Below are 230,686 nucleotides of genomic sequence, written 5' to 3' on the forward strand. Positions count from 1 at the left end.
CGGCTTCCTTTTATTTATTTCCGGATTGGGAACTACCGTTGGGGGAGTAGTGACGGCCATCATTGTAAAATACGCAAAAGTGGCCTATGCCATTCTTATCGGTTTCATCATGCTGTTTATAGCCATGTTGGATGTTATTGTCTTTCCTTATCATCCTACGTTCTATAAAATCTCTATTTTCTTAACCTTTTTTCCCTTTGCCTGGATGGGAGGCAAAATTGTAGAAGTTATTTATGAGCGAAAAAAGAAACGGAGCATCGCCGAAAAAATGAATAAATGAATTACAAATAAAAAATAAAAAACGCTGCTATTAATGAAATAGCAGCGTTTTTTGATATGGAGTGAAGTTAAGTTTAGTTCTTCTTTAGTTAAGGCATCTTAAAGCCTCTCGTATACATCTGTCCGTAGGCATCCACGAATTTAACCGATACGTTGCCTGCATATTTATCAAGGATCTTTTCAACATCTTTCTGTGAATTAACGGGTTTACCGTTGATCTCGACTACAATATAATTATCCACAATCCCTATTTTGGCAATCTCGCTTCCTTCTGTAACATTGGCCGCTATAACCCCGCTGTTCAATCCGTAGTCAGTTTTAAATCTATCATCCAGCGGTTTGAATTCAGCCCCGATTTTTTCCGTTACGCTGAGGTCTGCTTTTGTTCTGGCAGAAGTCCCTCCTTTCTGGTCTCTTAAAGTAACTGTAGCAGTCGCTTCTTTACCGTTCCTAAGATAGGTTACCAATACCTTATCACCCGGACGTTTGCTTCCGATGGCAATAGAAAGGTCGGCAAAGTCTGTAACAGCAGTATTGTCAATTTTGGTAATCACATCACCTGATCTGATGCCCGCATCTTCGGCTCCGCTGTTATCCCCGAATCCGGTTACGTATACTCCGGAACCTGCTTTGATATTGGTTTTATTCTGCTTGTTATAGCCTGCTACCTGCATATCATTGGATAAATCCAGGGAAGTCACGCCAAGGAACCCTCTCTGTACAATCCCGAATTTCTTAATGTCTTCAACGATTTTCCGTGCTAAGTTTGAAGGAACAGCAAACCCGTACCCCTGATAATATCCGGTTGTTGACTGAATCGCAGAGTTAATTCCGATAAGCTCCCCAACGGTATTCACCAGAGCGCCTCCTGAGTTACCCGGGTTAATCGCCGCATCCGTCTGGATAAAGCTTTCAATAGGGTTGGCCGCTTTCCCCTGTGAACCTAATATCCCGATTCCCCTGCCTTTTGCAGAGACAATACCTGCTGTTACCGTAGAATTCAGTCCTAGCGGATTTCCAACCGCAAGTACCCATTGTCCTACTTCAATATTATCTGAATTGGCAAAATTTAAATATGGCAATCCTTTTTCCTCAATTTTCAGTAATGAAATATCTGTATTGGGATCAGTACCCACTAAAGTTGCGATATAGGATTTCTTATTGCTTAATACCACTTCCAGTTTATTCGCACCTGCTACCACGTGGTTATTGGAAATAATATATCCGTCCGGAGAAATAATGACACCTGATCCCATCCCCGAAGGCATATTGTCCGGCATCTGCTGTTTCTGTTTCTGCTGGCCTCTTCCCCCAAGCGGATCTCCGAAGAAGAAATCAAAAAGGTCCTGTTCCGAAGCTCTGCTCGTTGATCTGGACTGGTAGTTTTTAATGGTTACTACTGCCGGGACTGTGGTTTTGGCCGCCTTTACAAAATCATCACCCACTGCTGCCGTGTTCATGCCTGCAAAAGAAACGTTGGGTGCAGATTTGGTGAAGTAAGACTGATCCCCGTTGGCAGAATCATGATTGAAATATTGTAATGTTCCAACGGTAGTAGCTCCTGAGATTACGCCAACTACTGCGAAAGGTAATAGTTTTTTTAAAGTACTCTTCATTGTATATCTTTCTTATTGTTTTTTATAATAGATTAATTCTTTTTATTGTAAACAAATTTAATGCTAAATAAGTAGATACTTAAACTGTAATGTTTCATTTTTAACTAAAATTTAACAGGATAAGCAATACTTTATACATTATGTCATAATTGTTAAAACCGATCTTAACAAACATTAAAAATTTATTAAAGACAAAATGTCATATATAAGATGTATTGTCACAGATAAGGTTAAATGCATACCTGAAATAATTCACTGTTGTCACGCTTTGAGAGGCATTGAAAAATGATTATATTTGCAAAAATTTTTCTCACTTAAACCGTTTATAGCATGCAACTGTATAACACCTTAAGCGCAGAAGAAAGAGCCCGGCTTATTGATGAAGCCGGTAAGGAACGCCTTACATTGTCTTTCTATGCGTATGCCAAAATTGAAGATCCCAAAAAATTTCGCGACGAACTGTTTATAGCCTGGAATGTCCTTGATGCGCTTGGCCGTATCTATGTGGCCCATGAAGGAATCAACGCCCAGATGAGCGTGCCTGCAGACCAGTTCGAAGCTTTCAGGGATACGCTGGAAGCATACGATTTTATGAAAGGCATCCGTTTAAACGTAGCGGTTGAGCATGATGACCATTCCTTTTTAAAACTGACGATAAAAGTAAGGCACAAAATTGTTGCCGATGGACTTAATGACAATACTTTTGATGTTACCGACAGAGGGGTGCATTTAAAGGCACAGGAATTCAATAATTTACTGGAAGACCCTAACACCATTGTAGTGGATTTCAGGAACCATTATGAGAGTGAGGTGGGGCATTTTGAAGGGGCAATCACTCCGGACGTGGAAAATTTCAGGGAAAGCTTACCTATTATTAACGAGCAGCTACAGGATTTTAAAGAAGATAAAAACTTGTTGATGTACTGTACAGGCGGGATCCGCTGCGAAAAGGCCAGTGCCTACTTCAAGCATCAGGGGTTTAAAAATGTTTTCCAGCTGGAAGGCGGAATTATTGAATATACCCGACAGATTAAAGAAGAAGGAATCGAAAGTAAATTTATCGGAAAAAATTTCGTGTTTGACCATCGTTTGGGAGAACGGATTACAGACGATATCATCGCACAGTGCCACCAGTGCGGCAGACCTTGTGACAACCATACCAATTGTGCCAATGATGCCTGTCATTTACTGTTTATTCAGTGTGACGAATGCAAAGCCTCCATGGAAAACTGCTGTTCAGACAAATGTCTTGAAACGATCCATTTACCGTGGGACGAGCAGTTAAAATTAAGAAAAGGGCTTCAGGTTGGCAATAAAGTGTTCAGGAAAGGAAAATCTGATGCGCTGAAATTTAAGAGGTCAGGTGCGCTGCCTGATCAGCCGCTGGCAAAAGCGGTAATAAAAGATATCCGCAAGAAGATATCCGTTAAGAAAGTTTTGCTTGGAAAAGCAGAGCATTATTATACAAAATCAAAAATTGCACAGTTTTTAATTGAAAACAAAGAGCTTTCAGTAGGCGATAAAGTGCTTATTTCAGGTCCTACAACCGGTGAACAGGAAATCATCATCACTGAGATTTTTGCAAACGGAGGTCCATGCGAAACAGCAAAAACAGGCGATCAGGTTACTTTTGAGCTTCCGTTCAGAGTCCGTCTGTCTGATAAAATATATAAAATTTTGGCTTAGCAGCATAAACGCTATGTTAAAAGCAGAACTCAGGAAAAAATATACACAAAAAAGAAAGGCCTTGTCAGCAGATGAGGCTTTCCTGTTATCGGAAAGGATTTTTAAGAATTTTGTTGATTATTTTAAACCGATTACAGGTCAGAAAGTCCATATCTTTATACCGATTGAGAAGTTTATGGAAATTGATACACAGTTGTTTATTAATTACTTCTTAAGCCGGAATATCAGGGTATTCGTCCCTAAAATCGCAGGCATGAAACTGATCTCCGTCGAAATATTTACCGATACGGAATTTGAAACCAATGCATGGGGTATTTCCGAGCCGGTTTCTGATGAAGATTCAGGGTGTCTGGATTTTGACTATGTAATTACCCCTTTGCTCTACTGCGACCATAGAGGCAACAGAGTAGGCTACGGAAAAGGTTTTTATGACGGTTTCTTCGAGGGAATTTCTGAAAAGTCAAAAAAAACCGGAGTTAATTATTTTAACCCCGATGAAAATATCGATGATGTCTGGGAATATGATATCCCGCTTGACTATTTGGTAACGCCTACAGACGTGCTGTCTTTCTTCAGTAAAGGATTGGAATAGAAATTTAAAAAGAAGAATTTAAACTCCCTGTTGGTATTGGGCGTGGAAACCAGGATATACTGTGCGTTTTTTTCAAAGGACCCCAATGATTTATTCCTGCTGTCAAAATATTCCACACTGAATTTGGCAAAATCCAGCGTATCCTCATTATAAAAATCTTTATAGACTTCCAGGTTGTTCACTTTTACGCTTTTTACTTTCAGGCTGTCCAGCTCACTGAACAGTTTTTTAAACGTTAAGCTGTCCGGTTTATGGAAATAGCTCTGCATCTGCGAATAGATCACAGTATCAATCTCTGTATTTCTGTTCCCGGAAAGATATAGAGTAGACAGATCCAGAAGCTCCTGTACTTTCTGTTTGGTAATCAGGTTGATAGCCTTTGTGCTGTCCATCTGTACGGCAGGATAGGTTTTCGTATTTGTACTGTTTCTGAGCTTATCCAGGTCGCTTATTTCCGCTTTTTTATTATTACATGAAACCGATGCAAGAAGTAACAGGGTAAAAATTAAAAAGTTATTTATTATTTTCATCTGTGGTTGCAATTTTAAATTTAATGGAGATGATTTTTCCGTTGTTGTCTTTTTTCATTTCTATTACAGTCAGGTTTTTAAGTGATGTAGTAGGCGTTGTCACAAGCGTGATGTACTTTTGTTTATCAAGTCTTTCAATTCCGTAAGTGCTGTTGTCATATACCTGATATATTACCGCATTGCTGCTGATCAGGTTTTCCAGCTGGTTTCTTTTCTGCTTGATCAGGGCAAGCTGTTCTTCTTTCGGTGCTCCGGTTACGTCTTTAATAGAGAAATAATAGGCTGCCATTTTATAATCGTCCGGCTTCAGTTCAATCATTTCTTCGTCCGGTGCGTTTTCAAGGCTTCTGTTGACTTCAAGATATTCGTAAAAAGGCGCGCTGATCTGCATTTTCAGGTTTTTGTCTTTCGTGGAATAATAAAAACATTCACCGGGCTTTATTTTATAAAGGATAGGGGACTCGTTTTCTTTGATCACTTTTATCTCAAGGGTATTCAGTACGCCTGCGCCCCGGTCGGCATCATTGAAGCAGTATTTATAGGTTCTGGAAAAAATGACATCTTTAAATCCTAAAAGTCCTGTAACCACAATTAAAATTGATGTAAGGAAGATCCAGGCATTTTTCTGTAAGAAATTTTTACGTTGTTTTAAGGGTTGGGAAACAGGAATAGAAGTAACTTCCGGTTTCGAGTTAAAGTTTTGGTTTTCAGTATCTGATTTTTGTAAATCAGAAATTTCAGGAGCATTTACTTCGGTTTTTTTATCTGAAAAGTCATCTTTAAGAAGATCCGCTGATGAAGGAACCGTTTTCTCCGGTTCTCTGATGTTATGGTCAGATAAATCATCATCATCCCGTAACAGTTCCCCGGCAAAAAGATGCTGCTTTTTAAACTCGTACCAGGATTCGTATCCTGCATAGATGCTCAGTAAATTGAGCATATCTATCCTCGGTAGTTTGGTAACCGGCGATGATTTAAAATAAGTATAAAAAGATTTTTCGCTGATGTTCCCTTTGGCTTTTTTACGGAGGTCTTCCTGAAAATAGATGATGTCAATCCCCTTCCATTTCGAAATATCATCGTAGGAAGGAGTATGTTCTTTCAGATATTGAGCCTGTACATCCTTTTTAAGCTGCTCAAAATGCAATAAATCTATATCTGTCAATTTACTGTTAAATAATTAAATTATTGATTATCAGTGATATTTACTTGTAAAACGATTTTACAAAGGTATTACAATTATTTTTCATAAACAAACTTTCTATCTGCTATACCTTTGTCTTGTTCAAATAATGGAACAGAAAAGATTTATCTATAACAATATTAACAAAATTAAATTTAATTTATTATGAAAAAGTCATTATTCGTAGCTGCTATCGCTGCAATCTCTCTAGTTGCTTGTAAAAAAACTGAAGCTAACACTACTGAAGGAACTACTGATTCTTTAGAGAACAAAGCTGATTCACTTCAGAACAATATGGACTCTACAGCTAGCGTTCAAAAAGATTCTATCGATGCTAAAGTTGATGCTAAGAAAGATAGCGTTGAAGTTAAGACTGACTCTGCTAAAGCTGCAGTTAAAAAATAATTTATTTTTAGCCGCTAAAAATAAAGAACCGCATCAATAAATGATGCGTTTTTTTTATGCCTGTTTATAAGATCTGCCGGCCTGTCCAGTCCGGTAAATGAATATTTAATTCTATGGATAGGTTATCCTGTTCAGCTCAGATTGTTTGGGCTGATAAAGATTTTAAAGAGGTCTTTCCTGTTTTTAATCTGCAGTATTTCAAAGATATTGGTAAAGTGATATTTTATTGTGGCTTCACTTACACATAATTTTTCTGCAATTTCCCTATTGGTAAGACCTTGCAATGCCAGGCCAACAATATCTTTTTGTTTTTTATTCAGAGATCTGAGCCTTGATTCAATCTCCTTGTGCGGGGAATCCGTGTTATATACCGTATGTTCCGAGCTGATCCTGATCTTTGAAATCAGGTCCTCATATTGCCGGGCTTTTTTCCGGGCTTTTCTTCTCAGGATTATGAAAAGAATACAACTGCACAAGACCATAATAATACTGAAAAACAGGTATATCTTTTTTTCCATTATTTGTTCTGTGTTTTCTTTGTACATATAATCCTGGTTTGAAGCATGCATCATAGACAATCTCTGTTCCTGTCTATCAATCAGCTTAAGAGAATCGAGAAGCTTGGTATAGTAGAAAAATCGGTCCTTGTTATTGCTTTCCCTATACACCTTGGAAAGTTCTTCAGTAGCATAAATTTTATATTTGAGAATTTTACATTTTTGAGAAAGGTATATGCATTTTTCATAGATTTCTTGTGCTTTGTCCGTACTTTTCATAGCGGCATACAGCTGTATCTGCTTTACCATTACTGCCGGCTGGTTACAGGAAGAATATCTTTTCAGAATATCAAGGCTTTCATTAAAGCATTCTTCAGCATACCGGTAATTTTTGGCAAGAAATTTAATATAACCGTCCTGCATGATCATGTATGCTCTACTCTCATTGCTGAGATACTTGTATCCTCCGTTTCTAAGGCGGATAATTATTTTTTCTGATGCAGCATAATCATTATTATCGAATGTAGAAAAAGCCAGTTCAGCATCCAATGCGGTTTTTAAAGAATCATGAACGGTATTGACATCAGCAAAATGTCGGGCATTTTTCAGGTAATAGATCGCTGAAGAATAGTCATTGATACTCCTGAATGTATTTGCAAGCAGCAGATTGAGCTTTACTGATTCTTCATCTGAAATATCACCGGCCAGCATCATTGTAATTTTCTCATGGGATTCCTTTTGCCTGCCTAAACGGTTTAGCCTGATTACCTCTTTTTCTAAAGATAATATATCATGATTCTGAGCATTGCATAACAGCATTAGTAGAAGTAATAAAAATGTATATCGATACATATTGAGGATAATTTGCAAAAGTAATAATATATTATAATATTTATGTTAAAAAATATTAAATCATTATTGATTATTTCGATATAGCTAATTTATTTAACTTTATTTCATTTGAAGGTGATTTTATGCAGGAGTGTATAAATCACTGTACTGGCAATACTGCTAAATCTGAACCTAAAATTCAAAATTAAAATAAGTCTAATTTAACGGTTATAATAATATGTATTTAGTATGCTGTTAATCAATGATATATGGTGTATCTATACTGTAGTCTAGTTTAGGGTTTACAAAGATTTTAGACTTTAGAATAATGCATCATCGCATTCAATATGCCAGTTTTGCAGTCATAAATGTAAAGACAATGAATTCACAGGTAGGTATATGAATTTTCATTGCTTTAATAAAAATGAATATTATGAAAAAAGGTTTAGGGTCTGTTTTTTTATTGGCAGGCGTATTTTATGGGTCCGCACAGGTTGGCATCAATAATTCTGCCCCTGCGGCTACATTGGATGTTACCGCTAAAACTTCTGACGGAAGCCGTGCGGAAGGTATGATCCCTCCGAGGATTCCAGGGGATGCCCTAAGGGCGGCCAATATCAATAATATATACGGATCAGCTCAGAACGGAGCTATTGTATATGTGACTGCCGGCGCAAGTGCTGCTAATCAAATCGGGCAGACAGCCAATATGTCTTCATCCGGTTATTATTATTTTGATTCCACAGCAAATGTATGGCAGAAGATAGGCGGCGGCTCAGGCGGCGGAACATCCTATTCATCTGGAGAAGGGATTTCAATCGCGGGGAATGTTATTTCAGCCAATGCCGCTACAGCAGGTGCTAATGGGATTATGAGGCTTGCAGGCGATCTTACGGGAAGCGCAGCAGCCCCTGTGATAGGTACAGGGAAAATCAACAGCAGTAAAATTGAAGATTTGTCCATTCAGGCTGGTGATCTCGCAGACAATTCAGTGACCGCGTCAAAAATCCAGGGAAGTACGACTAATGGTCAGGTTTTGACCACTAATGCATCCGGAGTAACAGGTTGGGCGACCCCTTCTACCGGAATTACATCTGAAGTGGATGGCATTATTGGAAATGAAGTGACTAATGCTACGGCAAACGGAGGTTTGCTGCGTATAGGCGCAGGTACAGCAGCCAGTCCTTATACTTTAGGTCTGACCACCGGCAGCACTGCAGGCCAGGTAATGAAATGGAACGGTAGCTCCTGGGCTCCCGGGACAGACAATGATACCACTTTGTCATATACAGGTTCAACCTCAGTTACCCTGAGCGGAAACTCTTTTGAAAGAGCAGCTTTGACAGGGGATGTGACGGCTTCCGCTAATACCAATGCGACCACTATTGCCACAAGTGCTGTAACCTCAGCGAAAATATTAGACGGAACCATTGCAACCGCAGATCTTGCCAACAATGCCGTAAGTATTGCCAAACTTCCTTCCGGAGCAAGCAGTACCACATTTTTGAGAGGTGACGGAAGCTGGGCTTCGGCAGGCGATAACTTTGGGAACCATGTGGCGACTGCTGATATTGAAATGGATGGAAAAAACATTTATTTTAAAGGAAATACCGGAACAATAGATACCAATCATGGGGTAGGCTATAATACCACTGCTGATGGTCCCAGAATGTTTGGGAACAATGGAGGTTATTTAGGAACCGTAAATGGAATAAATGCCATCAGATGGTACGGTACCGGAAATGTTGACATCAGCGGGCAGATCAAAATTGCAGGCGGAAGCCCGGGGAGCGGGAAGGTATTAACATCAGATGCCAGCGGTACGGCATCGTGGCAGACGCTTTCTTCTACAGGAGATAATTTAGGGAACCATGTTGCCACTACAGATATTAAGCTGGATGGTAAAAATATATACTTCAAAGGCAATGCAACAAATTCAGATGCCAATCACGGGGTAGGATATAATGCTACTGCAGACGGACCCAGGCTGTTCGGAAATGGAGGCGGTTATTTGGGAACCTCAACCAATACCAATGCATTGCGATGGTACAGCAACGGGAATATTGACATCAGCGGACAGATTAAAATATCCGGCGGAAATCCTGGAAATGGTAAAATTTTAACTTCCGATGCCAATGGTACGGCAAGCTGGATAACGAGTAACAGTGCTACCAAAACAACGGCGGTGGGAAGCCTTCCGGGTACGGGACCGGATATTTCTGACGTAAACTGGAAACGGATCAATAGCGCAGCAATCACCCTGGGACCCGGCAAATGGCTTGTGCATATAGGATCCACGGCAAAGGGAGGGAACAATGTAGTTACCGTGGACGGACAGAACAGATATATTGCCGCGTTATCTACAAGTGATACCTCATTTAATCAGGTGTTTTCTTCAGGAGGAACAGGATATTGGGTCGCAGGTGACCAGGGAAGAGGATCAGCAAGAGCCGTAATAACGGGAACCATCGCAGTTGAAAATACCAATTCAGGAAATGTAACCTATTATTTATGGGGGAAATTGGAAAGATGGGGAACCGATACAGGACTGAACTGGGTAAATGCTTTCGGATCAGACTATCTGGAAAGATGGTTCTATGCAACCCCGGTTAACTAAACTTCTGATTAAATCAGCAATAATTTAAACACAATGTACATGATATATACCTATGGACTTTAAAAACATTCACATAGGCAAAGTAATTGAAGAAAAAGTTGCAGAGCGCGGGATTGACGTATCCCGGATCTGCAGCTTTCTCAAAACAGATGAACGGGAAGTGGAAGCAATGTTTCAGGCACATTCAATCAACACTTACCTTCTGCTCCGATGGAGCAAGCTGCTGGAGTATGATTTTTTCAGGCTCTATACTCAACATCTTATTCTGTATTCGCCTCAATCCGGTATTCAGCGCAGTCCGGAAAGTAAAATGGCGACGGGACTTCCCGTTTTCAGAAAGAATATTTACACCCGTGAGATCATAGAATTTATATTGCATCTTATGTATTCAGGAGCTAAAACAAAACAGGAAATTATAGAGCAGTATAAAATTCCTAAGACTACATTATACAAATGGATCAGTAAAAATGAAAAAGACAGCCTACAACCGGCAGAAGCGCGTAGACCTTCGTAAAGAAAGTCAGTTGCCGGATTATAAAAGAATTTATCAGGATATGATTTTTATGCAGTATCCCGATAAATCTGAGTTATGCAGTTTTATCCTGAATAAGGAGAAACTGAATCCGCTGGATATTATCAGGCTCAATAATCTCATCACAGGCATTCCCGGTAACGAAAAGTCATCAGAAAACCAAAAGTTAAAATCTTATGACGAAGAGACTATTTTCAAAATGCTTATGTTTCAGAAAGAACATAACCTGAGCAACCTAAGGCTTGCTGAGCATTTCAGGGTAAGCCGTAATTCTATAGCGAAATGGAAAAAATATTTTTTACCAACAGCTGATCATGAGTAACAGAACTGTTGTAACGATAAGTTCCGTTTACTTATGAAGCCAACCTTTATTTCACTGAATTTATATTGATTATGAAAGCTGCATAACCCTCATGCAGCTATCCAGAATGGCCGGGATTGTTCCCGGCCATTTTGTATGAATTGAATATGCTGAAGCACATGCATCTTTATACAGGCTTTGTTTTTCCAATTGAAACAGGATTATATTTTATTTTTTTTCTGCCTCAGTGCCTCATAACAGGTAATAGCCACTGCATTGCTCAGATTCAGGGAATCAATGCTTCCTGCCATAGGAATAAGGGTGTTTCTGCCTTTCCCTATCCAGAATTCACTCAGTCCTGAATGTTCCGTTCCGAATAAAACCGCGGATCTTTGGTTAAAATCCCTTTTGGAGACATCTTCTGCCGTTTCATCCATTATCGTTGTATAAATATTGAAGCTGTTGCTCTGAAGGTACTCAAACGTCTGCTGATTATCGGACTGAAAGACCTGCATGCCGAACAGGCAACCTACACTGGACCTGATCACATTCGGATTGTAAAAGTCTGTTTTTCCGTCTGAAACAATAAGCGCATCAATTCCGAATGCCTCACAGCTTCTCAAAATAGCACCCAGGTTTCCGGGTTTTTCTACGCCTTCAACCACAATTACCGTAGCATCTTCTCCGGGAGTAAATGAAGAAAGATCGGCTTCCTTTGCTTTATAAATTCCGATAATGCCTTCCGAACTTCCCCTGTAAGCCGTTTTTTCATATACTTTGTCGCTTATAAGGTGAACTTTTCCTTCCGGCAGGTTTTCCTGATAGATCTTTTCGCAGATGAAAAATTCCACAGCCTCAAAACCAAATTTCTGTGCCCGTTCATTTTCCTGCCGTCCTTCTGCTGCAAAAACACCTGATTTTTTACGGAACCTGTTGTCGGTAAGGAGCCGGGTAAGGTATTTTATTTTTTCGTTCTGAAAGCTTTCTATTAACATTCCGCAAAATTATGTAAAATTATTTTTAAGAGCATCTGAATTGAATTTTAAGCAAAGAAAATCCCGGCTATCGGTCGGGATTGTGTGGCTAAGCATATTTTTATTCATCGGTAAGATCAGCAGAGATCCGGGAATGCTCAATCAGGCTTTGCGGAAGTTCTTTTTTATTCTTTATGCCCAATGACTTCAGTTTCTGGGTCTGGGTAATAAGATTGTCATTTCCTGTTGAGAGCTGTTTGTACGCTTCATTATAAACGTTTTTGGCCTGATCCAGGTTTCGGCCTACTTTCTCCAGATTATCAACAAAACCTACGAATTTATCATACAGTTTTGCGCCTCTTTCCGCAATTTCCATGGAATTCCTGTTCTGGTATTCACGTTTCCATAGATCGGCAATCAATTTCAATGAGGTGATCAGGTTGCTTGGGTTGAGCAGCAGTATCCTTTTATCATATGCGAAATTCCAGAGATTCTGGTCTGCCTGCATTGCCGCAATATAGGCAGGCTCACTCGGGATAAACATCATGACAAAATCCAGGGATTTCCCGTAATCGTCATATGCTTTCTGGCTCAGCTGGCTGATGTGGTTTTTAACGGAAGATAAGTGCTGATTTAATTTTATCAAATAAACATCCTGATCGGTTTCATCAACGAGTTCGGTAAAAGCAGTTAGTGAAACCTTGGAGTCAATGATCACATTCCTTTCATCCGGATATTTTATAACAGCATCAGGCCGCATTTTTTTACCTGAAAATTCTGAGAAAAGGGCTTTGTTGTCTTCATCACGAAGCTCGTGTTCGAGAAAATATTCCCTTCCTTTTACCAGTCCGGATTTTTCCAGGATACTTTCCAGAATCATCTCGCCCCAGTTTCCCTGGGTTTTGCTTTCGCCTTTCAGGGCCCGGGTGAGTTTTTTGGCATCTTCCGAAATCTGCTGGTTCAGCTCCGCGAGCTCCCTTACTTTTTCAGCCAGTGAAAAACGTTCTTTATTTTCCTTTTCATAGGCTTCGTTTACCCGGTTTTTCAGGTCGGTGATCTTTTCCTGGAACGGGTCAAGGATATTTTTTAAGTTATTCTGATTCAGTGCGGTGAACTTTTCTGTTTTTTCTTCCAGGATTTTGTTGGCCAGGTTTTCAAACTGCATCTTTGATTCTTCCTGGATCTTGCTGATTTCCGATTTTTGCGTCTCCAGGGATTTTTGCAGGCTTTGGTTAACAGCGGTAAGCTCAGCGTTTTTGGCAAACATATGCTGCTTTTCCGTCAACAGGCTTTCAATCTGTGCAGAAAGTCCGGAGTTAAGGTGCTTCTGTTCCAGAAACTGGGTGTTCAACGAAGCATATTCCGCAGAGGTTTTGGCAAACTCGTTTTTAAGATCATTCAGAAGATCCGACTGTTGCAAACTAAGTTCTTTTTCTTTAGTAATATTTTGGGACAGTTCCTGAATTTTCTGACGGGAATTTTCCGTATCCGAACTGTTTCTGATGTACAGGTTGTTCAGCTCATCATAAACACTTCTTGAAACCGTTGATGATTTCAGCGCAAAATACAGAATAACCGCACCGAGAATTCCTCCTGTTATACATCCGATTATTAAATATGTCATCTCCATCTTTCAAAATTACAAAAAGAATAATTGATTTGTTTTACGGGAAACCGTAGAATTTATTTTGCCGGAATTGCTGCCATTTTTTATGAGGCTTATGATCAATAATTCCCACAGGGTACGGGCTGTTGTTTTTTTCATAAGGAATTGATTTCAAAATGGATGGTGGGTTTCGGGTATTGTTTTTTTGATTTTAGTTAAATGTAATGAATCATCTGTAAAAAAAAGTGAGCCTGAAAAGAAAGGCTCACTGATAAATATGGATTACAGATATGTTATTATTACGGAGCCTGGACTGGCCCTGCAATTCCAACAGGAGGGCAGGATCCGGCGTTCATAACACATTTTCCGCCCAGGCAGCTGTAATTGGTCATTGAAGAGGTTCCGTCCGGACACATAATTAAAGCTTCGCCGTAACGGCTGCATTCTATGTTCGAGTAGCATTCCAAAGCGGGATAAAGGTCTCCTCCTGTAATGTCTTTTAACGCCTGTCTTGAAAGTTTTGTTAAATTGATTTTTTTCATAGTATCTATTTTTGATGATTAATAATGTTTTGTTACATGCTCACATTTAATTTTGCGAGTTGCATAAATTGGTCATCTAAAAATACTAAAAATAAATCACTGCCGTGTTATAAATTTTAATGGGAGCATTTTGGCTTCCTGATTATTATTCTGGCTAATCTTTTATCCTTAAAAATTCTTTTGCCAGCTCAATCATTTTCGGGTCTCCGGTATATTTTCCGTGTTCATCGGAAAGTTTTACGGTTGGGATCCATTCTTTGTTCGGAGCCTGTACCCCGATCAGTTTCATGACAATGTTCATCGGTTTTAAACCGACATCATTGGTAAGGTTGGTCCCTATTCCGAATGAGATGCCTATTTTTCCTCTGCAGTAGTTGGTAATTTCTTCTACTTTTTCAAGATTCAAAGCATCTGAAAAAATGATGTATTTAAACAAAGGATTGATCCCGTGCTTTTGATAATGGGCAATGGTTTTATCGGCAAATTCAAGCGGATCCCCGCTGTCATGGCGTACCCCGTCGAAAAGCTTCGCGAATTTTTTGTCAAACTGCCGGAAAAAGACATCGGTGGTATAGGTATCGGAAAGTGCCACGCCCAGATCGCCTCTGTATACATCAACCCAGTGTTCCAAGGCCAGTTCGTTGGCCATTTTGAAACCGTATTCCGCAGCATGGAACATAAACCATTCATGGGCATGCGTGCCGATAGGCTTTACCCCGTATTTCATTGCAAAATAGACATTGGAGCTTCCGATGAATGCAGAGCCTTCTTTCTGCGTCAGTGCTTCCATGACAAGGTTCTGAACTTTATAGGAGTGCCTCCTCCGGGTTCCGAATTCGGCGAATGTAACCCCGAGCTTCGCCAGTGATTCGGCTTTTTCAAGCGTCTTATGCATGACTACCTCGTTGGAATCACGTTCCATATGGTTCATTTCATAATGAAGTTCGCTGATTAGAGATAACAAAGGGACTTCCCAGAGTATCGTTCTGTACCAAAGCCCTTCAACTACTACGGAAAGTTCGGTTCCTTCCTGGCGGATATTCACTTCAGAAGGGTCATAACGATAGCCTTCAAGAAAATCAAGATAGGGAAGGTCGATATACGGGCATGTCCTTGCCATGAATTTTTTTTCATCCTTCGTCAGGGCAAGTTCAGCTATTTTGTTTACTGCTTCTCTCAATGCAGCATCGAAACCTTCGGGAAACTGGTGCTTTCCCCTGTTGATGAATTCGTACTTTACGATAGAGGCCGGGAATAACTTTACCACGGCATTCTGCATGGTAATTTTGTAAAAGTCGTTATCTAAAATTGAGTTCAGTCGTACTTCCTGCATTATTGTGTATTTTTTACGCAAATATAGTTATTAAAAAATAAAATCACCTAAATGTAAGGTGATTTTTTATGCTGTCGTAATTTATTTACTTTCCAAGATAAGAATTATACATCCAGACTTCTTTCTCCTGTTCTGTAATGTAGTCGCTCATCTGGGAGTTTGTTCCTTCGTCTCCTGCGGTATCTGTAATATCCAGCAGTTCTCTCTGTAAATCGATAACTACTTTGAAAGAGTTCAGAATAATTTCAACACTTTTTGTACCGTCGCTTACTTCCTGGCTTTCCTGAATGGTGGCAACTTTTAAATAATCAGAGTAGTTATGGGCCGGAGTTGCTCCTAATGTCAGGATCCTTTCAGCAATCTCATCGATTTTCAGTACCAGGCTATTGTAAAGTTCTTCAAATTTCGGGTGTAATGTAAAAAACTGGTCTCCTTTGATGTTCCAGTGTGAACCTCTCGTATTCTGATAAAAAACAGAATAATTGGCTAAAAGGACATTCAGTTTTTCAGCAATGTTCTGGCAGTCGGCCTCCTGCAGGCCTATAATGTTGGCATTTTTCATATAGTTTACTTTTAGACTACAAATTCAGTAAATATCATGCCGAAACTGTATTTTCCTGATTGATGATACTTATCTTTGGAATTTCTATAATAGATTTAAGGTATGGGTACTTCTTCCGGTATTTTTCTAAAAAGTTTTCTGCTGGCACTAATTATATTTTCTGCGGTCTGCGCCAGGTATTATTTTTCTGCTGCTGCTAAAACAGACGGTCACTATATCTATCTCATCGATGATGCTTATATCCATCTTGCCATGGCAAAGAATTTTGCGCTGTACGAAGTATGGGGAGTAACCAGATATGAATTTTCTTCTACATCATCTTCCCCGCTGTTTACATATCTGCTAAGTGTGCTTCTTAAGTTTTTTGGAAATATAGATCTCATTCCTCTGTATTTCAATATGTTTTTAGGATTTGGACTCGTGTATATTCTGGTTCGGTATTTTTCGCAGGTTTTTCAGAAGGTGAGCAGTATGGTAGCGGCTGTTGTCTTTACCCTGTTTTTTTCAGTAATGCATTTGCAGCTTTTATCGGGTATGGAGCATGTCCTTCATGTCTTTTTGTTTACAGTGAATGTTTTCTGTCTCTCGAATCTTAAAAGCCGAACCAATGTTTCCGGATTTTATATTTCCTTGCTTCTGATGGGGATGGTACGCTTTGAGAGTATGTTCTATTTTGTAATTCTGGCCGCGGTTTTTATGGGAATTAAAAAATGGGGAGAGGCGTTGGCGGTTCTCCTCACCGGATTTATCCCGATTGCCGTTTTCTGTTATTTCAATGAGCAGCATACCGGATATCTTTTCCCGAATTCGGTAGTGGTAAAGGGGACGCAGATCAGTTTCAATTCAGATTTTTTCCATCAGCTCAAAATCATTGTTATAAATAACCTTCTATTCAATATAAGTTTTTATAAAGTCGGGTTTTTCCCCGTTCTGATGTCTTTGGTTTTTATGGTAAGGGATTTTAAGAACAGGAATTTTTCAGAAGTGATAACCCGTAATCTTCTTATTATCGTGCTTTCCTTGTTAATGTTCTGCCATGCCATGTTTGCAGATCTGAAAGGGTTGTTTCGGTATGAAGCCTACCTTATGGCGGGTTTTTCAATGGCTCTAATTCCGAAAGTAAAAGGCTTTTTAGAAGATTTTAAAAATTATATCAGATACGAAAGATTAATTTCCGGTTTAATATTCATCAACATCCTTCTCCTGGCCTACAAGCTTTTTTTCGCTCATCTGATGCTGGATAACGGGGGCAAAAACATTTATGAACAGCAGATCCAGTCGGCAAAATTCCTTAATACCTATTATAACCGTTCAAAAGTGGTGGCCAATGATATTGGAGCCATTACCTATTATACAGACATTCATTTATTGGATATTGCCGGCCTGGGATCGAAAGAAACCATTCTGTTTAATCAGAATAAAAAGAAGGCAGATAAATATTTTAAACAATTCCTCAGCCGGTACACGATCGACAATTCATATGACATAGCCGTGATCTATGACCCATGGCTGGAAGGGCAGATTCCGTCCAACTGGAAAAAAGCGGCGGTGTTAAAGATCACCAACCCGGTAACCGTAGCCAGAGAAGAGGTTTCTGTTTATTCGGTAAATCAACGTAATCTCAGGCTGCTTAAAGAAAATATCAGAAAATTTAACTGGAACAAAAATGTTAAGGTTACAATGGTGGATTAGCGTAAGTGCTTGTGGATTAATTTTTAATAAAAAGGATTATTTCTCCATAACTGCTTGTGGATTGAAAAAATATTATTATTTTTGCACCCTAAAATAAAAGCAATTAAATGCCTACTATTCAACAATTAGTAAGAAAAGGAAGAGCCACGCTTGCCAAGAAGAGCAAATCGGCTGCCCTTGATTCATGTCCACAAAGACGAGGAGTATGTACGAGAGTATATACTACCACTCCTAAGAAACCTAACTCTGCACTTAGAAAAGTTGCAAGGGTAAGACTTTCTAACGGGAAAGAAGTCAACGCCTACATCCCGGGCGAAGGACATAATCTTCAGGAGCACTCGATAGTATTGGTGAGAGGCGGAAGGGTGAAAGACCTACCGGGAGTACGTTACCACATCGTAAGAGGTGCTTTAGACACAGCAGGTGTGAATGGAAGAACACAGAGAAGATCGAAGTACGGAGCTAAGAGACCAAAACCAGGTCAGGCACCAGCTGCACCGGCAAAAGGAAAGAAAAAATAATCATTAAATAAGGTACAGAAACAATGAGAAAGACAAAAGCGAAAAAAAGACCGTTGTTACCAGATCCAAAATTTAATGATCAATTGGTAACTAGATTTGTAAATAACCTGATGCTTGACGGTAAGAAGTCAATTGCATTCAAAATTTTCTATGATGCTTTGGAGATCGTAGAAACTAAAAAAGGAGAAACTGAAAAAACAGCCCTTGAAATCTGGAAAGATGCATTAACCAACGTTATGCCTCACGTAGAAGTACGTTCCAGAAGAGTAGGTGGAGCCAACTTCCAGATCCCGATGCCAATCAGAGCTGATAGAAAGATTTCTATGGCAATGAAATGGTTAATCCTTTACTCTAAAAAGAGAAATGATAAGTCAATGGCTTTGAAACTGGCTAACGAAGTGGTAGCTGCTTCAAGAGAAGAAGGTGCTGCTTACAAGAAAAAATCGGATACTCACAAAATGGCGGAAGCTAACAAGGCTTTCTCACACTTTAAATTCTAATTAGAAATGAGTAGAGATCTTAAATTTACAAGAAATATCGGTATTGCCGCGCATATTGATGCCGGTAAAACCACCACTACGGAAAGAATCTTATTCTATACGGGTGTAAACCATAAAATTGGTGAGGTTCACGATGGTGCTTCTACTATGGACTGGATGGAGCAGGAAGCGGAAAGAGGTATTACCATTACTTCTGCTGCAACTACCTGTTCTTGGAACTTCCCAACAGACCAGGGTAAAAAATTACCTGAAACTCAACCTTACCACTTCAACATCATCGATACCCCGGGACACGTTGACTTCACCGTAGAAGTAAACAGATCTTTGAGAGTATTGGATGGATTGGTATTCCTTTTCTCTGCAGTAGACGGTGTAGAGCCTCAGTCTGAAACAAACTGGAGACTGGCAGACAACTACAAAGTGGCAAGAATGGGATTCGTAAACAAAATGGACCGTCAAGGTGCTGACTTCCTTAACGTGGTAAACCAGGTTAAGACCATGTTAGGATCAAATGCAGTTCCAATCGTTTTACCAATCGGTGCTGAAGAGGATTTCAAAGGTGTAGTAGACTTAATTAAAAACAGAGCAATCGTTTGGGACGAAGCAGGACAGGGAGCTACTTTCGAAGTAGTGCCGATTCCTGAAGACATGAAGGCTGAAGTTCTGGAATACAGAGAGAAATTAGTTGAAGCAGTTGCTGATTATGATGATACTTTGATGGAGAAATTCTTCGAAGATCCGGATTCTATTTCAGAAGACGAAATCAACGAAGCGCTTAGAAAAGCAACCATCGATTTATCTATTATCCCAATGACTTGTGGTTCTTCATTCAAGAATAAAGGAGTACAGTTTATGTTGGATGCAGTATGTAAATATTTGCCTTCACCATTGGATAAAGAAGATATCAAGGGTACAGACCCAAGAACAGATCTTGATATTACAAGAAAACCATCTGTAGACGAGCCTTTCGCAGCTTTGGCATTTAAGATTGCTACCGATCCTTTCGTAGGAAGACTGGCATTCTTCAGAGCATACTCTGGAAGACTGGATGCAGGTTCTTATATCTTGAACACCCGTTCAGGAGATAAAGAAAGAATCTCCAGAATCTATCAGATGCACGCTAACAAGCAAAATCCTGTAGAATATATTGAAGCAGGAGATATCGGTGCAGCGGTAGGTTTCAAATCTATCAAAACCGGTGATACCATGTGTGACGAGAAACACCCGATCGTTTTAGAATCGATGGTTTTCCCGGATCCGGTAATTGGTATTGCTGTAGAACCTAAAACCAAAGCTGACCAGGATAAAATGGGTAATGCTTTGGCTAAATTAGCTGAAGAAGATCCTACGTTCCAGGTTAAAACTGACGAAGCTTCCGGACAGACGATTATTTCAGGAATGGGTGAGCTTCACCTTGACATTCTTGTAGACCGTATGAGAAGAGAATTCAAAGTTGAAGTTAACCAGGGACAGCCTCAGGTAGAATACAAAGAAAACTTAACAAAAGTTGCCCAGCACAGAGAAGTTTATAAAAAACAATCTGGTGGTAAAGGTAAATTTGCTGATATCGTATTTGAACTGGGACCTGCTGAAGAAGGTAAAATCGGTTTGGAATTCGTCAATGAGATCAAAGGGGGTAACGTTCCTAGGGAATTTGTTCCTTCCATTGAAAAAGGCTTTAAAGCGGCAATGAAAAACGGTCCTTTGGCTGGTTTTGAAGTTGAAGGGATTAAAGTGATTCTTAAAGACGGATCTTTCCACGCAGTGGATTCTGATGCTCTTTCTTTCGAAATGGCTGCAAAATTAGGATTCAAAGAAGCGGGACGTGCTGCAAAGCCGGTAATTATGGAGCCTATTATGAAACTGGAGGTTGTAACTCCGGAAGAATATATGGGTAACATCATTGGTGACCTTAACAAGAGAAGAGGTACGATCAGCGGACAGGAAGAAAAGAACGGTGCCGTTGTCATCAAAGGTTCAGTTCCACTTTCCGAAATGTTCGGATATGTAACAACGCTGAGAACACTTTCATCAGGAAGAGCTACTTCTTCCATGGAATTGGAAAAGTATGCACAGACTCCTCAAAACGTTGCTGAAGATATTATTGCTAAAGCAAAAGGTTAATTTTTAAAGTACAAGAAATGTCACAAAGAATCAGAATAAAACTAAAATCTTACGATTATAACTTGGTAGACAAGTCTGCTGAGAAAATCGTAAAAACGGTAAAGGCTACAGGTGCTGTTGTAAACGGACCTATTCCATTGCCAACCAACAAGAGAATCTTTACAGTACTAAGATCTCCGCACGTTAACAAGAAAGCCAGAGAGCAGTTCCAGTTATCAGCTCACAAGAGACTGATGGATATCTATTCTTCTTCTTCCAAAACGGTGGATGCTCTGATGAAGTTAGAACTTCCTTCAGGTGTAGACGTTGAAATTAAAGTGTGATAACGAGCACTTAAGCCGTGATTATATAAAATCCGTTCCTTTAAAAAGGAGCGGATTTTTTGTTTGAAAGGTGAGTCAAGGCTTTTAAAGGTAAATTTTACAGCATGTAATAAATGGCGGAATAAAGAATATTGATTGTAAAAACAGAATAATTCACTTTTTATTTACTTAAAATTAACAGCTGTTTTTTACTTTTAACGGGCTATAATTAATTAACGGGCTGGAAATGAGGTTTTAAAAGGATTATTTAATAAGGTGAATTATCAAGGTATTGTGATTTAACATAATAAAATTAATGGAAAAATTTTAAAATTTTATTTGTGTGGTTTTAACTTTAATTATACTTTTGAGATACCAAACAAATAAAATTTAATAACCATGAAAAAATTTAGACTGACACATCTGTTGTCTCTTATCGTATTGTTGCTAATGGGAATATCAACATTATCCTGTAGTAATGAAATTTCTAATGATGCAGATTCTTCTGCTCCGCTACATTCGCAGGCAGGCATTGCATCCCGTGATGATGCCGAAATAGATACAGCATTTGCTGTTGAAAGTACAAAAGCCGCAGCCATAAATTTCACAAAAGAGATAAAAGCCTTTTACAGCCCTGGCATGTCGTACTCTGATCTCAAAAACGAATTGGATCCTGTTGGACATTTAAGCAGTATAACGCCTGCAGGTGATGCTTTGCTTCATGAGGCATATGGCAATATTGTTGAGAATGTACATGAAGAAGATATGAATGGGCTTAAAATGACTGAAGCCCTGCACTATATTTTGAAAATACATGTGGATGCAGGCATTGTAAAACTGGAAGATGTAGATTTTGAAAAGGGGTCTAGGAAATTATTTGGTTTAGGTGAAAGTTATGAAACAACAGCAAGAGCGGGTGGATGTAAATGGTACCAAGTAGGATGTCTTTTAAGTGCCTTTTGGAATTGGCTTGCTGCCGACGCAAACGGAGCAGAGCCTGGTACTACAACCAATGGTTCAATTTTAGCAACTGTAATGGGAATTGTTACTGGCATAGGTACAATCATAGGTATGCTAGCAGGTGGAAATTAATTAAGAGCATAAATATAAAAATCTATGAATAAGTCAATTTGTGTATTTTTTTTGTTTATCTTAAATTTTAACTTCTCACAAACAATAAACGATCAGGAACATTTGTTTAATGGTGAAATAAAATTAGAAAAAACGGTAGAAACAATTTCTGCTTTAGGAGATACGGATAATGGCTTATTCATTGAAATTAATATAAATGATAAAAATTATAAATTCCTAATCGACACGGGGGCTTCTGTCTCTGTACTTAATGATCAAATTTTTAAAAATATAGATAATCCTGGAAAAAAAATAAAAATAAAGGATCTTTTGGGAAATGAAGAGGAAAAAGATTTGTTTTATCTGGATTTTAAAATAGGAGAAAGCCAATGGTCGAATTTTGCGTTTGTGAAATTTGATTTTTCTAAATTTTCAAAAAATGAATGTTTAAAATATGACGGAATCATTGGAGCCAACATACTTAAAAAGCTAAACTGGAAATTTGTAAAAGCTGAAAATAAATTGTTTTTTTCTAAAGAGCCTTTTACTTATGAAAGTTTTAATAAACCTGTTTTGGTACAATGGGCTGGAAATATACCGATTGTTGAGCTAAAAGTTAATGATCATAAATTTTTAGCACTTCTTGATACAGGACATTTTGGTGGTATTATATTCCCGGATTATAGTTATATAAAAGAATTTGGTTTTGGTGTGTTTTATAATTTAACAAAAGGTAAAGGAGATCCTATATCAACCATTGCCGGAAAACAAAAATTATCCTTAAAAAAAGCACAAATTGAAAATCTTGGTTTAGATAATTATAATTTTAGTGGATACGAAGTAACTGTCGCAGAAATGAAATTATCGAATATAGGAAACAAAATAATTTTAGAAAACGGATTTATATTTAATTTTTTAAATAGCGAAATTGCGTTTGGAATTAGTGAACAAAAATCAAAATATGCTATTTTACCAAAAATCAAAATATGTAAATCAGAAACCAATAAAAATCAAATTGAACTTTGTTTTTTTTGGAAAGAATCTGACAATAAGAATCTTAAATTAGGAGATCAGATAATTCAAATTGATTCTATAGATACTACAAATTTAAATGATACTCAATATTGTTCTTTATTAGATTATTTAAGTCATAAGAATTTCTCTAAAAAAGTAACCTTTAAAAGAGGGAGCAAAAAGTTCGATTATATTTTAAACTGAAATAGATCTATCAGATACGATTAAATCACAACTTCCTTCAGGAATTGAGGTAGAAATTAAAATGTGATAATTGAGCCTTTTGCTTACACTTAAATAAATCCCTTTCCGAAAGAAGAGGGATTTATTTTTGAAGTTATGAATCTAACAGAAAGGGTGGTTATCATCACAGTACTTTTCATAGTGCTGAACAATTAAATAACTTTATTCAGATACCATATTTACTGCAAAAATTTTTATCCTTAACTTTATGCTAAAATCAATATAATGTCAGGTTCAGATAAAAATGTGTTTGAAAAGTTTTCAAATTGGGCAACGAAATTTACGGGAAGTTCTTACGCGTTTATAGGAGCCACCCTTATTGTAATCATTTGGGCGGTTTCAGGGCCGGTTTTCAAGTATTCGGAAACCTGGCAGCTGGTCATTAATACAGGGACAACAATTATCACCTTCCTGATGGTTTTCCTGATTCAGAAGGCTCAGAATAAAGATTCTAAAGCAATTCAGATTAAACTGAATGAGCTTATTGCAGCCAACGAAAAAGCAAGCAACAGAATGGTAGATATTGAAGACCTTACGGAGAAAGAACTCGACCAGATCCATTGCTACTACGAAAAGCTGGCTGACTTTGCCGAAGAGGATGAAGACATCCACGCTTCACATTCCATTGACGCGGCACAGCGAAACCAGGATCATAAAGATGAACTTTTCAGGAAAAAACACGAAGAGTGGCTGCAGATACAAAAAAAGGAATCAAAATGATTCCTTTTTTTATTTAACAATTTTACTTCATAAAATACCCGAAGTAAGAACAGCTTCCCATCAGGTTTTTTGCGGTTTCCGTATCGGCATACCGGGATTTTAACATGGCAAAATAGGTTCTGTATTTCTGGTTTTTAATCTGATTGAGCTGTTGCTGATAAGCATCGCTCTTCTCGCTCCACTTAGGATCAGAATAATCGGTTTTAGAAGGATTTTTTGCTTCATACTGATAATATTTCCCCTGTTCTGCACTGGCCATCTGAAAAAGGATCCTTGCTTTATGTTCCTTGTCAGGAGAAAGAGCCAGTGCCTTTTTATAATAGCTGATGGCCAAATCAAAGTTATCAGGTTCTGTATAGGAACGGTCCAGGAAGTTTTTATAATAATACGGGTTAGGATTTCGTTTGTCTGTTCCCTGAAAATCATATTTCCCTCCGTTCGTATTGTCAAGATCCATAACAAACAATTGACGGTAATATCCTAATATTGATGTATTGTACAGGAGATTTCCAATGAGCTGGTTGGCTTTTGCCGCTTTTTCATCATTTCCGCTGCCTGTCTTTTTAAGCTGGAGAAGTGCATCTGAAAGTTCAAATTTACTCATTACAGGCCTGATGAAAGGAAAAGCTGAATAATCTTCTTTCTCCATAGTTTCTGCGGGGCTGCTTTGGTAACTTTCCCATACATTATGCCCGAAAACAAGATCAGGAATGTTTTTGAACCCATTATAAGCCGTCGCCGTATATTGAAGCGGTGCCAGTTTTTTCTGGTCGTAGTCCCATTCCGATCTAGGAATGCCGGAGAAATTCTGAGCTTTTGCATAATACGAACGGGCTTTCTCAAAATCTGCCTGCCTCATGGCACGGTCGCCGTAGAGTACAGCAAAGAATGCATCGATATTCCCTACGTCATCAAGGTTTTTAGCGATAATCTGCTGTTCGAACTGCGTTTTATCCGGTTTCCTGTAAAATGCTTCCACGCTTTTTACCAAGGCAGAATTCGGGTTGTACTGAAGGTCCGAAAGCTTGTTGTTCATCAAAAAAGATTTCCCGTCTTCTCCCTGCAGGAAATACCGGTTCGCAAGCACATCTTTCAGAAAATCTTTGGTGGAAGGAACTTCACCGTAATAATCGCCATTTTCATTTTCAATACTGTCTTTTTTCACTTCCGGTTGGTCTGTAAAATAATCTGCGTAATCTTTCATCAGATGATCTTCGTATGCTGCATCAATTTTCGGGCGGGATACGATATCATTCAGAACTTTCATCCTTTTGATCTCTTCCAGATATTCCGGATTTGTGGTTTCGATATCATTTAAGACTTCAGTGCTGCCTTCATAATCTTTTTTCAGGAATTTCAGGTAGGCATCGGCAATCTGCCAGTACTCGTCTTTAGATTTGCCTTTAGCCTTGTCAGTAAATTTCTCAAGGTCATTCAGGAAGTCATTGGTTTGTTCATCATAGTAATAATTGTTCTTAGTGAAAACAGGGATCCTGTTCGGGTTGTCCAGCAGCTCGTCTTCACTCTGGTCAGCTTTGTTGCCGTCAGTATTTTTATTTTTTGAGCCTCTGAAAAGGTTCCTGAAGAACCTTATAATCTTCTGCCAGAAAGAAAGTTCCTCTTTTTTTACTTCTGATGTTTCTGCTTTTGCCTGATCCGCATTTGAATTGTTAGTGGATTTCGAAACCTGAATTGTTGAATTTTCATCATTACTGTAATAATAAATCGGAAGATAGCTTCTCTCCAGTTCATTGATGCTTCTTATAGCCATTACTTTCAGGATCTCGGAATCAGGATTGATAGCATACATTTTCTCCATGATCGGGATCGGATTGTTAAAATCCTCATAGCCTAAAAGGAAGTAAGCTATGTTTTTTTCATCATCCGTTCCGGCCCGTTTCAGAATATTATTGAATGATGCCGTATCTGAAAGCTTCATAGAGACAAAAGCAGATTCTTTACGGCTTCTGCTGTCTTTGAAAACCTGGAAAAAATTCCAGTTGGCATCGCTGTTCATTCCCAATCCTCTCTGCGCTCCTGCGAGCTGGTCAAGAGCCATGATATAAGGTGCTCCTTTTAACCTGATCGGTTCAACGTATGTTTTGAAAGCTTTCAATGCTGCATCATAATTTCTGGTGTAATGATTGAACCGTACCAGCTGGTAGCCGTACCGCTGTTTGATTTCAGGGTTTTGGGCAGTCCGGTACAAAGAAGTCAGGGCTGAAATGGTTTTATTATAATCCAGGCTGGTTGCATTTTTATCATTCTGAGTTTCGTTATAATAGAATGAATCTGCGTTTTCAACAAAATTAATCCTCATGTAAGGCTCAAGGTATTTTGCCTCGATCAGATAGTCAATAGCTTCATGGTACTTCTGGTAAAAACCGGGCCCGGCCTTGGTAAGCAACGGGTTTGTAGGGTTGCCTTTCTTTAAGGCATTAAGATCATTCAGGCTTATTTTGTTTATGAGATAATCTGTTTCTGCATAAGTGAACCGGTTTCCGAAAAACCGTTTCCATGAATCTGTGTTTTCATCGGGAATCTGTGAAGGCCTGAAATCCGTATAAAATCTCGTTGAATAGCTGTGTAAGAAAGGGAGGTAAGATTTATCCTTAATAATGCTTTGCGTAAACAGGTTAAAATATTCATAGTCCGGATCAGACCAGGCGCAGGCATTTGATTCTGTATAAAAAAGGGCAATAACAGCCAGTGAAAGTAAGTGCTTTTTCATATTGATGTGAAGTGTTTTTATTGATGATGCTTGGGAGGCCATAATATCGGCAAGGATCAAAATTTAAAAATTAAAATTTTGCCCCGTAACAAATTTACGGTCTAGCTGATAATAAACGATATTAAAAGAGGGTATTTTTTCCTCCAGGAAATGAACGGCATCCTGAAGCTGCTTGTCAGAGATTTCTTCAATTTTAATCCTGAATCCTTTATTCAGATAATTTCCGAAATAAAATCCGTCCTTCTGGATTTCAATTTCCGTTTCAGAGATTTTTTTGAAATTTATATGGTCCAGGTCCTTCTCGGAAAGGCCGTTGATTAATCTGTGCTTTCCGAGATAGTTGGTAACAATCCCCCATGAATAAACAGGAAGGGCTACTTCAATGTGCTTAATCGGATATTCATCAAGGTCAGCCAAATAACTTTTCAGTGTGTTTACCTCAAGAATTGAATTTTTACCGGTGTTTTCCAAAGGTGAAGAAGTAGAGTAGCACATCAGGTATACTTTTTCTACAGGCGGAACGCCGGTCTGCTTTTTATCCTTTACCTGATGGAGGTGCAGGGTACAGGTGATTTCTTTTCCTGATATGGCTCGCAGTTCTTTAAGAAAACTGAAATAATCAGCACGCGTTCCTTCTGTCCAGTCACAGTCGATCTGGATTTCCTTACGGGTCTTCATGCCATACTGCAAAACTTTTTTCTGAATAAGGGTATAGACACTTTTTGCAAGGAACCTGATTTCATTTTTACTGATGTAAAGAAATGTACGGTTCATGATGAAAACAACAGGAACGATTTGTTTTCCGGGAATGAAGGTGCTGTCTTTTGTGATGGTGCCTACAGGCTGAAATTTCCCGTCAATTTTGTCGATGTCAAAAAACCGTGTGTAAATATAGGGAACGGATGCCCCGTCCAATGCCTTTTTTTCTGCTTCATCTAAAGAGAGCTTGGTTTTCCAGTAATAAAATGTATACGGATGAGTTTCTTTCTTTGTGCAGGATACCAAAACTAAAAAGAGGAAAAGCAATAGGAGTTTGGTGGCTTTCATTAACGGTACAGCTTGCCTTCGCAATTGCAATTCATCTCTGCCATTTCGGAAACCGGGCAGCAGTCATCTGATTTTTTAGTATTCCCTTTTGCATCGGTAAGATAAATTTTCTCTTTATCAAATTTTACATAAAAGGTTTCATTATAGGTTTTGAAATGCACCTTCATCACTTTCGGGCTATATTTTCCGGCATTGATGATCTCTTTGGTTTCCGTACCGTCTGCCTGGTTGACCTGAACAAAACCAAAATACACATCGCCATTGGTTTTTACATCGAGATAATAAGCCGGAGTTCCGGAGCCGCTGGCCCCCTGTTCAATAACGAAATCTCTTTTTCCGGTAAACGGAGCTTTTGATTGGGCAAATGAAAGAATGCTTATGCATAACAAAAGAATGGGAAGTACCTTTTTCATAAGAATAGAATATTTAAAATTAAGAATACCGTATCAAAAATTACACCGTAAACCACCGATGAAAATCGTTAAACAATTAAAGTTTTTAGATCATGTTTAAAATTAAATAATCATAAAAAAATTATGAGTAGGGCACGGTTGGCCGGCAATCTTGTATTCAAAACCGGCAAAAATCAATATCAGAAATTACAGGCTAAGATTCCGGTTATGTAAAAATGAAGTTGTGGCTGTATTTTTTACAGTTTCAAAAATAATATTAAACAACCGGACAGAATTATTTTGGAAATCACCTAATCCATTAAAAATCAAAATATTTTGCATCAAATGTTTGTCAGTTATAAATTTATTCATAAATTTGCACACTCATTTTAGGACATAGTATGCCTATATCAAACGTAGAAATTACTTCAGATTCCTTAAAATGGCGAGAAATAAAAGATAAATTTTATTATAATATAAACAATGTCAGGTATTATTGGTAAGAAAATCGGTATGACGTCTTTGTTTAACGAAGAAGGAAAAAACATTCCTTGTACAGTTATTCAAGCCGGTCCGTGCTCGGTTTTACAGGTCAGAACCGTAGAAAAGGACGGCTACAAGTCAGTTCAGTTAGGTTTCGATGACAAGAGTGAGAAGAACGTTGGTAAAGCGTTAGCTGGCCATTTCAAAAAGGCTGGTTCAGCTCCTAAAGCTAAGTTGGTAGAATTCTACAGAGAATTCGTAGACGAAGTGAAAGTAGGAGAAGAAGTGAAAGTAGATCTGTTTGCGGAAGGCGAATTTGTTGACGTAACAGGTACTTCTAAAGGTAAAGGCTTCCAGGGTGTTGTTAAAAGACACGGATTCGGAGGTGTAATGCAGGCAACTCATGGTCAGCACAACAGGCTTAGAGCTCCAGGTTCTATCGGTGCTGGTTCAGACCCTTCAAGAGTATTCAAAGGGATGAGAATGGCCGGAAGAATGGGAGGTAAGCAGGTAACTGTTCAGAACCTTCAGGTGTTAAAAGTGGATCAAGAACAAAATCTTTTAGTAGTAAAAGGTGCTGTTCCGGGAGCTAAAAATTCTTATGTAATTATCAGAAAATGGAACTAGTAGTATTAAATACATCAGGAAAAGAGACCGGAAGAAAAGTAACTCTAGACGAAACAGTATTCGGAATTGAGCCAAATCAGCACGCGGTTTACTTAGAAGTTAAACAGTACCTTGCCGCACAGAGACAAGGAACTCATAAATCTAAAGAAAGAAGCGAAATTACTGCTTCTACTAAGAAACTTAAGAAGCAAAAAGGATCCGGTTCTGCAAGATACGGGGATATCAAATCTCCGACTTTCAGAGGTGGAGGTAGGGTATTCGGACCAAAACCGAGAGACTACAGGTTCAAATTGAACAAAGCACTTAAGAGATTGGCTAAAAAATCTGTTTTATCTCAGAAAATGAGAGATAACAGCATCAGAGTTTTGGAAGATATGAGCTTAAATGCTCCTAAAACCAAAGATTTCATTACATTATTGGATGCTTTGGCATTGAACGGTAAAAAATCTTTATTCATTCTTCCTGAAGCTAACAAGAATGTGTATTTGTCTTCAAGAAACTTACCTAAAACCAAAGTAATGAACTTCAACGAAGTGAGTTCTTACGATATTGTAAATGCAGGTGAGGTTGTATTCTTCGAAGGTGCAGTTGAAAAATTCCAGGAAAATCTAAAGAAATAAGTCATGTCTATTATTATTAAACCAGTTATCTCAGAAAAGGCTAATTACCTTACGGATTTAAGAGGTTCTTATTCTTTCTTAGTTAATCCTAAGGCGAATAAAATCCAGATTAAAAAAGCTGTAGAAGCGGCTTACGGTGTAAAAGTAGCAGACGTTAATACAATGATTTATGCTCCGAAGGTTTCTTCGAAATACACTAAAAAAGGTCTTCAGGTTGGAAAGACAAACAAATTGAAAAAAGCGGTAATTAAACTTGTTGAAGGTGATGTTATCGATATTTTTGCTGTAAATTAATTATTAATTATAAATAATAGTAATGTCTGTTAGAAAATTAAAACCTATCACCCCGGGACAGAGATTCAGAGTTGTTAACAATTTTGAGGAAATTACTACCAACAAACCAGAGAAGTCTCTGACCGTTGGTATTAGTAAGTCAGGTGGACGTAACCAAACTGGTAAAATGACCATGCGTTACACCGGCGGTGGACACAAAAAGAAATACAGGATTATCGACTTCAAAAGAAACAAAGCAGATGTCGAAGCAACGGTAAAAACTGTAGAATATGATCCAAACAGAACTGCATTTATCGCTTTATTAGAATATGCTGACGGAGAGAAGAGATATATCATCGCTCCGAACGGTATTAAAGTAGATCAGAAAGTAGTTTCAGGAGAAAGCGTGGAGCCTAACGTAGGAAACGCAATGAAATTGAAAAACATTCCATTGGGTACTGTAATTTCTTGTGTTGAAATGAAGCCTGGTCAGGGTGCCATTCTAGCAAGAAGTGCGGGTTCTTCGGCTCAGCTGACTTCAAGAGACGGAAAATATGCGATTATCAAGTTGCCTTCAGGGGAATCCAGAATGATTCTTACAGAATGTATGGCAATGATTGGTTCAGTTTCTAATTCAGACCATCAGTTAACGGTATCAGGTAAGGCTGGTAGAAGCAGATGGTTGGGAAGAAGACCAAGAACAAGACCGGTAGTAATGAACCCTGTAGATCACCCGATGGGTGGTGGTGAAGGACGTTCTTCCGGAGGTCACCCAAGATCTAGAAACGGTATGCCTGCTAAAGGGTATAAAACCAGAAAGAAAAACAAAGCGTCTAACCGTCATATCATATCTAAAAGAAAATAATTATGGCAAGATCACTTAAAAAAGGACCATTCATCGCATATACTTTAGATAAGAAGGTTCAGGCAAACATAGAGTCTGGTAAGAAGACAGTTATCAAAACTTGGTCTAGAGCGTCTATGATCTCTCCGGACTTCGTAGGACAGACTATTGCTGTACACAACGGGAAATCTTTTATCCCGGTTTACGTTACAGAAAACATGGTAGGTCACAAGTTAGGAGAATTTTCTCCAACAAGATCTTTCAGGGGTCATGGTGGTAACAAAAATAAAGGTAGCAGATAATCATGGGATCAAGAAAAAGAGAAAGTGCATTAGCACGCAAATTAACAAATCAGGATGTAGTAAAAGCATTACATAATGATTGCCCGTCTTCTCCGAGAAAAATGAGATTGGTAGCTGATATCATCAGAGGGGTAGAAGTAGACAAAGCTTTATATATTCTAAAATATTCTAAGAAAGACGCCTCTAACAAGTTAGAGAAAGTCTTACTTTCAGCAATGGCCAATTGGCAGGCAAAAAACGAAGGTGCTGATATCGAAGAGGCAAACCTTATCGTTAAAGAAATTTTTGTAGACAGTGCAAGACAATTGAAGAGACTGAGACCGGCTCCGCAGGGTAGAGGGTACAGAATCAGAAAGAGATCAAACCACATTACGCTAATCTTAGGTACAAAAGAAAATTAATTCAAGGTATGGGACAGAAGACAAATCCAATTGGTAACAGATTAGGTATCATCAGAGGATGGGATTCTAACTGGTTTGGTGGTAAAAACTACGGTGACAGAATCGCTGAAGATTACAAAATCAGAAGATACCTTGAAGCTAGATTATCTAAAGGCGGTATTTCAAGAATTTATATTGAAAGAACATTAAAGTTAGTTACAGTTACAATTACTACAGCCAGACCGGGATTAATCATCGGTAAAGGAGGTCAGGAAGTTGATAAACTGAAAGAAGAGTTGAAGAAATTGACTAAAAAGGATATTCAGATCAACATCTTCGAAATCAAAAGACCTGAGCTTGATGCAGTATTGGTTGCAGACAGCATTGCAAAGCAGATCGAAAACAGAATCTCTTACAGAAGAGCTGTGAAGATGGCTATCGCAGGTACAATGAGAATGGGTGCTGAAGGTATCAAAGTTCAGATCTCTGGTAGATTGAACGGTGCTGAAATGGCAAGAAGCGAATCTTTCAAAGACGGAAGAATCCCTTTGTCTACTTTCAGGGCTGATATTGATTATCACATCGGTGAGGCATTAACTCAGTACGGAAAGCTAGGTGTTAAAGTTTGGATCATGAAAGGTGAAGTTTACGGTAAAAGGGAACTTTCTCCTCTAGTGGGACAACAGAAAAAAGGAGGTCCTTCAGGAGACAGAGACAGAAGAGATAACAGAGGAGGAGGCGACAGAAGAGACAACAGAGGACCTAGAAAAAACAATAACAATAATAACAATAATAATTAAAAATTTTAGATAGAAATTTTGAATTTTAAATTACCGTTACTTTTTTAAAATAAGAAAAATCTAAAATCTAAAATCTAAAATCTAAAATTTAGAAATTATGTTACAACCAAAAAGAACCAAATTCCGTAGAGTTCATAAGATGAAGATGAAGGGGAGTGCCCAGAGAGGCAGTCAACTTGCTTATGGAACTTTCGGGATCAAGGCGACAGAAGGTGCTTGGATCACTGCGAGACAAATTGAAGCTGCGCGTATTGCTGCAACAAGATATATGAAGAGAGAAGGTCAGCTATGGATCAAAATCTTCCCGGATAAGCCAATTACCAAGAAGCCAGCCGAAGTAAGGATGGGTAAAGGTAAAGGTGCCGTGGAATATTGGGTAGCTGTAGTAAAGCCGGGTAAAATTATGTTTGAAATCGGAGGCGTGCCTTACGAGATCGCAAAGGAAGCCCTAAGGCTTGCTGCACAGAAACTGCCGGTAGTTACCAGATTCATCGTTGCTAACGATTTTGTTAAACCCCTTTAATCTTTGTATACAATGAAAAAAGCTGATATTAAAAATTTAAGCGCGGGTGATCTTAAAGCTCAACTCACTGAAGCAAAAGCTCAATATTCAAAATTGAAATTGGCACATGCAATCAGCCCAGTTGAAAACCCGATCCAAATCAAAGATTTGAGAAAAACAATCGCTAGACTAAATACTGAGTTAACTAACAAACAATAATTTCATTTTACAATGGATAGAAATTTAAGAAAAGAAAGAATCGGAGTGGTTTCCAGCAATAAAATGGAAAAAACTATTGTTGTTAGCGAAACTACCAGAGTAAAGCACCCGATGTACGGTAAATTCGTTTTGAAAACGAAAAAATATACTGCACATGACGAAAACAACGAATGCACAGAGGGCGATACAGTTCTGATCCAGGAAACGAGACCGATGAGCAAGAGCAAGAGATGGAGATTAGTAAGAATCATTGAAAAAGCTAAGTAATAATGTTACAAACAGAATCAAGATTAAAAGTTGCTGATAACACAGGTGCTAAAGAAGTATTGGTTATCAGAGTTCTGGGAGGAACCAGAAGAAGATATGCTTCAGTTGGTGATAAAATCGTTGTTACTATCAAAGATTCCACACCATCAGGAAATGCAAAGAAAGGTCAGGTATCTAAAGCTGTCGTAGTAAGAACTAAAAAAGCGGTAAGGAGAAAAGATGGTTCATACATCAAATTCGAAGACAACGCTTGTGTATTGCTTAACGCAGCAGGAGAAATGAGAGGAACCCGTGTTTTCGGACCGGTTGCCCGTGAGTTGAGAGACAGAGAATATATGAAAATCATTTCATTAGCTCCTGAAGTACTTTAATATTTAAAATTCAAAAAAATGTCAAAGTTAAAAATAAAAAGAGGAGATAACGTAATCATTACCACAGGTAAAAAAGATATCAAAGGTAAAACGGGTGAAGTTATTGAAGTGATCAAAAAAGAAGGAAAAGACCCGAGAGTTATTGTAGCAGGACTTAACATCGTTAAAAAACACGTTAAGCCTTCCGCTTCAAACCCTCAAGGAGGAATTACTGAAAAAGAAGCTTCTATTCATATCTCAAACATAGCTTTAGTGGGTAAAGACGGTAAAGCAATCAAAGTAGGTTACAAAACCGAAGGAGATAAGAAAGTAAGAATCGATAAAAAAACGGGTGAAACTTTATAATTTTAAATAACACATGGAATATATAGCAAGACCCAAGAAAGCATATAAAGAAACAATTGTTCCTGCAATGATGGAAGAATTTGGGTACAAGTCGGTAATGCAGGTGCCTAAATTGCAAAAAATCATCCTTTCCCAAGGATTAGGTGATGCCACTGCAGACAAAAAGATCATTGATTATGCTGTTGAAGAGCTTACCAATATCACCGGCCAAAAGGCTGTTGGTACCATCTCTAAGAAAGATGAGGCTGCCTTCAAATTGAGAAAAGGAATGCCGGTAGGAGCTAAAGTTACTTTAAGAGCACATAAAATGTATGAGTTCTTGGACCGATTAACTTCTTCTGCATTGCCGCGTATCAGAGATTTCTCTGGAATCAAAGCTGACGGTTTTGACGGTAGAGGTAACTACAACTTAGGAATTACTGAGCAAATCATTTTCCCTGAGATCGTTATCGATAAAGTGAAAAAAATCCAGGGGATGGACATCACTTTCGTTACGACTGCTAAAACAGATAAAGAAGCGAAAGCATTATTAACTCACTTCGGTTTACCATTCAAAAAGAATTAAGAAATGGCTAAAGAATCAATGAAAGCGCGTGAGCGCAAGAGAGAAGCACTGGTTGCTAAATACGCTGACAAAAGAAAAGCTCTTAAAGAAGCAGGCGATTATGAAGGACTTCAGAAATTGCCGAAAAATGCTTCTCCTGTAAGATTGCACAACAGATGTAAATTAACAGGAAGACCAAGAGGTTACATGAGAACGTTCGGAATTTCCAGAGTAACTTTCAGAGAAATGGCGAACAACGGTCTTATCCCGGGAGTTAAAAAAGCCAGCTGGTAATTTATTACTCATCAAAAAATCGGGACAATTAAGTTGTCTGGATACTAGAGATACAAAAATATCAGACTGAAGTTTTCTGAAGTCTGATATTTTATTCTTCAAGTCCTTACAATACTGATTGTTCTTTAACCAATAATTTATAAAAGAAAAATGGTAACAGATCCAATTTCAGATTTCCTAACAAGAGTAAGGAACGCACAAAGCGCAGGCCACAAAGTGGTGGAAATTCCTGCATCGAAAATCAAAAAGGAGATTACTAAGATTTTATTTGATCAGGGGTATATCTTAAACTTTAAGTTTGAAGATAGCGCTGTTCAGGGTACAATCAAAATCGCTTTAAAGTACGACAAGCAAACCAACAAACCGGCTATCAAGTCTATTCAGAGAGCTTCCAGGCCAGGTTTGAGACAGTACAAAGGTTCTACGGAACTTCCAAGAGTACTGAACGGTTTGGGTATTTCTATCATCTCTACTTCCAAAGGAGTAATGACTGACAAGAAAGCTAGAGAAGAGAAAGTAGGCGGTGAAGTAATCTGCTATGTTTATTAATTTTTAATCACAGGAAAATGTCAAGAATTGGTAAAGCAATTATAACAATTCCAGCAGGAATTACCATCACTGAAAACAACGGTGTGGTAACGGCAAAAGGTCCAAAAGGAGAACTTTCCCAGGAGCTTACAGCAGGAATTACTTTGGAACAGAATGATGGTATACTTACGGTAAACAGACCATCCGAGTCTAAACAACACAAAGCGCTTCACGGTTTATACAGAGCGTTAATCGCCAACATGATCGTTGGTGTAAGTGAAGGTTTCGAAAAGAAACTGGAATTAGTAGGGGTAGGATACAGAGCATCACACACAGGTCAGAAACTTGAGTTGGCTTTAGGATTCTCTCACGGTATCGTATTGGAGCTTCCTGAGGAAGTGAAAGTAGATACATTGACTGAAAAAGGTAAAAATCCAATTATTACTTTAACGTCTTATGACAAGCAACTTCTTGGGATGGTAGCGGCGAAAATCCGTTCATTCAGAAAGCCTGAGCCGTACAAAGGAAAAGGTGTAAGATTCGTTGGGGAAATTGTTAGACGTAAAGCTGGTAAATCTGCTTAATAAATTATAAGTATTATGGCATTAAGTAAATTAGAAAAAAGAATAAGAATAAAAAGAAGAGTAAGAGGGAAAATCTCCGGATCTTCTGAATTGCCAAGATTATCTGTATATAAAAGTAATAAGGAAATTTACGCTCAGTTAATCGACGATAACAGTGGAAAGACTTTGGCTTCCGCTTCTTCCAGAGAGAAAGGAGTAGACGCTAACGGAACTAAAACTGATGTTTCTGCTGCTGTAGGCAAAGCTATTGCTGCCAAAGCCATTGCTGCAGGAATCGAAAATATAGTATTTGATAGAAACGGATTCGTATATCACGGAAGAGTGAAAGCTCTTGCTGACGGTGCGAGAGAAGGCGGACTTAAATTCTAATCATTAAATTTCGGAAAATATGTTAGGACTAGATAATATAGAAAGAGTAAAACCGGGAGGATTGGAACTTAAAGATCGTCTCGTAGCTGTTAACAGAGTAACAAAAGTAACAAAAGGAGGTAGAGCTTTCGGATTTTCTGCAATTGTTGTAGTAGGAGACGAAGCGGGAACTATCGGTTTCGGTTTGGGTAAATCTAAGGAAGTTGCTTCTGCTATTGCCAAAGCAGTAGAAGATGCTAAGAAAAACTTAGTGAAAGTTCCTGTAATGAACCATACCATCCCTCACCAGACTTCTGCCAGATATGGTGGTGCAGATATCTTCTTGAGACCTGCATCTCATGGTACAGGGCTTATCGCCGGTGGTGCGGTAAGAGCGGTACTTGAATCTGCAGGCGTTCATGACATCCTTTCAAAATCCAAAGGATCTTCAAACCCTCACAATGTGGTAAAGGCAACTTTCAAAGCATTGTTAGACATCAGAAGACCGGAAGAAATTGCAAGAATGAGAGGAGTTTCTCTAACTAAAGTGTTTAACGGTTAATCATAAAACAATGGCAACAATTAAAGTAAAGCAAGTAAGAAGCGCTATTGGCAGAACAAAAACCCAAAAGAGAACGCTTGAAGCATTAGGATTAAAGAAACTTCACCAAGTTGTAGAGCACGAAGCAACTCCTTCTATCTTAGGAATGATCGCTGCAGTTAGTCATTTACTTGAAGTTCAAAAATAATTTTAAAACAAAAATTAAAATGAATTTAAACAACATAAAACCTGCTGCAGGTTCTACATTCAATTCAAAAAGAATTGGTAGAGGACAGGGAACCGGAAAAGGAGGTACATCTACAAAAGGGCACAAAGGTCAGAAAGCAAGAGCCGGTTACTCTCAGAAAATCGGATTTGAAGGAGGTCAGATGCCTTTACAGAGAAGATTACCTAAATTCGGTTTCAAAAATGTAAACAGAAAAGAATACAGAGCGATCAACCTTGATGATATCCAGAACCTAATTGATACTAAATCTTTAACAGGAGATATTACAAAAGAAGTTTTGGTACAGAACGGTTTGGCTACCAAGAATGAAATAGTGAAAATTATGGGTAGAGGAGAATTGAAATCTGCGGTTTCAATTTCGGCTGACAAATTCACTAAATCTGCTGAAGAGCTTATTGCGAAAGCAGGTGGACAAGCAATTACCTTATAATAATAACTAATGAAAGAATTTATACAAACACTCAAAAATATTTGGAGCCTTAAAGAATTACGGGATAAAATTATCTTCACTTTAGGGATTATTCTTGTGTATAGATTCGCATCTTATATCTCACTGCCTGCAATTAACCTTGCAGAAGTGGGAGATCTCTTAGAGCATTATAAAAGTCAAGGCGGAAACAAGCAGGGAGCAGGTCTCCTTGGCTTGCTTTCGTCATTTACGGGAGGGGCTTTCAGCCATGCTTCCGTGATGGCGTTAGGAATCATGCCTTATATTTCTGCTTCTATTATTGTTCAGTTGATGGGGATGGCAATTCCTTATCTTCAGAAACTTCAGAAAGATGGAGAGTCAGGTAGAAATACATTGAATCAGATTACAAGATGGTTAACAATCGGTGTTTGTCTCGTACAGGCGCCTTCTTATTTAACCTCTATTACTCAATTGTTTTTACCATATGCTCAGTTCCAGTCTGCATATTATGTAGAGCCGAATTCTATTATGTTCTGGCTGCCAAGTATTGTTATTTTGGTTGCCGGTTCAGTATTCGCAATGTGGTTAGGTGAGAAAATTACCGACAAAGGTATCGGGAACGGTATTTCCATCCTTATTATGGTGGGGATCCTTTCAAGACTGCCTGAAGCATTCGTACAGGAAATGGCCGTGCAGAACGGAAAAGGAGGAATGGGATCGATCATGATCCTTATTGAAGTAATCTTCTGGATGCTGGTGGTTCTTCTGGCGGTGGTATTATCCGTTGCCGTAAGAAAAATACCGATTCAGTATGTAAGCAGAGCTCAGGCAAGAGGAGGTGTCAACAGAAATCTTATGCAGGGAGCAAGACAGTGGATTCCATTGAAAGTGAATGCTGCCGGTGTAATGCCGATCATCTTTGCCCAGGCATTGATGTTCGTACCGGGATTATTAACGAAAGTAGATGAATCAAACACTTTTCTTGCCGGTTTCAAGAATGTTTTCAGCTGGCAGTACAACGTATTGTTTGCGCTGCTAATTATTATCTTCTCGTTTTTCTATACTGCAATTACCATTCCGGTAAACCAAATGGCTGATGATCTGAAGAGAAACGGAGGCCTGGTACCTAAGGTAAGACCGGGAAAAGAAACCGCTGATTATTTAGATGATATTTTATCAAAAATTACCTTGCCAGGTGCAATTTTTTTATCTATCTTTGCAGTCCTTCCGGCAATTGTGCATGGAAGCTTTGTTCAGACAGATGCGTTCGCCCTATTTTTCGGGGGAACATCACTATTGATTATGGTTGGAGTAATTTTAGATACGGTTCAACAGATTAATACTTATCTGCTGAACCATCATTATGATGGCTTAATGCAGTCTAAATTATCAAGAACGACTGGATATTAATTTATGGCAAAACAAAAACATATTGAACAAGACGGCGTTATCACGGAAGCACTTTCGAACGCCCAGTTCCGTGTAGAGCTGGAAAACGGGCATATTCTTATCGCTCATATTTCCGGTAAAATGAGAATGCACTATATTAAACTTTTACCCGGAGACAAGGTAAAATTAGAAATGTCTCCCTATGATTTATCAAAAGGGAGGATCACGTTTAGATATTAAACAAATGCCAAATGGAATGCATGTTCCGTTTGGCTATTGTTAAAAAATAAACACTATCAAAATGAAATCGAAAGATTACGTTTGGCAGTTTAAAAAAATAAATATTTTCAAATGAAAGTAAGAGCATCAATTAAAAAAAGAAGTGCTGATTGCAAGATCGTACGCAGAAAAGGTGTACTGTTCGTGATCAACAAGAAAAACCCAAAATTTAAACAAAGACAAGGCTAACATTAAATTATGGCGAGAATTTCAGGTATTGATTTACCAAAAAACAAAAGAGGTGTTATCGGTTTAACTTACATCTACGGAGTCGGAAGAAGTACATCTTCAGAAATCCTTAAAGCTGCCGGTATCAGCGAAGACAAGAAAGTCAACGAATGGAATGACGATGAATTGGCTGCCATCAGAACCTATATCTCAGAAAACGTAAAAGTGGAAGGAGAATTAAGATCTGAAGTGCAATTGAACATTAAGCGATTAATGGACATAGGATGCCAACGAGGAATACGTCACAGACTAGGACTACCTTTAAGAGGCCAGAGAACGAAAAACAACTCAAGAACCCGTAAAGGAAAGAGAAAAACTGTTGCTAACAAGAAAAAAGCTAGTAAATAATCGTTAGGAATTATGGCAAAACAAAGTAAAGTAGTTAAAAAAAGAAAAGTAAAAGTTGAAGCTATTGGAGAGGCGCATATTCAGGCTTCTTTCAATAACATCATCATTTCTTTAACAAATAAAAGCGGAGAAGTTATCTCTTGGGCGTCTGCCGGTAAAATGGGTTTCAGAGGTTCTAAAAAGAATACTCCATTTGCTGCTCAGATGGCAGCCGAAAATTGCTCTAACGTAGCCCACGAAGCGGGTCTTAGAAGAGTAAAGGTGTTTGTGAAAGGTCCTGGTGCAGGTAGAGAATCTGCCATCAGAACCATCCACAATTCAGGAATTGAAGTTAGCGAAATCATTGATGTGACGCCTATGCCGCATAATGGATGTAGACCACCAAAAAGAAGAAGAGTTTAATTTTTAGAATTTACCCATTATGGCAAGATATATTGGACCTAAAACAAAGATTGCTAGAAAGTTTGGTGCTGCAATCTACGGAGATGACAAGAACTTCGAGAAAAGAAAAAACCAACCGCCAGGACAACATGGTGTTAACAAAAGAAGAGGAGCAAAGAAATCTGAATATGCTGTCCAGTTAATGGAAAAGCAGAAAGCTAAATATACTTACGGTATTTTAGAAAGACAGTTTTCCAACTTATTCGAGAAAGCACACAGAAGCAAAGGGGTAACTGGTGAAGTATTATTACAGCTTTGCGAGTCCAGATTAGATAACGTAGTATACAGATTAGGGTTTGCTAAAACAAGATCTGCTGCTAGACAATTGGTTTCTCACAGACATATTACTGTAAACGGGGAGCTGGTAAATATTCCGTCTTATTTGCTTAAAGCGGGTGATGTAATCGCCGTAAGAGAAAAGTCTAAGTCTCTTGAAGTGGTTACCGATGCATTGGCTTCCAAAGCAAATTATGAGTGGTTACAATTCAACGATGAGAAGAAAGAAGGTACCTTCATTTCTGCTCCTGAAAGAATCCAGATTCCGGAGGACATCAAGGAACAGCTTATTGTCGAACTTTACTCTAAATAATTTTTTAATCAAATTTTTGCTCAACCCAATAATATGGCAATTTTACAATTCATAAAACCCGATAAAGTAATTTTACTTAACTCTGATCAATTTAGAGGTCAATTTGAATTCAGACCACTAGAACAAGGTTTCGGGCTTACAATCGGTAATGCTTTGAGAAGAGTGTTGCTTTCTTCTCTGGAAGGTTATGCTATTTCATCTATCAAAATAGAAGGTGTAGAGCACGAATTTTCAACTATTTCAGGAGTAATCGAAGATGTTACCGAAATTATTCTTAACCTTAAGCAGGTAAGATTAAAATCTACGGCAGAAAACCAGACTAGTGAGCAGGTTGTAGCCAAGGTTTCGGGGCAGACGGTTATTACTGCTGGAGATTTAGGGAAGTCTATCAACGGATTCCAGGTGCTGAACCCGGAACTTGTGATCTGCAACCTGAACAGTGATGTAACTTTCGAAATTACTTTCAACATAGAAAAAGGAAGAGGATATGTTCCTTCTGAACAAAATAAGTCAAACAATGCACCGATCGGTACAATTGCCATAGACTCTATTTTTACGCCAATCAAGAAAGTACAATACAGCATTGAAAATTATCGTGTAGAGCAAAAAACAGACTACGAAAAACTTGTATTAGATATTGAAACTGATGGTTCCATCAGTCCTCAGAATGCTTTAACAGAAGCTTCCAAGATATTGATTTATCATTTCATGCTGTTCTCTGATGAGAGAATCACACTTGAAACGGAAGCGGTAAAAGCATCGATCCAGTACGATGAAGAAACACTTCATACAAGACAACTCCTGAAGTCTAAATTAGCAGACATGGATCTTTCCGTAAGAGCCCTGAACTGCCTGAAAGCGGCTGAAGTGGAAACCCTTGGAGAATTGGTATCTTACAGTAAGTCTGATTTGATGAAATTCAGAAATTTTGGTAAAAAATCTTTGACAGAACTAGAAGAATTAGTGCATTCAAAAGGTCTTAACTTCGGTTTCGACGTTGCAAAATATAAGTTAGACGCTGATAAATAATTAATAATGAGACACGGTAAAAAATTCAATCACTTAGGAAGAACGGCTTCTCACAGAAGTGCTTTACTTTCTAATATGGCTTGTTCTCTAATTGAGCATAAAAGAATCAACACTACTGTAGCTAAAGCAAAAGCTTTACGAGTATATGTTGAGCCCCTATTAACAAAAGCAAAAGAAGATACTACACACAACAGAAGAATTGTTTTTTCATATCTTCAGAATAAAGAAGCGGTTACTGAACTGTTCAGATCAGTAGCGCCTAAAATCGCTGAGAGAAATGGTGGGTATACAAGAATCATCAAGACAGGTTTCAGACTTGGTGATGCTGCTGATATGGCTCTTATCGAACTGGTAGACTTCAATGAGCTTTACAATCCGAATGCGGAAGAGAAAAAAGCAACAAGAAGAAGCAGAAGATCTGCAACAGCTGTTAAGAAAGAAACTGTAGCTGCTGAAGCTGAAGCTCCTGCAGTAGAAGAAAAAGCTGCTGAGCCAACTGCTCAGGCTGCTGATTCTACAGAGGAAAAAACTGAAGAATAATATTCATCAGATATAAATGCAAAACCGTTCAGATTTCTGAACGGTTTTTTTGTATCCTAAAGTGTAATTGATTTGTATCTTTAGAATGCATAAAATTGTTTTACCCAAAAAGTTGTAATCATGAAAATAGTAAATCAAAAATTATCAAAAACACTTGCTTCCGAAACAGTAATTTTTACAGCAACATCAAACAAAGGCGGCGAGATGGTCCCGGACAGCATCATCATTCATTTCACGGCCGGGCGGAGTTCAGAAAGTTCCGTGGCATGGTTCAGGGATCCCGAAGCAAAAGCATCTGCCCATATTGTTATAGACAGGGAAGGCAAGATTACCCAGATGGTTGAATTCAACCGGAAAGCGTGGCATGCAGGCGTAAGCAGGTGGGCAGACCGGTCCGGATTCAATAATTTTTCAATCGGCATTGAGCTTGACAATCCCGGAAGGCTTACTAAGGTCAATGACCGCTTTTATTCATGGTTCGGAAAAGAGTATCCGAAAGAAGTGGTGGTAGAAGCAAAGCATAAACATGAAAAGAGTATTTCTTTCTGGCATAATTTCACGGAGAAACAGATTGATTCCTGCTTCAGGATATGTAAGCTGTTAATGGAGACATACCAAATTAAAGATATTCTCGGTCATGATGATATTGCCCCGTTCCGGAAAAATGACCCGGGTCCCGCTTTCCCGATGGAAAGTTTCAGGGCAAAACTGTTCGGAAGGCATGATGATACGGGGGATATCTATAAAATAACAGAAAACAATACAAACCTGAGATCAGGTGCAGGAACAACATTCGAGAGTATGGCCAGGCTGCCTTTAAATACAGAAGTAGAATTTATAAAAAGTAAATCCGGATGGTTCTATGTCTATGTTCTTAAAACCCCTGGCAGCAGTGGAGAGCCCCTCTATGGCTGGGTCAGCGGATCTCTGCTGAAGAAATTATAACAGCGTAATAAAACATAAAGCAAAAGCCTTCATACGCATTCAGTCTGAAGGCTTTTTATATTTAAATTTTTGTTTTTACCAGTTCAACAATATTATTTCCCTGGTCTAAGATCAGGCTGTCGCCTTTCACCGTTGCTTTCATCTCCATTTTTTCGTAGATGGTTTGGTTTCCGGTAGATTCTACCTGATTCAGGATAAATGTTTTATTATTGCTTCTTACGCTCATTGTTTTTTCTTCGTAATTGAAAACCACCTTAGCAAGGCTCCCGTCAGTGGCTTTATAAACATAATCCGTTTTTATATACTTCTTTCCGTTGACATCCGTTTTGTACTGAATGGTGGAATCTATTTTTCCGTTATCAGCAAGTACGGCTCCCGAACTATCGGATTTTAATACGTTTTTATTTCCCCCTTCACTTTTTTTACAGCTTACAGTTGACAAAAGGAGTGCAGAGCTCAATATTACAAGCGCTTTTTTCATAATTTTTATTTTAATACATTATTTACTAAGGGTACTTTATTTTTTACTAAATTTAGTAAAAACAAAACCTAAAACAATAACCTGAACTCGAAACTTAAAAGATTACACAAAAGGGTAATTGATTCTGCTTTGTTTTTTCCTGACATTTGTCTTAAACAGAACTGAACATGAGCATTTCCATAGCCATTGTAGAAGACGAAAAGAACTACAACAACGCGTTGAAAAAAGTCATCAATTACCAGGATGACATGAACGTTGTTGCCCAGTTTTTTGATGGAAAGGAGGCGCTGTCGCAACTTTCTGATATTTCTCCGGATGTAGTGATGATGGATATCCAGCTGCCTGACATGCACGGAATAGAAGTCATGGAAAAACTGAGGATACATATTCCGAAAACCCATTTCATCATGTGTACCAGTTTTGAAGATGATGATAAAGTATTTAGTTCCCTTAAAGCCGGAGCCATCGGATATCTTGTAAAAGGCGAAAGCATGGATAAGATCCTTTCCTCGATCCGTGACGTCTGCAACGGCGGTGCCCCGATGAGTTTTTCCATCGCCCGGAAAGTACTCAGTCATTTTGAAAGAAAGCTGCCCGAAATAAAAGGCTTCGATGAGCTTACCGAACGTGAAAAAGAAATCCTCGAACTGTTATCCCAGGGACTGCTCTACAAAGAAATCGCCGACAAAAAATTCATCAGTATCGACACCGTAAAAAAACACGTCGGAAACACCTACAGAAAACTTCACGTCAACAATAAAGTGGAGGCTATTAATAAATTTAATTATTTTAAAAACTAAAAATTATGCAGAATCTCAAATCAAATCTCACCCATGCTGAAATAAAATTAAGTATGATTGAAGACATTTTACAAATGGATTTCAATGAGGCCAATCAGAAAAATTTAAATGAAGTGTTTTATTCATTTATTGATATTAATGAAGAAATTGATAGCGATACGGCAGAAATAGAATTAAAAAATATGGATTTTTTCTCAATATTAGGAATGCCTACATCTTTTTTGATCGAAAATATAGAAGTAACTTTTAAAGAAAACGTCTTTTGGTGCGACTATATTCATATTTATTTTATCAAAGATAATGACGAATTTACTCTTTTATTTAGATTCAATACAACTGAAGATAATGAAGATGAAACCAATGTGAATTTTGGAGCTGGTGAAAGACTCTACATTTTAAAGAATAAGAAATTATCTGGAATTTCAAATACAGAAGCGAAAAGGTATATAGAAAATTTTAAAAATTTTTATAACAGTTTAAGCTTTGACATTACTAGATCTGATTACACACAATACATAACTTTTGATTATTCAAAAGTAAGAAGGAATTTTAAGCAATTTCCCGAAGTAACACAATTATTGACTGCTGCAAAAAATGACCCTGATAGTGGATTGTTACGTTTAAATATTATTCTTCAGATCGATAGAATATATTGTAAAAATCCTAGAACCCCTGAAAATGATGTTTTTTATAATATTGGAAATATGCAGCCATAATGTATTCTAACATACAGTTAATCTATTTGATAATTTTATTTCTTGTTGCTACTTATTCTATTTTCTTATGTAAAAATGGAAAGGAGCAACAGGAATTTCTGTGTATTTATCTGAGTATAACATTTTGCTTAGAATGTATGATGTACATATTTCAGATGTATTTTAAAAGTAGTGCGGACTTTGACTTTATGTATAATATTTATATTCTTTTTTGCGCGATTTTTTTTCTGATGTATTTTAATAAAAAACAGGGAAGAGCATTGAAGAGAATAAATAATATTGTTTTCTTGGTTTTTTCACTTATCTATGTTTTTTTTATAATTAAGAATCATAAAGAAATTAGTCAGGTAATAGGTATTTCTTTTGCTCTTATCTATATCATTTACAGTCTAATCTGGTTTTACAGTAAAATAAAAGATCCAAATTTAAATAGTATTGCGAATGATCCTAAATTCTGGGTTTCATGCGGGCTACTGTTTTGGGGCGTTTTTTTTATCTTAAGAATTATTCCGAGATATTTATTTAATGAAGTAGATCGTGAGATTCTAATTGTTTCTCAGTCATTCTTTTTTGTAATCAACATCTTTTTTTATGTTTCTTTTTTTATTTCATTATTAAAATACAGGAAAAGATATGATGAATGAAGAAGACCTAAATGAAATAAAGCTCACATATATTATCATCACAATTGTAATGTCATTTTTCGTGATATTTATAATATTTGTTGTCCTTATGTATAACCGCAAACAGCTCATTTACCTCAAAGAAAAACAACTCAAAGAAGCCGAGCACCAAAACCAGCTTCTCCAAAAGGAACTCGAAAAGCAAAAGCTGGTCGAAAAAGAACGCGAGCGGATTTCCCACGATATGCACGATGATCTCGGGGCCGGGATTTCGGCATTAAAGCTTCAGGCGGAATTTTTGAGACAGCGGGCAGAAGATCAGGATTTAATAAGTGATATTGATGAGCTTTTGAAAACATCCGAAGAAATGAATATTTCTATGAGGGAAATGCTCTGGAGCCTGAATTCAGGAAATGATACCCTGGGAAGTTTCATAGACTATTCTAAAATGTATGCCCGGAATTTCCTTAAGAAGACAAATATTCAGCTGAGTATAGAGGATGAAAACATAATTTTTGAAACAGTCATCACCACAGAACAGAGACGGAATTTATTTTTATGTTTAAAGGAAGCCCTTAATAATGCTTACAAACACAGTCAGTCTGATCAACTAAAACTGTCGTTTATACAAAAAGATAAAGAATTCATGATGAAAGTTTCCGATAACGGAATCGGGATCCGTCATGACCAACCCGAGGGAAACGGACTTCGGAACATGAAAGGAAGAATGAAAGAACAGAATGGCCAATGCGAAATAACAACCGAAAACGGGACCCATCTTTTTTTCCGGATTGATTTATAATCACTTTTTCCAGCTTAATATAACAGCATCATTTCTAATGGTGCTGTTTTTTGTTGCAGAATCACCCGTTTGGGTAATTGACATGCAACTGTTTTAAGGGCAACTTTGAAGTATTAATTTTAAAATCAATAAACATGAAAACCCCAATTGATAACACATTTGAAGGCTTTAAAGTAGCATTAAAAAATGATCCTGATTTACAGAAGAAATTTCAGGAAGATCCTGTAAAAGCAGTAGAAACCATTGTGACGAAAAATCCAATAGAAACAGATTCCTGGATTTACAGAATAATTGTCATATCACTCGGATTGGCTGTTCTCACCATTGTTGTAACACTTACCATAATGTCAATGAAAGATGGAAATCAAATAAATGCACAGGTAATTACAATTTTCACAGCTATTTCATCAGGAGCAATTGGTGCATTAGCCGGACTTCTGGCACCGTCACCAGGTAAAAATTAAATAATAACTGTAAAATTTACATTATGAAAAATCTATTATTCTTTTTATTCATGGCACTTTCATCTTTGGTAAGTGCGCAGAAAACAAAAGTGTTGGTTGTGGATTTAGGAGCTCCCAACGAAACTTCGGTTACTTTTGAAAAATGCAAAGAATTTGATGGGAAATCCTGTAGGGAATGTCCTGAATCAAAGTGGCTTTCTGTAAGATCCCGTGAATTAATTGCTTTGAAATTAATAAATGGCAATCCGCTTAAGTACAATTATACCATAAGTGGAGTGCCGGTAACTTTTTTTATGAATTATAACGCAAAGAATGAATTACCTCCAGTAGACTCTGTAGCAAACAAAAAGATAGAATTAACATATGAATTTAGTTATAAGAGTTTGCTTAAAAAAAATGAAAATTTGAGACAAGATTTATTTCGTTTAAATATTTTTATAGATAATTTTAAGTTGAAAAGCACCAATAAGGAAAGCTTGGGCGCAGGCTTCGTCAAGACCAGAGATTCCTTGTTTATCAAGTTAAAAACGTTAAATCTTGAAGCAGAACTGAATCATTCTTCTTTTGAAAAGGGAATATATACATTTACATCAGACCAGGAAAAGGTTATAGAAAATATCATAAAAGAAAACATTGATAAATCACAAGAAATGCTGAAATTTTTTGAGAAAAAATATTTCTTTAAAAACGATTTCTATACGCTTCCTATAGATATTCAGGGGAAAAATGCAGATGCCATTGAATTTACGATTAAAAGATTTAACAAAGAAACTAATCAAGAAGATGAAGCATTCACCGGAAAATATAAAGTATGGATTACCGGTGGTTTAAAGATAGATTTAAGCGCAGGGGTTTTCCTTACCAGTCTTTTTGACAGGCAATATGAAACAAGAGATGCGATCTCCGGTACCACCTTAAAAAACATCTCTTTGAAAAACCATGGGCAGTATGACTTTGCATTTGGGTCTACTATTAATACCAATTTCAGGTTAAATTCTTGGATCCAGCCTCAAATTAACTTTGGAGCAATCTTTACCCAGAACCAAAAGTTTCAAATGATTTTAGGAGCTGGTGCTATCTTGGGACGGGAAGAAAGATGGATCTTATCCGGCGGATTAAGCATGGGTGTTGTAGATCGTCTGGCAGACGGCTTCCAGAATGACGGAAGTTATGACCTGGGTGCCAGTGGGCAGATTCCTATGGTAAAACAGTTCAAATTCGGACATTTCATCGGGATCACCTACAACCTTTCAAAAGGTAATACCATTTCTATGAAACCACAGTAATCATGATTAATATTCATAACAATAATCTGTAACCCAAATGATTTGTCCTATGATCAGATGCTGGAAAACCTTCAGGTGAAGAAATAATTATCTGTAAGAGTTGTAGATCTTAGGACTTGTAAAATTACAGTTTCAAAATTTTGTAACGATGAAAGGAGGAAAATATTTTTTTGCACCCTCTCTGTATTATTTAAAAAATATTAAAATTAACTAAAATTTAACTCACAATCATACCATAAAACACCCTATAGATAGCATAACATTTTAAAAATTCATTAAATTTGTCTGAACTATAAAAAAAAACAATGAGTTACATTTCTTACATAGAAGCAAGACAGATTTTGGATTCAAGAGGAAATCCTACAGTTGAAGTGGATGTATTCACGGAAAGCGGTGCCATGGGACGTGCTGCCGTGCCTTCCGGAGCATCTACAGGAGAACATGAAGCCGTAGAACTTCGTGACGGAGGTTCAGAATACATGGGGAAAGGCGTTCTTAAAGCTGTGGAGAATGTAAGAGAAGTAATTGCTCCCGAATTGGTAGGCCTTCCCGTATATGATCAGAACCTGATCGACCGGATTATGATTGATCTTGACGGCACAAACAACAAAGGAAGCTTAGGAGCCAATGCAATTCTTGGTGTTTCTCTGGCAGCGGCAAAAGCGGCGGCAGCAGAACTGAAAATGCCTTTATACAAATACGTAGGCGGTGTGAATGCCAATACACTTCCGGTTCCGATGATGAATGTAATCAACGGAGGTTCCCACTCGGATGCACCGATTGCGTTCCAGGAATTTATGGTAATGCCGGTAAAAGCAGATTCTTTCTCTCACGCGTTGAGAAAAGGAACCGAGATTTTCCATAACCTGAAAGCCATTCTTCACTCGAGAGGCCTTTCTACGGCAGTGGGTGACGAAGGCGGGTTTGCACCGACGTTCTCCGGGACTGAAGATGCCCTGGATACTCTGCTTCAGGCCATTGAAAAAGCGGGCTACAAGCCGGGTGATGATGTCATGATCGCATTAGACTGTGCCGCTTCTGAATTCTATAAAGACGGAGTGTACGATTACAGAAAATTCCAGACGCCGGATGCCGCTCAGTTTACCAGCAGCGAGCAGGTTTCTTATCTGGCTGAACTGGCCAATAAATATCCGATTATCTCTATTGAAGACGGAATGCAGGAAAATGACTGGGAAGGCTGGAAAATGCTGACCGATAAAATCGGGGACAGGGTACAGCTGGTTGGGGACGATTTATTCGTAACCAATGTTGAAAGACTGGCAAGAGGAGTGAAAGAAGGCATTGCCAATTCAATCCTTGTGAAAGTAAACCAGATCGGTTCCCTTTCTGAAACCATGGCAGCCGTACAGATGGCTCAGCATAACAAGTTTACATCAGTGATGTCTCACAGATCAGGTGAAACCGAAGATTCTACCATTGCAGACTTAGCCGTAGCCATGAACTGCGGACAGATCAAAACAGGATCCGCTTCAAGATCAGACAGGATGGCAAAATACAACCAACTGTTGAGAATTGAAGAAGCTTTAGGTGAAACGGCAGTTTTCCCGGGCCTTGATGCTTTTAAAATCAAGAGATAATTCATCGAATTTATAAATAACGGCAAGCGAAATTTTTAGTTTGCCGTATTTTGTAATAAGTAGTATATTTAAAAAAAATAAATTAAATAATGTCAGACAACAAAGTAATATTGAATTACGATGGTAATTCATATGAATATCCAATCGTAGACAGTACGATCGGAGACAGAGGAATCGATATTTCAAAATTAAGGGACCAGACAGGGTTGATCACTTTAGATTTAGGGTATAAAAATACCGGTGCTACCCTTAGCGAAATCACTTACCTGGATGGTGATAAAGGAGAATTGTTCTACAGAGGATATCCAATTGAGCAGATTGCGGAGAAATCCAACTTTACAGAAGTGATGTACCTTTTATTACACGGTGATTTACCTACTTCAGATCAATTCAATACCTTTGACGGTAACATCAAAAAATATAACTTCGTAGCAGAGGAGATGAAAAAAATCATCGATGCTTTCCCTCGTTCTGCTCACCCAATGGGAGTTTTATCTTCTTTAACTTCCGCATTAACGGCCTTTAATCCAAAAGCGGTTAATGTTAATTCCAAAGAAGAAATGGATCTTGCTGCCGAATTGCTGATTGCTAAATTTGCTCATCTTGCTGCCTGGACATATAGAAAAACATTAGGTTTACCGTTAAACCACGGAGATAACAACCTGAATTATGTAGAGAATTTCTACAAAATGGCTTTCAGACAGCCGAATGCTGATTTCGAAATCAATCCGGTTGTAGTTGGGGCTTTAGATAAATTATTGATCCTTCACGCGGATCACGAGCAAAACTGTTCTACTTCTACAGTAAGAATGGTTGGTTCTGCCCACACAGGTCTTTTTGCTTCAGTTTCTGCAGGGATTTCTGCACTTTGGGGTCCGCTTCACGGTGGTGCAAACCAGGCAGTTATCGAGATGCTTGAATTGATTGAAAAAGATGGTGGAGACGTTAACAAATGGGTTGAAAAAGCGAAAGATAAAAACGACAGCTTCCGTTTGATGGGCTTCGGACACAGAGTTTACAAAAACTTTGACCCGAGAGCGAAAATCATCAAAAAAGCTGCTGACGATCTGTTAAGCGCATTGGGAATCGAAGACAAAGCGCTTGATATTGCCATGCAGCTGGAAAAAGTAGCACTTGAAGACGAATACTTCATCGAAAGAAAATTATATCCGAACGTAGATTTCTATTCAGGAATCATCTACAGAGCGTTAGGAATCCCTACAGAAATGTTCACGGTGATGTTTGCATTGGGAAGACTTCCGGGATGGATCGCCCAGTGGAAAGAAATGAGACTGAAAGGAGACCCGATCGGAAGACCGAGACAAGTATACCAGGGAGCTCAGCAGAGAGACTATATCGACATGGTAAACAGATAAATAAAATAAACAGTATTAGTGTTTACATAATAAAAAATCCCAAAGCTTGCTTTGGGATTTTTTATTGTAATAATGCAGACAGCTGATGCAAAGCCTCAAATCTTCTCGAACTTTTGAGTACGATCATTTTAATCATTTTTTCTGTTGAAATTATATATACTCTTGAACACGAAATTTTTCTTATTTATGATTTGTATATCTGATTATTAGTTATTCAATATTGATTTTCATATGAAGTTATTTTATCTATAAGGGAAATTTAGAATCATGTGATCATATTTTATATAAATTATACGGTTTGGATAAATTATCTGCAAATAAACTTTTGACAGCAAGAAAAATTTAATATTTACCGGATACATATTGTTAACGAACTGCAGGATAGATTATTCCCAGAATGCAGGTGAATTACATCCCTAAAAGCAGCCTAAAAGTTTCCCAGATACAGACCTTTACTTATATTTGCAATATTGCATAACCTTTATGAAACTAAATATAAAAAACGAAACAGGAAGGCTTAAATCAGTGGTTTTAGGACAGCCTAATTCGCTGGGAGGAATTCCTGCACTTGAGGAAAGTTACGATGCCAAATCCTATCATTCCATAGAAAACAGCATCTATCCCAAAGAAGCGGAGATTATTAATGAAATGAATGCTTTTGAAGCTGTTTTAAAAAAATACGGTGTAGAAGTACTGCGCCCGAGTATTATTGAAAACTACAACCAGGTTTTTGCAAGGGATGTGGCTTTTGTAATCGACGATAAAATGATTATTTCCAATGTCATCGCAGACAGGGCTGATGAGCAGGATGCCTACAAAAGCATTTTTGAAAAAGTGAAATGGAGGGATATCATCAATCTTCCCGAGACGGCACATATAGAGGGAGGAGATGTGATTGTCTGGGGCAATTTCTTATTTATCGGCACGTGCTTCAGTGAAGATTACAGGAACTACAAAACGGCAAGGACCAATGAATACGCCATCGAAATCCTTAAAGAATATTTCCCTAAAAAACGGATCATTGACCTCGAGCTTAAGAAAAATGACAAAATCCCGTACGAAGGCATCCTGCATCTGGACTGTACCTTCAATCCGGTAGGACAGGACAAGTGTATCATCTATAAAAACGGTTTTGTGGATGAAAGCGATTATCATCTGATCATCGATATTTTCGGGGAAGAAAATTGTTTCCATGTAACAGACGAGGAAATGTTTGAAATGTTCCCGAATATCTTTTCTATTTCCCCTGAAATTGTAGTTTCAGACAAAGCTTTTACAAGGATGAACAACCATCTGAGAAATGAATGGGGAATGACAGTAGAAGAAATCCCTTACCGGGAGATTTCAAAAATGGGAGGATTGCTGAGATGTTCCACAATGCCTTTGGTGAGAGAATAGAATAACAGATAAGAAGGATGACAGATTTAAAAGCTTTACTTGATAACAAATGGGCCGCTTTTCTGGTTTTGGCAATAGCATTTTTATTGATTTATAATCCGCTGACGCATTTTCCGTATACCTTTTGTGTAATTATTGGATTTATCCTTCTGGCTACTTATTTACAGGACGGAAATCTTAAGAATATCAATTTTAAAAAAATAAGGCTGCCGCAAATCATCACCATACTGGTTTGTTACCTTGTTCTGGAACTTTCCATGGACTTTGTTTTTCAGCCTCTGGTCAGTAAAATTTTTAATGAGCCGGCAGATTACTCTTCATTTAAAGTCATTGAAGGAAATCCTCAGAAATACTTCAAATGGCTCTTTAATATGTGGATCAGCGCTGCGGTCGGGGAAGAGCTCCTGTTCCGGGGTTTCGCTTTTTCACAGCTTAAAAGATGGTTCGGGAAAAATCAGGTTGTACTGGTTCTGCTAAGTGCCGTGATGTTTTCGCTGCCGCATTTGTATCAGGGGATTTCAGGGCTGGTGATGACTTTTCTTTTCGGGCTGGCTTTCGGGTTTATCTATTTAAAGTTTAAAAATATCTGGATCAACATTATTATCCATGGCCTTATTGACACCGTTTTTCTGACCCTGAGCTATTACGGGCTGACAGATTTTTATTCAGGATTCAATATTATTTTATAAAAAATTAAACACATGCAGACTACAGATACAGTTTTAATGATAGAGCCGATTGCATTCGGCTTCAATGCCGAAACGGCAAAAAACAATTATTTTCAGATCGAACAGAAAGGTTTTGATACCCAGTTCAAAGCCCTGACAGAATTTAAGGCCTTCGTTGAAAAACTGAGAAGCAAAGGGATAAATGTAATTAGCATTAAAGATACATTAGACCCGCACACTCCGGATTCTATTTTCCCGAATAACTGGGTAAGCTTCCATAAAGACGGGAAAGTGGTTTTATACCCGATGTTTGCGTCCAACAGGAGAGTGGAAAGACGGGATGATATCATTGAGAGTATCAGAGAACAGGGATTTGAGGTATCGGAAATCGACGACTGGTCTTTTCCTGAAACACAGGGGCACTTCCTTGAAGGAACAGGAAGCATGATTTTCGACCACGATCATAAGCTGGCTTACGGTTCGGTTTCTTTACGGCTGGATGAAAATCTGTTCAGGGATTTTTGTGAAAAGTATGGTTTCACGCCTGTTGTTTTCCACTCATTCCAGACCGTAGGAGAAGAAAGGCTGCCCATTTACCACACCAATGTCATGATGTGCGTAGCCGATAGATTTGTGGTTATCTGCCTGGATTGCATCGATAATGAACTGGAAAGAAGCAAAGTTGCCGAAACTATTAAGAATTCAGGAAAGGAAATTATTGAAATCTCCGAAGAGCAGATGCAGCAGTTTGCAGGAAATATGCTGCAGGTTCAGAATACGGACGGAGAAAAATTTCTGGTCATGAGCGAAACGGCTTACAAGTCTTTACATGAAGGCCAGGTTTCTGCCATTGAAAAATACTGCGAAATTATTTATTCAGATTTAAATACCATAGAAGTAAACGGCGGCGGAAGCGCACGTTGCATGCTTGCTGAGGTTTTCCTGCCGAAAAAATAAAACAGCAGAGCAGACAAAGCAACGGAGTATTATGCTCCATATAAAATCCGGAACCTGCCGATCAGTCGGCAGGTTCCGGATTTTTTTATAGTACTGGCAGAAAAATTACATCATTGTAAGATCAACAGCAATCCATGAGATTTAATAGAAGCTGCCTTATGCCTTCTTTCCGTTATTAAACAGGACAATGTTTTTGGATAATACTGTTTTTTGCACAGTTCTTTCCTGGTAGATCAGTGCGCCGTCTTTGGTATTCTTGCCGATAAAACAGCCGGCTCCCACAATATTATGGCACCCGATCCGTACACTTTCCTTGGCTCCTGAGTTAATGCCCAGAAATGAATTGTTTCCAACCGTCACGTTTCCCGCTAAAGAGGTACCGGACAATAACGAGTTGCTCCCGATATGGCAATGATGCCCGATGCGTGCCGCGATCAGCATACAATTATCTCCTATGGTAACATAAGGGTGTATTACGCTTGCCTGATCAATAAAAACATTCTGGCCGATGACCAAATCAGGCCATACATTTGCTTTGGAACAGATGTAATTCGCAAAGCCATATCCGGCTTCAAGTACTTTTTCAAAAATAATTTCTCTGGCGTCATTTCTTCCTATGGCAATGTGCATCAGATAGGATTCAGGCGGAAACTGTTTCCGCACGTCAGTAAAATTCAAGACAGGCAGCCCATAAAGCGTATCCTGGGAAACTTCAAGATAAGCGTCGTCTACACAAAAGGCAATGATTTCATATTGACTGTCATACTGAAAGGAATAGTAAATGAATTCCGCCATCTTACCTACACCATAGATAATAATTTGCTTCATAAATAAAACAGATTTATAAGATTTACATTTATTAAGGTTTCTGTAATGCTAGCATATGTACGATTTTTCATAGTTGTTATAGTTTTAATACATGAATTATAGTTTAATAATTGATATGGTAGTGATTAATCAAGATCATGATACAAGGGCTGTACTGATAATACCTGCTATTGATGCAGTATGGTAAACAGGGGAGTTTTCAGCCTTGGAGCCTGCCGTAAAGAAGATTTTGGTAATTATAGCCGCAGCCCTGTCTGCAGAAGCTGCAGGAAGAAGATTGCTGAAAGAAGATTGTGACGTACCGGTATCAAGGCCCGGGGCCCTGAATGTCCACTTTACATCAGGTAATTTTGTCGGAAGATCTGTATCGATACCCATTTGAGCATATAAATAATACCTAAAAAGATGAGAGCCAAAGCTCTTCTTAAAGATTTTAAAGTTCTAAAGTTTTAATTTTAATCCCGGCTAATATACAAATATTTAATACTTTGATTTACAATTTATTAAAATCTGTGTAAAAAAATTATATCTATTGTCAGAAATTGGAGTTATCCCTTTAAGGCAGAGCCATTTCATGACACAAACTGGTAACTTATAAAACCGGATATGACAGATTTAAAATCTGTGATCCTATACATTTTAAAAAAACTTACCTATTTTTGTTTACAAGTTAAAAACATAAAAATGCAGAAATACCTTCTATCCCTGACGATCTTTTTGGGAATATTAAGCTTAAATGCACAACAGAAAACATTCTGTAACCCCATTAACATTGATTACGGATATACCCCTTTTGAAGCTTTCTCCAAACAGGGAAAGCACAGGGCTACGGCAGATCCCGTAATCGTTAATTTTAAAAATAAGCTGTTTATGTTCTCCACCAATCAGGAAGGCTACTGGTACAGTGATGATATGCTCGACTGGAAATTTGTGAAGAGGAAATTCCTGAGGGACAGTAAATACATCCATGACCTCAATGCTCCGGCAGTCTGGGCAATGAAAGATACACTGTATGTTTTCGGGTCTACCTGGGAACAGGATTTCCCGATCTGGAAAAGTACCAACCCTACGAAAGACGACTGGAAAATTGCCGTGGATACCCTGAAAGTAGGTGCATGGGATCCCGCATTTCATTACGATGAAGACAAAAATAAACTCTATCTGTACTGGGGATCCAGCAATGAATGGCCGCTGCTGGGTACTGAAGTGAAAACAAAGACCCTGCAGTCGGAAGGTTTTGTGAAACCGATTTTAAGATTAAAACCTGAAGACCATGGTTGGGAAAGATTTGGGGAATACAATGATAATGTCTTCCTCCAGCCTTTCGTGGAAGGTGCCTGGATGACGAAGCACAACGGCAAATATTATATGCAGTACGGCGCGCCGGCTACAGAGTTCAGCGGGTATTCAGACGGAGTCTATGTCAGCAATAATGCACTGGAAGGTTTTGAATACCAGCAGCACAACCCGTTTTCCTATAAGCCGGGAGGTTTTGCAAGAGGGGCCGGTCACGGAGCCACCTTTGAAGACAATTACAAAAACTGGTGGCATGTTTCAACCATTTTTATCTCTACTAAAAATAATTTTGAAAGAAGGCTGGGGATCTGGCCTGCCGGATTCGATAAAGATGATGTAATGTACTGCAATACCGCATACGGTGATTACCCTACCTATCTTCCGCAATATGCACAGGGGAAAGATTTTTCCAAAGGCCTTTTTGCAGGCTGGATGCTGCTGAACTACAATAAGCCGGTTCAGGTTTCCTCAACACTGGGCGGGTACCACTCCAATTATGCGGTGGATGAAGATATTAAGACGTACTGGAGTGCAAAAACCGGAAATTCCGGCGAATGGTTCCAGACGGATCTGGGCGAAGTATCTTCAATCCATGCAATTCAGATCAATTATGCGGATCAGGATGTGGAATTTATGGGGAAGACATTAGGGAAGATGCACCAGTATAAAATTTATGGCTCGGATGACGGGAAAAAATGGAAAGTGATGGTTGATAAAAGCAAAAACATCAAAGATGTCCCTCATGATTATGTTGAATTGGAAAAACCTGCCAAAGCCAGATTCATTAAAATGGAAAACCTGAAAATGCCGACCGGAAAATTTGCGTTAAGCGGGTTCCGGGTGTTCGGGAAAGGAGCCGGAACTGTCCCGGCAAAAGTTCAGAATTTTGTTCCGTTGAGAGCAGATCCTAAAAAATACGGTGAAAGAAGAAGCATCTGGATGAAATGGCAGCAGAATTCCGAAGCTGACGGATATGTAATCTACTGGGGAAAATCTCCGGATAAATTATACGGAAGCATTATGGTGTACGGAAAAAATGAATATTTCTTTACCGGTGCCGACAGGACGGACGCTTATTATTTCCAGATTGAAGCTTTCAATGCCAATGGCGTTTCAGAACGAACAGAAGTTTTTAAATCAGAATAAATATACGCTTGTCTTCATACAACTTAAAAACGCTCTGGATTTTCAGGGCGTTTTTGTTTTTGAAATATGCCTTAAAAACAATTCTATTTTTGAAATTAAAAATGAAGCGTTGGGTTCATTCTGCCATTCAACATGATTCCCGTTAAAGGTATACGATTCATGGGATACCTGATGGCGCTGCAAAGAAGAATCCAGAACTTTCATTTGGGATGCAGGAACAACGGTATCTTTGGTTCCGTAAAATGAAAGCGTAGGTGCTGAGGTTTTATCAATCCAATAGGCCGGACTTCCGAAATTCATCAATGAAATATTGTTTTTAATGATTTCAGGGTCAACCAGATGTTTTTCCACAAAAGCATAATCTTCATAACTTTTAAATCCGGGATTGCTCAGATCTGCAGGGCCAACGATATTTATTACTGCTTTTACTTTTTTCTCACGGTCATACCTGTATGCATACAGCATGGAAAGATGTGCGCCGGCGCTGTTGCCGAGAAGTATGTAGTTGGGCTCAAACGGTAATGTTTTCTCCAGGTAATCGATAACATGCTGTATGTCATCTGTCTGGTCCGGCAGAGCATAACGCGAGGTTGAAGCCAGCCTGTAATCCGTATTGACAAAAATGTGGCCGGGGAATTTTTCCATTAAACGATGGGTAAAAACAGTCAGCTGGGATCTTCTTCCCCCGCGCCAGCCGCCTCCGTGAATGATGATGAAAACTTCTTTCCCTGCTGTCTTCTTGGGTAGGTACAAATCCATCCGCTGATCAGACTCTGTCCCGTAAGAAATATCTGTTTTATCCGTAAACAGTAAACTGTTTCCGGGATCAGTGCTTTTCTGCCTGCACCCGGTAAAACATAACAGCATCAGAATACCTGTAATCAATATACCGTTTTTCATCTTTAATTTATTTAAACCGACAATTAAATAGCCGGGCCTGCTTCAATGAATACAAATTTTATGCTTATCAGTTAAAATAGGGTATGCCGCCTGCTGTATTCAAAGGAGAAGCCTGCAGATTTCCCTGCAGGCTTTGCCATAAAAAAATAATGATATGAAGAAATGATTAATTAGTTGATGATTATCTTGTTCTGTTTTTAATTGTGTCGGAAGCACTTTCGATATCCCTTACTTTTTTCACTTTCTGGTTTCCGAAGTTGTAGGTAATACTTACGGTAAAATTCCTTCTATACGTGTCATTTTTAATGTAATTGTAGTTTCCGGTATCCTGTATATCTTCAATTTCAACAACATTGGTTCTTAAAACATCATTTACATTCACTGCGAAGGTCCAGTCATTCCAGTTTTTCTTCAGGCTCAGGTCCAGGCTCATCAGGTCTTTCAATACTCCCAATTCAATTTGCTGTTTGTCTACATAAAAGTAATTGACGCCCAGGAACCATGTTTTCTTTTTATCTAAACGGATGGTGTTGTTGCTCGTAACGATAAAACTCGTCGATTTTCTGTTGTTAACATAAGTATCGAAAATCTGCCCTGTTGTAGGGTCCGTATTCAGAGTTCCGTTATTGATATTGTGCTGAACGCCTGCATTGAAGTTCAGGGTCAGGTATTGTTTGAACAGGGATTTCTGAACACCCAGCATGGCAGACATCTCCTGCTTGTCTCCGAAATTGGTTCTGATGTAGGCAAGCCTTACCCGCTCTACATTGTTCTTATCCGTATATTTCATCTGCAGAGGGACCTGGGTGATCTGATCTTTCTCATAGGAATGGTTCAGGATCAGGAAATAGGAGTTTTTATACATATAGGTCAGCTCCTGATTATACGTGGAAGATGCTTTTACGAAAGGGTTGTTCTGCGTGTAGTTGTCTTCTGTAATGATATTTCTTACCGGATTCAGTTCCCAGAAGCTTGGCCGTCTCATCCTGCTTGAAAATGAATAGGAAAGGTTGTTCTTATCGTTAATAGCATAGTTGAAGCTTAAATAAGGCAGAAAGTTATTGTAGTTCCTTTCTATTTTTTGATTTGATTCCACATTGTTCTTCAGGCTTTCTGCAGTTCCTACGCTGTTGGTGATTTCATATCTCGCCCCAATTTTACCGGAAAACTTATCAGAGAACTTTTTATCAAGCGTAATATAAGCTCCGTAGATGTTTTCATCATAAATAAAGTGGTTGAAGTCGGAATTAGGGTTCAGCATGTTTCCGTTCTCATCATAGAGATAGGTGAAATTTTTGGTATCGTTATCTGTTTTAGTTTTGTTAAAATTCCCTCCGGCAGAAAAAGTGAAATCACTTTTAAATTTCTGGATGTAATCCACAGTTCCTGAAAAGTTATTCACGATCTGCGGGATGCTCTGGGTGATTTTTGTCTTTGTTCTTGAAAATCCGCTTGTGCTGCCCGGAACATCAGACATGAGGGTATTGTTATCAGAATACTGGAATCTTTTATAAATAAGATACGCTGCATTGGCATTGAATTTACTTCCTAAGGAATCCAGTTTTATTTCATAGTTCAGGTTGACGGAATTGTTGTAATTTCTTGCATCCTCCTTATTTTTTGTCCTTGTATATGTTGTCTCGAGAATCCCATTATCAGCAGGCTGGGTTAGTGTATTTAATAAATCAATCGTAGAATTATAGCTTTTATTCGCCCATGAATTCCATGAAAGTGCCAGGTTGCTTTTTTCGGTCAACTGATAATCAATATTTAAGTAACCGCCCAGATTTTTATTAGGATCATCGATATTGCCCACTGATTCATTTTTTATGTCACCGATCCCGTTTTTCAATACATACGACTGCGGGTTGATATTCTCACCGCCGCTGAGGTTGGCATTGATGCCCAGCTTATCTTTCCTGTAATTAACGGAGAAACTGGCCTGGCTTGCGTTGTATTTATTCTGTGAATTAGACATCCTCATATTGCCGCTGGTGCCGTCACTCATCTTTTTCTTCAGGACGATATTAATGATCCCGTCAGAAGATTCTACCTGGTATTCACTTCCGGGAACCGTGATCACTTCAATGCGCTGGATATTTTCTGCAGGGGTATTTTTTAAAAATTGGGTTAATGATTCAGCCTCCATATTGGTTTTCCTGCCGTTGATGTAAATCAGCACATTGTTTTTCCCTGCAATCTTTAATGTTTTGTCATCCGTTGTGGAAAGCAGGGGCGTCTGCTTCAGAAGATCAAAGGTGGTATTTCCTTTAGCTACGGGAGAGGCCGCAACATCATACACAAAACGGTCGCTCTGTTTTTTAAAAACCTGTTTGGTTATGGTAACGGCTTCAATGCTTTTTGTTTTTACCGTATCCTGCTTTTTTTCCTGTGCAAAAGTAAATCCGCTGAAGAATAGGGCGGCAATAAGTATAGATGTTTTCATGTTTTTTGTTTTAAATGTTTTTAATAGCTTGTATTTGTTATTATTTGATATTGCAAAGATATATAATAAATTTAGTATCATGCAATACAAAGTACTCAAATTGTTTTAGATAAATAATTAAAGTGCTGATTTACAGATAGAAAATTTTACATCAAAAAATTAAATTCCGGTGATCTTGTTATTTATTAAAACAATTCAGATCATAATTTTGTTACATCCTAATTGTAATTACGATGAATTTTTACCAGTTGCTGCTGATCATTCAGAGCGGAATCAGAATTTCAGAAGATAACAAATGAAGGAATTTCTTACATGAAGGATGCAGATCAAAATAAATAACCCGGCAGAACGGCCGTATAAAATTAAGTATATTAACTCTGAGAATTAAGGAATAGGTTAGTTTAATCAGGAATTCATTGATTGCTTATTCAGCGGATTTTTATCTCAGTTTTATAAATAGGGAATTACAGAAGACACATAAGTGAACACTAAAACGGAATTGAAAATGCAGGTGCATAAAAAAGAGCGTGAAGCCCTTAATTTTATTCTATTCCCTGTCGAAGCGGGTGAGTTTTTTGTCTACCCAGATGGTGGCAAAAGGAAAAAATGCCGACATGAGTGCGAAAACAAAATCTTCATCGTCCCATGCATAGATCTTTCTTATGGCAGGTACAAATATCAGGTACAGGGTAAAAAAAAGTCCGTGGATACTGCCAATGGTACTGATGTAAATAATCGCGAAAATATTTTCAGGATCCGTACGGATCCAGACCATTGCAGAAAATAGGAAGAGCCAGGAAACGGCTTCAGCCAGGCAAACCAGCCTGAACCATCTGACGGTTTTTTCCTGAGGGTATTTTGAGAAGAGATTTTCGATGAAATTCATTGTAATAAGTATAAGTGATGAATTTTGTGATATGTGAGATGTGAAACTTCTAAAATATAATTCCAAGCCTAAAAGCTATTTATAAAAACTGCTGCCGTCCAGATAATCAAAAACCTCCGGCGGAAGCATCGGGCGTACATTTTTACCGGTCTTGATCATGCTCCGGATTTCCGTAGCGGAAAGCTCAATAACAGGTGCTTTGATCAGAGAAATATTTTCATGCTGAACATACGGTGAATCTTTCTTCTCAGGGTCAAAAACCCGTGGATAGACAATAATGTGATGGTTTTTAATTAAGGTTTCATAATTTTTCCATTTAGTCAGGCTTACCAGATTGTCTTCACCCATGATAAGACTGAATGAACAGTCCGGATATTTTTCATGAAGGTAAGTCAGCGTATCAATTGTATAGCTGGGCTGCGGAAGCGAAAACTCCACATTTGAAGCCCTCATTCTCGGATAGTCCTTAACGGCAAGCTGCACCATATCCAGCCGGTTATGGTCTTTTAACAGCGATTTTTTTTCCTTAAAAGGATTCTGGGGGCTTACCACAAACCAGAGTTCATCCATGTCTGAATTCTCCAGGATGTAATTGGCCAGAATTAAATGTCCGATATGGATAGGGTTAAAGGAACCGAAAAATAAACCGGTCTTTTTCATACTTCAGGGCTTAGGCGTTAGGCATTAGGTATTAGCATGTATTTGCAGTTTGGTAATAACGCGTCGTGCATTTTTGAAATTCCTTCTGATTTTTGAATTAAATAATTGAATTCCGTTACTCTTAAATAATCTGAATTTTTTGAGATCATCAATTGGGTTTCTAATTCTGCACAGCTTCCTCTGGCAATTTTTAAAAATTGAATATAATCAATTCGGGATCTTCCGGAATGCCCCTCTGCCATATGAGACGGAATAGAAATTGAAGAACGGCGGATCTGGCTGGTAAGAGAATAGATTTCCTCTTTTGGAAACGGTTCAGTATAGGAATAAATGACTGTAATAAGATCTACAGATTTCTGCCAAACCGTCAACTCCTTGTAATTTCCCATAATAACTAATCAATCCAATCCCTAAACCCTAAAAGCTAATCCCTAAACTTCACATCTTTAATATTCAGGTAATGGGTTACATTGCCTTTCCAGTGGTTCTCTTCAAGCGTGAATACCAGATCAAAATGTTTATTCCTGAAATCATCTGCAAACTGGCCCAGCTTGAAACCTACACATTCGATATTGCGTCCTGTAGATTCCTGCCTGATATAAAACTTGAGGTGATTGTTGTCTTTCCCCATTGTTTTGATATAGCCCGAAAGCTTTTGGTTGGTCAGCGCCAGAATGGGCTTCATATTGTGAGGCCCGAAAGGAGCGAGCTTCCGGTGGAAATTTATAAAATCCCGGTTGATATCATCGATTTTAATCTCAGAATCTATCGTGATGCAGGGTTCTTTCTGGTGCTCTTTGATTTTTTCAGAAACGATTTTTTCAAATTTTTCCTTAAAAGCACTGAATTGTGCTTTTTCCATTGAAAGCCCGGCCGCTGCATGGTGCCCTCCGAATTTCAGGAAATATTCAGAGCACAGGTCCAGTGCTTCATGCACGTCAAAATCAGATACCGATCTTGCAGAAGCTACCATTTCACCGTTGTTTCCGTCTGTAAAAACCAATGTAGGCTTGTAATAGGTTTCGATCAGCCTGGAAGCCACGATCCCGATAACACCTTTGTTCCATTCCGGATGGTACACAATCGTCGTATATTTTGTTTCCTGCTGGGACTCAATAACCTGATTAAGGGCAGAAAGGGTAGAATTCATATCCAGTTCACGCCTTTCATCATTAAGATCCACAATATCGCCTACGATCTGGTGGGCATGTTTCAGGTTGTCGGAAACCATCAGCTCAACGGCTGCTTTTCCGTGGGAAATCCTTCCGGCAGCGTTAATTTTCGGAGCGATTTCAAAAACAATATTGGAAATTTCAAAATGGGAAAGCTTGTCGTCAGGAATAAGCAGCCTCAATCCGAGGTTCCGGGTTTTCCTCAGGGTTTTCAGTCCCAGTTTTGCCAGGACCCTGTTTTCGCCGGTCATGGATACGATATCTGCAGCAATGGAGATGGCGAGAAGATCCGTCAGTTCAAACAGTTCGGCTTCGGGAAGCTTATAAATAGTATTCAGCCCCTGGCATAGTTTAAAACCGACGCCGCATCCTGAAAGTTCCTTAAAAGGATAACGGCAGTCCCGCCTTTTGGGATCCAGGACCGCAATGGCTTCCGGGATTTCTTCACCGGGCAAATGATGGTCGCAGATAATGAAATCAATGGCCAGGTTTTTGGCATAATTGATCATATCCAGGGCTTTGATTCCGCAATCCAGGGCAATGATTAATGAAAATCCGTTTTCTTTGGCGAAATCAATCCCTTCGGTTGAAATACCGTACCCTTCGGAATTTCTGTCAGGGATATAAAAATCCAGGTATTTCTTCTGGACAATTTTGCTGAGGTACAGGTACATCAGGGCAACAGCCGTAGTACCGTCCACATCATAATCTCCGTACACCAGTATTTTTTCTCCGTTCTCAATAGCTGTGGCAATCCGCTCAACGGCTTTCTGCATATCGGCCATTAGAAACGGGTTGTGGATGTCGGTAAGGTTCGGTTTAAAAAATTCTCTGGCCTTTTGGTAGTTGTCAATCCCCCTCATCACGAGAAGTTTAGATTCAAAGGTTCCAAAACCAAGTGACGAACTTAATCCATCCACAATTTCTTCATCGGGTTCAGGCTTGAAAATCCATTTTTGACTCATTTCACAAAAATAGGGAAAAAAAACAGCATTCTGAAATCCTTATCTTAAGATTTGATTTTAAGATTGATAAAAAACAGTTATCTTCACCATCCAAATTCAAAATAAAAAATTATGAAAAAAATGACTTTATGCCTGATGTTAATCGTGGCAGTGCATTTCGCGGATGCACAGAAAATCAATCTTGGAAAAGCAGCAGGTATTGTTTCCAACGGTGCAAAAGCATTAACTTTTACCAATCAGGATGCCATCACGCTGTCTAAAGAATCCGTGGAATATATGGATAAGAACAATCCGGTTGCCGGGCCGAAAGATACCTATACCTTAAGACTGAACAAGCTTTTCGGCAAACATAAATCCCAGGACGGGCTTAGCCTTAATTACAAGGTGTACAAAGTGAAAGATATCAATGCTTTCGCCTGTGCAGACGGCAGTGTGCGCGTTTTTTCCTCATTAATGGACGTGATGACGGACAGTGAACTGCTGGCTGTAATCGGGCATGAAATCGGACATGTTAAAAATCAGGATACCAAAGATGCCATGAAGACCGCTTACCTGAAAGCTGCGGCACTGGATGCGGCTTCTTCAGCATCGTCAACGGTTGCCACGCTTAATGACAGCCAGGTAGGAAAAATGGCCAATGCTTTCCTTGATGCCTCCCACAGTAAAAAACAGGAATCTGAAGCAGATAATTATTCCTATAATTTTATGAGAGCCAACGGTTATAATGTAGTGGGAGCGTATACAGCATTTAAAAAACTGGCACTGCTATCTGAAGGCGGTTCTGCACAGTCTGGATTTCAGAAGATGTTCAATTCTCACCCGGACAGCAACAAAAGGGCTGAAGCCATTAAAAAACGTGCTGAAAAAGACGGCCTGTGGAAAGACCCGGGAACGGTTACTTTACCAACGTCAAAGCTGACAAAATAATTAATGCATACTCATTCAAATAAAAATCCTCAGGCTAAACCTTAGCCTGAGGATTTTTTATAATCAGTAAAATGAAGTCTTAAGAATACATTTTCTCTCTTAACTCCTTTACTTTTTTATCAGCAAGATATTCGTCGTATGACATTTCTCTGTCGATGATTCCCTGCGGAGTCAGTTCAATGATCCTGTTACAGACCGTTGAAAGCATTTCGTGGTCATGAGATGCCAACAAAAGGTTTCCTTTGAAATTAGACAGTGAGTTGTTCAATGTTGTGATACTCTCAAGGTCTAAGTGGTTGGTAGGTTCATCCAGTAAAAGAACATTGGCTTTCTGCAGCATCATCCGGCTGAACATACATCTCATCTTTTCACCTCCTGAAAGCACTTTACATGATTTCAGTGCTTCATCACCTGAAAAAAGCATTCTTCCCAGGAATCCTCTCATGAATTCTTCGTGACGTTCCTCATCATTCTTAGTGAACTGTCTCAGCCAGTCTACCAGGCTGATGTCTTCCTGGAAGAATTTTGTATTGTCCAAAGGCATGTGAGACTGGTTGGTAGTAACACCCCAGGCAACACTCCCTTTATCCGCTTCCGTATTTCCGGCTAAAATTTCAAAGAATTCCGTAATTGCCAGTGAGTTCTTGGAAAGGACCGCTACTTTATCCCCTTTTTTAAGGTTCAAATCAATATTTGAGAATAATAATTCGCCGTCTTTCGTTTTTTCAAGGCCTTTTGCATCCAGGATCTGGTCTCCGGCTTCTCTTTCCATTTCGAAAATAATGGCAGGGTACCTTCTTGAAGAAGGCTTGATATCATCGATGTTTAATTTATCGATCATTTTCTTTCTTGCCGTAGCCTGTTTTGCTTTGGCCACGTTTGAGCTGAACCGTGCAATGAAGTCCTGAAGCTCTTTTTTCTTCTCTTCCGCTTTTTTATTGGCCTGGGCCCTCTGTCTCGTTGCCAGCTGGGAAGCCTGATACCAGAAAGAGTAGTTACCCGTATACAGGTTCAGTTTGGCATAATCCAAATCGCCGATGTGCGTACAAACCGTATCCAGGAAGTGACGGTCGTGAGAAACCACAATTACCGTATTTTCGTAATCTGCAAGGAAATTTTCTAACCAGGCAATGGTTTCGATATCAAGGTCATTCGTAGGCTCATCCAGGATCAGTACATCGGGATTTCCGAAAAGCGCCTGGGCCAGAAGAACTTTTACTTTGTCCTGGTTTTCAAGTTCGCTCATCATCTGCCAATGCATACCGTCTTTGATGCCTACGTTAGAAAGCATGGTCTGAGCATCAGATTCTGAGTTCCAGCCACCCATTTCATCATAAATTACCCCAAGTTCACCTGCTTTGATACCGTCTTCATCAGAGAAATCCTCCTTGGCATACAAAGCGTCCATCTCTTCTTTTATTTCAAATAGTTTTGCATTTCCTCTTAAAACAGTTTCCAGAACAGTATATTGATCATATGCAAAGTGATCCTGCTCCAACACTGACATTCTTTTTCCTGGTTCTAAAGATATATGGCCTGTTGTAGGATCCTGCTTGCCTGTAAGTATTTTAAGGAATGTAGACTTGCCTGCACCATTTGCCCCGATAATCCCGTAGCAGTTCCCTTTCGTAAACATAATGTTTACTTCGTCAAAAAGAATTCTTTTCCCGAATTGTAAAGATAAGTTAGATACTGTTAACATATAGTTTTGTAAATTTGGCGCAAAAATACGAAAAGAATTTGGGTATTTCGTAATAATGTAATATTCAAGTTTTTAATGTGGGGTATTTTTTATATATTTCATAAAAGAAATTTAAGATGAAGATCGAAAAGACAGTCAGTATAGTAAACAGAAGGGCCAGATTTGAGTATGAGATTATGGAGGAGGTGGAAGCCGGGATGGTTTTAACCGGAACGGAAATAAAATCTTTACGGTCTTCAAAAGCATCGATTGCAGAATCATTCTGTCAGTTTATCGGAGGGGAACTGTACATCATCAATATGATGATTGACGAGTATAAATTAGGCACATTTTATAATCACAAAACAAAAAGGGAACGGAAATTGCTGTTGCACAAAAAAGAATTGCAGAAACTTGAAAAAAAGTTAAAGGATGCCGGAAACACAATTATTCCTCTCAAGCTGTATATCAATGACAGAGGCAAAGCAAAGGTTTTAATAGCGCTGGGAAGGGGTAAAAAACTCTTTGATAAAAGGGAAAGCATAAAAGATAGAGAAAATAAACGAACCCTCGACAGAATATTAAAGAAAAGTTAAAAATCATCTGAAAAACTTTGTTTATAAAGAAAAATTATATTTATTTTGCATTATCAATTATTTAATCATTTAATTCTATGAAAAATCTAAAATTAGGAATTTCAGCATTGGCACTTACTGTTGCTTCTACTGTGTTCGCTCAGACTACCAACAATCCGTGGTTGATCGGGGTTGGTGCTCATGCGGAAAACCACTTGGCACAGAGAGACGGTTTCAGTAATACTTTTGCTGCTAGAAATTTGACGAAGACCATGTTCAATATGAACAACTTCTCTATCACTCCGCCATTATCTAAACTTACAGTTGCAAGAAACATTGGTAAAGGTTTGGTTATTGACTGGCAGACTACCGTAGGTAATGTTGAAAACAAAAGATTCAACATGGGTAAAGAATTCATGTTAATGACAGGTCTTGGTTTCCAGGCTAAAGCTGCAGGGCTTTTATGGAATGAAGAATCTTGGTTCGATCCATATTTAAGAGTTGGTGCTAACTACCTGAGACATGATTATACATCACTTACTTTCCCTAGAGTAGACGCTAACGGAGAAACCGTAACCAACGGTGATAACGGTACTGAAAACGGTAAAGCTAACTTCTTTACAGTAGCTGCCGGTGCCGGTGTAAACTTCTGGGTAACTAAAAACTTCGGTTTAGGAGTTCAGGGAGATTACGTTTCCACTCCAGGTGACAAATCTACTGTTGCTAACTTCTGGCAGGCTTCTGCTTCCCTTAACTTCAGATTCGGGAACAGAGACAGAGATAAGGATGGTATCCTAGATAAAGATGATTTATGTCCTGATACTCCAGGTTTACCGGAATTCCAGGGATGTCCTGATACAGACGGTGACGGAGTTCCAGATAAAGATGACCAATGTCCAGATGTTGCTGGTCCGGTTGAAAATAACGGTTGTCCTTGGCCAGATACAGACGGTGACGGTGTAATCGATAAAGATGATGCTTGTCCTACAGTTGCAGGTCCTGCTGAAAACAACGGTTGTCCTTGGCCAGATACAGACGGTGACGGTATCTTAGATAAAGATGATGCTTGTCCTACGGTTCCAGGTCTTCCTGAGTACAACGGATGTCCTAAGCCTAAGAAGCAAACTGCTATTGATGTTGAAACTAAATTAGGAAGTGTATTCTTTGATTTCAACAAAGCTACAATTAAAGCTGAGTCTACTCCTGCATTAGATGCTGCTGCTGACTTGATCAAGACAGACGGAGGTAACTATCTGTTAGAAGGTAGAACCGATGCTAAAGGAGCTGAAGCTTATAACCTTAAGTTATCTAGACAAAGAGCTGCTGCAGTAGTTGCTGCTTTAGATGCAAGAGGAGTAGATGCAAATGCACTTAAATCTATCGGTGTTGGTGAAGCTAAAGCTACAGTTCCTGAAAAGGCTTCTGATGCTGAAAGACAAGTTGACAGAAAAGTAGTGGTAACTGCTATTGAAGATGCGGCTCAGTGGGAAGCTCTTAAGAAAAGAGATTACGAAGATCCAACTCCAGTAAAAGTTAAAAAAGCTCCGGCTAAGAAAAAAGCTCCGGCTAAAAGAAGAAAATAATTAAATTTTTCTAAATAATAATACCCTCAGTTTTCTGAGGGTATTTTTTTTTCGTTGACTTTTAATTAATTTTGTTGAAAATTAAAATTTAAAATGGGAAGAGCATTCGAGTATAGAAAAGCATCTAAAATGGCCAGATGGGATAAGATGGCCAAAACTTTTTCTAAAATAGGTAAAGATATCGCATTGGCTGTAAAAGCGGGTGGTCCGGATATAGAGGCAAATCCTGCATTAAGGAGATGCATCCAGAATGCAAAAGGAGCCAATATGCCGAAGGATAATGTGGAGCGGGCCATCAAAAAGGCGAGCGGTGCCGATGCAGAAAACTATGAAGAGATTACCTATGAAGGATACGGCCAGGGAGGAGTTGCATTTTTCATTGAATGCACAACAAACAATACCACCAGGACGGTAGCCAATGTAAGGGCTGTCTTCAATAAATTTGACGGCAACTTGGGAAAGAACGGTGAACTGGCATTTATTTTTGACAGAAAAGGGATTTTCACCATTGACTTGGCCCTGATTAAAATGGATTGGGAAGACTTTGAGATGGAAATGATTGACGGCGGTGCAGAAGACGTTGAAAAGGATGAAGAAGAAGTAATGATTACAACGGCGTTTGAAGATTTCGGTTCTCTTTCCCATAAACTGGATGAACTGGGTATCGAAGCAAAAAGCGCAGAGCTGCAGAGGATCCCGAACAACACAAAAGAAGTAAGCGAAGAGCAGTTTAAAGCCAATATGAAAATGCTTGATCGCTTTGAAGAAGATGATGACGTACAGAATGTGTATCATAACATGGAAATCAGCGAAGAACTGATGAACGCTTTATAAAAAATAACATGGCATTCATATACAGTTAATTTTCAATTGGTTTCTTTGTATAAAACTATGAAAAGAAACGTTGAATTAGTTGTTATCTCGGATGTCCATTTAGGAACTTATGGATGTAAGGCTAAAGAGTTACTTCGGTATCTTAATTCTATACAGCCCGAAACGTTGGTTTTGAATGGTGATATTATTGATATCTGGCAATTCAAAAAGTCTTACTTCCCTAAGCCCCATCTGAAGGTGATCAAAAAAATCCTTTCACTGGCTTCCAAAAATACAGATGTGTACTACATCACCGGAAATCACGACGAGATGTTCCGTAAGTTTACCGATTTCCAATTGGGTAAACTCAGAGTCTGCAATAAAATCTGCCTGAATATTAACGGTAAAAAAACATGGATCTTCCATGGAGATGTATTTGATGCCTCGGTTCAGCATTCCAAATGGATTGCGAAACTGGGAGGTAAAGGCTATGACCTTCTGATTGTAATCAACAACATGGTCAATTGGTTTTTAGAGAAAATGGGAAAGGAAAAATATTCATTTTCAAAAAAGATCAAGAACAATGTAAAAAAAGCAGTAAAATATATCGGTGATTTTGAACTGACCGCTTCGGAACTTGCCATTGACAATCATTACGATTATGTGGTATGCGGCCACATCCACCAGCCCCAGATCCGTGAGGTAATTAATAAAAAGGGTTCCTGTACCTATCTGAATTCCGGAGACTGGATTGAAAACCTTTCTGCCCTGGAATATCATGACAGAGAATGGAAAATCTTTTTCTATGAAGATCATAAACATTTGCTCAAAGATGAAGAGGCGGAGGAAATTCAGGATGTGGACAGTATTGAGCTCTTAAAAATGGTAACCCATTTCACAATATGAAAATCTTATATGCTTTTCAGGGAACAGGCAACGGCCATATGGCGCGTGCACAGGAAATTGTTCCCCTTCTTAAAAAACATGCCTCAGTTGATACCTTGATCAGTGGACACCAGTCCCAGCTAAAGGCTGATTTTAATGTTGATTTCAAGCACAGAGGGATCTCACTGCTTTATAACAAAACAGGAGGCCTGTCCTACACAAAAACGCTTACCGGAAACCGTTTTCTGGAAGCCGTTAAGGTCATCCGGGAAATAAGGCTCTCAGACTATGATTTGGTTATTAATGATTATGAACCCCTGACAGGCTGGGCATGTAAGCTTAATCAACATCCTATGACTGAACTGAGCCACCAGGCTTCCATGTTGTTTAAAGAAACCCCCAAACCTGAGAAGAAAGACCCTTTCGGTGAACTGGTTTTGAAATATTACGTACCGGGTACAAAAAAGATTGGTTTTCATTTTGAGAATTATCATCCGCAGATCAAAAAGCCGGTCATCAGAAAGAAAATAAGAAACCTCCGGCCTGAAAAAAGAGGTTTTTATCTCGTGTATTTGCCCAGCTTCTCAGATAAGAATATCATTAAAATTGTAAAAGAGATTCCTGTAGAATGGAAAATTTTTTCCAGGCACAGCAAGATTCAGTATAAGGAGAACAATGTTGAAATCTTTCCCATTGATGAGGTTAATTACCTGAAATATTTTGAAAGCTGTGAAGGTATCTTATGTAATGCCGGCTTTGAAACTCCTGCCGAAGCACTTTTTATGGATAAAAAATTATTTGTTATTCCGATCCACAATCAATATGAACAGGCATGCAACGCCTGTGCACTGGATAAAATGGGAATTCCGAATTCTGCCATTTTAGATCAGACAGAAATTGAAAACTGGATAGATTCTGACCTCTGTTTTAAGGTAGATTATCCTGATGATATTGAGAGCATATTATTAAATGAAGTTTTTGTACTTTAGTAATATTTATAATACCATTTTACAAATTATTTTATGGAAGTTGTATTATTTAAAAGTAAAAAATATTATATTTACTATAATAAAGCTAAAATTTTATTAACACCAAAAATTGATCAGAATGAAAAAATCAGAAATGAAAGGATTTAAAATACTTTCTAAAAATGAGCTGAAAAGTTGGTATGCGGGAGATAAAAATTCTCCATGCATTATTTCGTGTTGTGACCCGAAGCTTCCGCCATGCGGCTTTGTCAACTGCAATGGTGTGCAATGTCCGGGGGACTGGCTATACCTAAATAGAAAGCTGTTAAAAACAGAAAAGACCGTCAATAACGGTCTTTCTCAATGTATAGCGTTAGTAGATGCTTAATTAATTATTCAGAAAAACATCTTCTACATCATTCATCCTGCGCATTACAGCCCTTGCATAAGAACAGTGCGGATACACTTTATAATTGTTTTCTCTTGAAAATTTGATCGCTTCTTCAACAAGGAATTTTCCCATTCCCCGGCCTTCAAACTCCCCGTGGACCAGAACAAAAGAAATAACCAGCCTGCTGTCTTCCGGAAAAACCGTATAGGTAAGCCTTCCCACTTCTTTTATCTCATTGCTTAATGTAATGACGCCGCCGTTTCCTGATTTATTATTTTCAAATTTCATACGCTTATATTTAAGAGATTAAAATACAAAAACCACACCGCTGCGTTCTAAAAGTATGACCAAAAAGTGTGTATGACTTGGCTATTCGTTCAAAATAAAAACCGTATTGGTATTACGCAATTATGAAAAACAATATCAAAATATGGTGTTGGTATCAGCTATCCTTGCCCGTGTAATAATTGTAATCTTTGATGATTACGCCGATAAACTGTCTTTCCGTCATTTTTGCAGCATCAATTTCCACCTTCAAAATGCTTTTGATCTTATCCGAAAGCCTGCTGATGACCTGGCGGTCATCAATTTTCAATGCTTTCATATAATTATCCTTAATAATCCTCATATCATTATCGCTTAACGCAATCACCTGAGGGAAAGTAGGAATGTAGCTTTCGTGGATATTTTCTAAAATCGTATGCGAAATATTAATGTTGTTTTTTAAGGAAATCACGGCTGTTCCGGCGGCCATATCGCCCAGCCGCTGGTTGTTCTTTGAAACGACCATAGCAATCAGTCCTATAACTCCGGCAAAAGACGTGTCAATAATCCTGAACATCCAGCGGATCATATAGTCTCCCAGACCGGCCTGGTAACCGTCTATCTTTACCACACGGATTTTCATTGCTTTTTTGCCGGGCGTCTGCCCTTCCATCAGGCTTTCAAGTACAACGGGATAAATAACCGTAGGGAAAAGGAGAATGATATACACCGCCATCACAGACCACTGATCCAGCCCGCTTAGTAAATACCCGAGATCCAGCAGATTGAAAAAAATATAAAAAACCGCAATCCCGTAAGCCACTTTAATCAGAAGATCAATGATAAATGCAATCAGCCGGTCTCCCACACTGGCTGTACTGAAATTAATATTTACATTTTGTGAGGTATTAATCGCGATTTGAGACATAATTTTTATTATTTTAGCCTTACAATATGAGAGAAGTTTATTTTATTAAACAAAATAAAGAAAAATGGTTGGGAATTGAGCAGGTTATCCAGGGGAAAATCAAAAAAAAACCGGATGATCTTTCGTCATTGTACATCAACCTGGTCAATGACCTTTCTTTCGCCCAGACGTATTACCCGAAAAGCAATACAACCGTTTACCTCAACCATCTGTCTTCGCAGATATTCCAGAAAATCTATAAAACGAAACGGGTAGAGCAGAACCGGGTCCTGTATTTTTTCAGTACGGAAGTGCCCCTGTTGGTATATCAGTACAGAAGGTATTTAGGTTATGCTTTTCTCTTTTTTGTTTTGTTTACACTCATCGGCGTATTGTCTGCCATCTATGATAAAGATTTTGCTAATATTATTTTAGGCGAAGGATATGTAAACCAGACCATAGAAAATATCAAATCCGGGAATGCAGTCGGGATTTACCAGAGCGGTTCCACCTGGGGAAGCACCATTGGGATCATTTTTAACAATATAGGGGTGGGTGCCAAGCTTTATATTTACGGGATCTTCGGAGGCGTGGGAACACTGTGGGCACTTTTATCCAACAGTGTCATGCTGGGAGCCTTTCAGTATTTTTTCTACGATTACGGAGCTTTGAAGGACAGTGCGAGAGGCATCTGGCTTCACGGTGTTTTTGAAATCTTCTCAATGGTGGTGGAATCCATGTGCGGACTGATCTTAGGGGCTTCTCTTTTATTTCCCAGAACGTTTTCAAGATTCAATTCATTTAAAAACGGATTCAGGGATTCGTTTAAGATATTTTTAAGTACCATTCCGTTCACGGTCTGTGCCGGGATTATCGAAGGGTATGTAACACGGCATGCGCTGGAAATGCCGCTGTTTTTAAACCTGATTATTATCTTCGGGTCCTTAACGGCGATAGGATTTTATTATCTTCTGTATCCGTCAATCGTTAACAAAAAAATTAACAACCAGATCAGTCATGCAGTTATATAAAAAGAGAGATTTCGGGACTTTTATCAGCGACAGTTTTGCATTTTTTAAAGTATACGGCAAAAACTATTTTAAAAATTTTATCCTTCTGAACGGCTTGCTGCTGATCCTGATGGTCGTGGTCATTGTACTGGGCTTCAGGGAATTTTTCGGTGTGCTTTTCGGATCGAACATGAGTGGCGAAAGCTATTACTTTGAGCAGTATTTTACAGATAATCTCGGGCTGTTCATTACTTCCGGAATCCTGCTGTTCATCCTCTATACAGCCTTAATGACCATTAATTTCCTTTTCCCTGTTTTCTATATGAAAAGGATTGCTGAAGGAAACAAAGAAATAAGAACGGATGATATCTTAAGTGATTTTAAAACGAACCGGAAGAAGGTAATCAAGGCTTATTTTGGGCTGTCTTTCCTGGTGATGCCGGTCGCGACGGTCCTTTTCGGTTTTTCCTATTTCCTGATTATCATTCTCATCGGGATTGTGCTGATCCTTTTTGTCGGACCGACACTGTTCAACATCATTACATTCCTGTGTTACGATTATTTTAACAGGGACAGAGGCTTTTTTGAAAGCTTAAGCTATGCTGTAAGAGCCCAGTTTTCCTATCCGAACGGCAGGGAAAACGCTCCGTACTGGAAATACTGGGGTTCAACCATTGTCATGGGAATCCTCTTTTATATCGTGAGCGGAGTACTTTCGGCTGTTCCCATGATCCTGTTCATGGCAAAACTGACCACCTCTTCTCCTGATGGCGAATTCGAGCAAAACCCAATGACGGGAGGCTTTGGCATCATGATATTTTTTCTTTACGGCATTTCTTCATTGTTTTCGATGTTCCTGATGAATGTACTGTATATCAATTCGGGGCTTATGTATTATGACAACAGAACAGATCTTCATCAGAAAATGGAACTGGAAGAAATAGAAACCATCGGATTTAATGAATAAGGTTCTTGTTTTATTACTGCTTTTTTTCTCTGCCGGGCATACTTTTGCCCAGTCAGAAGATGAACCGGTGCCGATAGAAGAGGTATATATGGATTCAATAAATACAGGGCATTACAAAAACATGTACCGTGCAGATTCTATGTTGGCTGAACATCCGGTGACGCAAAATACCCTGTATCCAAAAAAATTTAAAGAAAATATACCTTCAAGATACAAAGGGAAAGATTTTGATTATGCTACCGTAAAGCCCAGGATGTCATTTTGGGAAAAGCTGATGCAGAAGGTTTATAAAATCATTGAAGCCATTTTCGGTGAGACCGTATTCAGGAAATCCGGTAATGTTGCTGGAATGCTGATCCGTCTGTTTGCCATTCTGCTGGTGGGTTTCCTGCTGTATTTCATTATCAGGTATCTTATCGGAAAGGAGGGGAATTTCCTGTTCGGGAAGAGGAATAAGAAAGTAGAGATCAGGGATGAAGAGCTGCATGAAAATATCCATGAGATTAATTTTCCTGAAAGCATCCTGCAGTTTGAAAAGTCCGGGGATTTCCGTTCGGCAGTAAGATACCAGTTCCTGTTTATCTTAAAAAAGCTGAGCGATAAAAAGCTGATTTCATGGAACCCGGAGAAAACCAACAAAGATTATGTGGCAGAACTGAAAGCGCCTCACCTGAAAGATGAATTCTATAAGCTTTCCTATATCTTTGAATATGTTTGGTACGGGGAGTTCAGCATCAATGAAGAAAGCTACCTGACATTTAAAAACCAGTATCAATCCTTTAAACCGTAATTAAACTGTATCATGAACAAAACTTTCAAAATATATGCTGTGGTATTCATCGTTGTGATGATTATTCTGGCGTTGTTTGAAGTCAATAAAACAGAGCGTACGGACTGGAGGAAAAATTTTGATATCAATCAGAAATCGCCTTTCGGATTGTTTGTTTTTGCCAACGAAATCGATGGCCTTTTTAAAAATAAAGTACAAAAGATCGACCAGACGCCTTACGATTATTACAGTCAGACTCAAAAGAAGCGGCACAATATTTTAGTGATTGAAAACGGCCTTGACAAACAGTCCTGGAACAAGGTGCTGGATCAGGTTTCCGGCGGTTCGGATGCCATGCTGATTGTCACGGATATTCCGAAAGACATTTCAGACAGCATCGGATATTATGATTCGAAGATTTCTTTTGAAGACGAAAATGTACTGAAACTTACAGATACCAAATATCAGAATGATTTTATAAGGCTGGATAAGTTTCCGTCCGGGAGAGGATTTACGTTTATCAGGCCCGGTGTGGAGGTCTTAGGCAAAACCGTTGAAGAAAATAACATGGACCAGGCTAATTTCATTAAGGTAAAGTTCGGGAAAGGCAATATATACGTCCACTGTGAGCCGCTTTTTATCACCAATTACTATCTGCTGAAGCGCGGAAGCGTATCGTATGCGCAGGATGTTTTTTCATACTTCGGCGACAGGGAAACGGTGTGGTTTGTGAAAGGCGGTTCAAAAGATTCCCGGTTTTTCCTGAGGTTTATCCTGTCAAACCCGGCACTCAAATATGCATGGTGGATATTCCTGGGCGGTTTGGTATTATTTATTTTCTTCAATGCAAAAAGAAAGCAGCGTATTGTCCCGCTGGCAGAGCCGTTAAGGAATACATCAGTAGACTTTGTGAAGAGTATCGGGAATTTATATTTACAGGAAGGTGATTTCCATGATATGATGGCTAAAAAAGCCCAGTATTTCCTGAATAAAGTTAGGATGGACCTTCTTATTGATACCGGGAAACTGGATGAAGAATTTGAAAAAAAACTCCACCTTAAAACCGGGAAACCGATGGAGATGATCAGCGAAGCGACTGGTTTTATAAAAAAAGCACTGGATCCTTACGCTTCCGTCATGAAAGAAGACCTGGCGAAAATGAACAGGCTGCTGGATCAGATCATTTAAAAAGCAACAATTTAAAAATCAAAAAATAACAATCTGACAGTATTTTGATCCGCAAATTGATCAGCGGCTGTATTGTTAAATAAATAAAAATATGGAAAATCTTGAAAACCAAAATACAGAAAATCCGGGTTCCATCAGTCTCGACAAAAAAGAACAGCAGTTTGAGTCGAGAATAGATATGATCGAACTCCGTAGAAGCCTGGACAGCGTAAAATCTGAAATCGCCAAAGTAATCGTGGGCCAGGAAAACATGGTAGAGCATCTTCTGGCGGCGCTTTTATCAAACGGCCATGTTTTAATTGAAGGTGTACCGGGTGTGGCCAAAACCATTACGGCAAAACTGCTGGCCAAAACCATAGATGTAGGGTTCAGCAGGATTCAGTTTACGCCGGACCTGATGCCTTCTGACATTTTGGGGACCTCGATTTTCAATGTAAAGAATTCGGAATTTGAGTTTAAGCAGGGCCCTGTTTTTTCCAATTTCATTCTGATCGATGAGATCAACAGGTCACCGGCAAAAACCCAGGCGGCATTGTTTGAAGTGATGGAGGAAAGACAGATTACGATGGACGGAACGCAGTATACCATGGAGGAACCATTCCTTGTTGTGGCTACACAAAACCCTATTGAACATGAAGGTACCTACAGGCTTCCTGAAGCTCAGCTGGACCGTTTCTTATTCAAAATAAATGTGGGCTACCCGACTCTTGAAAATGAAATTACCATTATCAGAAACCAGCACGAAAGTAAAAAAGAAGATAAGACAGAAGGCGTTAATAAAGTAATTACCGCACAGCAGCTGAAGAACTACCAGCATCTGGTAAAAGAAATCATTGTTGAATCCCAGCTGATTGAATACATTGCTAAGATCATTGTCAATACCCGGGAAAACCAGTTCCTGTATCTGGGGGCTTCGCCAAGAGCGAGCCTGGCGCTGCTGACCGCTTCAAAGGCATTTGCAGCCTTAAGAGGAAGGGATTTTGTAACGCCGGAAGATATTAAAGAAGCCAGTTATGCCATATTGCGGCACCGCGTAATCGTATCGCCGGAGCGGGAAATGGAAGGCTTAACCGCAGATGAAATCATCAGACAGATTTTAGAAGGAATAGAAATCCCGAGATAGATAACAGGCAGTAGGCAGCAGATTATACTTAAGAAGAGATTAAGCTTACTGCCTGTTGCTTACCGCTTATTGCCCATGAAAAACCTATACATCAATACACGCTTTTTCTTCGCACTCATCGGAGTGGGGATTTTGTATGTTTTTGCATTTTTCTTCCCGTTTCTGATGATTGCGGCACACCTCCTTTTGCTTTTATGCTTCCTGGCGGTAATGGTGGATTGCCTTTTTATTTTCAATCAGAAGGAGGGTATCCTGGCCCAGCGGATTTTACCGGAAAAGCTGTCGAACGGCGATGAAAACCCGGTAAAAATTGATATTAAAAACAATTACGGTTTTACGGTTACGGCCAGGATCATTGATGAAATACCGTTTCAGTTCCAGAAGAGGGACTTTTTAATTGAAAAACAGATTGAATCAGGAAAGAACAGTTTTTTCCAGTATATCCTGGAGCCGAAAGAACGGGGTCAATACCATTTCGGGAACCTGAATGTGTATGTTTCATCACCTTTAGCCTTTGTCTCAAAAAGATTTACATTTCAGAAAGATGCTGCCCTGCCTTCATATCCGTCATTTATTCATCTGAGGAAATATGAGCTGATGGCACTTCAGAGCGAGTTTCTGCTGGGCGGAATCAAGAAAATAAGAAAGCTGGGGCATACAATGGAATTTGAGCAGATTAAAAACTACGTTCCGGGAGACGATATCAGAACCATTAACTGGAAAGCAACTTCCAAGGCCAGCCGATTAATGGTTAACCAGTTTCAGGATGAAAAATCACAGCGGATTTTTATGCTGATCGATACCGGAAGAACCATGAAAATGCCTTTCAAAGGATTGAGCTTACTGGATTATTCCATCAATGCAACCATGGCACTGTCCCATATTATCCTGAAAAAAGGCGACCGGGCAGGAATGATGACCTTCTCTAAAAAAACAGAAAACAAAATTGCTGCGGAAAATAAATCCGGGCAGCTGAGAAAAATATCAGAAGCCCTTTATAATATTAAAACCGACTTTTTTGAAAGTGATTTCAACAGATTATATCAGGACGTAAAGTATTCCCTGAACCAGCGCAGCCTGATCCTTCTGTTTACCAATTTTGAAACACTGGACGGGCTGAACCGCCAGATGAAGTACCTCCGCGGAATTGCCAAGAATCATTTATTGGTCGTGGTGTTCTTTAAAAATTCAGAACTTCAGGAATTAATTCATAAAAACCCTGAAAGCATGCAGGAAATCTACGATGAAATTATTGCGGAAAAATTTGAATTCGAGAAAAAGCTGATCATTCAGGAACTCCGTAAATATGGGATTTACACCGTATATACGCTGCCGGAAAACCTAAGCGTTGATGTCATCAATAAATACCTGGAGATTAAAGCCAGGGGGATTTTATAATTTTGAAATGAAAAAAATAATAAATATTTGTTTTTTATCACTTCTGTTGATCAGCTGCAGTAATAAAGAACAGAAATTGAAAAGAGCGGGCGAGCCGGATGTCCTGTATGTGCAGGAATCAGATCAGGAAATGAATGCCGCTATCAAAAAGGCCAAAGAGACTTTCTCTGATTTTCAGAAGGCATTTAACAGCCGTAATCCGGATTATTCAAATTTTTGTTTAAAACAGGAATTTGATACGTCAGACGGTGGTGGTGAGCATATCTGGATAGGTGACTTACAGTTGAAAGATGATGGATATTACGGAATTGTTCAGAATACTCCGGTGGATGTGGCCAACGTCAAACTTGGTGATTCGGTCAAGGTTTCCCTTGAAAAGATGAGTGACTGGATGTATTATGACCGGAATATCGTTGAAGGCGGGTATACGGTTAAAGTGCTCAGAAATCACATGACGGATGATGAGAAAAAGGAAATGGATGTTGAAGGATTAATTTATAAATAAAAAAGAAATAGGGATACAATGAAAATAACACTTAACAGAATTAATGACGATTATTTGTTTGAATGTACCAATGCCCAGGGAAATTCTATTCTTCTGGACAATACGTCTCAGCCCGGTGCCAAAGGTGTTTCGCCGATGGAAAGTGTCCTGATGGCGGTGGCAGGATGCAGCGGTATTGACGTAGTTTCAATCCTGAAAAAGCAGCGGCAGGAAATTACAGGGTTTAAGGCGGAAGTAGAAGGGGAAAGGATTCCTGTAGATGATGCCAGGCCTTTTAAATCAATTGCGGTTAAATTCATGCTGGAGGGAAATATCGATCCTAAAAAAGCACAGAAAGCGGCACAGCTGTCTTTCGAGAAGTACTGTTCCGTTTCCAAAACATTAGAACCGAATGTGGAAATTGTTTATGAGGTTTATGTGAACGGGGAAATCATTCAGCCATAAACTTTAGTTTAAATAAAAATAAAATGCGGATCAAAATTAATTTTGATCCGCATTTTTCAATATAAATTAGTATGCTTATTATCTTTTAATCGTCTTCATGCTTTTTACAGAGCCGTCTTTCATGGTCAGCGTTAAGATATACATTCCTGATTTTACCCCTCCTAAGAATAAATCGGATGAAGGGTTTTCAACAGTTGTGACAATCACTCCTGAAAGATCTGTAATCACCGCTTTTTTCACATTTTCCGGTTTCTCAAGATGTAAAATGTCAACAAACGGATTCGGGTATGCAATTCTTTCTTTTCCTTTTGCATTGACTTCACCGGTAGCCAGCACCAAAGGCTGAAGTGTTACCGTAACTTTAAAGGTTCCGTTATCAACTTTATTATAGGATGCACTACAATCAGAACCGCCATATGTTCTCCAGGCTCTCAGTTCAAAGTTTACGGTTCCTGTAAGATCATTGGCTAAAGTAAGGCCTGTTCTGTTATAAGAATAGGTTCCCGTATTTGACCCTGACCCTGATGATACTGCAGTCTCTGTGGTACTGTTGGTGGTACATGCCAAAAGGCTTCTCTGTTCAGCCATCCAGCCGTTGCCTGCAGTGGTCATCGTGTAGGAAACATCTGTTGATTTTACCTTATATCCTGTAGGAATATCGATACTGAGGCTTCCTGCACAGTTGGTGGTAGATCCGGTGTTGACACTTGTGCTGTACATGGTATTGATGTCTCCGAGCGTATAGGTCGCTGAAATCTGCCCCGGAGTGAACTGGGTCATTGCCCAGAAACTTTGTGAAGACCCTCCGCAGTTTGATCTCACCCAGAAATAATACATTTGCCCGGTAGTTAAATTGCTCAGCGTGGCGGACGTAACTCCTGCTGCTACACTTCCTGTAGGGGTAGTGGTGGCAGTAGGCGCCGTGGCAGAAGTACTCAGGTAATATTGGTAGCCTGCAGACGGAGCGCTGGAAGGTGCTGACCAGTTTACGGTGGCTCCGTTCATGGTTGTGGACGAGGTTAAGCTTGCGGGCATGCTGCATGCATTATAAACCTCTGCAGAGAAAGCAAAAATATTAGGAATACCTCCTGTTCCTGTCTTGGTTACTGTTATGCTTTGCACAATCTTTGACTGGTTAGCGGCATCTATTGCCAAAGGAATCTGATAAAGCCTTGGGTTTGTTGAATTAGACTCTAACACATCGGTTGTTTTCTTGATTCTTCCGATCCCCTGAACCGCAAAATTGCTTCCGCCATACCAGTCGTTAATGCTTATGGCTGAAAAAGTCTGTGTGGTCGCATCAGAAAAATTAACAGTTATATCTACGGTACAGTTACCGCTTCCTCCCGTTGCAAGCATATACAGATTCGAGACCGCTTTAGGAGTGGTAAACGCTAGTGTTCCGCTGTCACCTGAATTCTCCAGTCTTAGGGAATTATTCGCGCTGTAAGAGCCCATCTGATAACTCAGTCCGGATGGCGAAGCTACTGCAGAGTTAATGACTTCGTTAACAGGAAGTCCATAGGTAAGCGGCGTACTCGACGCGGTCAGCTGAAAATCACGTGAAACAAACGCGTAACTTACACCATCCACATCACTGTTGGTGCTTACGGTAGAAGAACCTACGCCATTTGCGATAACATCAGCATTGAAACCGCTCTGAATCGGCAAGGTCTGATATTGCTGAGCATTAAAATGACTAGTAAATATTGCTGTAAGGGCTACAGCTGTAAGAGAGAGTAATTTTCTTTTCATAAACTTATATTAGATTTATTCTGCTAATATAGTTAATAAATTAATAAAATTTCAACAGAAGTTAAATTTTAATATTGAATTTTTACACAAAATACTCAAAGGATATTATTATGTTAATTATTAATAGATTTTAGCTATAGATTTATTTAGCTTAATTGAGCTGGTGAATATTGTGTGGTAGGTGAAGAAAAAGCCTCCTGATATGGAGGCTTGTATTCATACTATAAAATTTGTTCATTACAAAGTCAGTCTCGGCTTCATCAGCTTTGCAACGGTTGCCGTCCAGCCCGTCTGGTGGGAAGCACCTACACCGCGGCCATTGTCACCATGGAAATATTCAAAAAAAGTAATGTAATCTTTAAAGTTTTCATCATAATTGAATTTTGCATTCCCTCCGTTAAAAGCGCGTTGCCCTACTTCATCCTTGAGGAAGATGGAACACAGCCTGTTGCTTATATTGTGAGCCACTTCATCAAGGTTTTTATAGTCACCGCTGCCTGTAGGGAGTTCAATCTTAAGGCTGTTCCCGTAGTAAAAATGGAACCTCTGCAGGCTTTCCACAATTAAGAAATTGATAGGAAACCAGATCGGCCCTCTCCAGTTGCTGTTCCCGCCGAACATGCGGCTGTCACTTTCTGCAGGGGTATAATAGACCACATTTTCAGTTCCGTGGACCGAAAATATAAACGGATTTTCCTCATACACCTTAGACATGGCCCGGATTCCGTAGTCACTCAGAAATTCTTTCTCATCCAGCATTCTTGACAATACCTTGGAAAGCCTGTTTTTACGCAGGATGCTCATCAGGTGTTTTCTTCCCTGGCCTTCCTCTTCCCAGTGCGATACCAGCTTGGTCAGCTCAGGCTTGTTTTTAAGCACCCATTCCATTCTTTCTACGAAATTGGGCATTTTATCAAGCAGGTGATGATCTATAATTTCTACCGCAAACATCGGGATCAGACCTACGATGCTTCTGAGCTTCAGGGAAACGCTGTCGCCGTCTCCAAGCTGTAAAACATCATAAAAGAAGCCGTCTTCTTCATTCCAAAGCCCTTTTGTGCCGTCACCCAGGTTTTCCATGGCCTCGGCAATATAAAGGTAATGCTCGAAAAACTTAATCGCCATATCTTCATATACCGGATAGTATTGGGCAAGTTCCATGGCAATCCGCATCATATTCAGTGCATACATGGCCATCCAGCTGGTGCCGTCAGCCTGTTCCAGGTGCTGGCCATCCTTTAATGTCATATTCCGGTCAAAAGCCCCGATGTTATCAAGCCCGAGAAAACCGCCTCCGAAAATATTTTTCCCGCTTTTGTCCTTCCGGTTAACCCACCACGTAAAGTTAAGGAGCAGCTTCTGAAAAACTTTTTCCAGAAATAAAAGGTCCGGCTTTCCGTTCTGCTTTTCGTCAATTTTAAAAACCCTGAAACATGACCACGCATGCACAGGCGGGTTTACATCACTCAGATTCCATTCATATGCCGGAAGCTGCCCGTTGGGATGCATATACCATTCCTTCGTTAATAAAAGAAGCTGCCCTTTGGCAAATTCGGCATCGATGATTGCAAACGGTACACAGTGGAAAGCCAGGTCCCATGTTGCATACCACGGATATTCCCATTTATCGGGCATTGAAATGATATCTTTATTGTGAAGATGGTTCCATTCCGTGTTTCTTACATATTGATCAAAATCTCTCGGCGCCTCGTAATTGGGGTCTCCTTTCAGCCATTTTCCCACATTGTAATGGTAGAACTGCTTATTCCACAACAATCCTGCGAATGCCTGCCGCTGTACATTCTTTTCATCATCGCTTTCTACATCATTCTGGAGTTCTGCGTAGAATTCATCTGCTTCATCAGTCCTTTTTTTAAGTATTTTGTCGAAATCCTGAAAAGGATGGTCTGATTCATCAGGTGACAGCCTGAAATCAAATGTTTTCGAGTGGCCTGCTTTAACCGTTTCATCAATTATAAATGAGGCCTTTGTGCCTCTTTTTTCAGGATTAACGGTATTGCTCCCGTAAATAATATAGTCATTGATTCCATCCTTGAAATAAGTATTGCCGGGATAGGCTGTTCCGCTTAATTTCGGGTCATTTGTTTCATTATCACAAAAAGCACTTTCAGCATTCATGTCTCTCGAATAAAACTTCTTAACGGGAATACTGTCGTGATTGATGTTGATGCAGCCTTCATGAGAAGCATTCGTCTGCCCTTTATACGTATTGTAGCCCCATTTCCAGTTATTCCTGAACCATACGGCAGGCGCAACAACAATAGGTGCATCTTTATCGCTCCTGTTGCATACCGTTACCCGTATCAGGAAATCATGGCAGTCTGCTTTGGCATATTCAATAAAAATATCAAAATATTCATCATTGTCAAAAATTCCGGTATCAAAAAGCTCATATTCAGGCTGTTTTTTGCTGCGTCTTGCATTTTCAGCACGGATATCGTCATAAGGAAATTCATTGATGGGATATTTATACAGCATCTTCATGTAGCTGTGCGTCGGGGTATTATCCAGGTAGTAAAAGATTTCCTTGATGTCTTCCCCATGGTTTCCCTGAGGATTGCTGAGCCCGAAGAAACGCTCTTTTACGATTTTATCTTTCTTGTTCCAGAAAGAAAGGGCAAAACAGAAAATCTGCTTCGCATCGGAAATTCCTGCAATTCCCTCTTCGCCCCAGCGGTACGCATAGCTTTCTGCGTTGTTATGATTGGCGAAATTCCATGCATCGCCGTTCGGGCTGTAGTCTTCCCGTACATTTCCCCATTGGCGGTTACTTACATAGGGTCCCCAGTTTTTCCAGTTGCTGTCTTGTAATCTTTGTTTTTCTGCAATCATATTTCACCTGTTTTCCATACGAAGTTAAGTTTTTTTGATAAAAAATTCCAACTTCCTACATTTGAATTATTTGTAATATAACCTTCAAAACCCTTTACTGATAAGGGTTTATTGTATTAAATTAAATTTATATAAATATTTTAAAAATATATTCTATCTTTGCACCATTCGTTCATTAGCATATTGAAAATGTTATCAAGAAAGGTTGAGGGATTAGACCCTGTGAAACCTTAGCAACCCTTTGTGCAAGCAAAGAAGGTGCTACGTTCTACCAGATTTATTTCTGGACAGATAACTTACTGAAATTTCTTTCAGCCATTCTCATGGCATTTTCAATTGTATTATCATAAAAGTATAATAGAATTGAAAATAAAACTGAACCTTATTCATTTTTCGTACCATACCGATTCCGATAAGGAATATCCCATTCCGTTAAGCTATCAGCTTTTCGGGAAAACCCTCTTTTCAGCCCCGGTTATTTTAGTCAACCATGCGTTAACCGGAAATTCAGAGGTAGCAGGGGAGAAAGGATGGTGGAAAAACCTGATCGGCGAAAACCTTATCATTGATACCAATAAGTACACCGTTCTGTGCTTCAATATTCCCGGAAACGGATATGACGGTTTTTTATTGGATGAATATGAAGACTTTACCCCTTCGGATATAGCCAATATCTTTTTAAAGGGGCTGGAAGAATTAGGAATTAACCGATTGCATGCCATCATCGGAGGTTCTCTGGGTGGCGGAATCGGATGGGAAATGCTGGCAAAAAGCCCGGGACTGGCTGAGGTTTTTATTCCCGTTGCCTGCGATTATAAAACCCATGACTGGCTCCATGCACAATGCCTGGTCCAGAAATTTTTACTGAACCAGAATGATGAGCCTCTGCAAAAAGCAAGGATCCATGCCATGCTGTGCTACAGGACGCCCCAGTCTTTAAACAGCAGGTTTCAGAATACATACAACAACGAAAAGCAACGGCTGGAATCCGAAGACTGGCTGTTGTACCACGGAAATGCATTAAACGAGAGATTTAGTCTGAAAGCATACCGGCTGATGAACCATCTGCTGATGAACATCAATGCTCCTGAAAACAGACTGAGCAGCATAGAAGCAGATATACATATGATTGCAGTGGATACCGATCTGTTTTTTCCGGCTTCAGAGATCCGGATGTGCTGTGAGAACCTGAAAAAGAATAAAAATCGTGTGTTTTATCATGAAATACAGTCCATACACGGGCATGATGCCTTTCTGATGGAATATGAACAATTAAATACAATCATTAAAAATATTTTGCAAAGATGAAGAACAGTGCCAACGAAATAAAATTTTTAAAAAACAGGTCAATCATTAAGTTTGAAGGCGAAGATTTCCTTGGGGAAATCGGGATTGACGGAAGGATTTTCAAAGCGCTTACCCTGGCGCGGATCAGTGTCGGGGTGATCTCCCAGCAGGCCATTGAAAACGGATTGTCTATTCTGGTACAGGAAAGTGATTCTGAAAAAGCAGTCAATTGCCTGATTGACGAATTTGAGGCAGAACGGAAATCCGGAAAAGTTTCTCAGATCTACAGTATCAATAATGTATCAGTATTGGGTTTTGTTGCCGAAGATTTTAATAAAGTATTGTCGGAACTGGCCAGGAATAATGTATTCCCGTTGCTGCTTAACCAAATCGCCAGTGAGAAAAGGGTAAATATCGTGGTAACCTCTTCACAGAGCGAAAAAGCAAAAAACATCATCGAATCCGAAATTTATAAAAAACCGAAAACGGTACATCTGGCCATCATCGGTCACGGAAATGTTGGGAAAACACTGATAAAACAGGTTCTGGAATCTTCTGAAGAAATTAAAAGACGTAAAAATATCGATCTTAAGGTGGTAGCGGTAGCCAACTCAAGAAAAATAGCCTTCAGTACGAAAGGGTTCGGTAATAATTGGAATGATGAGGTGCTGACTGCTGAGACACCTTCGCATGTTGATACCCTGATCAGGTTTTCAAAAGAAAACCAGCTGGAAAACCTGATTGTGGTAGACAACACGGCAAGCACAGACTTTGTGAAAAACTACCATGCGCTGGCCGAAAACGGTTTTGACCTGGTGTCTTCCAATAAAATCTTCAACACGCTTCCGATTGAAGAATACCGCAAGCTGAGATATACCTTAAATAAAAACAACAGGCGCTACCTGTATGAAACCAATGTGGGCGCCGGCCTGCCGCTGATTGATACCATTAAGCTTTTACACCTTTCAGGGGAAAATATCACGAGGATCAAAGGCGTATTTTCAGGGACTTTAAGTTATGTATTCAATAATTTTTCTTTAAGGGACGACAAATTTTCTGTCATCATCAGTGAAGCACTGGAAAAAGGATATACCGAGCCGGACCCGAGAGAAGACCTGTCAGGAAATGATGTTGCCAGAAAGCTGCTGATTTTAGCGAGGGAGTTGGATCTTATCAATGAATTTAATGATATCAAAATCCAGAACCTGGTGCCGGAGCATTTGCTTTCCGTTTCCAAACCGGAATTTCTGACAAGGCTTGGAGAACTGGATGAAGAATACCAGAAAATCAAAGAAAACCAGGAGCCCGGGCATGTCCTTAGATATGTAGGTGACCTGCACGGAGACCTGCAGCAGGACAAAGGCGAACTGGATGTGCAGATGATTTCTGTTCCCGCAGGCTCAGCCTTAGGACAGCTGAAAGGCTCAGATTCAATCTTTGAGATTTATACCGAAAGTTACGGAGAACATCCGATTGTCATCATGGGAGCCGGAGCAGGAGCCTTGGTAACTGCCAGAGGAGTTTTCGGCGATATTTTAAGACTCAGTGAAACAAAATAAATAGATAAATGAATAATAGGTAATAATATAAAAATTTTATCATTATAATAATTTAAAAATACTGCCATACATTGGTAAAATGCTAAACTGATACATTGTTCTGTTAAATTTAATTTTTATGGAAAATTTTGAAACCCTTGCGATACGGACACAGACTGAAAGAACCCAGTTTGACGAGCATTCAACACCGCTGTTTTTAACCTCAAGCTTTGTTTTTGAAGATGCCGACGACATGCGTGCCAGCTTTGCCGAAGAAAAACCCAAAAACCTGTACAGCCGGTTTTCAAACCCGAACGTAACGGAATTTACGGATAAGATCACAAAAATGGAAGGCGCGGAAGCAGGCTATGCTTTTGCAACCGGAATGGCAGCCATCTATTCAACTTTTGCCACTTTGCTGAACGCAGGTGACCATATCGTGAGCTGCCAGTCGGTTTTCGGTTCTACCCATACACTGTTCACCAAATATTTCCCGAAATGGAATATCCAGACCAGTTATTTCAAGGCTGAAGATGCAGGAAATGTAGAACAATACATTCAGCCGAACACAAAAATCCTATACCTGGAAACCCCTACCAATCCTGCCATTGAGGTATTGGACCTGGCATTTTTCGGGCAAATCGCTAAAAAGCACAACCTGATATTCATTGTAGACAATTGTTTTGCAACGCCTTACTTACAGCAGCCGGTCAAGTATGGAGCAGATATTGTCGTACATTCGGCAACAAAACTCATTGACGGGCAGGGGCGTGTGTTAGGCGGTGTTGCTGTCGGAAGAGAAGACCTGATCAGGGAAATTTATCTTTTCGCAAGGAATACCGGACCCGCCATGTCTCCGTTTAATGCCTGGGTGTTATCCAAAAGCTTGGAAACATTAGCCGTACGTGTAGAAAGACACTGCGAAAATGCAATGAAAGTAGCGGTATTTTTAGAGAGCCAGCCGAATGTAGAATTGGTGAAATATCCGTTTTTACCTTCTCACCCGGGCTATGAAATTGCCAAAAAGCAGATGAAAATGGGAGGAAATATCGTAGCCTTTGAAATAAAAGGAGGCATTGATGGCGGAAGGAAATTTTTAAATAAAATAAAAATGTGCTCATTATCCGCAAACCTGGGCGATACCAGGACTATTGTGACGCATCCGGCATCAACCACGCATTCCAAGCTGACTGATGAAGAAAGAAATGAAGTTGGGATTACGGCAGGGCTGGTGCGCTGTTCCGTGGGCCTCGAAAATGTGGAGGATATCATTGCAGATCTGAAGCAGGCGCTGGAATAATACGGCCTTAGGCAGCGTTGGAAGATTCAGGAGCAACAGCATACCGTTTCAGAAACAAAATTCTCACCTGCTGTCCGCTGTATCTTTTTTGTTCGGTTCCGCCTCGCAAAAAAGGATGCCGCTTCCATCAGGGCTATGTTGAAGATTTTGTTGTCAATTCACTGATGATAAAAAAAATAGAAATTAAATTCATTTCCTATTTAAAACAGATCATAATAAAGTAAAAATGAAAAATTCAGAACCATTATACAAAGCATTGTCCGAAAGGATCTTGATTCTTGACGGCGCCATGGGAACCATGCTGCAGCGCTATAAATTTGAAGAAGAAGATTACCGTGGCGAACGTTTCAGAAACTGGGAACACCCTGTAAAAGGAAACAATGATTTGCTGTCTCTCACACAACCCCACGCCATCTATGAAGTACATCAAAAATACCTTGAAGCCGGTGCCGATATCATCGAAACCAATACATTTTCAGGAACCACCATTGCGATGGCAGATTACCATATGGAAGAGCTGGTGTATGAGCTGAATTACGAATCAGCAAAAATAGCACGCCGTGCCTGTGAGGAATACACCGCAAAAAATCCGGATAAACCGAGATTTGTAGCCGGTGCCATAGGCCCGACCAACAGAACCGCAAGCCTCAGCCCCGATGTTAACGACCCGGGTTATAGGGCCATTACTTTTGAAGAGTTAAGAGCAGCTTATAAACAGCAGTGCGAGGCTCTGTTAGACGGAGGCTCCGATATTTTGCTTGTAGAAACCATTTTCGATACCCTGAATGCAAAAGCAGCCCTGTTTGCCATCGATGAAATTCAGGAAGAAAGAGGAATCAATATCCCGATTATGGTTTCCGGGACCATTACCGATGCTTCAGGAAGGACACTGAGCGGCCAGACGGCAGAAGCTTTCTTAATCTCCGTATCACATCTGAACCTGCTGAGCGTAGGGTTCAACTGTGCATTAGGGGCCAATCAGCTGACCCCGTATCTCGAGACATTAGCCCACAACTCCGGGTTTTATGTTTCGGCCTATCCTAATGCAGGTTTGCCCAATGCTTTCGGGCAGTATGACGAGTCTCCGGAGTTTATGGCAGAGCAGATCAGGGAATATGTGGAAAAAAAGCTGATCAATATCGTCGGCGGATGCTGCGGTACCACACCGGAACATATCAGGGCGATTGCAGGTCTGGTTGAAAAATATGAACCGAGAAAAACAACCTATAATAAGGCGTTGATTTAATAATCTGCGGATGCTCAGTTCATCGGCAGATGGTTAGATTTTTAAATTGGTAAATTATAAAATGAAATATTTAAGATTATCAGGGCTTGAGCCTTTAATTATAACACCGGAAAGCAACTTTATCAATGTTGGGGAAAGAACCAATGTTGCCGGATCCAAGAAATTTTTACGATTAATAAAAGAAGAGAAGTTTTCTGAAGCTTTAGATATTGCAAGAGATCAGGTGGAGGGTGGTGCCCAGATTCTTGATGTTAATTTTGACGACGGCCTGATCGATGGAAAAGCTTCCATGATCAAATTTCTCAACCTCATCGGCTCCGAGCCGGATATTTCCAAAATCCCGATTATGGTCGATTCTTCCAAGTGGGAGATTCTTGAAGCCGGCCTCCAGGTGGTCCAGGGAAAATGTGTGGTGAATTCCATCAGTTTAAAAGAAGGAAAAGAAGAGTTCGTAAAACATGCCAGGGCAATAAAAAGATATGGGGCAGCCGTGATTGTCATGGCTTTTGATGAAGTGGGACAGGCAGACAATTACGATAGGAGGCTCGAAATAACAAAACGTTCTTATGACATTCTGGTCAATGAAGTAAAATTTCCTGCTGAGGATATTATTTTCGACTTAAACATCTTTCCTGTAGCTACCGGAATGGATGAACACCGAAGGAATGCCATTGACTTTATTGAGGCGACACGATGGGTAAGGCAAAACCTTCCGTATGCTTCGGTGAGCGGAGGCGTTTCCAACGTTTCTTTCTCTTTCCGCGGAAATGATACCGTAAGAGAAACCATGCATTCGGTTTTTCTTTATCATGCCATACAGGCGGGAATGAACATCGGCATCGTAAACCCTGCCATGCTCGAGGTGTATGATCAGATTAACAAAGAACTCTTGGAACTTGTTGAAGATGTCATTCTCGATAAAAGAGAAGATGCCACAGAACGGCTGCTGGATTATTCTGAAAGAAATAAATCGGTAAAAAAAGAAAAAACTGAAGAACTGGAATGGCGTTCTTATCCTTTGCAGGAAAGGATAACCCATTCTCTGGTAAAAGGAATCGACCGTTTTATCGAAGAAGATGTGGAGGAAGCAAGAAAAATTGCGGAACGGCCGCTTCATGTCATAGAAATCAATCTGATGACCGGAATGGGCGTGGTGGGTGATCTTTTCGGAAGCGGAAAAATGTTTCTGCCGCAGGTGGTAAAATCAGCCCGGGTAATGAAAAAGGCGGTAGCCTATCTGCAGCCTTTTATTGAAGCGGAAAAAGACCAGACCCAAAAGGCCAACGGAAAAATATTAATGGCCACCGTAAAGGGCGATGTTCACGATATCGGTAAAAATATTGTAAGTGTGGTCCTGGGGTGCAACAATTATGAAATTGTAGATTTGGGTGTAATGGTTCCTGCCGAAAAGATTATCCAGGCCGCCATTGATCATCAGGTTGATGTCATCGGGTTAAGCGGATTAATTACCCCAAGCTTAGATGAAATGGTCTACATTGCTTCAGAACTGGAACGGCAGAACTTGAATTTTCCTTTACTGATCGGCGGTGCAACGACATCAAAAGCCCATACCGCAGTAAAGATTGATCTGAAATATAAAAATGCCGTAGTCCACGTAAACGATGCCTCAAGGGCAGTAAACGTAGTAAGTTCCCTGTTGGGCGACCGCAATAAAGAATATGTTTCGGATCTGAAAAACGACTATTCGGATTTCAGGGAAAAATTCCTGAACCGGCAGATCGACAAAGATTATGTCACCATTGAAGAAGCTAGGATAAACCGTTTTAAAATTGACTGGCAGAATGAAGAAATCTTCACCCCAAACCAATTGGGAATACAGGTTTTTGAAAACCAGGATTTAAATGAGCTATTGCCGTTTGTAGACTGGTCGCCGTTTTTCAGGAGCTGGGACCTTCATGGAAAATACCCGAATATTTTGGAAGATGAGGTGGTCGGGGCACAGGCCAGAGAACTGTTTAAAGACGCGCAGGTGATTTTAAAAAGGATCCTTGACGAAAAACTGCTCACCGCAAAAGCCATTTTCGGGATTTTCAAAGCAAATTCCAATGAAACGGATGATATTATCATCTACGATGAACACCATAATGAACAGGTTAAATTCTTGACCCTAAGGCAGCAGGCTCAAAGGTCGAAAGGAAAAGATTATCTGGCATTAAGTGACTTTATTGCTCCCCAGAGTTCCGGTAAGACTGATTATATGGGAGCATTCTGTGTAACCACAGGCTTCGGTACGGATGAGCTGTCTAATGAATATGAAAAAGCCCATGATGATTACAATGCCATCATGGTAAAAGCTTTAGCCGACCGTTTTGCAGAAGCTTACGCTGAATTTTTGCATAAAAAAGTCAGGACCGAATACTGGGGCTATGCCAACCAAGAAAACCTGAGCAATGAAGAACTGATTGCCGAGAAATACAAAGGGATACGTCCCGCACCCGGTTATCCCGCCTGTCCTGACCATCTGGAAAAGCATGCGATCTGGGATCTTTTAAAAGTAGAAGAAAACATCGGCGTATATTTAACGGAAAGCCTTGCCATGTTCCCGACTGCTTCGGTTTCGGGATATTATTTCGGAAGTCCGCATGCCAAGTATTTCGGATTGGGGAAAATTGCCGAAGACCAGTTAAAAGATTATTCCGGCAGGAAAGGCATTCCTTTACAGGAAGCCAGGAAATGGCTGTCACCTAATTTAGCAGATTAAGATAATCAATGAGAAAGCTGATTTTATTTTCCGTGTTTATAAATTGTTTTGTTTCCGGACAAAAAAGCTGCTGTCAATATTTAACTGCTTCAAAAACGAGTTATTTAAAAAGTACAGGGAAATTTGAACTGAACATAAAAAATACCGGAAATGAATTTTTTAAAGTTCCAAAAGAAATTAATTTTTGTAATATGAGAATGGTTGATTTTGAACTTTTCAATGAAGAAACACAATTGTTTGAAAAAATGAACAGAACAGAAAATGATATTGACTGTTTTACTTACTCGGACAAATTAAAAAAAATTAAACCTGATAAAACATATACCTACCAAGTCAATCTTAAATCTTATTTTGACATAATATGGAACGAACATTTTTTTGAAGACTTTAATGACAGAAAATATCGTTTCAAAATCAGTTTTGCATTCCATGATTACTATAACCGTGGAGAAAATCTGCTGACAGATTGGATTTACAGAGACTGATGGAAGTTTAAGCAATTATATAAAATGAAAATCACAGACCATATAAAAAAAGCAAACGGAAAAACATTATTCTCTCTTGAGGTAGTGCCGCCGCAAAAAGGGATCGGGATCGAAGACCTGTACACGAATATTGACCCGCTGATGGAATTCAAGCCGCCGTTTATTGATGTAACGACCTCCAGAGAAGAATATATTTATATTAATAAAGGAAATGGGTTGATGGAGCGCAGGATTACCAGAATGCGGCCCGGGACTTTAGGAATCTGTGCGGCCATTCAGCATAAATACAGTGTCGATACCGTTCCCCATCTTCTTTGTGGAGGTTTTACCAAAGAAGAAACAGAATACCTTCTGGTGGACTGTATGTACCTTGGGATAGACAATATCATGGCGTTACGGGGTGATGCCATGAAGGGCCACCAGTATTTTGAGCCTACTCAGGGCGGGCATGCGAGTGCCATGAATCTGGTACATCAGATCAATGACCTGGGAAGAGGAAAGTATCTGCACAACGAAGAACAGGAATGCGACGAGCACAATAAATTCTGTGTCGGGGTAGCGGGTTATCCCGAAAAACATATGGAAGCGCCGTCCATGAACTATGATCTGAAATGGCTTAAACAAAAAGTGGATGCCGGTGCCGACTACATCGTAACCCAGATGTTTTTTGACAATAAAAAATTTATTGAGTTTGTCCAGAAAGCACGGGCCATGGGGATTTCGGTTCCTATTATTCCGGGAATCAAACCGATTGCCACCAAGAAGCATTTGAAAATTTTACCGCAGATCTTTAAGATCGATTTGCCGGAAGAATTAATTAATGAAGTAGAAAAAGCGAAGAACAATGAAGCCGTAAAGCAGATCGGGGTTGAATGGGCAGTCAGCCAGTGCAGGGAGCTGCTGGATTTTGGCGTTCCTGTTTTACACTTTTACTCAATGGGAAAAAGCGATAACATTAAAAAGGTAGCCGGGGAACTATTCTGATAAAAGTATAATGATGTTGATTTTAAAAGCCTTGCTGTAAAGCAAGGCTTTTGCAGTTCGATAGTATTTATGAATTTCGGCGGAGCCTTTGGCTCCGCCGAAATTTTAAATCTGATGAGCTATTGGCATTTCGTTCTGATAGGCAACCAGCCTGTCGAAAACGCTTTTTGTAGTAGGTTTTGAAGAATCGGTATTAAAAATAAACATGCCGCTCTCAATATTAAAATAATATTTTCTTTCCTGATCTTCTACCGAAAACCATTTCAGAAGGCCGTTTACAATATTGACGTCCTCCCATTTGATAGAGCTTGAGTCCAGAGAAAATACATGCGGGTTCCGGTGCAGCGTGTCTGTAAAATGAATATTCCGGCCTTCAACATAAATAATACCGCTGCCTTGGAAAGCCTTGAGCTTAAAAAATTCATTCTGTGCCGTTCCCATATTGTAGCGTACAAAAGCATAATATTCAGGCGTGCCGATGGTTTCCAACAATGCTTTCTGTTTCTTCTTCCTGCTTCTGGCTGCAATGTAGGCAATCAGCAAGATAAGTGCAGGAATAGAAAAGATAATAAACAGAAAAAGGATAATCAAAATAATTATTGAGTCCATAATTGTTCGTTTTTTTAATATTTATAATTCAGGGTGTCTCTTAAATTCTTTATTCCGGTCAAATAAATACCGGTAAGTAGCCAGTTTGCGTGTTACAGTGGTATCCAGGCTTTCGGCAATCTTAATCATTTTAGGGTTAAAATCACCGATCCATTGCAGCTCAGTTACCTTAAAGTCAGTATGCTTTCTCAAATGCTGCGTCCCTTCCCAGATCATATATCCTTCGAGGCCTTTTTTCTGCCACTCAGGAACAACACCAAAAACAAGACCAACCATTTTTTCGTTCTTCTTAAATCTTTTAAACCAGAGAAGCTTAAGCTTTTCCCACAGCCCGAATTTTCCGTTCAGGTATTTAAACCACTGGTTAAGGTCCGGGATATTCATCCACATGGCAACCGGCTTATCGTTTTCATAAACAAACCATGATATGTGTTCATTAATAATCGGTTTCATCATCCTGAACATCTTCAGGGTCTTTGCCTCTTCCATTTGTTTGCCCTCTCCGTGCGCAGCCCATGCTTTGTTATAAATTTCCGTAAAATCCTTTGCGAATTTTCCCAATCGGTCTTTCGTCATGGGGATTGCAGAAATGGCCGGGTTCCTCTTGTGTTTGGTATGCATCAGCGTAAAAACCCGTGAAACTTCAGCGAAGATAGGCCTCGAAAAACAAAGCTGTTCAAAATAAATGCGAAATCCATACTGGGCAAAAAGATCTTTGTAATATGGGAAATTATAATTCATCCCGAAAAGAGGCTCAATAAAACCTTCAGTCAGAAGGCCCCAGAATTTATCGCGTTCCCCGAAGTTGATCGGGCCGTCCATCGCTTCCATGCCCCGCTGCTGAAGCCAGCCTCTGCAGTGGTCAAAAATAAAATTTGCGGTTTTCTGATCATTGATACAGTCGAAAAACCCGATCCCTCCGGTAGGCTGTGCCTGTTCATAGAGCGTATTCACAAAAACGGCAACCTTTCCTACGGTTTGATGCTGCTTGTTCCTGAACAGGAATCTGGTGCATTCCCCGCTTCTGAAGAATTTATTTTTTTCAGGATCGAAGAATTCTTCAATATCTTTATTCAGAGGCCTGATATAATTTTCATCATGCTGATAAAGTCTTGCCGGAAACTCCAGAAATTCTCTTTTGTGATTTTCATTTTGTACTTCTTCAACAATAATCATAAGGCAGGGGCTGAAAGATAATTTTTAGTATGATTTGAAATAAACAAAACGGATATTATCCGTATTTTTGCTGCAAATTAAATAAAAATGGTTGATTTTACGGATAACGATGATGATATTTTCACGGGAAAAGAACATACGCCTATTAGGAAAGATGCTTTTGATAAATCGCCGGAGGAGAAAATAGAAAAAATCACAGCGCTTTTCGGAGAAATCATGGAAACATTAGGTCTGGATATGACCGATGATTCCTTAAAAGATTCCCCGAAGCGGGTCGCCAAAATGTATGTCAATGAAATTTTCGGCGGGCTTTTGCCGGAAAACAAACCCGGAATTTCCACGTTCTCGAACAAATATAAATACCGCCAGATGCTGGTGGAAAAAGATATTACCGTATATTCATTCTGTGAACATCATTTTTTACCGATTATCGGGAGGGCACATGTAGCGTATATTTCAAACGGTCAGGTCATCGGTCTTTCAAAGATCAACAGGATTGTGGACTATTATGCCAAAAGGCCGCAGGTTCAGGAAAGGCTTACCATGCAGATTGTTGATGCCCTAAAAGAAGCCTTAGGGACAAAAGATGTAGCCTGTATTATTGATGCGAAGCATCTTTGTGTAAATTGCAGGGGCATAAAAGATACGGCCAGTTCTACGATCACGGCAGAACTGAGCGGGATTTTCAGAACGAACCCGATCACAAGACAGGAATTCCTGCATTATGTGGGAAGCCATGCAAAATTGGATTATTAAATTACTGCGAATGATAAAATTTAAAAAAGTTTCAGACAAAATTTTCATAACCACAATTATTTGTTGTTGCGATGAATGTTGCTGTTAAAGGATTTCGGTCTTTTAATTGGAAAAGCTTTAAACTAAATTTTAAAATCATTAAATCAAAATAAAAAATGCAATTAAAAATATACAACTCGCTTGCGGGAGAAAAAGAAATATTCAAACCCATTCTTGAAGGAAACGTCGGGATGTATGTCTGCGGGCCTACCGTGTACAGCAATGTGCATCTGGGAAATGTTCGTACTTTCCTTTCCTTTGATTTTATCTACAGGAGCCTGACACATTTGGGTTATAAAGTAAGATACGTCCGGAATATCACCGATGCCGGCCACCTTACCGATGACGGGGACGTTAACAACGACCGGTTTGTAAAACAGACCCGCCTTGAAAAGCTGGAACCTATGGAAATCGTACAGAAATATACGGTGGATTTTCATAAAGTGCTGGAAATGTTCAATCTGTTGCCGCCGAATATTGAACCGACCGCAACCGGCCACATTGTAGAGCAGATTGAACTGACCCAAAAACTGATTGAAAAAGGATTTGCTTACGAAAGCAACGGTTCCGTTTATTTCGATGTGCTGGAATATAACAGGAGAGGATTAAATTACGGTGAACTTTCCAAAAGGAATATTGAAGAGCTTTTTGCCAATACCCGTGATTTAGACGGACAGGGTGAAAAGAAAAACCCGCAGGATTTTGCCCTTTGGAAAAAAGCTTCCCCGGCACATATCATGAGATGGAACTCGCCTTGGGGAGAAGGTTTCCCGGGATGGCACCTGGAATGTACGGCAATGAGCACGAAATATTTAGGCGAAACTTTTGATATCCACGGCGGCGGAATGGACCTGAAATTCCCGCACCACGAATGTGAGATTGCCCAGGGGAAAGCCTGCAACGATGCTTCACCCGTAAACTACTGGATGCATGCCAATATGCTGACGATGAATTCCCAGCGTATGAGCAAATCTACCGGAAACTATATCCTGCCGATGCAGCTGGTGACAGGCGAAAATGATTTTTTTGAAAAACCTTTCCATCCGTCAATTGTACGGTTCTGCTTTTTACAGGCGCATTATAGAAGTGTCCTGGATATCTCCAATGATGCAATGATAGCCAGCGAAAAAGGATTTATCAGACTGATGGAAGCGGTGAAAGTTTTAGGCTCCGTTACGCCAGATGATGAAAAGCAGTCCGGTTTTATCCTGGCAGAATGGAAAACCAAAGCCTATGATGCTTTGAATGACGACTTTAATTCCCCGGTTTTGATCGCCCACTTATTTGAAGCCGTAAAATATATTTTTGCTTTGAACGACGGAAAAGAAACCATCTCAACGAAAGACTTAGAAGACCTGAAATCCACTTTGGATGCCTTTATCTTTGATGTCTTAGGCTTACAGACCATTGAAGAAAACAACAATGAAAAACTGGACCAGACCTTAAAAGTATTGATCGAATTAAGGAACCAGGCGAGGAAATCCAAAAACTTCGGGCTTTCAGACCAGATCCGTGACAAGCTTCTTGCTGAAGGCATTGAATTAAAAGACGGAAGGGACGGAACATCCTATGTCCTGAATTAATTTTTTTAAATATTGATATTATAAACTCCCACAATGATCTGTGGGAGTTTTTTTATGCTTACCCCTGTTACTTCAGTGTAGGGAAGAATTTATCAATTTAATATTCAAGAATAAATCTTATGAATTTTTTTTGACCAATCTGAAAATTGTGTAACTTAGTCACAGTAAAATAATTACGAACCAAATATACATCCTATGAAAAAACATTTACTTCCTTTGTTTTTAATGCTTTCGGCAGCCAACGTTTATGCACAGCAGGACTTCTTTGCCCTTACCGGAAAAGATACGCCAAGCATTATTTTCAGTGATTTCCGCGCCATTGATGGGACTACCGGCGTATCTGGAGACAAGGTTTTTACTGCAGATGCCCCTGCAAGAATATTTTCACAAAGCAGGAACGCTGCTGTAACGGAAGATAAGAACACCTACAACAATTCCCAGGCAGTCAATATGGCAACACTGGCTTACGATCCGGTTAACAATAACCTGGTTTATATGCCGATGTTTTCCTCCAATATTTATGTCCTGAATGCAAAAACCAAAGAAATCACGCTGGTGGAAAACACAGTGACCAGAGTAACATCATGCGACATCAATTCCCATATGACGAGAATGGCAGCAGGGCATGACGGAAATATCTATGCAATCAATAATGCCGGAACCCAGTTTTTGCAGATCAGCAGAAAAGGAGGCCAGTATATCGTTAACGACCTGGGCATTATAAAAAACGATGCTTCAAACGGGAAAAATTCTTTTACGATGATTGAAACCGGTTTTGGCGGCGATATGATTGCAGATGCAGATAACAACTTTTATGTCTTTGCCACTTCAGGAAATGTTTTTAAAATTTCAATGAAAGAGCTTAAGGCTAAATTCATGGGCAAAATTTCAGGAATCCCTGAAAATTACTCAGTTAACGGTTCTGCGGTAAACTCAAAAGGCAAAGTGGTAATTGCAAGTGCGAAAGGCGCGCCTTTGTATGAGGTGGATCTTAATACTTTGCAGGCAAGCCAGATGGCAGGTGAACAGAATCTTCATATTTACGATCTGGCCAGTAAGTATTTTGCCAATGACAAAGCCGTTTCCAGTACTGTTTTTGCCAATCTTGATATTTATCCTACAAGAGTGGATGATCATGTCATCAATGTGAACGTCAATGATAAATCAGTAAAAGGAAATATCAAGCTGACGGTTTATGATATGTCCGGTAAAAATGTAATGAAGCAGGATTTATCCGTAAAAGGAGGCACACTGAACCGACAGGTTAATCTCGGGAATCTGGTAAGCGGAGCCTATCTGGTGAATATTGCCGACGAATCCGGGAAAACATTGTTAAACAAAAAAATTATGGTGACGGAATAACCTTTTTATTCTCCTTGAAATATAGAAACCTTTTCAGTATCTGAAGAGGTTTTTTAATGAATATTTGACATTCATTAAGTTTCATTTTTCGATATTATAATGTATTTTTATAAAAAAAATATAAATGAAGCTATACTTTAATGTAGGTTACAGTACAAAAGTAGGAGAGAATCTGCAATTGGTGATTACTGAAGAAGGTGCTGTATCAAAGACTCATCCAATGTTTTATACAGAAAACGGTTTATGGAAATGTGAGATTGATCACTTTTCAAAAATAATTTCCTACCGTTACCAGCTCACAGGGGAAAAGGGAAATATCCTGAAGGAAGAGTTTGTTCAACACCATCTTAATTTTTCTCACCTCTACAAAGAATTTGTGATTTTTGATCAGTGGAACAGTAAAAATTTCCCCGAGAATTATTTAAACAATAAGATTCTTCACAATAAGCTGAATGCCTTCAGGCCTGAAAAAAAACCGGTTCTGAAGAAGCATACCCACCTGTTCAGGATTGAAGCTCCCGTATATAACCCGAACTGGAAAATTATCCTGTCCGGAAGTACGCCTTCTCTGGGCAGTTGGGATCATGAAAAAGCCCTTCATCTGTCCCAGACCGGTTTCGGGATCTGGGAAATTTCAGTTGAAATCCCTGAACATGAAACAATTCAGTATAAATATGGTCTGTATGACCTGGAAAAGCAACAGGTAATTGATATTGAAGCCGGCGAAAACCGGTTCACGCCGCCCAACTATTCAAAAGAAGTACTGCAGATTGTGTCAGATCATTACTTTAAATTCAAGCTTCACCAGATGTATCACGATGCCGGCGTTGCTGTTCCCGTGTTTTCATTAAGGACACAGGATGGCTTCGGAGTAGGCGAGTTTTCTGATATGAAAAAGCTTGCCGACTGGGCGAAAGAAACCAGCCTCGGCATTATCCAGATCCTCCCGATCAATGATACTACGGCCAATTATACATGGACGGATTCATATCCTTACGCCGCAGTTTCTGTTTATGCACTGCATCCGCAGTATATTTCCCTGGAAAATCTTGATTTTAAACTGCCGGAAGATACCCTTAAGGAATATGACGCTGAAAAAGAAGAGCTTAATGCTTTGGAATTAATTGATTACGAGAAAATGATCTCCGGAAAATGGAAATACCTTAAAGCCGTTTTCAATACCAATACTGATAAAATCTATAAAGACAGGAACTTCAAAAAATTCATCAAGGATAATGAAAGCTGGCTGGTTCCGTATTGCGCATTTTGTGTACTGAGGGATAAATATAAAACCCCGAACTTCAACGAATGGAAAACCCATAAAAAATACATCGCAGGAAAAATTGCTCCGTTCTTTACCGCTAAAAGCAAAGAATATGAAGCGTCCATGCTTCATGCCTGGGTACAATACCAGCTTCATAAGCAACTCAAAGAGGCCATCGACTATATGCATAGTTTAGGCGTATCGGTGAAAGGAGACCTTCCGATCGGCATCTACAGGCACTCTGTGGAAGCATGGACGGAACCTGAACTCTTTGGGATGGATTTCCAGGCCGGGGCACCGCCTGACCAGTTTACAGAACTGGGACAGAACTGGGAATTCCCAACTTATAACTGGGAAGCTATGAAAGCCAATGATTACCAATGGTGGAAAAACAGGTTCAAGGCGCTGGAACAGTATTTTGATGCCATGCGTATTGATCATATTCTTGGCTTTTTCAGGATCTGGAGGATGCCGGTTTCCGCTACACAGGGAATCTTGGGTTATTTTTATCCTGCCGTGCCGATAACACTGGAAGAATTCAATGCCCGGCATATTCCGTTTAATTTTGACCGGTACTGCAAGCCGTTTATCAATGACCAGATCCTGGAGAAATATTTCGGCGAAAATAAAGAAGATGCAATGGCATTTTTTGACAGTAATCAGGACGGAACGTACTCTTTTAAAGAAGAATTTGATACGCAGCGCAAACTTTCTGATTCCTTCAGGAAAAACCCTCACGGCCCGATTGAAGAACAGCTGATTGCTTTATGTGCCAACGTATTGTTTTTAATTGAAGAAAGAAACGGACAGGTTGTTTATCACCCGAGATTCAATCTCTATCATACGGAGTCTTATCATTATTTATCTGATTGGGAAAAGAAATCCCTCTACGACCTTTACCAGGATTATTTCTTTGTAAGACAAGATCAGCTCTGGTATGAAAAAGCGATGGAAAAACTTCCGGTTATCCTCAATGCAACCAAAATGCTGATCTGCGGCGAAGACCTCGGAATGGTTCCGGACTGTGTTCCTGTGGTAATGGATGAGCTGGCAATTGTTGCGCTGAAGGTCCAGCGGATGCCTTCAGACCATCTTCCTTTTTACAACCCGCAGAATGCAGGCTACCTGAATGTGGTTACGGCATCTTCGCATGACAGTTCTACGTTAAGGCAGTGGTGGCAGGAAGACCCGGCTTTAACCCAGCAGTATTTTAATGAGCAGCTGGTGCAGTACGGAAAGGCTCCGGAAGAATTGGATGCGCATCTGGCTGAAATAATTATGAAACAGCATCTTTACAACGATGCCATGCTGGCTGTTTTCCCGATTCAGGAGTTTCTGGCGACAGATAAGGAACTTACCAATATTGAAATGAACCATGAGCGGATTAATAATCCGGCTGTGTTCCCGCATTACTGGAGGTACAGGATGCACGTTCAGCTGGAAGACCTCAAAGGACGTTCAGATTTCAATCATAAGATCTCGGATTGGGTAAAAGACAGTGGAAGATCATAAATTTAATAATTGATTATCAATTCGTTAATGTTAAATATAAAAGAAGTTTTATCAGATGATTTAACTTCTTTTTTTTATTTGTATCAAAAAGATAGAATTAAGATATTCTACTATATATTAACCAATTAACGGCTATACAATGAAAAAAATATTAATCAGTTTTGCTTTGGGTATCGCAACTTTTGCTTTTGCTCAACAGTATCCGGATAACGGATGGGATGACAGCGGATATGATCAGAATCAAGGAGGATATTACAGCGATCAGGATGATCAGAATTATTTCCCTGATGATTATTATTACAATTATCCCCAGGATTATTATCCCAATAATTACTACCAGAGTAATTACAACGATTACAGGAACAGCATTACAAGCATCAACTGGAATGTATTCTTCAACCAGAACAGGCTTGCACCATGGCAGATTGATCAGATCTTAAGGTTAAACAATCTGTATTCAGGTTTTTCCACCTGGAATAATTTTTACAGCTATAACCCTGACAGATGGTATTATGACCGGTTTTATGCACTGGAAAGAATTATGGGGCCGAGGGTTTTTGTGATTTTCCAGAATAATTATTACAGAGGACACAGTCCGGTAGTGTATTTCCAGAATTACAGAAGATCGCATTATGCCGCTATCTGCAGGCCAATGCCACGCTATAGGAATGTCAATATCAATATTTATAGGGTAGACAGATCGAATTTCCGCAGGATGGATAACCCTACGATCAATATCGTGAGAAGCCAGAGGCCGGGCAACGGTTTCAGAGGGCCGGTAAGAGACGGCAATAATGGCGGAGGATTTCGTGGGCAGGCTGAAAACAGGAGTAACAGTAATAGAAGCGACTCCGGTTTCAGAAAAGAAAACAGCGGAGTAAGGAATAACGGAGGATTCCGTACGGAAAGAACTGAAAACAACGGAAGCGGAGGATTCAGGAACAACGGGGGATTTCGTGGCAACGCGGAAGTAAGAAGAGAGGAGGCTCCGAGAAGAGAAAATAACGGAGGCGGTTTCAGAAATGACGGAGGTTTTAAAAGAAGTGAGAACACGGCTCCGAGACAGCAGAATACTGGAGGCGGGGAAAGAAGCGGAAACCGTGGTTTCAGAACCGGATTTGCAAGAAATTAATTTTCATATATTATATTTAAGTGGTGTGAAGGGCAGATTTTAGGATTTGCTCTTCTTTTGTTTTCATGCTTTTTTGTTGTTGTATAATTAATATCAAAATTTAACAATTTTTATGAATTATTTGGTTTAACTTTTATTTTAACTTATAATCAAAAAGATATACAACAATAAATTTAAAATTTAGAAATATGAAAAAGTTAGTATTAGCCGTTGCATTAGTGGGAATGGGGAGTTTAGCCATGGCTCAGCAGACGCCCCCACAGGATCAGGAAGGAAGAAGAGCAGAGATGCATCAGAAATTCCAGGAAAAAGAGCGGGAGCACCTGGATAAGATGCAGAAAGACCTGAATCTGAATCAGTCACAGGTAGCCCAGATCAAAGCCCTGCATGAAAAAAGAAAAGCTGAAATGAAAGCTGACTTTGATAAAAATAAAGACCAGAGGCAGGCCAGGATGCAGGAGATGAAAACGAAAAGGGATCAGATGGATGCGGATATGAAGCAGATTTTAACCCCTCAGCAGTATGATAAATGGCAGATGGACAGAAAAGCTAAAATGGAACAGAGGAAAGTAGCGATGAAAGAAAAAGGGATGAAAGGCGGAAAAATGCACAGGCCGATGAAAACGGCGGCTCCGGAAAAAAATTAAGTAGTTTATAGTTTAATGTTTTTAATGTGTTAAGGGACGGAATTTATTCCGTCCTTTTCTATTAAATTTTATTAAAACTTTTGATTTAGGGTTTTATTCCCTAATTTTGACTTCAAAATTTATTACTTATGGTTAGCGAGAAAATTGCCAAGTTAATTAATGAACAGATAGCAAACGAACAGTATGCTGCACAATATTACCTTTCCATGTCTGCCTGGTTTTCAGCTAAGGATCTTGACGGGATTGCCAATTATTTCAGGGTTCAGAGCAAAGAGGAACTGATGCATGCGGATAAAATGTTTGATTATCTGAATGATGTGGGGGGCGAAATCATCATCGGGGAAATCCCTAAGCCGCCGCATGAATTTATCGGAGCCATTGATATTTTTGAAAAAGCCCTGGAGCATGAAAAAATAGTAACGAAGAGCATCTTCAACATCGTAAAAAATGCCAATGACGAAGGGGATTTTGCCACGACTTCCTTCTTACAGTGGTTCATTAATGAACAGGTAGAAGAGGAGGCAAGTGCTTCCCAGCTGGTAACGAAAATCAAAATGGTCAGCGACAACCCTTCAGCTTTATATCTTTTTGACCAGGAACTGGCGCAGCGTACTTTCGTTCCGGATGAGACTGCTTAATATCTACAGTGCATTATATAACAAAAGCGCAGGAATTCCTGCGCTTTTGCTTATTGTAATAATAAACTTGATTAATGTTTCACAATCAGATGTACCGATTTCTTTTCTGAATTGGCAAGAATACTGATCACGTAAACACCATTCGGAAGTTCGGAAATAGAGAAATCTTTTCTGCTTGTTCCTTTTCTCATACTTTCTGAAGTTGAAATGGTCTTCAGCGTCGTACCGTTATAATCTGCCAGCAGGATGGTGACTTTTGCATCTTCCATAAGGTTAAATGCCAGAGTTGCCTGGGAAGAAGCAGGATTTGGAGACAGTTTTATATCCTAGAGTACCAAAGGCTGCATTTTTGCCTGTCTGCATTTCTCATCACAGTACGGCTCACCTTCTTCAACGTCTTTCTCATTGATCGTAACAAGGAAGTGGCAAACGCTTCCATAGATCTCATCTGCATTATCGGTCAGGTTTTGAGATACCGCTAAATCATAATCTTCGGTAGTCGAAATGCTTGAAGAAGCCTGGAATGATACCTCGACAGGAAAATATTCATCAGGTTTCAGCACTACGTTTCCTATAACTGCATTTGCGGGATCCATGATGACCAGTTCGCGCTCATTATAATTATAGACTTCTATACCATCCAGCTTTTTGCCGCCGCTTTCCCATCTTTCCCATGTCGGTTTATTCAGTTTGATAATAATTCGGGTCGCACTTTTAAACGGCACATTGGAATCTTTTATCAGGTTGAATCTGATATCGAACGGCTTGTCATAATCAAGGTAATTTCCGAAGAAGAAACCTGATTTTTTAGGGAAAGTGCCGCTGAGGCTTACCAGTTTTGTATTTCTTGTAACTATATTGTTGTTATTGGTTACATTAGGCTGTATCGGCGCATTCGGGCCCGGATTTTCATTATACATCGGGTCGCCAGGTGTTGCGATCCTTCCCAGGAAGCATACTACATTGTCCGTAAGTCCGCCGTAAATTGCAGGATTTACCGGAGTCCATTTGGCATCAATGATATAGGTCTGTCCGGGTGCCAGAGCCGGAATCTTGAATCCCTGCCCTGTTGCATATGAGTTTGAGGAATTAAATCCCGTATAAGGCGTGGTAAGCTCTCCTCCGGCAGAATATCCGTTGATGAGCTGGATCCCGTTCCATGAATTAGGCCATGTTTCACCGGTAGAACCCATTGTCCAGTATAATCTTGCAAAAGCAGTGGCAGATGTAGTACATCCGATATTTCGTACCCTGAATCTCATTACGTTATGCCCGGGTCCCAGATACCCCGGATCCTGATGGGTAAGGTTCAGCAAAGCACTGTTGGTGCGCCTGTTCCAGATATCTTTACTCTGGTATATATTTGCCCATGTAGTAGCTGAAGGATTCGGTTCCAAACCGATATCTGCAGGGCTGTCGAACGCCGCAAGGCTGTAGATGCTTTTAGCTTTCACAACGGCTGCATAGGCATTAACCAGTCCGTATCCCATCTGGGTATGCCATGTTCCGTTAGATCTTCCGGAAGTTGATGCATAGCTGTAAAGATCAGTTCTTACCTTTTGGGCTGTCTGTTCTATAATATCACGCACCTGCTGTGCCGTCAGGCAGGGATTGACGGATAGAATCAAGGCTGCAACGCCCGCAATAACAGGGCAGGCAGATGAGGTTCCGTTAAAAGCCGGAGCATAGTTGGACGGATCATACCCGTTGCTTCCCTGTCTGTCCGTGGTTGGCATCTTTACGCCCGGAGCCATAATATCAAGCTGGGTCCCGTAGCAGCTGCCCCAGGCTTCACCGTCACATGAACTGGGACTTTTTCTCTGGCCGCAAGGGCTCATGGCGCCTACCACAAGGATTCTCGGATCCCAAATTCCGGGATACCGGATACTGGTGTTGTTTTCATTACCGGCTGCAAAAACAACCACCATCCCTTTTCCGCCTCTGCCGTTAACAAGGGCGTTGGTAATTCCGTTTTCAATAATGACGGAAGGTGTATATCCTCCCCATGAATTGCTGATCACTTCAACACCGTTTGCCGTAGCCCAGTTAAAACCATTCGCAAGCTGCTGAGGGGTATCTGCAAAAGTAAGGTTGATACTTATGGATATCAGTTTGGTGTTCGGGGCCACGCCGCTGATGCCCAGGTTATTGTTCTGCACAGCTCCTGTGATGCCTGCGCACGCGGTCCCATGATCTCCCCGCACTACAGAAGGCGAGGTATTGGTTTGTGCATCATAACCTGTCCCGAAAACGTTCGCGGCAAGATCAGGATGGTTCATTTCAAAACCGTGGTCAAAAATAGCTGTTTTTACATTTGCCCCTGTAGATAAGGTCCAGGCCTGTTCTGCTTTGATGTCTATTCCCGTATAGGCGGCACCGTATTGCCCTGTATTTTTCAGAGACCATTGGCTGCCGAATGAAGGATCTGCCGATGCCTGAAGGTTATGGTACATGAATTCCGGTTCTGCAGCTTCAAAATACCCGCTTTCATAGAACAGATTAGACATTTCTATGGCATTGGCAAAAGTTGAGTTTTTATTGCAGGCTACCGTAAACCATAAGGGCATATATTCATTATACCCTAATACTTCAACATTGTTTTTTCCAGCCAATTCATTCAGTCGGTTTAAGTCATTCTTTGATTTGAGTTTTACATAGAAATTATTGGACAGGCCCATCTTCTGACCTTCGGAAGTCAGAAAGCACGGCGAGGCGATAATAATATCTTTACGCATATTTTTTTCTCTTATATCGGCAATATACTGCTCATCTGAAAGTGTTGCATCAGATTCTATTTCCACATAAAAAGTTTTGGTACGGTCGATGATCTTTTTTCCGTCTTTCAACAGTGAATTTTTTGGAAATGTTTCCACGACCGCTGTTTTTGCTTTAAGCATTTTTGCCGCATCAGTAGTGGCGGATGTAACTGCAATTGAGGATTTATCTAATTGCAGCGGGTACTTTTTCCCATGGTAGTAATAAAAGTAATGAGCCTGCGCATTCATGCCTGTGAGCATGAAAAGAAGCAGGATAAAGGATAGTATTTTAGTTTTCATATTATTTTATTTTAATGGTTGACAAATGCTGAATAATCAGAAAAAAATCAGGGCGGTTGGATGGGATTTGATGTCATGGCATGGCTGTACTTTTAATTAACAATTAGTTTTTTTTCCTGACTTAAAATAAATAATGTCAGTATCTGAGAAGTGTTAATAAAGTTATGTGAATAAAGGGTAAAAGAATAATGATATTAATCAAACGCAGACAGGTAATGCGCAAGTGATGCCATTATGAGGATAAGTGCAAAAATAAGAAAGGAAAGATTTTCCCGATTGGTTTAGATGTACCAGTTTTGGTAAATAACCGGGCTCTATATTATTGGTATATCAAAATACAGGCCGGCTGATGAAGCCGGCTGCAGATTCATATCGGAATGTATATGTAAAGATTATTATTACAAATAAATCAGCTGGGTCTTGAGTACCTTTCTTCCTAATTTTTCAAGAATATTTTTATAATTTTCAATCTGCTGTTCATCTTTCCGGTTTTCTTCTCCGGTTTTAAAATCGATAATGATATAGCCATCGGTGCTTTTCAGCATCCTGTCCGGCCGGTACACCCTGCTTTCGCCTTTTTCTGAAATCATGATATCCCTTTCGTTGATGATTTCCCATTGGCCGTCAAAGAATTCAGCATATGTTTCAAGGATCTCATGAAGGTTGCGGCTGATCTCTTCGCTTTCTCCAATACTGATATGGCCTTCTAAAATATAACAGTCCAGTACTTTCTGAATATCCGCGGACGTATTGATCTGGGACAGCAACTCATGCACAAAGAGCCCGATTCTTACCTTTTCATTCTTCACCTGGTAATTTTTTGATGGCGTGGCAATCCTTATGGACGTGTTTTTTTCATTGATATTCTTCAGGATCCGGATATCCCTGGTTTTGAAGGATGAGGTTTTATCTTTCGTATACTTTTTCAGCATTTCAGGATGGGTTTGATACAGATCGAATTCATCCAGGTTTTCCGTGTTTTTAGATCGCAGGAATTCCAGAAGCTCCAGGTTGTTTGAGGTCTTATTGGCTTTCTGAATATAAAAAAACAGCTGTTCTACCGGCCGTGTGGTAGCCACATACTGAAGGCACAGCCTGTCTACAGCATTTTTATAAGAATTCTGCCTGTTGAACTGTTCGATTTCCTTATCATAAACCTCCAGGTTTTTACTGAATTGGTTGATGTTTACAGATTTCAGTGCCGTGTCCTGGCTTGTTTCAAACCAGTTGGTAAATTCCGCGTCGCGGTTCTTGTTCATCATCGGGATAAAAACAACAGGGAATTCCAGCCCTTTTGCCTTATGGATGGTCATGATCTGTACCGCATCAATATTTTCCGAAGCCTGAATGGTATAGGCAGATGCCTCTTCATCCCAGTATTTCAGGAATTCTTTTGCGCTTGCTCCCGCATTCTGGGTGAAGTTGAAAAGCATTTCCAGGAAGTTCAGAAGGAAATCCGTTTCTTTATTTTCAACTGAAAATTCATTGATGTAATACTCCACGAAATTATACAGGTTGAACCTTGGGAAATTATCCTGCTTCAGCTGTAAAGCATACTTGTTCTGAATAAATTCCATGGTGTTTTCATGGGATTCCATATCCAGGATCTCTTTCATTTCCAAAGTGAAATCTGCCATGCGGATCCTTTCCAGCTTATTCAGGTAATACATCATCATGATCAGGCTGGGCTTGTTTTTCGGGTTGGTTTCCCATTTCAGGAACTCAATTACCGCTTTCAGTGTGTTGGACAGTTCTAGGGTAAGGCCTTTGTCTGAAATGGTTTTGATATTGGTTTCCTCGCCTTTGTAGCGCACCTTGAGGTTTCCCAATTTTTGGGAGTAGCTGAAAATATCGAAATTTCCCCTGCAGAGAATGGTGATGTCAGAAAAAGTAAAGCCGTTATCAAGGATTTCCTGGATGTCTTTACGCATGCATTCGGAGGTATCGGTATAAAAATATTCATTGGTTAAATTCTCGATCAGGTTTACTTTTACCCGGCCTTCCTTTGAAGATTTGGGATGCTGTTCGGCATCCGTTCCGAAAATGTTTTGATGTTCTTCCTCCAGAATCTCCGAATGGAATTTATAAAGTTCATTGTTGAAGGTCACGATATTTTTTGCGCTCCGCCAGTTGTCCTTTAAAACCAGCAGTTCGGCAGGTTTCGGCGAAATTTCCTTTTTATTGATGATGTCCAGCATTAATTTGCTTTCGCCGCCACGGAACCGGTAAATACTCTGTTTCGGGTCTCCTACCAGCGTAAAAGAAGTGTTGTCTGTAGATACGGAATGGTCTCTCAGCGGGAGGAAGTTCTGCCACTGGAGCTCGGAAGTATCCTGGAACTCATCAAAGAAATAATGCTGGAACTGCGACCCTACCTTTTCGTAGATAAATGCAGAAGGCTCATTCCTGAGGTTTTCATTGATCAGGATATTGAATTTTGAAAGTAAGACCAGGTCATTTTCATCCTCGATCTTTTTAAGCTCATCCTGAATATCCTTATTTACTTTCAGAGGCAGGAGTGCCGATAAGATTTTTTCTTTTTTCTGCGTTTCAATATACAGAAGGATCAGCTTCATCCTGTTTTCCAGCAGCAGCTCCAGGATCTCAAGAATTTCAGATTCTTTATGCTTTGATTTGGAGGCAGCCCCTTTGCGGTAATTGTTAAGTACCGATTCTTCAGCGGTGGTCGGAAAAGGAAAGCCTGGCCTTTTCTGGTGGTAAAAATCCTGGACTTTAGTGAAAAACCCTCCTATCCCGTTTTTTCCCTGTGCAAAATCTTCAATCCCGATATTTCTTGATGTAAAGAGTTCTACAGACTTTGAAGCAATTTCGGCCGCCAGTTTTTTATTGGCTGTAATTTCTTTCCGAAGGGTATTTTTTATATGCTCATAATTGGCGGCATCAAAATCCTTATTGTTTTTAAGGTGTTCATAATGAATGTCTTTTACAAACTCTTTTGCCGAATCATAAAGGTTTTTATTCAGGTTGATCCGTTCATTGTTTTCCAGGCTGTAATCTACGTAATCCATGAAGGAATTGGAGATCAGTTCATTTTCCCCGATCTGGTCCAGCATTTTATCAACGGCTTCAATCAGGAACGGTTCTGCTTCAATTTCAAGGTTGAAATTTTTAGCCAGGCCGAGTTCATGCGAAAAGCTCCTCACCAGACGGGAATTAAAACGGTCTATCGTCCCGATGTTTAAAGTAGAATAATTGTGCAGGACATAATCAAGCATTTTCTTTGCCCGCTCGTGCAGCTCATCAATGGTAATCTTCAGACCCTGTTCCTCAAAAGCTTTCTGAATATTCTTCAGGTCTCCGTTGTTAACGTAATTATCAGCCGAAAAATTGCCAAGCCAGGAGAGGATTCTTTCCTTCATCTCATTCGCTGCCTTATTGGTAAAAGTCAGGGCCAGGATATTCCTGATCGCATGCTGCTGGTTGGGATAACGGAGGCAGATCATCAGGAGGCGCTGAACAAGGGCATATGTTTTCCCCGAACCGGCCGAAGCATTGATGACGGTGTAAGAATTTTGCATTTTGAATGGAATTGATCATGCAAGTTAACTATTTTTTAAGTCAGATTTTAACAATTTATACTGGCTATTTAACAGTTTTGAGCATATAAATCTAAAAGAAATCCCAAAACGCGTTAACTGTGGTTAAACTTATGCAATAAGCAAAAAATAACTTTAGTTTTGTCTGATTAAACAACAGCCTGTGAAACTTAAACTACTCTTTTTCCTATTCAGTGTTTTCTTTATCCATACCAATGCCCAGGACTATATTTTCGGGAAAATTATTTCCGAAGATCAGAATGAGCTGCCTGAAGTAACCGTCATCAACATCAGGACCGATGAAAGGGTTTCCACCAACCGGGACGGGCACTTCATGATTTCGGGCAGGGCAGGGGACGAACTGCGTTTTGTGAAAAACGGCTATGAACGGGCCCAGCAGAAAGTAACCGTACAAAATATCAGTTCGCCAATCAATATAATACTGGTAAGAGCGGCAACTCTGATTGCCGAGGTGGAAATTAAAAAAGACATCACCGGGGATATTACCATTGATTCTAAAAACCTGGATTCTCCCAAAAAAGTGCAGAAGCTGAAAAGCGATCTCGGCCTTTATATGTCCAAGAAATCCGATCCCAGAATTATGGCGGCGAGACCGGGGGAATTCGTTCAGCCGAAGGGGCAGGGGTTTTCTATTGGAAAAGTTAAAAACAAATGGGATGATGTGGATTTGAGCAGTTACCTCCGTTATGCTTTGGGTGAAAAATATTTTACCGATTTGAAAATTGATCGTGCTCTGATCCAGCATTTTATCTATTATGTTTTTGCAGGAGGTTTTGAGAGAAAAAATATTTTGAAATACGGGTTTTGCAGCGATGCGGATCTAATGAGGTTTCAAAGAGCCGTTCTGAACAGGATTTCCTCATACAGGGCCCCGCAGACACAGAGATAACTGAACCGGAATGAGGTATTATAAATCATCAGTCATGAAATTCGGATTTTCAGGTGTGCTGCTTTTCTCAGTATCCTGTATGGTTCTGTCACAAACGGTCAGAGGGAAAGTTACTGATGAAGACGGTATTGAACTTCCTGCTGTTACGGTCATCAACATCACTTCTGATAAAAAAACCTATACAGATGCAGACGGTGTATTTTCTGTCGATGCCTCGGCTAAAGATGAAATCAGATTCACTAGGCCGGGTTTTGAGAGAGCTTCAATACGGACCGGTGAAAACCTTAATGGAGAGCTGAATATTAAACTGATAAGAACGGCCCGCGAAATTGAAGAGGTGAAGGTTCCCCATATTACCGGAGACCTTACAAAAGATGCCCGATCCGCAGCAAAAGCGGATAAAGGCAGAGCCGTTCAGGATGCCGTGGGGCTTCCGCAGCCCAGAGGCAAAATGCGGGAAAAGCCTGCCGAAGTAAAGCAGGTCCTGATCCCGATTATTTTAGGGCAGCTGAATGTTCAGGGGATGTACGACCTCATCAGCGGAAAGGCCAGGCGGCAGAAGCGGCAGTACCGATATGATGACCTTCAGGAAGATATTCTGTGGATCAGGGACCGGGTGGAAGAGGATTATTTTACCAAAGAAGGAATTCCGAAAGAAAGAATTTCAGAATTCATTGCATTCTCTTTTATTTCAAGGCCGCAGTCCCGGACATTTGTAAAGTCTAAAAATTTATCCGGAGCTTTACTGAGCATGGATGAAATGATCCCTGTTTTTAAAGCAAGACTGCAGGAAGACAGAAGGTAAAAAACCTCTAAAAATCTCATGCATGGAATAGAATTTGATGTATTAACATGCTGAAAACTAATATGGAACGGTCAAATTATTTGTATGTATAAAAATATCATTGCAGTTGCTGTAGCAGCTGTCGGGTTTATTGCAGGCTTTGCTTTTTTAGGAAATGCCATTAAAAACAGGAATAAATCTGAAAATACCATTGCTGTAACAGGCCTGGGGACAAAACAGTTTACTTCCAACCTGATTACCTGGTCCGGAAGTTTTTCCAAAAATAATCCTGACCTGAAGGCTGCTTATGACGAACTGGCTTCAGACCGGAAAGTAATCAATGACTATTTAATCTCCAAAGGGATAAAACAGGGCGAAATTGTTTTTTCTTCGGTGGATATCCAGAAACAGTTCAGAAGTTATAACGATGCAAACGGCAGCTATGTCCAGGGTGAATTCTCTGGCTACAACCTGACGCAGAAAGTTTCAATCGAAAGCAGGGAAGTGGCAAAAATTGAAAACCTTTCCAGAAATATCACGGAAATCATCAACCGGGGCATTGAATTTACGTCTTCTTCCCCCAGTTATTTTTATACAAAATTAGCTGCCGTAAAGCAGGAAATGATTGCTTCGGCAACCAAAGATGCCAAAGCACGGGCAGAAAAAATAGCGGAAAACTCAGGGAGCAGCTTGGGCAATCTTAAAAAAGCAACGATGGGTGTTATCCAGATCACAGCCCCGAATTCAAATGAAGACTATTCCTACGGCGGAACCTTCAATACTTCTTCCAGAGAAAAAGAAGCAAGCATCACGATTAAACTGGAATATGGAGTAGATTAAATCCTGTTTTAACGATAATTAATGATCATACCTAATTTACGGCAGATCTGCGTATATGATCAAAAATTTAAGCTTAAGGTGTATGCATAATTTTTCCCTTGTAAGCTTACTTAATTAAAAAAATCCGGAGCTGCAAACCAAACTCCGGATCCGTATTTTAATGATATACAACATCATAAATTTCATCCTTAACTTCCTGCAGCTTTTCAGGGATATAATTGGCGAGCAGCCATAAATTCAAAGGTTTTTTGTCTTTCCCGTAACTGGGCTGCACATACATTTCGTCAATCGGACTGAAACCGTTTTTCCTGTAAAAAGCATACCGTCTTCCGGCGTTTTCATCCCGATTTTCAGGTTCGATTTCCAGAATAATCCGCGGATGGTTTTCAGATAAATATTGCATGATATGAGAACCGAGGTTCTGGTTCCTGAATTCCGTGAAAACTTCAAAATGTTCTACAAAAGTACAGGTACTCAGCTCCCACAGGATAAGATATCCTGCATTTTTCGTTTCATGCAAAATAGAAACGATTTTTACTTTGGGATGAAGAAAAAGAGCAGCCAGCTTGTCCCGGTCCCTTCTCTCGTCTTCGGTAAAAGCAGTACAGTAGGAATGGTAAATTTCCTGGAACCTATAGTCTTCAGGTGACATAATCTGTAAAAATTCCATAATTTATAAATCAAAAACATTAGGCCTCCTGGTAATAAAAATATCCTTTACCCAAAGGGTAAATGCCAGTCCGAGGTAGATAAGAAAGAAAAATCCGGCGGTTGCAAAAGTGGAATAGATAAAGAATACCCTGAGTTTCGATACGGGAATCCCCAGTTTCGCTCCAGTTCTCGTAAGAACGCCAAACCATTCCCTTTCCATTTTATGGCGCATGTTGTCAAGCATCTTAAGAATCTTTTAAAAGTTTAAAACCGATGCCGCAATTTAGGCAATTTTTTTCTTCACAGGAATGTTTATAATGAAAAATAAGGCTCTGGCTTTCCAGGGCAGTCCTGATTTCTACCCCCAGTTTTTTCCATTCTTCCGTTACCGAATTCTTTTCTGCAGAAAGCGTATGGTAAAAACGGATGATTTCATCTGCAATCTCTTCATGTTGGTATTTATGATAGGTGTATTTAAGGGGCAGGACGGTGTTCAGGATGACCAGATCCGTGAATTCTTTCGTCAGCGTTTTAGGCTGCTCAATTTTTGAAATTTTACCGAAATTAAAATGATCGTCCCAATATTCTGAAGCTTGTACGTCTTTAAAAAGTTCAGAAAGTCCATCGGCATCTTTGATATGGATAATTTTTGAAAACAGGTTCTGGTGACGATAGTACAAAGCAGTCAGTTGAGACAGCCGGATGGTAGGAAAATTAGGCGGCCTTAATCTCAAAAACTTAGGATGGAACTGTACCTCTGAAATATTGAATTTTGCTTTGATAAAGTCAAATTCCCGTTTCCAGAGGTTCATCTGTTCGTCTGCCGGATGATCAAGCCATCCGGAAACGCCGAACAGCAGGGCTTCGAGCTGCGTTTGGTTCTGCCTGACCTTATTGATGATAGTGAAATCTATGCTTTCAGCCATCTGTTTAAAAATAAAAGCATTTACCTTAAGCCCAAATGAGTAAGCAAGGCTATGGAATAAAACGGCTTCAAAATTATTTTTAAACTGTTGCAGGCTCTTTTCAAAATCCAGCGATTTTTCTTCCAGCTTTTTCAGGATATTTTCTTCATGAAAGGCTACCGGGATTTTGGAAGCTTCAAAAACAGGCTCACAGGGAATAAACCGGTTTCCGTCTGCCAGTTTCTCATATTTTTTGAGTACCTCTTCATCAATATAGTCTTTCAGTTCCAGTGTCGGAATATTTTTATCGGTAAACTCATTGATGTCTATGTCGTGATGGAAAACAACATGAAGGATAATGTTCCGGTAATTGGGATCCTGGGAGTGGTTATGGAAAATCCAGTCAGACGATTTCATATGAAGTTCAATATGTCCGGCTAACATAACATTCCTGATTTTCACTTTTGCATCTAAAAAATCCGGGCCGGCGTTGGTATTCCATTTCCCGAATGCGATGATTTCAACAGGGTTTCCTTCAACGTCAATAAAATCAAAATGCTTGAATATCTTGAAGTTCCAGAGATACTGTAATAATTTTTCGGTCATCAGCTGTGTTTTTGTGGTACAACTAATGTAAGAATTTTTTTAATTGGGAAGAAATAAGCTTTTTAAATTTCTAAAAACTGTAAATAAACGGCGACTTTTAATCCTCAAAATGATAACAGGCAAAAGCATCCGGGAGAGGATGCTTTGATATGATATAGAATAATGTATTTGCAATCTGCAGCTCAATTATATCGTGGTAATTTCGTTTTTAAAATGTTCAATCGTTGTTCTATACATTTCCTCATACACCGGAAGTACGTTTCTCAGGTCAAATTTAATGGCCTGCGCTTTGGCATTTTTCTTCATCTGGGCCAGGAGTTCCTCATTGCTCAGAATCTTAATGGTATAATTGCTCATGGCTTCCACGTTACCGATTTCCGCCAGGAATCCTGTCTCGCCCTGGATGTTCACTTCAGGGATTCCTCCTGCATTGGAGCTGATGACCGGCGTATGTGCAGCCATTGCTTCCAGCGCAGCAAGACCGAAGCTTTCCTGTTCGGAAGGCAGCAAGAAGACATCCGAAAGCTGAAGGATTTTGTACAGGTCATTAACTTTGCCAAGCAGGCGGATTTTAGAAATCAGTTCCGGGTTTTCCTCTAAAAACTGATTCACTTTCTCCATGTCCGGGCCTTCCCCGATGATGATTAATTTAGATTTTACCTTTTTCTGGACGTTTTTAAAGATCTGCAGAACTTCGTCTATCCGTTTTACCGGGCGTAAGTTGGAAACATGGATCAGGATTTTCTCGTCATTATTGGCAAACTGGGTCCTTTGGCAGTCATTGCGCTCTTCAAACTCAGAATTATCAATAAAATTGGTAATGACCTGGATCTCTTTTTTTATTTTAAAAAACTGCAACGTATCTCTTTTCAGGCTTTCTGAAACCGAAGTAATGGCATCTGACTGGTTAATGGAAAATTCTACCGCATGTTTATAGCTCGGGTGCTGCCCTACCAACGTGATATCCGTTCCGTGAAGGGTTGTGACCAATGGAATATCATTATTGTCCTCCTTCAGCATCTGTTTGGCCGTAAAAGCGGCATAGGCATAAGGAATCGCATAATGGGCATGAAGCAGGTCCAGTTTATAAAGGTTTACGACACGGTAGATCATGGAGCTCAGTGCAATATCATAAGGCTGGTACTGAAAAAGCGGATAGGTCTGAACATTTACCCGGTGAAAGAAAATATTAGGGTTGGTAATATCCAGTCTTGCGGGAAGGGCAGAGCTTATAAAATGGACTTCATAGCCTTTATTGGCCAGGGACATGCCCAGTTCTGTTGCTACAATTCCGCTCCCTCCGTAGGTCGGATAGCAAAGTATGCCTATTTTCATTGGTGTATAATTGTTTTGATGGTGTAATAATAACTGCTATTGATTCGTAATTGTATTTTCAGAAACAGGATTCAATTCTATTCCGGCTCCGGCTTTTAACTGATCATTGACCAGTACGGGAAGCCTGCCCCATATTTTTGTTTTTCCGTTGAGTGCATCTGCAGCTGCCGTCATGGAATCATCATTGTTTTCATAAGCTGCGAGAACGGTGGAAACTTTAGACAGGTCAATATCTTTCAGGGCGTAAGCGCTTCCGAAAACAGTAAGGATCACATTCTGGTTCCTGGTAAGGTCAGCCAGGACTTTTTTTGAAGCCTCAGAAATTTTATAAGGCTTATAAGCGGTTGAATTGTCTTTATGGAAGCCTGCGATCACGGTTGAATTTGAAGGAATGGATCTGATTTCCGCTGCTTTTTTAATAATAACATCTGAACCCAGCCGATTGGCAAAAGCCTGATAAGGTGCTTCTTCCAAAGGGACATAGTAGATTTGCTTCCCGCTTACGGGAAGCAGTTTTTTTTCATCCTTTAATAATGTAAGCGCATTTGAATACAAATTCTGAACTAAAACTTTGTGGGAATCATCATTCAGGTCCGCGTTGATATGCTCAGGATTTTTGGGCGAATATTGGTCTAATCCTAAAAAATATTTGGTCAGAAGGATCTTCTTCACACTTTCCTCTACCCTCAACTGTGGAATCTCTCCATTATCAATCGCTTTCTGGATTAGCTTTTTTCCTTCCGCCACGCCTTGGGAAAACAGCATAATATCATTTCCGGCTTTAAAAGCTAAGGCATCCAGTTCTCCGGGTTTGTATTTATTGGCTACGGCACCCATATTCAACGCATCTGTAATGATTAAGCCTTTATAGCCTAATTTTTCCTTCAGCAGGCCTGTAATGATGTTCTTAGAAACCGATGCCGGAATTCCCTTTCCGGACTCGAGCGCGGGAACATAAAGGTGGGCTACCATTACGCCGCCGATGCCTTTATCCATTAAAGCCCTAAAAGGCGCAAGTTCTACAGCTTCCAGTCTTTCCAGATTGTGCGAAACTACAGGCAGGTCTAAGTGGGAATCCGTACTGGTGTCCCCGTGTCCCGGGAAGTGTTTTATTGCCGCTAAAATATTGTTTTTCTGAAGTCCGTTTGAATAGGACAGGGCAGAAGTAATCACATTATTCACTTCTGACCCAAAACTCCGGTTGCCGATGATCGGGTTATTGGGATTGGTATTGACGTCAACCACAGGCGCAAAATCCCAGTTGATGCCCATCCGGTGACAGTCTTCAGCAATCTTGGCTGCCATTTTCTCAATCAGGCTTTTATCCTGAATCGCTCCCAGCGTCATTGCCCATGGAAATTTATAAGCAGCAGCAATTCTCTGGTACACGCCCCATTCCGCATCCATCCCGATCATCAGGGGGACTTTTGATTTTTGCTGGAATTCATTGACAAGGTTTATTTCTTTCGCTGCATCGTCCTGCATCAGAATCAGCCCTCCGATTTTATCACTGACAACGATATTTCTTACGGCATTGATCTCGTTTTCGCCTTTGTTGGTATAAAGTGCTACGATGAACAGCTGTCCCAGTTTTTCATCCTGAGAAAGTTTTCTGTATGTCTTGTCAACCCAGTGGTGTGCCTTTTTCAAATCTTCTTTGGAGAGGTTTTCAGGCTGATACTGGGCATTGATTTTCAAACTCAGAAAAAAGGAAATAAAAACCAGAGTATAAACCAGTCTTTTCATAAATTTTGAATAATAACAAAAATACAATTAAAAAAATGATGAAACCAATGTTTTTATCAACTTTTGGTATATGTTTTGGATACGGTAAATATAATAAACAAACAAACCTTTATAAAATGAAAAAATTTCTTCCAATGTTACTGCTGGCTTTCGTTGGCTTATTCATATTCAGCTGTAAGGATGACGATGAGGATTTCGATACATATTCAAGAGTCGCAGACGTTACAGGATCATTCAATAACGGAAACAGTTATGCATTCAGACAGGGTATTAATATTGAGGGTACTGATGTAGTATTGGTATACCGTTGGTTAGGTGATTCATGGCAACTGATCCCTAAAATGATGTATCTTACCAATAACAGGGAATTTCAGTACAACTTTATTTTTGATACCCAGAACGTACAGATCAGTATTGATGACGAGAACTTTGACCTGTCAACATTGAATGCCTCCGGCGAAGCTGCTCAATACCTCAACAATCAGAGATTCAGAATTGTTCTTGTTCCGGCGAGTGCAGGAAAGAATGCAGGAGTAAATTATGAAAATTACAACAGCGTTATCAAATATTATAATATTGATGATTCCAAGGTAAAAGTTACCAAAAGCAATTAAGAAAATATCTTTTCAGTTTTTTATAATTACAAAAAATCTCCGGAATTAATTCCGGAGATTTTTTTGTCTGTTGGGTATTTTAATTATTCGTTGTCATCGATCAGATGTCCGAAATAATCTTTTTTTGTCTGAAGGTATCCTCGGCTCGTTTCGTTAGCAGGAATTTGCAATGGTATTCTTGAATTAAGATGAATGTCGCTTTCTTCTACATATTTTACCTTTTCAGGATTATTGGTCAGCAGATTGACATCCGTAATATTCAATAATCCCAGGATCTCAATGGCTACTTCAAAGTTCCTGTCATCCGCAGGAAGTCCAAGCTTCAGATTAGCTTCCACCGTATCAAAACCCTGTTCCTGTAAAGAATATGCTTTTAACTTATTGATAATTCCTATGTTTCGTCCTTCCTGACGAAGGTAAATGATAATACCGCCCTTTTCCTGGATGTATTTCATTGCCGCATCAAGCTGTTGGCCGCATTCACATTTTTTTGAATGGAAAACTTCTCCGGTAATACATTCTGAATGGAAGCGTACATTGACAGGTTTTGAAAAATCTGTATTTTCTGCAACAATGGCCATGTGCGGCATCCAGTCACTTTCGTTTTCGGATAGAGCGATCATCCGGAAAGTGCCGTATTCTGTAGGCACATTGGATTCTGCCTGAATTTTAATCATTGATTTTATTGGTGGTGCCCCTTAATTAATTTAATTTCCCTTAATATAATCTTCGATCGCAGAAACATTTGTTTTTAACCTCACAAGATAACGGTTAAGTACTTCATTATCGTCACTGTTAAGCTCCTGTCGTAGTTTCTGGACTCTTTTGTAAGATTTTTCAAAATCCCTGAAAGCCTTCTTCTTTCCTCCAGGATTATTTACATCTATTGCATATAAATAATTCTGAAGGCTGTACTTCAGGGCTGTAATTTCATTGTTTAATGCTGCGTTTTTGAAATCCGGGAAAGTAGCAATGAGATTGGATATCTCGGATGCGTTTACATTTCCTTTTATGTTGATTTCAATGCTGTTTTTTGTATCCCTTTTTGAATCTGATCCTTTGGTTTCACTGTAAAAGCTGGAAGACAGCGGAGAAAAATTAGGTTTTTCCGTTGTACAGGATGTTATGATAAGTATTGTTCCACAAAAAAATAATCGTTTCATTTTTGCCCCTTTTGATAGAGGATTGGATTAAGACTTTCATCGTTGTACATTTTCATCTGTTTGTACACCTTTATCTTAACATCACCGTTCTCAATATCAGAAAGCAATTGATTAATAGAAGTTGAGAGATCCTTATGCTGATCCAGAAGCACATCTAACTTGGCCTTACAATTGGCTCTGTGTTCTTCTGAAGCCGAATCTCTGTTGGCTTCTAACGACATATGATAAACTTTGAGTGCAAGAATTGACAATCTGTCTACCGCCCATGCGATAGTCTCGGTGTTGATCTTTGCTTCAGGTTTAGGAGTTATATTTTTGTATTTATCAAGAAACCAGCTGTCTATAAATTCTACCAGATCAGTTCTTTTCTGATTGGAAGCATCTATGGCTCTTTTCAATTGAAGAGCTTCAGCCGGATCAATGTTTTCATCTCTAATTATATCTTCCAAATGCCATTGAACGGTATCAATCCAGTTCTTTGCATACAAAATCCGTTCCAAAGTATCTTTCTCGAACGTATTATTGATTAGAGTATTAACGTGATCATGCACATGGTAGTCTTCAATAGATTGATTGAAAACCTGCCATGCATTTTCTGTAAAATTCATTGGTATAGAGAATTTAGTTGCCTGAAGGAGTATTATTGGTTGGCTTGTTCTCTGCACCGGGTTTGTCTTCTTCTTTTACGGCATCCTTAAATTCTTTAATACCGGAACCCACGCCTCTCATCAGTTCAGGGATTTTCTTACCTCCGAAAAGCAGTAAAAGTATTACAGCTACAATCAGGATGTGCTGCCATGACAAGGAAAGTATTGTTAACGTATTCATCTTATTTTTTTTACAAAGTTAATCTTTTTATCAATAGGAAACCCAACCTAATGGATCTACCGGTGTACTTCCATTCCATACCTGGAAATCAAGGGTGTAAGTGCCGTCAAAATCCTGCCCGATTACCCCTACGGAAGTGCCTGCTGATACCTGCTGGCCTTTGGATACCGTTACACTTCCCAGGTTGGAATAGATCGTAAAATAATTTCCGTGTTTCAGTATAACCGTCTTGGTACCGTCACTGTTTGCCAGCACGGAAGAAACGGTTCCCGGATATACGGATTTGGCTCTTGTTCCGGAAGGTACCGAAATTTTAATCCCGTTATTTTCCTCGTCAATATTTTTAAATACGGGGTGCGGATGTCTTCCGAAACGGTGCGTGATCTGCCCGGCTCTGTCCGCAGGATACCCGAGGCGGCCTTTGTTATCGGCAAAATTACTGCCTGTAACGGTTGTTACTCCGTAACTGGTCATCGCTTTGGTTTCAGCAGCTTTCTTATCATCCTCTTTTTTCCTGGTAAGCGCCGCTTCGGCGGCTCTGGCCTGTACTAATTTTTCCGTGGCTTCTTTGGCTTTTGCAGTGGCTTCATCAGACGCCTTTTTAGCAGCTACTTTTCTGGCCTCGTCTCTTGTTGTAGCCTCGGCTTTGGCAGCATCTTCATTACGCTTACGTTCTTCTTCCGCTCTTTTTGTCACCAGTTCCGCTGCTTTCTTAGCTGCTGATTCTGCAGCCAGCCTCTCCCGTTCCAGGGCTTCAGCCCTGATTTTATTTTCAGCTTCTATTTTTGCTTTTTCTCTTTCTGCAGCAATTTTTGCAAGACGGATCTTCTCTGCTTCTGCTTTTTTCCTCGCTTCTTCTTCCGCTTTTGCTATTCTTATCTCTTCGGCAATGATGCTTCTGATCTGCCCTTCCAGTGTTTTAGACTGTACCTGCTTCTGTCTGAGCTCAGAACTCAATTTGGATTCATTCTTTCTGAATTCAGCCACCAGCTGTTCTTTCTGGGCTCTTTCAGCATTGATGGTGGTTAAATCTTTCTGCTGGTTAACCAAAAGATTGGCTTTTGCCTTTGCAGAATTCTGTTTTGCGGCAATGTTCTGCTTTATTTTTGCGGCAACGTCGGATATTTCAGCTGCTTTTTTATCCTGGTAATCAGAATACTGTTTCAGGTACTGGACCCTCCGGATTGCCTCTCCCATATTTTTGGCAGAAAGAATAAAAGTGACTTTATTCTGTACGCCTTTATTTTTATAGGCATTGACTAAAACCTTTGCATAATTTTCCCTTAAAATTTTAAGCTCTTTATTCTGATGATTGATTTCCAGCTGACGAAGGTAAATTTCATCTTCAATAAACCTTTTTTCTTTCTGGGTATTTGTAAATACTTTTTCTCTCAATACCAGTTTTTTATTGACATTATCTAAATAAGCCACCGAAAGTTTAGATTCATTTCTGGTTTTTGCCAAATCTGTATTTATCTGTGCAATTTGTTTTTTTAGTTCGGCATTTTGCTTTTGCAGCTGTTCTTTTTTTACGTTTTGCCCGTGATGCAGGGAAAATAAAAGGATACCTATTAAAAAGCTAAATTTTTTAATCATTGAATCTCGATTTTCTTATAACTGGACGGTACAGAATAAGGCGTATCCATCCTAGAAAAATCAAATTTCGTATTTTCCAGTAAAATCTGGCTGCTTTTTGACCCTTTTATAATTATTTTAACATTTTTAGGAAGGCGGATCCCTTTGATTTCTTCCCAGTTGCTGTATGATACTTCCAGTTCGTCGGGAGTCAGCACATCTTTCAGGTTCACTGCCAGCAGATCATAATTTTTATCATACTGAAGGGTTATTTTGTATTCCCTTGTTTTTTTATCCGTTACAATTTTCTGGTTGACATTGGAAGCCATTTTAAAGCCCTGCGCATTTCTTGTCAGTGTAAACTGAGAATCATTAATTTTTACAAACGTTCTGCCGATCAGGATTTTTTCCAGTGATTTGTAATCAATAAAATTCACATTCAGTAAATTGTTAAGATAATCAAAATCGGAATCAATATAGGTTTTACTCGTTTTATCCTGACCTTTAATGCCTTCGGGCGTTGCAATTCCCCTGGCAACCGTAATTACAAATGCCTGGAGCGTCATCCATACTTTTTTATCTTTTTCAATATAAATGGTAGCATCCAGAGTCGGAATAAAGCTTCCGGTTTCCACATTGACTTTACTGCTGATTTTTATCTGTTCGAAGGCAGGCTGTACAAGCACATGCTCGAAAAAAGCAAATTTATCGTTTACCGGTTCATTGCTGTTCCTGGGCTGTCTGTTGTTGTTATCCTCAAAAACAAAAGTACTGTCCGTTTTAACACGTCTGTCATTCTTTCGGGCAGAATTTCTCGTTTTACAGGAAGTTACCAAAAAAATTAATGACAGTGCTATAATCCAGTTTCTCATATTTACCTTTCAAATTAAAAATCGTGCAATATTAACGCCAAACCACACAAAATGTTTTGTGTGGTCTGTATTTACTGTATTGAGTTGAATTATTTTTTAGCTGTCAGGTTATTTGGACAAGAAATCCAGAACGGAATAGTCCCCCAAAGAAATTTCTCTGGCCACCCCAAAATATTGTGCGGAATTTCCGATCATTGAATTGGAAAGGTTCCCGTGATTGATCCTTGTATTTTCCTGAATCAGGGAATTTTCAATATTTGAATTAACGATAATCGTATTATTACCTAAAGAAACACCCGGGCCGACTTTTGAGTTGGAGATCTGTACATTTTCCCCGATAAAGCAGGGCTGAATAATCAGTGAATTTTCAATATGTGAAGAAACGGGATAGACGGACATTTCTTCCCGCTCATATTCAAGGATCTTACTGTTGGTTTCCACGGTTGCATTTTTGTTCCCGCAATCCATCCAGTCATTTACTTTGCCCAGTGAAAATTTTGCGCCTTTGGCCCTCAGGTTTTCCAGCGCAGTGGTCAATTGGTATTCACCGCCGTTTTTAATATCATTTTCCATGATATAATTGATTTCATCCATCAGCTTTTCAGCACTGTTGAAATAATAGATCCCGATGATGGCAAGATCTGAAACAAAAGCCTCAGGTTTTTCTACAAAATCCGTTATGAAACCATAATTGTCAAGCTTTACCACACCGAATGCGGAAGGATCTTCAACACTTTTTACCCAGATTACCCCGTCTGAGTTTTTATCCAGTACGAAATCTGCACGGAAAAGGGTGTCGGCAAAGGCAATAACTACGTCACCGCTCATTGACTGTTCAGCACATTTGATCGCATGGGCTGTCCCCAGAGGATCATTCTGATAATAAATACTTCCTTTTGCTCCTAATTTTTCAGCGATCTGAATGAGGGATTTTTCAATCTCCGGACCAAAATCCCCGATGATAAAAGCTACTTCTTCAATATGTTCACCTGCAACTTTAGCGATATCTTCCACCAATCGCTGTACAATCGGTTTTCCTGCGATCGGGATCAGAGGTTTTGGAACAGTAAGTGTGTGCGGACGCAATCTGGAACCACGTCCGGCCATAGGAACAATAATTTTCATAAATTATACAGTATGTTTTTTTTATTTGTTGAGTTTTAATTTTTGATAAAGATAGCAATAAAACCATTTGTTATGATGCTGATTATACTTCTTTAAGAATAAGTATTTGAATATAAGCTGTTTGCGGACGTCAGGATTTATCTTCTGATTTTAGATAAGAGCATCCCCTTCTCGGAATAGATCAGGACAGCAGTGTATACCAGGAACAGGAAGTTTCCGATCCATAAGTTATAATCAAAAAAGCCTACGATCACATAGCTGAAGATTGCCAAGAGAATGATAAAAAAAGAAACTTTCTTCATCCTGTATGGAATAGGATAATATTTCTGACCCAGCCAATAAGAAAGGATCATCATCAGAAAATAAGCTGCCAAAGTTATCCATGCTGAAACCATAAATCCGTATTCTTTTAAAAATATAAGATTTAAAATTATGGTAATAATGGCTCCCGTCCATGAAATATATGTTCCGATCCTGGTTCTGTCGGTTACTTTATACCATGTCGAAAGATTGTAATAAATTCCGAAGAACAGGTTGGCAATTACAATGACCGGGATGATGTTCAGTGCTACCCAGTAAGAACTGTTCGGTACCAGTAAAAGTTTGATCCATGAAACATTGGCAATAATTCCGAGAGCTACCACTGATGCGAAAAATGAAAAATACTCCGTTACTTTTGCATAAGTAAGCTTTGCATTTTCACTCTGCATCTGTTTAAAGAAAAACGGTTCGATTCCCATTCTGTAAGCAGTAACGAAAAGCGTCATAAGTACCGCCATTTTATAACAGCCTCCATAAGCTCCCGCATCACCGGCATCAATAATAAATTTCTGTATAAACTTATCAAAGTTTTCATTTACCATAAAAGCGAGGCCGGCAATCATGATCGGCCATGAATATCTGATCATTTGCAGAAAAAGCGCTTTTGAAAACTGAAATCTTATCTTCAGGATAACCGGCATCACCAGTAAAACGCCTAAAGCACTTGCTGCTAAATTGCTGTAGAAAGGGTATGATACTTTTTCCTTTAAACCCAGTTTTAAACTTAATTCCTGCGGAATGTAAAGGAATAAGGAAATAGCAAGAACACTCTGGAAAACAGCCTGAATCACCCTTACTGCAGTATATTTTATCGGCCTGTTATTGAACCTGAACCAGGCCAGCGGGATGACGAGGATATTATCAAAAAATGCAATCCATGCAAACCATCTGATAAATTCAGGAGTTTGCGAGTATCCGAAAATATCGGCGATCGGCTGATTAAATAATAAAACCAATGCTAAAAAGACGGTGGATAAACCTGTAAGGAACCAAAATGAAGTATTGAACACTTTCTGTTCATTATCTTTATTGGAGGAAAACCGGAAATAAGCGGTTTCAAAACCGAAAGAAAGGACGATATTAACAAATGAAATCAATGCATAAAGATTGGTGAAAATCGCAAAGTCTTCATTATTTATATTTTTTATAAACAAATAATTAAGCAATACGACTATAATTCTCGGCATGATTGCCCCAATTCCATATATAATAGTCTCGTTCAGAAGTTTTTTCATCTGTTAATTTTATTTTTATCGGTCAGATGGAATCTCTGATTTCAAAAGGTGAAATTTTCTGCAAATGTAAATATTTAGAAATTGATTTTTGATTGCCGGCACTAAAATTCGTTCATAAACCTTAATTTTGCTTTTACTAAGGCCGGATATGAGAGTTGGGAATTAGGGATTGCCTGCAACTCATAATTCATAACTTAAAACTGGCTTCTGGTATTTAACCTCTAATTTCTAAAAAAGCAAATGAAGACCTTAATCAAGAACGTAAAAATCGTTAACGAAGGACAAATCTCTGAAGGCGACGTGCTCATTGAAAATGATCTGATTTCTAAAATAAGCGTTTCTATCCCGGAAGAAGCAGATCGGGTAATTGACGGTTCAGGAAAATATCTTTTGCCTGGCGTTATTGATGACCAGGTACATTTCCGCGAGCCGGGCCTGACCCATAAAGGCGATATTGAAACAGAATCCCGGGCTGCTGTTGCCGGCGGAATTACCAGCTTTATCGATCAGCCGAATACCGTTCCGAATGCGGTAACACAGGAGCTGTTAGCGGATAAATACGAAACTGCTTCCCGAAAAGCATATGCCAATTATGGTTTCATGATGGGCGGAACCAATAACAACCTGGAAGAGGTGCTGAAAACGAATCCGCGGAATGTTCCCGGCATCAAGCTGTTCCTGGGTTCTTCCACGGGAAACATGCTGGTAGATAATCCTGAAACGCTTGAAAATATTTTCAGCCATACCAAGATGCTGATTGCGGTTCACTGTGAAGACGAAGCGACGATTAAAGCCAATACCCAGAAATATATGGATGAATACGGTGAAGACATTCCTGTAAAATTCCACCACCTGATCAGGAGTGAAGAGGCCTGTTACAAATCCTCTTCAAAAGCGGTTGAACTGGCGGAAAAAACCGGGGCCCGGCTTCATGTTTTCCATTTGTCAACAGCAAAAGAAATGGAGCTTTTCAGAAACGATATTCCTTTAAAAGATAAAAAAATCACGGCAGAAGTCTGTGTCCACCATCTTACTTTTACCAATGAAGACTATGAAACGAAAGGCGGCCTGATTAAATGGAATCCTGCAGTGAAGACACAGGAAGATAAAGACGGGCTTTGGGAAGCGCTGCTGGATGACCGGATTGACGTAATAGCAACGGATCATGCGCCTCACACATGGGAGGAGAAACAGAATGTGTACACCAAGTGCCCTTCAGGTGCGCCGCTGGTTCAGCATGCTCTGGTGGTAATGCTGGAAAACTATAAAAACGGTAAAATTTCTTTAGAGAAAATCGTTGAAAAGATGTGCCACAACCCGGCTATTCTTTTCAGGATTGAGAAAAGAGGCTTTGTGAGGGAAGGATATAAGGCAGATCTGGTTCTGACGGACCTCGATGCAAGCTGGACGGTTAACAAGGAAAATATCCTTTACAAATGCGGATGGAGCCCGCTGGAAGGAACGGAATTCCATTCTAAAGTTACCCATACTTTTGTCAACGGGAACCTCGTATATGATAACGGGAAAATCAATGAGCAAAAATCCGGGGAACGGCTGCTCTTTGAAACTGAAGCATAATTGAAAGGCTGCAAATACAATTGCAGCCTTTAATTTTAAATCTCCGGCAGATTACGGAAATAGATATCTGTAGAAAATCTGCTTAATCTGCCGGAGATCACTCCATCAATTCACTCATTTATGATTTAATCAATCATGATATTTTCAATTGCTTTTTCTAAAGCGTTTTCCATAATTCCCGGAATTGACAGGCCTTCTGCACGAAACACGTTCACATCGGTTACTCCGTAAAAGCCAAAAACATTCCTGACATAAGGCACATTGGCATCATAACTTTGGTAAGGACCTTCAGAGTAAATATTCCCTGAGGTAAAAGCAACGTATAATTTTTTATTTTCCAGCAGGCCTTTCGGTCCGTTTTCCTCATACCGGAAGGTATATCCGGCCCTTGAAGTATGGTCAAAATACGATCTGAGCGTTGAAGGGATTGAAAAATTGTACATGGGAGAATCCACTACAATAATATCAGCTTCCTGCAGTTCGGAAATCAGGCTTTCAGAATACTGGTTAATGGCTTCCTGCTCAGGACTGCGGTTTTCTGCCGGCGTAAAAAATGAGTTGATGTGTACCTCTTCCAGAAAAGGAGCCGGATTTTTTGTCAGGTCACGCTCTTTTATGCTGCTGCCAGGGTATTTTGCCAGGATTTCCTCTATCACGGCATTTCCTAATTTTCTGCTTGCCGACACTTCCGTCCTCGGACTTGAAATAATGTGAAGTATACTTTTCATGTTCTTAAAAATTAAATTTCTTCTACAAAATTATGTACATTTGCTAATGAAAAGTTAGCAGTAAACAAAAGGTTAGCAGTAACCTTTCAGTTAGTGATTAATAGGAAATTTATGGAAAACGCTGTTATATCAGAAGAGTCTATGCATGGCGGAAGATGTTCGGAAAATCTTTCTTCCGTAGAAGATGCCCTGTATGTTATCGGCGGCAAATGGAAACTTAAAATTATCATTGTACTGCAGGAACACGGCAGCATCCGTTTCAATGAACTGCAGAGAACCATTACCGGGATTTCGGCAAGGGTGCTTTCCAATGAATTAAAGGACCTTGAACTTAACGGTTTTGTCAAAAGAATTGTTCATGCCGAACAGACGCCTGTTATCGTAGAATATGTTTCCACAGATTACAGCAGGACCCTGAAAAATACGATTACGGCACTTTCTGAATGGGGCAGGACCCACAAGCAGAATATCAGGGAAGATGTATTTGATAAGCCGTAGGTTTCCGGCTGTCAGTTGAAAGACTTCCTGAATTCCAAAGGTGAAATCTCAGTTTTCGCTTTAAACAATTTGCTGAAAGACTGAGAATGTTCAAACCCTAATTCATAAGCAATCTCACTTACGGAAAGCTCAGTTGTTGACAGCTTTTCTTTGGCTTTCTCAATGAGTTTTTCGTGGATAATTTGCTGTGTAGTTTTTCCGGTCAGTGTTTTCAACAGATTCCGCATATATGGCGGAGACATCTTTAATTCATCCGAAAGAAACTGTACGCTCGGCAAGCCTTTTTCCTTAAAATCGTCTCTTTCAAAATAATCATTAAGCAAAACTTCTAATTTTTCTAAAACCTGGTGATGCGTTTTGTGACGGGTGATAAACTGGCGCTGATAAAACCGTTCGGAATAATTCAGAAGTGTTTCCAGCTGGGAGATAATGATATTCTGGCTAAACGCATCAATGTTTGATTGATATTCTTCTTTAATATTTTCAATGATCTGCAGGACCTTTATTTCTTCGTCTCCGGATAAAAACAAAGCTTCATGCACAGAATAATCAAAAAATTCATATTTTCTGATGGCGCCTGCCATTGCCGTATTCCATAGAAAGTCCGGATGAACCATCAGCATCCATCCGGATGGGTTTTTACCTTTTTCTTCTCTTGTAATGCTCAGGACCTGATGCGGTGCCATACAGAACATTACGCCTTCATCAAAATCATAATCTTTCTGCCCGTATCTGTATTGGTGGCCCATGTCTCTTTTCACAGCAATCATATAAAAGTCAAAGATCAAATTCTGCCTGCCGGGTTCCGTCTGTTCCATATCATCGAAACTGATCACGCTGATCAGCGGATGCTTTGGTTTTGGCAAACCCCGTAAAGTGTGGAATTGGGAAACGGTTTTAATTCTTATCGGCGTGTCAGACATCGGTTGAATATTTAATGAAATTTAATGAATATAAAGGTACAGATTATTGGGGTCCAGTGAAATAAGCATCACTTTTCAAATCTTCCATCAAAGTCTGATGTTGCGGTTTCCAGCCTAAAACTGATTTTGTTTCTTCGCTCGAAGTCAGGTTGTTAAGTTTTGAAAAATGCGCAAACCATCCGAAATGTTCTGCCGCTTCATCATTGGTAAGGGAAACAAGGGGAACCTGTAATCTGTCTGAGATATAGGCTGCAATATCTTTAAACGGAATTCCCTGCTCTCCAACGGCATGGTACCTTGTTCCGCTTTCAAAAGGCTTTTCCAAAGCCAGCCGATACAGTTTTGCAGCATCCGATTTGTGAACTGCCGGCCATAAATTATGACCGCCATTGACTACGGCAGATCTGCCTTTTTCTTTTGCAATTCTTATCAATGTCGGAACAAAGCCAATAACATCACCTTTCCCGTGAACTGAAGGAGATAATCTTACAACAGCTACTTTCACCCCTTTTCCGGCTACCGCATCAGCGGCGTTTTCTGTTGCAATTCTGGGATGTGGGTTTACCGAACGGTCTGTTTCTGTTGTAAGCCCGTCTTTGGAAAAAAGTGCAGTCCCGGAAGTGATTAGAAAAGGTTTATCGGTTCCCTGTAAAGCTTCGCCAATGGCTTTTATCACTTGTCCGTCAAGTTTACACATTTCTTCAAATCGGGTAAAATCGTGGACAAATCCCAAATGGATCACTGCATCTGAAGCGGCGGCTCCGGATTTTAAGCTTTCAAAATCATTTAAATCTCCCCGGTGCGCCCTAGCTCCGGCTGCCATCAGTTTATGTGCTGATTCTTCCGAACGGGCCAATCCCAAAACCTCGTGTCCGTTGGCTAATAATTCCTGTACTACGGCAGTTCCTACAAAACCTGTAGCGCCTGTAACAAATACTTTCATTGTATATCTGATTTTTATAATGCAAAGTTGGGGTTTCGCTTCGTCACTCTTGTAGCCGAAAAGTATTTTCCTGTAGCCGAAAGGTATCGGACTGTGCAGTTTAATTAAAAGACTGCCTGAATTCCAGAGGTGATCTGTTGGTTTTCTTTTTAAAAAGGGTACTGAAGGACTGCGAATGTTCAAATCCCAGCTGGTAGGCAATCTCACTCACGGATAGTTCTGTGGTCGAAAGTTTTTCTTTGGCCTTGCTGATGAGCTTTTCGTGGATGTGCTGTTGTGTATTCTGCCCGGTATGCACCCGTAACAGGTCGCTGAGGTAATTCGGTGAAAGGTTCATGGCTTCGGCAATATGATGAACGGTCAACAGCCCTTTCTCCAAAGAATCCCTGTCAAAATAGTCATTCAGGAACTTCTCAAATTTTATCAGCAACTGATGGTTATTGTTTTTTCTGGTGATGAACTGCCTCTCGTAAAAACGGTTGGAATACTGCAGGAGCAATTCGATCTGGGATAAGATGATCTCCTGGGTATGCGGATCAATATGCTGGCATTCTTTATCGATTTTAAAAAGGATTTCGATCAGGTTGTGTTCTTCGTCTTCAGACAGATGCAAAGCTTCATTTACGGCATACGAGAAAAACCCGAAACCCGAGATGGTGTTTGCCAGAGGGTGCTTCAGCAAAAAATCTTCATGAAAGACCAACAAATATCCGGAACCGCATTCCATATTCTGCAAATCCAAATACTGGACCTGATTGGGGGCTGTAAAACTCAGAACTCCCTTATCGTAATCGTAGTGCTGCTGCCCGTATTTTATTTTTCCTGTTGCATTTCTTTTTAAGGCAACGCAGTAAAACCTGTTGACAAAGCCTTTCCAGGTATCATCCTCAAGGAAAATGCTTTCAGAGAGGTCGATAACACTTACCATGGGATGCTTCGGCTCAGGAAGCGAAAGCAATTTATGAAATGCGGAAATAGATGGAATGGTATTCATAATTTTAAACTATTAAATAAATTTTTGGGCGCCTTTTTCCGTCTTCCGCTCCCAATCTTTTGTTCGTCGTTCCTTCTCACAAAAGGATTTCCGCTCAAGTCGGGGCGCGATCGTATTCCGCCATAAAACCTAACAGGTTTTCAAAAACCTGTTAGGTTTAGTTATTCTCACCAATTAAAGTTACACATTAATAATCTAAAAGCCCCATACTGAATTCATCATAAGGCGCACCGGTATCTGTTCCTAAAGGTACGATACTTTCGAGTCTTGAAAGATCAGATTCGCTTAAAATAATGTTGCCGGCTTCAATATTCTGTTCAACATAAGTTCTGCGCTTGGTTCCCGGAATCGGTAAAATCCCTTTGCTGATGATCCAGGCCAGTGCCAGTTGCGACGGCGTAACATTCTTTTCTTTCGCAAGGCTTTCAATGGCCTGCACCAGCTCAAGATTTTTATGGAAATGCTGTTCCTGAAAACGGGGGATGCCTCTGCGGAAATCATTTTCCGGCAAATCATCAACAGAACGGATCTGCCCGGACAAAAACCCCCGCCCCAGCGGCGAGTATGCCACAAAACCGATTCCTGATTCATTTAAAGTTTTCAGAACCCCTTTTTCTTCCACAGTCCGTTCAAACAAAGAAAATTCACTTTGCACCGCCGTAATGGGGTGAACAGCGTGGGCTCTTTTTACAGTTTCTGATGATACTTCAGACAAACCGATATAGCCAACTTTTCCTTCCTTTACCAGTTCGGCCATTGCCCCTACCGTTTCTTCAATCGGGATATTTTTGTCCAGCCGGTGCATGTAATAAAGGTCGATGTAATCTGTTTTGAGGTTTTTCAGGGAACGTTCAACTGCTTTTCTGATATAATTCCTGCTTCCGTTGATGGCCCAGGTTACTTTATTTTGATCATCGATTTCCCAGCCGAATTTTGTGGCGATGATGTACTTTTCCCGATCTTTTCCCATAGCTTTTGCGATAAGCTGCTCATTTTTGAACGGGCCGTACAGATCGGCCGTGTCCAGGAAATTACCGCCAAGCTCCAAAGAGCGGTGAATGGTGGCAATGGCTTCCTGTTCATCTGCTTTGCCATACATATGGCTGTCCTCAAAGCCGGTCATCCCCATACATCCCAAACCGATATTCGGGACAGTTAATCCCTGGCTTCCTAATTTTACTGTGTCCATATTATTGATATTAATTTAATAACACAAAGTTGGGCAGAAATCAGGAACCGGATGTTTGCAAAACGACGGATGTTGTATGTAAATTACTGATCCTTGTTTTGAAATTTAAAATTGAGTTTTCTGCATGGGGTTATTTCTTCGGTCGATGGCTCATATAAAAACTCAGTTTTCCGCCATTCATCATTTCTGAATGTTTCAATATAAAGTTTTTAATTTCTTTACCGTTGAGAAGAATTTTTTCAACGTATACATTCTTTTGACTTTGATTGATCGCTTCAATCTCAAACTTTTTTCCGTTTTCTAAATTTAACACAGCATGGTCAATTGCCGGGCTTCCGATTGCATAATCTTCCGAGCCCGGAGCAACGGGATAAAAACCAAGCGAGCTCAAAATATACCAGGCACTCATTTGTCCGGCGTCGTCATTACCGCCCAGTCCGTCGGGAGTTGCTTTATACTGCATCTCTAAAATTCTTCTGACCTGTGCCTGGGTTTTCCATGGCTGTCCCGCCCAATTGTAAAAATAAGCAACATGATGTGCCGGTTCATTCCCGTGAACATAGCCTCCGATGATGCCTTCTCTCGTAATGTCTTCCGTATCTGCAAAAAATTCATCCGGTAAATGCATGGTAAACAGTTCATCCAGTTTTGAAGCAAATTTTTTCTTTCCGCCCATCATTTTCATCAGTTCATCCGGATTTTGGGGAACGAAGAAGCTGTAGTTCCAGGAATTTCCTTCAATAAAGCCCTGACCGTGCGTGCTTAGTGCATTGAAATCTTTTTTGAAGCTTCCGTCTGCCAAACGCGGGCGCATAAATCCGGATGTTTTATCAAAATTGTTTTTCCAGTTTTCAGAACGTTTGATAAATTGATTATAAATCTCTGTTTCATCCAAATGTTTTGCCAACTGTGCAATGGCCCAGTCATCATAAGCATATTCCAGTGTATTGGATACCGATGTCCCATTCTTCTCTGCAGGGATATAGCCCAGATCCATATAATACCCGATGCCTTCGTAGTCTCGTTTGCTGGCGGTTTCAGCACAGGCTTTCAGGGCTTCCTTTGTGTCGCCGGTATAATTTCCTTTAATAATCGCATCTGCAACCACACTCACGCTGTGGTATCCGCTCATGCACCAGTTATCATTGGCATAATGCGACCAGATTGGCAGCATTTTCATGGAAAACTGATTGTAGTGAGCCATCATCGATTTCACCATATCATTATTTCTCTTCGGCTGGATAATATTGAAGAACGGGTGGAGCGCACGGTAAGTGTCCCAGATGGAGAACGTGGTATAATTGGTGAAATCTTCCGCTTTATGAATATTTTGGTCTAATCCTTTATATTCTCCGTTAACGTCAGTATAAGTGGTTGGATTAATAAAAGTATGGTACATCGCGGTATAAAAGTTTGTTTTTTCGGTTTCAGAACCTGTAATGACAATTTTATTCAGTTCTTTATTCCATTCTTCCTGTGCTTTTGTTTTAACCTGATCAAAAGATAATCCCCCGGTTTCCTGCTCCAGGTTTTCCAGTGCATTGGCCTGGCTCACAGGAGAAATAGCCAGCTTGAGTTCAATTGCTTCATTTTCATCCGTGTCAAAATCAAAATACATTTTCAGGTTTTTTCCGGCGATTTCCGGGAAGTTTTTGGTCTGGTCGAATTTTCTCCAGAATCCGTTGTACACTTGTTTTCCGTCATAGCTTTTCTGTCCGTACGATTTAAACGGCTTTGAAAATTTCATGGCAAAATAAACCGTTCTTGTCCTTGCCCAGCCGTTGGTCTGCCGGTAGCCTGTTACGGTATTTCCGTTTTCGACCCGTACATAGGTCCAGATGTTTTTGCCGTCATAATTATAAATCCCTGCCATCAGATCCAGGATGATATGTGCCTGGTCAGACTTCGGAAAAGTATAACGGTGAAACCCGACCCTTGTAGAAGCTGTCAGTTCAGCTAAAATATTATGGTCTTCAAGCTTTACCTTATAATATCCGGCTTCTGCTTTTTCATTTTGATGGGAAAATTTGCTTCTGTAGCCGTTTTCAGGATGTAAAGCCGTTCCGGGGTTCAACTGCAATTTCCCTACAGTCGGCATTACGAGAAAATCCCCTAAATCAGAATGCCCTGTCCCGCTGAAATGCGTCGAGCTGAATCCTGCAATTGTTCTATCTTCATACCAGTACCCGGCACAGTATTTATACACTTCACCATTATATTTACCGTTCAGTGCATACGAAACAGTATCGGTTTCAGGGCTCAGCTGTACGGCACCAAAAGGCACGGTAGCACCAGGGTAGGTGTGCCCCATTTTTTCGGTTCCGATTAAAGGGTTGACATACTGATAAAGCTTTTCAAACTGCTGTGCCTGGTATCCGCTGAATAATAAAAGAAAAAGAAATGCATAAGTTCCGGACCTTTCCATAAATGATCATTTTTTTCGGGTTTTAAATTTAATTAAATTTAAAATGCCTTTCCATTTTATTTGGTTTTAGTTTCGGCGGCGGCTTTGCCGCCGCCGAAACTAAACATTTACAAAGTTCTTGTTATTTTCCGCATATTATTTATAGCTTGCCGAACCGCTGAAAACCTTAAATTTACTCAAACAATAAAAATATGAATCTGTATACACAGCCGATGTTGCGTGAAGATGCACTCAAAGATAAAGTAGCCATCGTAACGGGAGGCGGAAGCGGTTTGGGGAAAGCCATGACCAAATATTTCCTTGAATTGGGAGCGAAAGTAGTAATTACCTCCAGAAATCTGGAAAAATTACAGGGAACTGCAAAGGAACTGGAAGAACAGACCGGCGGAAAAGTGCTCTGCGTAGCCTGTGACGTGAGAAACTGGAATGAGGTGGAAGCAATGAAAGAAGCGGCCCTGAAAGAGTTCGGGAAAATTGATATCCTTCTGAATAATGCTGCAGGAAATTTTATTTCCCCGACGGAACGGCTTACCCACTCTGCTTTTGATTCTATTCTGGATATTGTACTGAAAGGAACTAAAAACTGTACACTTTCCATCGGTAAACACTGGATCGATTCAAAAACACCGGGAACCGTTTTAAATATCGTTACCACGTATGCCTGGACCGGTTCTGCTTATGTGGTTCCGTCAGCCTGCGCCAAGGCGGGGGTTTTGGCCATGACGAGGTCTCTGGCCGTTGAATGGGGGAAATACAACATCCGTTTTAATGCCATCGCTCCGGGGCCTTTTCCTACGAAAGGAGCGTGGGACCGCTTGCTTCCGGGAGATATGAAAGACCAGTTTGACCTGGCTAAGAAAAACCCGCTTAAAAGAGTAGGGGAACATCAGGAGCTGGCCAATCTTGCCGCCTATCTTGTTTCAGATTTCTCATCTTTCGTTAACGGTGAAGTAGTGACCATTGACGGCGGGGAATGGCTACAGGGCGCCGGAGAGTTTAATATGCTGGAAGATATTCCGCAGGAAATGTGGGATGCGCTGGAAGCCATGATTAAAGCAAAGAAATCCAACTGATCAGGAACTGCTTAATGTATTTCAAAAATAATCTCTTGCACATGATGATGATGATGATGATCAGATTCTTATATGCCTTTAAATCTGCTGAATATGAAAACCAGTAATGATGCATTAAAATGAGCTTTACAATCTTTATAAAGCTTCCGATACTGAATTCAAGCAGCTTTGCCGTAAGAAGTAAGCTGCCGGAATGTAACAATTCCGGCAGTTTGCTTTACTAATTAACCAAATAAAATAATAATACAATGAATTTTAAATTTCCAATCCTTGCTTCCGCTGTAGCCGTTATGCTCTTTTCGCACACGGCACATGCCCAGGAAGCGCCAAAATATGATTATGTAGAGGCTTTCAAGCCGTTTTTCTATACGCAGACCGGTACACCGACAAGATCTGCAAGCGGACAGCCGGGGTATGCATACTGGCAGAATTCTGCAGACTATAATCTGAATGTCAGCCTGAATGAAGCCAAAAATGAAATTACCGGAACAGCAGAAATTACGTATACCAACAACAGTACGGATAAATTAGGATTCCTGTGGCTGCAGCTGGATCAGAACTTATTCAAAAAAGATTCAAGAGGAAATGCGGTAGTCCCGATGTCCGGGAGCCGTAACGGGTCCCATGGGGAAGAATTTGAAGGAGGCTATACCATAAAGTCGGTAAAGCTTGACGGTAAAGATGTGAAATATACCATCACGGACACCAGGATGCAGATTGACCTTGCTGAAGGGCTGAAAGCACAGGGAGGTGTGGCAAAAATTAAAATTGAATACGCTTTCCTGTCCCCGAAATACGGATCAGACAGGATGGGGATAGAAGATACGAAAAATGGAAAGGTCTTTACCATAGCGCAATGGTATCCCAGGATGTGTGTGTATGACGACGTACTGGGCTGGAATACGATGCCGTATCTGGGAGCCTCTGAGTTTTATCTGGAATACGGAAATATCACAGCCAATATTACAGTACCGGCCAGCCATTATGTAGTGGCTTCCGGGGAACTCCTGAATGCAAAAGAAGTTTATTCCAAAGAAGAGAACAACAGGTGGGAACAGGCAAGGAACAGCGATAAGACCGTAATGATCCGTTCTGAATCTGACCTGGGTAAAAACCAGCAGACAGGCATGAAAACCTGGAAATTCAAGATCACGCAGGCCAGGGATTTCGCCTGGGCATCTTCACCGGCCTTTATACTGGATGCGGCAAGGATCAACCTTCCGAGCGGGAAAAAATCACTGGCCGTTTCTGCATATCCTGTAGAAAGCGCCGGGGAAAAAGCATGGGGAAGATCAACGGAATACACAAAAGCAGCCATCGAGCATTATTCGGATAAATGGTATGAATATACGTATCCTGCTGCCACTAACGTTGCCGGGAACGAAGGCGGGATGGAATATCCGGGCATCGTTTTCTGCCACATGAATTCTAAAGGCGGCGATCTCTGGGGCGTTACCGATCATGAATTCGGGCATAACTGGTTCCCGATGATCGTAGGTTCCAATGAAAGGATGTTTGCCTGGATGGATGAAGGGTTCAACACTTTCATCAATGAACTTTCAACGAAAGCCTTTAATAAGGGAGAATATTACGAAAAGAAAAATGTAGCCCAGATGGGAGCATTCCTGATGAATGACAGCTTTGAGCCGATTATGGTAGGCCCGGACAACATGAAGGAAAACAACATCGGGATTCTGGCTTATTACAAACCGGGGATGGGACTGGGCATCTTGCGGGAATCTATCCTGGGGCCTGAAAAATTTGACAAAGCATTCAAGACCTATATTCAACGCTGGGCTTTCAAGCATCCGACGCCGTGGGATTTCTTCCACACTATGGAAAACGTTTCCGGCGAAGAGCTGAACTGGTTCTGGAGAGGCTGGTTCATCAACAAATGGAAAATAGACCAGGCCGTGAAAAATGTGAAATACGTGAACGGGGATTTTAAAAACGGAGCGCAGGTGACCGTTGAAAATATCGGGCAGCTGCCGATGCCGGCAACCGTTCAGGTGAAATTTAAAGACGGGACACAGCAGATCGTTAAAATACCTGTTGAGGTCTGGAAAAGAAATACGGAGTGGACGTTTAAAGTGAATTCTGCCAAAGAAATAGAGCAGGTTAAGCTTGATCCGGATTCCAGGATCCCTGACATGAACGCCCAGAACAACAGCTGGTCTTCAGCAGATGCCAAACCTGTGGAGAAAATCAATGTTAAAGATTTTACGGGAACCTACGGCAGTAAAGACCTCCCTCTGAAAATTACGTTTAAGGAAAAGGACAGCCAGCTTTTTGCCCAGGCAACGGGTCAGAAGGAATTTCCTCTTGAGTATACAGGGAATAATACGTTTACCTTTGACCAGGCCCAAATCTCAATGATTTTCAGCCCGGACAAAAAAACAATTACTTTTACGCAGGCAGGACGGGAATTCAAGTTTACCAGGGAATAAGTTTCCTTAATGCAAATATATACATACAGGGCTCCGGATATTTTCCGGAGTTTTTTATTGGTTTAATTAACAATAAACACCGGATTCATAACGGTTCTCTGATGGAGATATCTTATTTTTGCTTTTTTGATACTTAAAATAAGAGCGTATGAATTTCAGGTTTTCCATTGTTTTTTTAATGCTTTCCGCATTAGGTTTTTCACAGGATCTTAAAGTAATGAGCTTCAACATCAGGCTGAATGTAGATTCCGATAAAGAGAATTCATGGACGAACAGGAAACAGGATGTTGAGGATCTCCTCACTTATTATCATCCTGATTATTTCGGCGTGCAGGAAGCGCTTCCCGGGCAGATGAAAGATCTTAAAATCGGATTGAAAAATTACGATTACATTGGGGTCGGCAGAGATGACGGGAAAGAAAAAGGGGAGTTTTCAGCGATATTTTATGATACCGGGAGGCTGCAGACGGTAAAATCGGGAACGTTCTGGCTTTCGGAGACTCCGGAAAAACCTTCCAGAGGATGGGATGCGGCTTTGAACAGGATCTGTACCTATGCTGTTTTCAGAGATAAAAAATCAAAAAAAGAATTCATGGCTTTGAACCTTCATTTTGACCATATCGGGAATATCGCAAGGGTAAAGTCTTCAGAATTGATTTTAAAGAAGATCAAGGAAATCAATCCCGGAAATTTACCGGTTACCGTAAGCGGGGATTTTAACCTGACGGAAGATTCGGAGCCGATTAAAATCATGTCGCAGCACCTTCAGGATTCTTTTTACCATTCAGAAACGAAACATTACGGGCCTAAAGGGACATTTACAGGATTCAATATCAATGAAGTCCCCAAAGACCGGATCGATTATATTTTTGTAAAAGGATTCAAAATCAGATCCCACCGCCACATCAATGACAGGAGAGAGAACCTGCTGTATCCTTCAGATCATTTCCCGGTACTGGCAGAACTGAGCTTCCTGAAAAATTAGTGGGCAGGGAAATCAATCTCAAAGCCGATCCCCCTCAGGGACTGAATTTTTATTTCAGGGTCATGGATAAAATATTTCCGCAGCCTGCTGATGAATACATCAAGGCTCCTGCCTGTAAAATAATCACTGGTCTGCCAGAGATTGTCTAAAATGTCATCCCGTTTTATGGTCTTGCGGTTGTTTTTCAGCAGGTAAAGAAGAAGCTGCTGCTCCCGGATGGTAAGCCTTGTATCCGCCTGTTGGTGAGAAAGCAGCAGCTTTTCGGTGTCAAGCGTATATTCGCCGATTTTTATCAGTGTTTCTGCGGGTAAAGGCAGCACTCTTTTAAGGATATTCCTGATCCTCAGAATTAGTTCCTCGGGATCACAGGGTTTGGAAATATAATCGTCAGCCCCCAGCTTCAGCCCGGTAAGCCGGTCTATTTTCTGGTTTTTAGCAGTTAAAAAAAGCAGCGGAAAACCCGGTTTTTCTTTTAGAATCATTTTGGCTAAAGAAAAACCGTCGATATTCGGCATCATAATGTCTAAAATACCGATGTGAAAAGAAAAGTCTGAAGGTAAAACCGCTACGATATCTTCCGGATTCTGAAACCAGGTTACCTCAAAATCTTCCAGTTCCATATATTGTTTTAAAATCATTCCGAAATCGGAATCATCTTCAGCTAACAGGATTTTAGTTTTCATAAGGAAGGTGTATTTTAAAAGTTGTTCCCTTTTTCAGGGTACTGTTGACATCAATTTTCCCTTTGTACTTTTTAATGATATTGTGTACGAAATACAGCCCCAGCCCCAGCCCCTTCGTATTGTGGATGTTATTCGCCTGTATTCTGTAGAATTTTTCAAAAATGCTTTTCATTTCATTTTTAGGGATTCCCTCTCCGTTATCAGCTACGGTTATTTCCAGATGTTTTTCAAGATCCGTAATGTTGATGTCGATTTCGGAGGCTCCGTATTTCACGCTGTTTTCACAGAGGTTTTTAATCACAGTTTCCATCAGGATTTTATCAAAAGGAAGTTCTTTTACCACATTGCTTTGAAGCCTGAATGTATTCCCGGAATAGGTAAACGCTAAATCCTGAATGAAAAACTTCCAGTCCTCAGGCCGGATTTTACCCTCATTTTCTTCATGTTCTTCCTGGTGCAGCTGTTGGAGCAGGTTTTCCAGGCGGATAATTTGCCTGTCCATAAGAGGAAGAGTGGTTTCATGATTTATGTTCTTCTTCAGGGCTTTGGAAGCTATTTTTAAAGTGGCAATCGGTGTCTTGAATTCATGGGAGATGTTATCAACAATGGTATGCAGCACCTCAATCTGTTTCTGCTGCTTTATCAGGTTCTTAATGGTGAAAATATAAAGGCTCAGCACACTGGCAAGCAGGGTTATGCAGCAGAGAAAAAGTAATGTCAGTTCCTTAAAAACGACATTTTTGATGTTTAAAATTTCGTATCCGGTAATGCTCCTGACTGAAAAGCTGTTGTTTCTGGTTATTTTTTTATCATCTGCATCGGTAGATTTTGAAATGGTTTCCCAGGATCCGGTATTGGCAATCCCGGCATTTTTAACCTTCTTCTCCGTTTCATAAATGACGATAGGCTTACTGATGAGATTGGTTTTCGTGGGGTTAAAAACAATCGATGAATACTCGATTTTTACAGCTACCTGATAGCCTTCCTCTTTAAACTGTTTGTCTACAAATTTGCTGAATTCCTTTTCGGTAGCCTTCCTGTTCTTGTCAAAAAGATCCAGGAACTCATCCCGGGTGATTTTTCTGTCTTTAAAGCGGACTAAAATTGCCTGTATGGAATCATCCGGCGACTTTCTCATAGCTCCTTTATCTTCTAAACGGTCCGTATAATCTGTAAGCCTTTTATGCACGGTCCGGTAGATCTCACGCTCCTTCACTTGATATGTCTTATACATAAAATATCCCTGGATCCCTATCAGAAGCAGGAATAAAGCGGTAAAAAGAGCAATAAGGTTTTTACTTTTAGAAATCATTGAAACAAAGATAAAGCTTTCATCTTTTGCCCGGAAGCCGTTAACCCTTCATTAACCTTCCATTAACCCAGATTCTCTTTGCCAATGCAGACTTTTGTAACGGAGGAAAAGTATTGCTCCGTTTTTCAAATGTTAAAAAAATAAGTATGTATAAATTTTTCATTTTATTGTTCTTTCCGGTACTGCTGTTTTCCCAGAAGCACACCATACAGGGTACGGTTACCGATGGTCAGAATCAGAAGCTTCCTTTGGTTTCGGTAGAAATTTACGGTTCGCAGAATGCTTTAATAAAGACTTTAACAACAGATCAGAACGGATTTTTCATATTGGAAAATATCGATGATAAGTCGGTAAAGCTAGTTATTAAAGATCTGGAGTATGCCCGGGCTGAAAAAACGCTCAATCTGGAAGCTGAAAACGGACCTTTGCAGATTGTTCTGAAAAAAGAGGTGCAGGACATTCAGGAAGTCGTAATGACCAGGCAGAAACCTTTGGTAAAAAGAAAGATAGACCGGCTGGAATTTAACGTGGAAAACAGTAATATTTCTTCACTCAATGCCTGGGAGATTATTAAAAAAACACCCGGGGTTACTGCAGGAAACGATGTCTTAGCTATCAAGGGAAGCCAGAGTATTCTGGTGACCATCAATGATAAAAGAGTGATGCTGACCGGGGATGAACTGAAAAACTTATTGGAAAATACCCAGGGCGATGAAGTGAAATCCGTTGAGGTGATTACCAACCCGCCCGCAAAATATGAAGCATCCGGAAGTGCAGTCCTCAATATCGTGATGAAGAAAAACAAGATTGAAGGGTACCGCGGAACCATTACCTCAAAATACATACAGAGCCAATATGCAAAAGGGTTGGCCGGAATTTCGCAGTATTATAAGAAGAACAGGCTTTCGGTCATGGCAGGTTATTATTTCGGGAGCGGTACATATTACCGTGAAGGTACAGATTATGTAAACTATGCCGAAGACCGGACGCGATGGATCAGCACCATGAACAGGAAAGACCGGAACAAAAGCCAGAATACCCTGAATTTCAATCTGGAATATGAAATCGACAGCCTTACGAACGTGAGCCTGAATTATTCAGGGTTTTTCAGTCCTAACTCTTTTGGAACCTATAATGTCCCGACTCTGATTTACAATGATCAGAATGTGGCGGAATCCAGTTATACCACCATTAATGACCACCATTCCCGGATCATCAATAATTCCGTAAGTTTTCAGGCAGACCGGAAGCTGAGTGCTAAAAGCAAACTCACATGGACGAATTATTTTGCAGGGAATAATGCCCGGAAATATCAGAATGTACTGACGTATCTTGATTTTGTCAACCAGGCTCCCACAGAGAATAATTTTATAACCAACAATAAAAGTGATGTGCAGCTCTATTCCACACAGGCAGATTACCAGTGGAAAAACGAAAAATGGGAACTGGAATCCGGAGGGAAGTACAGTTTCGTGACAACCGGCAGCCAGCTTGATTTTTCTGATAACGAAAACGGCGGGCTGCAGTACAGAGCAGATAAAAGCAATATTTTTAATTATAAAGAGCATAATTTCGCACTGTATTCTTCACTGGCGTACAATCCCGGAAAGTGGAATTTCAAAGCCGGGCTGCGGGCTGAGAAAACCGATCTGGAAGGTGTTGTCTCGGAGCCTTTTGAAATCAACAAAAACAATTACTGGAAATTGTTTCCCACGTTTTATGCCCAGTATACTACAGAAAACAATCACCAGTTCGGGCTTTCCTATGGGAAGCGCATCAGCCGTCCGTCTTATTCATGGCTCAATCCGGCAAAGTCTTATTATAACCTTTTTTCTTATTTCCAGGGAGACCCGAAACTTAAGGCTACCATCATCCATAACCTTAATTTTACTTACACCTGGAAAGAGTATAACCTTGATTTCTATTACCGGAAAGAGATCTTCCCTTCGATGGAAATCTCTTATCAGGACCCAAGTGTCAATAATCTGATTTATTATTATACGAATATTGAAAAAGGGCAGGCCTATGGGGTAAGCCTGTACAAAAATTTCCAGTTTAAGCCGTGGTGGAGTTTTAGCTTCTCCGAAAATCTCGAACACAATGAAAATTATTTTATCGGGATTGACCGTCTTCTGTATAAAAATAAAGTCTGGAATTGGGTTTCTGATATTTCCACCAGTTTTACACTTGATAAAAAAAGTGAATGGAAACTCGAGCTGGGCCACCGGTACAATTCGCCTTCTATCCAGGGAACGTTCAGGATTTCAGGCTCTTCATCTGCCTATCTGGTGATGAATAAAAAGTTTTTCAGCAACAAAATGGAAGCAAGCTTTATTTTTAATGATATTTTCAGGACATCCGGAGAAAAGGTAAGTACCAAATATGCCAACCAGGATAACTATTTTATTGATTACCGCGATACGCAAAGCGTTACCCTCTCTTTAAAATTCAACTTCGGAAACCAATCGGTGAAGGATGCTAAATCCATTAAGAAAGCAGACGAGCAGGGAAGGATGTAATATTGAATTTTCTTCATCATATTGAGACTTAACATAATGATTTTTCTGCAACATTTTGCTTAATTTTGTAATAAGGTATTAAAAATTTTACATGAAAAAACTTTTCTTTGGATTGGTCATGTCGGCTTCATTACAGGTTTCCGCCCAGGAACTGTATATGCCTAGAAATATTAAAAAAGCATACGAAAACGGTACGCGTGACCTTTCGGGTGCTCCCGGTAAAAATTACTGGCAGAATAAAGGGGTGTATAATGTTGAAGTAAAGGTAGATGCTGCTTCAAAAACAGTTTCGGGAAAAGAAACCATTGTATACAGCAATAACAGTCCGGACGATCTTAATGAACTGGCCATACGCTTCGTCAACAATCTGCATAAACCCCAGGCCCCGAGATCCGGCGTGGTGTCGAAAGATTTTTTATCATCAGGCCTTCAAATCAAATCATTCATGGTCAATGGTGAAAAATACGCAGTAAATACAGATGACTGGGGAACTGTAGAAAAGGTAAAGCTTAGTAAGGCTTTGAAATCCAGGACGAAAGCGGAAATCAAAATAGAGTGGGAGTATCCTTTATCCGTACAAAGCGGCAGGGAAGGGCAGATTGATCCCGAAACTTTTTATGTGGCCTATTCTTTTCCCAGGGTTTCCGTTTATGACGATTACAACGGCTGGGACCTGCTTCCTCATTCAGACAGGCAGGAGTTTTATAATGATTTTAATGATTACAGCTTCGCCATTACAGCGTCGAAGAACTATGTGGTCTGGGCAACGGGAGATTTCCTGAACCCTGATGCCGTGCTTCAGCCTGAATATCTGAAAAGATACAAAGCTTCGTTAAAAAGCGATAAAATCATTCATGTAGCTTCCGAACAGGAAATGAAATCCGGAAAAGTAACCAAGACGAACAAATGGAATACCTGGAAATTCAGAGCCGGAAATATTACCGATTTTTGCTTTGCCCTGAGCAGCCATTATGCCTGGGATGCTTCAAGTGTCCAGCTTAAAACAAAAAGAGCCAGCGTTCAGGCTGCATATAAAGCCGGAGCGAAAGACTTTGAACATTATACGGAATGGATGCGCTATAACCTGGACTGGTTTTCAAAAAACTGGCCGGGCGTTGAATATCCGTACAATGTAATGACCGCAGTTCAGGGGTATGCAGATATGGAATACCCGATGATGATTAACGATACCAGTATCCCGGATGATTTCCAGGATGCAAGGCTTACCGCAGACCATGAAATTGCACATACCTATTTCCCTTTCTACATGGGAATCAATGAAACAAGGTATGCTTTTATGGATGAAGGATGGGCGACCACACTGGAATACCTTATCGGGATTGATGAAAACGGTGAGGCAAAGGCAAAGGAATTTTATAAAAATTTCAGGGTAAAAAGATGGATCAGCGATCCTTCTGCAGAACAGGACCAGCCGATCATCACGATGAGCACGCAGGTAAGCGGTGCAGGGTACGGAAACAATTCTTATGTGAAATCTTCCCTGTCTTATCTGGCCTTGAAAGATTATCTGGGAGATGGCCTTTTTAAAAAGGCACTGCACCATTATATGAACAACTGGAACGGGAAGCATCCGGTTCCGTGGGATTATTTCAATTCAATGAACACAGGCTCGGGTAAAAACCTCAACTGGTTCTTCAATAACTGGTTTTATACGAATTATTATATTGACCTGAAAATTTCAGATACCTCACAGGTAAACGATCTTCTGACGGTGTATGTTGATAACGTAGGAGGTTTTGCCATTCCTTTCGACGCTGAAATAGGTTATGAGGACGGAACGGCTGAAAAACTGCATTTTTCACCATCGGTATGGGAAAAAGACCAGAAAAAAACCATGCTGACCATTCCGGTTACGAAAAAAGCGAAGTCCGTACATCTTGACGGTGGTATTTTTATGGATTACACGCCTGCTGATAACAGTAAAATATGGTAGAACTTAAAAACTTTTTCAGTAATGAAAAAGTTTTTCTCTTTTAAGAATCTGCGAAACCGTTTTTAAGGGCAAAAACGGCAAGCCCGACCCTGGTTTTCAGTTCCAGTTTTTCGCAAAGCTGGTCAAGGTAGCTTTCTGCAGTTCTTGGATGCAGCACATTTTTTCTGCAATTTCCTCAGTAAGCAGGCAAGTTAAAAGCCGCAACAAACGTTGCGGCTTTTAACTTATATAGAATTATAAGATTAAATTTAAAAACTGATTTAGTTTTATAATATCCTCAGTCCTGATCTTGCACCTGAAGAGGCTACTACAGACTGCATCCTTGTTTTCTGTCCCGCAGAGAACATAAACATGGCAGCATCATCTACATAATCCATATAATTCATGAACATAACGGATCGCTGTACGCCGCTGCAGGTATTGTACAGCGGATAGCTTGGTTTCCCATAGTTGGCAGCAGTCTGTGTAGGCGTGTCTGATACCAGGTCGTTTCCACAGTTGGCATCTCCCCAGATGTGTCTCAGGTTCAGGTAATGGCCTACTTCATGGGTAGCCGTCCTTCCCTGGTTGAAAGGAGACGAAGCACCTGTTTTCCCGAAATAGGAAGCCGCGATCACCACGCCGTCATTCCATAAGCCTGAAGATTCCGGGAATGTGGCATAGCCCAGGATCTGTCCCATGTTTCCGACAATCCAGATATTCAGGTAATTGGACGGACTGGTCGCATCAATTCCCCCGCTGGAAGCTTTTTTCATCGCATCATTGGTACTCCAGCTGGTTTTTGTAGTCGCTTTTCTCACGGTATTTGCCAGCCTGAACCTCACCTTTACGTCTCCGGCTTTTATGCTCTGGAATGCAGCAGGTATTTTAGAGGCATCGGTGTTGGTTCCGCCATAATCGGCATTTAAAACGGCAATCTGTTCTGCGATCCGCGAATCAGAAAGATTTTCTGTAGAAGTCCTGTACAAGACATTCACTACTACCGGGATTTCTACAGTACCGTCAGCTAATACTTTTCCTAGCTTAAAGTCATTTTCAAATTTTTCAGTTTTAGATTCAAGTTCCGAATATTTTTGTCTGAGCTCAGAACTGTTCTGCAGGGCAGCCTTCCTGATTTCTTCAGAAGCACAGCCTCGCTGTAAAGCAGTACCTCCCGCCGTAGCAGCCAGGTTATCAGGTTCTCCATTTGAGTTTGCAATAGTATCACTGTTGCAGGCGGATAGGAAGCTCAACATAAGAACTCCATACATTAGTTTCTTCATAAATATATATTTTGTTACGATGATGAAATTAAATAATCCGGAACTAATACACAAGTATTTCACATATTTGTTGAGTTATTTTATTATTCAATGAATAATAATTATACATTTTTAATATATATGTGATACTAAAACAGCTTTTTATCTTAATTATTTATTGTAAAAATTGATATTGTTTGATAAGGAACTTTAGAGATAATGTAGGGCTTCGCATGAAATTCCGTATGAAAAATAAATGCCGCAGACTTTTATCTGCGGCACTTATTACAAAAATAATATATATATGAAAAAACTATTTACAGTTCTGCAGGCCGGAAAACCAGACCCGTCTCCTCAAAATAATCCAGGGTGATCCTGTCGCCGTCGTTAACGGTTCCTGCCAGAATCTCTTTTGATAATTTATTGAGGACTTCCTGCTGTATCACTCTTTTCAAAGGCCTTGCCCCGAAAGCCGGATCGTAGCCTTTATTGGTTAAATAATTTAGAGCATCCTGGGTGGCCGTCATAATAATATTCCGTTTTGCAAGCATATCGTTGAACCCTCTCAGCTGGTACGTTACGATTTTTCCGATTTCTTTTTTCCTCAAAGGCTGGAACAGCACAATCTCATCAATCCTGTTCAGGAATTCCGGGCGCAGGGTCTGTTTCAGCAGGTCAAAAACCTCATCTTTTGTTTTGCCAACAATCTCGTCCTGGTTTTCATCGGTAATATTTTCAAAATTTTCCTGAATTAAGTGCGAACCTAAATTCGAAGTCATGATGATAATCGAGTTCTTGAAATTCACAACCCTTCCTTTATTATCTGTCAGACGCCCGTCATCCAGAACCTGTAACAGCGTATTGAAAACATCAGGATGCGCCTTTTCGATTTCGTCCAAAAGCACGACTGAATAAGGTCTTCTTCTCACCGCTTCCGTCAGCTGTCCGCCTTCATCGTAACCTACATATCCCGGAGGCGCACCGACTAATCTTGAAACCGAATGGCGTTCCTGGTATTCGCTCATATCAATCCTCGTCATGTTGTTTTCGTCGTCGAATAAAAATTCAGCCAGCGCTTTTGCCAGCTCGGTTTTACCGACTCCGGTTGTTCCCAGGAAAAGGAATGACCCGATGGGTTTTTTCTCATCGCTTAATCCCGCCCTGTTCCTTCTGATTGCATCTGCTACCGCCTGGATGGCTTCGTCCTGTCCTACAACCCGGTGATGGATTTCATTTTCCAGGTGCAATAATTTTTCTCTTTCGGACTGCAGCAGTTTGGTAACAGGAATTCCTGTCCATTTTCCGATAACCTCGGAGATATTATCTGCGGTTACTTCCTCTTTAATCAGTTCATTCTGATGGTTCTGCATCTCCAGTTCCAGTTTCTGCAGGGCATCCTCCTTTTCTTTTATTTTTCCATACTGGATTTCCGCAACTTTTGCATAATCTCCTGCTCTTGATGCTTTTTCAGCTTCCAATTTCAGGGATTCGATGTCTTTTTTTATCTGGGTTAAATCTTCAGATTTCTGCTTTTCCTTCAGCCATTTGGCATTGATTTCATTTCTCTGTTCGGAAATTTTTGAAATATCTTCTTTTAAATGCTCAATTTTTGTCTGGTTCCCCTCTCTTGAAATGGCAGCCAGTTCAATTTCCATCTGCATCAGTTTCCTGTCAAGAACATCCAGCTCTTCAGGTTTTGAATTGATTTCCATTCTCAGTTTGGCGGAAGCTTCATCAATCAGGTCAATGGCTTTGTCCGGTAAGAAACGGTCTGAAATATACCGTTGGGACATTTCCACTGCTGCGATAATCGCTTCGTCTTTGATTCTTACTTTATGATGGGCTTCATATTTATCTTTGATTCCGCGAAGAATGGAGATTGCAGATTCCGTATCAGGTTCCTCCACCATTACTTTCTGGAAACGTCTTTCTAAAGCTTTGTCTTTTTCAAAATATTTTTGATATTCATTTAAAGTCGTGGCACCGATGGCTCTTAATTCACCTCTTGCCAGGGCAGGCTTCAGGATATTGGCTGCATCCATTGCCCCTTCGCCGCCGCCGGCTCCCACCAGCGTGTGGATCTCATCGATGAAAAGAATGATCTGCCCGTTGGATTTGGTAACTTCATTGATTACGGATTTCAAACGCTCTTCAAATTCACCTTTGTATTTCGCGCCGGCAATCAGGGCTCCCATATCCAGTGAATACAAGGTTTTATCCATCAGGTTTTCAGGAATGTCTCCGGAAATAATTCTGTGGGCAATCCCTTCAGCAATGGCCGTTTTACCGACTCCCGGTTCACCAATCAGGATCGGGTTGTTTTTTGTCCTTCTTGAAAGGATCTGCAGTACTCTCCTGATTTCTTCGTCACGGCCGATAACCGGATCCAATTTTCCTTCCGCCGCTAATTCATTGAAGTTTTTAGCATATTTATTTAAGGACTGATAGGTTTCTTCCGAACTTGCAGAAGTTGCTTTGCTCCCTTTTCTCAATTCTTTAATTCCGCCTTCCAGAAGACTTTTGGTAACGCCCATATCTTTCAGCATTTTAGAAACTTCAGAATTTGTTTCTAACAGTGAAAGCCACAAATGTTCTATGGTCACAAACTCATCGCCCATCTTTTTAGCAATGTTGGGTGCATCAAGCAGTACTTTGTTCGCCGACTGTGAAAGGTAAATGTTGCCTCCCTGTACTTTTGGAAGTTTTTCTAAATTTTCACGGTTGCGTTCCCTTACCAAAGCAGCGTCTGCTTCAGATTTTTTTAATAAAAAAGGCGATATATTTTCATCCACCTGAAAGATGCCTTCCAGAAGATGTTGGGGTTCTATACTCTGATTGCCAAACTCCATAGCGACCTGCTGTGCGGCCTGGATGGCTTCCTGTGATTTTACAGTATATTGGTTTAGGTTCATATTATTTATATTTTTTTGATTCTTTACTTAGTTCAGTTTTAGATTTCAGACATCAGATTTCAGATTCCATGGTTCAGATACATGTTAATATCCAACTCCTGTTTTCTAATTTCTGATGCCCTAATCCTATTTAATCATTTAATTCTGATTTCTTTACCGCAAAAAGTATTCAATTGTTGAATTTTTAAAAAATAAAGACAAAATTTCCGAAATATGCATTTTTGTTTAAAGTTAGCTTGACAAAATTTCCGGATCTTAAGAATTCTTTTCAAAATAGAGTAAGAATCGTCAGACTGTTTTATATGATAATATAAATATTCCTTATGGATAGAAAAGCAGAAAGTTCATAGGACTTCAATGGGTGTATAAAATACTCAGGCCATTGCGTTAAAAATCATCTTCTCAAAATCAGGTTATTAAAATCAAAATAATTACTTTTGCCTCCATTGATGGAACTGAAAGAAAAACAAAGGAAAATACTGGACATTGCCGTAGAACTTTTCAAAGAGAAAGGGTATATGGGCAGCTCTGTACGGGATCTGGCCACAAGGCTGAACATCAAGGCCGCCTCTTTATATGCGCACATCCGTTCCAAAGAAGAAATTCTGGAATGGATCTGCTTCGGGATTGCCAATGATTTCTTTACCGAACTTCAGAAAGTGAAAACTACCGGTATTCCTCCTAAGGAAAAGCTGAATCTCTTTATTGATAAGCATTTGTCTGTTGTTCTTAAAAACCGTGACGTCACCCATATTTATTCTAATGAATGGAAGCATCTGGAAGAAAGGCTGCCTGAATTTATAGAGCTGAGAAAAAATTACCAGCAGGAGGTAGAAGAGCTCATCTCTGAAATCTACCAGGCAGAAAACTGGGAGCTTAAGTCTCCGGCTTTCACCACAAGGTTTATACTTCATACCCTGAACAACTCGTATTTCTGGTTCAAAAGAAATATTGAGTCCACTACCGAAATCACCGATGAAATACGGGATAAGATCCTTTTCGGACTGCTTGGAAATAATAAAAAATAATTTAATTCTAAATTTTTACCAAAGCTTAAACTGCAATTTGTTGTTCCGCAGGAACCTCAACATGATTAAGATGTACGCTTAGATTAGTTCGGATGGAAGATTTTGTGGATTTTTTAAGCGCCTTTTTTATCATTATGAAAACATAGCCATCTTAATAAAGGATTCTCTTAACCTAAAGGTGACAAAAATCATAAAAATTTTGCCAGGTCATAAAATCTTTTTACATTTACACCTAACAAGTGTTAGTTAATTGATTATGGATTTCCCGGTTGAATATTTACAATTAGATCAGTTAAGGCACCTCCAGTCGGAAAGATTGGTGGGTCTGGTACATTATCTTCAGGAAAGATCTGATTTTTACAGAGGGAAATTCAATGAATCAGGAATATCGCCTGATGATATAAAATCAATAGAAGACATCACAAAGCTTCCGGTTACCTTTAAAAAGGACTTAAGGGACCATTATCCTTTCGGTTTATTTACGGTTCCGAAAAACGAGCTGCAGAGAATCCATTGTTCAAGCGGTACCACCGGTAAACCTACAGTAGTAGGGTATACCAGCGAAGATGTTAACCTGTTCAGTGAAGTGGTTGCCAGGTCATTGAATGCAGCCGGCGCAAAACCGGGAATGCAGTTACATAACGCTTATGGTTACGGGATTTTCACAGGCGGGCTCGGGCTTCATTACGGTGCAGAAAAATTAGGCATGAGCGTTCTCCCTGTTTCGGGAGGAATGACGGCCAGGCAGGTTGATTTAATCATCGATTTCAGGCCTGAAGTCCTTTGCTGCTCGCCTTCTTATGCTTTAACCATTGCTGATGAATTTACAAAAAGAGGAATCCCGGTAGACGAAATCAGTTTACAATATGCCGTATTGGGTTCAGAGCCCTGGACGGAAATCATCAGGCATCATATTGAAGAAAAACTGGGTGTACATGCTACCAATATCTACGGCTTAAGTGAGATCATCGGGCCCGGAGTCTCTATGGAAGACTTTGAGGAAAAAGGAGGTTCTTACATCTGGGAAGACCATTTTTATCCGGAAATCTTAGACCCGATTACAAAAGAGCCGCTTCCGCTGGGCGAAGAAGGGGTTTTGGTGATTACGACTTTAACGAAAAAAGCCATGCCGCTGCTGCGCTATTGGACCAATGATATCACAAGTCTGTATTACGACAAAAATGCCAAAAGGACCATGGTTAAAATGAAACCGATTCTTGGCCGTGCCGATGATATGCTGATTGTAAGAGGTGTCAATGTATACCCGAGCCAGATTGAAGAAGCATTTTCCCATGTAAAAGGCGTAGTGCCGAATTATTACCTGACCCCGGTTGAAAAAGAACAGATGTGCGTGGCACTGGATATTGATGTTGAGATTGATGATGTACTCGTAACGGAAGAAAATCTGGAATTAGATACAGATGCATACCTCGATTTCACAGGAAATTTCGGGAAAAACATCGAAAACGAAATCAAAAAAAGGGTAGGAATTACCACAAAAGTAAAAATCCATGCCCAGGACAGTTTGCCTAAATGCGAAGGTGGAAAAATTAACAGAATACTAAAATCGAAATGAATTCATTTTATAAACTAAAAACGGTAAAAGTTCAGAAAGATACCAGCGATGCCGTTAATGTTGCACTGGAAATTCCTGAAGAGCTGAAAGACAAATTCAGGTTCAGGCAGGGCCAGTACCTTAACTTTAAACTGATGGTTAACGGTAACGAAGAACGCCGTTCTTATTCCATCTGCAATGCTCCGAGTGAGAGAGGCAATACGCTGGAAGTATTGGTGAAGCTGTTGGAAGGCGGGAAGGTTTCCGGATATTTCAATGAGCATCTTCACATGGATGAAGTTCTGGAAGTGATGCCTCCGATGGGCAGTTTTAATACTTCGTATCACCCCACCAATACAAAAACATATGTCGGTTTAGCGGCAGGAAGCGGGATCAGCCCGATTCTTTCCAATATAAAGGAAAGCCTTTATCAGGAGCCTAATTCGAATGCTTATCTGTTTTACAGCAACAGGAGCATGAACCATGTGATGAAAAAAGCAGAGATTGATGCACTGGTGGAACAGTTCAGTGGCAGGCTGAAAGTGGTTTACCTCGTCAGTCGTGAAAAGCATGAGGACCCGATTTTTGAAGGAAGGATCTCTCCTGAAAAATTAGATCTTTTATTTGAAAGGTATACCGATATTGATATCAGGGAAGCCACTTATTTTATCTGCGGGCCTTCGGAAATGATCAAAGGGATTTCAGATTATTTAAAGAAAGAGAAAAAAGTACCGGCGATTCAGGTTTTATTTGAATATTTCTCGGCTCCGGATGAAGAGGATTCTGCGGAAATGAGTGATGAATTCAAAGCAATTGCCAATATCGAAAGCATGGTGACGGTGATTATCGATGATGATGAATATTCTTTCCACCTCAATTCAAAAAAAGAAAGTATCTTAGATAAAGCGTTGAAAGACAATCTTCCTGTGCCTTTTGCCTGTAAAGGAGGCGTGTGTTGTACGTGTAAAGCGGAAGTTCTCGAAGGAGAAGTTTTCATGGAGAAAAACTACGCGCTTACCGAAGAAGAAGTAGCCAGAGGCTTTGTTCTGACCTGCCAGTGCCACCCGACAACCAATGTGGTGATGCTTAATTATGATGTTTAAGACGATTTGAAAATGAGAAAATGTGCTAATTTGAAAATGCCATTATCGTGTTTTAATTTTCAAATTGCCTAATTCGCAGATTTTCAAATTATTTAATTTTTAAATTCAAAAATTATGGACTTAGAAAAATTCGTACAATACGTACACGAAGAAAATAAAGTAGAACCGAAAGATGTAATGCCATATGATTACAGGAAGTTATTGGTTCGCCAGATTTCACAGCACGCCCATTCTGAGATCGTCGGAATGCTGCCGGAAGCCAACTGGATTTCCAGGGCACCCTCGCTGAGAAGGAAAATGGCGCTTCTGGCTAAAGTTCAGGATGAGGCCGGTCACGGTTTATATCTGTATTCTGCCACTGAAACCTTAGGAAACGGAACGATCAGGGCAGACCGGGATGCCACTTACGACGATATGCTTTCAGGAAAAGCGAAATATTCAAGTATTTTCAATTATCCTACCTTAAGCTGGGCAGATATCGGTGCCATCGGCTGGCTGGTTGACGGTGCTGCGATCATGAACCAGGTAATGCTGATGGGAAATTCTTACGGGCCTTATTCCAGAGCCATGGTGAAAATCTGTAAAGAAGAATCTTTCCACCAAAGACAGGGATACGAGATTCTGATGGCCCTTTGCCGGGGGACCAAGCAGCAGAAAGAAATGGCCCAACGGTCTTTAGACCAGTTCTGGTGGCCGGCTTTAATGATGTTCGGCCCAAATGACGACAGTTCGCCGAATTCTAAAATCTCGATGAACTACAGGGTGAAGAGGGAAAGCAATGACAGCCTGCGCCAGAGATTCGTGGATGTTACCGTTGCTCAGGCTGAATTCCTGGGATTAACCATTCCTGATAAAGATCTGAAATGGAATGAAGAAAGGCAGCATTATGATTTCGGGGAACTTCCGTGGGGTGAATTCATGGAAATCTTAAAAGGAAACGGACCGTGCAACAAAAAGCGTATTGAAACCAAGAGAAAAGCACAGCGGGAAAATTCCTGGGTAAAAGAAGCAGCGGCAGCCTTTGCAGAGAAACAACAAAAAGTAATATAATTTGAAAATGTACTAATTTGAAAATTACCTTCAATGTATTATTTATTATCAAATTTTCAATTAGACAGAATCATCAATTTTCAAATTAAATAATTTTCAAATTTTCAAATTGAATTATGGCAAATTTAGATATGTGGGAAGTGTTTATCCAGACGAAACCGGGATTGTCCCATAAACATGTTGGCATCGTACAGGCACCAACAGCAGAAATGGCATTGCAGAATGCAAGAGACGTGTATACCAGAAGAAAAGAAGGGACTTCCGTTTGGGTGGTTCCAAGTAAATATATTGTGACTTCAGAAGGAATTGATAAAGAAGCTTTCTTTGATCCGGCTGATGACAAACTGTACCGCCATCCGACATTCTATGAGATTCCTAACGATGTAAAAAATATGTAATTAATAAAGATTATAAGAAGCGAGATATCAGATAATAGACTTTCTATCAATCTGATATCTAATGTCTGAAATCTGAAATCTACTAAACAATGAATCCATTATATAATTATTTATTAAAACTGGCAGACGACAGCTTCATTATGGGACAGCGCTTATCGGCATGGTGCGGCGAAGGCCCTTACCTGGAGGAAGATATTGCATTGACGAATATTGCCCTGGATGAGCTGGGACAGGCCAACAACTTTTACGTATACGCTTCAAGAGTGGCAGACAACGGCAAAAGCGAAGATGATCTGGCTTTCTTAAGGCATGAGCATGAATATGTAAATGCACACTGGGCAGAGCTTCCGAACGAAGATTATGCACAGACGATCCTGAAAGTATATGTTTTCTCTGTCTATCAGAAACTGATGTACGAGGCCTTATCAAATTCTGCCGATGAAGAACTTTCCGCCATTGCTCAGAAATCCTTGAAAGAAGTAAGGTATCATTACACACATGCTGCTTCATGGATGAAAATTTTTGCTCAGGGAACACAAGAAAGCAGCAATCGTTTGGTAAAAGCCGTTGACAATATCTGGGAATATACCCAAGGCTTATTTGCGAAAGTGGAGGGAGAAGATGATTTAATCGTTTTAAATGTAGCTCCGGACGTCGACGCTCTGTATGGGGATTTTATATCTGTTACCACACGGGATTTTCAGGATTTCGGTTTGGAATATCCTGCAAATCCATTCATGCAGCCAAAATCACGGACAGGTTATCATACGGAATATTTCGGATTCATGCTTTGTGAACTGCAGTATATGCAGAGAGCATATCCGGGATGTACGTGGTAAAAAAATCAATGTGTTAATTTGAAAATGTGCTGATCTGAAAATGGCAAACTGCTTTTAATTTTCAAATTCCCAAATTTTCAAATTTTCAAAATAACAAATGAAAAATCCTTTAGAAATATTAGAATTGGTTCCTGATCCGGAAATTCCGGTAATCAATATCGTGGAACTGGGCATTGTCAGAGAGGCAAAAGTGACGGGCGGGAATTCCTGTGAAGTAACGATCACGCCAACCTATTCTGCCTGTCCCGCTATGTTTACCATTGAGGAAGACATCATCAAGATCATGAAGGAAAACGGATGGGATGCAAAAGTAGTCACCAAAATGTTTCCGATCTGGACAACAGACTGGCTGACGGATGAAGCGAGGGAAAAACTCCGGGTTTACGGAATCACACCGCCCGAAAAAGGAGCAGACGAACATCACATCGGAAAACCGAAAAAATGCCCGCGCTGCGGCTCGATGCACTCAAAACAGATCAGCAGGTTCGGGTCTACGCTGTGTAAAGCATCTTACCAGTGCCTGGACTGCCTGGAGCCTTTTGATTATTTTAAATGCCATTAAACAATTTGAAAAATATGCTGATTTGAAAATGAGTAAATTAGTAGTGAAATCAGAATTTTTAAATTGACTAATTTTCAAATAAAAATTTAAACTATGTACACACAACTGGATATCGAAACGCATTTTGACGGGAAACTGAAAATTGCCTACCTTAATCAACCGGATACGATGAACGCGCTTACCAAGCCGTCTTTATCAGATCTTAAAGATTTTATTAAAGAATGCAGCCATGACGAAACCGTAAGGTGCGTTGCCATTTCAGGACGGGGAAGGGCATTCTGTTCCGGACAGAATCTGGATGATGCTTTCATTCAGGGAAATGAACATCGTGATGACGATATCATCAGAAAGATCGTGGTAGATTATTACAATCCTTTGGTGAATGAAATTACACGTTGCAGAAAACCGGTTGTTGCCTTGGTAAACGGTCCTGCAGTAGGAGCCGGTGCTATGCTAGCCCTGATTTCTGATTTTGTTCTGGCTGCCGATAAAGCCTATTTTGCCCAAGCATTCTCCAATATCGGCTTGATTCCTGATACTGGTGGAACATACTTCTTGCCGAAATTACTGGGCAGGCAACTGGCAAATTATTTAGCATTTACAGGGAAAAGATTATCTGCGGAAGAAGCAAAATCTTACGGTTTGGTAGCTGAGGTTTTCAGTGAAGAGGAATTTGCACCCAAATCAATGGAAATCCTTGAAAAAATGGCCAATATGCCGACTGCTGCCATTAAATTAACCAAAAAAGCTTTTGCCCAGTCATACCACAATACATTGAAAGAGCAGCTGGAGTTAGAAGGCGACCTGCAGCAGGAAGCAGCAGAAACAGAAGATTTTAAAGAAGGCGTACAGGCATTTTTACAAAAAAGAAAACCTGATTATAAAGGAAGATAATCAATTTGAAAATGAATTAATTTGAGAATTTGAAAATAAGGAATGACAGAGAAAACATTATTGTAGCTAAGACTTTCGATTTTGCTTTGGATATTATAGAATTTTCATAAGATTTATATGAAACTAAAAAATTTTCTTTAGCAAATCAAATTTTCAGGTCGGGAACTTCAATTGGAGCAAATGTAAGAGAGGCTCAAAACGCGGAAAGCAAAGCAGATTCTATTCATAAGTTAAAAATTGCAGCGAAAGAAAGTGATGAAACAGAATATTGGCTTTTGTTGTGTTTAAAATCTCCGCATCTCAAATCTCCAAACGAAAAATTAATTTCCGATTTAAAAGAAATTTTATTAATTCTGTCTAAAATTATTTCAAGTTCAAAGCTTAAATAATTTTCAAATTAACTCATTCTCAGATTTTCAAATTAAATATATGAATATAGGAATTATCGGTGCCGGAACGATGGGAATGGGCATCGCACAGGTAGCCGCCACGAACGGATGCAAGGTTTGGGTCTATGACACCAACGCAAAACAGATAGAGACGGCAACCGTAGGTTTAGAAAAAACATTGACCAGATTGGTTGATAAACAAAAAATTTCGGCAGAAAAAATGACTGAAATTTTAGCGAATATTTCCATCGCTACAGAATTGAAGGACTTCAAAGATTGCGAATTAATCATCGAAGCTATCATCGAAAACAAGGAAATCAAAACCAAAGTTTTCACAGAACTGGAGAAACATATTTCAGAAAGCTGTGTGATTGCTTCCAATACATCATCCATTTCCATCACCTCTCTCGGTGCTGAATTACAGAAACCGGAGCGTTTCATCGGGATCCACTTCTTTAACCCGGCACCGCTGATGCCATTGGTTGAGGTAATCCCATCTTTGCTGACTGAAAAATCATTACCGGAAAAAATATACAGCCTGATGAAAGACTGGGGTAAAACACCCGTGATTGCCAAAGATATTCCCGGATTCATCGTAAACAGGATTGCCCGCCCGTATTATGGGGAAGGTCTTAGGATTGTGGAAGAAAACATTGCCACCGTAGAACAGGTGGATGATGCGATGAAAACTTTAGGAAATTTTAAAATGGGTCCGTTTGAACTTATGGATCTCATTGGGGTAGATGTGAATTTTTCGGTAACAAAAACAGTATACAACGAATATTTTTACGATCCGAAATACAAGCCGTCCCTATTGCAGCAAAGGATGTCTGAAGCCAAGCTTCACGGTCGGAAAACCGGAAAGGGATTCTATGATTATGCAGAGGGAGCGACAAAAACCGAACCTCTGAAAGATGAGACGCTGTACAGGCAGATTTTCCTGAGAATTATCTCCATGCTGATCAATGAAGCCGTTGAAGCCAAAAGATTAGGCATTGCGAGCGACGAAGACATCGAACTGGCCATGCAGAAAGGCGTCAATTACCCGAAAGGATTATTGGCCTGGGGAAAAGAAATCGGGTATGCAGAAATCTCCGGAATCCTGCAGGATCTTTACAAAGAATACCAGGAAGAAAGGTACAGGCAAAGCCCGTTACTGCGTAAATTAAATTGATTTAATTTTCAAATTAATAGTATGGATATAGACGGATTCAGAGCAGAATTGGAAACAAGGCTTCTCATTGAAAAAGAGTACATCATTCAGGAGCTTTCTTCAATAAATGATGATCAGGAAAAACTTGAGCTATTAGGAAAGTTTAATAAAAAATATAAAGCATTGATTAAAAGATTAGCCAGTGAATATGGCATTGATTTAAATGCTCCTTATTCAAATGAAAATCCGTTAGATTCAGAAAGCCTCTCACACGAACAGGTAATTCTCGGCAGAACCATGAATATTTATGATAAATTGTCTGATGAATTATATGAACAAATAAATAGCGTATATTAAAGATGAATCCAAGACAGGTTGCAGAATATATGTTTGATCAGGATGAGTTTTCCCAATGGATGAATATCAAAATGATCGATATCAAAGAAAATTACTGTTTGCTGGAAATGCCCATCAGAAAAGAGATGATCAACGGGTTAAAAACAGTCCACGGCGGCGTTACGTTTGCTTTTGCAGACTCTGCGCTGGCATTCTCTTCCAACAATACCGGAGATGCAGCTGTTGCCTTAAACTGCATCATCAATTTTACCAAAGCCGGGAAAGAAGGTGATATTTTCAGAGCAGAAAGTATACTGGCAAACAATACCAGGAAAACTGCTGTTTACGATATTAAAATTACCAATCAAAACAACGAACTGATTGCAAAATTCGTCGGGACAGTTTACAAAATAGGAAAAAAAGTAACAGAATTATAAATAAGCGAGAAGCTTGAAGCAACAGGCAGCAGGCTTTTTTTAAAGCTGTAAGCCTCCTGCATAGAGCTTAGAGCCTAAAGCAAAATTATGAACAACGTATATATCATAGACTATATCAGAACGCCCATTTCAAAACTGGGTGGAGCATTATCAGAAGTGAGAGCCGATGATTTGGCTGCTGTTGTGCTGAAAGAAATTATAGCCAGAAACCCTGAAGTTCCCGTTGAGGAAATTGAGGATGTTATTTTCGGATGCGCCAATCAGGCCGGTGAAGACAACAGGAATGTTGCGAGAATGGGACTTTTACTGGCTGGGCTTCCGTACAAAATAGGAGGGGAAACCGTAAACAGATTGTGTGCTTCGGGAATGTCGGCGGTGGCCAATGCTTTCCGTTCGATTGCTGCAGGAGAAGGTGAAATTTACATTGCCGGCGGAGTAGAACACATGACGCGTTCGCCTTATGTGATGTCTAAACCGAGCACCGCTTTCGGAAGAGACAGCCAGATGTTTGACACCACTTTCGGATGGAGGTTTGTGAATCCTAAAATGAAAGCGATGTACGGTGTTGACGCCATGGGAGACACTGCTGAAAACTTAGCGGAAATGCACGGCATCAGCCGTGAAGACCAGGATAAATTTGCCCTTTGGTCTCAGCAGAAAGCGACCCGGGCACAGGAAAGCGGAAGGCTGGCGGAAGAAATCGTAAAAGTTGAAATTTCACAGAAAAAAGGCGATCCGAAAATCTTTGATAAGGATGAATTCATCAAACCTGCTTCTTCAATGGAAGGATTGGGAAAACTTCGTCCCGCTTTCAAAAAAGAAGGAGGAACGGTAACAGCTGGAAATGCTTCAGGAATGAATGACGGCGCTGCCGCTTTAATTCTGGCAAGTGAAGAGGCAGTAAAGAAATACGGATTAAAACCAAAAGCAAAGATTCTGGGATCTTCTGTTGCCGGTGTTGAGCCGAGAATTATGGGAATCGGACCGGTGGAAGCCATACAGAAACTACTAAAAAGATTAAACCTTTCGTTAGATGAGATGGATGTTATTGAACTGAATGAAGCATTTGCAGCGCAGTCTTTAGCGGTAACCAGAACTTTAGGTTTACAGGATAATGATGCAAGAGTCAATCCAAACGGAGGAGCCATTGCCATTGGCCACCCGCTGGGCGTTTCCGGTGCGAGATTAATAGGTTCCGCGGCCCTGGAACTTCAGAAACAGGATAAAAAATATGCATTGTGTACCCTTTGTATCGGTGTCGGGCAGGGCTATGCAATGGTGATTGAAAAAGTATAATTAATTTCCAAATTAGCTCATTCTCAAATTTTTCAAATTAAAATTATGAAAGTTTATTCATATCACGGCATTCGCCCGATTATTAAACCCTCCGCTTACGTTCATCCGCAGGCGGTAATTATCGGGAATGTAGAAATCGGCGAAGAAGTTTATATCGGTCCGAACGCAGTGATCCGTGGCGACTGGGGCAAAATTATCGTAAAAGACGGGGCGAATGTTCAGGAAAACTGTACGCTTCACGTTTTTCCGGGGATTGAAACGGTTTTGGAAGAATCAGCACATATCGGCCATGGAGCCATTATTCATTCCGGGCATATCGGAAGAAACTGTCTGGTCGGAATGAATGCAGTGGTAATGGACAAAGCCGTTATCGGTGACGAATGCATCATTGGTGCACTGGCTTTTGTACCTGCCAATTTCAGGTGTGATGCGAGGAAACTGATTGTAGGAAGTCCGGCCAAAATTATCCGTGATGTTTCCGATGAAATGATCAAATGGAAAACGGAAGGCACAAAACTCTACCAGGAACTGGCAAGAGAAGGAAAAGACGCCATTCTGCCCTGCGAACCTTTTACGGAATATGTTCAGCAGATTCCTACAAAAGTGGTTGATTATGGTATTTGGGATGATGTGAAATAATTAACTTATCTAAATAAACCTCATAGGTTTTTAAAACCTATGAGGTTTGGAAATTACACACATAATGAAAGAAGAATGTCAAGTAAAGAAAGTTTTGAATGCGGATATGTTTATCATGTTTACACGCATGGTAACGGAAAGGATTTGATTTTTCGGGAAACTGAAAATTACAGATATTTTTTAGATAAACTTTTAAAATATATTATTCCAATAGCAGAAATATATGCGTATTGCTTGATGCCGAATCATTTTCATTTGTTGTTGAGGTTTAAAAATTTAGACTCAATTTTAGATGAGGATCAACATAAATATTTAATGAAGAGTTTTGGAAATTTCCTCAATTCTTATGCAAAAGCATTTAATAAAAAATATGATCGTAAGGGTGCACTTTTTCTTAATGCAGTAAAGCGGAAGAAAATATCAGATGAGAAATATTTACTGAAAGTTCTGCATTATATTCATAATAATCCGGTTAATCACGGATTTGTAAACAAGGCTGATCAATGGGAACATTCTTCATATAATTCATATCTGCATCCTGAAAAAAAAAGTAAATTAAACAGAATGGAGATCATGGGATATTTTGATTCACTTGAAGTTTTTAAAAATTATCACCGGTCTGATATTGAATATGATTTCTTAAATTTTGAATAATTGTTGATAAGTCAAACCTAACGGGTTTTTAAAACCCGTTAGGTTTCAATACATAGTCTCATGAAAATAATGGGAAAAAAATAGAACAAAAAAATGTACAAAAAAATTCTCATTTTCTGCAGTCTCCTGTTTGCATTTCAATTCATGGTCTCAGCCCAGAATACAAATGTAAAACCTTTAACCATCGGAGAAATAAGAACCTTAAATTCTAAGGTTTTAGATGAAGAAAGAACATTAAACATCTACCTTCCGCAGAATTTCAACAAAACAAAAACCTATCCGGTCATCTATCTTCTGGACGGAAGCATGAATGAGGATTTTATTCATGTTGTCGGCTTGGTGCAGTTTTTTAATCAAATGTATTGCATGCCTGAAACGATAGTGGTTGGAATTGCTAATATTGACAGAAAAAAAGACTTTACTTTTCATACGGATCTAAAGGATTTACAGAAAGATTATCCTACCACGGGACATTCGGCTCGGTTTATCAGTTTCCTGGAAAAAGAATTGAAGCCTTATGTTGAAAACCAGTTTAAAACCGGTGACAGTTACCTGTTCGGGCAATCGCTTGGCGGACTTCTGGCAACAGAAATTTTATTGAAAAAACCTGAAATGTTCAATAATTATTTTATCATCAGTCCGAGTTTGTGGTGGGATGATGAAAGCCTTTTAAAGCAGTCCAAACAGCTGCTTTCTAAATCAGCCGACAAAAAGAAATTTATATATGTTTCTGTCGGAAAAGGCGAGCATAAAGTAATGGTAAAAGATGCAGAAGATTTGTTTGACATTCTTAAAAAATCAAACAAAAAAAACTGGACGGTAGAATATAAAATGATGGAAACGGATAACCATGCAACCATTCTTCACAGAAGTCTGTATGAAGGTCTGGTAAAATTGTTTCCCTATCAGGAACCGAAATAAGAACAGTCATGATTAAACTGGAAAATTTTCTTAGGAAATATGGGTTTATAGTATTGGTTTTATGTTTTAAATTCAATGTCTTAGGATTCTTTTTCTATGTTGAGTCTTTGGAAACAGCCTATTTACTGGAATCTACAGGCCAGGATAAAATTGCAAAACTTGAATCAAAACAACATGTGTATGATATCCTTGTTGATATCGTCTTAATTCTGGATGCTGCCATTCTCCTGTTTTTAATCTGCTATGGAATCAGAAAAGCTTTAAAATAACTATTGAATATATTAAATTGAAAAAGTAAAAAACAATATGAACAAACTAAAAAACTATATCTACGGCGAATGGATAGAAGGCAACGGAAGCGGAATCCCTTTATACAATGCCGTAACCGGCGAGCAGGTTGCCGTTTCGGATACGGAAGGCCTGAATTTTGAGCAGGCACTGGATTACGGAAGAACGGTAGGGTACAAAAACCTTTCGTCTATGACCTTCTATGATCGTGGGGAAATGCTGAAGAAAGTGGCGCTTTATCTTTTGGAAAGAAAGAAAAAGTATTACGATTTATCATATAAAACAGGGGCAACGCATACAGATTCATGGGTAGATATTGAGGGAGGCTTCGGTACGTTCTTCACGTACTCAGGCTTGGCAAAAAGGATGCTTCCGAATACGCCGTTTTGGGTAGACGGCGATACCCAGAAAATTTCTGCTAACGGAACTTTCCTGGGAACGCATATTTTAACGCCGAGTGAAGGTGTTTCTGTGCAGATCAATGCCTATAATTTTCCGGTTTGGGGAATGCTGGAAAAATTATCAACTTCGTTGTTGGCAGGCGTCCCAAGCATTGTAAAGCCGTCTCCATATGGTTCATATGTAACAAATGCCGTTTTTCAGGATATGATTGAAAGCGGAATCCTCCCTGAAGGTGCGGTTCAGCTGGTTTGCGGCGATCCGGGAAATATTCTGGATTATGTTCAGGATGGCGATTCTGTGTTGTTCACAGGTTCGGCAGCAACAGGGAAAAAGCTGAAATCTTTACCTTCAGTTTCAGGAAATGCTGTCCGGTTCAATATGGAAGCAGATTCTTTAAACTGTTCAATTCTTGGATTGGATGCAAAGCCCGGAACTCCGGAATTTGATCTATTTATCAAGGAAGTCCGTACGGAAATGACGACGAAAGCAGGTCAGAAATGTACCGCAATCAGGAGGATTATTGTGCCTGAAAATTTAATCGGTGATGTTCAGAGTGCTTTATCTAAAGCTTTAGATCAGACAAAAATCGGGAATCCGTTAAGCAGAGAAACAAGAATGGGTTCTTTGGTTGGAAAACAGCAGTATGACGAGGTTTTAAGAAAAGTAGACCTTCTGAAAACTGAAAACGAACTGATTTATGACGGAAAGCATGAGCTTGTAGATGCAGATTATGACAACGGCGCATTCATGTCTCCAAAACTGTTCTTGAATGATTCTCCGTTCACTAAAAACATCTCTCACGATGTCGAAGCATTCGGTCCGGTTTCTACATTGATGCCTTACAGAGATGCGGAAGAAGCGGCAGCATTGGCAAAAAGGGGAAAAGGAAGCCTGGTAGGTTCCATTATCTCCCACGATGAAAAATTCGTGGCAGAAACGTCCTGGAAAATGGCTTCCCAGCACGGCAGAATTTTCGTGTTGAACAGAGACAGTGCAAAAGAAAGTACAGGCCACGGTTCACCGCTTCCTACTTTGATGCACGGCGGCCCCGGAAGGGCCGGCGGCGGTGAAGAAATGGGCGGACTGAACGGTCTTCATTTCTTTTTACAAAAAACAGCAATCCAGGGTTCTCCAGATATTTTAACGGCAATCACAAAAGTCTATCAGCAGGGCGCAGAGAAAAAATATGCAGATAAGCATCCTTTCCAGAAATATTTTGAAGATGTTGAAGTTGGAGATTCTTTGGAAACAGCAGGAAGAACAGTTACTGATGCAGATATCGTTAATTTTTCCAATGTTTCCTGGGATCATTTCTATGCCCATACAGATGCAACAAGTTTGTCGGGAACCATTTTCGATAAAACCGTAGCCCATGGTTATTTCATTCTTTCCGCAGCGGCCGGACTGTTTGTTTCAGGGAAGAAAGGCCCGGTTATCGCGAATTACGGATTGGAAAACTGTTCTTTCTTCAAGCCTGTGTATGCGGGCGATACAATCACGGTTTATTTAACGGCAAAAGAAAAGATCAACCGTGGCGTAAAAGGCAGGAATATCCCTTCCGGTGTGGTCAAATGGCTGGTTGAGGTAATCAATCAGAGAGATGAGATTGTTTGTGTAGCAACCATTTTAACGTTGGTGGCGAAAAATTCTCCTTTTATCAGTCTGAACCTTAAAGACATTCAGAAAACACTGAATGGTCTTACTGAAAGCACGCAGGCAAATTGGGGTAAAATGTCACCTCAGCAGATGATTGAGCATCTTGAACATGGAGTCTTGGTAAGCTTGGGAGAGCCGGAAGCAGATATCTGTTTCACACCGGAAGAGCAATTGGAGAAATGGCAGGATTCTCTGTACAACTACAGGAAAATGCCGAAAGATTTTATTGCCCCGTTCTTAAACGCAGACGGTTCATTACCTGAACCGAAACATAAAAACCTGGATGCTGCAAAACAGTCATTCATGGATAACCTCAAAAAATTCTCTGTTTATTATAAAGAGAACCCGCAGGCCGAACACATGAATTTCGTATTCGGAAAACTAAACAAAGAAATGTGGGAACTGATGCACAAAAAACATTTTACCCATCATTTTGAACAGTTTGGATTGATTTAATTCAGAATAAATAATGATATTTGAGGAAGCTTTTGACAAGGCTTCCTTTTTTAATAAACAAATAGTATGGAACAACAATTTTTCAAAGATTTCGATTTTACCGGTTTCTGGAATGAAAGCAGTTATTCTGAAAGGGATTATATCGAGGAATTTCCGGATGACGAAATGATTGCTTCTGTTGAACAGGAGCTGAGCTATAAGCTACCTGCCTCCTATGTTGAATTAATGAGAATCCAGAACGGAGGATTGGTAGAGAAAAGCTGTTTTCCTACAACCGAAAGAAGTTCCTGGGCAGATGATCATATAGCCATTACCGGAATTATGGGAATCGGGCGGGAGAAAACTTATGCTGTGTGTGGCGAACTCGGAAGCCGGTTCATGATTGATGAGTGGGGATATCCTGCAGACGGAGTTTATATTGCAGACTGTCCTTCTGCCGGCCATGATATGATCCTGCTGGATTATTCCAAATGTGGGAAAGACGGTGAGCCGGAGGTTATGCATGTTGATCAGGAAGATGATTACAGGAAAATTTTTCTGGCAAAAGATTTCGAAACTTTTATTAAAGGCTTAAAGGGCGAAGAAGAATTTGATGCAGAATAAATAAGGCGTATTTTTAATCCTTAATTCAACCAATTTAAAATATTAAAAAAATGAATGAAAACTGGATGCAGAAGTATGAGGAAGTAAAAAATATTTTGGTTTGTCCAACTGATTTGGAAACCTATTTTACTTCCGGTGAAATTGCCGGTCAGCAATTGGAAACCATGGAAATCGGAAATGTTTCCCTTCCTTCCGGAAAAGTGGTGGTGAGGGATCCTCTGGTTGCTCTGAATGCAAACCAATCCCCTTATTTCGTCGAAACTCCGAAAGGAAATTTTCCCGTAACAATTGCTGTCGTAAAGTCTGAAGACTGGGACGACAGGTATGCAGTGGTAAAAGTGGAGTTTACCAAAGAAAAGCCCATCGTCTACCGGGAAGCCCTGGTTGGAATTGAAGATTTGGTCGAAGATGATTTTTTCGGTTTCGGAGTGGATACGGGCTTAGGCTGTATTGCTGATGCAGAAGTACTTCCGTATGTGGATAAATTTGAAGCTGAACTGGATGCCGATAATATGTATGATGATTATTTTGCCGGACTTTTTGCGCAAAGTTATAAAGATCGTCCCGACAATCAGAGGGATTCAGGCGACTGGATCAACTGGACGGTCCCGAACACCGATTACCAGATCCCGATGTTTGCCAGCGGTTTCGGTGACGGTTCTTATCCTGTTTATTTTGGATATGATGCAAATGATGGGATCTGTGGATTGTATATTCAGTTTATTGATATTGAACTGGCACTAAGCGAAGAGGGTGATGACGAAGATTATAATGATGATGACCAGCCTGAGAATTTTGTTTTTATTAAAGATTAAAAGATGAAGAGAACTTTTGCTGATAAGGTTGTTGAATTTAACCGGAATCTAAAATATGACGGGAAATTACCGGGTGATTTTCAGGTGTTAAATCCTTATATCAGCAATCCCGAAACAATGAACGTTATGCAGAAGTTTTATCAGAAATATTATAATGATTTCAACTGCAGAAAATTTATTGTCGGGATTAACCCGAGCCGTCACGGCGCCGGGGTTACCGGCGTGCCTTTTACCGATACCAAACGGCTGGAAAGTGTCTGCGGAATCGCGATGACCTCTGCACGGACCCACGAAATTTCATCTGTTTTTATCTATGACATCATCGCTGAATACGGCGGGCCCGATGAATTTTATAAAGATATTTACATCAATTCACCTTTTCCGCTGGCCATTATAAGGAAGTCAAAAGGAAATTGGATCAACGCTAATTACTATGATGATAAAGAACTTTTCAACGAAGTAAAGGATTTTATGATCGATGCTTTAAAAAAGCATATCAGTCTAGGCCTTGATACTTCAGAGGTATTTATTTTAGGGAAAAAGAATGCAGATTTTATTTCAAAACTCAATCAGGAAGCCTCTCTTTTTGATAGAATGATGGTTTTGGAACATCCCAGATATATCCAGCAGTACAAGTCAAAAGAAAAACAGCTCTACATCGACAAATATATTCTGGCATTAAAACAGTAAAAATTCCCCTGAAAATATTTTCAGGGGAATTTATTACATTTATGTATTTAGAATCTTCCGCGATTGTTTATTATATCAAAAAGCTTTTGGTTATTAGTAATTGCTCTGATGGTAATCGATATGATATACTATTTTTTAATAATCGAGTAGGACTCCGAAGAAGATTTTACAGTATACATTCCTTTAGGGAGTTCTGAAATGTCTGCTTCATTGATCCCTTTTTTAGCCTCAATGGTTTTCACCAGCTGTCCTGCCTGGCTGTATACTTCAAACTTGGTATTTTCCGCCGCTTTAATAGTAATAGGCCCGCTTGTAGGATTTGGATAAATACCCGTTTCCTTTTTAGAAACTTTTACATCACTGGCAGACAATACAATTCCGGTATCTTTTACCCAGGTAAAAGCATCAAATGACAGGTATTGATAATTTCCTCCTGCTGTAATCTGCAACTGGTCAATTACGATATTACTGTAATTTTGTCCGTTAAGATTGGTGAGGTCAATTAAGGTATATCCATTGGTAACAGCTGTGGATGTATTAAAACCTGTGGTTTTTGTTTGTGTAAACTTGGTAACACCAGATAGTTTTCCCGTAATGGTAAGTGTTCCGGTAACATTCAGCTGAGTATTTGCAGCAGCAGCATATATCCAGAATCTGTTTACTTTAAAAAGATTGGAAGTGGTTTTGATACTGAATGAAGTTCCGGCTGACTGATTGCCGCTTCCTGTATTGTCAATATATCTGTTATCAACTGATGTCCCGTTCCAGCCGGTACCAGGATATGCAGCCTGTATATCGTATGTATTAACATTTGAGATAATATTGAAGATTACTCCGTTATCCGTGAAGCTTGAACTTCCGTTAGACTCTGTTTCAAATTGCTCTGTACTTGTCTGTCCAAATGAAATAAACGAGATGAAAAGACTGCAGATTGAATAAAGTAAAGAACTTTTCATGATTTAAATTTAAAGGTTTATGTATAATTATGGTCTTGAAGGGAAGATGCCTTGTACGCAGATAATATAGTTCAGTCCTAAATAAGGAGGCATATTGTCAATCGGCAGATTCTGACCTGTAAAGGTAACCGAAGCTGTATTGATAACAGTGTCGGGGGCAGTATCTACAAAGCTGGGTACAGCTGTGAATTCTCTCCCTGCCTGTGTTCCGGAAACAGCGATAGAAGAAGCAGATGAAGGTGTTGATGTAGTTGCGTTCGATTGTGAAACTCTAAGCTGGCTCACCATCGAAGGAAGGTTTGTGCTTAGTATAGTTGTTTGGGCGCTTCCTGCAGCTTCTCCGAGGTTAATACTTTTTCCGGTGTTTGAAGGTCCGACACCAATCGGTGCGCGGCCGTTTAGATTTGGCAATGCAAATGTCATTCTTCCGTCACCGCCATATACATTTCCTAACAGAGAAAAAAGTGCGGTGTTCTGGTTGATGTTTAATAACGCTCCGTTGCACAGCATATACCCTTTTGGAGCAAAATTGCCGGCGAACATTTTAATGGTTCCTAGTAGTTCTTCGTCCATAATATAAAAATTTAATTGTTAATAGAATTGGTAAAACTTATGGTCTGGATGGATATATTCCTTCTACACAGATAATGTAGTTGATTCCAACATAAGGCGGCATGTTGTTAACAGGTAGATTAGGACCTGTAAAAATTACGGATTGCGGATTGATTATTGTATCCGGAGCCGTATCAACAAAGCTTGGTACGGTTATAAATTCCCTGCCTGCTTGTGTTCCGCTTACCGCAAGCGATGTCGCAGATGAAGGTACCGCCGTTGTAGCATTGGACGAAGAAACTTTCATCTGGCTGCTGAAGCTTGGTAAATTTTGAGTTATAATTGTATTTTGTGGAGTTCCCGCCATTTCTCCCAGTTCATAAGACTCTCCTGTTGTGGAATTCCCTGCCCCGATCGGGTAACGGCCATTCAGATTAGGTAAAGCAAATGTGGTCTGTCCGTTGCCTCCGTATGTGGTTCCTAAAATTGTAAAAAGAGCCGAATATTGTGCAATGCTTAATAAAGCTCCGTTGCATAACATGTAACCTCTTGGGGCAAAATTTCCTGCGAAAGTCTTGATAACTCCCATTAATTCTTCGTCCATGATAATATATTTTTCAGTTTTAAATGTTCCTACTCTCTTATTGGCTTTTCGGATACCGCCATAATATTACATATCGTTGTCCTATTGACAGGCCAAAGTAACAACAATCGGCCGTTTCGCTGTAGCGTAGAAAATACCAAATTACCGATTACGTATTTCTACGGATCGGCTGTAAAGATATTAATAAATCACTGTATTGTGTATATTAATTTCTGTTAATTTAATATTATTTTCGTTTTATTAACCATTATATGTGTTTAATTATTTTAGAATAGGCCTATATTGTTACTTATCTGATAATTACCATTGCTTTTGTACTTCCCCTAAAAGCATAAGCTGATGAAATGATCAGGACGGCCGGCTCCCTTAAGTTTAATTTTTATAAATAAAATAAGATCTATGCTTAATTTTAAAGTTATTCCCTGCATACACGTTCTATTTACTATTTTTGCAACAATCAATTATAATAAAGACAATGAACGGATCCGTAACATCAGAACTCAAAAACCATATTGCCGAAATTACCTTCGGAACGCCCAAAAGCAATGCACTGCCTGGGGCGGTTCTTGAAAAGCTGGCACAGACAATCATGGATGAAGGCATGAAAGATGAGGTAAAAGCAATAATGATAAAGAGTGAAGGCGAAAAAGCTTTCTGCGCAGGGGCAAGTTTTGATGAACTGCTGGAAATTGAAGAACTGGAAAAATCAAAACAGTTTTTCGGAGGCTTTGCAAAAGTGCTCAATGCCATGAGAAACTGTGGTAAGATCGTTGTAGTCAGGGTTCAGGGCCGGACTACCGGCGGCGGTGTTGGGATTGCCTGTGGGGCAGATTACTGCTTTGCCACCAAAGATGCTGCACTGGCGTTAACCGAAATCAATCTGGGGATCGGGCCGTTTGTCATCGGGCCGTATGTAGAACGCAAAATCGGGAAGTCCCAGTTCTCGGCTATGGCTGTTGATGCGGATTTCAGATCGGCAGCATGGGCAGAACAGCATAATATTTATCATTCGGTTGCAGAGAATATCGCAGAAATGGATGCAAAGCTGGATACATTTTTAGAAACTCTGGCTTCAAGAAGCAGTGAGGCTTTGGCTTTGATTAAAAAAGTTTCTTGGGAAGGCACAGAGCATTTCAATGAACTGATGCCGGCAAGGATCCACATGAGCGCAAGCCTGATCCTTGAAGATTCTGCAAAGAAAAATATTGAATCAATTAAAGAGAAATTGAGAGCGAAACAATAGAGACCCAAGATTAAAAAAATTCGTCAAAAATTTTTGACGAATTTTTTATTTGCTTACAGAATTTACTTTTTGCTTACTTTAAAAGTTTTTTCTTCTTTATATGTTTTTACTTTAAGAAAATAATTCCCAGCCGGCAGATTTTTTACGTCGATTTTTGTTGCATTATTCTGCTTGGTAAGAGACTGTCTCAAAGTATTGATCAATTCTAATGATTCAATAGTATCTTTGGATTTTACAATAAAATAATCCTCTGCAGGATTGGGATATACTGAAATATTTTCAGGATTTGAGGTGAAATCGGAAGTTGACAAATTGGTGGAAGAAATGATCAGACGCATTAAGATAATAGAAAAAGAGGGTATATTCACATATCCGCTGGATACCAATTTACCATCTGGTGTGAAGTTCATGCTGTTATTTCCATATCGGAATTCTGAAGCATATACACGATCGTTTGAACTGTAAAAGCCATTGGTTCCAAATGTTGTATCCGGTGATCCATTTTCGTTTAAACGGATAATTCTTCTGAAATTATAGTAATTGGTCGAATCAAAATATGATCCGGAGACATAGATCTTATTTTGGGCATCCGTTTTTACTGAAGAATAATAATTGAAACCAAAACCTACTGTTCCCGTGCTGTTAAAGGCTGTATCCAGAGTTCCATCTGTATTGAATTGCAGCAGATAAAACAGAGAATTGGGGCCAATGCTGGTTGTGGATGCATAAGGTTTTTCACCCAAAACTAAAATCTTCCCGGCAGCTGTAAAGAGAACATCACGTGCCTCTCGTGCTGTTGCACTGTACAGGAGCAGACCATTGCTTCCAAAAGTTGTATCTAAATTCCCGTTTACATTGTAGCGGGCAAGAAACAGCTGATTGTTTTCAGGATAACTTGCATTACTTACCACAGCTCCGGAAATTATATACTTTCCATCTGCCTGTTTTGTCATTGCATTATTTATCAATGATGAATACCCGAATTTAGCAGAAATTTCCCCGCCTGTCCCGAAAGTGGTATCAATTTGTCCTGAAGAATTTATCTTCACAAGATAAGATGATGAATTTTTATCCCCATATCCAATAATACTCCCATCTGACAGAATTTCCAGATCTCGTATGTAAGTTCCGCTCAATAAAGCTGTTCCATTAGTTCCAAAGCTCAAGTCTAATGTTCCGTCAGGAAGTAATCTCCCGATAAGGGCAGAAGCATTTCCACGGCCGGCAATAAGTATTTTCCCGTCTGACAAAACCTTCATATCATAAATTACAGAAGAATTGCCTGCCGGATCGTAAAGAAGACCGTTGCTGGCAAAAGTAGTATCCAGTGTTCCGTTTTCATTGTATCGGGCAACCAGAAAAGAGTTGACGGTAGTAGGATTATTTTTATGAATGCTTCCGCCGATCAGCATTTTTTTATCTGCTTGTACGGCCGTGCAATTTGCATAATTATTATTCCAAACTGAAAGAAGTGCCTTTCCGCTGGTATTAAATGTCGTGTCTTTAAAAGGAAGAGTCTGTGCCCAAAGATCTGAAGGTAATAAAAACAGCAGGAGTATAAATTTTTTCATAATCTTAATTATCAGGTTATAAATTATTTGCTAATGTAAGCATTACAGAATAAACATCACTTTAAATGAAAACCTTAAATTTTTCATGAAATTATTTTGAAATTTAAAATATAATTTTAACTTTGTAATTCAAAGTTCTTTATATGGATTCAAAAAACTACCACGAAGACTTATCACACATACGCTCTATGATGGAGCGCTCCTCGAGATTTATTTCCCTGAGCGGCTTATCCGGAGTGGTAGCAGGTCTGGCAGCCATTATCGGTGCCGGTTATGTGTATTTTGTTTTTAAGAAAGAAGGAATTGACTATTTTGATGGGGAAAGGAACAGTTTCGGGCCGGGTTTAGTCAAAGAACTTGTATGGACCGGTATTGTAATTCTGGCTACAGCCATTTTCAGCGGATATATTTTTACAGCCAATAAAAGTAAAAAGAAAGGGCTGAAGATCTGGGATGCCACAACAAGGCGTCTTTTGTTTACCTTTGCAGTACCGTTGGTTTCAGGCGGTATATTCTGTCTGGCTCTCCTTTATCATCATCTTTTTGTTTTTGTAGCTCCCGCAACATTGATTTTTTACGGATTGGCTTTGGTGAGTGCGGAAAGATATACATTGACGGACATAAAATACCTGGGTTACTGCCAGATTGTGTTGGGATTTATTTCCTTATTCATCCTTGGCTGGGGATTGCTGTTCTGGACGATCGGTTTCGGCATCCTGCATATAGTGTATGGCATGATTATGCATAGGAAATATAAGTAACGAACTTAAATAAGATGCACTTAAATTATTTTCAGAAGTGCTGCAAACTATAATCTGATGATGATAAAAATAAATCAACTCAATAAAGAATTCGAAAGCCGTGTAAGACTGGGCATTATGTCTGTTCTGATGGTTAACGACTGGGTTGATTTTCCTGAAATGAAAAGCCTGCTAGAAATTACAGACGGGAACCTGGCCAGCCACAGCAATGCATTGGAGAAATCCGACTATATTGAAGTGAAGAAGGAATTTGTAGGAAAAAAACCGAGGACTTCGTACCGAGTGACACAAAAAGGGAGAGAAGCTTTTACCGAACATCTGGACATGCTGGAAAAATTATTAGGCAGATAAAAGAGTAAATTTTTTTACTGTTTAACTTTGAAATACAAAGTACTTTTAAAAATAAAAATTATGATTATGACATCAGAGAAAGAAAAATCAACCATCGTTTTTGCTGTGCCGTCTGTATTATTAGTGGCCGCAATTCTCGGAAATCTTTTTGTAAAAGGATGGAGCTGTTCACCTTTTGATTTTATTATTGCCTCAGCCTTGCTCTTCGGCACTGCTTCTTTTATCAGTCTGGTCATCGGGTCAAAGAAATCCCTTTGGTATAAGCTAATGGTTTCTGCAATGATAATTCTGGTTTTGGCCACAGTATGGATTGAACTTGCGGTGGGGATTTTCGGGAGCCCGGTTGCCGGAAGCTGAAATGAGACAACATTACTGTCAGATTATAAATTTCAAATAACAATAATTACAAATGGACCGGAAAACATTCTTAAAAAGACTGGCGCAGCTTTCCATTATCGGTGCCTTTCCTATGCTGTATTCATGGCAGATCGAACCGTTCTGGCTGGAGTTTGTGGAAAAAAAGCTCCCCGTTAAAAATCTCCCTGGTGATTTGGAGGGAAAAATCCTGATGCAGATTTCAGATCTGCATGTGGGAGACCGATTTGACTGGAATTTTCTCATCGGTTCGTTTCAGAAAGCAGAAAAATACAACCCTGATTTCGTAGTCTATACCGGTGATTTTGTAAACCATGGAAATGCCATAGAAAGAGAAGATCTTAAAAAGGTGCTGCATCACGCGGTTTTAGGTAAATTGGGAACTTTTGGAATTCTTGGGAACCATGATTACGGAGCCGCCTGGAGTGAACCGGATGTTGCCGAAAACATCTGTGAAATAGCAGAAGAGTCGGGCATTAAAATGCTGAGGAATGATCAGAAAGAAAGCTACGGATTAAATTTCATCGGTTTCGAAGATCTCTGGTCGCCCAACTTTTTCCCTGAAAAAGTAATGGAAAATTATGATCCTTCAAAAGCAAATATCATTCTCTGCCATAATCCGGATGCATGCGATCGGGATGTCTGGAACGGTTACCAGGACTGGATTTTAAGCGGGCATACCCATGGCGGGCAATGCAGGATTCCGGGTGTGGTTACGCCGCTTGTCCCTGTGAAAAACCGGAATTATATCTCCGGCGAAGTTGACCTGCAGGACGGAAGGATGCTTTACATTAACCGTGCTTTAGGACATTCTATTCAGGTGCGCTTCATGGTCCGCCCGGAAATTACAGTTTTTACTTTAACACAAGCTTAAAATTCAGATAATGGACAATAAACAAATCATGTCAGTCGGGAAGTTTTTCTTTTGGCTTTCATTCATCTTAGGAAATATATGCCTCTTCGGATATATAGTTTCTGAAAATGATCAGTTCGCAATCGGAGGCTATCTCCTTTTAATTTTCGGTACCGTAATTAATCTTTCCGTCATCTTAGGTTTGGTGATTTACGGTCTGATTAATAAATCTCAATTTAAGATCTGCATGAAAGCATCAATGATCATAAGCATCAACATCCCTGTGGCAGTCCTCTATTTTTATATCGGAACCTCGCTTTTAAATCTTTAAACTATGAAAAAACTACGCGTCCGCTTCATCATCTTTATGTATGAAAATTCACAGAAACAATACAGGAAATATTTTAAAAAGAAAAAAAGACAGTGGCAGTTCAATGAAAAGCAACTGTTAAGTTTCAGGGAAGATTCTCTTGGAAGAACACTGGGTGATTTCTACCATGACCACGGTTTCCGGATGATCCCTAAAATGGAAAACCATGATGTGTACCATTTGATCACAGATTTAGGAACCCATATTCAGGATGAAATTGCCATGCAGTATCTGCTTTTCGGTAACGGGAAACGAAGTGCTTATCTTTTGGGAGTTCTGGCTTTGGGAACCATGGTCTTCCCTGAGTATTTCAGAACCTATTTAAAAGCTTTCCGTAAAGGCCAGCGCATGCGGCCATTTTATAATTGGGATTTTGAAGCGCTGCTGTGGCAGAACTTTGACCACCTGAAGGATTTCATACAGCAGAAGAACACCATTGTTTTACATACCACATTGTTTTATTTTTTTACATTCATTCAATTATAAATTTAAAAAATCATGAAAACACATCACTATATATTTCTTACCACCGCTCTGTTCGTGATCGTATTTTACAATCAGGATATAGGCCTGAATCTCGGGATTATCGGTACTGTCTATGCACTGCTTACTTTTATCAGGACTCCGGAAAGGAACAGGACAAAAACCTTTATTTTCCTTTTCGTAACCAGTATTCTGTCAAGTGCAGCATTTGCATGGTACGGGGATTTCCCTTCCTTACTGGCGGTGGTAAGTTCCCTTTTATTATTAGGCTACCGGTCCAAGAACAGAAGGATGAAAATCCTTTTACTTTTTCCGGTAGTTATTGTTAACGCTTTTACAGCACTGTGCCGGTTTTTCAGTTTTGATGAATGGCTGCCCAAAAGGAATGTTTCCGGGCTTTGGCAGAAGACAATGGCTTTTTTCCTGATTCCCCTTATCCTGGTTTCTGTCTTCTTCGGGATTTATTCCGCAGGAAGCGACCATTTTGCAGGTCTGTTTACCAATGTGGAAATGGATATTAACTTCTGGCAGCTGATCTGCATGGTTGTATTGGGCTTTTTCATCGCCTTCAACTATTGGAACTATGCCGTGGAAAAATTAATCTACAAAAGCAATCCTATCCTGGATAATGATTTTAAAGTAAGGGACAGAAGCCTGAAACCGACATATTCTTTCCTTGATCTGGATGCTGAAAGAATGAGCGGCGTCATTTCTTTCTTCACCCTGAATATCCTGCTCGTATTTTTCATCATCACGTACAACTACGAACAGTTTTATGAAACGGCAAAAACGCCGGGCCGGCTTTCAGAAGAAACCCACGAAAGGGTAAACGCGGTAATCCTGTCTATCATCATGGCGATTTTAGTAATTATGTTCTACTTCAAATCCGGATTTAATTTTGACCCGAAAGCAGGGCTTATGAAAATCCTGGCCAAATCCTGGATTGTTCTGAACGCCGTACTCATTATTTCTGCCATGCTAAAAAATTCAGAGTATATTATCAACTATGGGTTTACCTACAAGCGGCTGGGGGTTTATGTATTTCTGGTACTTTCTTTACTCGGCTTGATCACGGCCTTTATCAAGATCCAGCTAAAGAAAAGGAATGCTTTTCTTTTCAATACCATGGCGTGGTATTTCTATGCAGCAATTCTCATCTGCAGCTACATCAACTGGGGCGGAATTATCACTGCTGAAAATATGAAACGTCAGAATTTTGTTTCGGAATATCATAAAAATGAAATCAACTTTAATGAAAATCAGCTTCTGAAGTATGCCGAAGAAAAAAAAGATTTAAAATTAAAAGCTGAAATTCTGAACAAAGTAAAGCCACAGCAAAATGAAAAGCTCCTTTCTAAAATCCTCTATTATCAATCCATACATTAAACTGATGCAATATTATATAAGAATCTCGTCAATGCAGTATTATATCTGCCGGAATTTGTAATATAGTGAGAGCTGCTGAATAATCTGTTCGGCCTGTTCATTGATATCGCTGTAAAAGCCTCATGTTTTTTAATACTAAAATCCTGCGGATGGAACAGTTTTGGCTTTTACCCACATTCAGGAGCCGAAGGGCTTTATGATCAATACGTTTAAATTTAAATGCCAAAAACCGAAAATATTATCGTAGGTTATAATTATAATGAAAGAGGAATTTAAACAGTTATACAAAAAATTATTATGAAAAAATCCTTACTGCTCATCCCGCTGATTATCGTTTCATGTAAAAAAGAGCCTGCCGTTTCTGAAATTTCAGATAAAGATTCGTCAGTGGCTACGGAACAGCCAGCCTCTTCGACAAGAACAGATTCTGCTGCATTGAGAATGAAAGATTCTGTAATCAACAATGCCCCGAAAACCAAGGAAGTCCTGAAAACAGGGGTAATGAGGGACGTGAAAGAAGGGAAAATTACCAGAACCGTAGATGCAGAACAGCTTCCTGTTACTCTGGGAGAAGAATTTACTGAAGACGGACAGGAATTTACGCTTAAAATAACCGGCTTCAGCAAGCCCGGTATCAAGGCTAAAATCTCAACGAATCAAAAGGATTTTAATATCAGGTTCAATCAGATCAGATTGCCGAACGGAGATTATGACGGGCCTTTCGGAAGAGAGGTTACCTATGATGTTAAAGAAAAAGGAGAGGTCTGGCTGATTATCGGCAATAGCAATATGGCTTCCGGAAATACAAAAGGGAGCTTTACGGTCAGTGTTGAATAATTCTTATTCTTTGGTATAATTTCTGCAAATACAACTTAAAATTTATCATTATGAAAAATATATTTTTGTCGGCGGCAGTGGTTTCAGCAGCTTTGGTAAGCTGTGGGACCGTACAGTCACTGGTGCAGAATACATTTCCCTATACGGCCAATGTGTTGGTTTCTACGGGAGTTCCTGCCAATAAGGAAGTTTCCTCATCTGCCACGGCCTCTAATGTACAGACCTGGTTTGGCGGCAATAACAATGCGCAGATCAGAGATGTAAGGGTTTCAGATGCCAAAGTTTCGGTAGTATCACCTTCGGGCGGAAGCCTGAATGCTTTCAAATCGATTAAAGTATACATTTCGTCAAGCGGAACCGGGGAAAGGCTGGTTGCTTCCAGATCTAATATTTCCACCGATGCATCAAGCCTGAACTTGGATATTGAGAACTCAGGTTTTCTGGACACGGTGGTAAAAAGCACAGGGGTTACCGTAAGAACCGTTTATGAGCTTAAAAATCAGACCAGTTCAGATATGAACATCAGAATTGCCCTTAATTTCAGCAGCATTCCTGCAAATTAATTTTTATAAAAGTTTATTTATTAAAAAAACGTCTTTCAAAATTCTGAAAGACGTTTTGGTTTGATATAGGTAATGATTATTTAAAATCTACCAGTTCCACATCAAAGATAAGCATTGCTCCCGGAGGAATCACATTGCCGGCACCGTTATCGCCATAAGCAAGGTCGGATGGAAGATAGAATCTGTATTTTGCGCCTTTGCTCATCAGCTGTATGCCTTCTGTCCATCCTTTGATAACACCGGAAAGATTAAGCTCAACCGGCTTGCCTCCGTTTTTATCCGTAGAGTCAAAAACGGTACCGTCCATCAGTTTTCCGGTATAGCTTACCGTAGCGGTACTTGACGCTGCAGGCCGGGCTTTTTTGTCGCCTTCTTTCAGTACTTCATACTGCAGTCCGCTTGCGGTGGTAACAATTTTTTTGTTCTGTTTGTTTTTCGCAAGGAATTCGGCGCCTGCTTTTTTGTTTTCGTCAGCCTTTACTTTTTCCTGGGCCTGTCTTTTATCATTTTGCTTCTGCATAAAACCCTGTAAGAATGTCCCCATTTCCTCTTTCGGGAACAATTTAGGCTTGTCTGCAAATTCATCTTTCATGGCTTGTGCCAGAAGGTCCGGATCTACCGGGAATCCCTGTTTCTTCATATTCTGAGCGATGTCCAGCCCGATATAATAGGATGCCTTCTGATCATCCGTATAGGTTTTCTGGGCAAAAGATAAATTAAATGCTGTGAGCAGGGTTAAAGTAATGAATGTTTTTTTCATTTTTGATAAAGTTATATATAATCTGTTTGTAAATTTAAGCTTTTGTCACGGAATCCATCACAATGGTTACCGGGCCGTCGTTAATTAATGATACCTTCATATCTGCCCCGAAAATCCCGCTTTCGGTTTTAAGACCGGATTTTGCGATTTCTTCTTTAAAATAATCAAAAAGGGGAATGGCTTTTTCCGGCTTTGCCGCTTTAATGAAAGAAGGGCGGTTCCCTTTTTTATAATCGGCAATCAGGGTAAACTGGCTGATGCAGAGGATTTCTCCCTGGATATCCTGTACAGAGCGATTGAGCTTCCCGTCTTCATCCCCGAAAATCCTCAGGTTTAGGATTTTCTGCACGAGCCAGTCGGCATCTGTTTTCTCATCATTTTCATCAATCCCGATCAGGAGCATCAGTCCTTTACCGATTTCGCCTTCTGTTTTTCCATTTACTTTTACACAGGATTCGGAAACCCTTTGAATTACAGCTTTCATTTTTAATAATAAATATTCAGGACTTTACCCGCAGGATCATAATTGTAAAGATAGGTTTTCGGAGGGACGTTGGCTACGGCAGTCGGCTGTCCGGTAAGCAGGATCCACTGGGCATTGTCTTTCGGGCAGACTACCCGGATGTTATCCTGGACTTCAAGGGTGGTGTTGCTGTCCGGGCATATGTGCGGGGCATTCCTGTCATATACTTTAAAGGTGCTGTCAGATGATCTTACAATGATCAGCCCCTTGGTACCGGATTGCTGTTCATTGATATATACCCAGCCGCCTACCTGGTTTAAAGCATAATAAGCAGGGAGGTTAAGATTCAATGTAACGTTGATCGGGTTGTTTGGGAAGCAACTTACGGTATCTTCACGGCTCCCGCATGATTGTATGGTTAAATTACTGAAAATCAATAGCGTGATTATCATTAAGATTGAAAAAGTTTTTTTCATTTCAATTTAAATTTTTATATATTTGTATAAAGTAAACAATTACAACAACGAAAACATTGTCCGGCAAATGTCGGATTATTTTTTTATACTAAAACTAAATTTTGAAAATTATGGCAAGCTATGTTACAAAGGAGGGGTTAGAGAAAATGAAAGCTGAGCTGGAACAGTTGGAGACTGTGGAAAGACCAAAAATTACCATGCAGATTGCAGAAGCCAGAGACAAAGGGGATCTGTCTGAAAACGCAGAATATGATGCGGCAAAAGAGGCTCAGGGGATGCTTGAAATGAGAATTTCCAAGCTGAAAGATGCTATTTCCACTTCTAAAATTATAGACGAAAGTCAGTTAGATACTTCAAAAGTTTCCATCCTGACCACGGTGAGGCTTAAGAATAACGCCACTAATCAGGAGCAGGTATTTACGCTGGTTCCTGATAATGAAAGCGATCTTAAAGCAGGGAAAATTTCTGTAAATACACCCATTGCCAAAGGGCTCTTAGGCAAAGTCATCGGCGAAACGGCTGATATTACACTGCCGAACGGGAATAAACTTTCTTTCGAAGTATTGGAAATAACCCTTTAATCATCACTTATTTCAGGCCTGATATTCAATTCTGATCCTATCTCAACTAATTTCTGACAAATGAGCACGATATTTACGAAGATCATTAACGGTGAAATCCCTTCTTACAAAATTGCCGAAGATGAAAATTTTATTGCATTTTTAGATGCGATGCCTTTGGTAAAAGGGCATACATTGGTGGTTCCCAAAAAAGAAACCGATTTAATTTTTGATCTTGATACTGAAGCATACAAAAATCTATGGGCGTTTGCTCAGCAGGTTGCCAAAAAGATCAAAAATGCGGTTCCCTGTGTAAGGGTAGGCGTGGCTGTGGTAGGCCTTGAGGTTCCCCATGCGCATATCCATTTAATTCCGCTCAATAAAGTTGAAGAGCTGAATTTCAGGAATGAGAGGCTGAAACTGACGGATGAAGAATATAAAGAAATTCAGGACTCCATTATTAATTCCTAAACAATACAAAAACTCGTAAACCGACATTTACGGGTTTCTTTAATCTATATCTTATATATCATATATAAAAAATGAATTCAAACCAGTGTTCTTTCTGCGGAAGAAAAAGAAATGAAGTTCAGATGCTGATTTCCGGCCAAAACGGTTTCATTTGTGAAAACTGTATTGAGCAGGCTCATGCCATTGTAAAAGACAGTGGCTCAGAATCCGGGTATGCGCCGGCAGAAAATATGGACGAACTTAAAAAGCCTAAAGAAATCAAGGTATTTCTGGATCAATATGTCATAGGACAGGACCAGGCAAAGAAACAGCTGTCGATAGCAGTATACAATCATTACAAGAGACTGCTTCATGCGAAGGATGAAAACCGGGAAGTGGAGCTGGAAAAATCCAATATCATCATGATCGGGGAAACCGGTACGGGGAAAACCCTGCTGGCCAAGACCATCGCCAGGGAACTGAATGTTCCGTTCTGCATTGTTGATGCCACTATTTTAACGGAAGCAGGATATGTAGGAGAGGATGTGGAAAGTATCCTGTCCAGGCTGCTGATGGTAGCGGATTATGATGTTGAAAAAGCCGAAAAAGGGATCGTCTTTATTGATGAGATCGATAAAATCGCAAGGAAATCCGATAATCCGAGTATTACCAGAGATGTTTCCGGGGAAGGGGTGCAGCAGGGACTGTTGAAATTACTCGAGGGAAGTATTGTGAATGTTCCGCCGCAGGGTGGGAGAAAACACCCGGACCAGAAATACATCCAGGTAAATACGCAGAATATCCTGTTTATTGCAGGTGGTGCTTTTGACGGGATCAAGGAGATCATCGAAAGAAGAATGAACAAGCAGGCTATCGGCTTCAGTTCAGAAAAAATCAATAAGACCGGCGAAGACGAATATATATTAACCAATCTTAATGCAATTGATCTGAGGTCTTTCGGTTTAATTCCCGAACTTTTAGGAAGATTCCCGATCATCACCTATCTTGATAAACTTACCAAAGAGACAATGGTAAGGATCATGACAGAGCCAAAAAACTCAATTGTGAATCAGTTTATAGAACTTTTCAAAATGGACGGCGCAAATCTTGTTTTTACAGACGGATCCATTGAAAAAATAGTGGAAGAAACACTTGAAAAAGGCCTCGGCGCGAGAGGATTGAGAGGTACTACAGAGAAGGTTCTTGAAGACTATATGTTTTCAATAGGAGAAGAAAAAGAGATCATATTAACTGAAGATAATATTTTTGTTAATAAATGAAAAATTTTTGTTTTTTCATAAAAAAGGCATACCTTTGCCGGTGAGATATTGTATTAACACACAAATAATTATATACAATGAGAAAAAGTTTATTTGCTATTGGCTTATTAGCAGCCATTAATTCTGTTCAGGCGCAGGATGTTTTATTACACATAGATGATACTGCTACGACATATGTAAGCGAAGGCACTCTATTATATGCAGGAGGCGGTCTTCAGACAAGAGGTACCGGTATTATAGATGTTCATGGGAACGTAATGGTAGAAGGAACTTCTACTGCTGCTTTCAGGACAGTCACTACAGCAGGGGGTGCAAAAACGGATGGTGGAAACATCGTATTAAGGCTTAACAATCCGGGAAGTTTTGCGACATCCACGTACGGGCAGCTTTATGTGAATGGGGTTTCGGCAGCCAATCTTACAGGTGTTGTAAGCAAAGAATACCGCACGGGAAGACACGGTAACGGAAATTATTTCCAGCAGATTGCCCTTCCGTTTGCAGGTAAGCCTTACAGTACTTTATCAACGGAACTGGCCAAAACATTTGGTACAACAAGGTTCACCCAGAATGAAATCTTAACCTGGAATAATACCAATGCGGTATCCAACCATGTTACCAACCTTGCCAACACAACTCCGAACGCTCCCGCTTATTATATGCTGGGATCTAAAAACAACAATCTTGACTTAAGCACTCCGCCTGCAACGCTGGCTACTATTGCTCCGACAACTACAGGATCTGTATTTACCCTTAACGGTAATCCTGTGCGGTCAGAAGATTTAGCAGCAGTGCCGTTACAGAATGGAGGGAATGTTTCTTTCGGAGTAAACGGTAACGGGATCAACCAGTACAATGAGAAGTACAATACTTATCTGCAGGATCAGTTAAGCATGACAACAGGTTATTTCGTGGGCGATTACGGTAAGAACATCTATCAATTCGGAAATCCGTTCTTTACCAATCTGGATCTGTCCAGAATCGGATATGTAGAGAATACTGCCGGAGGAGCAGTTACCGATGGAAATAACATTTCAAATATCTGGGGGGTAAAATATACAACCGGAACGATATCGACCTATGCGAATGGATCAACATTTACAACAGGCGCTCAAATTCAGACGTTTACTACAGGTGGAGTTCCTGTCGGTGATACCGGGCTTATAATTCAGCCGATGCAGACTTTTGTCCTTAAATTAAGAGACAATTCCGCACAGACATTGAACTTCAGTACACTCAGAAGGTTTTCAAATACAGTAAGAGCTGCATCAACCAACTATACGGTTACTGCTGCTAAGAACACGAATACGGGAACCGTAAAACAGCTTGGAATTATTGCCCTGGATCAGGCAGGTAAAGAAATAGGAAGAACATATTATGTAGTAACGCCTAACTCTACAACCGGTCATCAGACTACATCAGCGACCACTGTTCAGGCAGCGGCTACGGGAGGGGACGCCATCGGAACTTTTGAAGAATCCCTGAACGGAGGATACGATTATAACAATACCAATTACTGGTTATACATCAACGAAGCTAATGAAGTTAACTTTAAAGGCAAGAATGTTAAGCTGGTAACATACAGTCCGGCAGTTGTTAAATCGTACAAATTTGAAATTAAAGAAGATGCAGAGCCTATTGCTGATGGGGCACATGCTTTGTCTGCAGGAATCGGTTTCTATTATAAAGCAGCAAACGGAACATTGCAGCAGGCTGTACAGGGAGCGGTAATCCCGGTAGCCGGCACAGAGTATGATTTATACTACGGCGAGCCAAGCAATATTGTTTTAGCAACTAATGACACAAAAGCACCAGTAAGAACTTTGGTAGTGTACAACCCGGCTATCGATAATTATATTGTTAGGTTTGACCCTAACTGGAAGAAAGCTGATATTGAAGTGTATGATATGAGCGGAAAATTGGTGATCTCTAAAAAAAATGCAGAAACATCTAAAGACTTTGTTATTGAATTAGACAAAAACATTAAGAACTCTTATGTTGTAAAAGTTGTTTCTAGCACTGGAGATGTTGTCAATACTAAAATTTTAAAATAATGAATATGAAAACTATTAATAAACTAGCTACTGTCTTTTTCCTTTTTACTGTTCTGTGTTTAAATGCACAGGGTACTCCAAATCCACCGGGAGGAGGAACCGGAGGTTCAGGTACAGGATCACTGGCATCGCCGGTTGACATGTATGTATACGTTTTAGGAATTGCTGCTGTTATCATGATTGCATTCTTTACCAAAAAGTATACAGCGGCAAAAGCATAAAATTTTATTAAAATAATAACAAACTCCCTGATTAGTCGGGGAGTTTTTTTATTTTTACGATATGAAAAAGATTTTTACATTATCAGCTTTCTTAGCTGTATTTTCATTGCAGGCCCAGTTTACGGTGACTATTCAGGCTCCTGCCGATTTCAAAGACCAGGATGCAATTTTATATACTTTAAACGGTTCCAAGGATATTATTTTCTCTAAAGAGCAGAGTAAAGGCAATACCTGGACTTTCAAGTATCCGAAAAATTATATGGGAATGATGAAGGTTTATTTCCCGGGCTCCAATAATACATTCAATTTTATTTCGGAAAATAAAAATATAAGTGTTAAACTTGAAACCCAGACCAATAAAATTAAAAATATTGTTTATCTGGATGAAGCCAATAATCTGATGAACGGAATTCAGGAAGGCTCACAGAAGAAAGAATTGATTCTTCCGGCGCTGTCACAGATCAAAGAATATTATAAAGACAACACGGAGTTCGGAAAAGCTTTAAAAACCGAAATAGAAAGGCTTTCCGGCAGTGCTCAGGGCATCAATCAGGCACAGCATCCGTTTGTCTATTACTACAATACCAATTACGGTAAATTTCTTTCTAATGATGCTTCTAAAAAAGTGGATCAGGAGGAGATCATCAATTTCATCGATAAGTCGAATGATATGCTGGAAACATCGTCTCTTTTAAGACCTGTCCTGGTATCCTATCTCAATACCGGGGGGAATACCAATGTCAACGCATCCGTAGACAGGCTTTTAGAAAGACTGAAAGTTGAAACACCACGCGGACAGACGGTTCTTTCTGAACTGATTGATATTTTTGATGTGTATGACATGCAGGATTTCAAAAATAAATACCTGAGCCTGGCCAAAAATTTAAAATGCACGATTACCGACAGGCTGGCTACCACTCTGAAATCAAATGCCAATGTTGAAATGGGGGCTGTTTTTCCTAACTATAAATTCCAGTCAGCGGTAAACACCACGGCCAAGACGCTGCATGATATCAAAGCCGATAAGAAAGTTATCGTATTCTGGTCTTCCACATGTTCACATTGTGAAACTGAGCTTCCTCAGTTACTGGCAAAATACAATGATTTAAAGGCTAAAAATATTCAGGTAGTGGGTCTGTCCCTGGATTCGGATAAAGATTCATATTCTAAAAAGATCAGTGCTTTTCCGTGGGTTAATGATTCTGAACTGAGCGGATGGAACAGTACATATGCGGATACTTACAATGTTCACGCAACCCCGACCTATTTTATTTTAGATGCTAACAATAAGATAATCAGTAAACCAGAACATGTTGGTGATGTTTTGGAATATTTTAAGTTAAAATAATTTTGGTGATTTGTAAATATTTTCTATATTTGCACCACCAAAACGGCGAGGTAGCTCAGTTGGTTAGAGCGCAGGATTCATAACCCTGAGGTCACGGGTTCAATTCCCGTCTTCGCTACAAGCAAAGGCTGTAAGATTTTCTTACAGCCTTTTTTATGCAGATGATATTTAGGATTATGTATTAAATAGGGCATCAAAATTTTATGATAATTCCTAAAGATTATTTTAAATACATTCTGCTGTTTTTTTAGAACGGAAAACTTAAATACTGATACAAATCTGCATGGTCAAAGGAATATGAAGTAATGTGGTAAATTCTATCTGAATCCCGTTCATATACGTAAAAAAGGCCATCAATGAGACGGCCGGTATGGTATATCTGCAATAATTAGAAAATCAGCTTTGATATCCCAGAAGCTTTCTCATCTGGAAGAAGAACCGTTCAAGAAGCCTTAAATCCTGTGTGACAATTTCTGCGTTCCCCCTTAATTCCTTGTCAAAAACAAGGTTTTTATGGTAAGAGGTTTTTAAACCTTTAGGAAGGACAACATCTACATAATAATTGCCGTCTTTATCAGGAGAAAGGGAAATATTCTGTACTTTTCCTTCCACGATCCCATATTCCTGGTAGCGGTAATTATCAAGTTTGATCAGCACTTTTTCTCCGGCTACAATCTTACCGGAATTTACAGCCGGAACAGACATTCTGCCTACAATTTTATCCCTGCTTCTGGGAAGGATGGATAAGATGACATCTCCGGCTTTTATGAACTGATTTTCACCGAAAAACTGCTGAAAGCTTGCTACGCCCTCTGTATTGGAAACCACAAGATAATTCTGTTCCCACTGCTTTAAAGATTTCCTGAGCTGTTCAAAAAGCTGTAAGGTCTGGGAAGAGTAATTGATTTTATCTTTTTCTGTGTTGATGGCAGCCCCGCTCTTGGTCTTGTTAAGATTGGAAATCCCTTCTTCAATCTGAGAAAGGGAAAGGGTAATGGTTTCCAGGTTCTGCTGAGCCTGGATGTACTTTATTTTTTCATTCTCCAGTTCCAGTGCTGCAATAACGCCCTGGTTGTATAATTCCTGAGAACGCTGATAACTTTTTCTGGTAAGGTCGTACTTAGCCTTTTCAAGGTTTTTCTGCTGTTTTAAAGTTGCAATTCTGACCCTGTATTCCGACAGGCTTTGATTGGCGGCAAGATTTTCCGGGGCATAAGGCTGAAGGCGGGTAAATAAGACTTCATCCTGAAAGGCTTTGGCAAAACTGTTATAATCTCCCTGCAATTCTCCTAATTTAAAATGTGAAGTTTCATTCACAGGAAAAGAAGATAAGCGGTTGGGATCTATGGAATCCACTATTTTTTTGAGTGCTAAAATATCATTATAGCTTCCTGTAGACTGCATCACCATCAGGACTTCATTTTTTTTGACCTCCTGGTGATTTTTAATGAAGATCTTTTCAATTTTAGAATTGGTTCTTGCTTCCAGTTTTTCGGGCGGGTTTTCAGACGTTACCACGATAGGAGCAGGAATGAATTCCGGATACTTGATCACATAACTCATCATCAGAATGAGAACAAGGATTAAAAGAATAATGGTATTTCCCCAGCGGATCATCCAATGAGGAGGCTGCGTAAGGATATCCTGAACGCTTTCTGAGCGAAGTTCTATATTATCTAAAATGTCTTTTTCCATATACTTAAAAACTCAATAATCTTCATTACCGAAGATTATTGAGGATGTTCTAAAAATAATCGTTACGATGGTAGGGTATAATTACATTTAGGATCATTACCGGGTTCCACTCCCGGAATTACCCCGCCGGGGCAGTACCGGTTGCAGGGGCTCCACTGCTTAACGTCATTGACGAAGCAGAAACAGTTGCATGGAACTATTGGAACCGGGCCTGCACCATGCACTTCCTTCAGATTTTTTCTTTCGATTTTTCTTAAATTTTTCATAACTGTAAGATTTTGAGTTGGTTATTTAAAGTTAATAAATTACCGGTCAATTTCCTAATTCCAATTGGTTTTTTACCAGTCTGTAATATTCACCCTTTAATGCTACCAATTCCGCATGGTTTCCTTCTTCAACTACATTGCCTTTATCAAGAACAATAATTTTATCGGCATGTTTTACCGTAGAAAGCCGGTGTGCAATAACAATAGCCGTTTTGCCTTTGAAAAACTGTTCAAGATTCTCCATAATTACTTTTTCATTGTTGGCATCCAAAGCAGAAGTGGCTTCATCAAAGAAGATATAGTCCGGGGATTTATACACAGCCCTTGCAATAAATAACCTTTGTTTCTGTCCGCCGCTTACTCCAAGTCCTTCGTTCCCTATTTTCGTATTGTAGCTTAACGGCAATTCCTCAATAAAATCTTTGATATTTGCAATATCCACAGCTCTCCTGAGCTTGTTCTTATCCACATAATCTTCACCTACTGCAATATTATTGGCTATGGTATCATTAAATACATAGCCTTCCTGCATGACAACGCCGCAGTGATCCCTCCAGAACCTTGGGGAAATATTTTTAAGTTTTGTATTGCCCAGTTTGATTTCGCCGTCAGTAGGCTCGTAAAATTTCATCAGCAATTTTAGAAGCGTGGTTTTTCCGCTGCCGCTGGCCCCTACAATGGCTGTCGTTTTCTGATAAGGAATGGTGAGGGTTAATTTTTCAAAAACAAAAGCATCTGAGCCAATGTACCTGAAAGACAGGTTTTCTATTTCAATATCTTTTTGAGGAAGGTCATGTGTATATTGCTCATCCTTGCTTTCTTCATCTTCCTTATCATGAATTTCTCCTAATCTTTCAAGGGAAATTTTGGCATCCTGAGTTTGTTTAATGAAGTCTATCAGCTGCAGTAGAGGACTATTCAGCTGACCGATGATATACTGAACGGAAAGCATCATCCCCAACGTTAAATTCCCACTGAGCACAAGCTTTGCAGACAGGAAGCTCACCAGAATATCTTTTATCTGATTGATGAAATTTCCTCCTACCGACTGCCACTGTTCCAAGGACAGCGACTTAATCCTGATTTTAAATAATTTCACCTGCAGGAATTCCCAGTCCCAGCGTTTCTGTTTTTCCGCATTGTGCATTTTGATTTCCTGCATTCCGTTAATCAGCTCAATTACTTTACTCTGCTCCTGAGAAACCTGAGAGAACCGTTTATAGTCAAGTTCCTTTCTCCTGCCAAGGAAAAAGCTGATCCACCCGATATACGCAACAGCCCCAACCAAGTAAACGATAAACAGCCTGTAGTCATACAGTAAAAGGACAATGCTGAAGATCACGAGGTTGACTAATGAGAACAGCGTATTCAGGGAAGAGCTGGTTAAAAGCTGCTCAATCCTGTGATGGTCATTAATTCGCTGCATAATATCCCCGGTCATCCGCGTATCAAAAAAACTGATGGGAAGCTTCATCAATTTAATAAAGAAATCGGAAATAATAGAAATATTGATTCTTGCGGAAAGATGCAGTAAAATCCAGCTCCGGATGACCTCAATGCCCATCCTGCCTACGAAAAGCATAATCTGCGCCAGCAGCACCAGATAAATAAAGTTCAGGTCCTGATTCTGAATACCGACGTCCACAATACTCTGGGTAAGAAACGGGAGAATAAGGGAGAGTAAACTTCCCGCTAAGAGCCCCACGGCAAGCTGAATCACCAGTGATTTGTACTTCAGCAGGTATTTTGACAGGAAACTGAAGCTGGCTTTGCTTTCCTGGTCATCAAATTCAGACTGGAAAAAAGCAGGCGTTGTTTCTAAAATAAGAACAATACCTTCCTCCGTCTTTTCATCTGCATTCTCGCCGATCCAGAGTTTAATAAATTCTTCACGGGAATACGTAATCAGGCCGTAACCCGGATCCGAAACATATATTTTATTGTTTTTGTCGATTTTATAAACCACTACGAAATGGTTTTTGTTCCAGTGTACAATGCACGGAAGCGGAACTTCTTCAGCAAGTGACTCAAAATTGATCTGAACGCCCAATGAACGGAATCCCAGGTCTTCGGCAGCATCGCTTAAGCCAAGCAGGCTGCTTCCTTCCCGGGTTGTTTCTGATAGGTTACGGATTTGCTGTAAGGAAATGCTTTTACCGTAATGTTTACTTACGATACGAAGGCAGGTAGGGCCGCAGTCTTTAGAATCGGGCTGGCGGTAGAAAGGAAAAGATTTCAATAATTTATGCTTTATATTTAAAACAAGTTGTCGCCAAATGACGACAATTGTTTTTATTTTTTAAAGATGTTAGTTTAATAGCAATATCTGTTACAATAATAAATGCAGAATCCTTCTGAAACAGGATCATTTACACATTCGTTTCTTGATACATAGCATTTAGTAGATGCAGCTTGTCCTGCAACACATTCAGGAGTGATTCCCCCTTTTACTAACTTTAAATTTGTTCTTGAAATTTTTTTTAGATTTTTCATAGTGATAAATTGTTTAGTTTTTCCTACTCTTATAGCTTTTCGGATTCCGCTTAATTTTTTCCTAATTTAGTGAATTTATATTATAAAAATTAATTTTTATTAAAGCTCTTCATCTTCTGTCAATTCATCAATAAAATAGTAAATATCTTCACGGTCGTATTTATCAGGAAACTGATATCCGTTAATTAAGATAATCGGGGTGAAGTTAAGGCCTGAATTTCTGTTTTCAGCAGACATATCGATTAATGGTGTAAGATCTTCGCTGCCTGATGCAGTCCCTGCCTTTTTTCTGGTTTTCTCTTCATCCCGGGTCTCAAACCAATAGTCTACAAGATCTAAAAACGCTTTGGCAGATTTATTTTTATAGGTGTGCATGAAGTCAGAAATCAGATTGGCAGATTTTTCGTTCTTCGGATCGGGAGAATAATTGAACCTCATCTGTACGGAAATATCATTAGGGTACCGCTGTAGCAGATTTTCCATAATTTTATGGGCATCTTTACAGAAACCGCAATAGGGATTTGAAACGATGGAAAGATGAAGTTTTGCCTCTTTGTTTCCGACGAAAAATGTTTCAGTATCACTGAATGTCACTTTTTCATTTTCCAAAAGTTCTCTTTTGAAAAGATCGTAATTTCTTTTGAATCTTAAATTTTTCGCATTCGATTTCTGTAAATTTTCTTTTAGTTCAAGCGTATTGTTCAGATACAGGATTAAAGAGAAAACGGCAATCCACAAAATGAGGCTTAGTAAAGCAATTTTCACATCAAAGTACAGGTTTTCAAAAAGAAATAGTCCGATGAATAACTGAGCTGTCAAAACGGTGATAATTAAAAGGCAGACCCGGCAAAAAGTTTTTTCTACAAATACCTGAACGTATATTGAATAACCGATCGCAATAAGTGAAGCCAGAGTAAAACCTTTGATGATAAAAGACGTAACCGGTAAAAACAGCCCTAAAACCGTGAGCCCGATAAAATAAATCAAAGAAAAATCTGAAAATTTTAGTCCGAAAATGCTTGTTTTGTCCTGGGTAATAATCTTATTGCAAGAATTCACACTTTGACTGCCAGCCGTATCGCCGCAGATACTGCTCATCACTGCAGATGTATTTCCGAATTTCTGATTAAAGATTTCCAACGAAATATAAACCCCCGCTAAGGAAAGTATATTGAAAAGAGCTTCAAACCATGCCAGGGTGAATACTGAATAGATCAGGACTATTGCGAAAACTGCATATATGAAAGGTTTATAATCTGTAACCGAATGGCTTTGGCTCTCCGTTTTTTCCTTTTCAAACAGCAAAACAAAATCGGTAGATTTCTGATGCAGCTCTTCTTTATCCAGTGTCTTTGCCTTATCCGAATAAACCGAGTATTGGTTTCCTGTTTTCTTTACCAGAGAGAAAGAATTATCAACAATTGCTATGAATTCTTCCGGAAGTTCATCCCAATATTCTTTGTCCAGTTCATACGCATCATTTCTTACTCCCATAAAATTCAGGGTATCACTGAAAGCTAGGGCAGAAGGGTAATTAGGATGTGAATTGAACTGAAAAAGAAACTCCTGTTTGTCAAGTTTGAGATAGTTAATGAGTTTATCCAAAAGCATATTAATTTTTTAACTAAAATACGGAGATGTTTGAGAAAAACAAATTTTTTTTCTATTTTAAGTGATTTATGGTTTGTATGGTAGTATTGATATTAATCAGTACATCCATATTAAATTCCGAAAGTATTATTCATATTTAATTTTATGGTTAAGTTCTATGGGGTTATTATTTTCCCGAATATCTTTTTTAATGTTATCTGTTTCTTTTCTCATATCAGCCGGAATGGCATTTCCCATTCCGTCGTTAACTTTAAAGGGCATTCCCGTTGATTTTATACGTGCGAGAGGGTCAGAATAATAATCTGAAGCTATTTTTTTAAACTGTTCCCAATTTAATTCTAAACCTTTATTCCGGTAATAAATTTTCTCACTTCCGTTCTTTATTTCGGTCAAATTAAAATTATAATCATTTTGATTGTCTGAAATTCTGATAACTAAACCAGGCAAACCTCTAAATACATAAGGTCCATCCTGAATAGGAATTTCAGTTGTAAACCAGGCTGTCCAATTTCTGCCGCCGTAACTAACCTTTGCTTTTTGGACCTCAAAATTTCCTATTTTACTTTTTTCAGGTAAAATTTCCCATTCCAATTTTTCAGTAATTCGTATTGAAAAAATATCTCTGTAAATATTTTGAATACTTTTGTACATGATATTTTCTGCATAATCTTTCACAATATAAAATTGATCCTCAAGTCTGATATTTCTTCCATTGCCCAAGCCTGTAGCTGCTATAAGTGAATCAGATGTCCGTTCTCTTTCACTTCTGAAAACAGAACGTTTTCCGCCTTCGCAATCCAAAATCATTTTCCTAAGTATGACACTGTCCTTTGGATTTGATTTATATTTAAAATCATACTCAAATAGTTTATTTTGACCGTAGGCGCTATTGAAAAATATCAATAACAAAAAAAATATTCTCACTTTAATACTCTTATTTTATTTTTTCAATTTTACAATGTGCTCTTTTGTATTCCGATAATCATTTATGACATGAAATAAGAAAAAAAGGACAAAGATTAGTAAGTAACAGAAATACAGTTTCATCGTTTATGTATAATATGATTTAACTTGCTGCGGGAAAGTATTTTTAAAATAGACAGAAACTTAGTTTACTCATAATTAATTTTATGATCAAGTTCAATTGGATTATTGTTTTTCAATAGAACTTTCTGGATATTTTTGATAAACTCTCTGCTGTCAATAGGCTGATATCCGCCGGTTCCATTATCTGTCACAACTTTTCGGCCACTGGCTTTTATGGATGACAGAGGATCGTTAAAGTAGTCTTGCAATAATTTTTTATACTGCTCCCAGTTTATTTCTTTACCTCCATCTGTTTCATATAAAGAGTCTCCGTTAATCTTATTTATTTTAGTTAATCTGAAAACGAAGTCTTTATGATCATCTTCAATCTGGATAATAAGACCGGGAAGTCCATGAAAATAATAGGGACCTTCCGGAATTGAAATATCTTCTGTAAACCATGCACTCCAGTGGCGGCCTGCATACTGGACCTCTGCTTTCTGACATTTGTAATTTCCGATTATCAGGGTTTCACGAAGAATCTGCCATTTTAATTCATCCATAATATTAATGAAGAACCGGTCACGGCTAAGAGGTGAAACGAAATATTTTCTATAACTTTTTTTATCAAGCTCTTTAGAAAAATAAAGTTCATATACAGCATTTGTATTGTATCCCAATCCGTATCCTGTTTTTCCTATAAGCGAATCTGATGTTCTTCGCATTTCAGTACGGAAAACGGATTTATGAGAAAAAATATCCAGCACATAATTTATCTTTTTAGTATCATTTTGTGCCGGGTCGTATTTATAGTTAAGCTCATATGAAACAGCCATACTTTGTGGAAATGCGATCACACTACAATGACACATTATTAAAATTAATATTGGTAAAAAAAATATTTTTGACTTCATAATCCAATTTAAAAACCTCACTTCCAAGATTTAATATACAGTGAAAGTGAGGAGAATTTATATTCTAAACGCATCTATAAGCACACCATTGTCCATTGCTGTCAGTACCACAATATACTTCACATGACAAACCATAAGGTGAGCAGTCACCACTTCCATGACACATATCAGGATATTCAGGTAATCGTTTCCCGCCTGCTAAAGTTTTTAATTCATTTCTTGAAAGTTTTCTGAGATTTTTCATTTGTTCAATTTTTAATTAATAATTTGCTTCTTGCCATATGAACCCTGGCCGGGTTTTACTGATCAGTGGTTTCAAAGTATATCTGTACATATATACTTTAAGAATTTAAAAGCGCTTTATCAATATTGACAATCAAAACTAAGAAAAAGTATTTCACGTTTATAAGATAAAATTTGCGATTTTTTTGCGATTTTCTTGCAAAATTTGCACGATTTTTAATTACATTTGCATGAAACACAGCAATATGATTCAGGAAAAATTAAAGAACATTCGGATAGAAAAAGGTATGTCTCAGGAAAAAATGGCAAAAATATTATCAACGGGTATTTCAAGCTACTCGCGTAAAGAAAACGGAAAATCAAAGATTTATGATGATGAATGGGAGAAGCTGGCAAAAGCGCTGGACGTTCCGGTGGAAGATCTGAAAGGGGAGGCCGTATCCGGAATAGTACATAATGAAAATCCAATTTTTAATGATAATTCAGGAAACTATAATCAGTATTTTAATTTACCAAATTCCATTTTAGAAAACCTTCAGGACTATATTCATTTATTGAAAGAACAGAATGAATTGCTGAAGAAGGAAATAGAAAGTTATAAAAAGTAATTTAAGGGATATAAGAACTGGATTTTGAACTCAAAAATGGGTTATGATATCTGCATTATAATATGAAATTACAATGTGTTTTGTATACAGTAATGGATTGATTTATTATGCTTCTGTCAGGTTAAATAAAGACTGCCAGGTTATGTTTGTGTTTTAACTCATTAATAATCAATATGGAAATGAAGATAAAAGATAATTGCGTCTAAAAAATCTTAAAATTTTCTTAAAGTTTCAAAAAAGAGATAAAATGGTTTTTGTATCAATAAAATATATTGTACTTTTACCAAGCCTTGAATGAGGGAACAAGTCAAGGTAATAAATTTTTTTTCATCATTTGTGTTTTTAGAATCGTATCGCCTGATACGATTCTTTTATTTTTCAGGCCTTTCATAATTCAGCAGAAGATCAATAAAATAAGAGTAGGTAACCGAGCCGTCCTGTTGGTTGCCCTTTAGAAAAAGGTTGTTGGTAAATCCGAAAAAATCATCCAGCCAGCCCTGATGTTTCATGATAAATGACTTTTCATATGCTCTGTCTCTTTTCATTTCGGGGGAATAATTTTTCAGAATGGTTTTTACAAATTCAGGATCCTTATCAAGGATAAAATTCAGCAGGCTTCTTAAGGTGAAATATTCCGTGCTGTAGCGCAGTTCAGGATTCCCTGACCGGATACCGATTAAATAACCGATAAAGTTCGCTTCCTGTTCTCTTGCAAAGCCCAGCTGGTGTGAGCTCTCATGAGCAGACGTAAAAGGGATCAGAGTATTCGGCAGCCGGGAATTGAATTGAGATTCTGCAGTAAAAGGATTGTAGTATCCTGAAATGCCTGTAAAGTTCATCACATTCCCAAACAGACTCGGCTTAAAAGCGTTGATTTCCGGTGCTCTTTTATCTGAAATATACTTAGGAAGCCTGTGCTGCTGCTTAAGGATTTCTTTCTGGACCGCTTTCAGATCGGTAATCATAAAAATCCCGTTCTTATCTTCCTGTACCAGTTCCCTTGTTTTCCTGCATTTTTCCAGATATCTTACAGCCAGCAGTTTGGCATGCTCTACCGTAGGCTGATTCCGGGTTGTCAGTTTTTTAATAACCGGAGTCTGGAAATACAGCATCCCCCAAAATATCTGGTAGATGAAGTAGATAACATTAAAGAGGATAAAAAGCTTTAACAAAGCATTGCCCCGGGTCTTTCTTTTAAAACATCCGACGATAAGACATGTAAGTGCGATGCCTAAAAGCACATAAAGAACATCTCCAAAAGAAAACGGGATCCACGAGAACAGTTTTTGATGGACTGCCTTCTGAATTTCAAAAAACCATTCAAAAAAAGCAATCATCAGTCCTGATTTCGAAAATATATAAAACAAAAGAAATTGGGCAAGTAATAAACCTGCCCAAAACCTTTTCTTCGAAAAAAATATCTTTTTAGTGTCCACTTGATGTAGATTCTTCCATTTCTATTCCCTGTCTTCTTAAAATTCTTGGGGTAACCAACCCGTAAAAAGCAATGTAAACAAAACAAAGGATTGGGATTACATATGAAAAATGGGTCCAGGTGAGCCCCATGATTCCTTCAGGGCTGGATTTGTCAAAGTCACAGATCCATCCCTGTATCAGAGGGATAATACCTCCTCCAAGGATCATCATCACCAGGAAAGAAGATGCTTTTCCGGTATTCTTCCCAAGCCCTGCAATGGCAAGGTCAAAAATAGACGGCCACATAATCGAGCAGAAAAGGCCTCCTGAAATAAAGAAATATTTGGCGATTTCCTTATCCGGATACACAAGTCCTAAAAACATCATTAAGATACCGGCCACACCGAATATCATAAGCGTTCTGCCCGGGTTTTTACCGCCGATAAAGCTCATGATAATAAATGCCACGATCCAGATCGCATAAATATAGAATGAGGAAACATCCTTACCGCTCAGTTCGTTCGCAACGATAATAATACCGAATGCGATGAAAGGCACAATAAATTTCAGGATCATGTTAGTTGTTTTCGAAATATTGAAAACATTGATACTTCCGTTCCATCGGCCGATCATTAAGCTTCCCCAGTATAAAGAAACAAACGGTGCAATGTTATGTTCTAAAACCCCGCCGAATTCTTTGGTGTGCAAAAGCGCAGGCAGGTTACTGATGATGGAAACTTCTACGCCCACATAAATAAAGATAGCGAGCATACCCAGATACAGTTGGGGATAGTTAAAAATATTGAATTTGGTATCTGAAGCATCTGTTTTAACTTCTTCGTCTTTAGCAGGATCTTCAATTTTTGAGAAAAGCATGAAAATGGCCACTAAAATAAATGCAATACCCAGAATAATAAAAGGGATCTTAACCATTTTAAGGTTCTCTTTTACAAATCCAAGCGGGTAGGAAATATTGGTCGATTTCTGCTTGATTTCGCTCAGCTTTGCATTATAGGTATCAACCTTTGAATCAGCAGCAGTGGGATCCTGGTCTATGGCGACAATCTGATTGTTCAGTTCACTGATGTTCTGTTCTAATTTTGTAACCGTTTCATTAATGGAAGCCGGGTCATCCTGCGTATCTTTTTTCAGTTCTGCAATATTGGCATTAAGCTCATTTTTATGCGTTACATATTCATTTTTTACGATCTCGATTTTCGTAAGGTTGTCATTTTTAACGGATTCCTCTTTATTCCCCATTCCGAAAAGGGCAATCCCTACCAGGATCGGGCCTATGGTGGTTCCTAAAGAATTGATTCCGCCGGCCAGAGTAAGGCGGTGTGCACCTGTTCGCGGGCTTCCCATCTTAATGGCTAACGGATTTGCAACAATCTGCTGTACCGAAAAGCCTAGACCTACAATAAATAAAGCCGTAAGAAAAAACCAGAAGCTGGCAGCCGAAGCAGCCGGGACAAATAAGAATGCTCCCAGAGAAGAAAGGCCTAATCCTACAGCCAGTGTCTTTTTGTAACCGAATTTTTGAAGAATATCACTTTTTAAAGAAATCAGGAAAAATATAACCGATCCCACAAAATAAGCAACATAAAATGCCCAAGCCACAAGCTGGCTCTGCACCTGGGACAGGACAAACCATTTCTTGAATACCGGGATTAGAATATCATTACTTGCCGCCACAAATCCCCAGAAAAAGAAGACAACAATTAAAGATAAAAATTGAGACCACTTGGTCTGCTGTTGATTTGCATCCATATCATAAAAATTAAGAAAAACAAATATATATTATTTCTTCCGATTATTGTGTTCCAGCAAGGTTTTTTTTATTGTCTCAAAAGAAGACATTTTAAGTTCTTTCGGTGAAGCCGAAGGATCTAGGATGCCGTTGAAATAAACTTTCGCCTTGCCGGGATACCCTTCTGAACTTTTAAACGGAAATATTTCCTTTAACCCGATAAAAGTAAAAACAACGATAGGGGAATGGTGCTTTGAAGACAGAGTAAACGCACCGTCTTTAAACTCATCCAGGATAACGGAAGTGTCGTCCGGGACACCGCCTTCCGGAAAAATGACAATACTGTTTCCTTCTTCCATCTTTTCGGCACATCTCCGGTAGACATCCGCACGGCTTCTGGCGCTTTTACGGTCTACCATGACACAGATCCTTTTGTATATCGTTCCGAAAATCGGGATTTTCACCAGTTCCTTCTTTCCTACAAAGCATACCGGATGATCGGCACACAGAATGCACATCAGCATAATATCCATAATGGAAGTGTGGTTGGAAATGAAAACATACTGCTTGTTCTTATCAAGCTTCTGCCGGGAAAGCGGATGCAGCTCATACCGTAAACCCATCCCGAAGAACATGCAGTAGCTCCAGTATCTGATGAACCGGTATGCATAACGGTAGTGCTTTTTATTAAAAGATAAAATATAGACAGGAATTCCGAAAAGGATCGTGAAAACAAAGGCAATCAGGAAAAGCCAGGCTCTCCACAGGTAGTTTAAAATTTTTGCTGCCATTATCCGTTAAAGATTATTTTTTTCTTGATCGAATAATTAAGAACCGAAACAAGCAGGATGGCTGCGATCTTGCTGGTTATTTCCGGACTTAGGGTATAGATCATGAGATCAATATTATCCTTAAAGACATAACTGTAAAAAATCTGGAAAAAGCCAAGGCTTAATAAAGTAGAGATAAAGGATACCACCATGAAATAGGCGAATTCTTTTCTTTTGGAGTGCTTTCCTCTTTCAAAAACAAACCAGATACTCAGGAAATAATTGGTGATGATTCCGCAGCTGGTAGAAAAAATATTACTCAGCGGATAATGAACTCCGTAAAAATCGGTCTCACGCGGGAAGAGGTGCGGCAGGGAAACGCTCAGGAATTTAAAGCTCCCGATTTCAACAACAGCACTCAGCCCTCCTGCTATAATGAAGAACAGAATCTGTTTCTGGCGTAATAATAAATCTCTCATTCAGTTAGTATGGTGTGCAAATTTATAACTATATGTTAAACAGTGAAAAAAGATGTTAATTTTTTTTTTAGATTCAAAATAATTTCTAAATTTAATTTTCTGAACGAATAAAACTATACCTGATAATAAATTCATCGTCAACTGTTTGTACCGATGGTTTTTTCTATCTTGTAATGCATAAAAAAAATAAATCACCAGAATTTCACGGCTAAATCCTAATACTATTTGTATGAAACATCAAAACAAATACAGAAAATTCCAGCTCCAGCAGGAAAATATTGCAACGCTCGAAAGAGAAAACTCCCGTTTCAGGAGGGTATATTCAGAATACGAAAATATGTCTGATGAACTCTGGAGCCTTGAAAATTCTGATGATAAACCTGTTCCGGATGATTTTATCAATGCCATGATCCTGCAGACTTCCTATCTTGAAGAAGAAATTGAAGACTGGCTGGTACAATTCAACGAAAATAAAACTGATATAAAACATTGATGATTTTAAACAGCTTCCGGGCTGTTTGTAAAGGCTGTTTAAAGATTAATTCATAATTTAGCACCCTTAAACTAAAATCTAAATATGGTTGCTATTGTTGATGGTGGATCCACAAAATGTGATTGGGTAATTTTGGATGACTTTAACAAGGTCTTTTTAAAAACCGAAACCATTGGTTTTAATCCTAATAATATTGCAGCAGAACTGATCGTTCCCGAGATTGAAAAAAATATCAGTTTGGGATCGGTGAAGAATTCGATCAAAAAAGTTTTCTTCTACGGTTCCGGTTGCGGGATCCCGGAAAACTGTGCCATTATTGAGAGGGAACTTAAAAAATTCTTCATTTATGGAGAAGTAGAGGCTAAAGAAGACCTTACGGCTGCGGCGTATGCCGCTTACAGGGGAACGCCTGCTATTGTCTGTATCCTGGGAACGGGTTCCAATTCCTGTTTTTTTGACGGTGAACAGGTAACGATCAAGCTGCCTTCCCTCGGTTTCCTGGTAGGGGACGAAGGAAGCGGGAGCTCCATAGGAAAACAGCTGGTAAGAAGATTCTTTATGCGGAAGCTGCCGGAAGACCTTTCATTTCAATTTGAAGAAACGTATAAGCTGACCGTAGACGAGGCTTTAAAAAACATGTATCATACATCGCGCCCGAATGCATATCTGGCAGATTTCAATAAATTTGTGGTAGAAAGAAAAGACCATCCTTATTTCAAGAAAATGGTTTTTGACGAAATGCTGAATTTCTTCGATTACCAGGTGCTGCCGTATGAAGAATCACAAAATGCCGAAATTAATTTTATCGGTTCCATTGCTTATTATTATGAAGATATCCTGCGTTCTGCAGCAGCGGAACTCAATTTAAATGTGGGGCAGATTGTACAGAAACCAATCGAAAGTTTAGTCAGCTACCACATCCAATATATACTATAAATAAAAACATTCAATATGTCAAACAAAACCCAACGCGACGAAAAGAATTTTAATCAGACCGCGTTAGATTATCATAAAGCCGAGCCCAAAGGAAAAATTGAAGTAATCCCTTCAAAACCGCACTCTTCACAAAGGGATCTGTCACTGGCATACTCGCCGGGGGTTGCCGTGCCGTGTATGGAGATTCACAATAAGCCTGAAACCGTATATGATTATACAGGAAAAGGAAACCTGGTAGCGGTAATTTCCAACGGTACTGCCGTTCTAGGACTGGGAGATATCGGTGCGGAAGCTTCAAAACCGGTGATGGAAGGAAAAGGGCTGCTGTTCAAAATTTTTGCGGATATCAATGTTTTTGACATTGAGATCGATGAAAAGGACCCTGATAAGTTTATTGATATCGTAAAAGGGATCGCCCCGACTTTCGGAGGAATCAACCTTGAAGATATCAAAGCGCCTGAAGCATTTTATATCGAACAGCGCCTGAAAGAAGAACTGAACATTCCTTTGATGCACGACGACCAGCACGGAACGGCTATCATTTCTGCAGCGGCGCTGATTAACTCGCTGCAGATTGCAGACAAAAAGATCGAAGCGGTAAAAGTGGTGGTGAACGGAGCGGGAGCTGCAGCCATTGCCTGCACCAATTTATATATTTCCTTAGGCCTGAAAAGGGAAAATGTATTGATGTGCGACAGCAAAGGCGTAATCAATCACAAAAGGGAAAACCTTACCCCGGAAAAAATAGATTTTGTTGCCAATACGGATATTGACACGTTGGAAGATGCCGTAAAAGGTTCAGATGTTTTTATCGGATTATCCAAAGGAAATGTCATGACGCCAGAAATGCTGTTGAGCATGAATGAAAACCCGATTGTTTTTGCCCTGGCCAATCCTGATCCGGAAATTGCATATGATGTCGCTCTTGAAACCCGTAAGGATGTGATCATGGCAACCGGAAGAAGCGATTACCCTAACCAGGTCAACAATGTGTTGGGTTTCCCTTACATTTTCCGCGGCGCATTGGACGTCCAGGCAAAAGGGATCAATGAAGAAATGAAGCTGGCAGCTGTGAAGGCAATTGCGGATCTGGCCAAAGAGCCGGTCCCGGAAGCTGTAATTTTAGCATATAACGTCCAGAATTTACAGTTCGGAAGGGAATATTTTATTCCTAAACCGTTCGATAACCGTTTGATCACGAAAGTATCGAGTGCAGTGGCTAAAGCGGCTATTGACAGCGGTATTGCCGGAAAAACCATTACCGACTTCGATGAATATGAAAACAGTCTCCTGGACAGAATGGGAAGGGACGAGAAGCTGGTAAGAATGATGCAGAGCCGTGCAAAAGCCAATCCCAAAAGGATTACTTTAGGAAATGCGGAAGAATACAATGTATTGAAAGCGGCACAGATCCTTTATGAGGAAGGAATTGCCTATCCAAGCCTTTTAGGAAACAAAAAGTACATTCAGGAGCAGATGGAGCGTTTCGGGATCAGTCTTGATGTGCCTATTATCGATCCCAGTGATGACGACCAGAAAGAAAACCGCAAAAAATACAGGGAAACACTTTGGAAACTCCGCCAGCGGAAAGGGATGAATGAGTACAAAGCGAAAAGATTCGTCCGCCAGAGGGATTATTTCGGCCCCTTGATGTTAAGGCATGGTGATACGGACGGATTGATTGTGGGTTTCTCTAAAAATTATGTATCTGTTTTAAGGCCGGTTCTGGAAATTATTGAGAAAGACAAGGGTGTTGATAAAGTAGCTGCCATGATGATGATCCTGTCTGAAAAAAAACCGATTTTCTTTGCCGATACTTCAGTAAACCAGAATCCTACGGCGGAAGATCTGGTCAATATTGCTAAAATGGCGGAAATGACCGTGAAATCTTTTGCCATTGAGCCGAGAATTGCCATGCTGGGGTTTGAAAACTTTGCGGCCATCTCCGAAACATCCAAAAAAGTAGCAAAGGCGGTAAACATCCTTCACGAAAAGTATCCTAAAATGGTGGTTGACGGAGAAATCCAGCCGGATTTTGCTATGAATGCCGATCATTTAAGCGATTACCCTTTTTCAAAACTAGGAACAACACCGGCCAATACTTTTATCTTCCCGAACCTTGAAAGTGCCAACCTTTCTTATAAGATTATCAGAGGAATGAAAGTTGCCCAGGTGATCGGGCCGATCCTGATGGGGTTAAAGCAGCCGGTTCACGTGCTGCAGATGCGCTCAAGTGTTGATGAAATTGTGAATCTTGCGACGATTGCTGTTTTGGATGCCCAGAAGAGAGAGAAGAAATAGGAAATACAAAAATAAATAATAAACCCGGCAGAATTCGTAGAATTCTGCCGGGTTTATTATAAGCCTTATGCTTTCTTTTTAAAGTCTGCCAGCTTCAGTGCGTCTTTAATCATTTTACCGGAACGGAAAATAGTTTTTACACTTATAATACTTGATGAACTGACCTCTTCCGCAGTATCTTTTCCTTCACTGGAGCCACCTGCCTGTACCGTAAAATATTCGCCTACATATACTATTTTGCCATCGGCTACATCCTCCGCGATCTTAGAAAACGTACTTTACAGTACGGCGAGGATATCGGCTTTTGATACGGTAGAAACCGTAGAGGCGTATCTGGCAAGATCTTCAAGAGTGGTTTGTCCGTTACCTACAATATCAGCGTAAAACTTTGGCGGATCATTTGGCTTTGGGGGTTCTTTCTCGAAATAACATTAAATGTAATAGGCATGTTTTTTCCATTTTAAAAGTTAAACATGTTTTTTCTACAACTAAATTATAAAAAATTTCAATACCACAAATTGATCTTCAAAAAAATGACTATTGCTTTTGTATTTTAAAATAATCATGCGCATCAGTCAGGTAACTCATGCGCATGATTTTGGCAGTTTATGCGTATAACTTTGGGCAGTCACCCGCATAATTGCAGAAAACCAATTTAAGGATAATAAATAAGCTGCTATTTTTTTAATAAGCTTTCAATGAGCTTGTTTTGCGATTGGATCAGCTGGGTGATCTGCTCCTGCTGAAGCGTAATCTGCTGCTGATTCTTAATGACGCTTTCCAGCAGTTCCGGGGGCGCCATATTATTAATAGTCGGATAGTACTGTTGCTGCACCGAACTATTATCCTGGAAAGTAGAATTATTAATTATATTTTGGTCCTGCGTGTCTAATAAAGAATACAGGTCCAGGTTATAAATTTCAGAAATCCGCAGTAAATTTTCTGTCGTAGGTTTTGCCTGGTCGGTTTCCCAGAGATGGTATGCCGGCTGGGAAACCCTTAACCGGTCTGCGATCTCCGCCTGAGAAAGGTTTTTCGTATGTCTCAGATTCCTTAATTTTACCCCTAAGCTCATTTTATTTTTTTTCAAAAATACTAATCTTTTTAAGATTATAAGACTGCTTATGGATTTTATAAGTAAACTTATTAAAACGGAAAACAAAACTTTCTACTTTTGAAACATCCAAAATCACCTGATGGTGATTGAAGAAAAAAATTATATCTTTAACCCGAAAAACTTTTAACACATGAGAAAAAAAATGCTTCTCAGACTGTCCTTACTGACAGTCTTTCTGGCCTTACTTTGGTCCTGCCGTAACGAAGATTTCGCCTCCGGCGAAACAAAGCCCCAACGAAACAATGCCGACTTTTTCCGGCATGCCTCATCATCTGCCACTGCAAAATCCGGTGTAGACTACATCAGTATCCTGGAAGCTTACAACAGGGAATCGGATTTTTTGTCTTCCATGGCGGATCAGCAAGGGATGCCGGTATGGGATAAAATGCAGGTTGTAGATACCGACCATGCAACCGGGCTTATAATCCCGCTTTCGCATGACAACGAAACCATGAGCTCTGTACTCTTTGCCATCCTGGATGATAAAAATTCGGTAACTGGAATAAAAGATTATGACAATGCCCTGTTGGAAAGCATTGTTTATAATGAAGGTATAGACATAAAGCTGCGGGAAAAGATGTTCTATACTTTTATGTATATGGATAACAGGACCTTCGGGAACGAGCTTTTTACCAATATTCCTAAAGGTATGATGGATGACCTGAAATATGATAAGGAACACGGAAGGATATGGATAAAAGATTTTGAAGAGCCTAAACATGTACACAGTGAAACCTCAAAAATGTTATATATAGAAAGCTGCGGTTCTTCCTGGTCCTGTAAAAACCATGAAAGCTGGTCTAAGTGTGATCATTGTCCGGCATGTTATACCAGTTCCTGCAGCACTACGGTAATATGGATTCCTGATGAATCGTTTCCCGGATCTCCCGGCATGCCTGGTGGCGGAGGCGGAGGAGGCGGTGGCCCTTCAATACCTCCAAAAGATCCTTGTGGTTTAACTACGGTATTTTACAGATTATTTCCGGGATGCGGCGGCGGCAATACAGGTTTGCCAGAGCTAGATGATCCCTGCGAGAAAACAAAAAACATGCTTGAAAAACCAAAGATGCTTCAAGCGGTTGCTGCCGTTACGGAACAGGCAAAGAAAGCTGCTTCGGATGCCAGTGAAGGGGAAATCGGCAGAATAGAGAAAAACGGTGAATTTTATCCGGCTGATGTTTCCGAGGACCATCATGTAACCTTTAATAACATTACCGGTTCTACAGGGATTTATCACAATCATACATTCAGCGGAGCTAAAATACATTCTCCGCCGGATATAAATTTTGTGTTAAGTTTGGCACAGGGCCAGACAAACGCTTCGAATTATGGGGATGTGTATGTAGGGATGATCGGTGCTGCAAAATGCTATCCGGTTACAGCCGGATGTAACCGGATGTTTCATTATCTCATCCGTTTCAGCGGAACAGCATCAGATTTGACAAAGATTTACACAGAAGATGAAATTAAAAAATTAAATAAGGATTATAAAGATCGTGAATCTGAACTTAGAGAAACATTACCTTATGTCGATTTTCTTGGAGACATAACACTGAACAAAAAAGGTTATGAAAAACTGTTTTTTGAAACTTTAGATAAAATGGGATTGTCTGATAAGGTCATTTTGCAGAGAATAGACGATGACGGAACGATAAATAATATTAATTTAGATGCTAACGGAATTCCTGAAGCTATACCTTGTCCATAACTTTAAAAATAAACAAATGAAAAATACATTATTAAAAACATTCTTTTTAACCGTTTTAATTAATGCTTTTATATCCTGTAAAGGACAACTTCCATTAAATACATTTATGGAAGATATTCCTCAAAACGCACATGTTAAAGATTTAAGCAACGAGTTAAATCCTTATATTGGAATATATAAGGCAAATTATCAAGGAAAAGAAATTAATTTATATATAACTAAAGTTAATGATAGATTAGAACAACGTTCAAATAAGAATTTTTATAGAGATGCTTTGGTCATAAAATATATAGTAAAAACTGTATCTGGTGTAATATTACAAGATACACAAAATAATAACATTCCAAATATCGAGTTATATAGTACCAGAATTAGATCTTATGATAGTTCTGTGATATTTTATTACAGTGGCACTAATTGTGGTGTCGGATGGGGAACTGTTTTATTGAAGAAAATAAATAATACACAAATTTCCTTTTTATACCAACCCGATGATATGATTATAACACCTGAAAGATGTCCTGGGAATCCAGATCTGACAATTTATCTTCCGGAGACAGAAAATCCGCTAATCTTTACTAAGCAGTAATGAGAATCCGATGTCGCAAATTTGCAATCCGTGACATCATCTTAAAAATAGCAGCATGAATTGCAATTCTGCGCTGTCATAATGCCCAGAAGAGAGAGAAAAAAGGATAAATCCAATTTAATTTTGCAATATCCCGTTACCATACACTTAACATACAATAACAGAACAAAGGCTTCAATTTTTTGGAGTCTTTTGTTTTTGTATCCGATCTTTAAAATCATCATTAAAAAATAAGTTAAAAACCATTCGTGTATTAAATGAAAACATTACTTAGTTTAATTTGCTATATTTGGGAGTTTTAAAAATTAATAATGATATTTTCACTACAAGGCACTGTTCAGGAACTTACACCTACCTACGCAGTGATCAACGTACAGGGAGTTGGTTACTATGTCGGTATCAGTTTGATGACCTCACAAACACTGGCCCTCAACCGCGAAACCTTTCTTTTTATTCAGCAGATCATCAGGGAAGACGCCCATTTATTATTCGGATTTAATACCCGCTCGGAAAAGGAAATGTTTAATCTTTTAATAAGTGTTAACGGAGTAGGAGCTGTTTCTGCCCTTATTTTACTCTCTACCTTAAGCCTTGATGAGATTGCTTCGGCTATACTTTCCAAAAACAGTGCGCTGATCCAGAAAGCCAAAGGGCTTGGGGTAAAAACGGCTGAAAGAATTATTGTCGACCTGAAAGATAAAGTGCAGAAATTCAGCAATCCGGAGGAAAATATTTCTACCTATGCAAATAATAAAATCAAGGAAGAATCGTTATCTGCATTAGAAGTTTTGGGGATTCCGAAACGCATGAGCGAGAAGCTGGCAGACAGGATTATAAAGCAGAATCCCGATATTACAATAGAAGAGTTGGTAAAACAGATTTTAAAAAACATTTAACATTTGGTGGCAAATAGCAAGTATCTCAACATATTTTTTTTCCTGTCGTTCTTATGCATGTCAGTGATGACTTTTGCACAGCAGAGACCGCCGGTACGTGACACAGCGATCATAAAAAAAGACTATCAGCTGGCTGATCCTACACAGTACGAGGCCTACTATGATATAACAACAGGGATGTATTTCGTATATCCTAAAGTAGGAAATACAATAACCGGGCCACCCACTGCCATGTCTCCTGAAGATTATAAGGAATTTATGATGGCGGAACAGACCCGTGCCTATTATAAAGAAAAATCAGACCGGTACAGCCTGATGTTCAGGAAAGACAAGACTGATGCCGCAAGAAAAGGGCTGATCCCTTCCTTACAGATCAACAACAGGCTTTTTGAAACCATTTTCGGGAGCAATAAAATTGAAATTATTCCTTCAGGATACGCTTCTTTCGACTTTGGCGGATTATACCAGAAAATAGACAACCCGCTGATTCTCCCACAGAACAGAACCAGCTTTACCTTCGACATCGACCAGAGGATCCAGTTAGGTTTGTTGGGTAAAGTAGGGGAAAACCTTCAGTTAAAAGCGAATTACGATACCCAAAGCGGTTTTGCCTTTGAGAACAGGATGAACCTGGTCTGGCAGGCTAAAGGAAGCTGGAAAGACCTTCAGCAGAAAGGGCTCCAGGATGTGGATAAGCCAAGTGCCGGAGGAGAAGATAAAATCATCAAAAGAGTAGAATTCGGTAATGTTAATATGCCGCTGTCAACCAGTTTGATACGCGGTTCACAGTCGTTATTCGGGGTTAAAACCGAATTCCAGATGGGAAAAACATACGGAACGGTGGTATTGTCACAACAGCAGGGAGAGGCAAGGAATATCACGGTTCAGGGCGGCGGCGTTATGAATAATTTCAAGCTGAATGCCATCGATTATGAAGATAACCAGCACTACTTTATAGGGCATTATTTCCTGGATAATTATGATAATTCCTTACTGAACTACCCTCAGATCAACTCAAAAATAAGCATCACCAGAATGGAAGTCTGGGTGCTGGACCAAGGGAACAGTAACCTGCAGTATCAGAAAAGTATTGTCGGGATCAGGGATCTGGGGGATGCCCCGGGTGTTCTCCCGAATAATGACCAGCCGGGTTTAAATCTGTATTCCGCAGTAAGCGGTTTACCGGGACTGAGAGATGCAAGTACAGCCTATAATACCATTAAAGGTGCTAATCTTCCGGTTGCTTCCGGAGCTACAGAACCTTATGCAGACGGAGAGCATTTTATTTTTAATAAAAAAGCGAGAAGATTAAATCAGAACGAATATATTGTACAGCCGCAGTTAGGGTATATTTCATTAAACCAGAGACTGAATGATAACCAGCTTTTAGGGGTTTCATTTTCGTATACGGTAAACGGAAGCAACCAGGTGTATAAAGTAGGGGAATTCTCCGAAGAAAGTACGGTTTTGGTGACTAAGCTTTTAAAACCGAATACGACTGTGAAGACCTCTTCGCCGATGTGGAACCTGATGATGAAAAACATCTATTCCCTGGATGCCGGACAGGTAAACCAGGATGGATTTATCCTGAACGTTTTATACAGGGATCCGCAGTCCGGAGGTAAGGTAAACTATCTTCCGGTTAACAATAACGAGCAGATCCGGAGCCAGCCTTTAATCAAACTACTAAACTGGGACAGGCTGAATGCGAACGGCGACTTACAAAGCAACGGAGGAACTACCGGAGACGGTATTTTCGACTTTGTCAATGGGATTACCGTCAGGCCGGAAACCGGGAAGGTAATCTTCACCAAAGTTCAGCCTTTCGGAAGCTATATTCAGAATGTAATCGGAGGCAATGACCCTCAATATGTATTTTCAGACCTTTATAATCAGCAGAAACAGGTGGCTACCTCGAGTAACCTGGCACAGCGGTATACCATTGAAGGGCGTTACAAAGGAACGCAGGGGCAGGGAATCTCATTAGGAGCCGTTAATGTTCCGCAGGGTTCCGTAAAAGTTTCCGCAAATGGTGTACAGCTGACTGAGGGAATTGACTATACTGTGGATTATATGCTGGGAACTGTCACGATTATTAATGAACAAGTAAAACAATCCGGTCAGGCCATCAATATTTCACTGGAAAACCAGCTGACATTCAATACCCAGAGAAAACGGTTCTTAGGAGTGAATCTGGAAAGAAGGTTTAATGAAAACTTTATTTTAGGCGGAACGGTTGTTAATTATTCTGAGTCACCGCTGACCCAGAAAGTAAATTACGGACAGGAAGCCGTGAACAACACCATGGCCGGCATCAATCTGATGTACAACAACCAGCTTCCGTTCCTGACCCGATTAACGGATAAAATTCCGCTGGTAAACACAGAAGCGCCCTCCAATCTGAACTTTAAGATGGAAGCTGCTTATCTGCTTCCGGGACTGAATAAAGGGATCAATGACCAGTCATATATTGATGATTTCGAACAGACCACTTCAAAAATTACCTTAAAGGAACCGACGGCCTGGAGCCTCGCCTCAAAACCTGAAAAAAACCAGTCGGATCCCATTTTTGCAGGAGCCGGTAAAAATAATGACATAACAGAAGGCTACGGAAGAGGTTTATTGTCATGGTATAATATTGACCCGAGATTCTGGGGAGTAGGAGGAAGGGCCCCTGCCGGCATTACGCCGCAGTCGGTTTCCAACCACGCCTCAAGAAGGGTTCAGTTCTCTGAAATTTTCAACAACCGGGATTTTGTTGCGGGTGAACAGACATTTACGAATACTTTTGATATTTCCTATTATCCTACGGAAAAAGGGCCTTATAACTCCAATCCTGCCACAGAAAGTACGGCGCAGCGATGGTCTGGTATCATGAGGCCGATCTCGGTTTCCAATTTTGTAAATTCAAATATTGAATATGTGGAATTCTGGATGATGGATCCTTATGCCGACGGAAACACGCTGGGTGCAGCACCAAAACTTTTATTACAGTTAGGTAACGTATCCGAGGATGTTCTGAAAGACGGGCAGATGCAATATGAAAACGGATTGCCTACAGCTTCGGCTCCTGCCACAACCACAAGCTCAAACTGGGGAACCCAGCCTAAGCAGCCGCCGATTTTGTATGCATTCTCCAGCGAAGGAGCAGACAGGACCGCACAGGATTTAGGATATGACGGATTAAGTTCAGACCAGGAAGCAGCGCTGTTCGGAAATACATTCATCAACCCGGTAACCAATCTGGTTGACCCTGCGGTGGATGATTTCGTATTCTACATGTCTGACCGGTTTACAGGAAACCAGGCTTCGTCCGTTATCCAGAGATATAAATATTTCAGGGGGCCTGAAGGCAACTCACAGAGCAACTCTCTGGAAGTGGCTTCCCAGACTCCGGATGCAGAAGACATCAATAAGGATTACAACCTGGACCAGAGTGAAAGCTATAACCAGTATGAAGTGGATCTGGCGCCGGGAAGCTTAACTTTAGGTTCTGATAATAATATTGTTGATATTAAGACCGTTCAGGCAACCTTCCAGAATGGGCAGACTTCGCAGGTAAAATGGTATTTGTTCAGAATTCCGGTGTCAAAGTATGTGACTACTGCAGGGGACGCTGATCCTTCGGTTTTAAATAATGTACGGTTTGCAAGATTACTCTTAAAAGGTTTCGATCAGACATCAACTTTAAGATTCGGGACGATGGATCTGGTAAGATCGGATTGGAGAAAGTATCCGAATAAAATCTTTAGTAAAACAGTAACATCTCCTGAAGAAGGTACGACAGGAGCAGTAACTCTTAATGATAATTTTGAAGTAGGAAGTGTCAATATAGAGGAAAATGCTTTGAACCAGCCTCCTTACGTACTGCCTCCGGGAATTGACAGACAGATTTTAAGTGGAAATGCGGGTGCACAACGGCAGAATGAATCTTCTTTGTATATGAAAGCGACACAATTGCGTGCTGAAGCGAGAGGCGTGTTTAAAAATACTTCACTGGATATGAGAAGATATAAGAAATTAAAGCTTTTTGTACACGCTCATCATCCTGATCCTAGAAGTAGTGATATAAGTATTGGCCAGATTGATGAGAGAACTAAATTTTTTATCCGTTTAGGTAATGATGCAACTGATAATTATTATGAGTATGAAGCTTCTTTAAAAATTACGCCTGCAACAGCAACGGCACCGATGGAAATCTGGCCGATGGAAAATGATGTGGACCTGAACATTCAGGACTTCGTAGATGCAAAAATTAGAAGAGATAAAAATAATCCTAACAGTATTGTTACAAGGACAAAAGATAATGTTTTTGATCCGGGAAATACCTTTAAAAGTATTTATATCAAAGGTCGTCCAAGTTTAGGAAATATTACCACTATTGTTTTAGGTATTAGAAATGGAGGAGACCGGACTGATGCTGCTATCGACAGAATTCTTTGGGTCAACGAAATCCGTCTTTCTGAAATTGAGAATGACGGAGGGTATGCAGGAAATGCAAGCTTAAATTTTAACCTTGGGGATTTTGCCACGGTAAATACCAGTGCATCCTATACTTCTGTAGGTTTCGGAAACATCGATTCCAAACCGGCAGAACGAACCCAGTCTACCCAATCCGCATTCAGCATCAACACGGCAGTGAATGTAGATAAATTATTACCTGAAAAAACGGGTATTAAGATCCCTTTGAACTACTCATATTCCCAGACCATCGAAGATCCGAAGTACAATCCTCTGGATACCGATGTTGAGTTTAATAAAGCCGCGAATAAAGAAGAGCTGAAAAAAGTAGCAAGAACCTATACCCAGCAGAGAAGTATCGGTGTGGTAAATATGCATAAAGAAAGAATGAACCAGAATAGAAAACCGAAATTCTATGATGTGGAAAATCTTTCCGTAACAGCAGTGTACAATGATGACTTCTACAGGGATATTTATACCAAGAGAAATTACAGGCAATACCTGAGAGGCTATGTGGATTACAACTATACATTCAAGCCGTGGGTAATCCGTCCGTTTAATAAAATGATCAGCGATACCGCGAAGTCTACCAAATACCTGAGATGGGTAAAAGAGTTCAACTTTAATCCGGTTCCTACAAGATTCTCTTTCAGGACGGAAGTGGACAGGAATTATAATGAACTTGAATTCAGGAATATTGATGCCATCTTAAGCGGGAATTATGCAAACGACTTCGGTGCGCTTAAGAACAGGAATTTCTATTTCGGATGGCAGTATGGCTTAGGATTCAACTTTACAAAATCCTTAAAGCTTGAAATCAATTCTGCCACAAGAACCCTGAATGATAATATGGATGTCAATACCATGGATAACACTTCCATTTTCGGAAATGTATTCAGAGCCGGAAGGCCGGTATTGTATAACCACAGGGTACAGCTGAATTATAAGCTGCCGTTCCAGTATCTTCCGTATCTGGATTTCATTGATGCAGAAGTAGGATACGGATTTACTTATAACTGGAATGCAAGGTCCACGGTTTTGCTGGCAGGTCCGGACGGAAGTTTAGGGTCAATCGGTCAGAATACCAATGTGATTCAGGTAACGGGATCAGCAGACTTCACGAAATTCTTCGGCCAGTTCGGGTATTTCAAGAACCTTTCTGCCAAACTGCAGAAGCGTAAACAGGAAGTCGATTCACTGAACAATGCCTACACCCAGGCCTGGGAGAAAAATAGGTACGCTTATAAAAAGTATAAATTTAAAAACAGGCTGACCCCGCTTCAGAGCATGGCCTATCTGCTGACTTCATTCAAGCAGCTGGACATTAATTACTCTGAAAATAACGGGACCGTACTTCCGGGACTCTTATCAGCTCCGAACTGGTATGGTTACGGACAGACGCTGGGAGGCCCTACAGCAGGATTCTTATTAGGGTCGCAGGCAGATATCAGAAGATTAGTGATAGAAAATGGCTGGGTGAGTGATTCAGATTTTATGACAGATCCTTACATCCGGATGTCGACCAGGGAATTGCGGGCCAATTTGCAGGTGATGCCGATGAATGATCTGAGGATTGATCTCAGCGCAATACATAATTACAACCGGAACTTTACCCATACCGGGTTTAATTACCGGGACCCGCTTACCGGTCTCTCGAATCCGGATTATACTTTTGCCAATGACCTGGTCACCTATACCAATTCTGTAGTACTCCTGAAAACGGCATTTCAGGATGGTACGGCCATTTATCAGGCCATCAGGGAAAATGCCAGAACCTTATCCCAGCAGATGCCGGGAGCGCTTCAGCCGGACGGGTTTAAAGACGGGTACGGAATTTCAAATGCCTATATTTTAATTCCGGCATTCCGTGCAGCAGTGGAAGGAAAGACCGTGAAAATGATGGATAACCCTAAGAAAGCAGGGCTTCCGATTCCGAACTGGAGGATTACCTATTCAGGGTTGAGGAATGTCCCAATTATTAACGGGCAGTTCTCGAAATTTGATATCCTGCACGCTTATCAGGCAACCTATACGGCAACGGGAATTCAGTCAAGCATCGATTATTTCAACAGGCTGAATTCACTTACGAGCTCAGGAAGAGACATTAATGACGACTACATCAATCCGTTTACTTTCGCTCAGGTAGGCTATGTTGAGAACTTCTCGCCGCTGATCGGTGTTGACATGACCATGAGGAACAATATCCAGCTGGGTATTCAGTACAACCGGTTGAGGACATTGTTATTAGGATTGGTGAACCATACGTTAACGGAAGATTCAAACAGTGAATATGTAGTAAGGGTAGGATACATCATCAGGAATTTCAGACTGGGAATGACCAATGTGAGAGGAAGAGGAAAAGGCAAAGGTACCGACCTGAATATCAGGGGCGACTTTTCACTGAGAGACAGCAGAACAAGCATCACCAATATTTTGCTGGATGACTCCCAGGTGACAGGAGGCCAGAGGCTGATGAACATCAAGGTTTCTGCAGACTACAATGTTTCCGAAAACCTAAACCTTAGGGTATTCTACGAGCAGATGACTTCCAAATATAAAATCTCAACCGCCTTCCCGCTGTCAACGGTAAGAGCAGGGATTTCTGCAACGTTTACCTTCGGGGATTCAGGAGGTTTTTAATAAGAACAAAAATAAATAGAGATGTCCTTCAGTTTTGGAGGACATTTTTTATATCCGATATTTGAACCTTATAGAATTTTGAATACATTTGTACAAAATAAAATTTAAAAATGAACACACCATCAGAATTAAAGTACACGAAAGATCACGAATGGATCAAGATCGAAGGTAACGTGGCTACCATCGGTATTACAGACTTTGCGCAGGGCGAGCTGGGAGATATCGTTTATGTAGATATAGATACTGTAGATGATGAATTGGAAGGAGGTGCCGTTTTCGGAAGTGTGGAAGCTGTAAAGACAGTTTCAGATCTGTTCTTGCCTATTGCAGGAAAAGTAATCGAATTCAATTCAGATTTGGAAGACCAGCCTGAATTATTGAATACAGATCCTTATGGAAACGGATGGATCATCAAATTAGAAGTTGCTGAAGGTGCAGATCATTCAGAATTGCTTTCTGCAGAAGAATACCAGGAAATCATTGGATAAGATTTCAAACCTATTTAGTAAGATTTTGCCCGTTTACTGGGCATTTCTTACTTATATGCTTCTCAGGCCCGGAGAAGAAAACCATGAATACTGGTTTATGTTCAGTGGAATTGATAAGGTTTTGCACGTGAGCATATTTGCCATGCTGGGATTTTGTTTCATGGCTGCCCTTCCCCGGATAAGGTTTTTCTACTTTTTTCAGATCATCCTGATCTATGCATTCGTTACCGAAATCCTTCAGGAAAAAATGGGGTTGGGAAGATCTATGGAAACCTTGGATGTCGTTGCAGATACCATCGGCTGCCTGATCGGGTATGGTATATATAAGATGCTGATCAAGCGTTTCTTCTGATTATAAAAGAATATTCCTCTTCACTTGTTGTTTCATTTCTCACAATTCTTCTTAGGAGCTATATCCCGCTATCCACTATTACTCCTCACGCCTTTTCTTGCCACGGCATTTCCTTCGCTTACCTGTTTGCTGTTGCGGGGTAGCCGTTTCTATCGGGGCTAGGGGTTCGGGACGTCCCAAGAAGAGCAGTTTATAAAATCCGCTTACTATGCGTTATTACTTAACCGCCATTTCTCATCTCTCATTACCACGCTTCTCATCTGCCATTACCATCATCATTACCATTACCATTAGCTATTACCGGATTATTATTGAATCATCCTTAGTTATCAGGAGTTATCATTCCAGTTTAATTTTCATAAGTCAGGTCAATAATTCCCGGTATAAAAATTCCCCTCCTTTGGAGGGGTGTCAAAAATCCTTAGGATTTTTGACGGGGTGGTTTAAAACATTGCGCTCCTATATATTGCACTCTTATATATAATATACTCTTATATAATGTACGCTAAATATTACCTACCGTCCGGAGTATGTGCAACCCAATCTTGCAGGTTTTTAAAACCTGTAAGATTTCTTCAAAGTTTCCATTACGGATTTCATCATACGGGGCATTTTTACACCATTTAATTTAATTTCCATCCGGTAATCATTTTTGGCAATCACCAGTTTTTATACATTGTTATATCATAATTCCCTGTAGGCATTATCGTAAATCATCGCAGGGCCCTCTTCATTTATATCTTATTCCCGCCATAAAAATTCCCCTCCTTTGGAGGGGTGTCAAAAATCCAGAGGATTTTTGACGGGGTGGTTTGACATTATGCTTTTATACATTACACTCTTATATATAATATACTCTTATATAATGTATGCTCAATATTACCTACCGTCCGGAGTATAGGAAACCAAACCTTGCAGGTTTTGAAAACCTGTAAGGTTTGATTAAAGTTTCCATTACGGTTTTTCTCACAGATTTATCACACAAAGTCGTTTCTACACCGGTCAATGTTAATCTAATCACAGTTCAACAATCATTGTATTGTCAGGAATCACTTTGATAAACCCATCCCGGCATAATTTACTTATTTCGTTACTTCTTCTTATATATTATATGAGAACTGTGTTATAAAAAATCAGAATCTTTGTCAGCAACCGGTAGGATTTATAACCTTCGCCACTGATTTAAAATCTGTTTTCAGGTCCTTTTGGTCTCCATTTACCGGCGAAACCACTTTATATGACCTTAAGTTTTTTAACCCATACCCATGGTATTTGAATCTTGTGGATAACTCTGAATTGTCTGTAAACGTTATGCAGTCAGTTGGATAAGGATTTACTTTCCCACAAATTGTGTTTTAAGATGAACATAATGTTACGTATATTTGGAAGATAAGGGATGAGTTTCTATCTTTGCCCCACTGAAAAACGAGAGTAGATCAGCAGCGCAGAAGAGGCTTTTAGGTAAGCCGGAATAAAATAACTAATCATCTACCTTACAGGATTGCTTCAGGCAGTTGTGTAGGATACGGATCGGGAAAAACTTTTTAGGATTTTAGATAAATAAAATTTGGATGGTTGGAAAAGATTTGTATCTTTGCAGTCCGGTAAAACGGGAGCGCAGGAGTAGAGGGGTTGGATGTTGAGAGGGGTTAAGGTTAGAGAAAAAAACTTTAAAATTTTCCTTAAAAACATTTGGCGGATTAGAAATAAAGTTTTACTTTTGCACACGCAAATACGGCAAAGCCCAACGACAGAAAAGGGTGGCCGTGGGAGCGGAAGAAGAGAGATCATTGAAAAACAGATATACAACCAAGAATAAGGAAAAACTAAAGCGTAAAATAACTTTGAGTGAGTCAGACAAACATACAATGGAGAGTTTGATCCTGGCTCAGGATGAACGCTAGCGGGAGGCCTAACACATGCAAGCCGAGCGGTATTTGTCTTTCGGGACAGAGAGAGCGGCGTACGGGTGCGGAACACGTGTGCAACCTGCCTTTATCAGGGGGATAGCCTTTCGAAAGGAAGATTAATACCCCATAATATAAGAGACGGCATCGTTTTTTATTGAAAACTGAGGTGGATAGAGATGGGCACGCGCAAGATTAGATAGTTGGTGAGGTAACGGCTCACCAAGTCGATGATCTTTAGGGGGCCTGAGAGGGTGATCCCCCACACTGGTACTGAGACACGGACCAGACTCCTACGGGAGGCAGCAGTGAGGAATATTGGACAATGGGTTAGCGCCTGATCCAGCCATCCCGCGTGAAGGACGACGGCCCTATGGGTTGTAAACTTCTTTTGTACAGGGATAAACCTACTCTCGTGAGAGTAGCTGAAGGTACTGTACGAATAAGCACCGGCTAACTCCGTGCCAGCAGCCGCGGTAATACGGAGGGTGCAAGCGTTATCCGGATTTATTGGGTTTAAAGGGTCCGTAGGCGGACTCGTAAGTCAGTGGTGAAATCTCACAGCTCAACTGTGAAACTGCCATTGATACTGCGGGTCTTGAGTAAGGTAGAAGTGGCTGGAATAAGTAGTGTAGCGGTGAAATGCATAGATATTACTTAGAACACCAATTGCGAAGGCAGGTCACTATGTCTTAACTGACGCTGATGGACGAAAGCGTGGGGAGCGAACAGGATTAGATACCCTGGTAGTCCACGCCGTAAACGATGCTAACTCGTTTTTGGGCTTTTGGGTTCAGAGACTAAGCGAAAGTGATAAGTTAGCCACCTGGGGAGTACGTTCGCAAGAATGAAACTCAAAGGAATTGACGGGGGCCCGCACAAGCGGTGGATTATGTGGTTTAATTCGATGATACGCGAGGAACCTTACCAAGGCTTAAATGGGAATTGATGGGTTTAGAAATAGACCGTCCTTCGGGCAATTTTCAAGGTGCTGCATGGTTGTCGTCAGCTCGTGCCGTGAGGTGTTAGGTTAAGTCCTGCAACGAGCGCAACCCCTGTTACTAGTTGCTACCATTAAGTTGAGGACTCTAGTAAGACTGCCTACGCAAGTAGAGAGGAAGGTGGGGATGACGTCAAATCATCACGGCCCTTACGCCTTGGGCCACACACGTAATACAATGGCCGGTACAGAGGGCAGCTACTTAGCGATAAGATGCGAATCTCGAAAGCCGGTCTCAGTTCGGATTGGAGTCTGCAACTCGACTCTATGAAGCTGGAATCGCTAGTAATCGCGCATCAGCCATGGCGCGGTGAATACGTTCCCGGGCCTTGTACACACCGCCCGTCAAGCCATGGAAGTCTGGGGTACCTGAAGTCGGTGACCGTAACAGGAGCTGCCTAGGGTAAAACAGGTAACTAGGGCTAAGTCGTAACAAGGTAGCCGTACCGGAAGGTGCGGCTGGAACATCTCATTTTAGAGACTCGTTAAGCGAGTATAAACAAAATTAGGTACTTAACTGTACCAAGTACTTACTTAAAGTTAGAGCTTTAGTTTTTTTATTGGTTGCTATCTTACATAAAATACAATACAAACCCACTAGGAATTAGTATAGGGATAGAGATACAGGAGCGGAGAGCCAAGAACCAAGACCAATGTAAAAGTCTTGTATCTAGCATCTGGGATCTGTTAGTCTAAAAGACAGTCTCGTAGCTCAGCTGGTTAGAGCGCTACACTGATAATGTAGAGGTCGGCAGTTCGAGCCTGCCCGAGACTACTAATTGCAAAAGACGGGAAGAGTAGAGAGCCATGAACCAAGACTGTCAATTAGAAAGTCTTGTCTCTAGGATCTTGAGTCTTTTAAGTCTGACTAGAGGGGGAATTAGCTCAGCTGGCTAGAGCGCCTGCCTTGCACGCAGGAGGTCAAGGGTTCGACTCCCTTATTCTCCACGGATTGTACTTAATTACTTAGGTAATAGGGTATGATGTATGAGGGTAATAAAAGAAAGTGTATATTCTACATAATGACGGAGCCGTCATTAGTATGCTTCACTTGATTGCTTAAGTACAAGAACAAAGATCATTGACATTAACGGTAAAGACATCACAAAGAGAAAACCGAGCACTTATAAGTGCTTGAGTAACCTAAAAAATAGGAAAGAAATCGTTAAGGGCGTATGGCGGATGCCTAGGCTTTCAGAGGCGAAGAAGGACGTGGTAAGCTGCGAAAAGCTCGGGGGATCGGCACACACGAATTGATCCCGAGATGTCCGAATGGGGCAACCCGTCTGGTTGAAGACCAGTCACTCTAAATTTATTTAGAGAGCAAACCCGGAGAACTGAAACATCTAAGTACCCGGAGGAAAAGAAATCGAAGAGATTCCGTAAGTAGTGGCGAGCGAACGCGGATTAGCCCAAAAGCTTTTATATGTTTAATAGAATGTTCTGGAAAGAACAGCCGTAGAGGGTGATAGCCCCGTACATGAAAGGCATATTTGAGTGATAAATGAGTAGGGCGGGACACGTGAAATCCTGTCTGAATATGGGGGGACCATCCTCCAAGGCTAAATACTCCTGAAAGACCGATAGTGAACAAGTACTGTGAAGGAAAGGTGAAAAGCACTTCGAATAGAAGGGTGAAATAGAACCTGAAACCGTACGCCTACAAGCGGTCGGAGCCCACAAGTTGGGTGACGGCGTGCCTTTTGCATAATGAGCCTACGAGTTAATTTTACTAGCGAGGTTAAGGACTTCAGGTCCGGAGCCGGAGCGAAAGCGAGTCTGAATAGGGCGCATAGTTAGTAGGATTAGACGCGAAACCTTGTGATCTACCCATGGGCAGGTTGAAGCTCTGGTAACACAGAGTGGAGGACCGAACCGGTTGACGTTGAAAAGTCTTCGGATGACCTGTGGGTAGGGGTGAAAGGCCAATCAAACTGGGAGATAGCTCGTACTCTCCGAAATGCATTTAGGTGCAGCGTCGCAATAAAGTTTATTAGAGGTAGAGCTACTGATTGGATGCGGGGGTTTCATCGCCTACCAATTCCTGACAAACTCCGAATGCTAATAAATGTTCTGCGGCAGTGAGGGCATGGGTGCTAAGGTCCATGTCCGAGAGGGAAAGAACCCAGACCAACAGCTAAGGTCCCCAAATATATGCTAAGTTGAAGCAACGCGGTTGGACTGCATTGACAGCTAGGATGTTGGCTTGGAAGCAGCCATTCATTTAAAGAGTGCGTAACAGCTCACTAGTCGAGCGGTCCGGCATGGATAATAATCGGGCATAAGCATATTACCGAAGCTATGGATTTATAATTTATTATATCTGGTAGGAGAGCATTCTGTTTGCACCGAAGCAGTACCGTGAGGTATTGTGGAGCGGACAGAAAAGAAAATGTAGGCATAAGTAACGATAAAGGGGGCGAGAAACCCCCTCACCGAAAGACTAAGGCTTCCTCAGCTATGCTAATCAGCTGAGGGTTAGTCGGGACCTAACGCGAACCCGAAAGGGGTAGTGGATGGACAATGGGTTAATACTCCCATACTTGCTCACACTAAAAAGGGGACGGATTTACGTACTTACTGGAGACTGACGGAATAGTCAAGGCCTAGCCTTCGGGCGAAGCTGCTGTAAGGAAATAGATTCCAAGAAAAGCCGAAGTGAAGCAACCCGTACCAAAACCGACACAGGTGGTCGAGGAGAGAATCCTAAGGTGCTCGAGTGAGTCGTGGCTAAGGAACTAGGCAAAATAGTCTCGTAACTTCGGAAGAAGAGACGCCAGCAGCAATGCTGGCCGCAGTGAAGAGGCCCAGGCGACTGTTTATCAAAAACACAGGACTCTGCTAAATCGAAAGATGCTGTATAGGGTCTGACACCTGCCCGGTGCTGGAAGGTTAAGGAAGGGCGTTAGCAGCAATGCGAAGCGTTTGACTGAAGCCCCAGTAAACGGCGGCCGTAACTATAACGGTCCTAAGGTAGCGAAATTCCTTGTCGGGTAAGTTCCGACCTGCACGAATGGTGTAACGATCTGGGCACTGTCTCAGCCACGAGCTCGGTGAAATTGTAGTATCGGTGAAGATGCCGATTACCCGCAATGGGACGAAAAGACCCTGTGAACCTTTACTATAACTTCGTATTGACTTTGAGTAAGTAATGTGTAGGATAGGTGGGAGGCTATGAAGCGGGCACGCTAGTGTCTGTGGAGCCAACGTTGAAATACCACCCTTTACTTACTTGGAGCCTAACTTCTGTATGGAAGGACATTGCGTGGTGGGTAGTTTGACTGGGGTGGTCGCCTCCAAAAGAGTAACGGAGGCTTTCAAAGGTACCCTCAGCACGCTTGGTAACCGTGCGTAGAGTGTAATGGCATAAGGGTGCTTGACTGTGAGACCTACAAGTCGATCAGGTGCGAAAGCAGGACATAGTGATCCGGTGGTTCCGTATGGAAGGGCCATCGCTCATAGGATAAAAGGTACTCCGGGGATAACAGGCTAGTCTCCCCCAAGAGCTCACATCGACGGGGAGGTTCGGCACCTCGATGTCGGCTCGTCACATCCTGGGGCTGGAGAAGGTCCCAAGGGTTGGGCTGTTCGCCCATTAAAGTGGCACGCGAGCTGGGTTCAGAACGTCGTGAGACAGTTCGGTCTCTATCTATTGCGGGCGTTAGATGTTTGAGAGGGCTTGATTCTAGTACGAGAGGACCGAATTGAACAAACCTCTGGTGTATCAGTTGTACCGCCAGGTGCACCGCTGAGTAGCTACGTTTGGAAGAGATAAACACTGAAAGCATATAAGTGTGAAACTCGCCTCAAGATGAGACATCTTTTAAGGGTCGTGGGAGATGACCACGTTGATAGGCTACAGGTGTAAAGTTGGTAACAGCATAGCCGAGTAGTACTAATTACCCGTAGATTTATTGCCTATCAGGATACTGTAAGCTTATAGCTTCATGCGATAAGCCAAGCCTTATAAGTGCCAAAATGGTTTTGCCTTTGTGATGATATTTACCGATAAAAAGCAGTATGCTTTACGCTGTAAGCCTAAAGCTTATAGCCTACTGCCTACAGCTATATACAACCTTTAGGGTGGTTTTAGCGGTGGGGCTCACCTGTTCCCATTCCGAACACAGAAGTTAAGCCCACCAGCGCCGATGGTACTGCGAAAGCGGGAGAGTAGGTCGCCGCCAGTCTTTTTTTATTTTATAAAACTCCTTCATCATCCGATGAAGGAGTTTTTTTTTGTTTATATACAGTTACAAAATCAAATATACATACACACATCTGCAAAAATACCTGATGCTTAAAGATCTGGAATTCTAAAAGCAAAGTTCAGGGGATACAATACCCATACAAAAATACTCACTAAATATTATCTGGACATTAGCGTTTTATTAAATACAACATACCAGTCATGTTTCCAAAACAATACATACCAATTGATCCGATACATCGACTATCGCAGTAACTGATTTTGTTGTCTGAATAATTCTCATTTTATAAGAGTTGAATTTTAGTATACTAAAGATATGTCCTCTCAATAATCATTTAAACTAATGACTTTACCAATCACACTATTCATAATTTGATTCAGAATAATAAAACATAGTATAATTTGTATTTTTACTTCTTCATATATCACACTTATGAATAAGGTTTCTATGAAACATCCACTGCAGTTGTGCTATCCGGATTTCCTGTTTTATCTTATTGTGCTTTTCTGTATTCTCTAACAATCCAATTTTCAAGCTAAACCAATGCTATCTATTTTAGAAATGCATGGATCATATTATAATCTAAAAATTAAATAGAAATAGTAGCTTAGTTTATTTGTTTGCATATCTTTAAAAAAAATCAGTCTCACCGTTACAGTAAGACTGATCTGTTTATATCTGTTTAAAAACAATTAAACCTGAATAACGCCCAGATTAAATTTTTCTGTAATCGGAGCATGATTAGCCGCCTCAATACCCATGGAAATCCATTTTCTGGTATCTACCGGATTAATGATAGCATCTGTCCAGAGACGGGCTGCAGAATAGGTCGCCTCCGTTTGTTTCTGATATCTTTTGGAGATCGTATCCAAAATTTCTTGGCGTTCTTCTGCAGAAATTTCTTTCCCCTGTTTTTTTAAGGTAGATTCCTGAATCTGTGCCAGAACTTTTGCAGCCTGCGTACCGCCCATCACTGCAAGATCTGCCCACGGCCAGGCTACGATTAATCTCGGATCATAAGCTTTTCCGCACATCGCGTAATTTCCTGCTCCATAAGAATTTCCGGTGATAACCGTAAACTTAGGAACAACAGAATTAGACACGGCATTAACCATTTTGGCTCCGTCTTTAATAATTCCGCCATGCTCAGATTTAGAACCCACCATGAAGCCTGTAACGTCCTGTAAAAATACCAAAGGAATCTTTCTTTGGTTGCAGTTGGCAATAAATCTCGTTGCTTTATCGGCAGAGTCTGAATAAATAACCCCTCCGAACTGCATTTCACCTTTTCCGCTTTTAACCAGTTTCCTCTGGTTGGCCACAATTCCTACAGACCAGCCGTCAATTCTTGCGGTCGCACAGATAATGCTTTTCCCGTAATCAGGTTTATATTCATCATATTCAGAATTATCAACCAGACATTTAATAATTTCATACGTATCATACTGTTCGGTTCTTGAGGCCGGGAGAATTCCGAAAATATTCTCAGGTTTTGATTTTGGCTGGAAACTTTCAATCCTGTCGAAGCCCGCTTTTTCAGTACTTCCGATAGATTTCATGATATTTTTAATTCTGTTCAAAGCATCCTGGTCATCTTTAGCCTTATAATCGGTAACGCCCGAAATAGAACAGTGTGTAGTGGCACCGCCGAGTGTTTCATTATCAATAGATTCTCCGATGGCGGCTTTTACGAGATAGCTTCCGGCCAGGAATATGGAACCTGTTTTGTCTACAATCATCGCCTCATCACTCATAATCGGGAGATAAGCACCGCCGGCAACACAACTGCCCATTACCGCTGAAATCTGGATGATTCCCATAGAGCTCATTTTAGCATTATTCCTGAAAATTCTGCCGAAGTGTTCCTTATCCGGGAAAATTTCATCCTGCATCGGGAGATAAACCCCTGCAGAATCAACAAGATATATAATCGGAAGCCTGTTTTCCATAGCAATTTCCTGGGCCCTTAAATTTTTCTTTCCGGTGATCGGAAACCATGCGCCTGCCTTTACCGAAGCATCATTTGCTACAACAATACATTGCTTGCCGGATACATATCCGATAACCACCACAACGCCGCCGCCGGGACATCCGCCATGCTCTTCATACATTTCAAAACCTGCAAATGCACCGATTTCTATGGAATCAGAACCCTTGTCAAGAAGATAATCAATCCTTTCCCGTGCCGTCATTTTCCCTTCATCACGAATCTTCTGAAGCCTTTTTTCGCCGCCGCCTTTCTTGATTTCAGAGAGTAATCGGTTTATTTCGGATAACTTTAATCTGTTCTGATCTTCCCTTTTGTTGAATTCGATGTCCATAAAATTTCAATTTTTTCCGCTTAAAGATACTATTTTTCAAAGAATTTATATTGAATTAAAACAATTGTTTAATTTGTTGGTATTCAGAAATTTATGAAATATTTAACATATATATGTTTTTCAGTGTATGATATTTTTTTTAAATTTACATCAGAGTAACAGGGATAATATCCTCTGTGAATACTCTAAGTTCCTAGTTTATTTTTTTAATAGTTTATTATTTGAAGGCCCTGAAAGTTGAATAAATTTTTAGGGTTTTTTATTTCGTATATTTCCGGAATATATTTTTTAAAAAATAACAATTTTGCCGTACATATTTTAAAGGATTTGTAGAAAGCGATTTGTAAATTTGCAGAAAATTAAAAAGAAAGCAGATATGCACAAATTGGCTCTTTTCAGGTTGCATTTAATTGTATTTTTATGGGGATTTACGGCAATTCTGGGAAAGCTTATTCAGGCCAATGCTCAGATCCTGGTATTTTACAGGATGCTTTTTGCTGCCATCTTCCTGTACATCTATATCAGAATCTTCAAAAAAGAGAGCATTAAGGTTTCAAAAAAGATTTTCTTTCAGCTCGCCGCAATCGGTTTTTCAATGGCCTTTCACTGGTACTGTTTCTTTCATTCCATTAAAGTTTCCAATGTATCTATTGCCTTAAGCTGCCTTTCTCTGTCCACCCTGTTTGCAGCGATTATGGAGCCTGTTATTTTTAAGCGCAGAATCGATATTTCTGAAGTGGTCATGGGCGTGGTTATTGTGGCATGCATCCTGTTGATTTTTAAAACGGAGTTCAGGTTTAAGGAAGGCATTATGTATGGCGTTCTTTGTGCTGTGTTCGGGACTATATTTTCTGTTTTCAACGGAAAGATGTTTGGGAAAACAAGTTCAGGCAACATTATTTTTTATGAAATCTTCTCCGGATGGTTTATTTTGGCGGTTATTTATCTGTTCAGCGGGCAAATTTTTCATATGGATGAAATAAGTTACCGTGATATTGCGTTAATAGTGGTGTTAGCCAGTGTTTTTACAGCTTTCCCGATGCTGGAATCGGTGAATCTGATGAAATACATTTCACCCTTCACATTAATTTTAACAGTTAATTTAGAACCGGTTTACGGAATTATACTAGCTTTTTTTATCTTTGGGGAATCAGAACATATGAGCCCGGTTTTTTACGGTGCTTCAGGCGTTATGATACTGGCTATCATTGTCAACGGATTTATAAAAGCTAAGAAACAAAAAACTTTAAATTAAGCATCAACCTATATGATGAAAAAATATCTTTTACTCGTATTTTCCCTTGCATTCGGGATGTCACAATCTCAGATCATCAGAAAATACTCCAATGAATTCCTGAATATCGGGGCAGGCGCCAGGGGCCTGGCCATGGGAGGCGCTGTAATCTCCAATCAGGACGATGTATATTCCCCGATGTGGAACCCGGCAGGGCTGATGTCTGTTGAAAGAGACTGGCAGGGAGCGGCAATGCATGCCGAATATTTCGAATCGATTGCAAAGTATGACTACCTGGCTTATGCAAAAGTTCTGGAAACAGGGGTTTTCGGGGTTTCCGTGGTCAGGCTGGGCGTTGATAATATCTTAAATACCACCCAGCTGATCGACACGGAAGGAAATATCGATTATGATAAAATTACCAGATTTTCCCAGTCTGACTACGCGGCAATATTGTCTTATGCATTTAATCCCGGCGGAAACACGAAACTGGACGTGGGGATCAATGCTAAGATCGTTTACAGAAATGTAGGGAAGTTTGCGAACGGATACGGTTTCGGTTTTGATATAGGAGCGATCTACAAGATGGATAACGGCTGGAAAGTAGGAGGGATGCTGAGAGATGCTACCACCACAGTGAATTTCTGGAGCGTAAATCAGAAGGAACTCTCCACAGTTGTAAACGGCGAAGAATTTAACCCTGCGCCTAAAGATAAAATGGAACTGACCATGCCGAAGCTGAATGCGGGGGTAAGCAAAATATTTGATATTAACAGCAGTGTTTATGTTTTACCTGAAGCCGGTATCAATGTGGATTTTGCTAAAACGGCGGCCCTTCTTTCAACTGATTTTGCCAGTATTACGCCGTATGCCGGTGCTGAACTGGGATACCAGAAAATGATTTTTGTAAGGTTAGGGGTAAATCGCTTCCAGTCGATTACCGATATTGAAGATCTCAGCAGAAAAGTATCTTTCCAGCCAAGTGCGGGGATCGGGATCAAGTATAGGGGACTTACCCTGGATTATGCGATTACCAATTCCGGGAT

219 protein-coding genes, 3 tRNA genes, 3 rRNA genes, 1 pseudogene and 1 riboswitch (2 of these 227 only partly in view) are annotated in these 230,686 nt (G+C 39.9%); of the genes and pseudogenes, 150 read left to right on the forward strand and 76 right to left on the reverse strand.

The features are described 5' to 3' along the window. On the forward strand, positions 1 to 280 hold the 3' portion of the coding sequence (locus SD427_RS01870) for a hypothetical protein (protein WP_320559631.1). The gene continues 170 nt to the left of window position 1, outside the view; only the last 280 of its 450 coding nucleotides appear in the window; its start codon lies off the left edge, out of view; it ends in the stop codon at positions 278 to 280. A gap of 88 nt (positions 281 to 368) precedes the next feature. Here SD427_RS01870 and SD427_RS01875 read toward each other — a convergent pair whose 3' ends face one another. Then, positions 369 to 1,895, reverse strand: a complete 1,527-nt coding sequence (locus tag SD427_RS01875) for a trypsin-like peptidase domain-containing protein (protein WP_320559632.1) — start codon at positions 1,893 to 1,895, stop codon at positions 369 to 371. A gap of 330 nt (positions 1,896 to 2,225) precedes the next feature. Between SD427_RS01875 and SD427_RS01880 the strand changes: the two genes are divergently transcribed. Next, complete coding sequence (locus tag SD427_RS01880; protein ID WP_320559633.1) at positions 2,226 to 3,581, forward strand: rhodanese-related sulfurtransferase; 1,356 nt, start codon at positions 2,226 to 2,228, stop codon at positions 3,579 to 3,581. Between the two features lie 13 nt (positions 3,582 to 3,594). Beyond that, entirely contained in the window at positions 3,595 to 4,173 is a 579-nt protein-coding gene (locus tag SD427_RS01885) for a 5-formyltetrahydrofolate cyclo-ligase (protein WP_320559634.1), read from the forward strand. Here the strand turns inward: SD427_RS01885 and SD427_RS01890 are convergent. Beyond that, positions 4,119 to 4,703: a hypothetical protein gene (locus tag SD427_RS01890; RefSeq protein ID WP_320559635.1), complete on the reverse strand. Its 585-nt coding sequence runs from the start codon at positions 4,701 to 4,703 to the stop codon at positions 4,119 to 4,121. The two genes, SD427_RS01885 and SD427_RS01890, sit on opposite strands and share 55 nt — an antisense overlap. Then, positions 4,687 to 5,868: a hypothetical protein gene (locus SD427_RS01895; RefSeq protein WP_320559636.1), complete on the reverse strand. Its 1,182-nt coding sequence runs from the start codon at positions 5,866 to 5,868 to the stop codon at positions 4,687 to 4,689. The genes SD427_RS01890 and SD427_RS01895 overlap by 17 nt, the downstream gene beginning before the upstream one ends. A gap of 183 nt (positions 5,869 to 6,051) precedes the next feature. On the opposite strand from SD427_RS01895, the gene SD427_RS01900 reads away from it, so the two are divergent. After that, complete coding sequence (locus SD427_RS01900; protein WP_320559637.1) at positions 6,052 to 6,291, forward strand: hypothetical protein; 240 nt, start codon at positions 6,052 to 6,054, stop codon at positions 6,289 to 6,291. A gap of 131 nt (positions 6,292 to 6,422) precedes the next feature. Here SD427_RS01900 and SD427_RS01905 read toward each other — a convergent pair whose 3' ends face one another. Continuing rightward, positions 6,423 to 7,607: a LuxR C-terminal-related transcriptional regulator gene (locus tag SD427_RS01905; RefSeq protein WP_320559638.1), complete on the reverse strand. Its 1,185-nt coding sequence runs from the start codon at positions 7,605 to 7,607 to the stop codon at positions 6,423 to 6,425. A 445-nt stretch (positions 7,608 to 8,052) separates the two neighbouring features. Between SD427_RS01905 and SD427_RS01910 the strand changes: the two genes are divergently transcribed. Genes SD427_RS01910 through SD427_RS01920 form a run of 3 tightly spaced genes read left to right on the forward strand, consistent with a single transcriptional unit; the run spans position 8,053 to position 11,090 of the window. After that, entirely contained in the window at positions 8,053 to 10,236 is a 2,184-nt protein-coding gene (locus tag SD427_RS01910) for a hypothetical protein (protein WP_320559639.1), read from the forward strand. A 52-nt stretch (positions 10,237 to 10,288) separates the two neighbouring features. Further along, positions 10,289 to 10,750 (forward strand): transposase, encoded by a 462-nt coding sequence (locus SD427_RS01915; RefSeq protein WP_320559640.1) that lies wholly within the window; start codon positions 10,289 to 10,291, stop codon positions 10,748 to 10,750. After that, positions 10,704 to 11,090, forward strand: coding sequence for a helix-turn-helix domain-containing protein (locus SD427_RS01920; protein ID WP_320559641.1), 387 nt, complete (start codon positions 10,704 to 10,706; stop codon positions 11,088 to 11,090). Before SD427_RS01915 ends, SD427_RS01920 begins: the two co-directional genes overlap by 47 nt. Positions 11,091 to 11,290: 200 nt before the next feature. On the opposite strand, the gene SD427_RS01925 is transcribed toward SD427_RS01920, so the two are convergent. From SD427_RS01925 to SD427_RS01945, 5 genes are all read right to left on the reverse strand, one after another. Continuing rightward, positions 11,291 to 12,064 carry a TrmH family RNA methyltransferase gene (locus tag SD427_RS01925; RefSeq protein WP_320559642.1) on the reverse strand — a complete coding sequence of 258 codons (774 nt, stop codon included), beginning with the start codon at positions 12,062 to 12,064 and terminating at the stop codon, positions 11,291 to 11,293. 100 nt (positions 12,065 to 12,164) lie between these two features. Continuing rightward, positions 12,165 to 13,673, reverse strand: coding sequence for a DNA recombination protein RmuC (rmuC, locus tag SD427_RS01930; protein ID WP_414017699.1), 1,509 nt, complete (start codon positions 13,671 to 13,673; stop codon positions 12,165 to 12,167). A gap of 275 nt (positions 13,674 to 13,948) precedes the next feature. Continuing rightward, positions 13,949 to 14,191, reverse strand: a complete 243-nt coding sequence (locus SD427_RS01935; protein ID WP_320559644.1) for a hypothetical protein — start codon at positions 14,189 to 14,191, stop codon at positions 13,949 to 13,951. 154 nt (positions 14,192 to 14,345) lie between these two features. Then, entirely contained in the window at positions 14,346 to 15,524 is a 1,179-nt protein-coding gene (gene pncB / locus SD427_RS01940) for a nicotinate phosphoribosyltransferase (RefSeq protein WP_320559645.1), read from the reverse strand. Between the two features lie 85 nt (positions 15,525 to 15,609). After that, entirely contained in the window at positions 15,610 to 16,086 is a 477-nt protein-coding gene (locus SD427_RS01945; protein WP_320559646.1) for a Dps family protein, read from the reverse strand. 102 nt (positions 16,087 to 16,188) lie between these two features. On the opposite strand from SD427_RS01945, the gene SD427_RS01950 reads away from it, so the two are divergent. From SD427_RS01950 to SD427_RS01985, 8 genes are all read left to right on the forward strand, one after another. Continuing rightward, a complete protein-coding gene (locus tag SD427_RS01950; RefSeq protein WP_320559647.1) occupies positions 16,189 to 17,778 on the forward strand; it encodes a hypothetical protein in 1,590 nt (529 codons plus the stop codon). Between the two features lie 107 nt (positions 17,779 to 17,885). Next, a complete protein-coding gene (rpsL, locus tag SD427_RS01955) occupies positions 17,886 to 18,299 on the forward strand; it encodes a 30S ribosomal protein S12 (protein ID WP_027381287.1) in 414 nt (137 codons plus the stop codon). Between the two features lie 23 nt (positions 18,300 to 18,322). Beyond that, entirely contained in the window at positions 18,323 to 18,799 is a 477-nt protein-coding gene (gene rpsG, locus SD427_RS01960; RefSeq protein WP_055987532.1) for a 30S ribosomal protein S7, read from the forward strand. A gap of 6 nt (positions 18,800 to 18,805) precedes the next feature. Further along, positions 18,806 to 20,923, forward strand: coding sequence for an elongation factor G (gene fusA / locus SD427_RS01965; protein ID WP_320559648.1), 2,118 nt, complete (start codon positions 18,806 to 18,808; stop codon positions 20,921 to 20,923). A 17-nt stretch (positions 20,924 to 20,940) separates the two neighbouring features. Beyond that, positions 20,941 to 21,246 (forward strand): 30S ribosomal protein S10, encoded by a 306-nt coding sequence (rpsJ, locus tag SD427_RS01970; RefSeq protein ID WP_002661363.1) that lies wholly within the window; start codon positions 20,941 to 20,943, stop codon positions 21,244 to 21,246. Between the two features lie 378 nt (positions 21,247 to 21,624). Then, complete coding sequence (locus SD427_RS01975; protein ID WP_320559649.1) at positions 21,625 to 22,317, forward strand: hypothetical protein; 693 nt, start codon at positions 21,625 to 21,627, stop codon at positions 22,315 to 22,317. A 24-nt stretch (positions 22,318 to 22,341) separates the two neighbouring features. After that, positions 22,342 to 23,514 carry an aspartyl protease family protein gene (locus tag SD427_RS01980; protein WP_320559650.1) on the forward strand — a complete coding sequence of 391 codons (1,173 nt, stop codon included), beginning with the start codon at positions 22,342 to 22,344 and terminating at the stop codon, positions 23,512 to 23,514. A gap of 264 nt (positions 23,515 to 23,778) precedes the next feature. Beyond that, the gene (locus tag SD427_RS01985; RefSeq protein ID WP_320559651.1) at positions 23,779 to 24,273 is read left to right on the forward strand and encodes a low affinity iron permease family protein; all 495 of its coding nucleotides are present in this window, start codon (positions 23,779 to 23,781) and stop codon (positions 24,271 to 24,273) included. A gap of 22 nt (positions 24,274 to 24,295) precedes the next feature. Here the strand turns inward: SD427_RS01985 and SD427_RS01990 are convergent, their stop codons facing one another. The 3 genes from SD427_RS01990 to SD427_RS02000 form a co-directional block, all read right to left on the reverse strand. Then, positions 24,296 to 27,004, reverse strand: coding sequence for a hypothetical protein (locus SD427_RS01990; protein WP_320559652.1), 2,709 nt, complete (start codon positions 27,002 to 27,004; stop codon positions 24,296 to 24,298). 63 nt (positions 27,005 to 27,067) lie between these two features. Further along, positions 27,068 to 28,051, reverse strand: coding sequence for a hypothetical protein (locus SD427_RS01995; protein ID WP_320559653.1), 984 nt, complete (start codon positions 28,049 to 28,051; stop codon positions 27,068 to 27,070). Beyond that, entirely contained in the window at positions 28,051 to 28,464 is a 414-nt protein-coding gene (locus tag SD427_RS02000; RefSeq protein ID WP_320559654.1) for a hypothetical protein, read from the reverse strand. Before SD427_RS02000 ends, SD427_RS01995 begins: the two co-directional genes overlap by 1 nt. Before the next feature lie 462 nt (positions 28,465 to 28,926). On the opposite strand from SD427_RS02000, the gene rplC reads away from it, so the two are divergent. The 29 genes from rplC (at position 28,927) to SD427_RS02145 (ending at position 43,759) form a co-directional block, all read left to right on the forward strand. Next, positions 28,927 to 29,553, forward strand: a complete 627-nt coding sequence (gene rplC, locus SD427_RS02005) for a 50S ribosomal protein L3 (RefSeq protein WP_027381302.1) — start codon at positions 28,927 to 28,929, stop codon at positions 29,551 to 29,553. Next, positions 29,544 to 30,173 carry a 50S ribosomal protein L4 gene (gene rplD, locus SD427_RS02010; RefSeq protein ID WP_034678010.1) on the forward strand — a complete coding sequence of 210 codons (630 nt, stop codon included), beginning with the start codon at positions 29,544 to 29,546 and terminating at the stop codon, positions 30,171 to 30,173. The genes rplC and rplD overlap by 10 nt, the downstream gene beginning before the upstream one ends. A 3-nt stretch (positions 30,174 to 30,176) precedes the next feature. Next, the gene (gene rplW / locus SD427_RS02015) at positions 30,177 to 30,467 is read left to right on the forward strand and encodes a 50S ribosomal protein L23 (protein WP_055987507.1); all 291 of its coding nucleotides are present in this window, start codon (positions 30,177 to 30,179) and stop codon (positions 30,465 to 30,467) included. A 22-nt stretch (positions 30,468 to 30,489) separates the two neighbouring features. Continuing rightward, complete coding sequence (rplB, locus tag SD427_RS02020) at positions 30,490 to 31,311, forward strand: 50S ribosomal protein L2 (RefSeq protein WP_320559655.1); 822 nt, start codon at positions 30,490 to 30,492, stop codon at positions 31,309 to 31,311. Between the two features lie 2 nt (positions 31,312 to 31,313). Next, positions 31,314 to 31,592: a 30S ribosomal protein S19 gene (gene rpsS, locus SD427_RS02025; protein ID WP_027387215.1), complete on the forward strand. Its 279-nt coding sequence runs from the start codon at positions 31,314 to 31,316 to the stop codon at positions 31,590 to 31,592. A 2-nt stretch (positions 31,593 to 31,594) separates the two neighbouring features. Next, a complete protein-coding gene (gene rplV / locus SD427_RS02030; RefSeq protein WP_027387214.1) occupies positions 31,595 to 31,993 on the forward strand; it encodes a 50S ribosomal protein L22 in 399 nt (132 codons plus the stop codon). Positions 31,994 to 32,001: 8 nt separating this feature from the next. Further along, complete coding sequence (gene rpsC / locus SD427_RS02035) at positions 32,002 to 32,772, forward strand: 30S ribosomal protein S3 (RefSeq protein ID WP_320559656.1); 771 nt, start codon at positions 32,002 to 32,004, stop codon at positions 32,770 to 32,772. A 97-nt stretch (positions 32,773 to 32,869) separates the two neighbouring features. After that, positions 32,870 to 33,295, forward strand: coding sequence for a 50S ribosomal protein L16 (rplP, locus tag SD427_RS02040; protein WP_320559657.1), 426 nt, complete (start codon positions 32,870 to 32,872; stop codon positions 33,293 to 33,295). 12 nt (positions 33,296 to 33,307) lie between these two features. Further along, positions 33,308 to 33,493, forward strand: coding sequence for a 50S ribosomal protein L29 (rpmC, locus tag SD427_RS02045; RefSeq protein WP_320559658.1), 186 nt, complete (start codon positions 33,308 to 33,310; stop codon positions 33,491 to 33,493). A 12-nt stretch (positions 33,494 to 33,505) separates the two neighbouring features. Further along, complete coding sequence (gene rpsQ / locus SD427_RS02050) at positions 33,506 to 33,760, forward strand: 30S ribosomal protein S17 (RefSeq protein WP_027387210.1); 255 nt, start codon at positions 33,506 to 33,508, stop codon at positions 33,758 to 33,760. A gap of 2 nt (positions 33,761 to 33,762) precedes the next feature. Continuing rightward, positions 33,763 to 34,131, forward strand: a complete 369-nt coding sequence (gene rplN / locus SD427_RS02055; protein WP_320559659.1) for a 50S ribosomal protein L14 — start codon at positions 33,763 to 33,765, stop codon at positions 34,129 to 34,131. A gap of 18 nt (positions 34,132 to 34,149) precedes the next feature. Next, positions 34,150 to 34,476 carry a 50S ribosomal protein L24 gene (gene rplX, locus SD427_RS02060; RefSeq protein ID WP_320559660.1) on the forward strand — a complete coding sequence of 109 codons (327 nt, stop codon included), beginning with the start codon at positions 34,150 to 34,152 and terminating at the stop codon, positions 34,474 to 34,476. Between the two features lie 13 nt (positions 34,477 to 34,489). After that, positions 34,490 to 35,041, forward strand: a complete 552-nt coding sequence (rplE, locus tag SD427_RS02065; protein WP_320559662.1) for a 50S ribosomal protein L5 — start codon at positions 34,490 to 34,492, stop codon at positions 35,039 to 35,041. A gap of 3 nt (positions 35,042 to 35,044) precedes the next feature. Then, the gene (gene rpsN, locus SD427_RS02070) at positions 35,045 to 35,314 is read left to right on the forward strand and encodes a 30S ribosomal protein S14 (protein WP_027387207.1); all 270 of its coding nucleotides are present in this window, start codon (positions 35,045 to 35,047) and stop codon (positions 35,312 to 35,314) included. Positions 35,315 to 35,464: 150 nt separating this feature from the next. Next, positions 35,465 to 35,863, forward strand: a complete 399-nt coding sequence (gene rpsH, locus SD427_RS02075; RefSeq protein WP_027387206.1) for a 30S ribosomal protein S8 — start codon at positions 35,465 to 35,467, stop codon at positions 35,861 to 35,863. Positions 35,864 to 35,880: 17 nt separating this feature from the next. Further along, positions 35,881 to 36,426, forward strand: coding sequence for a 50S ribosomal protein L6 (gene rplF, locus SD427_RS02080; RefSeq protein ID WP_320559663.1), 546 nt, complete (start codon positions 35,881 to 35,883; stop codon positions 36,424 to 36,426). A gap of 15 nt (positions 36,427 to 36,441) precedes the next feature. Continuing rightward, a complete protein-coding gene (gene rplR / locus SD427_RS02085) occupies positions 36,442 to 36,795 on the forward strand; it encodes a 50S ribosomal protein L18 (protein ID WP_027387204.1) in 354 nt (117 codons plus the stop codon). 19 nt (positions 36,796 to 36,814) lie between these two features. Further along, positions 36,815 to 37,336, forward strand: coding sequence for a 30S ribosomal protein S5 (gene rpsE / locus SD427_RS02090; RefSeq protein WP_027387203.1), 522 nt, complete (start codon positions 36,815 to 36,817; stop codon positions 37,334 to 37,336). Between the two features lie 10 nt (positions 37,337 to 37,346). Then, entirely contained in the window at positions 37,347 to 37,523 is a 177-nt protein-coding gene (gene rpmD, locus SD427_RS02095; RefSeq protein ID WP_029297759.1) for a 50S ribosomal protein L30, read from the forward strand. Between the two features lie 19 nt (positions 37,524 to 37,542). Continuing rightward, positions 37,543 to 37,992 (forward strand): 50S ribosomal protein L15, encoded by a 450-nt coding sequence (gene rplO, locus SD427_RS02100; protein ID WP_320559664.1) that lies wholly within the window; start codon positions 37,543 to 37,545, stop codon positions 37,990 to 37,992. A gap of 9 nt (positions 37,993 to 38,001) precedes the next feature. Continuing rightward, entirely contained in the window at positions 38,002 to 39,381 is a 1,380-nt protein-coding gene (gene secY, locus SD427_RS02105; RefSeq protein ID WP_056216926.1) for a preprotein translocase subunit SecY, read from the forward strand. Between the two features lie 3 nt (positions 39,382 to 39,384). Next, a complete protein-coding gene (infA, locus tag SD427_RS02110) occupies positions 39,385 to 39,600 on the forward strand; it encodes a translation initiation factor IF-1 (protein WP_027381317.1) in 216 nt (71 codons plus the stop codon). Between the two features lie 111 nt (positions 39,601 to 39,711). Continuing rightward, the gene (rpmJ, locus tag SD427_RS02115) at positions 39,712 to 39,828 is read left to right on the forward strand and encodes a 50S ribosomal protein L36 (RefSeq protein WP_007839480.1); all 117 of its coding nucleotides are present in this window, start codon (positions 39,712 to 39,714) and stop codon (positions 39,826 to 39,828) included. 9 nt (positions 39,829 to 39,837) lie between these two features. Next, a complete protein-coding gene (rpsM, locus tag SD427_RS02120; RefSeq protein ID WP_007839478.1) occupies positions 39,838 to 40,215 on the forward strand; it encodes a 30S ribosomal protein S13 in 378 nt (125 codons plus the stop codon). A 12-nt stretch (positions 40,216 to 40,227) separates the two neighbouring features. Beyond that, a complete protein-coding gene (gene rpsK / locus SD427_RS02125; RefSeq protein ID WP_034684858.1) occupies positions 40,228 to 40,617 on the forward strand; it encodes a 30S ribosomal protein S11 in 390 nt (129 codons plus the stop codon). A gap of 19 nt (positions 40,618 to 40,636) precedes the next feature. Then, positions 40,637 to 41,245, forward strand: a complete 609-nt coding sequence (gene rpsD / locus SD427_RS02130; protein ID WP_320559665.1) for a 30S ribosomal protein S4 — start codon at positions 40,637 to 40,639, stop codon at positions 41,243 to 41,245. Positions 41,246 to 41,278: 33 nt separating this feature from the next. Further along, positions 41,279 to 42,274, forward strand: coding sequence for a DNA-directed RNA polymerase subunit alpha (locus tag SD427_RS02135; protein ID WP_056216932.1), 996 nt, complete (start codon positions 41,279 to 41,281; stop codon positions 42,272 to 42,274). A 6-nt stretch (positions 42,275 to 42,280) separates the two neighbouring features. Next, positions 42,281 to 42,814: a 50S ribosomal protein L17 gene (rplQ, locus tag SD427_RS02140; protein WP_320559666.1), complete on the forward strand. Its 534-nt coding sequence runs from the start codon at positions 42,281 to 42,283 to the stop codon at positions 42,812 to 42,814. Between the two features lie 120 nt (positions 42,815 to 42,934). Then, positions 42,935 to 43,759 carry an N-acetylmuramoyl-L-alanine amidase gene (locus tag SD427_RS02145; RefSeq protein ID WP_320559667.1) on the forward strand — a complete coding sequence of 275 codons (825 nt, stop codon included), beginning with the start codon at positions 42,935 to 42,937 and terminating at the stop codon, positions 43,757 to 43,759. Positions 43,760 to 43,820: 61 nt separating this feature from the next. Here SD427_RS02145 and SD427_RS02150 read toward each other — a convergent pair whose 3' ends face one another. After that, complete coding sequence (locus SD427_RS02150; RefSeq protein WP_320559668.1) at positions 43,821 to 44,240, reverse strand: hypothetical protein; 420 nt, start codon at positions 44,238 to 44,240, stop codon at positions 43,821 to 43,823. Between the two features lie 167 nt (positions 44,241 to 44,407). Here SD427_RS02150 and SD427_RS02155 point away from each other — a divergent pair, with 167 nt between their 5' ends. The 10 genes from SD427_RS02155 (at position 44,408) to ctlX (ending at position 54,928) form a co-directional block, all read left to right on the forward strand. Further along, positions 44,408 to 45,040: a response regulator transcription factor gene (locus SD427_RS02155; protein ID WP_320559669.1), complete on the forward strand. Its 633-nt coding sequence runs from the start codon at positions 44,408 to 44,410 to the stop codon at positions 45,038 to 45,040. A gap of 5 nt (positions 45,041 to 45,045) precedes the next feature. Next, positions 45,046 to 45,756, forward strand: coding sequence for a hypothetical protein (locus SD427_RS02160; RefSeq protein ID WP_320559670.1), 711 nt, complete (start codon positions 45,046 to 45,048; stop codon positions 45,754 to 45,756). Between the two features lie 732 nt (positions 45,757 to 46,488). Continuing rightward, positions 46,489 to 47,181, forward strand: coding sequence for a sensor histidine kinase (locus tag SD427_RS02165; RefSeq protein ID WP_320559671.1), 693 nt, complete (start codon positions 46,489 to 46,491; stop codon positions 47,179 to 47,181). Between the two features lie 134 nt (positions 47,182 to 47,315). Next, on the forward strand, positions 47,316 to 47,645 hold the full coding sequence (locus SD427_RS02170) for a hypothetical protein (RefSeq protein WP_320559672.1): 330 nt from the start codon (positions 47,316 to 47,318) through the stop codon (positions 47,643 to 47,645). Positions 47,646 to 47,668: 23 nt separating this feature from the next. Continuing rightward, complete coding sequence (locus SD427_RS02175) at positions 47,669 to 48,931, forward strand: hypothetical protein (RefSeq protein ID WP_320559673.1); 1,263 nt, start codon at positions 47,669 to 47,671, stop codon at positions 48,929 to 48,931. Positions 48,932 to 49,236: 305 nt separating this feature from the next. Further along, positions 49,237 to 50,529 carry a phosphopyruvate hydratase gene (gene eno / locus SD427_RS02180; RefSeq protein WP_320559674.1) on the forward strand — a complete coding sequence of 431 codons (1,293 nt, stop codon included), beginning with the start codon at positions 49,237 to 49,239 and terminating at the stop codon, positions 50,527 to 50,529. 89 nt (positions 50,530 to 50,618) lie between these two features. After that, positions 50,619 to 51,905: a citrate synthase gene (locus SD427_RS02185; protein ID WP_320559675.1), complete on the forward strand. Its 1,287-nt coding sequence runs from the start codon at positions 50,619 to 50,621 to the stop codon at positions 51,903 to 51,905. A gap of 483 nt (positions 51,906 to 52,388) precedes the next feature. Then, positions 52,389 to 53,303, forward strand: a complete 915-nt coding sequence (locus SD427_RS02190) for a dimethylarginine dimethylaminohydrolase family protein (protein WP_320559676.1) — start codon at positions 52,389 to 52,391, stop codon at positions 53,301 to 53,303. A 17-nt stretch (positions 53,304 to 53,320) separates the two neighbouring features. Further along, positions 53,321 to 53,992 (forward strand): type II CAAX endopeptidase family protein, encoded by a 672-nt coding sequence (locus SD427_RS02195; protein WP_320559677.1) that lies wholly within the window; start codon positions 53,321 to 53,323, stop codon positions 53,990 to 53,992. Between the two features lie 12 nt (positions 53,993 to 54,004). Next, the gene (ctlX, locus tag SD427_RS02200) at positions 54,005 to 54,928 is read left to right on the forward strand and encodes a citrulline utilization hydrolase CtlX (RefSeq protein WP_320559678.1); all 924 of its coding nucleotides are present in this window, start codon (positions 54,005 to 54,007) and stop codon (positions 54,926 to 54,928) included. A 156-nt stretch (positions 54,929 to 55,084) separates the two neighbouring features. Here the strand turns inward: ctlX and SD427_RS02205 are convergent, their stop codons facing one another. Both SD427_RS02205 and SD427_RS02210 read right to left on the reverse strand, forming a co-directional pair. Further along, positions 55,085 to 55,756 carry an acetyltransferase gene (locus SD427_RS02205; protein ID WP_320559679.1) on the reverse strand — a complete coding sequence of 224 codons (672 nt, stop codon included), beginning with the start codon at positions 55,754 to 55,756 and terminating at the stop codon, positions 55,085 to 55,087. Positions 55,757 to 55,891: 135 nt separating this feature from the next. After that, positions 55,892 to 56,134 carry a hypothetical protein gene (locus tag SD427_RS02210; RefSeq protein WP_320559680.1) on the reverse strand — a complete coding sequence of 81 codons (243 nt, stop codon included), beginning with the start codon at positions 56,132 to 56,134 and terminating at the stop codon, positions 55,892 to 55,894. Positions 56,135 to 56,440: 306 nt separating this feature from the next. Between SD427_RS02210 and SD427_RS02215 the strand changes: the two genes are divergently transcribed. Next, a complete protein-coding gene (locus SD427_RS02215) occupies positions 56,441 to 58,198 on the forward strand; it encodes a discoidin domain-containing protein (RefSeq protein ID WP_320559681.1) in 1,758 nt (585 codons plus the stop codon). Between the two features lie 42 nt (positions 58,199 to 58,240). On the opposite strand, the gene SD427_RS02220 is transcribed toward SD427_RS02215, so the two are convergent. From SD427_RS02220 to recJ, 6 genes are all read right to left on the reverse strand, one after another. Further along, positions 58,241 to 59,098, reverse strand: coding sequence for an alpha/beta hydrolase (locus SD427_RS02220; protein ID WP_320559682.1), 858 nt, complete (start codon positions 59,096 to 59,098; stop codon positions 58,241 to 58,243). A 181-nt stretch (positions 59,099 to 59,279) separates the two neighbouring features. Then, the gene (locus SD427_RS02225) at positions 59,280 to 61,544 is read right to left on the reverse strand and encodes a TonB-dependent receptor domain-containing protein (RefSeq protein ID WP_320559683.1); all 2,265 of its coding nucleotides are present in this window, start codon (positions 61,542 to 61,544) and stop codon (positions 59,280 to 59,282) included. A 547-nt stretch (positions 61,545 to 62,091) separates the two neighbouring features. Further along, on the reverse strand, positions 62,092 to 62,430 hold the full coding sequence (locus SD427_RS02230) for a DUF3817 domain-containing protein (protein WP_320559684.1): 339 nt from the start codon (positions 62,428 to 62,430) through the stop codon (positions 62,092 to 62,094). A gap of 75 nt (positions 62,431 to 62,505) precedes the next feature. Continuing rightward, complete coding sequence (nadD, locus tag SD427_RS02235; RefSeq protein WP_320559685.1) at positions 62,506 to 63,090, reverse strand: nicotinate (nicotinamide) nucleotide adenylyltransferase; 585 nt, start codon at positions 63,088 to 63,090, stop codon at positions 62,506 to 62,508. Positions 63,091 to 63,107: 17 nt separating this feature from the next. Continuing rightward, positions 63,108 to 63,479, reverse strand: coding sequence for a four helix bundle protein (locus tag SD427_RS02240; protein ID WP_320559686.1), 372 nt, complete (start codon positions 63,477 to 63,479; stop codon positions 63,108 to 63,110). Positions 63,480 to 63,514: 35 nt separating this feature from the next. Continuing rightward, a complete protein-coding gene (recJ, locus tag SD427_RS02245) occupies positions 63,515 to 65,227 on the reverse strand; it encodes a single-stranded-DNA-specific exonuclease RecJ (protein ID WP_320559687.1) in 1,713 nt (570 codons plus the stop codon). 111 nt (positions 65,228 to 65,338) lie between these two features. Here recJ and SD427_RS02250 point away from each other — a divergent pair, with 111 nt between their 5' ends. Continuing rightward, positions 65,339 to 66,154, forward strand: coding sequence for a M48 family metalloprotease (locus tag SD427_RS02250; RefSeq protein ID WP_320559688.1), 816 nt, complete (start codon positions 65,339 to 65,341; stop codon positions 66,152 to 66,154). 79 nt (positions 66,155 to 66,233) lie between these two features. Here SD427_RS02250 and SD427_RS02255 read toward each other — a convergent pair whose 3' ends face one another. Next, the gene (locus SD427_RS02255; protein ID WP_320559689.1) at positions 66,234 to 67,856 is read right to left on the reverse strand and encodes an ABC-F family ATP-binding cassette domain-containing protein; all 1,623 of its coding nucleotides are present in this window, start codon (positions 67,854 to 67,856) and stop codon (positions 66,234 to 66,236) included. Between the two features lie 116 nt (positions 67,857 to 67,972). On the opposite strand from SD427_RS02255, the gene smpB reads away from it, so the two are divergent. From smpB to SD427_RS02285, 6 genes are all read left to right on the forward strand, one after another. Further along, positions 67,973 to 68,431 (forward strand): SsrA-binding protein SmpB, encoded by a 459-nt coding sequence (gene smpB, locus SD427_RS02260; protein ID WP_320559690.1) that lies wholly within the window; start codon positions 67,973 to 67,975, stop codon positions 68,429 to 68,431. 77 nt (positions 68,432 to 68,508) lie between these two features. After that, the gene (locus SD427_RS02265) at positions 68,509 to 69,993 is read left to right on the forward strand and encodes an OmpA family protein (RefSeq protein WP_320559691.1); all 1,485 of its coding nucleotides are present in this window, start codon (positions 68,509 to 68,511) and stop codon (positions 69,991 to 69,993) included. A gap of 93 nt (positions 69,994 to 70,086) precedes the next feature. Then, positions 70,087 to 70,827 (forward strand): YebC/PmpR family DNA-binding transcriptional regulator, encoded by a 741-nt coding sequence (locus SD427_RS02270; RefSeq protein ID WP_320559692.1) that lies wholly within the window; start codon positions 70,087 to 70,089, stop codon positions 70,825 to 70,827. Between the two features lie 57 nt (positions 70,828 to 70,884). Further along, positions 70,885 to 71,712, forward strand: a complete 828-nt coding sequence (locus SD427_RS02275) for a UDP-2,3-diacylglucosamine diphosphatase (protein ID WP_320559693.1) — start codon at positions 70,885 to 70,887, stop codon at positions 71,710 to 71,712. Continuing rightward, a complete protein-coding gene (locus SD427_RS02280) occupies positions 71,709 to 72,680 on the forward strand; it encodes a glycosyltransferase family protein (protein WP_320559694.1) in 972 nt (323 codons plus the stop codon). The genes SD427_RS02275 and SD427_RS02280 overlap by 4 nt, the downstream gene beginning before the upstream one ends. A 118-nt stretch (positions 72,681 to 72,798) precedes the next feature. After that, positions 72,799 to 73,047: a hypothetical protein gene (locus SD427_RS02285; RefSeq protein ID WP_320559695.1), complete on the forward strand. Its 249-nt coding sequence runs from the start codon at positions 72,799 to 72,801 to the stop codon at positions 73,045 to 73,047. Here the strand turns inward: SD427_RS02285 and SD427_RS02290 are convergent, their stop codons facing one another. Then, the gene (locus tag SD427_RS02290; protein WP_320559696.1) at positions 73,048 to 73,338 is read right to left on the reverse strand and encodes a GNAT family N-acetyltransferase; all 291 of its coding nucleotides are present in this window, start codon (positions 73,336 to 73,338) and stop codon (positions 73,048 to 73,050) included. Between the two features lie 154 nt (positions 73,339 to 73,492). Beyond that, positions 73,493 to 74,242 carry an RDD family protein gene (locus tag SD427_RS02295; RefSeq protein ID WP_320559697.1) on the reverse strand — a complete coding sequence of 250 codons (750 nt, stop codon included), beginning with the start codon at positions 74,240 to 74,242 and terminating at the stop codon, positions 73,493 to 73,495. A gap of 26 nt (positions 74,243 to 74,268) precedes the next feature. Between SD427_RS02295 and SD427_RS02300 the strand changes: the two genes are divergently transcribed. From SD427_RS02300 to SD427_RS02335, 8 genes are all read left to right on the forward strand, one after another. Further along, entirely contained in the window at positions 74,269 to 75,252 is a 984-nt protein-coding gene (locus SD427_RS02300) for a stage II sporulation protein M (protein ID WP_320559698.1), read from the forward strand. Continuing rightward, a complete protein-coding gene (locus SD427_RS02305; protein ID WP_320559699.1) occupies positions 75,239 to 76,198 on the forward strand; it encodes a DUF4013 domain-containing protein in 960 nt (319 codons plus the stop codon). Before SD427_RS02300 ends, SD427_RS02305 begins: the two co-directional genes overlap by 14 nt. Beyond that, positions 76,191 to 76,988, forward strand: a complete 798-nt coding sequence (locus SD427_RS02310) for a DUF4129 domain-containing protein (RefSeq protein ID WP_320559700.1) — start codon at positions 76,191 to 76,193, stop codon at positions 76,986 to 76,988. The genes SD427_RS02305 and SD427_RS02310 overlap by 8 nt, the downstream gene beginning before the upstream one ends. Positions 76,989 to 77,000: 12 nt before the next feature. Further along, positions 77,001 to 78,155: a hypothetical protein gene (locus tag SD427_RS02315; protein ID WP_320559701.1), complete on the forward strand. Its 1,155-nt coding sequence runs from the start codon at positions 77,001 to 77,003 to the stop codon at positions 78,153 to 78,155. A 91-nt stretch (positions 78,156 to 78,246) separates the two neighbouring features. Then, positions 78,247 to 79,278, forward strand: coding sequence for a MoxR family ATPase (locus tag SD427_RS02320; protein WP_320559702.1), 1,032 nt, complete (start codon positions 78,247 to 78,249; stop codon positions 79,276 to 79,278). Positions 79,279 to 79,353: 75 nt separating this feature from the next. Beyond that, on the forward strand, positions 79,354 to 80,676 hold the full coding sequence (locus SD427_RS02325) for a DUF58 domain-containing protein (protein WP_320559703.1): 1,323 nt from the start codon (positions 79,354 to 79,356) through the stop codon (positions 80,674 to 80,676). A 7-nt stretch (positions 80,677 to 80,683) separates the two neighbouring features. After that, positions 80,684 to 81,181 carry a YegJ family protein gene (locus tag SD427_RS02330; protein WP_320559704.1) on the forward strand — a complete coding sequence of 166 codons (498 nt, stop codon included), beginning with the start codon at positions 80,684 to 80,686 and terminating at the stop codon, positions 81,179 to 81,181. Positions 81,182 to 81,199: 18 nt separating this feature from the next. After that, positions 81,200 to 81,625 carry an OsmC family protein gene (locus SD427_RS02335; protein WP_320559705.1) on the forward strand — a complete coding sequence of 142 codons (426 nt, stop codon included), beginning with the start codon at positions 81,200 to 81,202 and terminating at the stop codon, positions 81,623 to 81,625. 78 nt (positions 81,626 to 81,703) lie between these two features. On the opposite strand, the gene SD427_RS02340 is transcribed toward SD427_RS02335, so the two are convergent. Further along, positions 81,704 to 83,380 (reverse strand): T9SS type A sorting domain-containing protein, encoded by a 1,677-nt coding sequence (locus tag SD427_RS02340; protein WP_320559706.1) that lies wholly within the window; start codon positions 83,378 to 83,380, stop codon positions 81,704 to 81,706. Between the two features lie 237 nt (positions 83,381 to 83,617). Next, the gene (locus SD427_RS02345) at positions 83,618 to 86,233 is read right to left on the reverse strand and encodes an MGH1-like glycoside hydrolase domain-containing protein (protein ID WP_320559707.1); all 2,616 of its coding nucleotides are present in this window, start codon (positions 86,231 to 86,233) and stop codon (positions 83,618 to 83,620) included. A gap of 189 nt (positions 86,234 to 86,422) precedes the next feature. Then, positions 86,423 to 86,531: riboswitch (SAM riboswitch) on the forward strand. A gap of 65 nt (positions 86,532 to 86,596) precedes the next feature. Here SD427_RS02345 and SD427_RS02350 point away from each other — a divergent pair. From SD427_RS02350 to metF, 7 genes are all read left to right on the forward strand, one after another. Further along, positions 86,597 to 87,541, forward strand: coding sequence for an alpha/beta fold hydrolase (locus SD427_RS02350; protein ID WP_320559708.1), 945 nt, complete (start codon positions 86,597 to 86,599; stop codon positions 87,539 to 87,541). Then, a complete protein-coding gene (locus tag SD427_RS02355; RefSeq protein WP_320559709.1) occupies positions 87,538 to 89,079 on the forward strand; it encodes an ACT domain-containing protein in 1,542 nt (513 codons plus the stop codon). The genes SD427_RS02350 and SD427_RS02355 overlap by 4 nt, the downstream gene beginning before the upstream one ends. 118 nt (positions 89,080 to 89,197) lie before the next feature. Next, positions 89,198 to 90,358 carry an O-succinylhomoserine sulfhydrylase gene (locus SD427_RS02360; protein ID WP_320559710.1) on the forward strand — a complete coding sequence of 387 codons (1,161 nt, stop codon included), beginning with the start codon at positions 89,198 to 89,200 and terminating at the stop codon, positions 90,356 to 90,358. A 226-nt stretch (positions 90,359 to 90,584) separates the two neighbouring features. Next, positions 90,585 to 91,604 (forward strand): homocysteine S-methyltransferase family protein, encoded by a 1,020-nt coding sequence (locus tag SD427_RS02365; RefSeq protein ID WP_320559711.1) that lies wholly within the window; start codon positions 90,585 to 90,587, stop codon positions 91,602 to 91,604. 61 nt (positions 91,605 to 91,665) lie between these two features. Next, on the forward strand, positions 91,666 to 94,326 hold the full coding sequence (gene metH, locus SD427_RS02370; protein ID WP_320559712.1) for a methionine synthase: 2,661 nt from the start codon (positions 91,666 to 91,668) through the stop codon (positions 94,324 to 94,326). An 8-nt stretch (positions 94,327 to 94,334) separates the two neighbouring features. Beyond that, the gene (locus SD427_RS02375) at positions 94,335 to 94,811 is read left to right on the forward strand and encodes a hypothetical protein (protein WP_320559713.1); all 477 of its coding nucleotides are present in this window, start codon (positions 94,335 to 94,337) and stop codon (positions 94,809 to 94,811) included. 24 nt (positions 94,812 to 94,835) lie between these two features. Continuing rightward, positions 94,836 to 95,795: a methylenetetrahydrofolate reductase [NAD(P)H] gene (gene metF, locus SD427_RS02380; RefSeq protein ID WP_320559714.1), complete on the forward strand. Its 960-nt coding sequence runs from the start codon at positions 94,836 to 94,838 to the stop codon at positions 95,793 to 95,795. Between the two features lie 105 nt (positions 95,796 to 95,900). On the opposite strand, the gene SD427_RS02385 is transcribed toward metF, so the two are convergent. Both SD427_RS02385 and SD427_RS02390 read right to left on the reverse strand, forming a co-directional pair. Then, positions 95,901 to 96,404 (reverse strand): hypothetical protein, encoded by a 504-nt coding sequence (locus tag SD427_RS02385; protein WP_320559715.1) that lies wholly within the window; start codon positions 96,402 to 96,404, stop codon positions 95,901 to 95,903. Between the two features lie 21 nt (positions 96,405 to 96,425). Continuing rightward, positions 96,426 to 97,580: a hypothetical protein gene (locus SD427_RS02390; protein ID WP_320559716.1), complete on the reverse strand. Its 1,155-nt coding sequence runs from the start codon at positions 97,578 to 97,580 to the stop codon at positions 96,426 to 96,428. Positions 97,581 to 97,667: 87 nt separating this feature from the next. On the opposite strand from SD427_RS02390, the gene folE reads away from it, so the two are divergent. From folE to SD427_RS02425, 7 genes are all read left to right on the forward strand, one after another. Continuing rightward, positions 97,668 to 98,336, forward strand: a complete 669-nt coding sequence (gene folE, locus SD427_RS02395) for a GTP cyclohydrolase I FolE (protein ID WP_320559717.1) — start codon at positions 97,668 to 97,670, stop codon at positions 98,334 to 98,336. 155 nt (positions 98,337 to 98,491) lie between these two features. Continuing rightward, positions 98,492 to 99,958, forward strand: coding sequence for a cysteine--tRNA ligase (cysS, locus tag SD427_RS02400; RefSeq protein ID WP_320559718.1), 1,467 nt, complete (start codon positions 98,492 to 98,494; stop codon positions 99,956 to 99,958). A gap of 195 nt (positions 99,959 to 100,153) precedes the next feature. Then, entirely contained in the window at positions 100,154 to 101,320 is a 1,167-nt protein-coding gene (locus tag SD427_RS02405) for a T9SS type A sorting domain-containing protein (RefSeq protein ID WP_320559719.1), read from the forward strand. A 124-nt stretch (positions 101,321 to 101,444) separates the two neighbouring features. Continuing rightward, positions 101,445 to 104,096 (forward strand): 4-alpha-glucanotransferase, encoded by a 2,652-nt coding sequence (locus SD427_RS02410; RefSeq protein ID WP_320559720.1) that lies wholly within the window; start codon positions 101,445 to 101,447, stop codon positions 104,094 to 104,096. A 139-nt stretch (positions 104,097 to 104,235) separates the two neighbouring features. Further along, complete coding sequence (locus SD427_RS02415; protein ID WP_320559721.1) at positions 104,236 to 105,228, forward strand: hypothetical protein; 993 nt, start codon at positions 104,236 to 104,238, stop codon at positions 105,226 to 105,228. 188 nt (positions 105,229 to 105,416) lie between these two features. Then, entirely contained in the window at positions 105,417 to 105,875 is a 459-nt protein-coding gene (locus tag SD427_RS02420; protein WP_320559722.1) for a hypothetical protein, read from the forward strand. 128 nt (positions 105,876 to 106,003) lie between these two features. Then, positions 106,004 to 106,513 carry a ferritin gene (locus tag SD427_RS02425; RefSeq protein ID WP_320559723.1) on the forward strand — a complete coding sequence of 170 codons (510 nt, stop codon included), beginning with the start codon at positions 106,004 to 106,006 and terminating at the stop codon, positions 106,511 to 106,513. 71 nt (positions 106,514 to 106,584) lie between these two features. On the opposite strand, the gene SD427_RS02430 is transcribed toward SD427_RS02425, so the two are convergent. The 3 genes from SD427_RS02430 to SD427_RS02440 form a co-directional block, all read right to left on the reverse strand. After that, the gene (locus SD427_RS02430; RefSeq protein WP_320559724.1) at positions 106,585 to 106,782 is read right to left on the reverse strand and encodes a hypothetical protein; all 198 of its coding nucleotides are present in this window, start codon (positions 106,780 to 106,782) and stop codon (positions 106,585 to 106,587) included. Between the two features lie 57 nt (positions 106,783 to 106,839). Continuing rightward, positions 106,840 to 109,569 (reverse strand): S8 family peptidase, encoded by a 2,730-nt coding sequence (locus tag SD427_RS02435; protein WP_320559725.1) that lies wholly within the window; start codon positions 109,567 to 109,569, stop codon positions 106,840 to 106,842. 398 nt (positions 109,570 to 109,967) lie between these two features. Then, positions 109,968 to 113,108 carry a UvrD-helicase domain-containing protein gene (locus SD427_RS02440; RefSeq protein WP_320559726.1) on the reverse strand — a complete coding sequence of 1,047 codons (3,141 nt, stop codon included), beginning with the start codon at positions 113,106 to 113,108 and terminating at the stop codon, positions 109,968 to 109,970. A 181-nt stretch (positions 113,109 to 113,289) separates the two neighbouring features. On the opposite strand from SD427_RS02440, the gene SD427_RS02445 reads away from it, so the two are divergent. The 3 genes from SD427_RS02445 (at position 113,290) to SD427_RS02455 (ending at position 115,660) form a co-directional block, all read left to right on the forward strand. Beyond that, positions 113,290 to 114,036, forward strand: a complete 747-nt coding sequence (locus tag SD427_RS02445) for a carboxypeptidase-like regulatory domain-containing protein (protein ID WP_320559727.1) — start codon at positions 113,290 to 113,292, stop codon at positions 114,034 to 114,036. Between the two features lie 34 nt (positions 114,037 to 114,070). Then, entirely contained in the window at positions 114,071 to 114,841 is a 771-nt protein-coding gene (locus SD427_RS02450; RefSeq protein ID WP_320559728.1) for a carboxypeptidase-like regulatory domain-containing protein, read from the forward strand. Between the two features lie 84 nt (positions 114,842 to 114,925). Beyond that, entirely contained in the window at positions 114,926 to 115,660 is a 735-nt protein-coding gene (locus SD427_RS02455) for an SIMPL domain-containing protein (RefSeq protein ID WP_320559729.1), read from the forward strand. Positions 115,661 to 115,817: 157 nt separating this feature from the next. On the opposite strand, the gene SD427_RS02460 is transcribed toward SD427_RS02455, so the two are convergent. From SD427_RS02460 to SD427_RS02480, 5 genes are all read right to left on the reverse strand, one after another. Continuing rightward, a complete protein-coding gene (locus SD427_RS02460; RefSeq protein ID WP_320559730.1) occupies positions 115,818 to 116,330 on the reverse strand; it encodes a GNAT family N-acetyltransferase in 513 nt (170 codons plus the stop codon). Between the two features lie 3 nt (positions 116,331 to 116,333). Then, a complete protein-coding gene (locus SD427_RS02465; RefSeq protein ID WP_027387129.1) occupies positions 116,334 to 116,555 on the reverse strand; it encodes a PspC family transcriptional regulator in 222 nt (73 codons plus the stop codon). 1 nt (position 116,556) lies between these two features. After that, complete coding sequence (locus tag SD427_RS02470; RefSeq protein WP_320559731.1) at positions 116,557 to 117,822, reverse strand: DUF2851 family protein; 1,266 nt, start codon at positions 117,820 to 117,822, stop codon at positions 116,557 to 116,559. 186 nt (positions 117,823 to 118,008) lie between these two features. Then, positions 118,009 to 119,157 carry an N-acetyl-alpha-D-glucosaminyl L-malate synthase BshA gene (gene bshA, locus SD427_RS02475; RefSeq protein ID WP_320559732.1) on the reverse strand — a complete coding sequence of 383 codons (1,149 nt, stop codon included), beginning with the start codon at positions 119,155 to 119,157 and terminating at the stop codon, positions 118,009 to 118,011. A gap of 36 nt (positions 119,158 to 119,193) precedes the next feature. After that, positions 119,194 to 120,903 carry a glycoside hydrolase family 3 protein gene (locus SD427_RS02480; RefSeq protein ID WP_320559733.1) on the reverse strand — a complete coding sequence of 570 codons (1,710 nt, stop codon included), beginning with the start codon at positions 120,901 to 120,903 and terminating at the stop codon, positions 119,194 to 119,196. Between the two features lie 116 nt (positions 120,904 to 121,019). Here SD427_RS02480 and SD427_RS02485 point away from each other — a divergent pair, with 116 nt between their 5' ends. Beyond that, a complete protein-coding gene (locus SD427_RS02485) occupies positions 121,020 to 121,517 on the forward strand; it encodes a hypothetical protein (RefSeq protein WP_320559734.1) in 498 nt (165 codons plus the stop codon). Positions 121,518 to 121,600: 83 nt separating this feature from the next. Here the strand turns inward: SD427_RS02485 and ribA are convergent, their stop codons facing one another. The 8 genes from ribA to SD427_RS02525 form a co-directional block, all read right to left on the reverse strand. Next, the gene (ribA, locus tag SD427_RS02490) at positions 121,601 to 122,194 is read right to left on the reverse strand and encodes a GTP cyclohydrolase II (protein ID WP_320559735.1); all 594 of its coding nucleotides are present in this window, start codon (positions 122,192 to 122,194) and stop codon (positions 121,601 to 121,603) included. Positions 122,195 to 122,224: 30 nt separating this feature from the next. Next, a complete protein-coding gene (locus SD427_RS02495; RefSeq protein WP_320559736.1) occupies positions 122,225 to 122,680 on the reverse strand; it encodes a hypothetical protein in 456 nt (151 codons plus the stop codon). Then, complete coding sequence (locus SD427_RS02500; RefSeq protein ID WP_320559737.1) at positions 122,677 to 123,288, reverse strand: DUF4254 domain-containing protein; 612 nt, start codon at positions 123,286 to 123,288, stop codon at positions 122,677 to 122,679. Before SD427_RS02500 ends, SD427_RS02495 begins: the two co-directional genes overlap by 4 nt. A gap of 13 nt (positions 123,289 to 123,301) precedes the next feature. Beyond that, on the reverse strand, positions 123,302 to 123,508 hold the full coding sequence (locus SD427_RS02505) for a twin-arginine translocase TatA/TatE family subunit (protein WP_320559738.1): 207 nt from the start codon (positions 123,506 to 123,508) through the stop codon (positions 123,302 to 123,304). 30 nt (positions 123,509 to 123,538) lie between these two features. Further along, positions 123,539 to 125,104, reverse strand: coding sequence for a peptidoglycan DD-metalloendopeptidase family protein (locus tag SD427_RS02510; RefSeq protein WP_320559739.1), 1,566 nt, complete (start codon positions 125,102 to 125,104; stop codon positions 123,539 to 123,541). Then, a complete protein-coding gene (locus tag SD427_RS02515; RefSeq protein WP_320559740.1) occupies positions 125,101 to 125,955 on the reverse strand; it encodes a DUF4292 domain-containing protein in 855 nt (284 codons plus the stop codon). Before SD427_RS02515 ends, SD427_RS02510 begins: the two co-directional genes overlap by 4 nt. 108 nt (positions 125,956 to 126,063) lie before the next feature. After that, positions 126,064 to 127,080 (reverse strand): sugar phosphate nucleotidyltransferase, encoded by a 1,017-nt coding sequence (locus SD427_RS02520; protein ID WP_320559741.1) that lies wholly within the window; start codon positions 127,078 to 127,080, stop codon positions 126,064 to 126,066. Between the two features lie 137 nt (positions 127,081 to 127,217). After that, entirely contained in the window at positions 127,218 to 128,636 is a 1,419-nt protein-coding gene (locus tag SD427_RS02525; RefSeq protein ID WP_320559742.1) for a lipopolysaccharide biosynthesis protein, read from the reverse strand. Between the two features lie 240 nt (positions 128,637 to 128,876). Between SD427_RS02525 and SD427_RS02530 the strand changes: the two genes are divergently transcribed. After that, positions 128,877 to 130,214 carry a dihydroorotase gene (locus tag SD427_RS02530; protein ID WP_320559743.1) on the forward strand — a complete coding sequence of 446 codons (1,338 nt, stop codon included), beginning with the start codon at positions 128,877 to 128,879 and terminating at the stop codon, positions 130,212 to 130,214. 125 nt (positions 130,215 to 130,339) lie between these two features. Here the strand turns inward: SD427_RS02530 and SD427_RS02535 are convergent, their stop codons facing one another. Next, positions 130,340 to 130,942 (reverse strand): FMN-dependent NADH-azoreductase, encoded by a 603-nt coding sequence (locus SD427_RS02535; RefSeq protein ID WP_320559744.1) that lies wholly within the window; start codon positions 130,940 to 130,942, stop codon positions 130,340 to 130,342. Positions 130,943 to 131,053: 111 nt separating this feature from the next. Here SD427_RS02535 and SD427_RS02540 point away from each other — a divergent pair, with 111 nt between their 5' ends. Then, entirely contained in the window at positions 131,054 to 131,440 is a 387-nt protein-coding gene (locus SD427_RS02540; protein WP_320559745.1) for a helix-turn-helix domain-containing protein, read from the forward strand. 11 nt (positions 131,441 to 131,451) lie between these two features. Here the strand turns inward: SD427_RS02540 and SD427_RS02545 are convergent, their stop codons facing one another. From SD427_RS02545 to SD427_RS02565, 5 genes are all read right to left on the reverse strand, one after another. Beyond that, entirely contained in the window at positions 131,452 to 132,363 is a 912-nt protein-coding gene (locus SD427_RS02545) for an AraC family transcriptional regulator (RefSeq protein WP_320559746.1), read from the reverse strand. A 43-nt stretch (positions 132,364 to 132,406) separates the two neighbouring features. Next, entirely contained in the window at positions 132,407 to 133,306 is a 900-nt protein-coding gene (locus tag SD427_RS02550; protein WP_320559747.1) for an SDR family oxidoreductase, read from the reverse strand. A gap of 100 nt (positions 133,307 to 133,406) precedes the next feature. Continuing rightward, positions 133,407 to 134,300 carry a helix-turn-helix transcriptional regulator gene (locus SD427_RS02555; protein ID WP_320559748.1) on the reverse strand — a complete coding sequence of 298 codons (894 nt, stop codon included), beginning with the start codon at positions 134,298 to 134,300 and terminating at the stop codon, positions 133,407 to 133,409. A 187-nt stretch (positions 134,301 to 134,487) separates the two neighbouring features. Next, positions 134,488 to 135,489 (reverse strand): aldo/keto reductase, encoded by a 1,002-nt coding sequence (locus SD427_RS02560; RefSeq protein ID WP_320559749.1) that lies wholly within the window; start codon positions 135,487 to 135,489, stop codon positions 134,488 to 134,490. Between the two features lie 130 nt (positions 135,490 to 135,619). Beyond that, the gene (locus SD427_RS02565; RefSeq protein WP_320559750.1) at positions 135,620 to 137,914 is read right to left on the reverse strand and encodes a GH92 family glycosyl hydrolase; all 2,295 of its coding nucleotides are present in this window, start codon (positions 137,912 to 137,914) and stop codon (positions 135,620 to 135,622) included. 191 nt (positions 137,915 to 138,105) lie between these two features. Here SD427_RS02565 and SD427_RS02570 point away from each other — a divergent pair, with 191 nt between their 5' ends. The 3 genes from SD427_RS02570 to SD427_RS02580 all read left to right on the forward strand — a co-directional run bounded on the left by SD427_RS02570 (position 138,106) and on the right by SD427_RS02580 (position 142,419). Beyond that, a complete protein-coding gene (locus tag SD427_RS02570; RefSeq protein ID WP_320559751.1) occupies positions 138,106 to 138,987 on the forward strand; it encodes an SDR family oxidoreductase in 882 nt (293 codons plus the stop codon). A 248-nt stretch (positions 138,988 to 139,235) separates the two neighbouring features. After that, positions 139,236 to 141,434, forward strand: a complete 2,199-nt coding sequence (locus SD427_RS02575) for a M1 family metallopeptidase (RefSeq protein ID WP_320559752.1) — start codon at positions 139,236 to 139,238, stop codon at positions 141,432 to 141,434. 148 nt (positions 141,435 to 141,582) lie between these two features. Further along, the gene (locus tag SD427_RS02580) at positions 141,583 to 142,419 is read left to right on the forward strand and encodes an endonuclease/exonuclease/phosphatase family protein (protein WP_320559753.1); all 837 of its coding nucleotides are present in this window, start codon (positions 141,583 to 141,585) and stop codon (positions 142,417 to 142,419) included. On the opposite strand, the gene SD427_RS02585 is transcribed toward SD427_RS02580, so the two are convergent. Both SD427_RS02585 and SD427_RS02590 read right to left on the reverse strand, forming a co-directional pair. Further along, a complete protein-coding gene (locus SD427_RS02585; protein WP_320559754.1) occupies positions 142,416 to 143,102 on the reverse strand; it encodes a response regulator transcription factor in 687 nt (228 codons plus the stop codon). The two genes, SD427_RS02580 and SD427_RS02585, sit on opposite strands and share 4 nt — an antisense overlap. Further along, positions 143,092 to 144,414, reverse strand: a complete 1,323-nt coding sequence (locus tag SD427_RS02590) for a HAMP domain-containing sensor histidine kinase (protein ID WP_320559755.1) — start codon at positions 144,412 to 144,414, stop codon at positions 143,092 to 143,094. The genes SD427_RS02585 and SD427_RS02590 overlap by 11 nt, the downstream gene beginning before the upstream one ends. Before the next feature lie 146 nt (positions 144,415 to 144,560). Here SD427_RS02590 and SD427_RS02595 point away from each other — a divergent pair, with 146 nt between their 5' ends. Both SD427_RS02595 and SD427_RS02600 read left to right on the forward strand, forming a co-directional pair. Beyond that, positions 144,561 to 146,933 (forward strand): outer membrane beta-barrel family protein, encoded by a 2,373-nt coding sequence (locus tag SD427_RS02595; RefSeq protein WP_320559756.1) that lies wholly within the window; start codon positions 144,561 to 144,563, stop codon positions 146,931 to 146,933. A 91-nt stretch (positions 146,934 to 147,024) separates the two neighbouring features. Continuing rightward, the gene (locus tag SD427_RS02600) at positions 147,025 to 148,887 is read left to right on the forward strand and encodes a M1 family metallopeptidase (RefSeq protein ID WP_320559757.1); all 1,863 of its coding nucleotides are present in this window, start codon (positions 147,025 to 147,027) and stop codon (positions 148,885 to 148,887) included. 266 nt (positions 148,888 to 149,153) lie between these two features. On the opposite strand, the gene SD427_RS02605 is transcribed toward SD427_RS02600, so the two are convergent. Further along, positions 149,154 to 150,149, reverse strand: a complete 996-nt coding sequence (locus tag SD427_RS02605) for a zinc metalloprotease (RefSeq protein ID WP_320559758.1) — start codon at positions 150,147 to 150,149, stop codon at positions 149,154 to 149,156. Positions 150,150 to 150,445: 296 nt separating this feature from the next. Continuing rightward, positions 150,446 to 153,040: an ATP-dependent chaperone ClpB gene (gene clpB / locus SD427_RS02610; RefSeq protein ID WP_320559759.1), complete on the reverse strand. Its 2,595-nt coding sequence runs from the start codon at positions 153,038 to 153,040 to the stop codon at positions 150,446 to 150,448. A 437-nt stretch (positions 153,041 to 153,477) separates the two neighbouring features. Between clpB and SD427_RS02615 the strand changes: the two genes are divergently transcribed. The 21 genes from SD427_RS02615 to SD427_RS02715 all read left to right on the forward strand — a co-directional run bounded on the left by SD427_RS02615 (position 153,478) and on the right by SD427_RS02715 (position 171,204). Beyond that, entirely contained in the window at positions 153,478 to 154,068 is a 591-nt protein-coding gene (locus SD427_RS02615; RefSeq protein WP_320559760.1) for a TetR/AcrR family transcriptional regulator, read from the forward strand. Between the two features lie 256 nt (positions 154,069 to 154,324). Continuing rightward, complete coding sequence (locus tag SD427_RS02620; RefSeq protein ID WP_320559761.1) at positions 154,325 to 155,644, forward strand: phenylacetate--CoA ligase; 1,320 nt, start codon at positions 154,325 to 154,327, stop codon at positions 155,642 to 155,644. Beyond that, positions 155,641 to 156,726 (forward strand): 2Fe-2S iron-sulfur cluster-binding protein, encoded by a 1,086-nt coding sequence (locus SD427_RS02625; protein WP_320559762.1) that lies wholly within the window; start codon positions 155,641 to 155,643, stop codon positions 156,724 to 156,726. Before SD427_RS02620 ends, SD427_RS02625 begins: the two co-directional genes overlap by 4 nt. 114 nt (positions 156,727 to 156,840) lie before the next feature. After that, positions 156,841 to 157,776, forward strand: a complete 936-nt coding sequence (gene paaA / locus SD427_RS02630) for a 1,2-phenylacetyl-CoA epoxidase subunit PaaA (RefSeq protein WP_320559763.1) — start codon at positions 156,841 to 156,843, stop codon at positions 157,774 to 157,776. A gap of 116 nt (positions 157,777 to 157,892) precedes the next feature. Then, positions 157,893 to 158,174, forward strand: coding sequence for a 1,2-phenylacetyl-CoA epoxidase subunit PaaB (gene paaB / locus SD427_RS02635; protein WP_034695796.1), 282 nt, complete (start codon positions 157,893 to 157,895; stop codon positions 158,172 to 158,174). 89 nt (positions 158,175 to 158,263) lie between these two features. Then, the gene (gene paaC / locus SD427_RS02640; RefSeq protein WP_320559764.1) at positions 158,264 to 159,013 is read left to right on the forward strand and encodes a 1,2-phenylacetyl-CoA epoxidase subunit PaaC; all 750 of its coding nucleotides are present in this window, start codon (positions 158,264 to 158,266) and stop codon (positions 159,011 to 159,013) included. A 97-nt stretch (positions 159,014 to 159,110) separates the two neighbouring features. Then, positions 159,111 to 159,575 carry a 1,2-phenylacetyl-CoA epoxidase subunit PaaD gene (gene paaD / locus SD427_RS02645; RefSeq protein WP_320559765.1) on the forward strand — a complete coding sequence of 155 codons (465 nt, stop codon included), beginning with the start codon at positions 159,111 to 159,113 and terminating at the stop codon, positions 159,573 to 159,575. A 93-nt stretch (positions 159,576 to 159,668) separates the two neighbouring features. Beyond that, positions 159,669 to 160,469, forward strand: a complete 801-nt coding sequence (locus SD427_RS02650) for an enoyl-CoA hydratase/isomerase family protein (RefSeq protein ID WP_320559766.1) — start codon at positions 159,669 to 159,671, stop codon at positions 160,467 to 160,469. A gap of 170 nt (positions 160,470 to 160,639) precedes the next feature. Further along, positions 160,640 to 160,858, forward strand: coding sequence for a four helix bundle protein (locus tag SD427_RS02655; protein WP_320561003.1), 219 nt, complete (start codon positions 160,640 to 160,642; stop codon positions 160,856 to 160,858). Positions 160,859 to 160,898: 40 nt separating this feature from the next. Continuing rightward, on the forward strand, positions 160,899 to 162,032 hold the full coding sequence (locus SD427_RS02660; protein ID WP_320559767.1) for a 3-hydroxyacyl-CoA dehydrogenase NAD-binding domain-containing protein: 1,134 nt from the start codon (positions 160,899 to 160,901) through the stop codon (positions 162,030 to 162,032). A gap of 21 nt (positions 162,033 to 162,053) precedes the next feature. Further along, positions 162,054 to 162,368 (forward strand): hypothetical protein, encoded by a 315-nt coding sequence (locus tag SD427_RS02665; protein ID WP_320559768.1) that lies wholly within the window; start codon positions 162,054 to 162,056, stop codon positions 162,366 to 162,368. 2 nt (positions 162,369 to 162,370) lie between these two features. Then, complete coding sequence (locus SD427_RS02670; RefSeq protein WP_320559769.1) at positions 162,371 to 162,784, forward strand: hotdog fold thioesterase; 414 nt, start codon at positions 162,371 to 162,373, stop codon at positions 162,782 to 162,784. Between the two features lie 87 nt (positions 162,785 to 162,871). Beyond that, positions 162,872 to 164,080, forward strand: coding sequence for a 3-oxoadipyl-CoA thiolase (gene pcaF / locus SD427_RS02675; RefSeq protein WP_320559770.1), 1,209 nt, complete (start codon positions 162,872 to 162,874; stop codon positions 164,078 to 164,080). A gap of 45 nt (positions 164,081 to 164,125) precedes the next feature. Further along, positions 164,126 to 164,719, forward strand: coding sequence for a transferase hexapeptide repeat family protein (locus SD427_RS02680; RefSeq protein ID WP_320559771.1), 594 nt, complete (start codon positions 164,126 to 164,128; stop codon positions 164,717 to 164,719). Between the two features lie 75 nt (positions 164,720 to 164,794). Further along, positions 164,795 to 165,373 carry a transposase gene (locus SD427_RS02685; RefSeq protein WP_320559772.1) on the forward strand — a complete coding sequence of 193 codons (579 nt, stop codon included), beginning with the start codon at positions 164,795 to 164,797 and terminating at the stop codon, positions 165,371 to 165,373. A 93-nt stretch (positions 165,374 to 165,466) separates the two neighbouring features. Then, positions 165,467 to 166,294: an alpha/beta hydrolase gene (locus SD427_RS02690; protein WP_320559773.1), complete on the forward strand. Its 828-nt coding sequence runs from the start codon at positions 165,467 to 165,469 to the stop codon at positions 166,292 to 166,294. An 8-nt stretch (positions 166,295 to 166,302) separates the two neighbouring features. Then, complete coding sequence (locus SD427_RS02695) at positions 166,303 to 166,563, forward strand: hypothetical protein (RefSeq protein ID WP_320559774.1); 261 nt, start codon at positions 166,303 to 166,305, stop codon at positions 166,561 to 166,563. A 37-nt stretch (positions 166,564 to 166,600) separates the two neighbouring features. Beyond that, the gene (gene paaZ, locus SD427_RS02700; RefSeq protein ID WP_320559775.1) at positions 166,601 to 169,096 is read left to right on the forward strand and encodes a phenylacetic acid degradation bifunctional protein PaaZ; all 2,496 of its coding nucleotides are present in this window, start codon (positions 166,601 to 166,603) and stop codon (positions 169,094 to 169,096) included. Positions 169,097 to 169,162: 66 nt separating this feature from the next. Next, positions 169,163 to 169,699, forward strand: a complete 537-nt coding sequence (locus tag SD427_RS02705) for an SMI1/KNR4 family protein (RefSeq protein WP_320559776.1) — start codon at positions 169,163 to 169,165, stop codon at positions 169,697 to 169,699. Between the two features lie 50 nt (positions 169,700 to 169,749). Further along, positions 169,750 to 170,514 (forward strand): DUF4241 domain-containing protein, encoded by a 765-nt coding sequence (locus SD427_RS02710; RefSeq protein ID WP_320559777.1) that lies wholly within the window; start codon positions 169,750 to 169,752, stop codon positions 170,512 to 170,514. A gap of 3 nt (positions 170,515 to 170,517) precedes the next feature. Then, positions 170,518 to 171,204, forward strand: a complete 687-nt coding sequence (locus SD427_RS02715) for an SMUG2 DNA glycosylase family protein (RefSeq protein WP_320559778.1) — start codon at positions 170,518 to 170,520, stop codon at positions 171,202 to 171,204. Positions 171,205 to 171,332: 128 nt separating this feature from the next. Here SD427_RS02715 and SD427_RS02720 read toward each other — a convergent pair whose 3' ends face one another. The 3 genes from SD427_RS02720 to SD427_RS02730 are packed head-to-tail and all read right to left on the reverse strand — an operon-like array spanning position 171,333 to position 173,316. Continuing rightward, the gene (locus SD427_RS02720) at positions 171,333 to 172,160 is read right to left on the reverse strand and encodes a T9SS type A sorting domain-containing protein (RefSeq protein WP_320559779.1); all 828 of its coding nucleotides are present in this window, start codon (positions 172,158 to 172,160) and stop codon (positions 171,333 to 171,335) included. A gap of 27 nt (positions 172,161 to 172,187) precedes the next feature. Beyond that, a complete protein-coding gene (locus SD427_RS02725) occupies positions 172,188 to 172,733 on the reverse strand; it encodes a phage tail protein (RefSeq protein ID WP_320559780.1) in 546 nt (181 codons plus the stop codon). A 37-nt stretch (positions 172,734 to 172,770) separates the two neighbouring features. Beyond that, positions 172,771 to 173,316, reverse strand: coding sequence for a phage tail protein (locus tag SD427_RS02730; RefSeq protein ID WP_320559781.1), 546 nt, complete (start codon positions 173,314 to 173,316; stop codon positions 172,771 to 172,773). A 475-nt stretch (positions 173,317 to 173,791) separates the two neighbouring features. Here SD427_RS02730 and SD427_RS02735 point away from each other — a divergent pair, with 475 nt between their 5' ends. Next, positions 173,792 to 174,559, forward strand: a complete 768-nt coding sequence (locus tag SD427_RS02735; protein ID WP_320559782.1) for an enoyl-CoA hydratase/isomerase family protein — start codon at positions 173,792 to 173,794, stop codon at positions 174,557 to 174,559. Between the two features lie 62 nt (positions 174,560 to 174,621). Here the strand turns inward: SD427_RS02735 and SD427_RS02740 are convergent, their stop codons facing one another. After that, on the reverse strand, positions 174,622 to 176,130 hold the full coding sequence (locus SD427_RS02740; RefSeq protein ID WP_320559783.1) for a T9SS type A sorting domain-containing protein: 1,509 nt from the start codon (positions 176,128 to 176,130) through the stop codon (positions 174,622 to 174,624). A 143-nt stretch (positions 176,131 to 176,273) separates the two neighbouring features. Here SD427_RS02740 and SD427_RS02745 point away from each other — a divergent pair, with 143 nt between their 5' ends. The 9 genes from SD427_RS02745 (at position 176,274) to SD427_RS02785 (ending at position 182,109) form a co-directional block, all read left to right on the forward strand. Continuing rightward, positions 176,274 to 176,891: a hypothetical protein gene (locus tag SD427_RS02745; RefSeq protein ID WP_320559784.1), complete on the forward strand. Its 618-nt coding sequence runs from the start codon at positions 176,274 to 176,276 to the stop codon at positions 176,889 to 176,891. A 60-nt stretch (positions 176,892 to 176,951) separates the two neighbouring features. Beyond that, positions 176,952 to 177,242, forward strand: coding sequence for a transcriptional regulator (locus SD427_RS02750; protein ID WP_320561004.1), 291 nt, complete (start codon positions 176,952 to 176,954; stop codon positions 177,240 to 177,242). Between the two features lie 66 nt (positions 177,243 to 177,308). Then, positions 177,309 to 177,599, forward strand: coding sequence for a hypothetical protein (locus tag SD427_RS02755; protein ID WP_320559785.1), 291 nt, complete (start codon positions 177,309 to 177,311; stop codon positions 177,597 to 177,599). 52 nt (positions 177,600 to 177,651) lie between these two features. Next, positions 177,652 to 178,491: a metallophosphoesterase gene (locus SD427_RS02760; protein WP_320559786.1), complete on the forward strand. Its 840-nt coding sequence runs from the start codon at positions 177,652 to 177,654 to the stop codon at positions 178,489 to 178,491. Between the two features lie 10 nt (positions 178,492 to 178,501). Next, complete coding sequence (locus tag SD427_RS02765) at positions 178,502 to 178,801, forward strand: hypothetical protein (protein ID WP_320559787.1); 300 nt, start codon at positions 178,502 to 178,504, stop codon at positions 178,799 to 178,801. Between the two features lie 3 nt (positions 178,802 to 178,804). Next, entirely contained in the window at positions 178,805 to 179,326 is a 522-nt protein-coding gene (locus tag SD427_RS02770) for a Coq4 family protein (protein ID WP_320559788.1), read from the forward strand. A 12-nt stretch (positions 179,327 to 179,338) separates the two neighbouring features. Beyond that, the gene (locus SD427_RS02775; protein ID WP_320559789.1) at positions 179,339 to 180,709 is read left to right on the forward strand and encodes a DUF4173 domain-containing protein; all 1,371 of its coding nucleotides are present in this window, start codon (positions 179,339 to 179,341) and stop codon (positions 180,707 to 180,709) included. 297 nt (positions 180,710 to 181,006) lie between these two features. Then, entirely contained in the window at positions 181,007 to 181,546 is a 540-nt protein-coding gene (locus tag SD427_RS02780) for a hypothetical protein (RefSeq protein ID WP_320559790.1), read from the forward strand. A gap of 50 nt (positions 181,547 to 181,596) precedes the next feature. Beyond that, positions 181,597 to 182,109 carry a hypothetical protein gene (locus SD427_RS02785; protein WP_320559791.1) on the forward strand — a complete coding sequence of 171 codons (513 nt, stop codon included), beginning with the start codon at positions 181,597 to 181,599 and terminating at the stop codon, positions 182,107 to 182,109. Positions 182,110 to 182,185: 76 nt separating this feature from the next. Here the strand turns inward: SD427_RS02785 and SD427_RS02790 are convergent, their stop codons facing one another. The 3 genes from SD427_RS02790 to SD427_RS02800 are packed head-to-tail and all read right to left on the reverse strand — an operon-like array spanning position 182,186 to position 183,808. Continuing rightward, entirely contained in the window at positions 182,186 to 182,869 is a 684-nt protein-coding gene (locus SD427_RS02790; protein ID WP_320559792.1) for an FKBP-type peptidyl-prolyl cis-trans isomerase, read from the reverse strand. Positions 182,870 to 182,903: 34 nt separating this feature from the next. Next, positions 182,904 to 183,353, reverse strand: coding sequence for a D-aminoacyl-tRNA deacylase (gene dtd, locus SD427_RS02795; protein ID WP_320559793.1), 450 nt, complete (start codon positions 183,351 to 183,353; stop codon positions 182,904 to 182,906). Between the two features lie 2 nt (positions 183,354 to 183,355). Beyond that, positions 183,356 to 183,808 (reverse strand): hypothetical protein, encoded by a 453-nt coding sequence (locus SD427_RS02800; protein WP_320559794.1) that lies wholly within the window; start codon positions 183,806 to 183,808, stop codon positions 183,356 to 183,358. A 110-nt stretch (positions 183,809 to 183,918) separates the two neighbouring features. Here SD427_RS02800 and greA point away from each other — a divergent pair, with 110 nt between their 5' ends. From greA to SD427_RS02835, 7 genes are all read left to right on the forward strand, one after another. After that, positions 183,919 to 184,389, forward strand: coding sequence for a transcription elongation factor GreA (greA, locus tag SD427_RS02805; protein ID WP_056216236.1), 471 nt, complete (start codon positions 183,919 to 183,921; stop codon positions 184,387 to 184,389). Positions 184,390 to 184,449: 60 nt separating this feature from the next. Next, on the forward strand, positions 184,450 to 184,839 hold the full coding sequence (locus tag SD427_RS02810) for an HIT family protein (protein WP_320559795.1): 390 nt from the start codon (positions 184,450 to 184,452) through the stop codon (positions 184,837 to 184,839). Between the two features lie 71 nt (positions 184,840 to 184,910). Further along, positions 184,911 to 186,098, forward strand: coding sequence for an ATP-dependent Clp protease ATP-binding subunit ClpX (clpX, locus tag SD427_RS02815; protein ID WP_320559796.1), 1,188 nt, complete (start codon positions 184,911 to 184,913; stop codon positions 186,096 to 186,098). A 77-nt stretch (positions 186,099 to 186,175) separates the two neighbouring features. Continuing rightward, complete coding sequence (locus SD427_RS02820) at positions 186,176 to 188,149, forward strand: T9SS type A sorting domain-containing protein (RefSeq protein ID WP_320559797.1); 1,974 nt, start codon at positions 186,176 to 186,178, stop codon at positions 188,147 to 188,149. A 5-nt stretch (positions 188,150 to 188,154) separates the two neighbouring features. After that, positions 188,155 to 188,370: a signal peptidase gene (locus SD427_RS02825; protein ID WP_320559798.1), complete on the forward strand. Its 216-nt coding sequence runs from the start codon at positions 188,155 to 188,157 to the stop codon at positions 188,368 to 188,370. Between the two features lie 61 nt (positions 188,371 to 188,431). Further along, a complete protein-coding gene (locus SD427_RS02830) occupies positions 188,432 to 189,718 on the forward strand; it encodes a TlpA disulfide reductase family protein (RefSeq protein ID WP_320559799.1) in 1,287 nt (428 codons plus the stop codon). Positions 189,719 to 189,762: 44 nt separating this feature from the next. Next, positions 189,763 to 189,836: transfer RNA gene (locus SD427_RS02835), tRNA-Met, on the forward strand. Between the two features lie 278 nt (positions 189,837 to 190,114). Here SD427_RS02835 and SD427_RS02840 read toward each other — a convergent pair. The 8 genes from SD427_RS02840 to SD427_RS19020 form a co-directional block, all read right to left on the reverse strand. Further along, positions 190,115 to 191,413, reverse strand: coding sequence for an HlyD family secretion protein (locus SD427_RS02840; RefSeq protein WP_320559800.1), 1,299 nt, complete (start codon positions 191,411 to 191,413; stop codon positions 190,115 to 190,117). 62 nt (positions 191,414 to 191,475) lie between these two features. After that, positions 191,476 to 191,679, reverse strand: a complete 204-nt coding sequence (locus SD427_RS02845) for a bacteriocin-like protein (protein ID WP_320559801.1) — start codon at positions 191,677 to 191,679, stop codon at positions 191,476 to 191,478. Between the two features lie 46 nt (positions 191,680 to 191,725). Then, positions 191,726 to 193,918 carry a peptidase domain-containing ABC transporter gene (locus tag SD427_RS02850; protein WP_320559802.1) on the reverse strand — a complete coding sequence of 731 codons (2,193 nt, stop codon included), beginning with the start codon at positions 193,916 to 193,918 and terminating at the stop codon, positions 191,726 to 191,728. Positions 193,919 to 193,992: 74 nt separating this feature from the next. Next, positions 193,993 to 194,172: a bacteriocin-like protein gene (locus SD427_RS02855; RefSeq protein ID WP_320559803.1), complete on the reverse strand. Its 180-nt coding sequence runs from the start codon at positions 194,170 to 194,172 to the stop codon at positions 193,993 to 193,995. Between the two features lie 99 nt (positions 194,173 to 194,271). Then, positions 194,272 to 195,783: a thioredoxin domain-containing protein gene (locus SD427_RS02860; RefSeq protein ID WP_320559804.1), complete on the reverse strand. Its 1,512-nt coding sequence runs from the start codon at positions 195,781 to 195,783 to the stop codon at positions 194,272 to 194,274. Between the two features lie 126 nt (positions 195,784 to 195,909). Then, positions 195,910 to 196,707 (reverse strand): GLPGLI family protein, encoded by a 798-nt coding sequence (locus SD427_RS02865; RefSeq protein ID WP_320559805.1) that lies wholly within the window; start codon positions 196,705 to 196,707, stop codon positions 195,910 to 195,912. A gap of 188 nt (positions 196,708 to 196,895) precedes the next feature. Further along, positions 196,896 to 197,744 (reverse strand): GLPGLI family protein, encoded by an 849-nt coding sequence (locus SD427_RS02870; RefSeq protein ID WP_320561005.1) that lies wholly within the window; start codon positions 197,742 to 197,744, stop codon positions 196,896 to 196,898. A gap of 43 nt (positions 197,745 to 197,787) precedes the next feature. Continuing rightward, positions 197,788 to 197,967, reverse strand: a complete 180-nt coding sequence (locus tag SD427_RS19020; RefSeq protein WP_414017700.1) for a bacteriocin-like protein — start codon at positions 197,965 to 197,967, stop codon at positions 197,788 to 197,790. A 229-nt stretch (positions 197,968 to 198,196) separates the two neighbouring features. Here SD427_RS19020 and SD427_RS02875 point away from each other — a divergent pair, with 229 nt between their 5' ends. Further along, positions 198,197 to 198,574: a helix-turn-helix transcriptional regulator gene (locus SD427_RS02875; protein ID WP_320559806.1), complete on the forward strand. Its 378-nt coding sequence runs from the start codon at positions 198,197 to 198,199 to the stop codon at positions 198,572 to 198,574. A gap of 371 nt (positions 198,575 to 198,945) precedes the next feature. Here the strand turns inward: SD427_RS02875 and SD427_RS02880 are convergent, their stop codons facing one another. The 4 genes from SD427_RS02880 to SD427_RS02895 form a co-directional block, all read right to left on the reverse strand. After that, entirely contained in the window at positions 198,946 to 199,911 is a 966-nt protein-coding gene (locus SD427_RS02880) for a DUF3810 domain-containing protein (protein WP_320559807.1), read from the reverse strand. A gap of 88 nt (positions 199,912 to 199,999) precedes the next feature. Then, a complete protein-coding gene (locus SD427_RS02885; protein ID WP_320559808.1) occupies positions 200,000 to 201,760 on the reverse strand; it encodes an MFS transporter in 1,761 nt (586 codons plus the stop codon). Positions 201,761 to 201,790: 30 nt separating this feature from the next. Next, positions 201,791 to 202,531, reverse strand: coding sequence for a lysophospholipid acyltransferase family protein (locus SD427_RS02890; RefSeq protein ID WP_320559809.1), 741 nt, complete (start codon positions 202,529 to 202,531; stop codon positions 201,791 to 201,793). Continuing rightward, the gene (locus SD427_RS02895; protein WP_320559810.1) at positions 202,531 to 202,989 is read right to left on the reverse strand and encodes a GtrA family protein; all 459 of its coding nucleotides are present in this window, start codon (positions 202,987 to 202,989) and stop codon (positions 202,531 to 202,533) included. The genes SD427_RS02890 and SD427_RS02895 overlap by 1 nt, the downstream gene beginning before the upstream one ends. 229 nt (positions 202,990 to 203,218) lie before the next feature. Here SD427_RS02895 and SD427_RS02900 point away from each other — a divergent pair, with 229 nt between their 5' ends. The 3 genes from SD427_RS02900 (at position 203,219) to SD427_RS02910 (ending at position 206,719) form a co-directional block, all read left to right on the forward strand. Then, entirely contained in the window at positions 203,219 to 203,482 is a 264-nt protein-coding gene (locus tag SD427_RS02900; RefSeq protein WP_320559811.1) for a hypothetical protein, read from the forward strand. 84 nt (positions 203,483 to 203,566) lie between these two features. After that, the gene (locus SD427_RS02905) at positions 203,567 to 204,418 is read left to right on the forward strand and encodes an ATPase (protein WP_320559812.1); all 852 of its coding nucleotides are present in this window, start codon (positions 203,567 to 203,569) and stop codon (positions 204,416 to 204,418) included. A gap of 15 nt (positions 204,419 to 204,433) precedes the next feature. Further along, positions 204,434 to 206,719, forward strand: a complete 2,286-nt coding sequence (locus SD427_RS02910; RefSeq protein ID WP_320559813.1) for an NADP-dependent malic enzyme — start codon at positions 204,434 to 204,436, stop codon at positions 206,717 to 206,719. A 65-nt stretch (positions 206,720 to 206,784) separates the two neighbouring features. Here SD427_RS02910 and SD427_RS02915 read toward each other — a convergent pair. Together SD427_RS02915 and SD427_RS02920 are read right to left on the reverse strand one after the other, a co-directional pair. Beyond that, positions 206,785 to 207,093 (reverse strand): annotated as a pseudogene (locus SD427_RS02915) (DNA-binding protein). Between the two features lie 302 nt (positions 207,094 to 207,395). Then, positions 207,396 to 207,809 (reverse strand): helix-turn-helix domain-containing protein, encoded by a 414-nt coding sequence (locus tag SD427_RS02920; protein ID WP_320559814.1) that lies wholly within the window; start codon positions 207,807 to 207,809, stop codon positions 207,396 to 207,398. Positions 207,810 to 207,966: 157 nt separating this feature from the next. Between SD427_RS02920 and SD427_RS02925 the strand changes: the two genes are divergently transcribed. The 11 genes from SD427_RS02925 (at position 207,967) to rrf (ending at position 226,064) form a co-directional block, all read left to right on the forward strand. Beyond that, positions 207,967 to 209,544 carry a hypothetical protein gene (locus tag SD427_RS02925; RefSeq protein WP_320559815.1) on the forward strand — a complete coding sequence of 526 codons (1,578 nt, stop codon included), beginning with the start codon at positions 207,967 to 207,969 and terminating at the stop codon, positions 209,542 to 209,544. A 16-nt stretch (positions 209,545 to 209,560) separates the two neighbouring features. Continuing rightward, a complete protein-coding gene (locus tag SD427_RS02930) occupies positions 209,561 to 210,133 on the forward strand; it encodes a DUF6705 family protein (protein ID WP_320559816.1) in 573 nt (190 codons plus the stop codon). 311 nt (positions 210,134 to 210,444) lie between these two features. Beyond that, the gene (ruvA, locus tag SD427_RS02935; protein ID WP_320559817.1) at positions 210,445 to 211,029 is read left to right on the forward strand and encodes a Holliday junction branch migration protein RuvA; all 585 of its coding nucleotides are present in this window, start codon (positions 210,445 to 210,447) and stop codon (positions 211,027 to 211,029) included. 57 nt (positions 211,030 to 211,086) lie between these two features. After that, a complete protein-coding gene (gene sprA / locus SD427_RS02940) occupies positions 211,087 to 218,130 on the forward strand; it encodes a cell surface protein SprA (protein ID WP_320559818.1) in 7,044 nt (2,347 codons plus the stop codon). Positions 218,131 to 218,240: 110 nt separating this feature from the next. Continuing rightward, positions 218,241 to 218,618, forward strand: coding sequence for a glycine cleavage system protein GcvH (gene gcvH, locus SD427_RS02945; protein WP_027387050.1), 378 nt, complete (start codon positions 218,241 to 218,243; stop codon positions 218,616 to 218,618). A gap of 25 nt (positions 218,619 to 218,643) precedes the next feature. Continuing rightward, positions 218,644 to 218,970, forward strand: a complete 327-nt coding sequence (locus SD427_RS02950) for a VanZ family protein (protein WP_320559819.1) — start codon at positions 218,644 to 218,646, stop codon at positions 218,968 to 218,970. Positions 218,971 to 220,835: 1,865 nt separating this feature from the next. Then, a 16S ribosomal RNA gene (locus SD427_RS02955) occupies positions 220,836 to 222,352 on the forward strand. Between the two features lie 226 nt (positions 222,353 to 222,578). Beyond that, a tRNA-Ile gene (locus SD427_RS02960) sits at positions 222,579 to 222,652 on the forward strand. A 99-nt stretch (positions 222,653 to 222,751) separates the two neighbouring features. After that, positions 222,752 to 222,825: transfer RNA gene (locus tag SD427_RS02965), tRNA-Ala, on the forward strand. A gap of 207 nt (positions 222,826 to 223,032) precedes the next feature. Beyond that, positions 223,033 to 225,796, forward strand: a 23S ribosomal RNA gene (locus SD427_RS02970). Between the two features lie 160 nt (positions 225,797 to 225,956). Beyond that, positions 225,957 to 226,064: ribosomal RNA gene (gene rrf, locus SD427_RS02975) — 5S ribosomal RNA — on the forward strand. The 16S, 23S and 5S rRNA genes sit together here with 2 tRNA genes alongside, the layout of an rRNA operon. A gap of 713 nt (positions 226,065 to 226,777) precedes the next feature. Here the strand turns inward: rrf and SD427_RS02980 are convergent. Then, positions 226,778 to 228,406: an acyl-CoA carboxylase subunit beta gene (locus SD427_RS02980; RefSeq protein ID WP_320559820.1), complete on the reverse strand. Its 1,629-nt coding sequence runs from the start codon at positions 228,404 to 228,406 to the stop codon at positions 226,778 to 226,780. Between the two features lie 376 nt (positions 228,407 to 228,782). Here SD427_RS02980 and SD427_RS02985 point away from each other — a divergent pair, with 376 nt between their 5' ends. Next, positions 228,783 to 229,661 (forward strand): DMT family transporter, encoded by an 879-nt coding sequence (locus tag SD427_RS02985; RefSeq protein ID WP_320559821.1) that lies wholly within the window; start codon positions 228,783 to 228,785, stop codon positions 229,659 to 229,661. A 12-nt stretch (positions 229,662 to 229,673) separates the two neighbouring features. Next, positions 229,674 to 230,686, forward strand: partial view of a PorV/PorQ family protein gene (locus tag SD427_RS02990; protein WP_414017701.1) — the 5' portion only. The gene runs 70 nt beyond the window's last position; only the first 1,013 of its 1,083 coding nucleotides appear in the window; its start codon is at positions 229,674 to 229,676; its stop codon lies off the right edge, out of view.

This window comes from Chryseobacterium sp. JJR-5R, assembly GCF_034047335.1.
Classification (GTDB): Bacteria; Bacteroidota; Bacteroidia; order Flavobacteriales; family Weeksellaceae; genus Chryseobacterium.

Coding starts and splice junctions, on each gene's coding strand:
- SD427_RS01905 (WP_320559638.1), bottom strand. CDS start 7,607: ATGCTGTTATGCAATGCTCAGAATCATGATATATTATCTTTAGAAAAA.
- SD427_RS01935 (WP_320559644.1), bottom strand. CDS start 14,191: ATGAAAAAAATCAATTTAACAAAACTTTCAAGACAGGCGTTAAAAGAC.
- SD427_RS02435 (WP_320559725.1), bottom strand. CDS start 109,569: ATGAAAACTAAAATACTATCCTTTATCCTGCTTCTTTTCATGCTCACA.
- SD427_RS02580 (WP_320559753.1), top strand. CDS start 141,583: ATGAATTTCAGGTTTTCCATTGTTTTTTTAATGCTTTCCGCATTAGGT.
- SD427_RS02440 (WP_320559726.1), bottom strand. CDS start 113,108: ATGCAAAATTCTTACACCGTCATCAATGCTTCGGCCGGTTCGGGGAAA.
- SD427_RS02455 (WP_320559729.1), top strand. CDS start 114,926: ATGTATAAAAATATCATTGCAGTTGCTGTAGCAGCTGTCGGGTTTATT.
- SD427_RS02535 (WP_320559744.1), bottom strand. CDS start 130,942: ATGAAAAGTATACTTCACATTATTTCAAGTCCGAGGACGGAAGTGTCG.
- SD427_RS02710 (WP_320559777.1), top strand. CDS start 169,750: ATGAATGAAAACTGGATGCAGAAGTATGAGGAAGTAAAAAATATTTTG.
- SD427_RS02890 (WP_320559809.1), bottom strand. CDS start 202,531: ATGGCAGCAAAAATTTTAAACTACCTGTGGAGAGCCTGGCTTTTCCTG.
- SD427_RS02320 (WP_320559702.1), top strand. CDS start 78,247: ATGGAAAATCTTGAAAACCAAAATACAGAAAATCCGGGTTCCATCAGT.
- SD427_RS02375 (WP_320559713.1), top strand. CDS start 94,335: ATGAGAAAGCTGATTTTATTTTCCGTGTTTATAAATTGTTTTGTTTCC.
- SD427_RS02190 (WP_320559676.1), top strand. CDS start 52,389: ATGAAACTAAATATAAAAAACGAAACAGGAAGGCTTAAATCAGTGGTT.
- SD427_RS02780 (WP_320559790.1), top strand. CDS start 181,007: ATGAAAAAATCCTTACTGCTCATCCCGCTGATTATCGTTTCATGTAAA.
- SD427_RS02605 (WP_320559758.1), bottom strand. CDS start 150,149: ATGAAGAAACTAATGTATGGAGTTCTTATGTTGAGCTTCCTATCCGCC.
- SD427_RS02365 (WP_320559711.1), top strand. CDS start 90,585: ATGAAAAATTCAGAACCATTATACAAAGCATTGTCCGAAAGGATCTTG.
- SD427_RS02195 (WP_320559677.1), top strand. CDS start 53,321: ATGACAGATTTAAAAGCTTTACTTGATAACAAATGGGCCGCTTTTCTG.
- paaA (WP_320559763.1), top strand. CDS start 156,841: ATGGACTTAGAAAAATTCGTACAATACGTACACGAAGAAAATAAAGTA.
- SD427_RS02275 (WP_320559693.1), top strand. CDS start 70,885: ATGAAAAGAAACGTTGAATTAGTTGTTATCTCGGATGTCCATTTAGGA.
- bshA (WP_320559732.1), bottom strand. CDS start 119,157: ATGAAAATAGGCATACTTTGCTATCCGACCTACGGAGGGAGCGGAATT.
- SD427_RS02460 (WP_320559730.1), bottom strand. CDS start 116,330: ATGGAATTTTTACAGATTATGTCACCTGAAGACTATAGGTTCCAGGAA.
- SD427_RS02355 (WP_320559709.1), top strand. CDS start 87,538: ATGAAGAACAGTGCCAACGAAATAAAATTTTTAAAAAACAGGTCAATC.
- SD427_RS02510 (WP_320559739.1), bottom strand. CDS start 125,104: ATGATTAAAAAATTTAGCTTTTTAATAGGTATCCTTTTATTTTCCCTG.
- metH (WP_320559712.1), top strand. CDS start 91,666: ATGAAATATTTAAGATTATCAGGGCTTGAGCCTTTAATTATAACACCG.
- SD427_RS02465 (WP_027387129.1), bottom strand. CDS start 116,555: ATGCTTGACAACATGCGCCATAAAATGGAAAGGGAATGGTTTGGCGTT.
- SD427_RS02735 (WP_320559782.1), top strand. CDS start 173,792: ATGAACGGATCCGTAACATCAGAACTCAAAAACCATATTGCCGAAATT.
- SD427_RS02545 (WP_320559746.1), bottom strand. CDS start 132,363: ATGTCTGACACGCCGATAAGAATTAAAACCGTTTCCCAATTCCACACT.
- SD427_RS02160 (WP_320559670.1), top strand. CDS start 45,046: ATGCAGAATCTCAAATCAAATCTCACCCATGCTGAAATAAAATTAAGT.
- SD427_RS02430 (WP_320559724.1), bottom strand. CDS start 106,782: ATGGAAGATGCAAAAGTCACCATCCTGCTGGCAGATTATAACGGTACG.
- rpsQ (WP_027387210.1), top strand. CDS start 33,506: ATGGATAGAAATTTAAGAAAAGAAAGAATCGGAGTGGTTTCCAGCAAT.
- rpmC (WP_320559658.1), top strand. CDS start 33,308: ATGAAAAAAGCTGATATTAAAAATTTAAGCGCGGGTGATCTTAAAGCT.
- SD427_RS02910 (WP_320559813.1), top strand. CDS start 204,434: ATGTCAAACAAAACCCAACGCGACGAAAAGAATTTTAATCAGACCGCG.
- SD427_RS02820 (WP_320559797.1), top strand. CDS start 186,176: ATGAGAAAAAGTTTATTTGCTATTGGCTTATTAGCAGCCATTAATTCT.
- SD427_RS02300 (WP_320559698.1), top strand. CDS start 74,269: ATGAGAGAAGTTTATTTTATTAAACAAAATAAAGAAAAATGGTTGGGA.
- SD427_RS02985 (WP_320559821.1), top strand. CDS start 228,783: ATGCACAAATTGGCTCTTTTCAGGTTGCATTTAATTGTATTTTTATGG.
- SD427_RS02405 (WP_320559719.1), top strand. CDS start 100,154: ATGAAAAAACATTTACTTCCTTTGTTTTTAATGCTTTCGGCAGCCAAC.
- clpX (WP_320559796.1), top strand. CDS start 184,911: ATGAATTCAAACCAGTGTTCTTTCTGCGGAAGAAAAAGAAATGAAGTT.
- SD427_RS01925 (WP_320559642.1), bottom strand. CDS start 12,064: ATGTTAATAGAAAGCTTTCAGAACGAAAAAATAAAATACCTTACCCGG.
- rplN (WP_320559659.1), top strand. CDS start 33,763: ATGTTACAAACAGAATCAAGATTAAAAGTTGCTGATAACACAGGTGCT.
- SD427_RS02280 (WP_320559694.1), top strand. CDS start 71,709: ATGAAAATCTTATATGCTTTTCAGGGAACAGGCAACGGCCATATGGCG.
- greA (WP_056216236.1), top strand. CDS start 183,919: ATGGCAAGCTATGTTACAAAGGAGGGGTTAGAGAAAATGAAAGCTGAG.
- pcaF (WP_320559770.1), top strand. CDS start 162,872: ATGAACAACGTATATATCATAGACTATATCAGAACGCCCATTTCAAAA.
- SD427_RS02765 (WP_320559787.1), top strand. CDS start 178,502: ATGGACAATAAACAAATCATGTCAGTCGGGAAGTTTTTCTTTTGGCTT.
- rplD (WP_034678010.1), top strand. CDS start 29,544: ATGGAACTAGTAGTATTAAATACATCAGGAAAAGAGACCGGAAGAAAA.
- secY (WP_056216926.1), top strand. CDS start 38,002: ATGAAAGAATTTATACAAACACTCAAAAATATTTGGAGCCTTAAAGAA.
- SD427_RS02785 (WP_320559791.1), top strand. CDS start 181,597: ATGAAAAATATATTTTTGTCGGCGGCAGTGGTTTCAGCAGCTTTGGTA.
- SD427_RS02595 (WP_320559756.1), top strand. CDS start 144,561: ATGTATAAATTTTTCATTTTATTGTTCTTTCCGGTACTGCTGTTTTCC.
- SD427_RS02680 (WP_320559771.1), top strand. CDS start 164,126: ATGAAAGTTTATTCATATCACGGCATTCGCCCGATTATTAAACCCTCC.
- rpmD (WP_029297759.1), top strand. CDS start 37,347: ATGGCAACAATTAAAGTAAAGCAAGTAAGAAGCGCTATTGGCAGAACA.
- SD427_RS02570 (WP_320559751.1), top strand. CDS start 138,106: ATGAATCTGTATACACAGCCGATGTTGCGTGAAGATGCACTCAAAGAT.
- SD427_RS02385 (WP_320559715.1), bottom strand. CDS start 96,404: ATGGACTCAATAATTATTTTGATTATCCTTTTTCTGTTTATTATCTTT.
- SD427_RS02900 (WP_320559811.1), top strand. CDS start 203,219: ATGAAACATCAAAACAAATACAGAAAATTCCAGCTCCAGCAGGAAAAT.
- SD427_RS02885 (WP_320559808.1), bottom strand. CDS start 201,760: ATGGATGCAAATCAACAGCAGACCAAGTGGTCTCAATTTTTATCTTTA.
- SD427_RS02755 (WP_320559785.1), top strand. CDS start 177,309: ATGACATCAGAGAAAGAAAAATCAACCATCGTTTTTGCTGTGCCGTCT.
- SD427_RS02790 (WP_320559792.1), bottom strand. CDS start 182,869: ATGAAAAAAACATTCATTACTTTAACCCTGCTCACAGCATTTAATTTA.
- SD427_RS02295 (WP_320559697.1), bottom strand. CDS start 74,242: ATGTCTCAAATCGCGATTAATACCTCACAAAATGTAAATATTAATTTC.
- SD427_RS01945 (WP_320559646.1), bottom strand. CDS start 16,086: ATGAAAAATGCCAACATTATAGGCCTGCAGGAGGCCGACTGCCAGAAC.
- SD427_RS01995 (WP_320559653.1), bottom strand. CDS start 28,051: ATGAAAGCCACCAAACTCCTATTGCTTTTCCTCTTTTTAGTTTTGGTA.
- SD427_RS02810 (WP_320559795.1), top strand. CDS start 184,450: ATGAGCACGATATTTACGAAGATCATTAACGGTGAAATCCCTTCTTAC.
- SD427_RS01975 (WP_320559649.1), top strand. CDS start 21,625: ATGAAAAAATTTAGACTGACACATCTGTTGTCTCTTATCGTATTGTTG.
- SD427_RS01950 (WP_320559647.1), top strand. CDS start 16,189: ATGGGTACTTCTTCCGGTATTTTTCTAAAAAGTTTTCTGCTGGCACTA.
- SD427_RS02840 (WP_320559800.1), bottom strand. CDS start 191,413: ATGGAAAAAGACATTTTAGATAATATAGAACTTCGCTCAGAAAGCGTT.
- SD427_RS01920 (WP_320559641.1), top strand. CDS start 10,704: ATGAAAAAGACAGCCTACAACCGGCAGAAGCGCGTAGACCTTCGTAAA.
- SD427_RS02550 (WP_320559747.1), bottom strand. CDS start 133,306: ATGAAAGTATTTGTTACAGGCGCTACAGGTTTTGTAGGAACTGCCGTA.
- SD427_RS02770 (WP_320559788.1), top strand. CDS start 178,805: ATGAAAAAACTACGCGTCCGCTTCATCATCTTTATGTATGAAAATTCA.
- infA (WP_027381317.1), top strand. CDS start 39,385: ATGGCAAAACAAAAACATATTGAACAAGACGGCGTTATCACGGAAGCA.
- rplC (WP_027381302.1), top strand. CDS start 28,927: ATGTCAGGTATTATTGGTAAGAAAATCGGTATGACGTCTTTGTTTAAC.
- SD427_RS02000 (WP_320559654.1), bottom strand. CDS start 28,464: ATGAAAAAGGTACTTCCCATTCTTTTGTTATGCATAAGCATTCTTTCA.
- SD427_RS02145 (WP_320559667.1), top strand. CDS start 42,935: ATGAAAATAGTAAATCAAAAATTATCAAAAACACTTGCTTCCGAAACA.
- folE (WP_320559717.1), top strand. CDS start 97,668: ATGGTTGATTTTACGGATAACGATGATGATATTTTCACGGGAAAAGAA.
- rplE (WP_320559662.1), top strand. CDS start 34,490: ATGGAATATATAGCAAGACCCAAGAAAGCATATAAAGAAACAATTGTT.
- rplB (WP_320559655.1), top strand. CDS start 30,490: ATGTCTGTTAGAAAATTAAAACCTATCACCCCGGGACAGAGATTCAGA.
- SD427_RS02875 (WP_320559806.1), top strand. CDS start 198,197: ATGAAACACAGCAATATGATTCAGGAAAAATTAAAGAACATTCGGATA.
- SD427_RS02420 (WP_320559722.1), top strand. CDS start 105,417: ATGAAAAAGTTAGTATTAGCCGTTGCATTAGTGGGAATGGGGAGTTTA.
- SD427_RS02685 (WP_320559772.1), top strand. CDS start 164,795: ATGTCAAGTAAAGAAAGTTTTGAATGCGGATATGTTTATCATGTTTAC.
- SD427_RS02585 (WP_320559754.1), bottom strand. CDS start 143,102: ATGAAAACTAAAATCCTGTTAGCTGAAGATGATTCCGATTTCGGAATG.
- SD427_RS02390 (WP_320559716.1), bottom strand. CDS start 97,580: ATGATTATTGTTGAAGAAGTACAAAATGAAAATCACAAAAGAGAATTT.
- SD427_RS02725 (WP_320559780.1), bottom strand. CDS start 172,733: ATGGACGAAGAACTACTAGGAACCATTAAAATGTTCGCCGGCAATTTT.
- SD427_RS02505 (WP_320559738.1), bottom strand. CDS start 123,508: ATGAATACGTTAACAATACTTTCCTTGTCATGGCAGCACATCCTGATT.
- SD427_RS02650 (WP_320559766.1), top strand. CDS start 159,669: ATGTACACACAACTGGATATCGAAACGCATTTTGACGGGAAACTGAAA.
- rpsN (WP_027387207.1), top strand. CDS start 35,045: ATGGCTAAAGAATCAATGAAAGCGCGTGAGCGCAAGAGAGAAGCACTG.
- SD427_RS02155 (WP_320559669.1), top strand. CDS start 44,408: ATGAGCATTTCCATAGCCATTGTAGAAGACGAAAAGAACTACAACAAC.
- rpsJ (WP_002661363.1), top strand. CDS start 20,941: ATGTCACAAAGAATCAGAATAAAACTAAAATCTTACGATTATAACTTG.
- SD427_RS02830 (WP_320559799.1), top strand. CDS start 188,432: ATGAAAAAGATTTTTACATTATCAGCTTTCTTAGCTGTATTTTCATTG.
- SD427_RS02215 (WP_320559681.1), top strand. CDS start 56,441: ATGCAGAAATACCTTCTATCCCTGACGATCTTTTTGGGAATATTAAGC.
- SD427_RS02930 (WP_320559816.1), top strand. CDS start 209,561: ATGAAAAATACATTATTAAAAACATTCTTTTTAACCGTTTTAATTAAT.
- ribA (WP_320559735.1), bottom strand. CDS start 122,194: ATGATTAAAATTCAGGCAGAATCCAATGTGCCTACAGAATACGGCACT.
- SD427_RS02175 (WP_320559673.1), top strand. CDS start 47,669: ATGAAAAATCTATTATTCTTTTTATTCATGGCACTTTCATCTTTGGTA.
- SD427_RS02415 (WP_320559721.1), top strand. CDS start 104,236: ATGAAAAAAATATTAATCAGTTTTGCTTTGGGTATCGCAACTTTTGCT.
- rpsK (WP_034684858.1), top strand. CDS start 40,228: ATGGCAAAACAAAGTAAAGTAGTTAAAAAAAGAAAAGTAAAAGTTGAA.
- SD427_RS02660 (WP_320559767.1), top strand. CDS start 160,899: ATGAATATAGGAATTATCGGTGCCGGAACGATGGGAATGGGCATCGCA.
- SD427_RS02715 (WP_320559778.1), top strand. CDS start 170,518: ATGAAGAGAACTTTTGCTGATAAGGTTGTTGAATTTAACCGGAATCTA.
- SD427_RS02845 (WP_320559801.1), bottom strand. CDS start 191,679: ATGAAAAATTTAAGAAAAATCGAAAGAAAAAATCTGAAGGAAGTGCAT.
- rpsS (WP_027387215.1), top strand. CDS start 31,314: ATGGCAAGATCACTTAAAAAAGGACCATTCATCGCATATACTTTAGAT.
- rplV (WP_027387214.1), top strand. CDS start 31,595: ATGGGATCAAGAAAAAGAGAAAGTGCATTAGCACGCAAATTAACAAAT.
- SD427_RS02210 (WP_320559680.1), bottom strand. CDS start 56,134: ATGGGTATCGATACAGATCTTCCGACAAAATTACCTGATGTAAAGTGG.
- SD427_RS02525 (WP_320559742.1), bottom strand. CDS start 128,636: ATGAAAAAACTTCTGAACGAGACTATTATATATGGAATTGGGGCAATC.
- paaD (WP_320559765.1), top strand. CDS start 159,111: ATGAAAAATCCTTTAGAAATATTAGAATTGGTTCCTGATCCGGAAATT.
- SD427_RS02565 (WP_320559750.1), bottom strand. CDS start 137,914: ATGGAAAGGTCCGGAACTTATGCATTTCTTTTTCTTTTATTATTCAGC.
- SD427_RS02880 (WP_320559807.1), bottom strand. CDS start 199,911: ATGATTGCTTTTTTTGAATGGTTTTTTGAAATTCAGAAGGCAGTCCAT.
- SD427_RS02560 (WP_320559749.1), bottom strand. CDS start 135,489: ATGGACACAGTAAAATTAGGAAGCCAGGGATTAACTGTCCCGAATATC.
- SD427_RS02360 (WP_320559710.1), top strand. CDS start 89,198: ATGGAAAATTTTGAAACCCTTGCGATACGGACACAGACTGAAAGAACC.
- SD427_RS02515 (WP_320559740.1), bottom strand. CDS start 125,955: ATGAGAAACTGGATTATAGCACTGTCATTAATTTTTTTGGTAACTTCC.
- SD427_RS01980 (WP_320559650.1), top strand. CDS start 22,342: ATGAATAAGTCAATTTGTGTATTTTTTTTGTTTATCTTAAATTTTAAC.
- SD427_RS02240 (WP_320559686.1), bottom strand. CDS start 63,479: ATGGGAAATTACAAGGAGTTGACGGTTTGGCAGAAATCTGTAGATCTT.
- SD427_RS02705 (WP_320559776.1), top strand. CDS start 169,163: ATGGAACAACAATTTTTCAAAGATTTCGATTTTACCGGTTTCTGGAAT.
- SD427_RS02150 (WP_320559668.1), bottom strand. CDS start 44,240: ATGAAAAAAGCGCTTGTAATATTGAGCTCTGCACTCCTTTTGTCAACT.
- SD427_RS02255 (WP_320559689.1), bottom strand. CDS start 67,856: ATGTTAACAGTATCTAACTTATCTTTACAATTCGGGAAAAGAATTCTT.
- rpsM (WP_007839478.1), top strand. CDS start 39,838: ATGGCGAGAATTTCAGGTATTGATTTACCAAAAAACAAAAGAGGTGTT.
- SD427_RS02860 (WP_320559804.1), bottom strand. CDS start 195,783: ATGCTTTTGGATAAACTCATTAACTATCTCAAACTTGACAAACAGGAG.
- SD427_RS02925 (WP_320559815.1), top strand. CDS start 207,967: ATGAGAAAAAAAATGCTTCTCAGACTGTCCTTACTGACAGTCTTTCTG.
- SD427_RS02310 (WP_320559700.1), top strand. CDS start 76,191: ATGAATAAGGTTCTTGTTTTATTACTGCTTTTTTTCTCTGCCGGGCAT.
- recJ (WP_320559687.1), bottom strand. CDS start 65,227: ATGAGTCAAAAATGGATTTTCAAGCCTGAACCCGATGAAGAAATTGTG.
- SD427_RS02470 (WP_320559731.1), bottom strand. CDS start 117,822: ATGACCGAAAAATTATTACAGTATCTCTGGAACTTCAAGATATTCAAG.
- SD427_RS02530 (WP_320559743.1), top strand. CDS start 128,877: ATGAAGACCTTAATCAAGAACGTAAAAATCGTTAACGAAGGACAAATC.
- dtd (WP_320559793.1), bottom strand. CDS start 183,353: ATGAAAGCTGTAATTCAAAGGGTTTCCGAATCCTGTGTAAAAGTAAAT.
- SD427_RS02760 (WP_320559786.1), top strand. CDS start 177,652: ATGGACCGGAAAACATTCTTAAAAAGACTGGCGCAGCTTTCCATTATC.
- gcvH (WP_027387050.1), top strand. CDS start 218,241: ATGAACACACCATCAGAATTAAAGTACACGAAAGATCACGAATGGATC.
- SD427_RS02250 (WP_320559688.1), top strand. CDS start 65,339: ATGAAAAAAATGACTTTATGCCTGATGTTAATCGTGGCAGTGCATTTC.
- SD427_RS02410 (WP_320559720.1), top strand. CDS start 101,445: ATGAAGCTATACTTTAATGTAGGTTACAGTACAAAAGTAGGAGAGAAT.
- paaZ (WP_320559775.1), top strand. CDS start 166,601: ATGAACAAACTAAAAAACTATATCTACGGCGAATGGATAGAAGGCAAC.
- SD427_RS02590 (WP_320559755.1), bottom strand. CDS start 144,414: ATGATTTCTAAAAGTAAAAACCTTATTGCTCTTTTTACCGCTTTATTC.
- metF (WP_320559714.1), top strand. CDS start 94,836: ATGAAAATCACAGACCATATAAAAAAAGCAAACGGAAAAACATTATTC.
- SD427_RS01890 (WP_320559635.1), bottom strand. CDS start 4,703: ATGAAAATAATAAATAACTTTTTAATTTTTACCCTGTTACTTCTTGCA.
- SD427_RS02450 (WP_320559728.1), top strand. CDS start 114,071: ATGAAATTCGGATTTTCAGGTGTGCTGCTTTTCTCAGTATCCTGTATG.
- SD427_RS02330 (WP_320559704.1), top strand. CDS start 80,684: ATGAAAAAAATAATAAATATTTGTTTTTTATCACTTCTGTTGATCAGC.
- pncB (WP_320559645.1), bottom strand. CDS start 15,524: ATGCAGGAAGTACGACTGAACTCAATTTTAGATAACGACTTTTACAAA.
- rplR (WP_027387204.1), top strand. CDS start 36,442: ATGGCATTAAGTAAATTAGAAAAAAGAATAAGAATAAAAAGAAGAGTA.
- SD427_RS02825 (WP_320559798.1), top strand. CDS start 188,155: ATGAAAACTATTAATAAACTAGCTACTGTCTTTTTCCTTTTTACTGTT.
- SD427_RS02500 (WP_320559737.1), bottom strand. CDS start 123,288: ATGAATTTTACAGAAAATGCATGGCAGGTTTTCAATCAATCTATTGAA.
- rplP (WP_320559657.1), top strand. CDS start 32,870: ATGTTACAACCAAAAAGAACCAAATTCCGTAGAGTTCATAAGATGAAG.
- SD427_RS02745 (WP_320559784.1), top strand. CDS start 176,274: ATGGATTCAAAAAACTACCACGAAGACTTATCACACATACGCTCTATG.
- SD427_RS01915 (WP_320559640.1), top strand. CDS start 10,289: ATGGACTTTAAAAACATTCACATAGGCAAAGTAATTGAAGAAAAAGTT.
- SD427_RS02135 (WP_056216932.1), top strand. CDS start 41,279: ATGGCAATTTTACAATTCATAAAACCCGATAAAGTAATTTTACTTAAC.
- SD427_RS01880 (WP_320559633.1), top strand. CDS start 2,226: ATGCAACTGTATAACACCTTAAGCGCAGAAGAAAGAGCCCGGCTTATT.
- SD427_RS02220 (WP_320559682.1), bottom strand. CDS start 59,098: ATGAAAAACGGTATATTGATTACAGGTATTCTGATGCTGTTATGTTTT.
- rplO (WP_320559664.1), top strand. CDS start 37,543: ATGAATTTAAACAACATAAAACCTGCTGCAGGTTCTACATTCAATTCA.
- SD427_RS02485 (WP_320559734.1), top strand. CDS start 121,020: ATGAAAAAATTTCTTCCAATGTTACTGCTGGCTTTCGTTGGCTTATTC.
- rpsD (WP_320559665.1), top strand. CDS start 40,637: ATGGCAAGATATATTGGACCTAAAACAAAGATTGCTAGAAAGTTTGGT.
- SD427_RS02205 (WP_320559679.1), bottom strand. CDS start 55,756: ATGAAGCAAATTATTATCTATGGTGTAGGTAAGATGGCGGAATTCATT.
- SD427_RS02555 (WP_320559748.1), bottom strand. CDS start 134,300: ATGAATACCATTCCATCTATTTCCGCATTTCATAAATTGCTTTCGCTT.
- SD427_RS01985 (WP_320559651.1), top strand. CDS start 23,779: ATGTCAGGTTCAGATAAAAATGTGTTTGAAAAGTTTTCAAATTGGGCA.
- SD427_RS02345 (WP_320559707.1), bottom strand. CDS start 86,233: ATGATTGCAGAAAAACAAAGATTACAAGACAGCAACTGGAAAAACTGG.
- rplF (WP_320559663.1), top strand. CDS start 35,881: ATGTCAAGAATTGGTAAAGCAATTATAACAATTCCAGCAGGAATTACC.
- rplX (WP_320559660.1), top strand. CDS start 34,150: ATGTCAAAGTTAAAAATAAAAAGAGGAGATAACGTAATCATTACCACA.
- rpsC (WP_320559656.1), top strand. CDS start 32,002: ATGGGACAGAAGACAAATCCAATTGGTAACAGATTAGGTATCATCAGA.
- SD427_RS02600 (WP_320559757.1), top strand. CDS start 147,025: ATGAAAAAACTTTTCTTTGGATTGGTCATGTCGGCTTCATTACAGGTT.
- SD427_RS02425 (WP_320559723.1), top strand. CDS start 106,004: ATGGTTAGCGAGAAAATTGCCAAGTTAATTAATGAACAGATAGCAAAC.
- SD427_RS02185 (WP_320559675.1), top strand. CDS start 50,619: ATGTCAGACAACAAAGTAATATTGAATTACGATGGTAATTCATATGAA.
- cysS (WP_320559718.1), top strand. CDS start 98,492: ATGCAATTAAAAATATACAACTCGCTTGCGGGAGAAAAAGAAATATTC.
- rpsG (WP_055987532.1), top strand. CDS start 18,323: ATGAGAAAGACAAAAGCGAAAAAAAGACCGTTGTTACCAGATCCAAAA.
- SD427_RS02625 (WP_320559762.1), top strand. CDS start 155,641: ATGAATTCATTTTATAAACTAAAAACGGTAAAAGTTCAGAAAGATACC.
- ctlX (WP_320559678.1), top strand. CDS start 54,005: ATGCAGACTACAGATACAGTTTTAATGATAGAGCCGATTGCATTCGGC.
- SD427_RS02270 (WP_320559692.1), top strand. CDS start 70,087: ATGGGAAGAGCATTCGAGTATAGAAAAGCATCTAAAATGGCCAGATGG.
- SD427_RS02670 (WP_320559769.1), top strand. CDS start 162,371: ATGAATCCAAGACAGGTTGCAGAATATATGTTTGATCAGGATGAGTTT.
- SD427_RS02720 (WP_320559779.1), bottom strand. CDS start 172,160: ATGAAAAGTTCTTTACTTTATTCAATCTGCAGTCTTTTCATCTCGTTT.
- SD427_RS02905 (WP_320559812.1), top strand. CDS start 203,567: ATGGTTGCTATTGTTGATGGTGGATCCACAAAATGTGATTGGGTAATT.
- SD427_RS02170 (WP_320559672.1), top strand. CDS start 47,316: ATGAAAACCCCAATTGATAACACATTTGAAGGCTTTAAAGTAGCATTA.
- sprA (WP_320559818.1), top strand. CDS start 211,087: ATGTCAGTGATGACTTTTGCACAGCAGAGACCGCCGGTACGTGACACA.
- SD427_RS01910 (WP_320559639.1), top strand. CDS start 8,053: ATGAAAAAAGGTTTAGGGTCTGTTTTTTTATTGGCAGGCGTATTTTAT.
- paaC (WP_320559764.1), top strand. CDS start 158,264: ATGAATCCATTATATAATTATTTATTAAAACTGGCAGACGACAGCTTC.
- rpmJ (WP_007839480.1), top strand. CDS start 39,712: ATGAAAGTAAGAGCATCAATTAAAAAAAGAAGTGCTGATTGCAAGATC.
- SD427_RS02695 (WP_320559774.1), top strand. CDS start 166,303: ATGATTAAACTGGAAAATTTTCTTAGGAAATATGGGTTTATAGTATTG.
- SD427_RS02895 (WP_320559810.1), bottom strand. CDS start 202,989: ATGAGAGATTTATTATTACGCCAGAAACAGATTCTGTTCTTCATTATA.
- SD427_RS19020 (WP_414017700.1), bottom strand. CDS start 197,967: ATGAAAAATCTCAGAAAACTTTCAAGAAATGAATTAAAAACTTTAGCA.
- rpsE (WP_027387203.1), top strand. CDS start 36,815: ATGTTAGGACTAGATAATATAGAAAGAGTAAAACCGGGAGGATTGGAA.
- SD427_RS02230 (WP_320559684.1), bottom strand. CDS start 62,430: ATGAATTTCATCGAAAATCTCTTCTCAAAATACCCTCAGGAAAAAACC.
- rpsH (WP_027387206.1), top strand. CDS start 35,465: ATGGTAACAGATCCAATTTCAGATTTCCTAACAAGAGTAAGGAACGCA.
- rplQ (WP_320559666.1), top strand. CDS start 42,281: ATGAGACACGGTAAAAAATTCAATCACTTAGGAAGAACGGCTTCTCAC.
- SD427_RS02315 (WP_320559701.1), top strand. CDS start 77,001: ATGAACAAAACTTTCAAAATATATGCTGTGGTATTCATCGTTGTGATG.
- paaB (WP_034695796.1), top strand. CDS start 157,893: ATGGCAAATTTAGATATGTGGGAAGTGTTTATCCAGACGAAACCGGGA.
- SD427_RS02480 (WP_320559733.1), bottom strand. CDS start 120,903: ATGAAAAGACTGGTTTATACTCTGGTTTTTATTTCCTTTTTTCTGAGT.
- rmuC (WP_414017699.1), bottom strand. CDS start 13,673: ATGGAGATGACATATTTAATAATCGGATGTATAACAGGAGGAATTCTC.
- SD427_RS01885 (WP_320559634.1), top strand. CDS start 3,595: ATGTTAAAAGCAGAACTCAGGAAAAAATATACACAAAAAAGAAAGGCC.
- SD427_RS01990 (WP_320559652.1), bottom strand. CDS start 27,004: ATGAAAAAGCACTTACTTTCACTGGCTGTTATTGCCCTTTTTTATACA.
- SD427_RS02340 (WP_320559706.1), bottom strand. CDS start 83,380: ATGAAAAGAAAATTACTCTCTCTTACAGCTGTAGCCCTTACAGCAATA.
- SD427_RS01900 (WP_320559637.1), top strand. CDS start 6,052: ATGAAAAAGTCATTATTCGTAGCTGCTATCGCTGCAATCTCTCTAGTT.
- SD427_RS02740 (WP_320559783.1), bottom strand. CDS start 176,130: ATGAAAAAATTTATACTCCTGCTGTTTTTATTACCTTCAGATCTTTGG.
- SD427_RS02775 (WP_320559789.1), top strand. CDS start 179,339: ATGAAAACACATCACTATATATTTCTTACCACCGCTCTGTTCGTGATC.
- SD427_RS02520 (WP_320559741.1), bottom strand. CDS start 127,080: ATGAAAATTATTGTTCCTATGGCCGGACGTGGTTCCAGATTGCGTCCG.
- eno (WP_320559674.1), top strand. CDS start 49,237: ATGAGTTACATTTCTTACATAGAAGCAAGACAGATTTTGGATTCAAGA.
- SD427_RS02165 (WP_320559671.1), top strand. CDS start 46,489: ATGTATAACCGCAAACAGCTCATTTACCTCAAAGAAAAACAACTCAAA.
- SD427_RS02495 (WP_320559736.1), bottom strand. CDS start 122,680: ATGAAACGATTATTTTTTTGTGGAACAATACTTATCATAACATCCTGT.
- smpB (WP_320559690.1), top strand. CDS start 67,973: ATGAAGATCGAAAAGACAGTCAGTATAGTAAACAGAAGGGCCAGATTT.
- SD427_RS02800 (WP_320559794.1), bottom strand. CDS start 183,808: ATGAAAAAAACTTTTTCAATCTTAATGATAATCACGCTATTGATTTTC.
- fusA (WP_320559648.1), top strand. CDS start 18,806: ATGAGTAGAGATCTTAAATTTACAAGAAATATCGGTATTGCCGCGCAT.
- SD427_RS01875 (WP_320559632.1), bottom strand. CDS start 1,895: ATGAAGAGTACTTTAAAAAAACTATTACCTTTCGCAGTAGTTGGCGTA.
- SD427_RS02265 (WP_320559691.1), top strand. CDS start 68,509: ATGAAAAATCTAAAATTAGGAATTTCAGCATTGGCACTTACTGTTGCT.
- SD427_RS02575 (WP_320559752.1), top strand. CDS start 139,236: ATGAATTTTAAATTTCCAATCCTTGCTTCCGCTGTAGCCGTTATGCTC.
- rpsL (WP_027381287.1), top strand. CDS start 17,886: ATGCCTACTATTCAACAATTAGTAAGAAAAGGAAGAGCCACGCTTGCC.
- SD427_RS02750 (WP_320561004.1), top strand. CDS start 176,952: ATGATAAAAATAAATCAACTCAATAAAGAATTCGAAAGCCGTGTAAGA.
- SD427_RS02540 (WP_320559745.1), top strand. CDS start 131,054: ATGGAAAACGCTGTTATATCAGAAGAGTCTATGCATGGCGGAAGATGT.
- rplW (WP_055987507.1), top strand. CDS start 30,177: ATGTCTATTATTATTAAACCAGTTATCTCAGAAAAGGCTAATTACCTT.
- SD427_RS02305 (WP_320559699.1), top strand. CDS start 75,239: ATGCAGTTATATAAAAAGAGAGATTTCGGGACTTTTATCAGCGACAGT.
- clpB (WP_320559759.1), bottom strand. CDS start 153,040: ATGAACCTAAACCAATATACTGTAAAATCACAGGAAGCCATCCAGGCC.
- SD427_RS02285 (WP_320559695.1), top strand. CDS start 72,799: ATGAAAAAATCAGAAATGAAAGGATTTAAAATACTTTCTAAAAATGAG.
- SD427_RS02335 (WP_320559705.1), top strand. CDS start 81,200: ATGAAAATAACACTTAACAGAATTAATGACGATTATTTGTTTGAATGT.
- ruvA (WP_320559817.1), top strand. CDS start 210,445: ATGATATTTTCACTACAAGGCACTGTTCAGGAACTTACACCTACCTAC.
- SD427_RS02620 (WP_320559761.1), top strand. CDS start 154,325: ATGGATTTCCCGGTTGAATATTTACAATTAGATCAGTTAAGGCACCTC.
- SD427_RS02325 (WP_320559703.1), top strand. CDS start 79,354: ATGAAAAACCTATACATCAATACACGCTTTTTCTTCGCACTCATCGGA.
- SD427_RS02690 (WP_320559773.1), top strand. CDS start 165,467: ATGTACAAAAAAATTCTCATTTTCTGCAGTCTCCTGTTTGCATTTCAA.
- SD427_RS02980 (WP_320559820.1), bottom strand. CDS start 228,406: ATGGACATCGAATTCAACAAAAGGGAAGATCAGAACAGATTAAAGTTA.
- nadD (WP_320559685.1), bottom strand. CDS start 63,090: ATGAAAAAGACCGGTTTATTTTTCGGTTCCTTTAACCCTATCCATATC.
- SD427_RS02855 (WP_320559803.1), bottom strand. CDS start 194,172: ATGAAAAATCTAAAAAAAATTTCAAGAACAAATTTAAAGTTAGTAAAA.
- SD427_RS02225 (WP_320559683.1), bottom strand. CDS start 61,544: ATGAAAACATCTATACTTATTGCCGCCCTATTCTTCAGCGGATTTACT.
- SD427_RS02290 (WP_320559696.1), bottom strand. CDS start 73,338: ATGAAATTTGAAAATAATAAATCAGGAAACGGCGGCGTCATTACATTA.
- SD427_RS02730 (WP_320559781.1), bottom strand. CDS start 173,316: ATGGACGAAGAATTAATGGGAGTTATCAAGACTTTCGCAGGAAATTTT.
- SD427_RS02665 (WP_320559768.1), top strand. CDS start 162,054: ATGGATATAGACGGATTCAGAGCAGAATTGGAAACAAGGCTTCTCATT.